Origin of the sequence: Clostridioides sp. ES-S-0190-01, from assembly GCF_020658275.1 — a bacterium.
Classification (GTDB): domain Bacteria; phylum Bacillota; class Clostridia; order Peptostreptococcales; family Peptostreptococcaceae; genus Clostridioides.
The window spans coordinates 230,686-437,840 of record NZ_JACVWA010000039.1 but is presented as its reverse complement, the minus strand read 5'-3'; the positions used below and the strand labels follow the sequence as shown (position 1 = coordinate 437,840).

The 207,155-nt window shown below is 28.3% G+C and carries 197 protein-coding genes, 1 tRNA gene, 1 other RNA gene, 2 pseudogenes and 1 riboswitch (1 of these 202 running past the window's edge); of the genes and pseudogenes, 179 read left to right on the top strand and 22 right to left on the bottom strand.

Annotation, left to right across the window (positions count from 1 at the left end):
• The 12 genes from IC214_RS15975 to IC214_RS15920 all read left to right on the top strand — a co-directional run.
• On the top strand, nucleotides 1-719 hold a 719-nt coding region (locus IC214_RS15975; protein ID WP_227866805.1), incomplete at its 5' end, for an N-acetylmuramoyl-L-alanine amidase.
• A gap of 246 nt (nucleotides 720-965) precedes the next feature.
• Nucleotides 966-2,882, top strand: a complete 1,917-nt coding sequence (locus IC214_RS15970; protein WP_227823611.1) for a hypothetical protein — start codon at nucleotides 966-968, stop codon at nucleotides 2,880-2,882.
• On the top strand, nucleotides 2,875-5,094 hold the full coding sequence (locus IC214_RS15965; protein WP_227831271.1) for an ATP-dependent helicase: 2,220 nt from the start codon (nucleotides 2,875-2,877) through the stop codon (nucleotides 5,092-5,094). The genes IC214_RS15970 and IC214_RS15965 overlap by 8 nt, the downstream gene beginning before the upstream one ends.
• Before the next feature lie 145 nt (nucleotides 5,095-5,239).
• The gene (locus tag IC214_RS15960) at nucleotides 5,240-6,070 is read left to right on the top strand and encodes a PD-(D/E)XK nuclease family protein (RefSeq protein WP_227863363.1); all 831 of its coding nucleotides are present in this window, start codon (nucleotides 5,240-5,242) and stop codon (nucleotides 6,068-6,070) included.
• Nucleotides 6,060-9,527, top strand: coding sequence for a helicase-exonuclease AddAB subunit AddB (gene addB / locus IC214_RS15955; RefSeq protein ID WP_227866804.1), 3,468 nt, complete (start codon nucleotides 6,060-6,062; stop codon nucleotides 9,525-9,527). The genes IC214_RS15960 and addB overlap by 11 nt, the downstream gene beginning before the upstream one ends.
• The gene (gene addA / locus IC214_RS15950; protein WP_227863365.1) at nucleotides 9,527-13,354 is read left to right on the top strand and encodes a helicase-exonuclease AddAB subunit AddA; all 3,828 of its coding nucleotides are present in this window, start codon (nucleotides 9,527-9,529) and stop codon (nucleotides 13,352-13,354) included. The genes addB and addA overlap by 1 nt, the downstream gene beginning before the upstream one ends.
• Nucleotides 13,355-13,400: 46 nt before the next feature.
• Nucleotides 13,401-14,612, top strand: a complete 1,212-nt coding sequence (locus IC214_RS15945; RefSeq protein ID WP_227434005.1) for an exonuclease SbcCD subunit D — start codon at nucleotides 13,401-13,403, stop codon at nucleotides 14,610-14,612.
• On the top strand, nucleotides 14,599-18,126 hold the full coding sequence (locus IC214_RS15940) for an AAA family ATPase (protein ID WP_227863366.1): 3,528 nt from the start codon (nucleotides 14,599-14,601) through the stop codon (nucleotides 18,124-18,126). Before IC214_RS15945 ends, IC214_RS15940 begins: the two co-directional genes overlap by 14 nt.
• Before the next feature lie 132 nt (nucleotides 18,127-18,258).
• Nucleotides 18,259-19,512 (top strand): HlyC/CorC family transporter, encoded by a 1,254-nt coding sequence (locus IC214_RS15935; protein ID WP_227482158.1) that lies wholly within the window; start codon nucleotides 18,259-18,261, stop codon nucleotides 19,510-19,512.
• Nucleotides 19,513-19,662: 150 nt separating this feature from the next.
• Nucleotides 19,663-20,715, top strand: coding sequence for a sporulation integral membrane protein YtvI (gene ytvI / locus IC214_RS15930; protein WP_227434008.1), 1,053 nt, complete (start codon nucleotides 19,663-19,665; stop codon nucleotides 20,713-20,715).
• An 88-nt stretch (nucleotides 20,716-20,803) separates the two neighbouring features.
• The gene (pepT, locus tag IC214_RS15925) at nucleotides 20,804-22,030 is read left to right on the top strand and encodes a peptidase T (protein ID WP_227434009.1); all 1,227 of its coding nucleotides are present in this window, start codon (nucleotides 20,804-20,806) and stop codon (nucleotides 22,028-22,030) included.
• Between the two features lie 209 nt (nucleotides 22,031-22,239).
• Nucleotides 22,240-23,292 carry a cell wall-binding repeat-containing protein gene (locus IC214_RS15920; protein ID WP_227482159.1) on the top strand — a complete coding sequence of 351 codons (1,053 nt, stop codon included), beginning with the start codon at nucleotides 22,240-22,242 and terminating at the stop codon, nucleotides 23,290-23,292.
• 372 nt (nucleotides 23,293-23,664) lie between these two features.
• Here IC214_RS15920 and yfcE read toward each other — a convergent pair whose 3' ends face one another.
• Nucleotides 23,665-24,231 carry a phosphodiesterase gene (gene yfcE / locus IC214_RS15915; protein ID WP_227434011.1) on the bottom strand — a complete coding sequence of 189 codons (567 nt, stop codon included), beginning with the start codon at nucleotides 24,229-24,231 and terminating at the stop codon, nucleotides 23,665-23,667.
• 23 nt (nucleotides 24,232-24,254) lie between these two features.
• Entirely contained in the window at nucleotides 24,255-25,055 is an 801-nt protein-coding gene (locus IC214_RS15910; protein ID WP_227434012.1) for an NAD(+)/NADH kinase, read from the bottom strand.
• Nucleotides 25,056-25,191: 136 nt separating this feature from the next.
• On the opposite strand from IC214_RS15910, the gene IC214_RS15905 reads away from it, so the two are divergent.
• The 12 genes from IC214_RS15905 (at nucleotide 25,192) to IC214_RS15850 (ending at nucleotide 36,706) form a co-directional block, all read left to right on the top strand.
• Nucleotides 25,192-26,052, top strand: a complete 861-nt coding sequence (locus IC214_RS15905; protein WP_227434013.1) for an ABC transporter ATP-binding protein — start codon at nucleotides 25,192-25,194, stop codon at nucleotides 26,050-26,052.
• Nucleotides 26,052-26,747: an ABC-2 transporter permease gene (locus tag IC214_RS15900; protein WP_227434014.1), complete on the top strand. Its 696-nt coding sequence runs from the start codon at nucleotides 26,052-26,054 to the stop codon at nucleotides 26,745-26,747. The genes IC214_RS15905 and IC214_RS15900 overlap by 1 nt, the downstream gene beginning before the upstream one ends.
• 35 nt (nucleotides 26,748-26,782) lie before the next feature.
• Nucleotides 26,783-27,325, top strand: a complete 543-nt coding sequence (locus tag IC214_RS15895; RefSeq protein ID WP_227434015.1) for a hypothetical protein — start codon at nucleotides 26,783-26,785, stop codon at nucleotides 27,323-27,325.
• An 85-nt stretch (nucleotides 27,326-27,410) separates the two neighbouring features.
• Complete coding sequence (locus IC214_RS15890) at nucleotides 27,411-27,878, top strand: YbaK/EbsC family protein (protein ID WP_227863367.1); 468 nt, start codon at nucleotides 27,411-27,413, stop codon at nucleotides 27,876-27,878.
• Between the two features lie 695 nt (nucleotides 27,879-28,573).
• Nucleotides 28,574-29,710, top strand: coding sequence for an acyl-CoA dehydrogenase (locus IC214_RS15885; RefSeq protein ID WP_227434017.1), 1,137 nt, complete (start codon nucleotides 28,574-28,576; stop codon nucleotides 29,708-29,710).
• Between the two features lie 56 nt (nucleotides 29,711-29,766).
• On the top strand, nucleotides 29,767-30,549 hold the full coding sequence (locus IC214_RS15880) for an electron transfer flavoprotein subunit beta/FixA family protein (RefSeq protein ID WP_227434018.1): 783 nt from the start codon (nucleotides 29,767-29,769) through the stop codon (nucleotides 30,547-30,549).
• A 17-nt stretch (nucleotides 30,550-30,566) separates the two neighbouring features.
• On the top strand, nucleotides 30,567-31,577 hold the full coding sequence (locus tag IC214_RS15875) for an electron transfer flavoprotein subunit alpha/FixB family protein (protein WP_227434019.1): 1,011 nt from the start codon (nucleotides 30,567-30,569) through the stop codon (nucleotides 31,575-31,577).
• A gap of 18 nt (nucleotides 31,578-31,595) precedes the next feature.
• Complete coding sequence (locus tag IC214_RS15870) at nucleotides 31,596-32,393, top strand: enoyl-CoA hydratase-related protein (RefSeq protein ID WP_227434020.1); 798 nt, start codon at nucleotides 31,596-31,598, stop codon at nucleotides 32,391-32,393.
• Nucleotides 32,394-32,493: 100 nt separating this feature from the next.
• Complete coding sequence (locus IC214_RS15865; protein WP_227863368.1) at nucleotides 32,494-33,339, top strand: 3-hydroxybutyryl-CoA dehydrogenase; 846 nt, start codon at nucleotides 32,494-32,496, stop codon at nucleotides 33,337-33,339.
• Between the two features lie 91 nt (nucleotides 33,340-33,430).
• Entirely contained in the window at nucleotides 33,431-34,606 is a 1,176-nt protein-coding gene (locus IC214_RS15860) for an acetyl-CoA C-acetyltransferase (RefSeq protein WP_227434022.1), read from the top strand.
• 178 nt (nucleotides 34,607-34,784) lie between these two features.
• Nucleotides 34,785-35,687 (top strand): RluA family pseudouridine synthase, encoded by a 903-nt coding sequence (locus IC214_RS15855; protein WP_227434023.1) that lies wholly within the window; start codon nucleotides 34,785-34,787, stop codon nucleotides 35,685-35,687.
• 14 nt (nucleotides 35,688-35,701) lie between these two features.
• The gene (locus IC214_RS15850; RefSeq protein WP_227434024.1) at nucleotides 35,702-36,706 is read left to right on the top strand and encodes a nucleoid-associated protein; all 1,005 of its coding nucleotides are present in this window, start codon (nucleotides 35,702-35,704) and stop codon (nucleotides 36,704-36,706) included.
• A gap of 161 nt (nucleotides 36,707-36,867) precedes the next feature.
• On the opposite strand, the gene acpP (IC214_RS15845) is transcribed toward IC214_RS15850, so the two are convergent.
• A complete protein-coding gene (gene acpP, locus IC214_RS15845) occupies nucleotides 36,868-37,095 on the bottom strand; it encodes an acyl carrier protein (protein WP_227434025.1) in 228 nt (75 codons plus the stop codon).
• A 171-nt stretch (nucleotides 37,096-37,266) separates the two neighbouring features.
• On the opposite strand from acpP (IC214_RS15845), the gene IC214_RS15840 reads away from it, so the two are divergent.
• From IC214_RS15840 to ccpA, 5 genes are all read left to right on the top strand, one after another.
• A complete protein-coding gene (locus tag IC214_RS15840; RefSeq protein ID WP_227434026.1) occupies nucleotides 37,267-37,692 on the top strand; it encodes a hypothetical protein in 426 nt (141 codons plus the stop codon).
• A 47-nt stretch (nucleotides 37,693-37,739) separates the two neighbouring features.
• Nucleotides 37,740-37,946, top strand: a complete 207-nt coding sequence (locus IC214_RS15835) for a hypothetical protein (RefSeq protein ID WP_227434027.1) — start codon at nucleotides 37,740-37,742, stop codon at nucleotides 37,944-37,946.
• 182 nt (nucleotides 37,947-38,128) lie between these two features.
• Nucleotides 38,129-38,308, top strand: a complete 180-nt coding sequence (locus IC214_RS15830) for a hypothetical protein (RefSeq protein WP_227434028.1) — start codon at nucleotides 38,129-38,131, stop codon at nucleotides 38,306-38,308.
• Nucleotides 38,309-38,341: 33 nt separating this feature from the next.
• Nucleotides 38,342-38,548: a hypothetical protein gene (locus IC214_RS15825; RefSeq protein ID WP_227434029.1), complete on the top strand. Its 207-nt coding sequence runs from the start codon at nucleotides 38,342-38,344 to the stop codon at nucleotides 38,546-38,548.
• A 247-nt stretch (nucleotides 38,549-38,795) separates the two neighbouring features.
• Complete coding sequence (ccpA, locus tag IC214_RS15820; protein WP_413926669.1) at nucleotides 38,796-39,818, top strand: LacI family transcriptional regulator CcpA; 1,023 nt, start codon at nucleotides 38,796-38,798, stop codon at nucleotides 39,816-39,818.
• A 122-nt stretch (nucleotides 39,819-39,940) separates the two neighbouring features.
• Here the strand turns inward: ccpA and IC214_RS15815 are convergent, their stop codons facing one another.
• Nucleotides 39,941-40,342 carry a hypothetical protein gene (locus tag IC214_RS15815; protein WP_227434031.1) on the bottom strand — a complete coding sequence of 134 codons (402 nt, stop codon included), beginning with the start codon at nucleotides 40,340-40,342 and terminating at the stop codon, nucleotides 39,941-39,943.
• 211 nt (nucleotides 40,343-40,553) lie between these two features.
• On the opposite strand from IC214_RS15815, the gene IC214_RS15810 reads away from it, so the two are divergent.
• The 3 genes from IC214_RS15810 (at nucleotide 40,554) to IC214_RS15800 (ending at nucleotide 43,129) form a co-directional block, all read left to right on the top strand.
• Nucleotides 40,554-41,441 carry a hypothetical protein gene (locus tag IC214_RS15810; RefSeq protein WP_227831262.1) on the top strand — a complete coding sequence of 296 codons (888 nt, stop codon included), beginning with the start codon at nucleotides 40,554-40,556 and terminating at the stop codon, nucleotides 41,439-41,441.
• A gap of 117 nt (nucleotides 41,442-41,558) precedes the next feature.
• A non-coding RNA gene (gene ssrS, locus IC214_RS15805) (6S RNA) lies at nucleotides 41,559-41,739 on the top strand.
• Nucleotides 41,740-41,923: 184 nt separating this feature from the next.
• Nucleotides 41,924-43,129, top strand: a complete 1,206-nt coding sequence (locus tag IC214_RS15800; RefSeq protein ID WP_227482168.1) for a hypothetical protein — start codon at nucleotides 41,924-41,926, stop codon at nucleotides 43,127-43,129.
• A 101-nt stretch (nucleotides 43,130-43,230) separates the two neighbouring features.
• On the opposite strand, the gene IC214_RS15795 is transcribed toward IC214_RS15800, so the two are convergent.
• Together IC214_RS15795 and IC214_RS15790 are read right to left on the bottom strand one after the other, a co-directional pair.
• A complete protein-coding gene (locus IC214_RS15795; RefSeq protein WP_227831261.1) occupies nucleotides 43,231-44,553 on the bottom strand; it encodes a polysaccharide biosynthesis protein in 1,323 nt (440 codons plus the stop codon).
• A gap of 51 nt (nucleotides 44,554-44,604) precedes the next feature.
• A complete protein-coding gene (locus IC214_RS15790) occupies nucleotides 44,605-45,399 on the bottom strand; it encodes a histidinol-phosphatase HisJ family protein (protein ID WP_227836228.1) in 795 nt (264 codons plus the stop codon).
• Nucleotides 45,400-45,508: 109 nt separating this feature from the next.
• On the opposite strand from IC214_RS15790, the gene IC214_RS15785 reads away from it, so the two are divergent.
• From IC214_RS15785 to IC214_RS15775, 3 genes are read left to right on the top strand one after another with little or no spacing between them, the layout of a single operon-like run.
• On the top strand, nucleotides 45,509-46,954 hold the full coding sequence (locus tag IC214_RS15785; protein WP_227434036.1) for a PLP-dependent aminotransferase family protein: 1,446 nt from the start codon (nucleotides 45,509-45,511) through the stop codon (nucleotides 46,952-46,954).
• Between the two features lie 27 nt (nucleotides 46,955-46,981).
• The gene (locus tag IC214_RS15780; RefSeq protein WP_227482170.1) at nucleotides 46,982-47,191 is read left to right on the top strand and encodes a DUF896 domain-containing protein; all 210 of its coding nucleotides are present in this window, start codon (nucleotides 46,982-46,984) and stop codon (nucleotides 47,189-47,191) included.
• Between the two features lie 19 nt (nucleotides 47,192-47,210).
• The gene (locus IC214_RS15775; protein WP_227434037.1) at nucleotides 47,211-48,605 is read left to right on the top strand and encodes an aminopeptidase; all 1,395 of its coding nucleotides are present in this window, start codon (nucleotides 47,211-47,213) and stop codon (nucleotides 48,603-48,605) included.
• A 185-nt stretch (nucleotides 48,606-48,790) separates the two neighbouring features.
• Here the strand turns inward: IC214_RS15775 and IC214_RS15770 are convergent, their stop codons facing one another.
• Nucleotides 48,791-49,696 carry a selenium metabolism-associated LysR family transcriptional regulator gene (locus IC214_RS15770; RefSeq protein ID WP_227482171.1) on the bottom strand — a complete coding sequence of 302 codons (906 nt, stop codon included), beginning with the start codon at nucleotides 49,694-49,696 and terminating at the stop codon, nucleotides 48,791-48,793.
• A gap of 363 nt (nucleotides 49,697-50,059) precedes the next feature.
• Between IC214_RS15770 and IC214_RS15765 the strand changes: the two genes are divergently transcribed.
• The 24 genes and pseudogenes from IC214_RS15765 (at nucleotide 50,060) to IC214_RS15655 (ending at nucleotide 74,042) form a co-directional block, all read left to right on the top strand.
• Complete coding sequence (locus IC214_RS15765) at nucleotides 50,060-50,794, top strand: hypothetical protein (protein WP_227434039.1); 735 nt, start codon at nucleotides 50,060-50,062, stop codon at nucleotides 50,792-50,794.
• A 253-nt stretch (nucleotides 50,795-51,047) separates the two neighbouring features.
• The gene (locus tag IC214_RS15760; protein WP_227866803.1) at nucleotides 51,048-52,229 is read left to right on the top strand and encodes a molybdopterin molybdotransferase MoeA; all 1,182 of its coding nucleotides are present in this window, start codon (nucleotides 51,048-51,050) and stop codon (nucleotides 52,227-52,229) included.
• Between the two features lie 23 nt (nucleotides 52,230-52,252).
• Nucleotides 52,253-52,786, top strand: a complete 534-nt coding sequence (mobB, locus tag IC214_RS15755) for a molybdopterin-guanine dinucleotide biosynthesis protein B (RefSeq protein WP_227434041.1) — start codon at nucleotides 52,253-52,255, stop codon at nucleotides 52,784-52,786.
• Nucleotides 52,787-52,914: 128 nt separating this feature from the next.
• Nucleotides 52,915-53,190 (top strand): PTS sugar transporter subunit IIB, encoded by a 276-nt coding sequence (locus tag IC214_RS15750; RefSeq protein ID WP_227434042.1) that lies wholly within the window; start codon nucleotides 52,915-52,917, stop codon nucleotides 53,188-53,190.
• A 248-nt stretch (nucleotides 53,191-53,438) separates the two neighbouring features.
• Entirely contained in the window at nucleotides 53,439-55,139 is a 1,701-nt protein-coding gene (locus tag IC214_RS15745; RefSeq protein WP_227434043.1) for an ABC transporter ATP-binding protein, read from the top strand.
• A 336-nt stretch (nucleotides 55,140-55,475) separates the two neighbouring features.
• Nucleotides 55,476-56,663 (top strand): hypothetical protein, encoded by a 1,188-nt coding sequence (locus tag IC214_RS15740; RefSeq protein ID WP_227834681.1) that lies wholly within the window; start codon nucleotides 55,476-55,478, stop codon nucleotides 56,661-56,663.
• A 63-nt stretch (nucleotides 56,664-56,726) separates the two neighbouring features.
• Nucleotides 56,727-57,890, top strand: coding sequence for a M20 family metallopeptidase (locus IC214_RS15735; protein ID WP_227834680.1), 1,164 nt, complete (start codon nucleotides 56,727-56,729; stop codon nucleotides 57,888-57,890).
• 162 nt (nucleotides 57,891-58,052) lie between these two features.
• A complete protein-coding gene (gene zupT, locus IC214_RS15730; protein WP_413926670.1) occupies nucleotides 58,053-58,844 on the top strand; it encodes a zinc transporter ZupT in 792 nt (263 codons plus the stop codon).
• A 101-nt stretch (nucleotides 58,845-58,945) separates the two neighbouring features.
• Complete coding sequence (locus IC214_RS15725) at nucleotides 58,946-59,500, top strand: DUF2812 domain-containing protein (protein WP_227482173.1); 555 nt, start codon at nucleotides 58,946-58,948, stop codon at nucleotides 59,498-59,500.
• A gap of 416 nt (nucleotides 59,501-59,916) precedes the next feature.
• Nucleotides 59,917-60,351, top strand: a complete 435-nt coding sequence (locus IC214_RS15720) for a transposase (RefSeq protein ID WP_413926668.1) — start codon at nucleotides 59,917-59,919, stop codon at nucleotides 60,349-60,351.
• Nucleotides 60,352-60,363: 12 nt separating this feature from the next.
• Nucleotides 60,364-60,492: pseudogene (locus IC214_RS21205) on the top strand (zinc ribbon domain-containing protein); the annotation flags it as partial.
• A gap of 183 nt (nucleotides 60,493-60,675) precedes the next feature.
• Nucleotides 60,676-61,389 carry a LytR/AlgR family response regulator transcription factor gene (locus IC214_RS15715; RefSeq protein ID WP_227434048.1) on the top strand — a complete coding sequence of 238 codons (714 nt, stop codon included), beginning with the start codon at nucleotides 60,676-60,678 and terminating at the stop codon, nucleotides 61,387-61,389.
• The gene (locus IC214_RS15710) at nucleotides 61,383-62,765 is read left to right on the top strand and encodes a sensor histidine kinase (protein ID WP_227866802.1); all 1,383 of its coding nucleotides are present in this window, start codon (nucleotides 61,383-61,385) and stop codon (nucleotides 62,763-62,765) included. Before IC214_RS15715 ends, IC214_RS15710 begins: the two co-directional genes overlap by 7 nt.
• A 254-nt stretch (nucleotides 62,766-63,019) precedes the next feature.
• On the top strand, nucleotides 63,020-63,703 hold the full coding sequence (locus IC214_RS15705) for a hypothetical protein (protein WP_227866801.1): 684 nt from the start codon (nucleotides 63,020-63,022) through the stop codon (nucleotides 63,701-63,703).
• 189 nt (nucleotides 63,704-63,892) lie between these two features.
• On the top strand, nucleotides 63,893-66,265 hold the full coding sequence (locus IC214_RS15700) for a formate C-acetyltransferase/glycerol dehydratase family glycyl radical enzyme (RefSeq protein WP_227866800.1): 2,373 nt from the start codon (nucleotides 63,893-63,895) through the stop codon (nucleotides 66,263-66,265).
• Nucleotides 66,266-66,279: 14 nt separating this feature from the next.
• Complete coding sequence (locus IC214_RS15695; protein ID WP_227866799.1) at nucleotides 66,280-67,182, top strand: glycyl-radical enzyme activating protein; 903 nt, start codon at nucleotides 66,280-66,282, stop codon at nucleotides 67,180-67,182.
• A gap of 20 nt (nucleotides 67,183-67,202) precedes the next feature.
• Nucleotides 67,203-67,754: a helix-turn-helix domain-containing protein gene (locus tag IC214_RS15690; protein WP_227434053.1), complete on the top strand. Its 552-nt coding sequence runs from the start codon at nucleotides 67,203-67,205 to the stop codon at nucleotides 67,752-67,754.
• A 169-nt stretch (nucleotides 67,755-67,923) separates the two neighbouring features.
• Nucleotides 67,924-68,790 carry a metallophosphoesterase gene (locus tag IC214_RS15685; protein WP_227863013.1) on the top strand — a complete coding sequence of 289 codons (867 nt, stop codon included), beginning with the start codon at nucleotides 67,924-67,926 and terminating at the stop codon, nucleotides 68,788-68,790.
• Nucleotides 68,791-68,953: 163 nt separating this feature from the next.
• Entirely contained in the window at nucleotides 68,954-69,934 is a 981-nt protein-coding gene (locus tag IC214_RS15680; RefSeq protein WP_227482177.1) for an SPASM domain-containing protein, read from the top strand.
• Between the two features lie 505 nt (nucleotides 69,935-70,439).
• Nucleotides 70,440-70,661, top strand: coding sequence for a hypothetical protein (locus IC214_RS15675; RefSeq protein ID WP_227434056.1), 222 nt, complete (start codon nucleotides 70,440-70,442; stop codon nucleotides 70,659-70,661).
• A 504-nt stretch (nucleotides 70,662-71,165) separates the two neighbouring features.
• Entirely contained in the window at nucleotides 71,166-72,035 is an 870-nt protein-coding gene (locus IC214_RS15670; protein ID WP_227434057.1) for a nitroreductase family protein, read from the top strand.
• 340 nt (nucleotides 72,036-72,375) lie between these two features.
• On the top strand, nucleotides 72,376-73,248 hold the full coding sequence (locus tag IC214_RS15665) for an AraC family transcriptional regulator (RefSeq protein WP_227823626.1): 873 nt from the start codon (nucleotides 72,376-72,378) through the stop codon (nucleotides 73,246-73,248).
• Nucleotides 73,249-73,398: 150 nt separating this feature from the next.
• A complete protein-coding gene (locus IC214_RS15660; protein ID WP_227434059.1) occupies nucleotides 73,399-73,596 on the top strand; it encodes a helix-turn-helix transcriptional regulator in 198 nt (65 codons plus the stop codon).
• A gap of 2 nt (nucleotides 73,597-73,598) precedes the next feature.
• Nucleotides 73,599-74,042, top strand: coding sequence for a hypothetical protein (locus IC214_RS15655; protein WP_227866798.1), 444 nt, complete (start codon nucleotides 73,599-73,601; stop codon nucleotides 74,040-74,042).
• A 217-nt stretch (nucleotides 74,043-74,259) separates the two neighbouring features.
• Here IC214_RS15655 and IC214_RS15650 read toward each other — a convergent pair whose 3' ends face one another.
• Nucleotides 74,260-74,466 (bottom strand): cupin, encoded by a 207-nt coding sequence (locus tag IC214_RS15650; RefSeq protein WP_227866797.1) that lies wholly within the window; start codon nucleotides 74,464-74,466, stop codon nucleotides 74,260-74,262.
• On the opposite strand from IC214_RS15650, the pseudogene IC214_RS15645 reads away from it, so the two are divergent.
• A pseudogene (locus tag IC214_RS15645) lies at nucleotides 74,425-75,255 on the top strand (LysR substrate-binding domain-containing protein). The gene IC214_RS15650 and the pseudogene IC214_RS15645 overlap by 42 nt on opposite strands.
• Nucleotides 75,256-75,485: 230 nt before the next feature.
• Here the strand turns inward: IC214_RS15645 and IC214_RS15640 are convergent.
• Nucleotides 75,486-75,568: transfer RNA gene (locus IC214_RS15640), tRNA-Leu, on the bottom strand.
• Nucleotides 75,569-75,907: 339 nt separating this feature from the next.
• Between IC214_RS15640 and polA the strand changes: the two genes are divergently transcribed.
• The 26 genes from polA (at nucleotide 75,908) to IC214_RS15510 (ending at nucleotide 101,509) form a co-directional block, all read left to right on the top strand.
• Entirely contained in the window at nucleotides 75,908-78,556 is a 2,649-nt protein-coding gene (polA, locus tag IC214_RS15635; RefSeq protein ID WP_227434061.1) for a DNA polymerase I, read from the top strand.
• Nucleotides 78,557-78,564: 8 nt separating this feature from the next.
• On the top strand, nucleotides 78,565-79,167 hold the full coding sequence (gene coaE / locus IC214_RS15630) for a dephospho-CoA kinase (protein WP_227434062.1): 603 nt from the start codon (nucleotides 78,565-78,567) through the stop codon (nucleotides 79,165-79,167).
• Entirely contained in the window at nucleotides 79,160-79,714 is a 555-nt protein-coding gene (locus IC214_RS15625; protein WP_227434063.1) for a lytic transglycosylase domain-containing protein, read from the top strand. Before coaE ends, IC214_RS15625 begins: the two co-directional genes overlap by 8 nt.
• Nucleotides 79,714-81,432 (top strand): ABC transporter substrate-binding protein, encoded by a 1,719-nt coding sequence (locus IC214_RS15620; protein WP_227434064.1) that lies wholly within the window; start codon nucleotides 79,714-79,716, stop codon nucleotides 81,430-81,432. Before IC214_RS15625 ends, IC214_RS15620 begins: the two co-directional genes overlap by 1 nt.
• A gap of 78 nt (nucleotides 81,433-81,510) precedes the next feature.
• Nucleotides 81,511-81,723: a heavy-metal-associated domain-containing protein gene (locus IC214_RS15615; RefSeq protein ID WP_227434065.1), complete on the top strand. Its 213-nt coding sequence runs from the start codon at nucleotides 81,511-81,513 to the stop codon at nucleotides 81,721-81,723.
• A 200-nt stretch (nucleotides 81,724-81,923) separates the two neighbouring features.
• A complete protein-coding gene (locus tag IC214_RS15610; protein ID WP_227434066.1) occupies nucleotides 81,924-82,523 on the top strand; it encodes a hypothetical protein in 600 nt (199 codons plus the stop codon).
• Nucleotides 82,524-82,755: 232 nt separating this feature from the next.
• The gene (locus tag IC214_RS15605; protein WP_227434067.1) at nucleotides 82,756-83,127 is read left to right on the top strand and encodes a VOC family protein; all 372 of its coding nucleotides are present in this window, start codon (nucleotides 82,756-82,758) and stop codon (nucleotides 83,125-83,127) included.
• A 131-nt stretch (nucleotides 83,128-83,258) separates the two neighbouring features.
• The gene (locus IC214_RS15600) at nucleotides 83,259-84,542 is read left to right on the top strand and encodes a C40 family peptidase (protein WP_227434068.1); all 1,284 of its coding nucleotides are present in this window, start codon (nucleotides 83,259-83,261) and stop codon (nucleotides 84,540-84,542) included.
• A 106-nt stretch (nucleotides 84,543-84,648) separates the two neighbouring features.
• Nucleotides 84,649-85,593, top strand: coding sequence for a hypothetical protein (locus IC214_RS15595; protein WP_227434069.1), 945 nt, complete (start codon nucleotides 84,649-84,651; stop codon nucleotides 85,591-85,593).
• Nucleotides 85,594-85,808: 215 nt separating this feature from the next.
• The gene (gene rsxC / locus IC214_RS15590) at nucleotides 85,809-87,146 is read left to right on the top strand and encodes an electron transport complex subunit RsxC (RefSeq protein WP_227434070.1); all 1,338 of its coding nucleotides are present in this window, start codon (nucleotides 85,809-85,811) and stop codon (nucleotides 87,144-87,146) included.
• A gap of 22 nt (nucleotides 87,147-87,168) precedes the next feature.
• The gene (locus tag IC214_RS15585) at nucleotides 87,169-88,146 is read left to right on the top strand and encodes an RnfABCDGE type electron transport complex subunit D (protein WP_227434071.1); all 978 of its coding nucleotides are present in this window, start codon (nucleotides 87,169-87,171) and stop codon (nucleotides 88,144-88,146) included.
• On the top strand, nucleotides 88,146-88,715 hold the full coding sequence (locus tag IC214_RS15580; RefSeq protein WP_227434072.1) for an RnfABCDGE type electron transport complex subunit G: 570 nt from the start codon (nucleotides 88,146-88,148) through the stop codon (nucleotides 88,713-88,715). Before IC214_RS15585 ends, IC214_RS15580 begins: the two co-directional genes overlap by 1 nt.
• Nucleotides 88,716-88,727: 12 nt before the next feature.
• On the top strand, nucleotides 88,728-89,321 hold the full coding sequence (rsxE, locus tag IC214_RS15575; protein ID WP_227434073.1) for an electron transport complex subunit RsxE: 594 nt from the start codon (nucleotides 88,728-88,730) through the stop codon (nucleotides 89,319-89,321).
• A 14-nt stretch (nucleotides 89,322-89,335) separates the two neighbouring features.
• Entirely contained in the window at nucleotides 89,336-89,911 is a 576-nt protein-coding gene (gene rsxA, locus IC214_RS15570; RefSeq protein WP_054269663.1) for an electron transport complex subunit RsxA, read from the top strand.
• Nucleotides 89,912-89,926: 15 nt separating this feature from the next.
• Nucleotides 89,927-90,898, top strand: a complete 972-nt coding sequence (locus IC214_RS15565) for an RnfABCDGE type electron transport complex subunit B (RefSeq protein ID WP_227434326.1) — start codon at nucleotides 89,927-89,929, stop codon at nucleotides 90,896-90,898.
• Between the two features lie 219 nt (nucleotides 90,899-91,117).
• Entirely contained in the window at nucleotides 91,118-91,702 is a 585-nt protein-coding gene (locus IC214_RS15560; RefSeq protein ID WP_227434074.1) for a Maf family protein, read from the top strand.
• A gap of 44 nt (nucleotides 91,703-91,746) precedes the next feature.
• Nucleotides 91,747-92,406, top strand: a complete 660-nt coding sequence (radC, locus tag IC214_RS15555) for a RadC family protein (protein WP_227434327.1) — start codon at nucleotides 91,747-91,749, stop codon at nucleotides 92,404-92,406.
• Nucleotides 92,407-92,476: 70 nt separating this feature from the next.
• Nucleotides 92,477-93,538, top strand: a complete 1,062-nt coding sequence (locus IC214_RS15550; RefSeq protein ID WP_269469188.1) for a rod shape-determining protein — start codon at nucleotides 92,477-92,479, stop codon at nucleotides 93,536-93,538.
• Nucleotides 93,539-93,547: 9 nt separating this feature from the next.
• Nucleotides 93,548-94,441, top strand: a complete 894-nt coding sequence (gene mreC / locus IC214_RS15545) for a rod shape-determining protein MreC (protein ID WP_227434075.1) — start codon at nucleotides 93,548-93,550, stop codon at nucleotides 94,439-94,441.
• 15 nt (nucleotides 94,442-94,456) lie between these two features.
• Entirely contained in the window at nucleotides 94,457-94,945 is a 489-nt protein-coding gene (gene mreD, locus IC214_RS15540) for a rod shape-determining protein MreD (RefSeq protein WP_227434076.1), read from the top strand.
• Between the two features lie 11 nt (nucleotides 94,946-94,956).
• Complete coding sequence (locus IC214_RS15535; RefSeq protein WP_227866796.1) at nucleotides 94,957-97,935, top strand: penicillin-binding transpeptidase domain-containing protein; 2,979 nt, start codon at nucleotides 94,957-94,959, stop codon at nucleotides 97,933-97,935.
• A gap of 98 nt (nucleotides 97,936-98,033) precedes the next feature.
• Nucleotides 98,034-98,717 (top strand): septum site-determining protein MinC, encoded by a 684-nt coding sequence (minC, locus tag IC214_RS15530; protein WP_227434078.1) that lies wholly within the window; start codon nucleotides 98,034-98,036, stop codon nucleotides 98,715-98,717.
• 23 nt (nucleotides 98,718-98,740) lie between these two features.
• On the top strand, nucleotides 98,741-99,538 hold the full coding sequence (gene minD / locus IC214_RS15525; RefSeq protein WP_227434079.1) for a septum site-determining protein MinD: 798 nt from the start codon (nucleotides 98,741-98,743) through the stop codon (nucleotides 99,536-99,538).
• 17 nt (nucleotides 99,539-99,555) lie between these two features.
• Complete coding sequence (minE, locus tag IC214_RS15520; RefSeq protein WP_054273171.1) at nucleotides 99,556-99,840, top strand: cell division topological specificity factor MinE; 285 nt, start codon at nucleotides 99,556-99,558, stop codon at nucleotides 99,838-99,840.
• A gap of 84 nt (nucleotides 99,841-99,924) precedes the next feature.
• Nucleotides 99,925-101,055, top strand: a complete 1,131-nt coding sequence (rodA, locus tag IC214_RS15515; protein ID WP_227434080.1) for a rod shape-determining protein RodA — start codon at nucleotides 99,925-99,927, stop codon at nucleotides 101,053-101,055.
• A gap of 40 nt (nucleotides 101,056-101,095) precedes the next feature.
• Nucleotides 101,096-101,509, top strand: coding sequence for a methylglyoxal synthase (locus IC214_RS15510; protein ID WP_227434081.1), 414 nt, complete (start codon nucleotides 101,096-101,098; stop codon nucleotides 101,507-101,509).
• 145 nt (nucleotides 101,510-101,654) lie between these two features.
• Here IC214_RS15510 and IC214_RS15505 read toward each other — a convergent pair whose 3' ends face one another.
• A complete protein-coding gene (locus IC214_RS15505) occupies nucleotides 101,655-102,848 on the bottom strand; it encodes an FprA family A-type flavoprotein (RefSeq protein WP_227866795.1) in 1,194 nt (397 codons plus the stop codon).
• A gap of 307 nt (nucleotides 102,849-103,155) precedes the next feature.
• On the opposite strand from IC214_RS15505, the gene IC214_RS15500 reads away from it, so the two are divergent.
• From IC214_RS15500 to IC214_RS15460, 9 genes are all read left to right on the top strand, one after another.
• Nucleotides 103,156-105,000 carry a TIGR03960 family B12-binding radical SAM protein gene (locus IC214_RS15500; RefSeq protein WP_227482186.1) on the top strand — a complete coding sequence of 615 codons (1,845 nt, stop codon included), beginning with the start codon at nucleotides 103,156-103,158 and terminating at the stop codon, nucleotides 104,998-105,000.
• A gap of 1 nt (nucleotide 105,001) precedes the next feature.
• Nucleotides 105,002-105,700 carry a TIGR03936 family radical SAM-associated protein gene (locus IC214_RS15495; RefSeq protein WP_227482187.1) on the top strand — a complete coding sequence of 233 codons (699 nt, stop codon included), beginning with the start codon at nucleotides 105,002-105,004 and terminating at the stop codon, nucleotides 105,698-105,700.
• 19 nt (nucleotides 105,701-105,719) lie between these two features.
• A complete protein-coding gene (locus tag IC214_RS15490) occupies nucleotides 105,720-107,141 on the top strand; it encodes an Rne/Rng family ribonuclease (RefSeq protein ID WP_227482188.1) in 1,422 nt (473 codons plus the stop codon).
• Between the two features lie 100 nt (nucleotides 107,142-107,241).
• Nucleotides 107,242-107,553, top strand: a complete 312-nt coding sequence (rplU, locus tag IC214_RS15485) for a 50S ribosomal protein L21 (RefSeq protein WP_003419082.1) — start codon at nucleotides 107,242-107,244, stop codon at nucleotides 107,551-107,553.
• A 14-nt stretch (nucleotides 107,554-107,567) separates the two neighbouring features.
• A complete protein-coding gene (locus tag IC214_RS15480) occupies nucleotides 107,568-107,885 on the top strand; it encodes a ribosomal-processing cysteine protease Prp (protein WP_227434086.1) in 318 nt (105 codons plus the stop codon).
• Between the two features lie 13 nt (nucleotides 107,886-107,898).
• Nucleotides 107,899-108,189, top strand: coding sequence for a 50S ribosomal protein L27 (gene rpmA / locus IC214_RS15475; RefSeq protein WP_003419086.1), 291 nt, complete (start codon nucleotides 107,899-107,901; stop codon nucleotides 108,187-108,189).
• Between the two features lie 110 nt (nucleotides 108,190-108,299).
• Complete coding sequence (obgE, locus tag IC214_RS15470; protein ID WP_227866807.1) at nucleotides 108,300-109,577, top strand: GTPase ObgE; 1,278 nt, start codon at nucleotides 108,300-108,302, stop codon at nucleotides 109,575-109,577.
• 29 nt (nucleotides 109,578-109,606) lie between these two features.
• Complete coding sequence (locus IC214_RS15465; protein ID WP_227434088.1) at nucleotides 109,607-109,975, top strand: YhbY family RNA-binding protein; 369 nt, start codon at nucleotides 109,607-109,609, stop codon at nucleotides 109,973-109,975.
• 93 nt (nucleotides 109,976-110,068) lie between these two features.
• Nucleotides 110,069-110,175: riboswitch (SAM riboswitch) on the top strand.
• A 103-nt stretch (nucleotides 110,176-110,278) separates the two neighbouring features.
• Nucleotides 110,279-111,481 carry a homoserine dehydrogenase gene (locus IC214_RS15460; protein WP_227434089.1) on the top strand — a complete coding sequence of 401 codons (1,203 nt, stop codon included), beginning with the start codon at nucleotides 110,279-110,281 and terminating at the stop codon, nucleotides 111,479-111,481.
• 131 nt (nucleotides 111,482-111,612) lie between these two features.
• Here the strand turns inward: IC214_RS15460 and IC214_RS15455 are convergent, their stop codons facing one another.
• Both IC214_RS15455 and IC214_RS15450 read right to left on the bottom strand, forming a co-directional pair.
• The gene (locus IC214_RS15455) at nucleotides 111,613-112,179 is read right to left on the bottom strand and encodes a tyrosine-type recombinase/integrase (protein WP_227434090.1); all 567 of its coding nucleotides are present in this window, start codon (nucleotides 112,177-112,179) and stop codon (nucleotides 111,613-111,615) included.
• Nucleotides 112,180-112,447: 268 nt separating this feature from the next.
• A complete protein-coding gene (locus IC214_RS15450; RefSeq protein WP_227434091.1) occupies nucleotides 112,448-113,707 on the bottom strand; it encodes a sporulation integral membrane protein YlbJ in 1,260 nt (419 codons plus the stop codon).
• Between the two features lie 124 nt (nucleotides 113,708-113,831).
• On the opposite strand from IC214_RS15450, the gene IC214_RS15445 reads away from it, so the two are divergent.
• The 5 genes from IC214_RS15445 to IC214_RS15425 all read left to right on the top strand — a co-directional run bounded on the left by IC214_RS15445 (nucleotide 113,832) and on the right by IC214_RS15425 (nucleotide 119,378).
• A complete protein-coding gene (locus IC214_RS15445; RefSeq protein ID WP_227482189.1) occupies nucleotides 113,832-114,545 on the top strand; it encodes a FadR/GntR family transcriptional regulator in 714 nt (237 codons plus the stop codon).
• Nucleotides 114,546-114,662: 117 nt separating this feature from the next.
• Nucleotides 114,663-115,937: a nickel-dependent lactate racemase gene (gene larA, locus IC214_RS15440; RefSeq protein WP_227866794.1), complete on the top strand. Its 1,275-nt coding sequence runs from the start codon at nucleotides 114,663-114,665 to the stop codon at nucleotides 115,935-115,937.
• A gap of 16 nt (nucleotides 115,938-115,953) precedes the next feature.
• Complete coding sequence (locus tag IC214_RS15435) at nucleotides 115,954-116,742, top strand: electron transfer flavoprotein subunit beta/FixA family protein (protein ID WP_227434094.1); 789 nt, start codon at nucleotides 115,954-115,956, stop codon at nucleotides 116,740-116,742.
• A gap of 13 nt (nucleotides 116,743-116,755) precedes the next feature.
• Nucleotides 116,756-117,976 (top strand): FAD-binding protein, encoded by a 1,221-nt coding sequence (locus IC214_RS15430; RefSeq protein WP_227866793.1) that lies wholly within the window; start codon nucleotides 116,756-116,758, stop codon nucleotides 117,974-117,976.
• Between the two features lie 10 nt (nucleotides 117,977-117,986).
• Nucleotides 117,987-119,378 (top strand): FAD-binding oxidoreductase, encoded by a 1,392-nt coding sequence (locus tag IC214_RS15425; RefSeq protein ID WP_227836217.1) that lies wholly within the window; start codon nucleotides 117,987-117,989, stop codon nucleotides 119,376-119,378.
• Between the two features lie 304 nt (nucleotides 119,379-119,682).
• Here IC214_RS15425 and IC214_RS15420 read toward each other — a convergent pair whose 3' ends face one another.
• Complete coding sequence (locus tag IC214_RS15420; RefSeq protein ID WP_227834664.1) at nucleotides 119,683-120,963, bottom strand: nucleotidyltransferase; 1,281 nt, start codon at nucleotides 120,961-120,963, stop codon at nucleotides 119,683-119,685.
• Between the two features lie 454 nt (nucleotides 120,964-121,417).
• Between IC214_RS15420 and IC214_RS15415 the strand changes: the two genes are divergently transcribed.
• The 37 genes from IC214_RS15415 to IC214_RS15235 all read left to right on the top strand — a co-directional run bounded on the left by IC214_RS15415 (nucleotide 121,418) and on the right by IC214_RS15235 (nucleotide 156,165).
• Nucleotides 121,418-122,614, top strand: coding sequence for an acetate/propionate family kinase (locus IC214_RS15415; protein ID WP_227831242.1), 1,197 nt, complete (start codon nucleotides 121,418-121,420; stop codon nucleotides 122,612-122,614).
• A 92-nt stretch (nucleotides 122,615-122,706) separates the two neighbouring features.
• Nucleotides 122,707-123,231, top strand: a complete 525-nt coding sequence (locus tag IC214_RS15410; protein ID WP_227434099.1) for a YceD family protein — start codon at nucleotides 122,707-122,709, stop codon at nucleotides 123,229-123,231.
• A 24-nt stretch (nucleotides 123,232-123,255) separates the two neighbouring features.
• On the top strand, nucleotides 123,256-123,432 hold the full coding sequence (rpmF, locus tag IC214_RS15405; protein ID WP_003419113.1) for a 50S ribosomal protein L32: 177 nt from the start codon (nucleotides 123,256-123,258) through the stop codon (nucleotides 123,430-123,432).
• Nucleotides 123,433-123,633: 201 nt separating this feature from the next.
• The gene (fapR, locus tag IC214_RS15400; protein ID WP_227434100.1) at nucleotides 123,634-124,191 is read left to right on the top strand and encodes a transcription factor FapR; all 558 of its coding nucleotides are present in this window, start codon (nucleotides 123,634-123,636) and stop codon (nucleotides 124,189-124,191) included.
• 10 nt (nucleotides 124,192-124,201) lie between these two features.
• Nucleotides 124,202-125,224: a phosphate acyltransferase PlsX gene (plsX, locus tag IC214_RS15395; protein WP_227482194.1), complete on the top strand. Its 1,023-nt coding sequence runs from the start codon at nucleotides 124,202-124,204 to the stop codon at nucleotides 125,222-125,224.
• Between the two features lie 25 nt (nucleotides 125,225-125,249).
• On the top strand, nucleotides 125,250-126,236 hold the full coding sequence (locus tag IC214_RS15390; protein WP_227434102.1) for a beta-ketoacyl-ACP synthase III: 987 nt from the start codon (nucleotides 125,250-125,252) through the stop codon (nucleotides 126,234-126,236).
• A 106-nt stretch (nucleotides 126,237-126,342) separates the two neighbouring features.
• Nucleotides 126,343-127,272 carry an enoyl-[acyl-carrier-protein] reductase FabK gene (fabK, locus tag IC214_RS15385; protein WP_227434103.1) on the top strand — a complete coding sequence of 310 codons (930 nt, stop codon included), beginning with the start codon at nucleotides 126,343-126,345 and terminating at the stop codon, nucleotides 127,270-127,272.
• Nucleotides 127,273-127,287: 15 nt separating this feature from the next.
• A complete protein-coding gene (fabD, locus tag IC214_RS15380; RefSeq protein WP_227866792.1) occupies nucleotides 127,288-128,238 on the top strand; it encodes an ACP S-malonyltransferase in 951 nt (316 codons plus the stop codon).
• Entirely contained in the window at nucleotides 128,238-128,987 is a 750-nt protein-coding gene (gene fabG, locus IC214_RS15375; protein WP_227434105.1) for a 3-oxoacyl-[acyl-carrier-protein] reductase, read from the top strand. Before fabD ends, fabG begins: the two co-directional genes overlap by 1 nt.
• Before the next feature lie 76 nt (nucleotides 128,988-129,063).
• Entirely contained in the window at nucleotides 129,064-129,288 is a 225-nt protein-coding gene (gene acpP, locus IC214_RS15370; RefSeq protein WP_227434106.1) for an acyl carrier protein, read from the top strand.
• Nucleotides 129,289-129,316: 28 nt separating this feature from the next.
• On the top strand, nucleotides 129,317-130,555 hold the full coding sequence (gene fabF / locus IC214_RS15365; RefSeq protein ID WP_227434107.1) for a beta-ketoacyl-ACP synthase II: 1,239 nt from the start codon (nucleotides 129,317-129,319) through the stop codon (nucleotides 130,553-130,555).
• A 243-nt stretch (nucleotides 130,556-130,798) separates the two neighbouring features.
• Complete coding sequence (locus IC214_RS15360; protein ID WP_227866791.1) at nucleotides 130,799-132,517, top strand: diguanylate cyclase; 1,719 nt, start codon at nucleotides 130,799-130,801, stop codon at nucleotides 132,515-132,517.
• A gap of 30 nt (nucleotides 132,518-132,547) precedes the next feature.
• Nucleotides 132,548-134,548, top strand: a complete 2,001-nt coding sequence (locus tag IC214_RS15355) for a sigma 54-interacting transcriptional regulator (RefSeq protein WP_227482197.1) — start codon at nucleotides 132,548-132,550, stop codon at nucleotides 134,546-134,548.
• A gap of 359 nt (nucleotides 134,549-134,907) precedes the next feature.
• The gene (locus IC214_RS15350) at nucleotides 134,908-135,153 is read left to right on the top strand and encodes a TIGR03905 family TSCPD domain-containing protein (RefSeq protein WP_227434110.1); all 246 of its coding nucleotides are present in this window, start codon (nucleotides 134,908-134,910) and stop codon (nucleotides 135,151-135,153) included.
• Between the two features lie 35 nt (nucleotides 135,154-135,188).
• On the top strand, nucleotides 135,189-135,914 hold the full coding sequence (locus tag IC214_RS15345; protein WP_227434111.1) for a gamma-glutamyl-gamma-aminobutyrate hydrolase family protein: 726 nt from the start codon (nucleotides 135,189-135,191) through the stop codon (nucleotides 135,912-135,914).
• Between the two features lie 21 nt (nucleotides 135,915-135,935).
• Complete coding sequence (locus tag IC214_RS15340) at nucleotides 135,936-137,249, top strand: APC family permease (protein ID WP_227434112.1); 1,314 nt, start codon at nucleotides 135,936-135,938, stop codon at nucleotides 137,247-137,249.
• A 207-nt stretch (nucleotides 137,250-137,456) separates the two neighbouring features.
• The gene (locus IC214_RS15335; RefSeq protein WP_227434113.1) at nucleotides 137,457-137,996 is read left to right on the top strand and encodes a GNAT family N-acetyltransferase; all 540 of its coding nucleotides are present in this window, start codon (nucleotides 137,457-137,459) and stop codon (nucleotides 137,994-137,996) included.
• A gap of 89 nt (nucleotides 137,997-138,085) precedes the next feature.
• Nucleotides 138,086-140,071, top strand: a complete 1,986-nt coding sequence (locus tag IC214_RS15330) for a fructose-1,6-bisphosphatase (RefSeq protein WP_227482198.1) — start codon at nucleotides 138,086-138,088, stop codon at nucleotides 140,069-140,071.
• Between the two features lie 199 nt (nucleotides 140,072-140,270).
• Nucleotides 140,271-141,239 carry a stage III sporulation protein AA gene (gene spoIIIAA, locus IC214_RS15325; protein WP_227434115.1) on the top strand — a complete coding sequence of 323 codons (969 nt, stop codon included), beginning with the start codon at nucleotides 140,271-140,273 and terminating at the stop codon, nucleotides 141,237-141,239.
• Complete coding sequence (locus IC214_RS15320; protein ID WP_227434116.1) at nucleotides 141,229-141,750, top strand: stage III sporulation protein AB; 522 nt, start codon at nucleotides 141,229-141,231, stop codon at nucleotides 141,748-141,750. The genes spoIIIAA and IC214_RS15320 overlap by 11 nt, the downstream gene beginning before the upstream one ends.
• A 16-nt stretch (nucleotides 141,751-141,766) precedes the next feature.
• Complete coding sequence (spoIIIAC, locus tag IC214_RS15315; protein ID WP_009888937.1) at nucleotides 141,767-141,964, top strand: stage III sporulation protein AC; 198 nt, start codon at nucleotides 141,767-141,769, stop codon at nucleotides 141,962-141,964.
• 24 nt (nucleotides 141,965-141,988) lie between these two features.
• The gene (gene spoIIIAD / locus IC214_RS15310; protein WP_227434329.1) at nucleotides 141,989-142,366 is read left to right on the top strand and encodes a stage III sporulation protein AD; all 378 of its coding nucleotides are present in this window, start codon (nucleotides 141,989-141,991) and stop codon (nucleotides 142,364-142,366) included.
• Nucleotides 142,367-142,466: 100 nt separating this feature from the next.
• Nucleotides 142,467-143,672: a stage III sporulation protein AE gene (gene spoIIIAE, locus IC214_RS15305; RefSeq protein WP_227434117.1), complete on the top strand. Its 1,206-nt coding sequence runs from the start codon at nucleotides 142,467-142,469 to the stop codon at nucleotides 143,670-143,672.
• A gap of 59 nt (nucleotides 143,673-143,731) precedes the next feature.
• A complete protein-coding gene (locus IC214_RS15300; RefSeq protein ID WP_227434118.1) occupies nucleotides 143,732-144,343 on the top strand; it encodes a stage III sporulation protein AF in 612 nt (203 codons plus the stop codon).
• 11 nt (nucleotides 144,344-144,354) lie between these two features.
• Nucleotides 144,355-144,909: a stage III sporulation protein AG gene (locus IC214_RS15295; protein WP_227863025.1), complete on the top strand. Its 555-nt coding sequence runs from the start codon at nucleotides 144,355-144,357 to the stop codon at nucleotides 144,907-144,909.
• 26 nt (nucleotides 144,910-144,935) lie between these two features.
• Nucleotides 144,936-145,625 carry a SpoIIIAH-like family protein gene (locus tag IC214_RS15290; protein ID WP_227434120.1) on the top strand — a complete coding sequence of 230 codons (690 nt, stop codon included), beginning with the start codon at nucleotides 144,936-144,938 and terminating at the stop codon, nucleotides 145,623-145,625.
• Nucleotides 145,626-145,734: 109 nt separating this feature from the next.
• Nucleotides 145,735-146,097, top strand: coding sequence for an Asp23/Gls24 family envelope stress response protein (locus tag IC214_RS15285; RefSeq protein ID WP_227866790.1), 363 nt, complete (start codon nucleotides 145,735-145,737; stop codon nucleotides 146,095-146,097).
• An 84-nt stretch (nucleotides 146,098-146,181) separates the two neighbouring features.
• Nucleotides 146,182-146,688 carry a transcription antitermination factor NusB gene (nusB, locus tag IC214_RS15280; protein ID WP_227831238.1) on the top strand — a complete coding sequence of 169 codons (507 nt, stop codon included), beginning with the start codon at nucleotides 146,182-146,184 and terminating at the stop codon, nucleotides 146,686-146,688.
• Nucleotides 146,672-147,784 (top strand): O-sialoglycoprotein endopeptidase, encoded by a 1,113-nt coding sequence (locus tag IC214_RS15275; protein WP_227831237.1) that lies wholly within the window; start codon nucleotides 146,672-146,674, stop codon nucleotides 147,782-147,784. The genes nusB and IC214_RS15275 overlap by 17 nt, the downstream gene beginning before the upstream one ends.
• Nucleotides 147,781-148,986 (top strand): exodeoxyribonuclease VII large subunit, encoded by a 1,206-nt coding sequence (xseA, locus tag IC214_RS15270; protein ID WP_227482203.1) that lies wholly within the window; start codon nucleotides 147,781-147,783, stop codon nucleotides 148,984-148,986. Before IC214_RS15275 ends, xseA begins: the two co-directional genes overlap by 4 nt.
• A 1-nt stretch (nucleotide 148,987) precedes the next feature.
• Nucleotides 148,988-149,203 carry an exodeoxyribonuclease VII small subunit gene (gene xseB / locus IC214_RS15265; protein ID WP_227434125.1) on the top strand — a complete coding sequence of 72 codons (216 nt, stop codon included), beginning with the start codon at nucleotides 148,988-148,990 and terminating at the stop codon, nucleotides 149,201-149,203.
• Between the two features lie 2 nt (nucleotides 149,204-149,205).
• On the top strand, nucleotides 149,206-150,093 hold the full coding sequence (locus IC214_RS15260) for a polyprenyl synthetase family protein (protein WP_227434126.1): 888 nt from the start codon (nucleotides 149,206-149,208) through the stop codon (nucleotides 150,091-150,093).
• A 29-nt stretch (nucleotides 150,094-150,122) separates the two neighbouring features.
• Nucleotides 150,123-150,560: a divergent PAP2 family protein gene (locus tag IC214_RS15255; RefSeq protein ID WP_227434127.1), complete on the top strand. Its 438-nt coding sequence runs from the start codon at nucleotides 150,123-150,125 to the stop codon at nucleotides 150,558-150,560.
• Nucleotides 150,561-150,594: 34 nt separating this feature from the next.
• A complete protein-coding gene (dxs, locus tag IC214_RS15250) occupies nucleotides 150,595-152,454 on the top strand; it encodes a 1-deoxy-D-xylulose-5-phosphate synthase (protein WP_227866789.1) in 1,860 nt (619 codons plus the stop codon).
• Between the two features lie 119 nt (nucleotides 152,455-152,573).
• The gene (locus IC214_RS15245; RefSeq protein ID WP_227434129.1) at nucleotides 152,574-153,386 is read left to right on the top strand and encodes a TlyA family RNA methyltransferase; all 813 of its coding nucleotides are present in this window, start codon (nucleotides 152,574-152,576) and stop codon (nucleotides 153,384-153,386) included.
• Nucleotides 153,387-153,405: 19 nt separating this feature from the next.
• Nucleotides 153,406-155,085 (top strand): DNA repair protein RecN, encoded by a 1,680-nt coding sequence (gene recN / locus IC214_RS15240; protein ID WP_227434130.1) that lies wholly within the window; start codon nucleotides 153,406-153,408, stop codon nucleotides 155,083-155,085.
• 213 nt (nucleotides 155,086-155,298) lie between these two features.
• Nucleotides 155,299-156,165, top strand: a complete 867-nt coding sequence (locus tag IC214_RS15235; RefSeq protein ID WP_227866788.1) for a hypothetical protein — start codon at nucleotides 155,299-155,301, stop codon at nucleotides 156,163-156,165.
• Between the two features lie 78 nt (nucleotides 156,166-156,243).
• Here the strand turns inward: IC214_RS15235 and IC214_RS15230 are convergent, their stop codons facing one another.
• On the bottom strand, nucleotides 156,244-156,735 hold the full coding sequence (locus IC214_RS15230) for a GNAT family N-acetyltransferase (protein WP_227866787.1): 492 nt from the start codon (nucleotides 156,733-156,735) through the stop codon (nucleotides 156,244-156,246).
• A 60-nt stretch (nucleotides 156,736-156,795) separates the two neighbouring features.
• On the bottom strand, nucleotides 156,796-157,236 hold the full coding sequence (locus IC214_RS15225) for a GNAT family N-acetyltransferase (RefSeq protein ID WP_227434133.1): 441 nt from the start codon (nucleotides 157,234-157,236) through the stop codon (nucleotides 156,796-156,798).
• A 160-nt stretch (nucleotides 157,237-157,396) separates the two neighbouring features.
• On the opposite strand from IC214_RS15225, the gene IC214_RS15220 reads away from it, so the two are divergent.
• From IC214_RS15220 to IC214_RS15140, 17 genes are all read left to right on the top strand, one after another.
• Nucleotides 157,397-158,458, top strand: a complete 1,062-nt coding sequence (locus IC214_RS15220) for a SpoIVB peptidase S55 domain-containing protein (RefSeq protein WP_227866786.1) — start codon at nucleotides 157,397-157,399, stop codon at nucleotides 158,456-158,458.
• Between the two features lie 141 nt (nucleotides 158,459-158,599).
• Nucleotides 158,600-159,424 carry a sporulation transcription factor Spo0A gene (spo0A, locus tag IC214_RS15215; protein WP_003424711.1) on the top strand — a complete coding sequence of 275 codons (825 nt, stop codon included), beginning with the start codon at nucleotides 158,600-158,602 and terminating at the stop codon, nucleotides 159,422-159,424.
• Nucleotides 159,425-159,832: 408 nt separating this feature from the next.
• Nucleotides 159,833-160,954, top strand: a complete 1,122-nt coding sequence (steA, locus tag IC214_RS15210; RefSeq protein WP_227434135.1) for a putative cytokinetic ring protein SteA — start codon at nucleotides 159,833-159,835, stop codon at nucleotides 160,952-160,954.
• A gap of 17 nt (nucleotides 160,955-160,971) precedes the next feature.
• Complete coding sequence (locus IC214_RS15205) at nucleotides 160,972-161,847, top strand: copper transporter (RefSeq protein ID WP_227434136.1); 876 nt, start codon at nucleotides 160,972-160,974, stop codon at nucleotides 161,845-161,847.
• A gap of 23 nt (nucleotides 161,848-161,870) precedes the next feature.
• A complete protein-coding gene (locus IC214_RS15200) occupies nucleotides 161,871-162,563 on the top strand; it encodes a glycosyltransferase family 2 protein (protein WP_227434137.1) in 693 nt (230 codons plus the stop codon).
• 7 nt (nucleotides 162,564-162,570) lie between these two features.
• Nucleotides 162,571-163,395, top strand: a complete 825-nt coding sequence (locus tag IC214_RS15195; protein ID WP_227434138.1) for a glycosyl transferase — start codon at nucleotides 162,571-162,573, stop codon at nucleotides 163,393-163,395.
• A 4-nt stretch (nucleotides 163,396-163,399) separates the two neighbouring features.
• The gene (locus IC214_RS15190; RefSeq protein WP_227866785.1) at nucleotides 163,400-164,467 is read left to right on the top strand and encodes a DUF3866 family protein; all 1,068 of its coding nucleotides are present in this window, start codon (nucleotides 163,400-163,402) and stop codon (nucleotides 164,465-164,467) included.
• A 1-nt stretch (nucleotide 164,468) separates the two neighbouring features.
• Nucleotides 164,469-165,005: an NUDIX hydrolase gene (locus tag IC214_RS15185; protein ID WP_227434140.1), complete on the top strand. Its 537-nt coding sequence runs from the start codon at nucleotides 164,469-164,471 to the stop codon at nucleotides 165,003-165,005.
• Nucleotides 165,006-165,073: 68 nt separating this feature from the next.
• Nucleotides 165,074-165,679, top strand: coding sequence for a stage II sporulation protein M (locus IC214_RS15180; protein ID WP_227434141.1), 606 nt, complete (start codon nucleotides 165,074-165,076; stop codon nucleotides 165,677-165,679).
• 11 nt (nucleotides 165,680-165,690) lie between these two features.
• Nucleotides 165,691-166,605, top strand: coding sequence for a tyrosine-type recombinase/integrase (locus IC214_RS15175; protein ID WP_227434142.1), 915 nt, complete (start codon nucleotides 165,691-165,693; stop codon nucleotides 166,603-166,605).
• 41 nt (nucleotides 166,606-166,646) lie between these two features.
• Complete coding sequence (locus IC214_RS15170) at nucleotides 166,647-167,819, top strand: phosphopentomutase (RefSeq protein WP_227866784.1); 1,173 nt, start codon at nucleotides 166,647-166,649, stop codon at nucleotides 167,817-167,819.
• Between the two features lie 68 nt (nucleotides 167,820-167,887).
• Nucleotides 167,888-168,700: a purine-nucleoside phosphorylase gene (locus IC214_RS15165; RefSeq protein ID WP_227434144.1), complete on the top strand. Its 813-nt coding sequence runs from the start codon at nucleotides 167,888-167,890 to the stop codon at nucleotides 168,698-168,700.
• 178 nt (nucleotides 168,701-168,878) lie between these two features.
• Nucleotides 168,879-170,204, top strand: coding sequence for a pyrimidine-nucleoside phosphorylase (locus IC214_RS15160; RefSeq protein ID WP_227482210.1), 1,326 nt, complete (start codon nucleotides 168,879-168,881; stop codon nucleotides 170,202-170,204).
• A gap of 226 nt (nucleotides 170,205-170,430) precedes the next feature.
• Nucleotides 170,431-171,510, top strand: a complete 1,080-nt coding sequence (gene mltG / locus IC214_RS15155) for an endolytic transglycosylase MltG (protein WP_227482211.1) — start codon at nucleotides 170,431-170,433, stop codon at nucleotides 171,508-171,510.
• A 171-nt stretch (nucleotides 171,511-171,681) separates the two neighbouring features.
• On the top strand, nucleotides 171,682-172,356 hold the full coding sequence (locus IC214_RS15150; RefSeq protein ID WP_227434147.1) for an O-methyltransferase: 675 nt from the start codon (nucleotides 171,682-171,684) through the stop codon (nucleotides 172,354-172,356).
• The gene (locus IC214_RS15145; protein WP_227482212.1) at nucleotides 172,343-173,590 is read left to right on the top strand and encodes a peptidase U32 family protein; all 1,248 of its coding nucleotides are present in this window, start codon (nucleotides 172,343-172,345) and stop codon (nucleotides 173,588-173,590) included. The genes IC214_RS15150 and IC214_RS15145 overlap by 14 nt, the downstream gene beginning before the upstream one ends.
• 71 nt (nucleotides 173,591-173,661) lie before the next feature.
• Nucleotides 173,662-175,326, top strand: coding sequence for a peptidoglycan D,D-transpeptidase FtsI family protein (locus tag IC214_RS15140; RefSeq protein ID WP_227482213.1), 1,665 nt, complete (start codon nucleotides 173,662-173,664; stop codon nucleotides 175,324-175,326).
• A gap of 99 nt (nucleotides 175,327-175,425) precedes the next feature.
• Here IC214_RS15140 and sigK read toward each other — a convergent pair whose 3' ends face one another.
• Nucleotides 175,426-176,067 (bottom strand): RNA polymerase sporulation sigma factor SigK, encoded by a 642-nt coding sequence (gene sigK / locus IC214_RS15135; protein ID WP_227434150.1) that lies wholly within the window; start codon nucleotides 176,065-176,067, stop codon nucleotides 175,426-175,428.
• Between the two features lie 258 nt (nucleotides 176,068-176,325).
• Between sigK and aroE the strand changes: the two genes are divergently transcribed.
• The 25 genes from aroE to IC214_RS15010 all read left to right on the top strand — a co-directional run bounded on the left by aroE (nucleotide 176,326) and on the right by IC214_RS15010 (nucleotide 202,210).
• The gene (aroE, locus tag IC214_RS15130) at nucleotides 176,326-177,177 is read left to right on the top strand and encodes a shikimate dehydrogenase (RefSeq protein ID WP_227434151.1); all 852 of its coding nucleotides are present in this window, start codon (nucleotides 176,326-176,328) and stop codon (nucleotides 177,175-177,177) included.
• A 57-nt stretch (nucleotides 177,178-177,234) separates the two neighbouring features.
• Nucleotides 177,235-177,594 (top strand): hypothetical protein, encoded by a 360-nt coding sequence (locus IC214_RS15125; protein WP_227823637.1) that lies wholly within the window; start codon nucleotides 177,235-177,237, stop codon nucleotides 177,592-177,594.
• Complete coding sequence (locus IC214_RS15120; RefSeq protein WP_227831229.1) at nucleotides 177,581-178,273, top strand: hypothetical protein; 693 nt, start codon at nucleotides 177,581-177,583, stop codon at nucleotides 178,271-178,273. The genes IC214_RS15125 and IC214_RS15120 overlap by 14 nt, the downstream gene beginning before the upstream one ends.
• Nucleotides 178,274-178,292: 19 nt before the next feature.
• Nucleotides 178,293-178,712 carry a hypothetical protein gene (locus IC214_RS15115; RefSeq protein ID WP_227434154.1) on the top strand — a complete coding sequence of 140 codons (420 nt, stop codon included), beginning with the start codon at nucleotides 178,293-178,295 and terminating at the stop codon, nucleotides 178,710-178,712.
• Entirely contained in the window at nucleotides 178,702-179,232 is a 531-nt protein-coding gene (locus tag IC214_RS15110; RefSeq protein ID WP_227434155.1) for a hypothetical protein, read from the top strand. The genes IC214_RS15115 and IC214_RS15110 overlap by 11 nt, the downstream gene beginning before the upstream one ends.
• Nucleotides 179,233-179,630: 398 nt before the next feature.
• A complete protein-coding gene (gene efp / locus IC214_RS15105; RefSeq protein ID WP_227434156.1) occupies nucleotides 179,631-180,188 on the top strand; it encodes an elongation factor P in 558 nt (185 codons plus the stop codon).
• Nucleotides 180,189-180,279: 91 nt separating this feature from the next.
• The gene (locus IC214_RS15100; RefSeq protein ID WP_227434157.1) at nucleotides 180,280-180,741 is read left to right on the top strand and encodes a CD1247 N-terminal domain-containing protein; all 462 of its coding nucleotides are present in this window, start codon (nucleotides 180,280-180,282) and stop codon (nucleotides 180,739-180,741) included.
• 162 nt (nucleotides 180,742-180,903) lie between these two features.
• Nucleotides 180,904-181,614 carry a ribonuclease III gene (gene rnc, locus IC214_RS15095; RefSeq protein WP_227434158.1) on the top strand — a complete coding sequence of 237 codons (711 nt, stop codon included), beginning with the start codon at nucleotides 180,904-180,906 and terminating at the stop codon, nucleotides 181,612-181,614.
• 53 nt (nucleotides 181,615-181,667) lie between these two features.
• Entirely contained in the window at nucleotides 181,668-182,738 is a 1,071-nt protein-coding gene (locus IC214_RS15090) for an elongator complex protein 3 (RefSeq protein WP_227434159.1), read from the top strand.
• Nucleotides 182,739-182,765: 27 nt separating this feature from the next.
• Nucleotides 182,766-186,320: a chromosome segregation protein SMC gene (gene smc, locus IC214_RS15085; RefSeq protein WP_227866783.1), complete on the top strand. Its 3,555-nt coding sequence runs from the start codon at nucleotides 182,766-182,768 to the stop codon at nucleotides 186,318-186,320.
• Between the two features lie 26 nt (nucleotides 186,321-186,346).
• Complete coding sequence (gene ftsY, locus IC214_RS15080) at nucleotides 186,347-187,639, top strand: signal recognition particle-docking protein FtsY (RefSeq protein ID WP_227434161.1); 1,293 nt, start codon at nucleotides 186,347-186,349, stop codon at nucleotides 187,637-187,639.
• A gap of 102 nt (nucleotides 187,640-187,741) precedes the next feature.
• Nucleotides 187,742-188,110, top strand: a complete 369-nt coding sequence (ylxM, locus tag IC214_RS15075) for a YlxM family DNA-binding protein (protein ID WP_227482226.1) — start codon at nucleotides 187,742-187,744, stop codon at nucleotides 188,108-188,110.
• The gene (gene ffh / locus IC214_RS15070) at nucleotides 188,107-189,459 is read left to right on the top strand and encodes a signal recognition particle protein (protein ID WP_227434163.1); all 1,353 of its coding nucleotides are present in this window, start codon (nucleotides 188,107-188,109) and stop codon (nucleotides 189,457-189,459) included. Before ylxM ends, ffh begins: the two co-directional genes overlap by 4 nt.
• 39 nt (nucleotides 189,460-189,498) lie before the next feature.
• Entirely contained in the window at nucleotides 189,499-189,771 is a 273-nt protein-coding gene (gene rpsP, locus IC214_RS15065; RefSeq protein WP_003419338.1) for a 30S ribosomal protein S16, read from the top strand.
• Nucleotides 189,772-189,835: 64 nt separating this feature from the next.
• A complete protein-coding gene (locus IC214_RS15060; protein ID WP_227434164.1) occupies nucleotides 189,836-190,063 on the top strand; it encodes a KH domain-containing protein in 228 nt (75 codons plus the stop codon).
• A gap of 110 nt (nucleotides 190,064-190,173) precedes the next feature.
• A complete protein-coding gene (rimM, locus tag IC214_RS15055; protein WP_227434165.1) occupies nucleotides 190,174-190,689 on the top strand; it encodes a ribosome maturation factor RimM in 516 nt (171 codons plus the stop codon).
• Between the two features lie 8 nt (nucleotides 190,690-190,697).
• The gene (gene trmD / locus IC214_RS15050; RefSeq protein WP_227434166.1) at nucleotides 190,698-191,393 is read left to right on the top strand and encodes a tRNA (guanosine(37)-N1)-methyltransferase TrmD; all 696 of its coding nucleotides are present in this window, start codon (nucleotides 190,698-190,700) and stop codon (nucleotides 191,391-191,393) included.
• Between the two features lie 187 nt (nucleotides 191,394-191,580).
• Entirely contained in the window at nucleotides 191,581-191,931 is a 351-nt protein-coding gene (gene rplS / locus IC214_RS15045; protein WP_227434167.1) for a 50S ribosomal protein L19, read from the top strand.
• A gap of 317 nt (nucleotides 191,932-192,248) precedes the next feature.
• Nucleotides 192,249-193,145, top strand: a complete 897-nt coding sequence (ylqF, locus tag IC214_RS15040) for a ribosome biogenesis GTPase YlqF (protein ID WP_227836155.1) — start codon at nucleotides 192,249-192,251, stop codon at nucleotides 193,143-193,145.
• A gap of 389 nt (nucleotides 193,146-193,534) precedes the next feature.
• On the top strand, nucleotides 193,535-194,827 hold the full coding sequence (brnQ, locus tag IC214_RS15035) for a branched-chain amino acid transport system II carrier protein (protein ID WP_227866782.1): 1,293 nt from the start codon (nucleotides 193,535-193,537) through the stop codon (nucleotides 194,825-194,827).
• Between the two features lie 1,131 nt (nucleotides 194,828-195,958).
• Entirely contained in the window at nucleotides 195,959-197,254 is a 1,296-nt protein-coding gene (brnQ, locus tag IC214_RS15030) for a branched-chain amino acid transport system II carrier protein (protein ID WP_227836154.1), read from the top strand.
• Between the two features lie 536 nt (nucleotides 197,255-197,790).
• On the top strand, nucleotides 197,791-199,983 hold the full coding sequence (locus tag IC214_RS15025; protein WP_227434171.1) for an adenosylcobalamin-dependent ribonucleoside-diphosphate reductase: 2,193 nt from the start codon (nucleotides 197,791-197,793) through the stop codon (nucleotides 199,981-199,983).
• 71 nt (nucleotides 199,984-200,054) lie between these two features.
• A complete protein-coding gene (locus IC214_RS15020) occupies nucleotides 200,055-200,822 on the top strand; it encodes a ribonuclease HII (RefSeq protein WP_227434172.1) in 768 nt (255 codons plus the stop codon).
• Between the two features lie 57 nt (nucleotides 200,823-200,879).
• A complete protein-coding gene (locus IC214_RS15015; protein ID WP_227823647.1) occupies nucleotides 200,880-201,896 on the top strand; it encodes an alpha-hydroxy-acid oxidizing protein in 1,017 nt (338 codons plus the stop codon).
• A 65-nt stretch (nucleotides 201,897-201,961) separates the two neighbouring features.
• Entirely contained in the window at nucleotides 201,962-202,210 is a 249-nt protein-coding gene (locus tag IC214_RS15010; RefSeq protein ID WP_227434174.1) for a hypothetical protein, read from the top strand.
• 183 nt (nucleotides 202,211-202,393) lie between these two features.
• On the opposite strand, the gene IC214_RS15005 is transcribed toward IC214_RS15010, so the two are convergent.
• The 6 genes from IC214_RS15005 to IC214_RS14980 form a co-directional block, all read right to left on the bottom strand.
• Nucleotides 202,394-202,891 carry a CarD family transcriptional regulator gene (locus IC214_RS15005; RefSeq protein ID WP_227434175.1) on the bottom strand — a complete coding sequence of 166 codons (498 nt, stop codon included), beginning with the start codon at nucleotides 202,889-202,891 and terminating at the stop codon, nucleotides 202,394-202,396.
• A 255-nt stretch (nucleotides 202,892-203,146) separates the two neighbouring features.
• Nucleotides 203,147-204,211 (bottom strand): ABC transporter permease, encoded by a 1,065-nt coding sequence (locus IC214_RS15000; RefSeq protein ID WP_227866781.1) that lies wholly within the window; start codon nucleotides 204,209-204,211, stop codon nucleotides 203,147-203,149.
• A gap of 2 nt (nucleotides 204,212-204,213) precedes the next feature.
• Complete coding sequence (locus IC214_RS14995; RefSeq protein WP_227834648.1) at nucleotides 204,214-205,311, bottom strand: ABC transporter permease; 1,098 nt, start codon at nucleotides 205,309-205,311, stop codon at nucleotides 204,214-204,216.
• Between the two features lie 13 nt (nucleotides 205,312-205,324).
• The gene (locus IC214_RS14990) at nucleotides 205,325-206,260 is read right to left on the bottom strand and encodes an ABC transporter ATP-binding protein (protein WP_227434178.1); all 936 of its coding nucleotides are present in this window, start codon (nucleotides 206,258-206,260) and stop codon (nucleotides 205,325-205,327) included.
• Nucleotides 206,261-206,447: 187 nt separating this feature from the next.
• On the bottom strand, nucleotides 206,448-207,092 hold the full coding sequence (locus IC214_RS14985; RefSeq protein ID WP_227434179.1) for a response regulator transcription factor: 645 nt from the start codon (nucleotides 207,090-207,092) through the stop codon (nucleotides 206,448-206,450).
• Nucleotides 207,085-207,155 carry the end of a sensor histidine kinase gene (locus IC214_RS14980; protein ID WP_227434180.1) on the bottom strand. Its footprint extends 1,093 nt past the window's final position, so only the last 71 of its 1,164 coding nucleotides appear in the window; its start codon lies beyond the right edge, outside the window — the gene reads right to left on this strand; it ends in the stop codon at nucleotides 207,085-207,087. The genes IC214_RS14985 and IC214_RS14980 overlap by 8 nt, the downstream gene beginning before the upstream one ends.

Below are 207,155 nucleotides of genomic sequence, written 5' to 3'. Positions count from 1 at the left end.
TATCTGCATATCATAAGGATAATTTAGAAGCTAAATCTGCTAATAAAGTGTATAAGATAGGAGGCGGATTAACTTCTAAGGTAATGAATTCTATAGCATCATCATTATCTAAGCATAATACAACACCGACAGACCCAGGAGCTAGTAATGGAGCAAAGACAGTTATGATTGACCCAGGACATGGTGGTTCAGCACCTGGAAATTCATTTGGAGGAATGATTGAAAAAGATTACAATTTAAATACTTCACTTGCAACTACTGAATATTTACGTTCAAAAGGAATAAATGTAATTATGACTAGAGATACAGATAAGACTTTATCACTTGGAAGTAGAACTGCTTTATCTAACTCACTTAAACCAGACTTATTTACAAGTATACATTACAATGGTGATAATAATAGAAAAGGTCATGGAGTAGAAGTGTTTTACAAGCTTAAAGATAAAAATGGAGGAACTTCTAAGACTGTGGCTACAAACATATTAAATCGAATTTTAGAGAAATTTAAACTTACAAATAGAGGTATAAAAACAAGAGTACTTACTAGTGACCCTACAAAAGATTATTTATACGTTTTAAGAACCAATGACATGCCAGCTGTACTTGTAGAATGTGCGTTTTTGGATAATGAGAGTGATATGAAGTTAATAAATTCACCTGCAAAAGTAAAAGAAATGGGCACACAAATAGCTAAAGGAATAGAAGAATCATTAAAGTAATTAAAAATAGAGTGATTAAAGTTTAATATAAATTTATGATTGTGAGTTTATATTAAAGCTATAATTTGAAGTATGGGTGTGTAAATATATAAAGACTATATATACATTGTTGCATATACAAATGCATAACAGTGTATATATGGTCTTTTTTGTAGTTAAATGCAATAATTTGATTGTATTTTGAAAAATGCACAATATGATATAATTAGATAATATACACTTAATTTAATTAAGGAAGGTGATTATGTGGAATATTTATTAAAAAAAAGCAGTCTAAAAAAAGATGAAAATGAATCCTTAGGTAAATATAAGGAATTATTGAATAGAACTGAAAATAACTCAAGAAGTATTATTTTATTAGTACCAAATAACAATACTAGAATAAGATATGAGAGGTCATTAGAATTAGATTATAGTGAAGAATTAAAAATAACAACATATATAGGATTTGTAAAAAAAGAATTATTAAAATATTGGGCACTTATAATAGAGAAATGTGAAGGAATAAATAAAAAATCTATATCTCCAACATTTATATCAAATAGTTTAAGTGAATATTTAATAATTAAAAAAGTTAAGGAAAAAAGAGTGAAAGAAGGATATTTCGAAGATATCACAGGAACGAATAGATCAATCGCAAAAAGTATAATTACAAATATAAGTAAGTCCGCATTTAATTTAATTGACTTTGATTTTATTGGAGAAAAAATATATTCATCAAAGAAAAATAGAAATAGTATATATAGATTTTCATATACTCAGATGGATGAAATTATATCATATTATATAAATACACTGCTTTCAAATTCAATGTTAGATAATGCACTGAGTGTATATCTATATAATAATTACCTTCTTAATGATGAGTTTTATTTAAAAAATTTACTTAAAGAATTGAGATATATAGTAGTTGATAGTCTTGAAAATTCAAGTAATGCAGAAGTAGATTTTATTGAAAAGGTGTCAAGCAATGCATTAGAAAGCTATATATTCTTTGATTTTAGTAAAGATTATTCTGTATTTAATAATATTGACATGGGTTATATAAATGAAAAGATAATATCTAAAATTAAATTTAAAGAAGAAATTAACTTTGAAAAAAGTAATATAAAAATAGAAGATTTATATTTATTACCCTCAAGTATAGAATTAAATCAATCAAGTCAACTATATAATGAAATGTTAGATTTAGTGAGCGAAAAGGTTGTAACACTTATAGAAAGTGGAGTATCTCCAAAAGATATAGCAATTATATCACCTATAAACAATACAATATTGGAGTATCAAATTAGAGATTCTTTGAAAGAAAAAAATATAGATGTTTTTAACACTAAAAAAGATAAAAAAGCTATAGATTACCCATATGGAAATGCTTTAGTGGTTGCAACTTGCATATTTTATGGATATTTAGACTTTATAAAAGATGAAGAATATATAAGTTTTTTAGAGACTCTTTTAGACATAAACAGAATAAAAGCATTTAAGATTTTTAAAGAAACAAGGTATTTAGAAGTTGATAAAATAGGAGGATATAATCAATATCGTGATATTTTACAGTATATTGAAGAAAAAAAGAAAAGTGATATAAAAATACATGAATTTTTAATTCAATTTTATATAGATAAAATGTTAAATTTAAAAGATGGTAAAAAGAATGTTGGTCTATGTAAACAGATAATAACTGAAAGTGAATCATTTAGTGAAAGTGCAAACCTACTTGGATTGAAAGAAGAAAAGATTTTTATAGAAGCTTTAAAGACGACAATAAATGATTATTATTCTGTTATTGATATAGAAGAGTTAAAAAGCAAAGATAAAATAGTAATAACAACTCCTTATTCATATATATCATCAAATATAGATAGAAGTGTCCAGATATTGGTAGATATAGGAAGTAATTCTTGGAATATGAAAATAGAAAAAGATATAAGTAATTTAATTGTACTTAGAAAATCTTTTGAAGAGAAAAAAATTTATACAAATGAAATGGAAGAGTACTACAAGAAATATTATCTATATAATACAATATATAATTTATTGTTGAGTGCAAAGAAAGTTTATGCATATAAGAGTGAATACACAATTAATGGTTATATTCAAGAAAGTATGCTATATAGTATACTTTTGAAACTCTCACATAAAGGAGATAAAATTTATGATTAATATAAACTATAGAGAAGACCAAATACCAATAATAAATTATGAGGATGGAACTATGGCAGTTCCAGCAGTTCCTGGGGCTGGCAAGACATTTATAATAACCAATTTAGTAGCTAAACTACTCCTTGAACAGAAACATAAAGGTGGTAAAATATTAGTTCTTACATATATGAATAGTGCTGTAAATAATTTTAAAGGTAGAATAAAAAAAATACTTGAAGAAAACAAAATAGACGATATTAACTCATATGAAGTAATGACTATACATAGTCTAGCTGTAAAAATAATAAAGGAAAAACCCGAAATAGTAATGCTAAGTGAAGATTTTAATATAGCTGATGATTTACAAAAAAGTATTATATTAAATGAATGTATAAATAAATTTAGATTTGATGGAGGAGAAAGAGCATTTAGATGGTTTCTAAAGGAGCAAAAAGATGAGAGATGGAAAGAGATAACTCTTGAAGCTTGGGAGAGAGGTTTTTTTGAATTTGTAGGAAATGCTATAAGTGAACTTAAATACAAGGGAATTTCTCCAGATAAGCTTGAAGAGATACTATCAAGAGGGCACAAAGGCATGCTTAAAGTGATTTTGCCAATATACAAATTGTATGATAGAAAATTAAAGCAAAATGGCTTACTAGATTATGATGATATATTAATTCTAGCAGAAAAAACCTTATGCTTAGATGAAGGACTTAGAAAAAAATTCCAAACTAGATATAAATATATTTTTGAAGATGAATGTCAAGATTCAAATGAAATACAAGGGAATATAATAAAAATTATATCAAGTGAAAATAATAATTTAGTTAGAGTGGGAGATATAAATCAGAGTATAACAGGTACATTTTCATCATCAGACCCTAGGTTTTTTAAAGAATTTATAAAAAATGCAAAGTGTTGTTATAGGATGGATATGTCAAATAGAAGTTCAAAAGATATACTAGATTTAGCAAATTCACTTGTAGAATATGTCACAAAAGAATTTAAACAAGAGGAATGCAGATATGCTCTTGAGGATATGCAAATAAAAACTGTTCCAACTGGAGTTGGATATAAAGAAAACCCTAAGCCAGAGCATTATAATATAAATGTAAAATGGTATAATAGTTGGAAAAATGAAATAGAACAAACTGCTAAATATGTTAAAGGTATAAAAAAGAAATATCCAGATAAGAGTATAGGAATACTAGTTCCATTTAATGAACAAGTTACACAAGTTGCTAAGGAACTTAGAGAGTATAGTCTAACCTTTGAAGAATTGGGTCCAAATTCTTTAAGTAAAAGAAAGGTTATAAATAGCATAGCTTCTATTATAGATTTTATGCTAAACTGCGATGATATAGAAAAGTTAATAATCGTACTTGATAAGGTTTTTATAAATACAGACAATGAGATAGAAGAAAAGAATTTTTTAGACAGATTAAAAAAATATACAACAGAAGAAATTATATATGATTTGAAATTTAATAAAGATAAATTTGAATCACTAGAAATTAATGAAGAAAGCGATATATATACAAGTTTTAAATATGGTATAGATATTATAAAACAGATATTAGAATACCCAATAATAAGGTTAGACCTGCTGATACTGTTCATTGGTAAAAAGCTCAACTTAGAAAAAGAGGATAAAGCAGTATTAGATTATATATCTTTTTATATAAAGTATTTAGTTTCGGAAAATATATATATGGACTTAGAAGATGTTTACAATGTTCTATTTGATGTTAAAAATAAGGTGTTTAATCACATAATAGATGTAGTTTATGAGATAAATGGATATGAGCCAGAACCTGGTAGCATAACACTATGTAATTATCATAAATCAAAGGGGATGGAATGGGATTGTGTGTTTTTATTAGGTCTTGTTGAATATAATTTCCCTGACAATATTACTCAGAAATTTCAGAGTGATAAATGGTACTTAAAAGAAAAATACAAAAATCCAATGGCTATTATTAAGTCAGAAATTGAAGCTATATTAAAAGGTAGTATTTCAACTGATTACGCTTATCAAACTAAAATTGATTCTATAAATGAGAAGATTAGACTTTTATATGTAGGAATCACTAGGGCAAAGGAGATGTTAGTACTTTCAGGGAGTGCTTATAGAGATGAAAATGATATAGGTAATAAAAGAAAAGAACAGAATCCTTGTGTTTATTTAAGAAGGTTGAATCAATATATTATTGAGAAAAGGTCAAATTAACATATAGATGAGTTAAGTTGATATATTATTGAAAGAAATATAAGTTAATATATGATGAGTTTAGCTTATATACTGTTAAAAGAATGCCAAATTAATATATAATAAATAGTTATTAAAAAATAAAGTTAAGAGAGAAGTGATATGATTGAATGATAAATTAAAATATTTTTCTTATAGTCAAAATTCAATTAACACATATAAATCGTGCCCACTAAAATTTAAATATAAGTATATTGATAAAATAAATTGGAAAAATGATGATATAGGTAGTAGAGAATATTATGATAGTTTAAAAACTGGAAGAGACTTTCATTTAATTTGTGAAAGATACTTTAGTAATATACCACTTGGAATCTATTTTAATGAAGATGATAAAAATAGTAAAAGATTTTCAAAATGGATTGAGAATATAAAAAAAATTGTTCCTATCGAAAAAGAAAAAATGTATTTACCAGAATATGAAGTAAGGATGAATTTAAATGGGGACATATTACAAGCAAAGTATGATTTAATTGTAGTTGGAAAAGGCAATATAGAGATATGGGACTGGAAAACTGAGTCTAAAAAGATTAACTATAAAAATGTGGAAAGTAGGATTCAAACAATAGTTTATATGTTTTTGGCAAAAGAAGTTATACCAAAAGTTTTAAAAATAGAAGTAAATGTTAAAGATATAAGTATGAAATATTACCAACCTGAATTTGATGATTTGCCAATTAATATCTCATATGATGAAGAAAAACATGAAGCAAATAGAAATAAGATTCAAAACTATATAAACATGATAAAAAGTACTAATTATGAAGAACATACATACGAATACAATCTATACAATGATATAGAAAAGGTATATAATAAAGAAGAACGTATGTGCTATAGAAATAAAAGTCATTGTAAGTATTGTGAGTTTAATAAATTATGCAATGACAAAGAAATAGATTATAGTATTTTGGAGGCGGAAATTTATGGGACTTAGGTTTATATTAGGTAGATGTGGAAGTGGAAAATCTACATATATATTAGATGAAATTAAAAAAGAATCTCAAAAAAATGAAATGACATCTGTTATACTTTTAGTTCCAGAACAGTATACATTTGAAGCTGAAAATAGAGTAAGCAAACTATTTTTAGGAAGAGAAAAGGACAAGTACTTAAGAGTTAGAGTGCTTAGTTTTAAAACACTGAGTAACATAGTTTTTTCTCAAACAGGAGGATTAACAGATGTAAATATAAATTCTAGTGGAAAAGCAATGATGGTGTATCGAGCGATAGAAGATGTAAGTGAAGAGTTAAATGTATTTTCAAAATCAAAGTCGCAATCTGGTTTTGTAAGTTCAATTACAGATATGATATCAGAAATGAAACAGTACAATATAAGTCCTGGAATGTTAGAAAATATATCTGGAGAATTAGAAAATGAGACATTAAGTTTAAAGTTAAAAGATATAAGTAAGATATATAATTCTTTTGAAGGAAAATTACATGAAAATTATATAGATGCTCAAGATATGTTGACTTCATTATCAGGCAAAATAGAATTGAGTAACTATTTAGAAGGAGCTTATGTTTATATAGATGAGTTTACAGGTTTTACACCAAATCAATACAATGTTATAAAAAGTATATTAAATAAAGCTAAAGATGTTAATATATCTTTGACTGTAGATAATGTTAATTATATTGGATATAGCAAAGCAGATGTATTTTCTAGAACTAAGTTTACTTATTCAAAATTAACTCAATTATGTAATGAAGAAGGAGTAAAAATATTACCACAAGTAAATTTAAATACAGGCACTATAAAAAGATTTGAAGGAATTCAAGAGTTACAACATTTAGAAAAGTTTTATAATGCTTATCCATATAAAACATATATAAATCCAACTAAAAATATAAAAATAAAAGAATTTAATAATCTATATTCAGAGGTAGAAGAAATAGCTAAAGAAATTGTACATTTGGTTAGAGACAAAAATGTTAGATATAGAGATATAACTCTTGCTACAAGAGACTTAAATAGATATGATTTTTTGGTACATTCTATATTTAATGAGTATAACATACCTAACTTTATAGATAAAAAGAGAGAAGCAAAAAGTAATCCAATAGTTATATTAATTATTTCGGCTCTAGAAATGAAAAACAGACGATATGGATATGAAACTATGTTTAGGTATTTAAAGAGTGGTCTTATAGGAATTGATAATGATGATATAAATTTACTAGAAAATTATGTACTAGCCAATGGGATTAAAGGTAAGAAATGGTTTGATGAAAAGTGGGATTATAGAATAACACAAAGTCTTATTAATGAAGAAAGTGAATTTGAGGTAGAATTAAAAGATAAAATAAATAAAATAAAAAATAGAGTATTAGAGCCAATAATAAATTTACAAGAAAAATTAAAGGGAAAAAACAGAGTAAAAGAAATTTGCAAGTATATATATGAGTTTTTACTAGATATAAATATGCCAGAAACTATAGAGAGTTTAATAGTAAATTTTAAGGATAAAGGAGAACTCGATGTTGCTAATCAGTATTCACAAGTTTGGGATATAGTAGTAGATGTTTTAGACCAAATGGTGGAACTTATGGGTGAAGAAATAATATCCTTAGAAAAATTTATAAAATTAATAACTCTTGGTTTTGATGAGTATGAGTTAGGGCTAGTTCCTCCTAGTATAGACCAAGTACTTGTAAGTAGTGTGGACAGAATGAAAAATCCAAATACAAAATACTTATACTTAATAGGAACTACAGATGGTGTATTTCCTTTAATTACAAAAGATAGTGGAATATTAAGTGATAATGATAGGGAGAGTCTTGGAAATAAAGGTATTGAAGTTGACATAGATAGTAAAACTAGAAGTTTTGAAGAACAATTTTTAGTATATAAAGCCCTTACTTCAACATCTGAAAATCTAATTATAACATATCCTATATCTGACCATGAGGGTAAGACACTTAGACCTTCAATAATTATATCAAGATTGAAGAAAATATTCCCAAATGTAGAAAATAAAAGTTATTTGATAGAAGAAGATAAAAGAACTAATGAAGATATACTTAAAAAAATAACTGTAAAATCACCTACATTTAACAAGCTTATAAGTGTAATAAAAAACTACGATAGTGATGAGTATAGCAAAGAAGAAATGAATAGTATCTGGTTAGATATATATAGATACTATCTAAAGGATGAACTATATAGTTCTATAACAAAAAAAGTTATAAAAGGTCTTAGTTATACCAATCAAGTTCATAGGATTGAAGAGAAAAAAATAAGGTCATTATATAAAAGTAATTCTCTTAGTGTGTCTAGGCTTGAAAAATATGCAGAGTGTCCATTTGCTTATTTTATACAATATGGCCTTAAAGCCAGAAAGCGTAAAGAGTATTCATTTACACCACCAGATTTAGGAACCTTTGTTCATAATATTTTAGATAGATTTTCAAAAGAACTATCACAAGATAATTTATTGTGGAAAGATATTGATGAAGAATATATAGAATTAAAGGTAGGTATTATAGTTGATGAAATAATCTCAAAGATACCAGGATATATATTAAATAGTTCTGAAAGATATAAATATCTTGCGTATAGATTGAAGAATATGCTTACAACAGCTATAAATATAATTAGCCAACAGATAAAACAAGGTTCATTTGAACCTGTAGATTATGAAGTTAAATTTGGTAAAGACGGTAAATACCCTCCTATAAAAATAGTTTTGAATAATGGAGAAGAAGTAAATTTAATCGGTCAAATAGATAGAGTAGATGAGTTTGAAGAAGGTGAAAACAAATATATAAGAATAGTAGATTATAAATCAGGTAATAAAGCTATAAGTTTAACAGAGATATACTATGGTCTACAATTACAATTACTTGTATATCTTGATGCAATCCTTGAAAGTGTAAAAGAAGAAGATATAAATTTAAATCCAGCAGCAATATTATATTGTAGAATAAATAACCCAATAGCAAAGTTTAATGAAGATAAAGATGACGCTGAAATTCAAGAAGCAATATTAAAAGAGCTTAGAATGAAAGGGCTTGTGGTAAAAGATTCTCATATAATAAAAGAGATGGATAAGTCATTGATAGATGGAAAAAGAAAAAATTCATTAGTAATACCAGTAGGTCTTACAAAGGATGGAAATGTAGGTAAAAGCACATCTACAGTAAGTTATGAAGATTTTAGGTTACTTAGAAAATATGTAAAACATGCGATAAAGGATTTATGTGAAGAAATGTTGAGTGGTGAAATAAAGATATCTCCATATAAACATAAAGAGGGAACATCATGTGATTTTTGTGATTATTCAGCTATATGTCAATTTGATTCAACTATGAAAGATAATAAATATAAAATTTTAAATAATAAGAGCAATGAAGAGATAATAAAAATGATGGAAGGAGATGTTGATTGATGAGTTCTCCTAAATGGACAAAAGAGCAAACAGAAGTTATAGAAAGTAGAGACTGTAACTTACTTGTTGCAGCTGCTGCTGGGTCGGGAAAAACAGCAGTACTGGTTGAACGTATAATTCAAATGATAACAAGTAGAGAAAATCCAATTGATATAGATAAATTATTAGTAGTTACATTTACTAATGCGGCTGCATCAGAAATGAGAGAGAGAATAGGTGATGCTATAGGAAAAGCATTAGATGAAAATCCAGAAAATAAACATTTACAAAATCAACTTGTCTTATTAAATAAGTCAAGTATTACAACAATACACTCATTTTGTTTAGATGTTATAAAATCAAACTTCCATAGAATAAACCTAGACCCTAATTTTAGAATAGGAGACCAAACTGAATGCGCTATTTTGAAACAAGAGGCAATAGAAGAAGTATTTGAAAAATTATATGAAGAAAGAGAAGAGGGTTTTTTAAATTTAGTTGAAAGTTATGCAGAAAGAGGCGGAGATAAAGAGGTTCAGGATATTATTTTAGGAATATATTCATTTGCAATGGCTTCTCCTGAGCCTAAAAAATGGCTTGTTGATTCAGCAGAGAGATTTAACATTGATGAGGACTTTGATTTTTCAGAATCTATTTGGGCTAGAGCTATATTAGACACTGTAAAAATAGAAATTGATGGAATTTGCTCAAATATGGAAAAGGCCTTAAAAGAAGTTAAGTCAATAGAAGAGCTAGAAACTTTTACAGAGAAGCTTTCGATTGAGTATAAGAGAGTGGTCGATATTTCAGAAGCATGTAATAAATCATGGAATGAGGCACATAAGAAGATGTCAAGTATGTCTTTTGAAAACTATGTAAAAGGTATAAAAAGGATACCAAAAGATGCTCCTTCATATATAAAAGAATCAAAAGAAAAAGCAAAAGTAATAAGAGATAAAATTAAAAAATCTTTAGAAAGTATAATAAATGCTACATTTAATAAAGATAGCGAATCTATTAAAGACGAAATTAAATATCTTTATAATATAGTTAAACCAATATCCAATATTGTTCTAAGATTTGAAGAAGAATACAGCAATAAAAAAAGTGAAAAAGGAATAATAGATTTTAATGATATAGAGCATTTTGCCTTAAATATACTTACGAATATAGATGAGAACGGAAATATCGTACCTTCTGATATAGCTATGGGGTATAGAGATAATTTCTATGAAATATTTATAGATGAATATCAAGATAGCAATCTTGTACAAGAAGTACTGCTCAAAACTGTAGCAAACATAGATACTCCAAATAGATTTATGGTTGGTGACGTAAAGCAGAGTATCTATAGATTTAGACAAGCAAAACCAGAGTTGTTTTTACAAAAGTACAATAGCTATAAAGATGAAAAAGGAAGTTCTCACAGAAAAATAATGCTTTATAAAAACTTTAGAAGTAGAGAAGAAGTTGTAGACTCTGTAAATTATATATTTGAAAATATAATGAATGAGAATATAGGAGAGATTGAATATACAGAAAAAGAAAGACTTAATTTGGGTGCAGATTTTAAATCAGATTTAGATGAGAACTCTATTGTTGGCGGAGCAACAGAAATACACCTTATACAAAAAAATACTAAACCTAGTAATGATATTATAAATAATAAAGATAATAATGTTAATAATGAAGAAAATGAAGTAGAAGAAGATGAAGAACTAGACAATATACAACTTGAAGCTAGAATGGTTGGAAAGATTATTAAGGATTTAATGAGAGCCAATGAAGATGGAAAGATTCAAAAAGTCTATGATAAAGGAATTGATGCCTATAGACCTGTGGAATTTAAGGATATAGTGATTCTTTTAAGAGCTACATCTGCATGGGCACCTGTGTTTGCAGATGAGTTGATGAATATGGATATACCTACTTATGCTGATGTTGGAGTTGGATATTTTGATACAATTGAAATAAAAACAATACTATCATTACTTCAGATAATAGATAATCCAATGCAAGATATACCACTTATAGCTGTGTTAAAGTCACCTATATTTGGATTTACACCAGAAGATTTAATTGATATTAGAATTCAAAATAAAGATAAAACTTTTTATGAAGTTTTAGAAAGTACATCAGAGTATGATGAATTTACAGAATCACAGAATGAAAATAAGTCGGATTTTGTACCAAGTGAAGAATGTATAAATAAAAGCAAAGACTTTCTGATTAAACTAAAAGAATTCAAAGAAAAATCAATGTACATGAGTACAGATGAATTTATATGGTATTTATATACAAAAACTGGATACTATGCTTATGTTGGAGCATTACCAGGTGGAAGTCAAAGACAAGCCAACTTGAAAGTACTTTTTGAGAGAGCAAAACAATTTGAAGAGACTAGCTTTAAGGGAATATTCAACTTTGTAAATTTTATAGAGAAATTAAAAAAATCTAGCTCTGATATGGGGAGTGCAAAAACACTTGGAGAAAATGCAAATGTTGTTAGAATAATGAGTATCCATAAGAGTAAAGGTCTAGAATTTCCAATAGTTATATGCTCTGCTATGGGAAAAAATTTCAATACTCAAGATTTTAAAAAGAGTATTTTATATCATCATAACTTAGGATATGGACCTCAGTTTGTGGATTATGAGAGACGAATTTCTTTTCCAAGTATAGCTAAAGAAGCACTAAAAAGCAAAATAAATATAGAAAATTTATCAGAAGAGATGAGAGTCTTATATGTTGCATTTACGAGGGCAAAAGAGAAACTGATTATAACAGGCTCTACTAGAAATGTACAAGATAGCATGAAAAAATGGTCCAATGGAATTGAAAATTTAGATACAATATCACAATATGAAATACTAAAAAGTAAGAATTTCTTAGATTGGATAATGCCTTGTGTATTAAAACATAAAGATTTATCTAATTTATTGGAAGATATGGGATTAGATGTACCATTTAATGTTGAACATAATTCAAAATGGTATGGAAAGTTATGGAATAAGGATGATATTTTAATACAAAAGAAAAATGATGAAGAAAAAGAAAGTATTGAAAAAATTCTTGAAAAAATAGATGTAGATGAGCCTGATAGCGATTATTATGCTGAAATAGAAGAAAAGTTAGACTATATATATCCATATGAATTTAGTACAAAAAAACCTGCTAGTATATCAGTTACAGAAATAAAAAAGATACAAAATAATTATGAAGAAGAGTTGATAAATACTATATTCGAACAAAAAATAACCTTAAAAAAACCTCTATTTATTCAAAATGATGAAGAAAAAGAAAAAATAAATGGAGCAGAAAGAGGTACAATAATTCACTTAGTTATGGAAGTTTTAGATTTAAAGAAGGTAAACAACATAAGTGATATAAAGATGCAAATAAAAAGTTTTATTTCAAAGGGTATAATAACAGAAAAGCAAGCTAGTATAGTAAATCCTTATAAAATATATAAATTTTTTACATCTAATATAGGAAAAAGGATGTTAAATGCTGAACTTATAAATAGAGAAAAGTCAATTTATGCACAAGTAAATATGAAAGATATATATCTTTATGAAGAATTGATAAAAAATGATGATAAGAAAATTTATGACAAAGAAAGTGTCATGTTAAGAGGTATAGTTGATGCTTATTTTGAAGAAGATAATCAGATAGTTTTAGTAGATTATAAAACAGATTTTGTAAATGAAGAAAATATAAATCAGATAATAGAGAAATATAAGAGACAATTAGATTTATATGCAGATGTTATTGAAACTTTAACTGGAAAATCAGTAAAAGAAAAATGTATATATTTATTTGGAATTGATGAGGCTGTTTGTTATTAATTATTTTGATATAAATTAGACATAAATATAAATGGGGAGGGAAAAAATGAGATTCATTCATACATCAGATTGGCATTTAGGGAAATACCTAGAAGGCCACTCTAGAATTGAAGAGCAGGCAAAATTTTGTGAGGACTTCATACAAATAGTAGAATCAAATGAAGTTGATATGGTAATAATTGCTGGTGATATATATGATAATTCTAATCCACCAGCTCAAGCAGAAAAACTGTTTTATAGAACTGTTTCAAGACTTGCTAATAATGGACAAAGATGTGTAATAATAATTTCTGGGAATCATGATAATCCAGAGAGACTTTCTGCAATAACACCTTTAGCACATGAACAGGGTATACTTATATTTGGTTATCCATCAAGTTCTACAGAAAGAGCTAAGTATGAAAAGTTTGAAATAATAGAGGCTGTACAAGGATGCACAACACTAAATATAAATGGAGAAAGTATTGTAATTGCTACATTACCTTATCCAAGTGAAAAAAGATTAAATGAGGTTTTTTCAAGTGAAGATGATTTGGAAAAGCAAAAGACTTACTCTGAAAAAGTAGGTGATATATTTAGAAGTTTAGGAGAAAATTTTAGAAGCGATACTATAAATATAGCAGTATCACATATATTTGTAATAGGTGGAGAGAGTACAGAATCAGAGAGACCAATACAACTAGGGGGAAGCTTTCTGGTTGAAAAAAAAGACTTACCAGAAAAAGCTCAATATACTGCATTAGGACATTTGCACAAACAACAAAAAGCTTCTGAACGTTTAAATGCATATTATTCTGGTTCTCCGCTTCAATACAGCAAAGATGAAAGAGCATATACTAAAGGTGCGTATATAGTGGATATAAAAGCAGGAGAAAAACCAAATATCGAGGAAATTTATTTTAATAATTACAAGCCAATAGAAGTATTTAAATGTAATGGTATAGATGAAGCTTTAGATATATGTGAGAAAAATCAAGGTAGAGATATTTGGTCATACTTTGAAATAAATACTGATGAGATAATATCTCAAAGTGAAATTAAAAAAATGAAAGAATTATTAAAAGACATAATAGAGATAAAACCGATAATAACATCTTGTTATGAACAAGAAAGTGTAGATATAAAAGAAAAGTCTATGGCAGAATTATTCAAAGAATTTTATTCCTTTAGTAGAGGAGTAGAACCAAAAGGAGAACTTATGGATTTATTTCTAGATATAATAAGTGAAGAAGGTGAATCAACAGATGAGACCAATTAGATTAGAACTGACTGGACTTAATAGTTATATTGATAAACAAGTTATAGACTTTGAAAAGCTAATTGAAAGAGGTTTGTTTGGAATATTTGGGACTACTGGAAGTGGGAAATCTACAATTTTAGATGCCATAACCATTGCTATGTATGGAAATATATCTAGAAATACAAAAGAATATATAAACAGTGTATGTGACAAAGCAATTATATCATATGAATTTGAGATAGGAAGCAAAAATACAAGAAGAAGATACATTGTAGATAGAACTATTGTAAGAAGTAAAACAGGAACAAAAACTTCTGGCGCTAGATTAGTAGAGGTGTTAAATGATAATACAAAAAATGTTTTGGCTGATAAAGTTGTTGAAGTAAATGAAAAAGTGGCTCAAGTTGTAGGACTAACATCAAACGATTTTACGAGGTCAGTAGTTTTACCACAAGACAAATTCAATGAGTTTTTGAGATTATCACGTGCAGATAGAAGAGACATGTTAGAGAGAATTTTCAATCTTGAAAAGTATGGAAGAAGTCTTGGAGATAAGGTAAAAAAGAGAAAAAATTTACATTTGCAAAAGTTAAAAGACTTGAAATCAAAATTAAGTCAATACGATGGAATTACAGAAGAAGTGTATAATAATATCAATCAAGAACTAATAGAGTTAAAAAAACTAGAAAAAGATAAAAATAAAACTTTAGATTTAGCTCAAAAATCTTATGAAGAGAGTAAAGTAATATATGAGGAACAATTGAAACTAGAGAAAAATGAACTTAGAAAAAATGAACTTAATCTAAAAAGCAATGAGATAAAAGAAAAAACTAATCTTGTAGAAAATGATAATAATGCAAGAAGAGTGGACCCATATATAGGCACAGTTCAAAATTTAGAAAAAAGAATAAAAGAGGACAGTTTCACAGTAGATAATTTAGATAAAAAATTAGTAATTTTAAATCAAGAACTTGAAGTTACAAAGCATAGATATGAAAAAATAAGTCGAATTAAAAATGAAGAAGTTCCTAAGTTAAGTGAGGAAAAAATAAAGTTACAACAAGCAATAAAACTAGAAGAAGAATTAGTTTTACTAGATAAGGAATTAAAAGAATTAAAAGAAAATGGCCTTGATTTAAGTAAAAACAAAATGGAATTAGAAAAACTAAAAAAAGATTCTGAATCTAGAAAAGAAGCAGTTATTAAGTCTGTAAAAGAAGTTGAAGGAAAAATAGATAAAGTAAATATAAGTGCAGAATTAAAACAAAAAATATTTTTAGCATATGAATATGAGAAAGATTATAATAAAGTACTAGAAGAGAAAACTCAAAAAATAAATAAGCTAGGAGAAATATCTAAGGATACAGAAGATATAAATTTAAAAGTTAGATATATTGATAGAGATAAAAATGATATCAACCATAACCTAGAAAGTTTGTCTCTTCATTTAGATGTTCTTCTTAAGAAATGTCCTGGTAAAAGTGAAGATTTGCTTTTAAAATCTGAATATGTAACTGAATTAAGAAATAAGGCAAATAATACCAAAGAAAATGAAAGTAAGAAAAATAATATACAAGATGAATTAAAGGTAGTTTTAGAAAAGAAATTTAATATTGAGAGAGAGCTAAGTCTAGTAAATGAAAAGCTTGAGAATAATAGAAAAAATAGAGAAGACCTTGAGAAAGAGTTGGAAGAACTGAAATACTTGAATTTGGCTTCTGAACTTAGACGTGAATTAAAAGAAAATGTGCCATGCCCAGTTTGTGCTTCAAAGCACCATGAAAATCATAATATAACTAATTATGATGAAAATATAGTTTTTGTCAAAGACAAATTGGATAAATTGGAAAAAGAAAAAGTAAGCATAAGACACAATATTGAAGAATTAAATTCTAAAGTAAGTGGTTATGTGTCTGTAGAAAAAATGAAAACTAAAGAATTGGAAGATGTAAAAGGAAAGCTTGGGGAAATTCCATCAAGTCAATTATTTAAAAGACTTGATGATGAACAAAGAAAATTAGCTGTACTTAAGTCTAATATTCAAGAGTGGGAAAAAGAGAAGGAAAGCACCGAAAATAAAATAACATTGGCAAAAGAAGAAAAAAATAGAATTGAAAAAGAAGAATTAAAGATAAATGAAAGTCTGAATAACTATAAGAAATTAATAAAAGACTTAAATATCGAAATTGAAAACCTGGAACATAAATGTAAGAAATTAAAACAAGAGTATTTAGGATTAAAAACAATTACTAAAGTTTCAAATCTATCATCAAAAGTAGAAGAAATAAGAGAAAATGAAAAAAAATTAGAATTATTAAATACTGGATATTCAAACTTATTAAAAAACAGAGATTTATTAGATATTAAAATAAGAGAACAAGAAAGTAAGTTACATGAAATAGAATTAGAGTTAATAAAAGCTAGAGAGTTATATGTAGAAAAAAAAGTGCATAGAGACAGTAAGTATAAAGAAGTAATTAACATAACAAAAGGTGATTTAGCTGAAAATCTTTTACATAGTGTTGAAGAACGTATATGCAAGATACTAGAACAAGAAGAGTCTAGTAAAGTAAAGCTAGAAGAACAAAGGTCAGAATATGAAAAAAATCTTGCTGAAAAGCACAATATAGATGGAAGACTTAAAACTGCTAAAGAACAATATAAAGAACAAAAAATAATATTAAATAAACTGCTAGCAGAAAATAAGTTTGAAAGTATATACGCAGTAAAAAGAGCGTTATTAGAAAGTGAAGAAGTAAAAAAATTGATTGAAGAAATATTAGAATATGAAGAAGAACAAAAGTTATTATCATTTAAAATAAAATCATCAAAAGAAAAATTAAATGGAAGAATTATTAAAAAAGAATACTTTGAACAATTAAAAGATAATATTTATAATATGAAAGTAGAAATAGGAAATATATCCAAAGACATTGGAGCTAATCAAAATAGGTTGCTAACATTAAAAGATTCTTTAGATAAGATAAATGATTTTAATAAGGAACTTAGATTGGTTGAACATAAAGTAGATTTGTTAGAAGAATTAGATAAATGTATACAAGGAAATAAATTTGTAGAATATGTCTCTACAAATCAACTAAAGTATATAGCTTTAGAAGCATCAAAAAGACTAGAAGGAATAACTAAAGGAAGATATGCACTTGAAATTGACTCAACACTCAATTTTGTAATGAGAGATAATTTTAATGGAGGAGAAAGAAGAAGTATTGATACTCTATCTGGAGGAGAGACATTTTTAACTTCACTATCATTAGCACTTGCTCTTTCATCTCAAATACAATTAAAAGGAAGTGCACCGCTTGAATTCTTCTTCTTAGATGAAGGATTTGGTTCATTGGACAGTGAACTTTTGGAGATTGTTATAGAATCATTGGAAAGATTGCATAGTAATAATCTAAGTGTGGGTATAATAAGTCATGTCGAAGAACTTAAAAATAGGGTTCCTGTTAAGTTATTGGTTTCATCAAGTGAAGCTGGTGTAGGTTCAAAAGTAAAAATTGAATACAGTTAGAAACAATATGTTAATTGAATATATTATCTAACATTTCCAAAAAATATATAATTGTGATATAATTAAAACTAATATTAAATTTATTTATAATTAATGTCAATATAAAAAAACAAGTAAGTAGGAGTGTGGTAAGTGTTGGAATCGCCCAATAGTTTGGTCCAGATTATAATTTTAGTAGTATTACTTATGGGGTCTGCATTTTTCTCAGCATCAGAGACAGCTTTAATGTCTTTAAGTAAAATCAGAATAAGATATATGCAAGATGAAGGAGTCAAAGGAGCTAAGTTAGTAAGTTCATTAATAGAAAGCCCAAATAAACTTTTAAGTTCTATATTAGTTGGAAATAATGTTGTAAATATAGCAGCAACATCCATATCAACGTCACTGTTTATAGGGTTGATGGGAGAAAAAGGAGTAGCAATTGCTACAGCTGTTATGACAGTACTAGTGTTAATATTTGGTGAAATTACTCCAAAGACTATAGCAGCAAGTAACTCAGAAAAGGTTTCTCTTTTGGTATCTAAGCCTATAAGAGTAATTATATTTGTATTAAGACCAGTAGTATGGGTATTTAATATAATTACGAATGTTATATTTAAATTGTTTGGTATAACACATAAAGGAGCCAAGTCATTTATAACTGAAGAGGAATTAAAAACTATGGTAAATGTAAGCCATGAAGAAGGCGTCCTTGAAATGGAAGAAAGAGAAATCATAAATAATGTATTTGAATTTGGAGATATGCAAGCTAAAAATGCAATGATACAGAGAATAGATATGGTAGCTATAGATATGGAAGATAGTTACGATGAAATCATACAAGTATTTAAAGAAGAAAAACTAAGTAGAATGCCTGTATATGAAGAAACTGTAGATGATATTATAGGAATACTTAATATAAAAGATATTATATTTTTATCAGATGAGGAAATAGAGTCATTTGATATTAAAAATTATATGAGAGAACCATTTTTCACATATGAGTTTAAAAAGATAACACAGCTTCTTGAAGAGATGAAACTTGAAAAAAGTCAAATGGCTATAGTCGTAGATGAATATGGTGGGACATCTGGGCTTTTGACTATAGAAGATTTAGTAGAAGTAATTGTTGGTGATATAGAAGATGAATATGATGAAGAAGAAGATGAAATACAAGTTATAAAAGAAGATGAGTATATTGTAGATGGAAGTACTAAAATTGGTGATGTCAATGAACTTATAGGTGTAAACTTAGAATCTGAAGAATTTGATTCTATAGGTGGGTTTATAATTGGACATTTAAGCAGACTGCCAGAAGAAAATGAAGTAATTGAAGTTGATAATATAAGATTTTGTATAGAAAGTATAGAAAAAAACAGAATAAAAAAAATAAGAATATATACATGATGTAATAATGTTCTTAAATTTATTATAAGTGCATTGAATGTAGAATTTAAATTCTATATTTAATGCACTTATTTTTATTTTATATTCAAATAAAACTAGTATTAAATGGACAAAATAGAAATATAAATTAGAAGGAAGGAGATTTTTAAGATGAATATATTAGAAAATGATTTTTTATACAAATTAAAAAATAACACTATCTTTTTTTGTATATACACATTGTTGTTTATTTTTATTTATAAAGCGTTTCCATACATAGCTCCATTTTTTTTAGGTGGAATAATAGCTCTTATGATTAATCCTATATCCCAAAAATTAGAAAATAAGTTTAGCATCAATAAGGGTGTATCTACATTAGTTTTGAGTTTTCTTGCAGTAGCAGTAGTAAGTACAGTTACTACAATAATAGCAATAAATTCAGTGAAAGAATTAATGAGATTCCTAAATAATATATCTGCTAACCCTGAAGATATAAGCAATACAATTATGTATTTTTTAAATAAAGTAAATAACTATATGAAATCATTTCAAGAAATAGCTAACTTTGATATAGAACAATTAGTAAGTAAGTTTAGTAATGAAGTAATGCATATTACAAAAAATCTCCTTACAAGTATAATTGGACTGGCTACTTCTATTCCATATATTATAATATTTATAATTACTTTGTTTATTGCTACATATTTTATAGCAAAAGATTTAGATAAAATTGAAAATAATTTTTATAATATGTTTACTAGTGATGTAAGAAAAAAGGTAAAGAATGTAAAGAAGGAAGCAGGTCTTTCTCTTGTAGGGTATATAAGAGCTTATACAATACTTATGGCTATAACTTTTTTTACTATATGGGGAAGTTTTGCTATATTTGGATTGAAATATGGTCTTATAGTAGCTTTTGTAGGAGCTTTAATGGACTTAATTCCATTTTTAGGAATAATAACAATATACCTTCCAATAATCGTGTACTATTTTCTTATAAAAAATTATTTTATAGCTGTAAGTATGACTATAATATTTTTTGTTTTGTCTCTGATAAGAGAAATACTTGAACCTAAATTAGTATCAGTAAATGTTGGGTTAAATCCATTAGCAACACTGGCTGCAATTTTTATTGGAATTCAGGTAAAGGGAATAATAGGAGTAATTTTTTGTTTGGGTTTGGTATGTATGCATGATATACTTAAGAAGGTGGATATCTTTTAACTATAAATAATTAATATATTTTTGTAGTAAAATTTTATTCACTAATAAATAAAAATTCCATTAATATTGTAAGAAAGAAGGTATATGCATGAAGCAAAAAGTAGTAGAAAGATTTTTAAAGTATGTATCATTTGATACAACATCGAATTCTCAATGTGAAAATTGTCCATCTTCAGAAGGTCAAAGAGTTTTAGCTGAATATATAGTTGAAGAGTTAAAATCAATTGGTATTGATGAAGTAAGTTTAGATGAAAACAGTTATGTAATGGCTACTTTAAAAGGAAATGTTGAAGGTGTAGATACTATAGGGTTTATATCACACTTGGATACAATTGAAGATATAAGTGGAAAAGATATTAAACCAAGAATAATAAAAAATTATGATGGAAAAGATATAGTTTTAAATGAAGAATTAAATGTTGTTACCTATATAAAAGATTCTCCAGAATTAGTAGAATTTAAAGGAGATGATTTAATAGTTACTGATGGAACAACTTTGCTTGGTTCTGATGATAAAGCTGGAATAGCCGAAATAGTAACTGCAATAGAATACTTAATCAATCATCCTGAAATTAAGCATGGAGATATAAAAATAGGATTTACACCTGATGAGGAAATTGGAAGAGGTGCAAATCTATTTGATGTTAAAAAATTTGGAGCAAAATATGCATATACTTTAGACGGAGGAGTAGTTGGAGAACTTGAATGTGAAAACTTCAATGCAGCAAATGCAACTATTACTATACATGGTAGAAACGTTCATCCAGGTTCAGCTAAGAATAAAATGGTCAATGCTATACATATAGCAGCTGAAATATCAGAAATGTTCCCAGCGGATGAAAGACCAGAAACAACAGAAGGTTATGAAGGCTTTTGGCATCTAAATACTATAAATGGAAATGTTGAAACTGTAAGCATGGCTTATATTATTAGAGACCATTGTAGAGAAAAATTTGAACAAAGAAAATCTATATTGATAGAAAATATAGAAAAAATAAATAAGAAATATGATAATAGAGTGGAACTAGACTTAAAAGATTCTTATTATAATATGAAAGAAAAGATTGAGCCAGTTATGTTCATCGTTGATATAGCCAAAGAGGCAATGGAAGAAGTAGGCATAAAGCCACGTTTAGTTCCTGTAAGAGGTGGTACTGATGGTGCAAGACTATCATTTGAAGGACTACCTTGTCCAAATATATTTACGGGAGGATTAAACTTCCATGGTAAAAATGAATGTATTCCAGTTAGTTCTATGGAGAAAGCTACTAAATTAATTATAAGAATAGCTGAAAAATATGCTGAAAGAGTTTAGTTAAAAAGTATTCAAAAATTAAGAGTTTAAAGTTATAATAGCTATATCATTCTTTATGAAACAAATGGATTATAAGTTTGTTTTGTATTTAAGATGATGTAGCTATTTTATAATTATCTTGATAAAAGGTAATTATATTTACTTTGGGGTATAAATAAGTATTGCAGAGTGTCTATAAGTATTAATATTTTAAATAAGGGGGAATTATATTGAAAATTAAATCTAAAAAAATAATGGTATTTGCACTTGTATTAGGGCTTGTAATGCCTAGCTGTGTATATGCAGATACAACTAGCAAGAATCAAAATTCGCAGGAAAATATGAATAGCTATATTCAAAACAGAAAATCTCCAAAGGGAGAAAAGTTAATTGGGGAAGATAGATTTGATACAGCTATAAAAATATCTCAAAGTGGATGGAATAATGGCTCAGAGAGGGTTTTTCTAGTAAATTCAAATTCATTACCAGATGCACTAGCTTCAACTCCTTTGGCAAGCAAATTGGATGCTCCAATACTACTTACTAATAAAAATAATGTACCAGAAAATGTAGCAGATGAGATAACAAGACTTAATCCTGAAGAAATTATTTTAATTGGAAGTGAAGGAGCAATTTCATCAAATGTAAAAAAATATCTTGAAGATACAGGTGTTTTAGTAAGCAGAATTGGAGGAGCAGATAGAGAAGAAACTTCTTTGCTTCTTACTAAACAATTGGATGATACAGGAGATTTAGGCGTTTCAAAAATAGCAGTAGTTAATGGCTATAATGGTCTAGCAGATGCAACTTCTATATCAAGTCCAGCTGCAAGTGATAATATGGCTATAATATATGCAAGTAAAGATAGTATACGAAGTGAGGCTAAAAGTTTTATAACACAAAATTCAAATGAGACATACATAATAGGTGGAGAATATAATATAAGCAAAAAACTTGAGGGACAACTAGTAAATTCAGAAAGACTAGCTGGAACAGATAGAAAAGACACAAATGCTAAAGTTTTAGAAAAATTTTATGGAAAATTAAGTAAGGTTAGTAATATGTATTTTGCAAAGGATGGAAGTGGTAGAGAAGCTGATTTAGTTGATGGGCTTGCTGCTGGAGTATTGGCAGCAAAAACAAAATCGCCTGTCATTCTTGCAAGTGGAAGTTTAAGTAATGGGCAACAAAGTTTTATAAAGAAAGTAAAAGCAAATAAGTTTGTACAAGTTGGTGGAGGAAAAAATAGTAATCCTTATACAGAAGCATTAGGATTACAGTAGTTTTATCAATTAGCAATATTATATAATAGAGACAAGTAAACTAAGTTATGTTTAATTAGAAGTTTGAATTAATGTATTTGAAATTCTAATTAAGTTGCAAATAGCCTAGTTTACTTGTTTTTGTGCAAATATACACTTTATAATATTGTAGGTTATACAGATGAAGTTATTTAAAACATAATTAGTAGAAATTTTGTGATACTTTACAATATCGTATGTTGTTATACAGTTTTCTGATGATATAGAATAGAAAAGACACTTTAGTGTAAAGTGTCTTTTTATAATATATTTTACTTTTGTAATTAAATTTACTCTATATGTTTTAAGTATTAGCCTTTAACGTTTTTAATACATTCTTATGGAATACTACATTTAGTTAATATTGATTATATTTCCAGTATTAATATCGATTAAATTGATATCAAGTTCAAGTTCATCTTCATCATCAGTTTTTATAATATCTATAATTGCTACAGAATGGCTTCCATCTTTGGGGATAGAAGTACTTCCAGGGTTTATAACTATTAAATTGTCATCCATATATAGTTTCTTTACATGAGTATGTCCTAAAACTAATATGTCAGCACCCATTTTCTTTGATTTATCAATAATTTCTTCTTCTGTTTCTGTATAACCATGATTTAATATAATCCTAATTTCTCCAAATTGGCTCATGACATAAGGACTTTGAATAGGATGTTCTATTACCATCTGGTCGACATCTGCATCACAGTTACCTTTAACAATTATAATATTTTCTAATTTGTTTAATACTTCAATAAATTTTTTAGGGTTATATCCTTCTGGAATATCATTTCTAGGACCATGATATAATACATCTCCTCCATGTAAAAGAATATCACAATCAGATAATACATTTAATGCTTTTTCAAAGTAAAGTAAACTACCATGAGTATCACTCATTATTCCTATTTTCATATTAAAATCCTCCTAAGTGCAGTCTATAAAAATTTTTCAGATACTCTATGCCAAAATTCGTAATTTGACATCCTAAGTAATTTTATTTTTGCATCAGACATGCTAACTTTTATATTTTCAATTTGTCTAAATCTGTGTTCAACACCATCAACAACAATCAATAATGAATCTTCAAATCTGTATTCTGGTGCAATTTTTATAACAGATTCATTTGAACATATTATACTTGATGTAAAACATCTATATGCATTAGTGTTTATTGGATGTAAAGGTGTAATCTGCATAAGTTCAAGTTTTATATCAACAATACTACCACCAGCAGAATAGTTGTAGGCGGTTGAACCTGTGGAAGTAGAAATAATCATACCATCTCCACTAAAATTTTGTATATGTTTATCATCAAGGCTTAGATTAAGATGTATAGTTCTAGACTTGTCTCCTCTTATAACAACTTCATTTACAGCAAGCATGTTAGAGCCGCTAGTAGTTGTATATACTTCAGCATTAAGAAGTGACATTTCTTGAATAATATAATCCTTTTTTATATAAGCTTCAATAAAGCTATCAATCTTATCTGGTAAAATATCAGGAAAAAATCCCAGATGTCCCGTATTTATACCCATTATGGGAATTTCAGGAAAATCGAAATCTCTAACTGTTCTTAAAAAAGAGCCATCACCGCCAATTGATATAATAAGTTCTGTATCTGGATAAATATCTGAATACACCTCAAAGCCAGCGTTGACAAGTTTTCTAGTTAAGAGTTCTTTAGTCTCAAGGGACTTATTTAATTGGTTTGCATTTATAGTTATAATTCTTTTCATATATTCACCTCTTCATACTTTGTATTATAACATAGTTTTATAACTCTTAATTTATAAATTTATAAATGACCTAGCTTGTTGTGAATGTGTTAAAATATGTATAGGGGGTATAAAAAATTACATAAGAGGTGAAGACGTGTTTAAGGTAAAAAATATCACAAAAAAATTAGGTAAATTTAAATTAAATAATATAAACTTGGAATTAAAAGAAGGAGAGATTATTGGAGTTATAGGACCAAATGGTTCTGGAAAGACAACTTTAATAAAAATTATAATGGGGATTATTGATGCTGATGAAGGTGAAATTGAACTTTGTAATGAAACAATTGACAACTCTCCAGTAAGTTTTAAAAACAATATTGGTTTTGTATATGATTCTTTACAATTTTATCCGCATTTGAAGGTGAAAGAGTTTAGAAGAATAGTATCTTTATTTTATAGTAATTTTGATAGAGAAAGATTTGATGAATATCTTGAAAAATTTGAAATAGAAGAAAATATACATATTAAGAATTTATCCAAAGGACAATCTGAGAAGCTTATGCTAGCAAATGCACTTAGCCATAATGCAAAACTACTTATTTTGGATGAACCAACCGCTGGAATAGACCCAATTGTAAGAAAAGAAATAATGCAGTATCTAAAAGATTTTGTGAAAAATGGGAGTAGTAGTGTAATAATTTCAACTCACAATACTGATAATTTAATTAGGATTGCGGATTATCTTATTTTTGTAAATAAAGGAAATCAAATTTTTACAATAAAGAAAGATATGATAGAGCAGGAATATAAAATAATTAGGGCAAATAAAGCAGAATTAGACGAAATTAAAGAAAATATAGTGGGTGTAAAAGAGTATAAATATTATAGTGAAGCACTACTAAAAGTTGGAGATAGCTTAAAAGTAAAAAGCTTATTGATAGAAATTGATAAACATAAAGTTAAAAATCCTACTATAGAAGAACTAATGTATTATTATGTAAATGAGGTGAAATAATGTTCAATTTGATAAGAAAAGATTTAATAGTAGGAGTTAGTTCAGATGGGATTCGTAATTTGAAGTACATATTGCTATTTTTTATTTTTTATTTTTTCCTTAATTCAATTTCGTATTATACTGTAAGTGTTGTCATAAGTTATTTGATTTTTGTAAATACATTTGAATGTGATTATGAAAGTGATTCAAGAATATTTATAAGAAGTATGCCAGTTAGTATTGAAGATATAGTGTATTCAAAGTATTTATTAGGTGTGGGATTAATAATTTTTATAACAACAATTGCATCTTTAATAAGTAAATTGACATCATTAGTGTTTTTTAGAAGCATGGTTTTAAATGATGTGTTCTTTTCTATAAATATATTTTTAGCAATTTTATCAATAGTACTTCCTTTATTTTTTAAATTTGGATATGGCAAAATGAAAATTTGTGGATTAATAATAAGTATTTTAGTTTATTTTGTATATGGGAGTATTTTAAGAATGGTTAGTATGATAGTATATCAAGTAAAGCATGTTAATTATAGTAAGGTAGGAGGCGTATACCTTTCAAATTATATTACTGATATGACTAATACTAGATATATAAATCTATATAGTATTACATTTTTGACTATAATGATTTTTATAATATCTATGTATTTTTCTATTAAGATTTCAAAAAAAAATAAGTTTAATTATAAAAGTTTTTAATTAATATTATAGCGTAAAATATAAGGAGATTAGAAATGAATAAGTTTATAAAAGTTTCAATTTTTATTTTGGGAGTTTTTACACTATTCATAGCTATAAATAAATTAGCATATAGAGATATGGTAAGTGTCAAAGATTATGAAATAAATCATTTAGAGGAAATTGTTTTTGATTTTGATAGCAGAAGAAGCGAAGAAATTGGTACTGTTATAAGATTCAAAATAAGTAATAATAGTAAATACAGATATAGGTTAAACAGTGCAAAAATGAGATTTGAGAATTGTATTGAGAGTAAAAAAGGAGAGAATAAATGCTCTTATTATGTAAATATAGATTTGTTTAATGAAAAAAATTCTATAACTGAAAAAACCTTAAACTATGGGATAAAGTCGAATAATCAAGGTTATGTCGATTTTGTGATTCCAAAGGGGTTAAACTTTGACTACAGGTATTTTAATGACTCTGGTATGAGTGTAGAATATAAGGGCGAATTTACTGTGGAAATGCCTATCGCAAAAGGTTTATATCTAGTAGTTAGAAAAAATAATGATGTATGGAATTCCAATGTTATGGAGTAATTTGAAAAAATTGAAAAATAAAGTTATTGCATATATAATTAAAATAGTATGAAATTTATAAATATTCAGGTTAGGAGGGTGTTCAATGTCAATAAGCAATGTAAAAGAGTATTTTAAAGAATTTGGAAGGGAAGATAGCATACTAGAGTTTGAACAATCTAGTGCTACTGTAGAACTTGCGGCAGAAGCAGCAGGAGTTATTCCAGCTAGAATCGCTAAGACTCTTTCATTTAAAATAGGAGAGGATGCAATTTTAATTGTTACAGCTGGAGATGCTAAGATTGATAATAAAAAATACAAGGATGAGTTTAGTTGTAAAGCTAAAATGTTAGCACCAGAAGAAGTTCTAAATTTTACTGGACATGCTATTGGTGGTGTTTGTCCATTTGGTTTAAAAAATCCTTTAAAAGTATATCTAGATGATTCAATGAAGAGATTTGATACAGTATTTCCTGCATGTGGTAGCAGTAATTCAGCAATAGAACTTACATGTGATGAAATGGAGAAATTTTCTAAGTGTGAGAAATGGGTAGATGTTTGTAAAAATTGGTAAAAAATATAGTGAAAATTAGTAAAAAAATATCCCTGTATACAGTCTGTGTGGGGATATTTTTATGTGGAAAATATTTATAAATCTAAGAGAAAAATCTAATTTAAACTAATAATCCAAAAAAAAGTTAAAAAATTCTGATTTTTCTTCAAAATAATAAAAAAATGACAAAAAAATGGAAAAAATGTAGTAAATATTGTTAAAAAAATAATTAGAAATTATTGAAAAATTATCCTTTGAGTGATACTATTATAAATGTAAGATATTTAAAAAACAAAAATAATCACGAAAAAATATGATTATTTAGCTCTATTAAAATAATTTTGATATGATAGAAAAAATTTATATATGGGTTGAAATACTAATATACATAACATTTACTATTGATATACCCTAGAATGAACATCATAAACAAATTATTTTATCTATAACCATTGTGAGAGAAGTCTTATTCTAGCTTGAAATTTCACAAAATTCCAAAAAGCGAGATTTTTTTTAAGAACAGTTGACTTTAAATTAACAATTTATAATTAAATTAATGTCATAATCGGTTAATATAATTGCATATAAATATAGGGCGGACTTTAATTAAGGTTATAAATTTCTCGACGTATACTCAAATACTTTATTATAGATGTTGCCGAGATTTTAATTAATAAATGAAAATAAAATATTTATAAAATACTGAGGAGGCTATTATGGATTTAAATTCTAAAAAATATCAGATGCTTAAAGAGTTATATGTAAGCTTCGCTGAAAATGAAGTTAAACCTTTAGCAACAGAGCTTGATGAAGAAGAAAGATTTCCTTATGAAACAGTGGAAAAAATGGCAAAGGCAGGAATGATGGGTATACCGTATCCAAAAGAGTATGGTGGAGAAGGTGGAGACACTGTAGGTTATATAATGGCTGTTGAAGAATTGTCTAGAGTTTGTGGAACTACAGGAGTTATATTATCAGCTCATACATCTCTTGGTTCATGGCCTATATATCAATATGGTAATGAAGAACAAAAACAAAAATTCTTAAGACCATTAGCAAGTGGTGAAAAATTAGGAGCATTTGGTCTTACTGAACCTAATGCTGGTACAGATGCGTCTGGACAACAAACTACTGCTGTTTTAGATGGAGATGAATACATACTTAATGGCTCAAAAATATTTATAACAAATGCAATAGCTGGTGACATATATGTAGTAATGGCAATGACTGATAAATCTAAAGGTAATAGAGGAATTTCAGCATTTATAGTTGAAAAAGGAACTCCTGGATTTAGCTTTGGTGTTAAAGAAAAGAAAATGGGTATAAGAGGTTCAGCTACTAGTGAATTAATATTTGAAGATTGTAGAATACCTAAAGAAAATTTACTTGGAAAAGAAGGCCAAGGATTTAAGATAGCAATGTCTACTCTTGATGGTGGTAGAATTGGTATTGCAGCACAAGCTTTAGGTTTAGCACAAGGTGCTCTTGATGAAACAGTTAAATATGTAAAAGAAAGAGTACAGTTTGGTAGACCACTATCAAAATTCCAAAATACACAATTCCAATTAGCTGATATGGAAGTTAGAATACAAGCGGCTAGACATCTTGTATATCAAGCAGCTATAAATAAAGACTTAGGAAAACCTTATGGAGTAGAAGCAGCAATGGCAAAATTATTTGCAGCAGAAACAGCTATGGAAGTTACTACAAAAGCTGTACAACTTCATGGTGGATATGGATACACTCGTGATTATCCAGTAGAAAGAATGATGAGAGATGCTAAGATAACTGAAATATATGAAGGAACTAGTGAAGTTCAAAGAATGGTTATTTCAGGAAAATTATTAAAATAGAGATATTAAAATATACACAATAGGTCGATATTAAAATAGATATGGAGGAAGGATTTATGAAGATAGTCGTTTGTATAAAACAAGTTCCAGATACAACAGAAGTTAAACTAGATCCTAATACAGGTACTTTAATTAGAGATGGAGTACCAAGTATAATAAACCCTGATGATAAAGCAGGTTTAGAAGAAGCGATAAGATTAAAAGAAGAAATGGGAGCTCATGTAACTGTAATAACAATGGGACCTCCTCAAGCAGATATGGCTTTAAAAGAAGCTTTAGCAATGGGTGCAGATAGAGGAATATTATTAACAGATAGAGCCTTTGCAGGTGCTGATACTTGGGCAACTTCATCAGCATTAGCAGGAGCATTAAAAAATATAGATTTTGATATTATAATAGCTGGAAGACAGGCTATAGATGGTGATACTGCACAAGTTGGACCTCAAATAGCTGAACATTTAAAACTTCCATCAATAACATATGCTGAAGAAATAAAAACTGAAGGCGAATATGTTTTAGTAAAAAGACAATTTGAAGATTGTTGTCATGACTTAAAAGTTAAAATGCCATGCCTTATAACAACTCTTAAAGATATGAACACACCAAGATACATGAAGGTTGGAAGAATATATGATTCTTTTGAAAATGATGTAGTAGAAACTTGGACTGTAAAAGATATAGAAGTTGACCCTTCTAACTTAGGTCTAAAAGGTTCTCCAACTAGCGTATTTAAATCATTTACGAAATCAGTTAAACCAGCTGGTACAATATACAACGAAGATGCAAAAGCATCAGCTGGAATTATTATAGATAAATTAAAAGAAAAATATATCATATAATTAAGGGGGGATAAAGAATGGGTAATGTTTTAGTAGTAATAGAACAAAGAGAAAATGTAATTCAAACTGTTTCTTTAGAATTATTAGGAAAGGCAACAGAAATAGCCAAAGATTATGATACAAAAGTTTCTGCATTACTTTTAGGTAGTAAGGTAGAAGATTTAATAGATACATTAGCACATTATGGAGCTGATGAAGTAATAGTAGTAGATGATGAAGCTTTAGCAGTGTATACAACTGAACCATATACAAAGGCTGCATATGAAGCAATAAAAGCAGCGGACCCAATAGTTGTATTATTTGGAGCAACTTCAATAGGTAGAGATTTAGCACCTAGAGTATCTGCTAGAGTACATACAGGACTTACTGCTGACTGTACAGGACTTGCAGTAGCTGAAGATACAAAATTATTATTAATGACAAGACCTGCTTTTGGTGGAAATATAATGGCAACAATAGTTTGTAAAGATTTCAGACCTCAAATGTCTACAGTTAGACCAGGCGTTATGAAGAAAAATGAAGTTGATGAAACTAGAGAAGCTGTAATTAATCGTTTTAAAGTAGAATTTACTGAGGCTGACAAATTAGTTCAAGTTGTAGAAATAATAAAAGAAGCTAAAAAACAAGTTAAAATAGAAGATGCTAAAATATTAGTTTCTGCTGGACGTGGAATGGGCGGAAAAGAAAATTTAGATATACTTTATGAATTAGCTGAAGTTATAGGTGGAGAAGTTTCTGGTTCTCGTGCAACTATAGATGCAGGATGGTTAGATAAAGCAAGACAAGTTGGTCAAACTGGTAAAACTGTAAGACCAGACCTTTATATAGCATGTGGTATATCTGGAGCAATACAACATATAGCTGGTATGGAAGATGCTGAGTTTATAGTTGCTATAAACAAAAATCCAGAAGCTCCAATATTTAAATATGCTGATGTTGGTATAGTTGGAGATGTTCACAAAGTACTTCCAGAACTTATAAGTCAATTAAGTGTTGCAAAAGAAAAAGGTGAAGTTTTAGCTAACTAATTTCTTGGGGAGGGTATTATGAGTACAAGCGATGTTAAAGTTTATGAGAATATAGCTGTTGAAGTAAATGAAAATATATGTACAGTGAAAATGAATAGACCTAAAGCCCTTAATGCAATAAATTCAAAAACTTTAGAAGAACTTTATGAAGTATTTGCTGATATTAATAATGATGAAACTATTGATGTAGTAATACTGACAGGGGAAGGAAAAGCATTTGTAGCTGGAGCAGATATTGCATATATGAAAGATTTAGATGCCGTAGCTGCTAAAGATTTTAGTCTTCTAGGAGCTAAAGCTTTTAGAGAAATAGAAGATAGTAAAAAAGTAATAATAGCAGCTGTAAATGGATTTGCTTTAGGTGGAGGATGCGAACTAGCAATGGCTTGTGATATAAGAATTGCATCTGCTAAAGCTAAATTTGGGCAACCAGAAGTAACCCTTGGAATAACTCCAGGGTATGGAGGAACTCAAAGACTTACAAGACTGGTTGGACTGGCAAAAGCAAAAGAATTAATCTTTACAGGTCAAGTTATAAAAGCTGATGAAGCTGAAAAAATAGGGCTAGTAAATAAAGTTGTCGAGCCAGAAGCTTTAATGGAAGAAGTTGAAAAACTAGCTAAAACAATAGCTAAAAATGCTCAACTTGCAGTTAGATACTCTAAAGAAGCTATACAACTTGGTGCTCAAACTGATATAGATACTGGAATAGATATAGAATCTAATTTCTTTGGACTTTGTTTTTCAACTAAAGACCAAAAAGAAGGAATGTCAGCTTTTATTGAAAAAAGAGAAGCTAACTTTATAAAAGGATAAACAAATCTAATTAAAAATATATTTGCTGTTAACTAGATTGAATAAATACTTTAATCTAGTTAACAGAATATAAATACTAAAATAACAGGAGGTTATAACTATGAAATTAGCTGTAATAGGTAGTGGAACTATGGGAAGTGGTATTGTACAAACTTTTGCAAGTTGTGGTCATGATGTATGTTTAAAGAGTAGAACTCAAGGTGCTATAGATAAATGTTTAGGCTTATTAGATAAAAATTTAACTAAATTGGTTACTAAAGGAAAAATGGACGAAACTACAAAAGCAGAAATATTAAGTCATGTTAGTTCAACTACTAACTATGAAGATTTGAAAGACATGGACTTAATAATAGAAGCATCTGTAGAAGATATGAACATAAAGAAAGATGTTTTTAAATTATTAGATGAGTTATGTAAAGACGATACTATTTTAGCAACAAATACTTCATCATTATCTATAACAGAAATAGCTTCTTCTACTAATAGAGCAGATAAAGTTATAGGAATGCATTTTTTCAATCCAGTTCCTATGATGAAATTAGTTGAAGTTATAAGCGGTCAATTAACATCAAAAGTTACTTTTGATACAGTATTTGAATTATCTAAGAGTATCAATAAAGTACCAGTAGATGTATCTGAATCTCCTGGATTTGTAGTAAACAGAATACTTATACCTATGATAAATGAAGCTGTTGGTATATATGCAGATGGCGTTGCAAGTAAAGAAGAAATAGATGAAGCTATGAAACTAGGTGCAAACCATCCAATGGGACCTTTGGCATTAGGTGATTTAATAGGATTAGATGTTGTTTTAGCTATAATGAACGTTTTATACACTGAATTTGGAGACACTAAATATAGACCTCATCCACTTTTAGCTAAAATGGTTAGAGCTAATCAATTAGGAAGAAAAACTAAAATAGGATTCTATGATTATAATAAATAAGAACTGAAATCTAAAAAATTTAACTGATATTGTCTAAAAAAAAACAATCTCAAAAATCTGATAAAAATCTAATTTAATGGGGGTAATGAATATGAGAGAAGTAGTAATTGCCAGTGCAGCTAGAACAGCAGTAGGAAGTTTTGGAGGAGCATTTAAATCAGTTTCAGCAGTAGACTTAGGTATAACAGCAGCTAAAGAAGCTATAAAAAGAGCTAATATAACTCCAGATATGATAGATGAATCACTTTTAGGAGGAGTACTTACAGCAGGTCTTGGTCAAAATATAGCAAGACAAATAGCATTAGGTGCAGGAATACCAGTAGAAAAACCAGCTATGACTATAAATATAGTTTGTGGTTCTGGATTAAGATCTGTTTCAATGGCATCTCAACTTATAGCATTAGGGGACGCTGATATAATGCTAGTTGGTGGAGCTGAAAACATGAGTATGTCTCCTTATTTAGTACCAAGTGCTAGATATGGTGCAAGAATGGGTGATACTGCTTTTGTTGATTCAATGATAAAAGATGGATTATCAGACATATTCAATAACTATCACATGGGTATAACTGCTGAAAATATAGCAGAGCAATGGAATATAACTAGAGAAGAACAAGATGAATTAGCCCTTGCAAGTCAAAATAAAGCTGAAAAAGCTCAAGCTGAAGGAAAATTTGACGAAGAAATAGTTCCAGTGGTTATAAAAGGAAGAAAAGGTGACACTGTAGTAGACAAAGATGAGTATATTAAACCTGGTACTACAATAGAAAAACTTGCTAAATTAAGACCTGCATTTAAAAAAGATGGAACAGTTACTGCTGGTAATGCATCAGGAATCAATGATGGTGCTGCTATGTTAGTAGTAATGGCTAAAGAAAAAGCTGAAGAATTAGGAATAGAACCTCTTGCAACTATAGTTTCTTATGGAACAGCTGGTGTTGACCCTACAATAATGGGTTATGGACCAGTTCCAGCAACTAAAAAAGCTTTAGAAGCTGCTAATATGACTATTGAAGATATAGATTTAGTTGAAGCTAATGAAGCATTTGCTGCTCAATCTATAGCCGTAGTAAAAGATTTAAACATAGATATGGCTAAAGTTAATGTTAACGGTGGAGCAATAGCTATAGGACATCCAATAGGATGCTCAGGAGCAAGAATACTTACTACACTTTTATATGAAATGAAGAGAAGAGATGCTAAAACTGGTTTAGCTACACTTTGTATAGGTGGTGGAATGGGAACTACTTTAATAGTTAAAAGATAGTTTTAGATTATAATTTTTAAAAATTAAACATTTAACCATGAACTTAACCTGTAAGAGTAACTATTTGTTATTCTTACAGGTTTTTATGGTTAAAAAATAATTATTATCTATTAAACAAAAATAGTGTAAAATATATAATATCATGGTTTTGAAGATATAAAAGAAAGTAGGTAAAAGTTTGTTTAAAAAAGAAAATCAAAAATATAATCTTATATCCTATACAAATGAAGAAGAAATGACTCTAAAAGAAGTTTTGCTGGACAAGCTAAATTTTTCGGTTAGGTCACTATCAAAAATGAAAAGAGAAAAAAGTGTATTAGTAAATGGTGTATATAAAAAGCCAAGTTTAAAAGTGTCTCGTGGGGATTTAATAGAGGTAAAAATAGAAGAAGAAAAAGCAAATTTTGAGCCACAAGATTTAAATTTACAAATAATATATGATGATTTTGATATAATTATGGTAAATAAGCCACCATTTATGGTAGTTCATCCAACTAAAAGTCACTATGATAATACAATAGCAAATGGTATTAGTTATTATATAGAGAAGCATAAAGAAAATGTAAAAATACGATTTGTAAATAGACTTGATATGAACACTTCAGGACTTGTTATAGTAGCAAAAAATGCTTATGCACACCATACTTTGTCTATATCAATGAGTGAAAACAAAGTTGAAAAAACATATATAACAGTAGTGAATGGGATTATAGATGAAGATGAGGGAACTATAAATGAACCAATTTATAGACCTGAAGAGGATTCAATAAAGAGAGTAATAGATGAAAGAGGGCAAGCATCTGTTACTCATTATAAAGTAGTAGAAAGATTAAAAAATGCAACTGTACTAGAAGTAAAGCTAGAAACTGGTAGAACACATCAAATAAGGGTTCATATGGCTCATATAGGTCATGGAATAATAGGTGATGAGTTATATGGTTATATAGATGGAAATCTTATAAATAGGCAAGCTCTTCATGCATATAGCTTAGAGTTTGAACAACCAAGAACAAAAGAAATTTTAAAATTTAAAACAGATATACCAAAGGATATGCAAGAGTTAATATCGAAATTAAGATAGATGGGGTGATATATATGATAATACATAAATTTATAATACATGTTTTGGATAAGAATAGTGATGTTCCAATATTAAATGATTTTGAAGGTAAAGTTAATCAAGAAGTAGATGGATTTTTTCAAAAAGCAATAAAGAGAATTTCAAAGGATGAAGATTTAAGAAAAGGGATTTTTAAAGATTATAATGACAATTTAATTAAAAATTGTTGTGAACAAATAATATATGATGAAAGTTCATTTTTAAAAAACTCTAAAGAAATAGCATCTTATCTGTTTGATGTTATGAAGATTAATGCAGCATTAGAATCTTGTGATTTGGCAATTTGCTTGTATACTGTAAAAGATGAAAAGAGTGTTGCTATATTGAAATTAGATTATAAAAAATTGTATACTCATTCAATTGAGTTTGTAGATGATAAATTTAATATTCAAATGGTATCAAATGAAATTGGTATTCCAGAAACTTTAAGACAAAAACAAGGAGCTTTAATTGGATTAAGTGGAATGAATGATGAGTTTCATCTAAGACTCTTAGACAAAGATGCAGAAAAAGAGGGTTCAGAATCAAAGTTTGTAACAGAATTTTTGCATGCTAAAAAAATAGATGATGATAAGTATAAGACAAAAGTATTTAAAAATACAGCCGAAAATTGGATAACTAATGCTCTTAGTAATGATATAAAACAAGCAGAAGATGTAAGAAGTATATTAAATTATACATTAAAAGAAAAACATGAAATTGATATAAATGATTTTGTTGATAATTCAATTAAGGATGAAGAATTAAAAGGTAGTTTTAAAGAGCATATGGAAGAAAAAGGTCTTGATGAAGGTTTTAGCATAGATAAAAAATGGGTTGAGAAAAAGCTCAAAAAGAGAAGTATAAAAACTGATAATGGTTTTGATATAAAAGGGAACCTAACTGATTTTGAAGACCCAATGAAATATACTGTAAAGCAAAATCAAGATGGAACTATAGATATAGTAATAAAGAATGTAACATTTTATGAAGAAAAGTAATCTTAATTTGAGTAATTTATAGGATTGGATATAAATTAAGTTAGAAGAAATGTATAGTTAATATAGTTATAAATAAAATGTAGATTAGTCTGTGTAAACTTCTAATAGAAATATTAAGTAGAAGTAGACACAGACTATTTATATTTGTAGACAAAATGATGTTATTTATTTTCTTCGATATATTTACATATATCACCAATACATTTAAAGTTTTCAGCTTCCTCATCTGGTATTTCTATACCAAATTCATCTTCAAGAGCCATTATAATCTCAACAGCATCTAATGAATCAGCTTCTAAATCTTCCATTAAAGATGCTTCCATAGTTATTTCATCTAAATTGTCTAACCCTAATTGTTCTGCTATTATTTCTTTTATTTTTTCAAACATTTTAAGCCTCCTACAGCAGTTTTAATTAATTTTAATGTTAGTTTAATATAATATCAAAAATTTTTCAATATGCAATTAGTAAAAAAAAATAAAATTTTATAAAGGTAGTAATAAAGTCTTATTTGATGAATAAACTTTATTGATAACAAATATAACTTAGGAGGAAATGCTATGAAATATGTAGGCTTATTACTAACATCTGTAGGAATATTTTTACTTATAGCAGTAAATTTTTATTATAATTCAATAACTTTAGATATGCAACGAATAGAGGACTATGTAATGGAAACCAATTTAATTCTTGAAGATGTAGCAGAGAAGGAAAGCTATGTATCTAATGAAAAGGACGATTATATATCAAGATTAATGCATGTAAAGAAAGGCATAGAAAATTCAAAAACATCCTTCTTGATAGAAAGATATAAAGAATACAAAGTAAAATCAATAGAAAGTTTAATTTATACTATATCAGAAGAAAAAAAGGATTATTTAGATGAAGTTGATAGATACAATAAACTAGGAGAAAAAGAAATAAATAAATTAATCAATAAAAACTTTTTAGAAGTAACTTATCTGTCTATTACTACATATATTTAATTAAAGAGACAAAAGTTAGTCTCTTAATGATTCAAGGAGGATTAGTTATGACAAAATTAGAAGACAATATGGAACGTTTCTTTGGAGGATGCGAAGGATTTTTTAGTAATAAAATGTTGATAATAATAGTTATAGTATTCTTATTATTATGTACAGACATTTTAGAAGACTTATTATGCGATGACAATATATGGATATGGGTTATATTAATAGTATTGTTGTTATTTAACTTCGATGATGGTTGTTGTTGCTAAAAAATATTGATTATTAAATAGGCAGAGCCAGTAACTTATACAAGTTATGGTTTTGCCTTTTTTAGTTAAGATAAAAAAATTTTAAAAAAATAATAAAAATACATTAGCAAAATGGAAACCAAATGCATAGTATATGTTAGGAGCGAAAAGCTCAACAAAATATCAACAGGAGGTAACGTGGAATGTTAGATAGATTCTTTGGAGAAGATGGATGTTTTGGTGGAGGAGGATGGTGGATAATCGTACTATTCTTCCTATTTTTAGCTTTTGGAGAGAGCTGGGCAGAATTTGACATAATGGCATGGATTCCATTCCTAATAGTTTTATTAATACTTTGCTGCTGTAGTGGATGCTTAGAATAAGAGTAGTAATTATTAAAAAAGGAGGAGTTTATTATGTTAGATAGATTTTTTGGAAACGATGGATGTTTTGGTGGGGGAGGATGGTGGATAATCGTATTATTCTTCCTATTCTTAGCTTTTGAAGATTGTTGGAGAGATATCGATATAATGTCATGGATACCATTCTTAATACTATTATTAATAACTTGTTCATGTGGTGGATTCTTTGATGGTGATGATGGTTGTGGCTGCGGCTGCTAAAACTAAACTGTTAAAGTGAAAAAATGCTGGTATGTTTTATACCAGCATTTTTTTATTTTATTTTTTAATGTAATTTAAATTAAGAATGAATATTATTAAAATTGTTGAATATAGGGTATAATATAAAATATAATGTATTTAAATGTACTTGCTTTTATGGTAAAATAAGAACTTATATAAATATAGTTAAAATAAGAACCTGTATAAATTTGGTTCAGATTTAGATAAATTTAGCAAAATTAGGAGGATGAAAATGAAAAGTAATATAACGATAAAAGATGTTGCTAAACAAGCAGGCGTGTCAATATCTACAGTATCTAGAGTTATAAATGATTCAAAACCTGTGACTGATGAAGTCAAACAAAAAGTTTTAGAGGTTATAAAAGAAACTGGATATATTCCAAATCCACTTGCAAGAAGCTTAGTAACTAAAAAGAGTCAATTAATAGGGGTAATAGTTCCAGAAGTTTCAGATTCTTTTGTTAATGAGATATTAAATGGAATAGAAGAAGTTGCTAAAATGTATGATTATGATATTCTTTTAGCTAATACATACTCTGATAAAGAACAAGAGTTAAAGAGTATAAATCTATTAAGAGCAAAACAAGTAGAAGGTATAGTTATGATTTCATGGGTAGTTGAACAAGAGCATATCAACTATATACAAAATTGTGGTATACCAGCAACATATATAAGTAAAACTGCTAGAAATTATGATATATACACAGTGAGCACTAGTAATAAAGAAGCTACTTTTGATATGACAGAACATCTTATAAAGAAAGGTCATGAAAAGATAGCTTTTATAATGACAAGTAAAGATGATACTGTTTTAGAAATGGAAAGACTTTCAGGCTACGAAGAAGCACTTTCAAGTAATAATATAGAGTTGGACAAGAGTTTAATCAAATATGGTGGAACTGATTATGAAAGTGGATACCATAGTATGAAAGAATTATTAGATGAAGGAATAATACCTCATGCAGCCTTTGTTACGGGTGATGAGGCTGCTATAGGAGCTATAAATGCTATCTGTGATGCTGGATATAAGGTTCCAGAAGACATATCAGTTGCAGGATTTAATGATGTTAAGATAGCTAAGATGTATAGGCCTAAGCTTACTACAGTTTATCAGCCTTTATATGATATGGGAGCAGTAGCAATAAGAATGGTTATTAAATTAATCAATAAAGAATTAATTGAAAACAAGAAAATAGAATTACCTTATCAAATTGTTGATAGAGAAAGTGTTATAGAGAGAAAGAAATAAAGTTATTAAAGTCAATCAGGTAGTGTTTAAAACACTACCTGATTTTTAGTTTAAATAATATGCAATTAAAATATTTTAGTTAAAAATAATAACTTTAAGCCTTAAAAGTAGTTTATTTTTGTTTATTCATGAGGATTGGATTTTTTAGTTTTCTTAAATATACTCTTAGATTTTTTTTGTTGATTATTTGGTGTATTTTTTGGTGCAGGTGTATTTGATTTACCTTTAGTTGGTTGTTTAGTCTTTTTAGTTTTAGCAGGTTTAGTATCTCTTTGAGTCTCTGCATCTGATATTTTATCCATTATAGTATCTAATTTTTTACGTTGATTGTCATCTAAAAATGCTTTGAATTTTGATACTACTTCCTCTCTTCCATCTAGGTTCTTACCTATCTTTATAAGTTCCTCCATAAGTTCACTTTCTGATTTACCTTTGTAATTATCAGCAATCTTTTCTATCTTATCCTTGTCAATATTTTTTTGCTTAGCCATCTTTTCTAATGAATCTGTATCTATTTTTTTCATAAAAAAACCCCTTTCTATAAATATATATTGAATTATATTCATACTATTTATATATAGAAATAATATTGAAGTGGTGAATTGTGAGTGATATATAATATAAATAAAAATTCTTATAGATAATATATATGCACTGAGCTTTAAAAATGGAACATTAAAATATGAAAAACATACTTTAATATAGGGCAATTATATAATATAAGGGGGAATTGTCTTGAATAACTTACTATTTTTGATTGGAGTGATTGCATTGAGTAATGGTAATATCTCTATATTTGATGATAAAGATAAATCAAAGAAAAATAATAGAGCCAGAAAAAACAAAAAAAATTCAAATGAGAAATTATCAAAAGCTATACATGAAACTTTAAGGTTTGATGCAAATGATATAAAAAGAGGTCTAAGACTTATGGATTTGAGTGAAGAAGACCTAGAAATGGGAATGGAAATAATAACAAGAACTAAAAAATACATGTCAAGAGATGAAAGGAAAATACTAGTAAAAATAGAAAGTATTTTAGACTTAGTTAGAGGCATAAAGAAACTTAACAATATAGATGTGGTAGATATTGAAGAGGAAACAGATTTTTTTAGAAAAATGGATAGTGAAGACAAAAAAAATATGATGATAAAAGAAATTATAGATGTATTTCCAGAAAAGAGAAAAAATTCTGTTGAAAAGGCTATAGGAATGAAAAAAAAGATAGATTTATTTGCAGAATTGTTTTTGCCTGATGATTTTGGTGAAGGTGGATTTAGTTTAAGTTCTTTGGCAAATATAAATAATCTAGGTAGCATGAATAATCTTAAACTGCTAGGAAATCTTTTAAGAGGTGATGATAGTAATAATGATGATGAGGATGAATATGAAGATAGTAATGAAGAAGATGAAGAGTCAACATATGAAGATGAAGAATTAAATTATGAAGATGAGATAGATGATAATGAAGAAGAATTAACAGAAGATGAAGAAACAGACCATGAGTATGCAGAAAATGATGAAAATATAGTATATGATGAAGAATTGTATGATGTTAATGAACAAAAGCATGAACATAATCGTAATGAAAAAAATACTAGAAGTAAAGCTAAGAGAAAGTAATAATTAACTAAATACATAAAGAGAAAAGGAAGAAAAAGTAATACTAGAATAAGATTATCTTAATTACTATATAAAACCACTTTAAAAAATTCAAAATTTATTATATAATAATAATATGAAATCCTGAAACATACGATAAGGCTTTTTTAAATTCAACCTACAAATGAAATACGGGAGACCGTGTCTAGTAAATTATAACATGCCTGTTTAGTTTGGACGTTAAAGGTTACTGGCAAGTCACCCACCTGGGAGTGCCTAGGGTGTGAATTTACTTAGCCACCGGTGTTTCGGGACAAAAAAAGTGCTACTATTTTAAATAGTAGTACTTTTTTTTATTAAAATGCATTTTTCTACCAAATATACCTAATTATTGAGAAATTTAAAAAGCTAAGTAACAATTAGGATTATAAGTGCATAGTATTAATTAGGCTATAAAAAGCCGAAGACTTAATAAGAATCGCTTACAGGGAGGGCAATGAAAAATGCAAGATTACAAAAAAAATAAAAGAAGAATGCTAAATCAGCCAATGTCTACAATGAATGAAGAAGAAGTGTATACAGATGAAATAAGTTCAGATGAGATGAGAGGATTCAAAAAATCACATCATCATAATGGATGTAACAATGATAATAATTGTGATTGTCATGATGATTGTAAACCTAATCCATGCAATCCATGTAAACCTAATCCATGCAAACCTAATCCATGTGATGACAATTGTGGATGCCATGATAATTGTAAATGTGATTGTGAACCATGCCAAATGGATTCAGATGAATGTTTTGAAAACAAATGTGGACCAAACTGCTGTAATCCTATATCTCCAAGAAACTTTTCTGTAGCAAATGCAGTTCCATTTGCAATAGAAGCTAATAGAATTTTTGATACTATGCAATTCCAAACATTTACAGATGCAACTGGACCAAATGGAGAACCATTAACTTTTGAAACAGAAGTAGTAGAAGTATTTGGTTCAGTTCCAAGTGCAGGTAGAGCAAGTGTAACTATAGATAAAATATGCTTAAGTAATGATGGAATAGTTATAGACACAGGAATGACAACTTTAGAAGATTTCGATTTAGATCCATTAGGAGATATAATAGGAAGAAACTGTGAAACAACTTTTGAATATGCAGTATGTGGAGAAAGAAACGCTGAATGTTGTAGACAAGGAAAAGGCAAATCAGTAGCTTATAAACAAAGAGGCTTAACTGTAGCAGTTCGTAATCTAGTATTAGAACTAAGAGGTAGATGTGGATGTACAGAATTCGTTGCATTAGCTTTCCCAGCAGTTAGAGCAGGAGGTGGATGTAAGAGAAGAGTTGATTTTGTAGAATTTACTTTTAACACACTTTCAGCACCAATATGCTTGCCAGCTGACGGAAGAGCTGTCACTTTAAGACAAGAATACCAAACTAACTTAACTGTAGATTGTATAGGAAAATCTATATTAAAATTAGAATGTAATGAATGTTGTGAACCTATGTATGAATTAATTATACCAAATGATATAGATTTAGTACTTTGCTTACAAGAAACAGTTAGCACATTAATAAGTGAACAAATAGTAGTTTTAGCATCACCAAACCCAATCCAACCAAGACTTGTTGATACTTTCTCTAAAGTATGTGATTTTTCGCAATGTGGACCTAATCATGGAAGTGGAAATTCAGGTTGCCACAGATAGATAGGTAGATATATAGACAGTTTAAATTATAAATAAAAATCATTTAAGGAAGGCTACCAATAGTAGATGATTTACATTGGTAGCCTTCACGTTATTTATAACTAATGTATAGATTTTATAGATTTAAAAAGTACTATAGTATGTAATAAACAAGTAAATATTGATACTATTGTCATTGTGTATATGTATGCATAAATATTAAGTCCTGGAATGGGAAGAAATACATATAGAGCTACTAGCTGAATTAACATACCAATGATAGTGTTTATACTTGAAGCTAATTCTTTTCTTATTGAATGTAAAATACCAGATAGTGTTTGATTTAGTGACATAAATAGTGGTACTAAAAACATAGCTTTTAAATATTCTCCAGCAAGTTTATTTTTAAATACTAGTATACATAAATCTTTTCCAAAGAAATAAAAAAACACTGATGATAGTATACCTACAAATAAAGTTAGGAGTACAGAATACTTTATTTTTTTTAGGACACTTTTACGTTTTCTTAAGGCCATTTCTTGTGATATAGTAGGTATCAAATTTACAATAAGTGCTGAGCCAACAGTAAATGGTAAAAATATAAATGGCATTACCATCCCGCTGACGACACCATACATACTTAATGATTGTTGATAAGTCATGCCTGATAATGCTAATCTTGATGGTATCATCATAGAGCTAATAGATTGTAAAAGTATATTTGACATTCTATTGCAAGTTATAGGTATGGACATTTTCAATGTTTCCATAGAGGAAGTATAAAAATCTTTTATACTTATAATATATTTATTGTCAAATGAAGAATCTCGACATAAACATATGAGCATAAATATGATATTACTCAATTCACCAATAGATATACCTAAAAGAGCAATATAACAATTCATAGACTTATCATTTACATACATAACGAGTAAAAAAACAAATAGAATTTTACCCATCTGTTCAATAATTTGTCCAATAGCAGGAACTTTTACGTTCTTTATGCCGTAGTAATACCCCCTAAGTACATTTGAAAGTGTTATTATAACTATGGCAGGACAAACTGCTAGTATAAATAAGTTCAATTTAGGGTCTTTTAGAAACTTAAGTGATAAAAAAGAACTATTGAAAGATGCAACTATAGATATAATTAATGCTACAAAAAATGATATGTATAAAGTTGATATAAACAAAGCATTAGTGTTGTGCTTATCATTTAAAGCTTTTCTTTTTGCAACTAAACAACTAAGTGCAGTAGGTATTCCAGTTGTTGTAACAGCTAAACAAATCATTAAAAAGTTAAAAATCATATGATATATACCTAGACCTGTTTCGCCTAAAGCTCTTGATAAGAATATTTTATATAAAAATCCAAATATTCTTACGACAAAGTTAGACATAAATAAAATAACTGTTGATAGTACTAAATAAGGTACTTTCAAAAAAAATCACCTCCTTATCTTTTAAATATATTCATAAGGAGGTGTAAAAATTTATAATTTTATAAATTCTGGTTTCATTTTATTAAATTTAGATACATACTTAAATCCCATGTTTTTTAGTAATGAATATATGTAATCAAATTCATATGCAACTTGACTTACATGATGTGAATCTGAGCCTGTGGTTATGATTTCTCCTCCTAAATCTTTATACATCTGAAGGATATATCTAGATGGAGTTAAATCTGGCAGGTTGTATCTGTAGCAAGATGTGTTTATTTCGATACCTTTACCATCATAGATAGCTTGCTTGAGAGTTTCTTCAATTATATCTGAAAATAGTCTGTCATCTAGGATGGTATCATAAGGTGCATATCTTTTAATTAAATCTAAATGACCTAAAACAGAGTAATCCTTGTAGTTTTTAACAATATTATACAAATAAAGGTAGTAGTTCTCATAGACCTCATGTTGAGTCTTACCTTCAAAATAGCTACCAAGGTATAAATCCATTGTATCTATAGCATGAATAGAGCATATTATAAAATCTAATGGATATTGATGAGCTTCTTTTCTATATGTATCTATTAATTGAGTTTGAACTCCAAATTCAATCCCTTTTTTTATTGATATTTTATCTTTATATCTATTTTTAAGAGTTTCTAGACTTTTAAAATAATCTTCGTAAACAATCGAAAAAGAATCATCCGCATAAACATCATAATCGACATGGTCTGTGAAACAAATTTCATTTATACCAAGGTCTATAGATTTTTTTATCATTTCTTCCATTGTAGATTTTCCATCAGTAGAGAAACTTGAGTGCATGTGATAGTCGTAAAACATAAATATTTCCCCTTTTTATAAAAATTTTGGTATTATATATACATACTAAATAATATCAAATATATGCTAAGGCATCAATAAAATATAAAAACAATAAGCGGTGATAAATGTGGAAAAATACAAAATAGATTTAAGTGAAAGGAAGTCAACTAAATATATACAAATATTTAATCATATAAAGCAGTTAATAATAAACAAAGAACTAGTTGAGCATGAAAAACTTCCACCAATAAGAAAGTTATCAGATTATTTACATGTAAATAATACTACTATAGTTAAAGTATATGAGCTTTTGGAAAATGAAGGATATGTATATAAAATTATAGGAAGTGGAACTTTTGTATCAAATTCAAATTCTTATAAAAATGGTATAGATAAAGGGAAAAACAAGAATATTAGACAAAGAGATGATTTAATTCATTTCGATAATGGAAATCCATCTAATGATATGTTTCCTATAGATTCATTTAAAAATGCTGTAAACATGGCATTATCTAAAGATGGAAGTTCAATATTTGATTACGATGAAGGGCTAGGCTCTGAGGAGTTAAGAGAAAAGATGGTAGAGTATTTAAGTGATGAAAATATAAATACTACTAAAGAAAACATTCAAATAATCTCAGGAGCACAGCAAGGTATAGATATAGTTTGTAAAGGGCTTATAAGTTATTCTGATGTTGTTTTTATGGAAGAACCCTCTTACAATGGAGCAATTGAAGTATTTAAAAGTAGAGGTGCAAAAATAATATCTATACCTATGTTAGATGATGGAATTGATATAGGTATTTTAAAATTAAAATTGGAAAAAATAAAACCAAGACTTATATATATTATGCCTAATTTTCAAAATCCAACAGGTATATCTTATTCTACATATAAAAAAAAGAAGCTAATAGAATTGGCAGAAGAGCATGATTTTTATATAATTGAAGATGATTTTATCAGTGATTTTATATTTGATTCAGAGGATAATAGGACAGTCAGGAGCTATGATGATAAAAATAGGGTAGTATATATAAAGAGTTTTTCAAAAATACTTATGCCAGGCTTAAGAATAGGAATTGTAGAAATGCCAAATGAATTATTAAAAAAAGTTTTGTGGGCTAAATATTCATCAGACATATCAACACCAGGTCTTATTCAAAAATCAATGTATTACTATATGGAGAATTTCAATTGGAAGAATTATCTAAGTCATATAGAGAAGATATATACTGATAAGTACAAGTTAGCAAAAAACTTGATTAATGATAAATTGAGTGGTAAATTAAAAGTTAGAAAATCTTGTGGAGGTATAAACTTTTTTTTAGAATTGCCAAGAGGGTATACATCACAAAGCTTTACAAGTTTTATGTTAAATAAAGGAGTATCCATGCTTCCAGGGACTTATTTTTTTGATAATCTAGTGGATGATAGATTTTTTAGAATAAATATAGCTCGTCCAAGTATGGAAGAGTTAGAAAAGGGAATATCTATAATAAGTGATAATATAGAAGAGTTTTTCTGTGAATATAAAAATAAGTTAGATATAAAAAGTAATAAATTATTTTATTAATAAATAGAAGTTTTTTAGGAGGAAAAAATGTTTGACAAGAAGAAATTAGATAGGATTAATGAATTAGCAAAGAAAAATAAAGAGGGAGCTCTTTCTGATGATGAAATCAAAGAAAGGGAGATTTTAAGAAAGGAATATTTAGAAAATTTTAGAGCTCATTTTAAATCAAGACTTGATAGTGTTAAAGTAGTCTCACCAGAAGAATATGAACAATATATGAAAAATAATAAAAATTAAAACTTAATAGGAGGAAAACATGGACTTAAAGCATAAATTTAAGAATGCATGGGAAATTGAAAAAAAAGAGAATGCTATTGAACAGGTTATGGAATATGCTCGCAATTATATGGATTTTTTAAGTAAATCAAAAACTGAAAGACTTTCAGTAAAAGAAATTATAAAATTGGCTAAAGAAAATGGTTATATTTCAATAGATGAAGCTATGGAAAATGGAAGTGTAAGTCATGGGGACAAGATTTATGCTATAAATAAAGAAAAAGCAGTGGCACTTTTTGTAATAGGTAAAAACTATATAGAAAAAGGTATGAAGATTATAGGTAGTCATATAGATTCTCCAAGATTAGATTTAAAACCAAACCCATTGTATCAAGAAGCTAATCTAGGTTTTTTTAAGACTCACTACTATGGAGGAATTAAAAAATATCAATGGACAGCTATTCCTCTTGCTTTACATGGAGTAGTTATATTAAATGATGGTACAAAGGTGGATGTATCTATTGGTGAAGAAGACAGTGACCCAGTGTTTTGTGTAACTGACCTATTAGTTCATTTAGCTGGAAACCAAATGCAAAAGAAATTGTCAGAAGGAATCAGTGGTGAAGCTTTAAATGTATTAATTGGAAATATGCCTTTGGATGGCGAAGAAAAAGAACCTATAACAGCAAATATATTAAAAATTTTAAATGAAAAATATAGTATAGTTGAAGAAGATTTATTAAGCGCTGAGATTGAAGTAGTTCCAGCTGGGAAGGCAAGAGATTTGGGGTTTGATAGGTCAATGGTATTAGGATATGGTCATGATGATAGAGTATGTTCATATGCTGCTGTAAAAGCTATACTAGAGACTAGACAACCAGAATTTACTTCAGTTACATTATGTGTAGACAAAGAAGAAGTTGGCTCCCAAGGAAATACAGGTATGCATTCAAAGTTTTTTGAAAATACTGTGGCTGAGTTAATAGCTTTAGAAGGCGATTACTGTGATATTAAGGTAAGAAGAGCTTTAGCAAATAGTAAAGTATTATCAGCTGATGTTGCAGCTGGATATGACCCAAATTTTGATGAGGCATATGAAAAAAGAAACTCTGCATATATGGGAAATGGAATAGTTTTAAATAAGTATACTGGTTCGAGAGGTAAGAGTGGATGTAATGATGCTAATGCTGAGTTTATATCAGAAGTAAAAAGAATTTTTAACGAGGGTAATGTAGTATGGCAAACTGCTGAACTTGGTAAAGTGGACCAAGGTGGAGGTGGAACAATAGCCTATATCTTAGCAAATCAAGGTGCAGAGGTTATAGATTGTGGTGTTGGTGTTTTAAATATGCATGCACCGCATGAGATTGTTTCTAAAGTAGATATATATGAAATGTACAAAGGATATAAATCGTTTTTTAATATAAATTTATAAGTTTAATATACAATAGTATAAGTAATAAGTAATAAGTAATAAGTAATAAGTAATAAGTAATAAGCAAATAGAGTAGTATTATACTATGCTCATTAATTAAATGAACATAGTATAATACTACTCTATTTATTATTTTATTATTTAACAGCTTATAATTTAAATTTGAGTGTCGTGTATTAAAATTATTATATTATGATTTCAAAGTACTCACATAGTCTGTTTAGAAATTTATCTTCCAATGGAGAAAAAGTTTTCTTTTTAGAATAAATAAAGAAAAATTTTCTTGTAAAATCAACATCTTTTACTTTGTAGCATTTTATTTTGCCTGCATTTAGATAATCAATAGCTGAAATATATGATATAAAAGATACACCAAGGCCTAATCTAACCATTTCTTTAATGGCTTCATTTGATTCTACATGAGCTATTACATTTAATTTGTTTACCGGAAAGTTATTTTTGCTAAGTGTGTTTAGTATTAAGTTTCTAGTACCAGAGCCTTCTTTTCTCATAATAAAATTGACAGAAGCCAATTCTTCTATATCAATGTAATTGTTATTGTTATCAATTTTAAAATCTGAAGGAGTAATAAGTACAAGTTCATCATCTAATAAGTCTAGATATTCGATTTGAGGATTGTTAATTTTAGAACCAACTAATCCAAAGCTTATCCGTTCATTTAAAATTTCTGATATAGCATATTGAGAATCATAATGGCTTATGGAAAATTTTACATCTGGATAACTCATAGAAAAATTCTTCATAAAATCAGGTAAAATATAAGTTTCAGGTATAGAACTACATGCTATATCTATAATGCCTTCTATTTTACCTGAATATTCTTTTATATCATAAATTGCACGTTTGCAGTTATTTAATATATATATGGCATGCTCATAAAGAATTTCACCAGATTTTGTGAGTGTAATAACTTTGTTGCTTCTGTTTATAAGTACAGTTTCTAACTCTCTTTCTAAATTTTGTATGTGTGCACTTACAGTAGGTTGAGTTAAAAAAAGTTCTCTTGCAGCTTTTGAAAAACTTTGATGTTTTGCAACAGCAACAAATACTTCAAGTTGTTTAAAATCCATTATTTAATCCTCCTTAAATTATCTAAAACTATTATAACATATTTGATAAATTAATAGTTAAAGGTGATTTTTTGAAATAGAAAACCTTAAAATGTTTATGGAGTTTTTGATTGTTTAGGAATAATTTGGTATAATGTTATAAGGATATTTACCACAAGTATCTTGTAAATTGAATTTTCAAAATTCAACTTTAAAATGTGTTTTGTTACAAAAAAATTACAGATAGCTTCTTAATCTTATTAAATTTAAATAAATATTATATAATTATTTTATAAAATAATAAACGTAATTATTGAAAAAAAAGATAATCACACAATGAGATATAGATAAATATTATAAAATTTAAGAAAGGAGGATTGATTTATGAAGTTAAAAAGGTCATTAGTTTGTGTAACTATTTTAGGGATTGTACTTGTTGGATGTCATAAAGAAACTACTAAAGAGAAAAATCAAGTAGCAAGTAAAGCAACACAGCAAAAAACTATGACAAAAGTTCAAAATGATGTTAATGAAATGATGGATAAAGATTATAAATATGTTATAAAAAATATGGGAATACCTTATAACACAATTTATTATATAAAAAATAAGAATTTAAAAAAATCAAATACAATGCAAGATATAAATACATCAAGTTATATGACATTAGTTTACCCTAAATATACTGGAAACAATGAATTAGATGGAAGTGCTTTATACATTAACATTAATAAAAATAAAGTTGTTAATGTTGAAACAAATTCCTTTTCATCACAAAGTATAACAGCTATAGATGAAAGCTATGGTATTATGATTGAAACAAATGATAATGAAAAATCAGCTGTATCCTTAGAGGAATATAAAAACATTGACTTGGGAGAGTATATTGGAGTTGAAGAATCTAGGATAAATGAAATCGTGGGTAATGCCAATTATAATTTAACAGCATATAACCATGAAGGAAATAGGGTAGTGAAGAGTTATAGATTAAAAGAAGATAATAAATTATTAGACAAAGAAATACTTACAATAAGTATAGTAGATAATAAAATAAAGTCTATAAAAACTATTGAGAGTGATAAAGTTGTAAAAATAATAAAAGGAGCTTTATTAGAATAATGAATTTTAAAGCATACAAGTCTGTTTTAAGGTAGAAGTAAATTTCTAACTTGAAGCAGTTTTTTTTTATAAAATGTATAAAATTGAAATTAATACAATTAATGATAATTTTATAAGATTTATTAAATTTAAACTGCAATTATAGATAACAATTAGTTATAATTAAATATAAGCTAAAATGATTTATTGCAATTTACAATTATACTACATTAAGAATGTTTTTAAATAAAAAATATATTGGGGTGTATTTAAAATGATAGGATTAGCAGATGCCATAAAAATTATTGAAGAAAATGTTATACCAATAAGTAGGATTAAGAGAGTTAATCTTATAGAAGCAGTAAATAAAGTAGTTGCAGAAGATATATATTCAACAATTGATAGTCCTCCATTTGACAGGTCACCATATGATGGTTATGCATATGATGCAAATTCTGAAAATAAAAATTTAAAGGTTATAGGAACATTATATGCAGGAGAAGTGTTTGATGGTATATTAAATAAAAATGAAGCAGTGAAGATAATGACTGGTGGAAAAATTCCAAAGGGAGCAAACTGTGTAGTAAAGAAAGAAGATGTGACAACTAGAGAAGACATGATAACTTTAAATATAAAACTAAAGGAATATGACAATTATATATTTAAAGGTGAGGATATAAAAAAAGGTCAATTAATTATTAGTAAAAATCAAAATATAGGGTATGATGGTATAGGAGTATTAGCGAGTCTTGGAATATCTAAATTAACTGTATATGATGATTTAAAAGTTGGTATTTTAAATACAGGAACAGAATTACAAGATATAAATGAAACTTTGGAGGATGGCAAAATATATGATAGCAATAGATATACATTATATTCAAAGCTTTTAAAGCTTGGAATACAAGCAGATACAATATGTAATTGTACTGATGATATACAGGAGTTAGAAAAAAAAGTAAAGGATATGCTAGAAAATGTAGATTTTTTAATTACTACAGGTGGTGTATCTGTTGGAGATAAAGATTTAATACCAGATGTATTTAGAAACATAGGAGCAAAAGAATTGTTTTGGAAGATAAATATTAAACCTGGAGGAGCTTGTTATGTAGCTACATTGGGAGAAAAAATATTGTTTGGGCTTTCTGGCAATCCACATGCGGCAATTGTGGTATTTGATAATGTAGTTGTTCCTGTGATTGAGTATTTAACATATAAGGACAGCAATCATTATATAAAAGCTATATTTAAAGGAGAATTTAACAAAGTCTCAAATAACGATAGATTTGTAAGTGGAAAATTATATACAGATGAAGGTAAATTATATGTTACATTAAATGATAAAAAAGATGCCAAGGCTAGATTATCTGCAACATTGAGAAGCAATTGCATGATTAAGATAAAAAAGAGAGAAATAATAAAAGAAAATCAATTAGTAGATGTTGTTGTTATATAGTTTTATGAAGGGGATATGGTTTTATGTATAATGTATTATCAATTGTCTCTTATTCAGGAGTAGGTAAAACTACGTTGATTGAAGGTATAGTAAGAGAATTAAGTAAAGAAGGGTATAATGTTGGAGTTATCAAACACACATGCCATGATTTTGAGATAGATGAGGAAGGGAAAGATACTTATAAACATAGAAAATCAGGTGCGAGGAAAGTTTGTATAATATCAAATAAGAGGTTAGCATATATTGAAGAGTTAAAAGATAAAAATCCACTATATAAAATGATTAAGTTTTATGAAGACATGGACTTGATTATTATAGAAGGATATAAAAATTATAGATTTAAAAGATTAGAGGTAACTAGAAAGGATAAGTATAAGGATATTTTATCAAATAAATCTGATTTGATAGGTATTATAAGTGACATAGAATATGATTTAAATATTAAGCAGTTTAGTTTGAATGACTATAAAAATGTATCAAAGTACATAGAATATTGTATAAAAAATAATACTTTAAAATTAAATGATAGTGAAATAAAAAACATATTAAAAGAATAATTTTAAGATATTATTTTGATATAAAATGGTATAATTATTTATATATAAACAAAGATATGAGAAATTTATTTAATTATAAAAATCGTATTTTGAATTATAAAATATTATAGAAATCGTAGGAGGATAATATGAAAAAAATATTAGTAGCATGTGGAGCAGGAATTGCAACATCAACAGTAGTTTGCGACAAAGTAGAAAGATTGGTTAAAGAAAATAACATACAAGCAGAAGTTATACAATGTAAAATTGCTGAATGTGCAACAAAACAAGAAGGTGCTGATTTGATAGTATCTACTACTATATTACCAACAACTTATGATATACCTGCAATAAAAGCAACAGCATACATAACAGGTATAAATACTGCTGCATTAGATAAGAAAATATTGGATGCTTTAAAATAAGTTTTTGAGTTTACAGTTATAAAAAATATTTAGTACTAAATATAGAGTTGTATCTTGTAAAATTTTATTTACATAGATATGGCTCTTTTTAGGTGTATTTTAAATATATGATTATATAAAATAAGTATTCAATTTTATGAAACATATTCTTTTGAATTGCAATTTTATAAAAGATTTAAAATTAGTGTTATGTTATACTAATTTAAGGGTATTTTTTAGACGTATTGGTAAAGGAGGATTTAAAACTTATGATAAAACAATTTGTCAAATATTATAAACCATATAAGAAAATCTTTACATTAGACCTTATAGCTGCGTTCTTATTTTCTTTATGCGATTTAGTTTATCCTATGATAACTAGAAATATAATGGATGACATTGTTCCAAATAAAAATTTAAGAATGCTAGTAGTTTTTGCAGTTGTACTTATACTTATATTTATAGCAAAAGCAGGGCTTAATTATTTTATGCAATATTGGGGACATGTCATTGGTGTAGATATGCAAGCTGATATGAGAAATGAGGTATTTACACACTTACAGAGGCTTCCAAATACTTATTTTGATAATAATAAATCTGGTGTAACTATGTCTAGAATAGTAAATGATTTAATGGATATAACAGAACTTGCACATCATGGTCCTGAAGATTTATTCATTTCTATAGTAATGCTAGTTGGTTCATTCTTTATACTTATAGATATAAATATTCCTCTTACTCTTATAATTTTTGCTATATTGCCATTTATAATTTGGTTTGCTATAACAAAAAAAGATAAGATGAATATAGCCTTTATGAAAAGTAGAGTTACTATAGGTGATGTAAATGCAACTTTAGAAAATAGCATAGCTGGAATGAAAGTAACTAAGTCTTTTTGTACTGAAAAAGAAGAATTAAATAAGTTTGTAAGAAGTAATAAATTATTTAGGAGAGCACGACAAGATTCTTATAAAGTAATGGCAGAATATTATTCTGGTATGAATTTATATATGGATATTTTGGAATGGGTAGTTGTTATAGCTGGTGGATACTTTACTTATCTTGGGAAAATTACTTTAGGTGATTTTGCTGCATATATATTATATGTAAAGATGTTTATACAACCTATGAAGAAATTGATAAACTTTACAGAACAATATCAAAATGGTATGACAGGTTTTAAAAGATTCATAGAGATAATGGAACAGGACCATCAAAAAGAAGCTAAAAACCCTGTTGAACTTGAACATGTAAAAGGTAACATCGAGATAGAAAATATATCTTTTACATATGAAGATGATACCCAAGTATTAGATAATCTAAGTTTATCTATAGAAGCTGGTAAAACTATAGCTTTAGTAGGTCCTTCTGGTGGAGGAAAGACTACATTGTGTAATTTATTGCCAAGATTTTATGAGTTTGATAAAGGTGATATAAAAATTGATGGAAAAAGTATCAGGGATGTAAGTTTAAAATCTTTGAGAAAAAATATAGGTATAGTTCAACAAGATGTATTTTTATTTACAGGAACTATAAGAGATAATATTCTTTGTGGAAATCCTAGTGCTACAGATGAAGAGATGATTGAGGCTGCAAAAAAAGCTAGAATACACGATTTCGTAGAAACTTTGCCAGATGGATATGATACTTATATAGGAGAAAGAGGAGTAAAATTATCTGGGGGACAAAAACAAAGAATTTCAATCTCAAGAATCTTTTTAAAGAATCCTCCAATAATAATATTGGATGAAGCTACTTCCGCTTTAGATAATGTAACAGAAAGAGAAATTCAAGAGTCCTTAGAAGAGTTAAGTAAAGATAGAACAAATTTAGTTGTTGCACATAGGTTGACTACTATAAAAAATGCTGATGAAATCATAGTACTGACAGATAAAGGAATTGAAGAAAGAGGTACTCATGAAGAGTTAGTAAATAAAAATGGAGTATATAGTAGATTACACAATAACTAACATATACATTAAATTTATAAACATAGAATATATTAAGATTCATAAAGCAAATTCATTTTATATTAATGAGATGTTTTATGAAAAATGTATTCTATGTTTTATTTTTTGCAAATTATATTTAATTCTATTTATAAAAGTAGTGTTAAATAGCCAATTTACAGGATAACGTTTTTACAAAAAGAATAATTTAGAAAACTAACTTTAATTTATAGAATTTATAGAATTTTATGAAAAAAATCGAATTTTGACTTGAAATGTTTTTCAAAAGTAGTAAAATAATGGATAACTATACATACATTGTATACAAATATATTTATTTATGAGGGGGGATTTTGTATGGAGGCAATAACAGCTTTTTGTCTAGTTTTAGTATCACTGACGATAGGAGATGTAGTTTCAGCAAAAACTAAAGCTTTTGTTCCATCAGTTTTTGTATCAGCAATTATATTTATAGTAGGATTTTGGACTTTTTTCCCAGAAAATATCGTGGATTTAGCAGCTTTGGGGACACCATTAGCACAATTAGGCATGCTTTTATTAATAACTCATATGGGAACTATGATGAGTATTAAAGAGCTAGCAGGTCAATGGAAAACAATTGTAATAGCGTTAGCAGGAATAGTAGGAATATGTGTAGGAGCTTTGGCATTAGGAACTCTAGTGTTTGGATGGGATACAGCTGTAATCGCTACACCTCCTCTTACAGGAGGATTAGTTGCATCTATAATGATGGCAGATGCGGCTACAGCAAAAGGTCTTGCGAGTTTGGCAGTTTTAGCGATTTTAATGTATGTGGCACAAGGATTTGCAGGTTATCCTATCACAGCATTGATGCTTAAAAAAGAAGGAAAAAGACTTTTATCAGATTTTAGAAGTGGAAAAGTAACTGTAACTAAAGTTGAAGAAGAAACTGAAAAAGTACCTGAACAAAAGAGTAAGTTTAAGATAATTCCAGATTTACCTGAAAAGTACGACACAACATATATGATAATACTTAGATTAGGACTTGTAGCATGGTTAGCAGTACAATTTACAAATCTTACAAATGAAGTTGTATCAAGATATGTTATCTGTTTAATATTTGGTGTAATAGCATCAGAACTTGGAATAGTTGACAGAAAGCCACTTAATAAATCTGGTTCATTTGGATGGTTAATGACATCATTGATGGCTTTTATATTTGCAGGATTAGCAAAAGCTACACCAGCAATGCTTGCTGAAATGGCTGTTCCTCTTGTAGGAATTATAATATTTGGTGTAATAGGTATGGGAATATTCTCTATTATAGTAGGTAAATTTTTGGGTGAAAGTAAGGAAATGGCGTTTTCAGTTTCACTTACAGCACTTTATGGTTTCCCACCAAATTATATATTAACTGAAGAAGCAGTAAAGGCTCTAGCTGAAACTCCAGAAGAAAAAGAATTTCTGATGGATAAAATGCTTCCAAAGATGCTTGTTGGTGGATTTACTACAGTAACAATAGCTTCTGTAGTAATAGCAGGTATTTTTGTAAATCTTATATAAACTTTAATTAATAAATAAGGCATTTAAAAAATAAGAAGAATATGTTACACTTGGAGGTCTGGAATGAATATTAAAGAAATAACAAATGGATATAAAGATTATGTAATCAAACTTAGAAGGGAATTTCATGAAAATCCTGAAAAAAGTATGGAAGAATTTAGAACATCAAAGAGAATTAAAGAAGAGCTTGATAAAATAGGAGTACCATATGTATCATCTGGAGGGACAGGTGTAGTCGCAACTATAAAAGGAAATAATCCAGGAAAAACTGTAGCACTTAGAGGAGATATGGATGCACTTCAAGTTGTTGAGTGTACAGAAGTAGAATACAAATCAAAAAATGAGGGGCTTATGCATGCTTGTGCACATGATGGTCACACATCAATGCTTTTAGGAGCAGCTAAGGTTTTGAATGATATTAAAAATGATATTAATGGAACTGTGAAATTATTTTTTCAACCAGGAGAAGAAGTAGGTAAAGGTGCAAGAGCTATGATTAAAGATGGTGCTATGGAAGGTGTAGATGGTGTATTTGGAATTCATCTTTGGAGTGATGTAGAGTGTGGGACTGTGTCAGTTGAAGAAGGTCCAAGAATGGCTTCTGCTGATTTCTTCAAAATTACTGTAAAAGGTAAGGGTGGTCATGGTTCACTTCCTCATCAAGGTGTTGATGCGGTACTTGCAAGTTCTGCATTAGTTATGAACTTACAATCCATGGTTAGTAGAGAAGTCAGTCCTTTAGAGCCGCTAGTTGTAAGTGTTGGAATTTTAAATTCTGGAACAAGATTTAATGTAATAGCAAGTGAAGCTGTTCTAGAAGGTACAATAAGATTATTTAATCCAGAACTTAGAAAACAGATTCCTACGATTTTAGAACGTATAGCAAAATCTACAGCAGAAGCATATAGAGCAGAGGCTGAGTTAGAGTATGGATATTTAACACCAGCTGTTATAAATGACAGGGAATGTTCAAAGATAGCTACAGAAGCAGTAATTAAGCTATTTGGAAAAGAAAGTATAGCACTATTTGAAAAAGTAACAGGAGCAGAGGATTTTGCTGAGTTTATGAATATTGCACCTGGTGCATTGGCATTTGTAGGGGCTAGAAATGAAGCTAAAGGAGCTTGTTATCCTCATCATCATGGGTGTTTTAATATAGATGAGGATGCTTTAGAGATTGGAACTGCCTTATATGTTCAATATGCAGTAGACTTTTTAAATAAATAAATTTAATATACTATAAAGAAAAAGCAGAGATTAAGTTTATACTCTGCTTTTTTATTGTCTATAATTACTATAAATATTGACTATAAAAAAAAGATATGATACTATAAAAGAAAATGATAATCAATATCAATTAATAAGAAGGTGATTTAATTGAGTAATATAATGTTTGCGTTTTTAATAACTTTGTTTGCAGGTTTGTCTACTGGAATAGGAAGTTGTATAGCGTTTTTTGCTAAAAAGACCAATACTAAATTTCTTTCTGTAAGTTTAGGATTTTCTGCTGGTGTTATGATTTATGTATCTATGATAGAAATATTTCCTAAGGCACAAGAAGCTCTAACAAAGTCTATGGGAGAAAAATTAGGAAGCTGGTCAACTGTAATAGCTTTTTTTGCAGGAATGGCTATCATTGCAATTATTGATAAGTTAATTCCTCAAGAAGAAAATCCTCATGAGATAAAGAAAATGGAAAATTTGGATGAAAAAAATATACAAAAAAATAAATCTCTCTTAAGAACTGGGATATTTACAGCAATGGCTATAGCAATTCATAATTTTCCAGAAGGGTTAGCTACATTTATATCGGCGCTTGATGATGCTACAATAGCGATACCAATAGCTATAGCAATAGCTATACACAATATACCAGAAGGAATATCTGTATCTGTACCAGTGTATTACGCTACAGGAGATAAAAAGAAAGCTTTCTATTATTCTTTTTTATCTGGAATGTCAGAACCTTTAGGGGCAATTATTGGGTATGTACTTCTTAGAAATTTTCTAAATGACACTACACTTGGAATTGTGTTTGCTCTTGTGGGAGGTATTATGGTATTTATATCACTTGATGAACTATTACCATCAGCTAGAGAATATGGTGAGCATCATCTATCAATTTACGGATTAATTGCAGGAATGGTTGTTATGGCTATTAGTTTATTGCTATTTAAATAGATTTTTAGATATCCAATTGTAACCTAAAATTAATATCAAAATGATATAATTATTAAGACAGATTATCATATGTCAAAAATATCATTTTGGAGGTGAATTTTATGGAAAAGAAAATGAAGTTTAAATTTGATTGGTATAGTTCACCTGATAGGATAGAAGAATGGTTAGAAGATATGGAAGAACAAGGATATAATTTATATAAGATAAGTAAATTTGGAGGAATATTTTATTTTTATAAAGGAACTCCAAGAAAAATAAAATATGCCATTGATTATTATTATGATGCTGAGGAAGATTATTTTAATAAACATAAGTATAGAGGGTGGAATCTTATATTTAGAAGCATTGGTAGTTTTATAGGTACATCTTCATGGTATGTATGGAGTAAAATATATGAAGATGTACCTCCTAAATTATATAGTGATTTGGATAAAAAAGACAAAGTAAAATCAATTTTATTCATGAATGTATTTTTATTTACTATTTTAGTAGTTATTTTTATATATTTATTGTTCACTGAAATAAGAAATTTATTTAATGGTTATGGAGTAGATATTTGTACTATCGCATTGCAAATTATGTTATTAATTTTGTATTTGGTACAATTATATAGAAGAATAATGTATTACTTAAGGATTAAAAAATTAACTAAATAAAGATGGAGAGTGTCTCAAAATGACTTTGAGACACTTTTTTTATCAATAAATGTTATTCTTTATATATATTCGTATCAGTTATAACCTTTTAGATTTTATTTAAATCTTGAGTATTGATAAGAATAATTTAAAAATGTTATTCTAAGGTATCGGATATTTAAAATCACATTTAAATATATCAATTAAAAAATTTCAATAGTGTGTAATAAGAAAGTGTATAAGGCGTTGTAATTAGAAAATAAAAATATATTTAAATATAATCAAATATAGTATAATACAATCACAGAAAAGTGTGATTGTATGAGTAAACACTATAAACATTTATACAAGGGTTTCAACTTCTAATTAAAAAGATGATTTAAAAATCAGGTTGAATTTCTCAGACAATAATGCTAGTGCTAAAGGAATGATAATAGATGATTAGTTGTCGCATATATGGATTAAGAAAATACAAGAAAAAGATTAGAGATAATGAGGAAGTTGAAAAGAAGTTAAAAAGAGAACTGATAAAACTTTCAAGGAAATATGAAAGTTTAAAAATAAGAAATAAAATAGAAGAAGGGAGAGCTACTAGTCAAAATATTCAAAAACAAGTAGTCAAAGTACAAAAACTTCATCAAAGATTAGCTAATATAAGAACTGATTATATAAATAAAACTATAAGCGAGATAGCGAAAAACAAGCCATCTTATATAGTAATTGAAGATTTAGCAGTTTCTAACTTGATGAAAAATAAGCATTTATCAAAAGCTATTGTGAGTCAAAAACTCTATGGATTTAGAACCAAACTAACATCTAAATGTAAGGATAATTGCATAGAACTTAGAGTTGCAGATAGATTTTATCCATAATCAAAGACTTGTAGTAAGTGTGGAGAGATTAAAAGAAACTTAAAACTCAAAGATAGAGTTTACAAATGTGAATTATCTATAGATAGGGATTTAAATGCAAGTATTAATCTTAAAAATACTAAAAAATATAAGCTAGCTTAAAATCAAATTGATTCGCACACACGTGGTTCAAGAGTGCTTATATATGCACGGAGGGCTAACTTCGGAATTTAAGCCTTTGGAGAACTATACAAAATCGTAGTCGCTTAGGTAAGGCGAGGTTCAGTGAAAAAGGAAAAATCTCTATATGGATATATTTGACCATATTTTGAGTAGCAGGAACTTATGATTAGGATAGCAATTTGTGAAGATGAAAAAGAAACACAATGTTTAATAGAAGAATATCTTTATAATATATTAAAAATTATTAATGTAGAGTATGAAATACAAAAATATAGTTCTGGAGAAGATTTACTCAAAGTGAGTTTAAAAGATATAGATATACTTCTTCTTGATATACTAATGGAGCAAATGAATGGAATGGATACTGCAAGAAAGATTAGAGAAGTAGATAATAAAATGGAGATAATATTTATAACCTCTTTAATAGATTATGTGCAAGAAGGATATGAAGTAAGAGCTTATAGATATTTGTTAAAACCCATAGAATTAGAAGAATTAAAAAAACATATATTAACTTGTATTAAAGATATTGAAACAAATAAAAGTAATTACATTGTAATAAAGAACAAGTCTAATACATACAAGATTTATTTAAATGAAATAAAATATATAGAAATTCAAAAAAAAGATATGTTAATACACACAATAAATAAGGGTTTTGGAGTAAAGTATAGTCTAGGAAAAATAGAAAAAGATTTAAAACTAGATAAATTTGTAAGATGTCATAAAAGCTTTATAGTTAATCTAAGTTATGTAGAAAATATAAAGCCCAATATTGCTATTTTAGAAAGTGGAGAAGAAGTACCTATTAGTAGATATAGATATAAAGAGGTTAAGGAAAAATTTTTGAAATTTCTTGGTGATACAATATGTTAAATTTTATGTCTGATTTATTATTAATTGTATCTATATGTGTACGATTTATTATTCTGAAAAGGATATTAATTTATAAAGAAGATAATAAAAAAGACAAACAAATAGTATTTTATACTTTATTGGGATTAATTTATATTATAGTTAAAATAACTAGATTATTTAATATAGAAGAAAATTATATTAATAATATGTACTATTTGATTGATGTTGTAGTATTTATTGTATGGGCGATATATTATAATTATTTTTACAACATAGGATATATTAAATTTATAATTTTCTTTTTCCTATTTAATATTTATTATGATTGTTTTAAAGATGTTGTAGATAGAATTTTATTTTTTGTAGTTACAGGTAATTTTGTTTCATCTAAAGAGTGGCTTTTGGCATCTGATTCTGATAATATAAAGGTTTACATATACAGTAATCTACTTATTATATTTGTATATATGATACTTAGTTTTCTGTATAATCGATTTAAATTGCTTAGCCAAGATAAAAGGAATTATGTATATTTGTTATTTGCTCTAATGGCTAACACCATGAATATAATTGGAGTCTATATATCAAGAATATTAGAACGGTTTAGATGGTTACATTCAGAACCATATTATTTTGAGAATTTTGTAAATCCAAAGATAATAGGAGCTAGCACCATTGTTCTTATATTATTGTTTAGGCAAATAATAAAAGATAATAAATTAAAATCTCAGAATGAATTAATAAAAAATAAGTTAGATATGCAATATACTCATTATTTAAGTATTCAAGAATCTCATATGAGGGTTAAGAAGCTTTATCATGACATAAACAATCATATTTGCTGTATAGATAATCTTAAAAATGATGGCAAAGAAATTAATGAATATATAAATAATTTAAAAGATGAAATTAGAGAGTTCAAATCTATTTATAATACAGGAAACATGATATTAGACATTATAATCAATGAGAAGAGTGAAATATCTGCCAAAAAGGGAATTAAATTTATTTGTGACATAAACTTTTCAAAAGTTGATTTTATAAAACCCATAGATGTGTCAAGCATATTTGCCAATATTTTAGATAATGCAATAGAAGCATGTGAGAAAATATCAGATGAAAATATTGATAGATATATTAGAATTAAAGGAACTATAACAAAATCATTTTTTGTACTTAAATGTGAGAATAGTAAAGCAAATAATGTTATTTCTAATAAAAATATACTGTTAACAGATAAGATGGATAAATTTGTACATGGAATAGGAATTCAAAGTATTAAATCGTCTTTACAAGAGTATAATGGAGAATTATTATTTGAAAATCAGAAAGACAAATTTATACTAAATATATGCATACCATTGAATCAAGATGCTGACAGTTGGGTCGATTAAGTTACTAGTTGGGGCATCTATATTGATACTTAAAAATAAGGATGTTATCTTTTTAATAATAAAAGATAACATCCTTATTTTTAAGCATAAAGAAATTTATAATTTTACTAATCTTAATTATAAGAATTAGTTACAAAGAAAGGTGATATATATTGAAAAACTAACCATAAAAATAATAAAAATACAAGATATTGTAATACAGGATGTAATTAATAAAAACTTGAAAAGTAGAAATACAATGGAGGAAAATATATATGAAGGCGAAAAAATATATTTTAGCTATGATAGTAATTTTAAGTATAAGTTCAAGCTTAATGGTAGGATGCACAACAACTGTATCCAATGAAGATTTAAATAACTCAGAGCAAGCTAGTGAAAATTCATCAAACAACTCAATTGAAGCTAAAAAAAATGACTCTATTAAATTATTTGAGGATTACTCAAAAAAAGCTAGTACTGTAGAAGGATTGGAAGAAGTTAAAAAAGATTTATCTCAAAAATTTTCAAAGGCTATAACGGATAGTGGTTATAAGGTAGTTAATTCAAATTCAGATGGAAGTTTTGTAGTTTCTATAAATGGATTTGAAAAGCCACCTGAAAAAGATATTAGAAGTTTATTTTACTCTATGTCTGAAGATAACAAAAAAGGAAAATCAGTAGTAGATATTCTCTGTGCTAAAGAATATCCTGATAATAAAAAGTTAGCTGAAAGTGATAAATATATTAAATTTATGTACAACATATTTAAGTCATTAACTAATACTGATTTAACTGAGAAAGATTTTTCAGATAAAGTTATAAAAATATTTAATGAAGGTGTAGGCTCTGTAGAACTTCCCTATATGAATGATATACATGTTGAAGTTAACAAAGTTAAAAAATCTACTAAAGTACTAAAATTGAGTTTAGAATATGAATTTGATATTTCAAGTCATTAATGTAATAAATAAATTATGACAGGTTAGAAATAAATTATAAAATAAAATTCATATTTATCTTTAGTAATGTTTTTTATTCAAAAATATATTATTTGTGGTTGCCATTTTATGTTAAAGGACAGTATAATATAATTAAAGTATGTTATAACATACAAAAGTTAATATATATTATCCAAAGGGGGATTTTAAATGAGTCAAACTGATAGAATAGAAGCATTTAGACAAGAATACGTTAATTCTAAACCTATGATATGTTGTGAAAGGGCTAGAATTTTTACAGAATCACATAAAAAGACTGAGGGAGAAGCCATATGTATAAGAAGAGCGAAAGCCTTTTTAGATGCATGCAAAGAACTTCCTATAAAAATATTTGAGAATGAATTAATTGTAGGTACAGCTGGTAAATTTAGAAGAACAGGTATATTAACACCAGAATTTTCTTGGCAATGGGTAGATAAGGAAATGGATACTTTTGATGAAAGAACTCAAGACCCATATGTCATATCAAAAGAGCAAATAGAATTTATAAGAAAAGAGATATTTCCATATTGGAAGGGTAAATCTTTGGAAGAAGTTTTTTTAGCAAGAATTCCAGAAGATACAGCTAAGATATTGGTAGATACAGGAATAATAGATAATGATTCTAAGTGGAGACAGGCAGTAGGGGAAGTAACTCCAGATTATCAAGATATACTATTTGTAAAAGGATATAAGGGGATAAAGAAAGAAGCAGATAAGAAGATAAAAGAATTAGATATATCAATTTCAGAAAATATTGAAAAAATAGATTTCTATAAGTCTATTTCTATTGTTGCAGATGGTATCATGACATTGGCAAATAGATATTCAAAACTTGCAAAAGAAATGAGTGAATCAGAGAAAGATTCAAAAAGAAAGTTAGAACTTATAAAAATATCAGAAGTATGTGAGAATGTACCAGCAAATCCTCCAACCAGTTTTTATGAAGCGATACAATTTGTATGGTTTGTGCAATTAGGTGGTGTTTTATCTGAAAATCCATTAGCATTGAACTTAGGTAGATTTGACCAATATATGTATCCATATTATGAAAAAGATACTAAAAAAGGAAATATAACTAAATCAGAGGCTCAAGAGTTGATAGAGGCTCTATGGATTAAGCTATCAGAGTGGGTATGGACAATATCAGCAAATACAGCAAATTATTTTGCAGGATACAACCAATTTCAAAACCTTACTGTTGGTGGCAAAAAGAGAAATGGAACTGATGGAACGAATGATATTTCATATATGTGTTTAAAGGCAACAGAAAGTGTAAAAACTCATCAACCAGGTTTAAGTGTTAGAATAAGTCAGGGAGCACCAGATGATTTTGTTATGGCAGTTGCGAAATTAGTAAAACAAGGTACTGGTTTTCCTGCTATACACAGTGATAGTGCAGGGGCACAAATGTTACTTCAAGATGGATATGATGCAGAAGATGCAAGAGATTGGAGCAATTGTGGTTGTGTAGTTCCTCACTTTAGAAAGACAGGTCAATGGACTTCAGCAGTAAATATTAATTTTGCAGCAGCACTAGAATATGCTATGAATGAAGGGAAGAGTAGATTAACTGGAGAAAAAATGGGGTTAGATGTAAAAAATATCAATGAATTTGCATCTTTTGAAGAAGTTAAAGGAGAGTTTTTAAAGCAACTAGCATATCTTATCAAGAATTCTGTTATAGGAACTACTGTTGCTCAACAAATTCATAAAGAAATAGTACCAAGACCATTTTTATCTACTTGTGTAGATGGTTGTTTGGATAAAGGTATTGATTTAAGTAAAGGTGGGGCAAAATACAATATAGGACCTGTTTTAACAGGCATAGGTCTAGGTGTAGTTTCAAACTCATTGGCAGCTATAAAAAAATTAGTATTTGAAGATAAGGTGACTACATTAGAAGCGTTAACAAAAGCATTAAATAATGACTGGGAAGGCTATGAAGAATTAAGAAAACTTGCCTTAGATGTTCCTAAATATGGAAATGACAATGATTATGTAGATTCATTGGCTATTGAAGTTTCTGATTTTTATTACAGTGAAACTAGAAAATATAAGGATATTTTTGGTTCTAAATTTAATAGTGCATTTATGGGTATATCAAACTATGTTCCAACTGGAAAAATAGTAGGTGCAACTCCATGTGGAAGAAAAGCTACAAAACCTTTGACAGAAGGAGTTTCTCCATTTGTTGGAACTGATACAACAAGTCCATTGGCAGCTATGAAATCTGCATCAAAAATAAATCATGATGTTCACACTGGAGGAACACTTCTAAATTTGAGATTTAATCAAGATTTGGTTGAAACAGAAAGAGGGCTTAGAAATCTAACTTCTATGGTAAAATCATATTTTGCACTAGGTGGATTCCACGTACAATTTAATACAATATCAAATGATGTCTTATTAAAAGCTCAAGAAAATCCAGAAGAATATAAAGATTTATTAGTGAGAGTTGCTGGATATAGTACTCAATTTGTTAATTTATCAAGAGAGATGCAAGATGCTATAATAGCCAGAAACTCACACAGTAAATTTTAATTATGAGGTAGATTATGAGTAAAAAAGGTAAAGTTGTAAAGGTACAACATTTTTCAGTAAATGATGGTGATGGAATAAGGACTACTATATTTTTAGAAGGATGCAAATTAAAATGTAAGTGGTGTTCTAATCCAGATTCATGGAGCAATATAGTAAAACTAGGAGTCATGAAGGATAAGTGTATATCTTGTAATAGGTGTACAGATGTTTGTCCTCAAAATATAAGTTCATTATTTGACAGAAGTCAAATAAATGATAAGTGTGATTTGTGTGGAAAATGTGTTAAAACATGTCTTAATGATGCTATCTGTATAATGACTGAAGAAATAACTGTTGAAGAGATTGTAAAGGAAGTTGAAAAAGATTTTATATTTTTCTTTGAGTCTAACGGAGGAGTAACTTTTTCTGGAGGAGAACCCACACTTCAAATTGAATTTTTAAGAGAATTAGTTGATGCTTTTTATAATAAAGGTATAAACATAGCAATTGAGACTTGTGGATATTTTGAGTGGGATAAAGTGAAGGATGTCTTTGAAAAAATAGACCATATATTTGTAGATATAAAATCTATGGATGATAATGTTCACAGAGCATATACAGGAGTAAGTAACGAGATAATATTAGAAAATATATGTAGACTTTCAAAATTAAACAAATCTATGGTTATAAGAGTACCAATTATTTCTGGAGTGAATGATAGTGAAGAAAATATAAGAAACACTGCATTATTTGTAAAGCAAAATGTTTTAGGTGGAAAGATGGAATTACTTCCATATCATAAATTTGGACTTGATAAATATAAAGCATTAGGGCTTGAAGATTATATGTATGAATTTGATGAAATTTGCAATAGCCATATGTTAAAATTAAAAGAGATAGTAGAGCTTACAGGAGTAAAAATCATAGAATACAAATAGGCTATCAGGAGGATTTTAACATGGATAATAAATTTCCTAATGTAGGAGAAAACTTAAGGTTATTAAGACAAGATATGGGTATAAGTTTAGATAAAGCTTCAAAGATGACAGGAGTTAGTAAAGCAATGCTGGGGCAGATTGAAAGAGGTGAATCTAGCCCCACTGTATCTACCTTATGGAAAATTTCATCTGGATTCAAAATAAACTTTACGACACTGTTAAATGAAAATACAAACACTTATGAGGTTATAAAAAAAGAGGATGTAGAACCTATTATTGAACAACAAGGCAATATGAAGTTGTATCCTATATATCCTTTTAGCCCTCAAAGGAGGTTTGAACTTTTTATAATTGAGCTTGAAGCAAATTGTACTCATGTTTCATCTACACATAGTCATGTTCTGGAAGAGTATGTACTTGTAATAGAAGGTAAACTTGAACTTAATGTAGATGGAAAAACTTATATTTTAGAGTCTGGACATTCAATTAGATTTGATGGAACACTAGAACATTTATATAAAAATTTAAATAACGGAAGAACTGTATTTCATAATATAGAAGTTTATAGATAATTTTATAGTTATCTATTTTGGGAATAAATATTTATTACCAAAATGGATAACTTATTTTTATAATGTCGAAAAGATTTGTATGCATGTACTAACATTATTGTTTTAAAATAAACATAAAAGCATTATAATAATATTAATAAAATATAATAAAAAGGAAGAATATATGATTATGAAAGTTATATTGACAGTATTAGTATTAGCAATCTTATATATTCTGTATAAGTATGAGACTCAACATATAGAAACAACAGAATATACCATATTTAATGAAAAAATTCCAAAAGAATTTAATGATTTTAAAATAGTTCAAGTAAGTGATTTACATAATAAGGTATTTGATAAAAACAATAATAAAACATTGATAGATAAAATTGAATCCTTAAATCCAGATGTTATATTTATAACAGGAGACTTAGTTGATGGAGAAAATAAAAATTTTCAAATTGCATTAGATTTAATTGATAATTTAGTAAAAAAATATGAAGTGTACCATATAATTGGAAATCATGAACAAAAATCTTTAATAAAAAAATACAAACATCTATATAGGGATTATTTTAAGGAATTGTATTCAAAAAAAATAATAAATATGGAAAATGAATCTGTAAGAATATATAAAGGAGATAGTTATATTAATCTATATGGTTTAATCATACCATTGGAATGCTATCCATATTTTTTTGCTAATAATAAAAAGTTAGAATTGCGTGACAGTTTTGTACAAGATAAGTTAGGTAAAATAAACGAAAATGAGTATAATATACTTTTAGCTCATACACCATTTTTCTTTGAAAAATATGTAAAATGGGGAGCTGATTTAGTTCTGGCTGGTCATGTTCATGGTGGTATAATAAGAATACCTTTTATTGGAGGTGTACTATCTCCAAATAGAGAGTTTTTTCCTAAGTATGATTGGGGAAAATATGAAAAAGGTAGTAGCACTATGGTTTTAAATAAAGGCTTAGGAGGTTCAAAAGTTCTCATTAGACTTAATTGTAAACCAGAAGTAGTAAGAATTACATTAAAGTCTAATTAATAAGGTTTTTTGTGTATATAAACATCAATGACATATATATAAAATTGGTGTAAAACCCTATTAAATAGATACAATTATTAATTTTTAATAATTATTTAATTAATGTAAATAAATTGTTATTTTTAGCATGTAATATTTAAAATATAGGGGGTAGTTAAAAATCATGGGTGATATAATTAGATTTTATGAATCTGTAAAAAACAAATATCCGAAATTAAAAGATGGAACTAGAGTTCATATGTGGCCAAAAGAAAATATCATAATTGGACCTATTTATGATGAGGCAAATGGATATGAAAAAAGTATAGGAAGTGTGGATAGTTTAAGTTGGAAGCAAGTTGTTGTACTAGCAGAATGTGATGGGAAAAATACTACTAAAGATATATTAGATATATTATCCAACAGATATAGAAATATCCCTGACATGAGAGATAAGGTTATGGAATTTTTTATGTTTTATGATAATGAATATTTAACCTTTGAAGATGAGGAACAAACATTATCAAGTGTTTTTGAGATAACAGGAAATAAAGTATATCTTACACCTTTATACTTTACAATAGAGATAGATGGTAATGACAATAGGGTTCAATATTTTTCTGAAGTTATAAGTTTATTAAAGTGTATGTATGAAAAAGGGTGTAGGTTTATAGAAGTTATTGGTGAAGGTATTCTAAAAAACAAAGATATGAAAGAAGTATTTCAATATATGTTAGACCATTTTGATTTAATTATAGTAACTAAAGATAGTTTTACTATTGAAAGAAGTTTGATAAGAGAATTAGATGATTATCGTCATAAAGTAATATGGAATGTATATTCAGAGAATGATAACATACATGTTAAATTAAAAGAAGATATAAAAATAACTAGTTTGATAAAAAGAGGGCATACAGTAGTAAGGGGAGCTAGAGGAAGAGCAATAAAAATAGAAGATATGAGGTTTAAAGATATAAGAGAAAGATTTTCAAAATATGGTGCAGAATGGAGCCATGTATATATTTCTTCTGATGGCAGTGTAAAATCTTATTCCATTCAAAAAGAAAAAAGAGTCTATTTAGGCAATATATTTGACAATTCAGTTGAAGAAATTTTATTAGAAATGCAAAATAAGATTGATAATCAAGAGATTGTATATCAATAATTATCAAAATTAAGTTTTAGGAATAATTTATGATTGATTGTTTAGTTTTGTGTTAATAATCGTTAATGAGGTGATGTAACTTGTTAAGATTATTGAACAAATTTTTTTATGATGTTTTACTTAAATGTTGGATTTTTATGATGTTATGGATTTTTAGAGAACTTTTTACAGATACAAAATTAGTCAAAAAATTTAAACTTCATAAAATATTTATGTAAAAATCATATAAAATTCATATAACAGATGTATTATATAGAGTATAGAAAGACTAGCTTAAAAACCATAATATAATACCCTATTGTAATGATAACCCTCCCTCACATCCTCAAATAGAGTTATCATTACAAGAATTAATCCATAAATTTAAAATTTATGGTTTTTTTTTATTTAATTTGTTTTATTATCTAGGAATATGATTTATTATAGAATATATAATAAGTAATATAAAATACATTTGATTAAGTTTTTGACATGTTTTTAACTATACTAATAAGGAGGAGTATTTATGAATGTAAATAATCGCAAGTGCCCAGAGTGTGGTGAACATAGTAAAAAATTTGAAGTAATAGAAGAGTGTGAGGAGTGTGTGACATTTGAATGTTACACTTGTGGAACTATATCTATATTAAAGTATTGCGACAACTGTAAAGAATTTGTATTTGTAAATATTCCAAATAATGTAGAGACCTATGAGTATTGTTGCAGTAAATGTAATAATAAGATTTAATATAATTAAAATATATAATTTCATATGTTGTTTATACAAATATCATATAAAATTCATATATGTAATGTATTATAGAAATATAGAAAGAACTAGCTTAAAACATAATATAATTACCCTAAATTTATAATGGCAACTCTCCCTCACATCCTCAAATATAGTTGTCATTATAAAATACTTTGGCTGTTTCAAAAATGTAAAATCATTTTAGAAGCAGTCTATTTTTTTATAAAAAATAAAGAAGGCAACGGGAAGCCTTCTTTCGTGTAAAAAAAGTTTAATTTTTTGTTAAGATTTGTTTGTTTATTTTATATTATCTTTATAATATGTTTTTATTTGAAGGTTGGCAATGGATTTTGCACAACTGGTCATTATGAATGTAAAAGTGGAATATTATTAATAAATAATAATTACAAAATTGTAATTATTATTTATTAAGCAAATGCGTAAAATATCACATTAATGGGTATATAATTAATAATATACTAGTTTGGGGAGGATAAAATTATGAATTATAAAACAATCATATTAAATAGAAAGTCTGTTAGAGAATATAAAAAGACAGATATTAAAAAAGAGTATCTTAGTGAGATTAAGAAATACTCAGAATCTTGTAAGAAACTAGTTCCAGAGATAGACGTTGATATAAGAGTAATGAATAGAAGTGAAGTTTTTGACAATTTAGATAAAATAGCAGGATATAAAGGAAACATGATAGATGCTCCAAGTTATATTATAATATTATCTGAAGTAAAAGATAATTACATCGAAAATTCAGGATACATAGGAGAAAATATAATTTTTAAGGTAACAGACCTTGGAATAGGTTCTTGTTGGGTTACTTTTGAGGATAGTAAAAAGGTATTAGATAAACTTGGAATTGACTCAGACAAAGAGGTAACAGGAATTATTGCCATTGGATATGGAGAAAATGCAAGCAATACTAAAGTACTAAATGCTACAAAGACTGGTGATAATTATTCAAAATCTGATATGCAAGTTGTTTCAGACAATAGTTCTTCTCGTTTAGGTGTAGAAGAAGTAGTTTATATGGATGAGTGGGGAAATAATGCAAATACAAATATATTAGAAGAGAGAGCGCTTCTTGACGCATTCCATTATGCAAGATTAGCTCCATCTACATTAAATAGACAACCATGGAGATTTATAGTTGATGGAGGAGTTGTAGTTTTAGCAGTTAGAAAAGATGGTCATACTAATTTGTATGAAGAAAAAATAGATGTTGGTATAGTTATGCTTTATTTTGCAACAATAATAAGTGCAACTATGTTTGAGTTAAAATGGAATTTAGGCACTCCAGACAAAGATTATAAAATACCAGAGGACTATAAAATAGTTGGATATTGTAATATATAAAACAGTTTAATATTTAATTTAGTTTTACTTAAATTAATTTCTATAAAGAGTTCAATGCATTATATGGAATAATGTCATTGAACTCTTTTGTTGTATAGTTGTATAATCTAATTTCAGCATTATTAGTTGATAAATTTTATGTAAAAGAGGATTATTAATGTAAATTATTGGACTTGATATAAAGCCAATATAAAATTGATAGCTAAATGAGTAAATGTTATACTTTAAACTGAATCTGTATCTATTGTTGAAATAGTATTTTAAATCTTACAATTTTGTGCATAGATTGAGAGGTATATTATTTTATTAAACTGTATAATTTGCTTGGAGGGAATGTTAAATGGAATGGATAAATAAATTAAATCAAGCTATTACTTATATTGAAGACAATCTTGAAAGTGGAGTGGATTATGCAGAAGCAGCAAAAATTGCATGTTGTTCAACCTTCCATTTTCAAAGAATGTTCTCATATATTGCAGAAGTACCTTTGTCTGAATATATTAGACGTAGACGTATGACTAAGGCAGCATTTGAACTACAAAATAGTAATATTAAAATTTTAGAGCTGTCTGAGAAATATGGTTATGATTCACCCACATCTTTTAATAGGGCTTTTCAAAACATACATAGTATTTCTCCGTCTGCTGCTAGAGCAAAAGGTGTTGTTTTAAAAGCATATCCTAGGATAACCTTAACTATTTATGTAAAGGGAAATGTAGAAATGCAATATCGTATTGTGGAAAAAAAGGGATTTCGTATTGTTGGAGTAAAAGAGCATATGAATATGATTGTAGAGGAATGTTTTGATAAGGTTCCAAAGTTATGGGCTAAATCTATACAAAGTGGAATGATTGAAAAACTTTTGGAATTAATAAATCATGAACCTCATGGATTACTTGGAGTAAGCACATGTATGAATGGAAAGGACTTAGACTATTATATTGCTGCACCAACAGATAGACATACTTTAGAAAATACTTATGAATATTTTATACCATCGGGTACATGGGCAGTATTTGAATGTGTTTCTCCCATGCCAAATGCTATTGCTATACAGGAATTGCAAAAAAGAATTATTACTGAATGGTTACCAAGTTCTGGGTATGAGTATGCTAGTTTACCAGATATGGAACTTTATCCTAAAGGTGATATTAATGCTCCTGATTATACAGTAGAAGTTTGGATTCCAATTAAGAAACAAATTCAAAACTAGAGAAATAAGATGAAATTTTGAAATAGCAGACTAAAAATAGTCTGTTATTTTTTGTGAAATATGGAAAGTAAGCTTTATATAAAACATATCTGGGTGTATAATTATGGAAAGCAAGCTTTACATAAAATGAAATGATTTAAGGAGAAAAATGTGAAAAATAGATTAGAAGAAATAAGAAAAAAGAAAGGGATAAAGCAGGAAGAGCTTGCCATTGCCTTACAAGTCTCAAGACAAACGATTGGTTCATTAGAAAATGGCAGATATAATCCATCAATTATTTTAGCATTTAAAATAGCAAGATATTTTGATATGAGTATTGAAGAAATATTTATTTATGAGGAGGAGTAAAAATGAAAAAGAATAGATTATATATGGGTATTGTTTATCTTGTTTTTGGAGTTTTATTTATTTTATTGGCTACATTAACAGAATTTTCATTTGAAGCTTTTATATGGGGGCTTGCTGGAGCATCTTTAGGACCTGGAATATGTATGATATGTCAATATATATATTGGAGTAAGCCTGAAAAGTCTAAAGAGTATGAAAAAAAGCTAGAAAATCAAAAAATAGAGATGAATGATGAGAGAAGAATTATGTTACGCGATAAATCTGGACGTATTACTAACCAAATTATGTCTTATGTTTTAGTGATTATTATATTTATTGTATCTGCATTGAGTGTATTTTCAATAATGATAATAAGTAAATGGGTTTTAATTGGGCTTGGATTACTTCTTTTATTTCAATTTATTTGTATGGTAGTTGTATATAATAAGTTGGATAAAAAGTTATAGTGAAAAACTTAAAATCACAATAAAAATATTAAGATTTTAAGTTTTATATTCTTAAGAGAATTTTAGATGTTATCTTTAATATACAATTATATAAATTTATAAAAAGCCACAGGTATATATTTTATCTTGTGGCTTTTGTGGCTAAAGATTATATAGTTTTTAAAGAAAAATATTTTAGGATTTTATTTGTAAGTAATTTTATATATCTTTAAATAGATTAATCTTCATATAAATCTCCACTATTTTCTTTATTAAGAGTTCCATCTAATTTAAGCATTAGAAATTTTGTAAGTTCCTTAACAACAGGTCTGTGTACTGTATTTTTTGGTACAATAATAAATTCTCCTTCCTCAACTTTTGTTAATCCTTCTTGAGTTTCTAAATCAAATTCTCCTTCGATTACGAGTATCTTAATTATGCACAATCAAATATTACAACCCAAATACAGCAACTAGAAAAAGAATTAGATGTACGTCTTTTTGAGCGTATAGGAAAAAGTGTCACACTAACTAGAGAAGGAGAAATGTTAATTCCCTATGCAAAAAAAATGATTCTACTTTCATCTGATATTAAAAATATGTATGAAAACCAAGCTGATTCAGGGCGTATTGTTATTGGGGCTTCAGAATCTATTTGTATTTTTAAACTACCTGAAATTATTAAAATATATAAAGAGAAATATCCTGATGTTGATTTGTTTTTGAAGACTTTGGATTCATCTGATTTTATTCCATTACTTGCAGATAATACAATTGATATTGCATTTATACTTGACTCACCTGTTGCTGATAAGTCTGTTGTTTCTGTATTAAAAAAGGATGAGCCAATATGTGTTTTATCTGTTTAAGAAAGTAATTTAGCGTTAAAAGAAAAAGTGTCTATTCAAGATTTTCAAGATATTCCTTTTATTTTAACAGGGGAGGGCTGTTGTTATCGAAGTCTATTTGAAAAAGAACTATCTGAGTCATGTGTAGTTCCCAAAATAGTTCTTGAAACAGGGAGTATTCAGGTAATTAAACAAACAGTGCTTAGTGGTCTTGGATTGTGTCTTCTACCAGAGCTTGCAGTAGAAAAAGAATTAAAAATGCATGAATTAATTAAGATTCCATATGCTACAAACTATAACATTGTTTCTCAACTCATTTATCATAAAGATAAGTGGCTGTCTAAGAATCTTTGTGATTTTATTTCTATTGTTAAACAGATGTACTAGATTATTTTTCTTGGGGTTATGTTTCACTAATAGAAAATATAGACTACTTTAAAGCAGTCATAATTGCCTATTTTGGGTAAGTTGAAGTTTAGTGAATAAAAGCTAGAAACAAATTAGAAATCATTTATTTCTATACATAATATTGAAAGTAAAAGAAAAAGTGTTAGTGAATATTTAGGGAATGTGACAATAAAAAACTCTTTAGTTTAAACTAAAGAGTTTTAATTTATTGGTGCCGCTGATGGGACTCGAACCCATATGGTTTCCCGTACGATTTTGAGTCGTATGCGTCTGCCAGTTCCGCCACAGCGGCTTATATTTTAAATCCGAACTACTAGTATATCCTACCAGATTTTCCAAGAATATGCAAGAGGAATATTGAATACAAAGCACTCATCAAACTGTCAAAATATCATAAATACTAGCTTTTCCTCATGAAAACTTATGAATCAACACAGTTGATTTTGAGTTAATTGCATCTACCAATTCCACCACTCGGTCATGTCATGTTTATTATTATAGCAAAAAAATATATTGTTTGCAACATATTTAATTTTAATATACTATTATTATTATGGGAATATTAAATAATAGCATATTGGTATATAATATATATGTTACAAAAATAGAGAATCTTTAGGAGTGATATAATTTGGAAAAAAAATTAATTATAATAGATGGAAATTCAATAATAAATAGAGCATTTTACGCTTTGCCAGAAATGAATAATAAAGAAGGCTTAAAAACTAATGCTATATATGGCTTTACGACAATGTTGTTTAAAATAATAGATATATATAAACCAACACATATAAGTGTAGCTTTTGATAGAAAAGCACCTACATTTAGACACTTAGAGTATAAAGATTATAAAGCAGGAAGAAAGGGAATGCCAGATGAATTAGCAGAGCAATTACAGCCACTAAAAGACCTTTTAGATAAATTTAAAATAAATAGATTAGAAATAGATGGTTATGAAGCAGATGATATTATAGGAACTGTTTCTAAAAAAGCAGAGGATAATGGATATAAAGTATACATAGTAACTGGAGACAAAGATGCCATTCAACTTGCTTCAGATAAGACGACTACTCTTATAACAAAAAAAGGTGTAGGAGAAGTTGAAGAATATGACTTTAACTCTGTAATTGAAAAATATGAAATGACTCCAACTCAGTTTATTGACTTAAAAGGACTTATGGGAGATAAATCAGACAACATACCAGGAGTACCTGGAATAGGGGAAAAAACAGGAATAAAACTTATAAAAGAGTTTTCTAGTATAGAGAATTTAATAGAAAATACAGATAAACTTAAAGGAAGCGTAAAAAAGAAGATAGAAGAAAATAAAGAAATAGCTATTCAAAGCAAAAGACTTGCAACAATTATAAGGGATGTACCAATTGAAGTAAATTTGGATAGTATGATTTTTGGCGATTATGATAAAGATGAACTTTTAGATAAGTTTAGATATTTTGGATTTACAAGCCTTTTATCAAGATTAGTTGACTTGGTTGACTCAGATGATAATGAACAAGTAGAAGAAAAAATAGAAATATTAAAATTAAAAGATATAGATAAATTTATAGATGAAGTAAATAAAAAAGGACAAGTTATTTTAAAAACTGTTAGAGGACAAGGTAATATACTTGAAAAAAATATAATATATATCTTTATAAGTGTAGATGGAGAAAAAATATATTATATAGATTCAGATGAAGTAACAAAATTAGATGGTATACTTTCAAATAAAGAAATAAAGAAGTTTGGATATAATTTAAAGGATGATTATATATCTTTAAAGCCATATAATATAAACTTGGAAAATATAAATTTTGATATAACAATAGCGGAGTATTTAATAGATTCTACCTCATCTACATCATATGACTGTAGTGCTATAGCTATGAAATACTTATCAAAAAAAGTTAAATCAAAAGAAGAATTACTAGGTAAAGGTGTTAAATCTAAGAACTACGAAGATTTAGAATTTGAAGATTTGGCAGAGTATATGGGGCAAATAATCTGCACAGTTAAAGAAACAATTCCTATGATGGAAAGAAGTTTAATCGATATGAGTATGGATGGTCTTTTTTACCATGTAGAGATGCCATTGGTGGAAGTTTTAGGACATATGGAGTATGAAGGTATAAAAGTAGATAAGAGTATACTAGATGACCTAAGTATTGAGTTTAAAGAAATAATTTCTACACTAGAAAAGGAAATTTATGAATTATCAGGAGAGCCATTTAATATAAATTCACCAAAACAGTTAGGTGTTATATTGTTTGAAAAATTAGAACTTCCAATAATCAAAAAAACCAAGACTGGATACTCAACTAATGCGGATGTCTTAGAAAAATTAAGGGATAAACATCCAATAATAGACAAAATAACTGAGTATAGACAAATAGTAAAGCTGAATTCTACTTATGTTGAAGGTCTTCTAAACATAATAAATCCAGAAAGTAATAGAATTCATTCATCATTTAATCAAACTATAACAACTACTGGAAGGATTTCATCTACAGAACCAAATCTTCAAAATATACCTATAAAAATGGAAATGGGTAGAAAAATAAGAAAGGTGTTTATTGCAGATGAAAATTGTAAGCTAGTTGATGCCGATTACTCACAAGTAGAACTTAGAGTTCTTGCACATATGAGTCAAGATGAAAATATGATAGAAGCATTTAAACATAATGAAGATATTCATACTAAAACAGCTTCACAAGTTTTCAATGTTTCTATGGAAGATGTAACTAGTGAATTAAGAGGTGCAGCTAAGGCAGTAAACTTTGGTATTATATATGGTAAAAGTGATTTTGGATTGGCTGATGATTTAAATATACCTGTGCCAAAAGCAAAAGAGTATATAGAAAGTTATTTTGCTAAGTATCATAAGATAAAAGAGTTTATGGACACTACAGTAGAAAAGGCCAGTGAAGATGGTTATGCTGTGACTATCTTAAACAGAAGGAGATATATACCAGAAATAAAATCTAGCAATTTTATGGAGAGAAATAGAGGAAAGAGATTTGCAATGAATGCACCAATACAAGGAAGTGCAGCAGATATAATAAAGATTGCTATGATAAATGTTCACAAAAAGTTAGAAGAAAATGATTTGAAATCAAAGCTTATACTACAAGTTCATGATGAATTGATAGTTGAAGCAATTGACGATGAAATAGATATAGTTAAAAAGATTGTAAAAGATGAAATGGAAAATGCTGTAAATATGGATGTTCACTTAGATGTAGATTTAAATGTTGGTAGTTCTTGGTATGAGACAAAGTAGGTGATTTTATGTTGATATTAGGACTTACAGGAGGAATAGGCTGTGGAAAAAGCAGCCTATCGAATATATTTAGAAAATTTAACATTACTATAGTGGATGCAGATATTATATCTAGACAAATCTTTGAGGATGAGTTGTTATTAGAAAAAGTATTTAAACATTTTGGTCGAAATATAAAAAAGGATGATGGAACTTTAGATAGAAAAGCTCTTGGGAAAATAGTTTTTAATGATGAAGAAAAACTTAATGAGTTAAATAATCTGACACATCCAATAATAAGAGAAAAAATAATAAGTGATATAGAAGAAGCTAGAAAAAAAGACGAAAAGATAGTAATATTAGATGCAGCAATATTAGTAGAAAGTGGATTTTTGGAAATAGTAGATAAGCTATTAGTGGTTACTTGTAAACAAGAAGTACAAATTAGCCGAATACAAAAGAGAGATAATTGTAGTAAACAAGAAGCACTTAGCAGAATAAATTCACAAATGAGTCAGGAAGAAAAATCCAAATATGGTGATTATATAATAGATAATTCGGGAACAATAACTGAATTAGAGAATAAAGTATACAAATTTATTGAATACATGAAGGAGAATTGGCGTGAATAATAAGAAAGTATTGGTTCTATCTATTTTTATAATCTTATTTGGGGCACTATTAATGGAAAGCAAAATAATACATAAGTTTTTGTATCCTAAAAAATACTCAGAGTATGTAGAAAAATATTCTAAAGAATTTAATTTAGATGAAAATATAGTTTACAGTGTCATAAAAGCAGAAAGTAAGTTTAATAGCTCTGCTGTTTCAAAAAAAGAGGCCAAAGGGTTAATGCAAATATTAGACATAACTAGAGATTGGGGAGCGGAAGAACTGAATCTAGAAAATATTGATATTTTTGATCCAGAAACCAACATAAGAATTGGTTGTTGGTATTTAAATAAATTATATAAAGAATTTGGTTCATTGGATTTAGTAATAGCTGCATATAATGGTGGCTCAGGTAATGTAAAGAAATGGTTAGAAAATAATGAATATAGTAAAGATGGAAAGAATCTACATGATATACCCTTTGAACAAACTTCAAAGTATGTAGAAAAAGTAAAAAATAATTATAAAAATTATAATAAGATATATGGCGAGAAGGGGAAAAACTAATGAAGAAAATAAAAGTCTTAACAGTAATTTTAGCTATAACTCTTATGATAGTTGGTTGTAGTAATACTAAAACAAAAGAAAGTAGCAGTGAATCAGGTATTAAAAGTCAGAGCTCTATAGATGCCAAGTATATAAACTTAACGATGGTGACTCCTAAGACTATAAACCCTATAACAAATACTGATAAGTCTGTTGGCTACATAATGAACTTAATCTATGATGGCTTGTTTACAATAGATGAAAACTATAATGTAACTCCTCAATTAGTGAAGGAGTACAATATAGCTCAAGATGGAATGAGTATAGATATAAAATTAAACGATGCAAAATGGCATGATGGAAAAGAAGTTACTTCAAATGATGTAAATTATACAATTGGTTTAATTCAAAAAAGTGCAGAAAGTCCATATAATGAATTTACAAAAAATATAGCTTCTGTAAATATTAAATCAGATAAAGATTTTACAATAAAATTTAAAGCTAAGTATGCTTTTTCTATTGATAGTTTAATATTTCCAATAGTATCTCAAAATCATTTAGATTCAAAAGATGTAAATGACAAAAATAATAATATGATAGGAAATGGGAAATATAAAATAGAATCATATACAGAAAGAGAAGGAATGATTTTATCTGTGAATAAGGATTACTATGAAGAAGTTCCTAAAGCTATGAAAAATGTAAAAGTAGGAATGGTTCCTAACGAAGATGCTAGAACATCTATGGTTATGGCTCTTGATAGTGATATAACAAATGTTACGCTGAATGATTTGAGCAAATTTCAAGAAAAAGAGTTTAATATAACAAAATATCAAGGTAGAGATTATGAATGTGTATTATTTAATTACAATAATTCTTTTTTTAAGGATGTCAATTTTAGAAAAGCAATTGCACATTCTATAAATAAAAGTAGAATTATTAGTGAAGGTTATATGGATGATGCAACTCCTGTTAATTTTCCACTTAACTCAAAATCAAAATATTATAGCAGTGATGTGAAAGATTTAGAGTACAATAAAGATAAAGCGATTGAGTATCTTAATAAAGTAGAATATGCAAATATAAATGCAGTGAATCCAAAAAATGATAAGGTAGATAAAAAACAAAAAAAATCAACTAAAAAAAATACAAAGAAACTTACTGCAGAAGAACAAAAAAAGGCTGAACAAGAAGAAGCTGAGAGAGTAAAAAAAGAAGCTGAAGATAAAAAAAATAAAGAAAAAGAGGAAGTAAAGAAAAGACTTTCTGAAATGAATTTAAAAATAATAGTAAATAAAGATAATAGTGAGAGGTTAAAAACATCACATATAATAAGTGAAAACCTAAAAGCTATAGGAATAAACAATACAATAAATCAGTTATCAGACAAAGAAATGGAAAGTGCCCTTAATTCTAAAAATTACGATTTGGCATTGGTAGGATGGAAATTATCTATTGTACCAGATGTAAGTAGTATAATAGCAAGCAGCGGATATACTGATGATAAGTTAAATGGATACATGTCTGCACTGACAAGTTCTGCATCTGAAATTGAAACAAAGAAAGCTTATAAAGATGTACAAAAATATGTTGAGGATAATGCAACATTTATAAGTTTAGCTATTAGAAACAACTATATTGTAAGCAATAGTAGACTAAAAGGAAAGATTACTCCAAATGAATTTGATGTATATGAGGGAATCTCTAACTTAGATATAAGCTCAAATGAATCGAAATAAATTAAATGACTAATTTATATTTAAAAAATTTAAACTGTGTGATAAAATACCCTTATAGGGTATAAGGAGGTAATTGATATGAAAAAGAAACTATTAGTAGAAGGTATGAGTTGTGGACACTGTGTAAATCACCTTAAAACTGCATTAACAGAAGATATAGATGGTGTTGAAGTTTTAGATGTAGATTTGGAAAATAAATGTGCATCTGTAGATATGAAAGATGATGTATCAGTTGATAAGTTAAAAGAAGTAATAGCAGAGTTAGGTTTTGAATTAAAAGGAATTGAATAAAAAATAATAAAATAAAAAAAGACCTCTATTGGGGGAGTAATAGAGGTCTAAAAATGGGGGAGATTGAGTATGTTTGATTTTACATTACTATTATCTCCCCTTTTAAATTAATATATACATAAAAAGTAAAAAATTTCGAGAAAGATTCACATTTCGTAAACTTTTTGAATATACTATAAATAGCTAAGGGAGGGAGTATCATGGAGTCTAGAGGATATAAAGAAGATTTAAAAAAAATGATACTTGATATGGCCCACAAAGAACTTGAGAGTTATGTATCACAAAAAGGAGCAAAAAAATACTTTGAAGGTAATTTGGATAAAGTTATTAATAATAATATAAAAAAATTCAATCAAAGTATTGGTCTTAATAGAGTATATTTAAAAATGTTAAAAAAGTGTGCATATCAAGAAAGTGTAACTTCGATATCAAGAACTATCAAAAAAGAAACATTATTTAAATCAAAAAAAGAGCTATTTGCTTTTTCAGAGTACTTAAAGCTTAATGTTAATAAGCGACTTTCATATAATCAGATTTTAAGAAAAATATCAAGGTATATATACTATAATAGAAATTCATATGCTCAAAAATATGTTACTTTCAAAAGAGGAGATGAAGAATATCTTTTAGAACCTGAGAAAATAAAAGATGAACTGATATCAAGCTATAGGTCAAAAACTAGGGAAGATATGAAATCAATAGCAAAACTTTTAGATATAGAAATAGAGGATGATTATAGTGCTGAAGATATTAGAAAAAAAGTAATAAACTATATTATAAAAGAAAAAATTAAAAATTAAATATAAAAATTAAAAAAATAAGTTCTATTATTTTACACAATCAAGATAACTTGAGTACAATTTTTTCATGTGTTTAATAGAACTTATTCTTTTTTTGACATATTCTTTTAAATAATTTAATGCTACTTAAGTATTACGTAGTATTATTCAAATTTTTAACTTAATTTGATTTAAATAAAGTTATAATAATGATATAATATAAAAAAAGTAAAAATTGGAGAGTGATTTCAAAATGAAGTTTAGTTTTTGCCATAACAATTTTAATGTTACTAACTTAGAAAAAAGTTTGAATTTTTATGATAAAGCTTTAGGTCTAAAAGAAGTAAAGCGTAAAGAAGCAGAAGATGGAAGTTTTATACTAGTTTATTTAGGAGATGGGATTACTAGCCATACATTAGAGTTAACTTGGCTTAGAGATTGGGATAGACCATATAATTTAGGGGATAATGAGTTCCATTTGGCTTTAGAAGTTGAAGAGTTTGATGAGGCAAAAAAACTTCATAAAGACTTAGATTGTATATGTTTTGAAAATGAAAGTATGGGAATTTATTTTATAGCGGACCCAGATAATTATTGGATTGAAATACTTCCTAAGAATCATTAATTTTAATAATATAATTATAATTTCTTTACAATTAATAATAGAATAAGTTATCATTAAAATATAGTTGTTAAAAATGGATAATAGTGGTACAAATTTATGATTATAAAAATATGTTGGGGGGAGTGATAGTAGTGAAGAAAGCTATAACGGCTTTAGGGATTGGAGCAGTAGCAGTATCTGTTAGTTCCATACATGCAAGTGCTCTTGAAAAGGGAGTTGTGACAGCTAGTGCTTTAAATATAAGAAGCGGGCCAAGTGCTGATTGTGACAAAGTAGCAAAGTTATATAAGGGAAAAACTGTAGAAATTTTAGAAAAATCTAATGGTTGGTATAAAGTAAGAGTGTCAAGTTCTGTTGTTGGCTGGGGAAGTTCAAAATACATATCAACGAGTGGTTCATCTGGAAGTACTTCGAATCAAAATAATTCAACATCAAGTGGAACATCTATTAGTGGGAATGGAAAAGTAAATGTCAGTTCTAGATTAAATATAAGAAGTGGTGCAGGTACAAACTACTCATTAGTTGGTAAAGCAAATAATGGAGATGTAGTAAAGTTATTAGAACAAAGTAATGGATGGTATAAAATAAAGCTATCAAATGGAGTTACTGGATGGGCTAGTAGTCAGTATATCTCAAAAACATCAGAAGATGTTGGAACAAATGATTCTAATTCAAGTAATACTACTAATAATAACAACACTGATAAAAATCAATCTAGTGAAGTATCACTTGAAGGCAAGAAGGGAAAAGTAACATCTACTGTAAGTTTAAATGTAAGAAGTGGTCCTGGGACAAGCTATTCTGTAATCGGAAAATTAAATGGTGGAGATGTTGTTGAGTTAAAAGCTAAAAGTAATGGATGGTATAAAGTAAAATTATCAAATGGGACAACTGGATGGGTAAGTTCTAGTTATATTTCTGAGACTACTGAAGGATTAAAAGAAAACTCTAATTCATCATCTAATAATAATTCCCAATCTAATAGTAATTCAAATTCTTCATCTATTGGAAATTCAGATAAATCGACTGTAAATGGTTCAAAAGTAGTAGATTTTGCATATACACTTATTGGAATACCATATCAATGGGGAGCATCTGGTCCAGATAAGTTTGATTGTTCTGGATTTACACAGTATGTTTTTAAACACTCAGTTGGACTTTCTATACCAAGAGTTTCTAGAGAGCAAGCTCAATTTGGAAGTGCAGTTTCTATGGGTAACTATGCACCAGGAGATTTAGTTTACTTTGATACTGACGGAGATGGAGCAACGAACCATGTAGGTATATATGTAGGCAATAGTAAGTTTATACATTGTAGTGGAACTCAAACTAATCCTAATAAGGTTAAAGTAGACAATTTGACTACTTCATATTGGTCTAAAGCATTGCTTGGAGCAAGAAGATTTGCTTCGTAGATATAATTTTTATTAAAAAATTAAAATAAATAAGTTTTCTATTCATAAATTGAGACTCTTAAAAATATACTTTATTAATAATATAATTTTGGGAGGGGACAAACTAATGAATAGAAGAAAGACGATATACAGAGGATTTAATAATAATAGACATAAGATAGATGTGCGTAAGTATATAATAACTATTGCTTGTTTATGTTTGATTGGCTATTATTCTTATACAAAAATAAAAGATAGCAAGATGTTAGAGTATATATCAGCTAAAATACCATTTCTAAATAGTTCATCAGATATAACTTATAAAGATATATCTGATGAACTAAATGCCATAAAAAATGGAAAAAAATCTAAATCACAAACCAATTCAAATAATAATCAAAATAATAATTCAGAAAAAGCAGTAAATAATACCAAGGAACCAGAAGAAGTAAAATTAGCTACTATTGAAGGATGGGATATATATACTATCCAAGTTGCTGCAATAGATAATGATGACGATTTGAAAAAAATACAAACATCATTAGTTAGTAGTGATATACCTTTTTCAGTTATGGAGAAGGATGGAGTAAAAAAAATACAAACATACTCTTCTTTTGATGAAAATGAAGTTAGAAAACATATGAGTTCTATAAGAAAAGTATTTCCAGATGCGTTTTTATCTCATTTAGATGCACCTATGCTATCTTTAGAATATACAAGTAATTATGCTTATATAGATAGTATATCCAAAGAATTAAATAAATTAATAACAAACTTTAAAGAAGAATCAAGTTTTTGGTCGAATGATGAAAATAATGTAGATATGGAAAAATATAATACTATTTTGACAAATAGAAAGGCAATATCACAAAATATATCAAAAGAAGCTGAAAAGATTGATTATTCTGAAATGAGTTTATTTAAAGATAATTTGATTGACTATGTAAAGAACATAAACGAAAAAATTGATACTGCCTCAAAAGCAGCAAATGAAGAAAAATATAGTGTAAGTAAAAGTCTACTTTTATCATCTATGCAAGAGTATTCTTTGTTCATAAATTCCATAAAATAAAATACAGAAAATTTAGACTTTAGAAAGCTATAGGAAAAGGATTGTTTAATAAGACAATCCTTTTCCTCGTTTTAACTTAATAAAGAGGCGTTGATTTATAAAATAAATTATAAAAATAGGGATATTTTTTTAACAATTGTTAAGATTTTTTAATATATATAGTATACTTATAGAAGGCAGAAAAAATGTTTTTTTATAGATAAGGGGGTAAAACAATGAAACTCTTAACTTTTAAGGGAGGGATACATCCTCCATATAGAAAAGAGTACTCTAACACAAAGGCACTTGAAAAAGCTCAAGCTCCAAAGATAGTTTACATTCCTCTTCAACAACATATAGGGGCACCAGCTAAACCTATTGTTGAAGTTGGTGATGAAGTAAAGTTTGGGCAAAAAATAGGTGAACAGCAAGGTTTCGTTTCATGTAACGTTCATTCTTCAGTATCAGGTAAAGTTATTGCTATTGAACAACATGAAGTACCAGGTGGTTCAGCTCAATGTGTAGTTATCGAAAATGACTTTAAGGAAGAATTACATGAAAGTGTTCAACCAAAAGGTCAGTTAGAGGATTTGAGCAAAGAAGATATAGTAGGTATCATAAAAGAGGCAGGAATAGTAGGTATGGGTGGAGCTACATTCCCTAACCATGTAAAAGTATCTCCTCCACCAGACAGTAAAGCAGAAGTAGTTATATTAAATGGGGCAGAATGTGAACCATATTTAACTGCAGACCACAGATTAATGGTGGAAAATCCAGAAGATGTTGTATTTGGTTTAAGAGCATTAATGAAAGTATTAGATGTTAAAAAAGGATTTATAGGAATTGAAACAAATAAACCAGATGCTATAGAAGCCATTCAAAATGTAGCTAAAGATTATAGTGAAATCGAAGTTGTTGGCCTTCAAGTGAAATATCCACAAGGAGCAGAAAAACAACTTATTTATGCGTGTACAGGTAAGGAAGTTCCATCAGGCGGATTGCCAATAGCAGCAGGTGCAGTTGTTGACAACGTTGCCACAGCAGCTCAAATAGCTAAATCTATTAAAACAGGTATGCCTTTGGTAGAAAGAATTACTACAATAACAGGTAGCTGTATCAAAGAACCTAAAAACCTAATAACAAAAGTTGGGACATTAGTCTCAGAAATAATAGACCAATGTGGTGGTTTTAAAGAAGATAAAAAAGTTGGTAAAGTGATAATGGGTGGACCTATGATGGGGATAGCTCAATATACTACTGAAATAGCAACTAATAAAGGTTCTTCAGGGATTTTATGTTTAGATGAAGAAGAATCACGTACACCAGATGTTCAAAATTGTTTAAGATGTGGAAGATGTACAGATGTATGTCCATCATTCTTACAACCACTTTTCATAAGTGCATATTCTTTGAAGGAAGATTATGACACAGCTGAATATCATAGAGCTATGGATTGTATAGAATGTGGGTCTTGTTCATTTATTTGTCCAGCAAGAAGACCATTACTTCAATCTATAAGATCAGCAAAAAGAGAAATAGGAGCAAAGAGAAGAAAGCAAGCTGCTCAGAAATAAAGAAAGTTAAGGGGGAAAAACGATGGAAAATAAGTTGATAGTATCATCTTCTCCTCATGTGAGAAGTAATGAAGATACTTCATATATAATGAAACAAGTTATTATAGCACTCCTTCCAGCAGCAGTAGCAGGAGTATACTTCTTTAGACTTAATGCATTGAGTGCTATGTTTTTTTGTATACTTGGTACAGTAGGTACTGAATTTTTATATCAAAAACTTATGAAGCATAAAAGTACTATAGGAGATTTTTCAGCTGTTGTAACAGGATTATTATTAGCATTTAACGTACCAGCATCACTTCCTTGGTGGATGTGTCTAGTAGGAGGAATATTTGCAATATTAGTAGTTAAAATGGTATTTGGTGGAATTGGATGTAACTTTGTCAATCCAGCACTTGCTGCAAGAGCATTTTTATTAGCATCATTTCCAGTAGCAATGACTGCTTGGACTCAACCAGGTGTTAACTGGATAGGTAAAAATTTAGATGCAGTTACTACTGCAACACCATTAAGCTTTTTGAAAAATGGAGCAGCAGGATTAGCAGACCTTTCTAGCAATGGAATTAGTCTCGCTGATATGATGATTGGTAATATTGGTGGATGTATAGGTGAGACATCAGCAATATTATTATTATTAGGTGGAGTATACCTAATGTATAAAGGCATAATAAATTATGTTATCCCAGTATTTTACATAGCAACTGTATTTATATTAACATTCCTTTTAGGTGGATTTAATATAAATTTTGCAATATATCAACTGTTTGCTGGAGGACTTATGTTAGGTGGATTCTTCATGCTTACGGATTATACAACTTCGCCTATGACTAAGAAAGGTCAAATAATATACGCTGTATTAGCTGGTCTTATAACAACTGTTATAAGAATGTATGGTGGATATCCAGAAGGTGTATCTTACTCAATACTACTAGTAAACTGTCTTGCACCACTTATAGATAAGTTTGTTAGAAACAGAGTGTTTGGGGAGGTGGCTAAATAATGAATAGTATGGTAAGACTAGGTGGAACTTTACTTGCTATAAGTGCAATAGCCTCATTAGCACTTGGAGCTACAAATCAAGTTACAGCTCCAGTAATAGAACAAAGAAATATACAAGCAAACAATGAACTTAGAAAAGCAGTACTTCCAGAAGCAAAAGAATTTAAAGAAATGAAGGAAAGTACTTATAAAGACCTTGGAGATGGTCTTATAGCTGAAGTATATGAAGGGCTAGATGGTTCTGAGGTAGTAGGATATACTTTAAAAGCTAAACCAAGTGGCTATGGTGGAGAAATTGAAGTTATGGTAGGTATATCAGCTGATGGCCAAGTTACAGGTGTTGATATTGGTAATATGTCAGAGACAGCAGGACTTGGAGCAAAAGCTAAAGATGATGCATTTAAAGGTCAATACAAAGGAAAAACTGCTGAACCTCTTGAAGTAGCAAAAGGAAGCACAACAGCAGAAAATCAAATATTAGCAATATCAGGTGCAACTATTACATCTACAGCAGTTACTACAGGAGTAAATGCTGCAATAGATGTCTTCAATAGTGCTCTTAATAAATAAGGAGGGTTAATTATGAATTTAGCTAAAGTATTTAAAAATGGGCTAATAGATGAGAACCCAACATTTGTGCAAGTTATAGGTATGTGTCCAACACTAGCCGTTACAACTTCAGCAATAAATGGAATCGGTATGGGTCTTTCAACAGCAGCAGTTTTAATATGTGCAAATTTAGTTATATCATTACTAAGAAAAATCACACCAGATAAGATAAGAATACCTATATTTGTAGTCATTATAGCTACATTTGTTACAATAGTAGGAATGGTTTTAAAAGCATATGTTCCTGCTCTTGATAAGGCTCTTGGTATATATATACCATTAATAGTTGTTAACTGTTTAATACTAGCTCGTGCAGAAAGTTTTGCTTTTAAAACTGGTCCACTAGCTTCAATTGTTGATGGTGTAGGTCAAGGTCTTGGATTTACTGTTGCTCTTACAGTAATAGGTGCAGTAAGAGAATTACTTGGAAATGGTAGTTTATTTGGAATGACACTATTTGGAGCATCTTTCCAACCAGTATTAATATTTATATTACCACCAGGTGCATTCTTAACATTAGGATTCTTATTTGCAGGATTTAATAAATTAAGAAGTAAAAAAGCGTAGTGGAGGTGTAATAAATGAATTTAATACTTTTATTTTTAAGTATCGTTCTTGTTAATAACGTTATAACATCTCAGTTCTTGGGTATATGTCCTTTCTTAGGAGTTTCTAAGAAAGTTGATACAGCAGTAGGGATGGGAGTTGCAGTTACATTCGTTCTAACTCTAGCTTCAATTATAACTTATTTTATACAAATTTTATTAGTAAAGACTGGAACTGAATTTTTACAAACAATAGCTTTTATATTGGTTATAGCTTCTATAGTTCAGTTCGTTGAAATGGTAATTCAAAAGATGAGTCCATCTTTATATCAAGCATTAGGAGTTTATCTACCTCTTATAACTACAAACTGTGCAGTTCTTGGTATAGCTCTAGTTAATGTTCAAAAAAGTTATAATTTAGTAGAAACAATAATAAACGGATTTGGAGCAGGAGCTGGATTTACTTTAGCAATAGTAATATTCGCAGGTATAAGAGAAAGACTAGAATTAGCTGATATACCAGAAGCGTTTAAAGGTTTCCCTATAACACTTATATCAGCAAGTTTAATGTCAATAGCTTTCTTAGGATTTACAGGACTTATAAAGCTATAAAAAAGAGGGGTGAAAATAGTGATACTTACAGCTGTATTAGTTTTAGGAGTTATGGGCTTAATCTTCGGGATAGTATTAGATTTTGCATCTAAAAAGTTTGCTGTAGAAGTAGACGAAAGAGTGGAAGCTATACTAGGAGTACTTCCAGGTGCTAACTGTGGTGGTTGTGGATTCCCAGGATGTGGAGGTCTTGCAAGTGCGATAGTTGAAGGAAAAGCACCAGTTAATGGTTGCCCTGTAGGTGGAGCAGATGTTGGTGCAAAAGTTGGAGAAATAATGGGCGTAAGTGCTGAAGCAGGTGAAAAACAAGTAGCAAAAGTTATTTGCAAAGGAACTTGCTCAAGTGCAAAAGATAAATATGAGTATGAAGGAATATCTGATTGTAGAGCAGCAAATGTTTTAAATTCAGGAGCTAAAATGTGTAAGTTTGGATGTTTAGGTCTTGGAACATGTAAGACTGTTTGTAAATTTGATGCTATTTCTATAGTTGATGGAGTAGCAGTAATAGATGAAGAAAAATGTGTTAACTGTGGAAAATGTAAAGAAGCATGCCCTAAGGGTATAATAATTACAAAACCAGAAAGCCAATCAATAGTTGTAGAATGTAATAGCAAAGAATTTGGTAAAGCTGTTAAAGAAAAATGTACTGCTGGATGTATTGGTTGTGGAATGTGTGTAAAAGCTTGTAAATTTGATGCAATAATATTTGAAAACAAAATAGCTAAAATAGACCCTAGTAAGTGTGTAGGTTGTATGCAATGTGTAGAAAAATGCCCTACAAAAGTAATATCAGGTGATATAGCTAAAAGAAAGAAAGTTACTATTGACCAAGAACTTTGTGTGGGATGTACAGTGTGCAAAAAACAATGTAAGTTTGATGCAATAGAAGGTGAATTAAAAGAAAAACATAAGGTAGATGCAGACAAATGTGTAGGATGCCATTTATGTATGGAAAAATGTCCAAAGAAAGCTATTAAAATTTTGTAATATGGACAAAATAAAGATATGGAATAATTTCCATATCTCTAATGAGTACATAAAACAGAGGTATGGAATAATTTCCATACCTCTATTTTATGTATATTTATTTTATTGGTAATAAATATAACAATAGTGTAACAAAAAAGGTTCGACATTTCTGTTGAATTTTTTACAATATAGTGATAGACTAAATAGGTACAAATTACGTACAAATGAGGTGAATAAATGAATATAATCTTGGCATCAGCCTCTCCAAGAAGGAAAGAAATTCTAGAGAATACAAATGTAAGATTTGATATAATTAAAAGTGAAATTGATGAGATTATATTGGAAGGTGAAGCACCAAAACATTTAGTTATGAGATTAGCTTTTGAAAAAAGTATGTTTGTAGCATCTAAACATAAGAAAGATGTTGTTATTGGAGCTGATACTGTTGTTGTTTTAGATAATGCTATTTTAGGAAAGCCTAAAGATGAGTCTTGTGCAAGAGACATGCTAAGTAGACTATCTGGAAGAGAGCATCAAGTCATAACAGGTATTAGCTTAATAAACTTGTGCAAAGATAAAAAAATAATTGACTATGTAATCAGCAATGTAAAATTTAAAACGTTATCAGAAAAAGATATTGAGGATTATCTGAAAACTAAAGAGTCATTTGACAAAGCAGGAGCTTATGGAATACAAGGATATGGAGCTTTGCTAGTTGAAGAGATTAGAGGCGATTATTTTAATATAGTTGGACTTCCAATTTCAAAGTTAGGTGACTTGTTAAAGGAACATTTTAATATAAATCTTTTTTATGGAGTGTGATTTATCTGAAAAAGTCATTTAATTCAACCATTAAGGTAAAAGAAATGGCACTAGAGGAAAGACCCAGAGAAAAGATGCTTGCTGAAGGAGTAGAAAGCTTATCAAATGCTGAATTGTTGGCTATACTTTTAAGAACTGGTAACAAACATAAAAATGCAATCGAGTTAGCCAACTATATAATAAATAAAGATATTCAGGGTATTAGACATTTAGAGGAAATGACAATAGAGGAGCTGTGTAATATAGATGGAATTGGATTGTCAAAATCAGCCCAAATTAAAGCAGCTTTAGAACTAGGCTTTAGAGTAGCTAGTTTTAAACCTATGAAGTATAAAATAAAAAATCCTTGGGATATACATAAATATTATATGAATAGTCTGAGGTATTTGAAAAAAGAGGTTTTTAAGGCAGTTCTTTTAAATACAAAAAATGAGATAATATCTGATGTAGATATATCTGTAGGGACTTTAAACTCATCATTAGTCCATCCTAGAGAAGTTTTTAAAGAAGCTATAAAGAGAAGTGCAAGTAAAATAATAGTGATGCATAATCACCCCTCAGGAAGTGTAGAACCATCAAAGGAAGATAAAAATATTACATCAAGACTTATTAAATGTGGAGAAATAATTGGGATTGAAATAATTGACCATATAATAATTGGAGATGGATTATACTTTAGCTTTAAAGAAAATATGATAATTTGACTTTATATGTGATAAAATAGTAGGAGAATGTTTTAAACATGATTCTTAATTAGTAGGAAGGAGTAAAATCATGGCTAAGGAAAAAAAGAAAGAAAAAAGAGGTTTTTTTAGTTTTAACAAGATGACAAAGGATATGGGAATAGATTTAGGGACTGCAAATACATTAGTTTACATAAAAGGACAAGGTATTGTTGTTAGAGAACCCTCAGTTGTTGCAATAAGAGATGACAGTAAAGAAGTTTTAGCAGTAGGTGAAGAAGCTAAAAAAATGATAGGTAGAACACCAGGAAATATAGTAGCTATAAGACCAATGAAAGATGGAGTAATAGCTGACTTTGATATAACTCAATCAATGATTAGTTACTTTATACAAAAAGCAGCTGATAAAAAAGGTGTTGTAAGTCCAAGAATAGCTATATGTGTTCCTTTTGGAGTTACAGAAGTTGAAAAGAGAGCTATAGAAGAGGCTGCAAGACAAGCTGGTGCTAAAGATGCATTTCTTATAGAGGAACCAATGGCAGCGGCTATAGGAGCTGGATTAAAGGTTGAAGAGCCAGAAGGTAATATGGTAGTTGATATCGGTGGAGGTACTTCAGAAATAGCTGTAATATCTCTAGGAGGAATTGTTACTGCTAAATCTATAAGAATTGGTGGAGACGAATTTGACGAGTCTATAGTTGCCTATGTAAAAAAAGAATATAATCTTATGATAGGTGAAAGAACTGCTGAAAATGTTAAAATTAGCATAGGTTCTACATTTAAAGATGATGAAGAAATAAATATGCAAATAAGAGGTAGAGATTTAATATCAGGGTTACCTAAAACAATAGAAATATGTTCTACAGAAGTTAGAGAAGCATTAAAAGAGCCTGTGAGTTCAATAGTAGATGCTATAAAATCTACATTAGAAAAGACTCCACCAGAATTAGCATCAGACATAATGGAAAACGGAATAATGCTAACAGGAGGAGGAGCTTTACTTAGAGGTCTTGATAAACTTATTACACAAGAAACAGGAATGTCTGTTCAAATAGCAGAAGCTCCTCTTGATTGTGTTGCACTTGGAACAGGAAAATCTGTTGAAGACCAAGAAATTTTTGAAAAAGTATTAATGATGAATGCTAAAAATTAGAAGTTGGTGATGGCCTTGAGATTTGACAAGAATAAAAATGAGAAAAAAAGGATTAATGTTAAAGTGATAGCAACGGGCGTAGTTGCTATCACTTTAATTGGAATTGTGGGTATATCAATTGGTAAGTTTTCAAGTGGAAGCCCAGTAAACTTAGGTGTAGCATCAGATGCTATTACAAGTGTAGGAAAAGGAATAAATGATGGATTTTCATTTATAAAAAATGGTTTTAAAGATATCTTAAATTATAGAGATAACTCTGAAAAGGTAAAAAAATTAGAATCAGAAAATGAAAAGCTTAAAAAAGATGTTATAGCTTTAAATACCAAATTAGACAAGACAGAATCATTAGAAGAATTAAAGAAGACACTTAGCTTTGTAGAAGAAAAATATAAAGCAACAAGTATTTCTACAAGTGTTGTAGGTAAAAATGATGGAAACTGGTATGAGAGTTTTATAATAGGTGCGGGAAAAAATTCAGGTGTAAAAAAAGAAAGTATAGTTATGAATGGCAGTGGTCTAGTTGGTATAGTTTATGAAGTTTCCAACGATTATAGTAAGGCAATTTCACTATTAGATTCTAAATCATCTGTAAGTTTTAAATTAGCAAAAAATGCTAGTGCTAAAGGAGCAATTACTCAAAATACTACTTTAGACAATAAGGATAGTTATAATAGTAAAGGTTATTTACAAGGTTATATGTTTGACTCATCATATAATGTAATTCAAGGAGATATAATAACAACATCTGGTCTTGGATTTTTCCCAGAAGGCATACCAATTGGTGAGGTTGAAAAGGTAATTGATGATAAAGATAAATCACTAAAATATGTAGTTGTAAAACCTTATGTTGATTTTAAGAATATAGATGACGTTGTAGTCATAGAACCAAGAAATATAGGATAAAGGGGATAAAAAACAATGAAAAAAGTTTTACTTTGTCTATTGGGTATTGTGGTTATGACTATAGAAAATAGTATAACAAATTATATAAATATTTTTGGAATAAGCTTTAACTTAGTTCTTATATATGTAACTATAATTTCTCTTTATTTGGATGAATTAGAAGGTGGGATTATAGCAGCTATAATAGGGCTTATTAAGGACATAACCATTGGTGGAATTCTTGGTGTAAATGCATTAGTTTTGTTTGTTATTGCATATGCGATTGGACACATGAGGGATCAACTATATAAAGGTAGCTATATTATTACTTTCGTTTTGGTTTTAATAGGAAGTTTAATTGATTCAATTGTCAATATAGGTACATCTAGTATAATCTATCAAAGCTATAGCATATCAACACTTTTAGTAAAGGGTCTACTAGTAGCACCAATAGTGAATAGTTTAATTGGTTTAATAATATATCGCTTGTCTAAAAGAGCAGTTTTAAAACTTAAAGAAGATTAGTTGGTGATTTCATGGAAGAAAATAAACAAGTTGATAGATTTAAAATAATGAAAATAGTCATAAGCGTGATATTTTTAGCTATTTTAGTAAAAATAGTCTACATGACTACATTTAAATATGAATACTACAATGAGTTAGCTGAAAATAAAACATATAAAAAATTGGCAATAGAGGCTCCAAGGGGAGAAATAAAAGATAGATATGGAAGATTGCTAGCAGGAAATAAAAATTTATTTACTGTTCAAGTTTCAGGTAACGATATTAATAAAAAAGATGCTAATAAGCGTTCAAGAGCAAATGAAATATCATTGAAGCTTATAAATTTACTTGAGAAAAATGGTGAAGAATATGTAGATGAATTTCCTATATATGTAGAAAATGGAAAGTACTATTATACATATGACAGAGAGATTAGAGAATATAAATCAGAAAATGGAATACCAAGTGATTATAATGCTAAAGAGAGTTTTTATTACTTGGTAGATAAACTTATATCAGCAGGAATCTTGTCTCAAGAAGATAAAAGGTTAGATGCAACAAAATTACAAGCAAAACTAAATGAAAATGGATACTATCCTCCTATTTTAGTTAGTAAATGGATGTTTACAGCAGAGAGAGATAAGAGAGATTGGTTGGTCAGTTATAAAATAAAAGAGACTAATTTAAGTGCTGAAAAAGCGTTTGAAAAAGTAAGAAATAGCGATGCATTTAAGATTGATAAAAGTTTAAGTAATGAAGATGCAAGAAAAATAATGGTTGTAAGAGATTTAATAAAATCAAAAGGATATTCTCAATATAATCCAGTAACAATTGCAAAAGATGTAGGAGAAACTACCATTGCACAGATTGAGGAAAGTGCTATGGACCTTGTTGGTGTTTCAGTAGCAGTTGAACCAGTGAGATATTATCCTAATGGAACTTTAGCTTCACATATGTTAGGATATGTAGGAAAAATGCCATCAACTCAAATAGAATCATATCTACAAAAAGGATATAAAACAGGAGATATGGTAGGTCTTGCAGGAGTAGAAAAAAGTAATGAAAGCAAGCTAAGAGGAACTGATGGTTATAAAATGGTTAAAGTTGATGCATTGGGTAGAATCAGTAAAGAAATTGAATCAAAAAAACCTAAATCAGGAGATACTGTATACCTTACATTAGATAAAGATTTACAAGAAGTTTCAGATAATGCATTAAAACAGATAATAGAAGTTGCTTCAAAAGGAGGTACTTTTAAAAGTAAGTTTGGGGATAAGCCAATTAGTGCATATGCAGGAAAGGCACAATCAGCAGCTCTTATAGCTATTGATGTTAAAAATGGAGAGGTTTTAGCTTCATCAAGTTATCCTGACTATGACCCAAATAAATTTGCAAAGGGTATTTCTACAGAAGACTATAAAGCACTACAACCAAAGAATCCAAATGACTTACTAGCAGGAAGTCCACTATTAAACTTAGTTACACAAGGGGAATTCCAGCCAGGTTCTTCATTTAAGATGGTAACCTCAATGGCAGCTTTAGAAAATGGTCTAAATCCAAATTTCACTATAAATGACCCTGGAGTTATTATGCTAGGGAAAAAATCATTTGGGGACTATGTGTGGAACCATGGTAGAGGAAATCATGGTATGACAAATTTATATAAAGCTATACAAGAGTCTTGTAACATATATATGGCAACTATTGGTACAGGTAAGACATGGCCAGATGGAAAAAGTATTGGTATAGATATGAATGCAAATAAGATACTTGAGTATGCAAAACTATTTGGATTAGATGAAAATACTGGGCTTGAAGACGAAGTAGAAGAAAGAGCAGGTAAGGTGCCTAGCACAGAGGATAAATTAAAATCAACACAAGCATTGTTAAAATCAGCTTTAGATAGAGAAATGGCCAATGACTTTGTTGATATAACTAGAGATAAAAATCCTAAAGAATACGAAAAAAGAATCGATGAAATTGTAAGTTGGGCAGCTGAAAAGAAAACTCCTGGTAGAGTAGAAACGATGAATAGATTGAAAAAATTGGATGTTAAAGAAAATAGAGTGGAAGATGTAGCGGATATGGCGGTATTTAGTTACTTTAACTTTGCAAAATGGAGTACTGCTGATACATTCAACTTAGCTATAGGGCAAGGTGAAAATGCCTATACGCCAGCTCAAATATCAAGATACGTAGCTGCTATAGCAAATGGAGGTAATTTAGTAGAATTATCTGTAGTTGATAGAGCTGTTTCAAGTGATTATTCATCAGTAAAAATTAATGACCAAAAGAAAGTGGAAAAAATACCTTTCAAAAATCCAGACAATCTAAAGGAACTAACAAAAGGTATGAAATTGGTTGCTAGACAAGGTACAGCAAAAAGTGCTTTTGCTGATTTCCCAATAGATGTAGCAGCAAAGACTGGTACAGCTGAGAAAAGTGGTAAAATACCTACAGATAATGAATATGAATATTTAAAGAGTCATATGTCATCTTATAATGTTAATCTAAATGATGCAATTAAAATGGCTGATAAGATGAAGGCAGAAAAAGAAAAAGAACTTTCATTAGCTAAAGAAAAAGAAATAAAGAAAAAACTAGAAAATAAAGATTTAAAAGACGAAGAAAGAAAGAAATTAGAAGAAGAATTAGAAGATGGAGTAAAAGTTAAATTAGAGGATACTGATAAAGTGAATTCTTCATATTTAAGAAAAGCTATAAAAGAATTAAATCCAAAAATAACAGATGACCAAATAGATAAGTTTAAAGCAGATTATGGTTCTTTTACATGGACTGTTGCATTTGCACCAGCAGATGACCCAGAAATAGCTGTTGTATGTGTAATTCCTCAAGGTGATTCAAGTGTATTCTCACTTTTACCAACTAGAGAAGTTATTGGAACATATATGGGATTAGAGCCAACTAACGGCAAAAAAGACAACAAGACGGATGATGTTAATAATTCTTCTGACGAAAATATAAATTTCGAGTCACAAATCAATAGATAAGTTAAATCCATTTATAAACTTTAGCTTTATGTAGAAAAAATAAAAGGGTTTAAAGCGCATTTGAAGAATATAAATGATATATCACTCTGGAGGTTGTTATGTCTTTAAGAGAAATTTGTAGTCAAGAACTAGTAGAGTTCAAGGGTAATAAAAGAGGGATAATAGTAAATATAAAAAGAGAAGCTCCATTTGAAGAAATACAAGAAAATATAATAAACAAATTGGAAGCGTATGTTGGTTTTTTTAATGGTGCTAAAATTAGTAAAATTAACAGTGATTATTTAACTGACATGGAGATTCTAGAATTAAAAGAAGGAATTACTTCTAGATTTGATGTGGAATTTGTTGAAGATCAAAAAATTGAAGAAAATAATAATTTTCAAACAAAATATGTCAATACCCTAAGATCTGGCGAAAATATTGAATTTGAAGGTGATGTAGTCATATTAAATGATATGAGACCTGGTTCAAAGGTCATTTCAAAATCAAATACAGTTGTTATGGGAGATATAAATGCTGGCGCTAAGGTTGTAGCAGGAGGAAATGTTTTTGTAATGGGGAAAATAGAAGGTTTTGTGCATGCAGGTTCAGAGGGCAATGAGTTTGCCTATGTTGTTGCTGGAAATCTTAATCCAAAAATATTGCAAATAGCAGATAATATTGCAGAAGCTCCAGATGATGAAGAAAATTATGAAATTGAATCAGAAATTAGCCCAGAAATAGCCTTTGTGAGTAATGGAAGAATTGTAATCGAAAGCTATTTGTCAAAGTTGGACAAATAGAAAGAAAAATAGGGGGTAGTATTATGAGCGAAGTTATAGTTATAACATCCGGTAAAGGTGGAGTTGGAAAAACTACTACCGCAGCAAACTTAGGAACTGCGCTAAGCCTAGAAAATAAAAAAACTGTAGTTGTAGATGCAGATATTGGACTTAGAAATTTAGATGTAGTAATGGGTCTTGAAAATCGAATAGTTTATGACATAGTAGACGTTGTTGAAGGAACTTGTAGGCTTAAGCAAGCTCTAATAAAAGACAAAAGATTTGATAATCTATATTTATTACCAGCAGCACAAACTAGGGATAAAAACGCTGTATCAGTTGAGCAAATGGTTGACCTATGTGAAAAATTAAAAGAATCTTTCGAGTATGTAATAATAGACTGCCCAGCAGGTATTGAACAAGGATTTAAAAATGCAATAGCAGGTGCAGATAGAGCTATTGTGGTTACAAATCCAGAGATATCAGCAGTAAGAGATGCAGATAGAATAATAGGTCTATTAGAAGCAAATGAAATAAAAGAAATAAGATTAGTTATAAATAGAATTAGAAATGATATGGTTAAGCGTGGAGACATGATGGATAAACAAGATATAATAGAAATACTAGCAATAGATTTATTAGGTCTTGTTCCTGATGATGAAAGTATAATTATATCAACGAATAAAGGTGAACCAGCAATACTTGATTCAAAATCTCTTGCTGGTCAAGCATACAAAAATATCGCAAAAAGGATACTAAATGAAGAAGTTCCTCTACTTGAACTTGAAGTTGAAGATGGATTCTTTGGTAGACTAAAAAAAATGTTTAGCATGGCTAAGTAGCAAAGGAGGATACATCTGTGTTAGATTTATTTAGAGTTTTTTCTAACGAAGCTAAAACTAGTAAATCTGTTGCTAAAGAGAGGTTAAAACTAGTTTTAGTTCATGATAGAGTAGATTGTTCACCACAACTTTTAGAGATGATAAAAACAGATATTTTAAAAGTAATAGCCAACTATGCAGAAATAGAAGAAGATGGCCTTGAAATCAAAATGTCTAAATGCAGAGGTGAACATGATGACAAACCTGTATCTGCATTAGTTGCTAATATACCATTAAAGAATATTAAAGATAGATGTATGTAATTAGTGCTTAAAAGGGGGATATCCTTATTGGTATATGCCCCTTTTATTTAATTATATGTTTAAAGATAGAAAGACGGTGATTCTTTGAAAAAAATCAATATTAATTATAAGTCGACAATTAAGTTGATAAAACAGTTAGACTGGAAACTTATAGTTACAGTATTAGCTATCTTTATTTTTGGGCTTGTTATACTTAGTAGTGCAACACATGCTAATTCTACAGGTTCATATAATCAATTAGTTAAGCAAGGACTAGCTTTTGTGCTTGGAATAGGGATGATTATAGTAATACTATTTTTTGATTATAATCTTCTAGGAAGGTACTATAAGGCTCTTTATATAATAAGCCTTGTTTTATTAGCTGTAGTTTTATTACCTGGAATTGGTACTGAAAAAGGCGGTGCGAGGTCTTGGATTAACTTAGGTCCACTTGATTTGCAGACTTCTGAAATAGTAAAATTAACATTTATACTTAGTTATGCAAAGATACTTGAGACAAAGAAGGATAAATTAAATACATTAAAAGAGGTTATACCTGTTGTAGTTTATTCTCTCCCATTCATTGGATTACTACTTGCTCAACCAGACTTAGGAACAGGAATTGTATTTTGTTGTATGGTATTTGCAATGCTGTTTACAGCAGGTCTTAGTTCTAAGCTAATAAAAAGAGGAATAATAATACTCTTGGTATCAATGCCATTGATGTATTTAATGATGGCAGACCATCAAAAAGTAAGAATAGAAGCATTCCTAAATCCAGAAGATGTAACCTTAAAAGGAAACTATCAGGTTATGCAATCTTTGATAGCAATAGGCTCTGGTGGTATGACTGGAAAAGGTCTGTATAATGGAAGTCAAAACCAAGAAGATTTCTTACCAGTACAAGATAGTGACTTTATATTTGCTGTTGTGGGTGAAGAACTTGGTGTAATAGGAATGACAGTGCTTATAATCTTATTTGCAATATTTTTATTACGGATTTTAGCAATTGCAAGGGATGCTAAGGATTTTTATGGGACCCTCATTGTAGTTGGTGTTATGGGTATGTTTGCTTACCAGATAATTCAAAATATTGCTATGACTGTTGCGTTAATTCCAGTAACAGGAGTAACATTACCTTTTGTAAGTTATGGAGGAAGTTCACTATTAACATCTTTAGCCAATCTAGGATTAGTACTAAATGTGTGTATGAGAAGAAAGAAAATAAATTTCTAAGTGTAAGAGTTCTAAACATAAATTGAGGAGATTGAGTATAATGAATATAGCATTAGTAGCACATGACCAAATGAAAAATACCATAGTAGGATTTTGTATAGGTTATGAATCAATTTTAAAAAAATATGGACTATATGCAACTGGAACTACAGGAAAAAGAATAATGGATGAAACTGAATTAAAGATTACTAGATTGGCATCTGGACCTTTAGGTGGAGACCAGCAAATAGGTTCTTTAATCGTAACACAAGAAATAGATTTAGTTATCTTTTTAAGAGACCCACTTACATCTCAACCTCATGAGACAGATATACAAGCTTTGATAAGACTTTGTGATGTGTACCATGTTCCAATAGCTACAAATCTAGCTTCTGCAGAAATATTTATAAAAGCTCTTGATAGGGGAGAACTATCATGGAGAGAAGTTAGGAAGAGCAAAAGTCAACGTGTTTAATAAAAGTAAATAATATATAAAATTAAGAGGTAGCTAAAATAGCTACCTCATTTTAATTTGTTCTATAAGATAAAAACTCTAATGTGAGTTTTTTTATATAATTTAAATGATGGACTATAGATATATGTCATTTAAATAAAAATAACTATTTAACTAATTTTGCAAATTCTGCACCAAACTCCATACATTCTTTTAATGTTTCCTCACTAGGGAAGAATTTTTTCTTAAGAGATTCTACAGGTATTTTGAATGTCATAGCTTTAAGTAAAGTTTCAGCCATAGTTATACCTTCACCACTCCAACCAAATGAACCAAATACTCCTGCTATCTTACCTTGGTTAGCCATTGGGTCTATAACAGAGAATAAATCCCACATAGGTTTAACCATTGTTTTATTTATAGTTGGAGAACCTAATAGTATTACTTTTGATACTACTAATGTATCATGCATTTCTGTTAATGTCATATTTTCTAAATCATATAATTCAGCTTTTGCACCTTCTTTATCAAGTCCCTCTTTTATCTTTTTAGCCATTTCTAAAGTATTGCTATAAGCTGATAAGTAGAATATAGAAACTTGATTTTGATTAGTTGTATTAATAGCTTCTGTAGACCACTCAACATATCTCTTTACAGCAGCCATTGGGTCTTTAGTAAGCATTGGACCATGAGAAGTTAATATAGTATCAAATTCTAAGTTTAGCCCTACAACCTTGTCTACAGCACTCAACACGTGCTTAGCAAATGGCTTAACTATGCAATCATAGTAATGTTTAGCTGATTTTAGATAATCTTCACTGTTTACTACTTCTGAATCAACACTTGCAAAATGACAACCAAATGCGTCACAAGTTAAAAGAGTCTTGTCCTCTTCAATGTAAGTAAACATTGTATCAACCCAATGTAAGAATGGAGCAGTTATAAATTTAAGATTTCTCTTACCGATATTTAAAACTTCACCATCTTTTATTACATGACAATTAAAAGGTCTATTTATTTGACCATCTAAGTATAATTTAGCAGCTTTAGTACAATAAACTTCTATATTAGGATTTAAATCTAATAAGTATTTTAAACTACCAGCATGGTCTGGCTCTGTGTGATGGACTACAACATAGTCAATTTTAGCTATATCAGTAACTTCTGATAAATTACTTAAAAATTCATCCTTAAAATTTGCTTTTACTGTATCAAATAAAACCGTTTTTTCGTCCTTTATTAAGTAAGAATTATAAGTTGTCCCAAACTCTGTTTCCATTATTATGTCGAATACTTTTAAACCTTCATCTACTACGCCAGTAAAGTAGATATCTTTTTTTACTTCGAAAACTTTACTCATTTTTAACCCTCCTAAAAATTATCATTATATAAATAACATACCCCATTTTGAGGTCAGTGAAACAAAAGATGTCATTATAAGTCATCAAAAACATAGTTTTATGTTTATAATATATCATATTTGGTAAAAAATCTGTATTTTAATAAAAATTTAATAGAAAATATTTTTAGATATACTATTTTGTGAATAATATAGATTTTAAATTCAATATTTTAGTTATATTTTTGATAGAAAATATTTTATCGTGTATAATATTACTTATAAATAAGAATAAAAATAAAGAACTTGTTTGGAGGAATTTTAATAAATGAATAAAGTAGACTTGAAAAAAATCTTAAAAAAAGTAGAAAAGCCTGCTAGATATCTTGGGAATGAAATAAATTCAATTCATAAAGATACTAGCAATAGTGAATTGATAAGATATGCACATTGTTTTCCAGACCTGTATGAAGTTGGGATGAGTCACTTAGGAAGTCATATATTATACGATGTAATAAACAAAGATGAAGATGTATTTTGTGAGAGAGTATATTCTCCTGCTGTTGACATGGAAAATATAATGAGAGAAAAAAATATACCATTATTTGCATTAGAGTCAAGAGAGCCTATAACAAACTTTGATTTTGTTACTTTTACACTTCAATATGAACTTTCATACACTAATATCTTAAATATATTAGATTTAGCCAATATACCAATATTAAAAGAAGAAAGAAAATTGGAAGACCCATTTATAATGGTTGGAGGTCCTTGTGCTTATAATTCGGAACCTTTAGCAGATTTTGTAGATATAGTAATATTAGGTGAAGGTGAAGAAGTTAACTTAGAAGTAGTAAATGAGTATAAAGAGTGGAAGAAAAATAAAACAACTAGAGGTGATTTTTTATACAGAATATCAAGTATAGAAGGAGTATACATACCAAGTTTTTATGATGTTAAATACAATGAAGATGGTACAGTTCAAAGTGTAACTCCTAATAGAGAAGGGGTTACTAAGAGTCCTACTAAGAGGATAATAAAAAATGTTGAAACTGTAGATTATCCAGAAAAATTAATAGTACCTTATATAGATACTGTTCATGATAGAATAGTGTTAGAATTGTTTAGAGGCTGTACAAGAGGATGCAGATTTTGTCAAGCTGGTATGATATACAGACCAATAAGAGAAAAGAGTGTTGAAAGACTTAAAGAGATACTTGACAAATTAGTTAAGAATACTGGATATGATGAAATATCATTATCATCACTTAGTACAAGTGACTATAGTAAGTTGTCTGAGCTTACTGATTATTTAGTAGATGAATATGCATCTAATAATATAGGAATTTCACTTCCATCGCTTAGACTAGACAATTTCTCAATGGAGATTGCTGATAAAATACAACAAGTAAGAAAATCTGGACTTACTTTTGCTCCAGAGGCAGGAACTCAGAGACTTAGAGATGTTATAAATAAAGGTGTTACAGAAGAAGACTTAGAAAATGCAACAGAAAGAGCTTTCGAAATGGGATGGAATAGTGTTAAACTATACTTTATGATTGGTTTGCCAACTGAAACTTATGATGATTTGGATGGAATAGCCAAATTAGCTTATAAAGTTATTGATATTTATAGAAAAGTAAATGGAGGTAAGCTAAAAAGAAGTTTTAGTGTTACAGTAAGTACATCCACATTTGTACCAAAACCATTTACACCGTTCCAATGGCATGGTCAAGATACAACAGAGGAAGTAGTTGATAAGCAAAGACATTTAGTCAATAAATTGAGAAATAACAATATAAAATATAACTATCATGATTCAAAGACTAGCTTGATGGAAGCTGTAGTAGCTAGAGGAGATAGAAAGATAGGAAAAGTTATATATGATGCATTTAAATTAGGTGCAAAATTTGATGGCTGGGCAGAACACTTCAGTTTAGATATATGGAAGGAAGCTATGGAAAAAAACAATCTTTCTATAGACTTCTATGCACATAGAAATAGAGGATATGAAGAGGTATTCCCTTGGGACCATATAGATGTAGGCGTAAGTAAAAAATTCTTGATTAGAGAAGATGAAAATGCTAAAAAAGAAAAAATCACTTCTGATTGCAGACATAATTGTAATGGTTGTGGAATAAATATACATGATATAGGAAGGGGGCTTTGTTAATATGAGTAAAATAATTAGAGTCAAATTTAAAAAAGAAGGTGATATGATATATATATCACATCTTGACCTTCAAAGATTATTACAAAGAGCATTTAGGAGAGCTGAAATAAATTTATCACATTCTCAAGGGTTTAACCCTCATCCTAAGATGAGTTATGGTAATGCTTTAGCATTAGGGACAGAAAGCCAAGGCGAGTATGTGGATATTGAGATAGAAGATGATTTATTGGTAGATGAGTTTTTAGATAAAGTGTCAGTTCAGCTTCCAGAGGGGATAGAATTTATTAAAGCAAAGGAAATTGATAGACAGACACCTTCTCTTTCTTCCGTAATAGATTATGGAGAGTATCTGTTTAATATAGATTTAAAAAGGTCTTTGACTAAAGAGTTTGTAAAAAGAAAAGTAATTGACTTTATGAATAATAAAGAGATAATCATAACAAAAAAGAATAAAAAAGGAAAATTGGTTGAAGTTGATATAAGGCCCATGATAAGAACTTTTGATGTTTTAAATTTAGAAGATGAGCATATTACTCTTACTGCTACTATAGCTACAGGTTCAAAAACTAATTTAAATACTAATATACTTATTCCTAAAATGTTAGAGATGTTTGAACTGGATATTGACCCATTAGAAGTTGATATATTGAGAAGAGATTTATATGTATTAGAAGATGGGGAATTAGTGACTCCTATGTAAGTTCGTGAGAGGTGAAGTTGTGAAGAAGATAGTTATTGAGTCCTTAATAGGGTCTCAGAAAACAGCAGTGCTTGAAGATGGAAAGTTAGTAGAACTTTTTGTTGAAGATAACTTAAATAAAAAAACTGTATCCAATATATATCGTGGAATTGTAAAAAAAGTTATACCAGGAATAGAAGCATGTTTTGTAGATATTGGATTTAAGAAACTTGCTTATTTACAGTTAAAAAAAGAAAGTACCATAAAATCTGGGCAAGAGATTTTGGTTCAAGTAAATAAAGAAGAAATTGGTACTAAGGGTGCAAAATTAAATACTGAAATTAGTATATCTGGAAGGTATATTGTCTATATACCTTCCAACGACAGAACTACTATATCAAATAAGATTACTGATGAAAGAGAAAGATTTAGATTAAAAAAAATCACAAAAGCAGTGAATAAAGAAAACTTGGGATTAATAATAAGAACTGAAGCTCAAGGCTGTACTCATGATGAAATAAAAAAAGATATAGAAGAGTTAAAATTAAAGTATGATAATATTTTAAAAGAATATAAACTTGGTATGGGACCAAAGCTATTATATAAGTCCTTAGATTTTGCAACTAAATATGTAAAAGATAATGTAAATGATGAGATTGAGTCTATAATTATCAATAATTATGATAAATATCATGAATTAAAACCTATTTTGAAGCTTATAAATAATGATTATATTGATAAATTATACCTTGAAGAAAATAAAGATGTATTTGATTTATATAGAATAGAATCTCAAATAGAAAAATTATTAAATGAAAAAGTATGGTTAAAGAGTGGTGGTTATTTAATAATAGAAAAAACAGAAGCTCTTACTGTTATAGATGTAAATACAGGTAAGTTTGTTGGAACTGGTAAACTTGATGAGACTGTTTATAAAACAAATATTGAAGCTGCAAAGGAAATTGTGAGACAGCTTAGAATTAGAGATATAGCTGGAATAATAATAATTGATTTTATTGATATGTATAAAAAGAAATATCAAAATGAGGTATTACACATACTAGAGGAAGAGTTTAGTAAAGATAAGAGAAAAGCTGAAGTGTTAGGAATGACAAAACTTGGCTTAGTAGAAGTTGCAAGACGAAGAGAAAAAGAGTCTATTGATAAGTATTATTTAATGGCTTGCCCATGCTGTGATGGAACGAAAACTATAAAATCTATACATCATATAGTGGATAGTGTCGAAAAAGAAATTATGAGAATAAGTGAGCATACAGTTTATAAAAACGTAATAATAGAATTCAATGATTTTGTTTTTAAACAAATAAAAGAAGATTATATGGATATAATTGATAAAATTGGTGAAAAATATAATATGAAAATTTCTTTAAACGCAAACTGCGCATTAAAACACAACAAAACAAATGTTATTTTTGATAAAATAGTTGACAATAAAATGTAAATATTTTATAATTAATAATTGTAATGCCGCACAGTAAAGGTCTAAATCTTCTAATGAAGTACCTTGTACTGGCGAGTTTGAGACCGAGGAGGTGTATTTAATGTACGCTATAGTAAAGACTGGTGGAAAGCAATATAAAGTTTCTGAAGGTGATGTATTATTCGTTGAAAAGTTAGAAGCTAACGCAGGTGATGTTGTTACTTTAAACGAAGTATTAGCTTGCTCTAAAGATGGAGAATTAAAATTAGGTTCTCCAGTAGTAGAAGGAGCATCTGTTCAAGCAAAAGTTGTTGAACAAGGTAAAGCTAAGAAAGTTATAGTTTTCAAGTATAAAGCAAAAAAAGATTACAGAAGAAAACAAGGACATCGTCAATCATATACTAAGATAGTTGTAGAGAAAATCAACGCTTAATTATTGGACTAGTTATGATAAAGGTTAAATATTATTATAATGATGATTTCTTGTTGCAAGGTTTTTGTTTAAAGGGACATGCTGATTTTGCTGAAATAGGCTATGATATAGTCTGTTCTGCAGTTACGTCTAATGCTATTGCAGTTATAAACTCTTTAGACAAGTTACAAAAGATTGAATTTGAAAAGGTAGTAGGAGAAGAAGGGCATATAGAATGTATAGTTAAAGATGCATATCTAAAAGATGCACAGTTATTACTAAATCACTTTCAATTAGCGGTTGAAGAAATTAAACGGGAATACCCAAAAAATATAAAAATTTTAAAAAAGTAGGGGGTGACTCCATATGTTAAACATGAATTTACAATTATTAGCATCTAAAAAAGGGGTAGGTTCTTCTAAAAATGGTAGAGATTCTATATCTAAAAGATTAGGTGTTAAGAGATTCGATGGGCAATTAGTAACTGCTGGAAGTATAATAGTTAGACAAAGAGGAACTAAAATACATCCAGGAACTAATGTTGGAAAAGGTAGCGATGATACTTTATTTGCATTAGTTGATGGTACTGTTAAATTCGAAAGAAAAGACAAGAAGAGAAAAAAAGTTAGTATATATCCAGTAGCAATAGCTGAGTAATATACATAAAAGGAGTGTTGATGCACTCCTTTTTCTTATAATACTGATGAATTTATAATAGTATTTTTGGTAAAGCTAATTAAAAGTTTTTAATTAAGTAGGTGAAGAATTTGTTTATAGATAAAGCGAGAATATTTGTAAAAGCTGGAAATGGTGGAAATGGTTCGGTAGCATTTAGAAAAGAAAAATATGTTCCAGCTGGTGGGCCAGATGGTGGAGATGGTGGTCGTGGAGCGAGCATCATATTTGAAGTTGATTTAGGTCTTAGAACATTAATGGACTTTAAATACCAGAAAAAATATCAAGCTCAACACGGTGGCGACGGTAGCAAAGGTAAAAGGGCTGGTAAAAATGGAGAAAGCTTAATATTAAAAGTACCAGCAGGTACAGTAATAAGAGATGAAGCTACAGGTCTTGTACTAGCAGATTTAAAGAAAGAAGGAGATACAGCAGTAGTTGCAAAAGGTGGTATAGGTGGTAAAGGTAATCAACACTTTGCAAATGCAGTAAGACAAGCTCCAGCTTTTGCAAAGTCTGGTACAGATGGAGAAGAAAGATGGATAACTCTTGAACTTAAAATGATAGCAGATGTAGGTCTTTTAGGATTTCCAAATGTAGGTAAGTCAACATTTTTATCAGTTGTAACCAAAGCTAAGCCCAAAATTGCAAACTATCATTTTACAACATTGACACCAAATTTAGGTGTTGTTCAAACTAAGTTTGGAGATAGTTTTGTACTTGCTGATATACCTGGAATTATAGAGGGTGCTTCTGAAGGTATAGGATTAGGTCATGAATTCTTAAGACATGTTGAGAGAACTAAGGTATTGATACATATTGTAGATATATCTGGACTGGAAGGTAGAGACCCAATTGAGGATTTTGACAAAATAAATGATGAACTTAAATTATATAATGAGAAGCTTTCAACAAGACCTCAGGTTGTAGTTGCAAATAAATTTGATATATTGGAAGATGAAAGCCAATTTGAAAAATTTAAGGACGAATTAGAAGGTAGAGGATATACAGTATTTAAGATGTCTGCAGCAACTCGTCAAGGAATAGATGATGTAATTGCCTACGTTTCTAAAATGTTAAAAGAAGTAGAAGATGTGGAATTAGTTTCAGAAGAAGAAATGTATAGACCAGAACTTGATATTGGAACAGAAGAAGGATTGAACATAGATGTTGAAGATGGTGTATATGTAGTTACAGGTAAGGCACTTAGAAGAATAATGTATTCTGTAAATTTTGATGATATGGAATCACTTCAATATTTCCAAAAAGCTATGGAAAGTCAAGGTGTATTTGATAGGCTTAGAGAGATGAGAATTGAAGATGGGGATGTAGTTAGAATTTACGAATTGGAATTTGAATTTTACAATTAATTTTGATATAGAATTATAGAGGTGATAATATGTTAAAAGGAAAGCAAAGAGCATATTTAAGATCTTTAGCAAATACTTTAAAGCCTACTACACAAATTGGTAAGGAAGGCGTTACAGAAAGCTTTTTAGAGCAATTAGAGGATATGCTAAGAGTTAGAGAACTAGTAAAGGTTACTATACTAGAAAATGCAGGTCTTGATGCTAAAGAAACTGCTAATGCAGTATGTGAAGCTTTAAGAGCAGAGTTTGTTCAAGCTATTGGTTTTAAGTTTACTATTTACAAGAGAAATATTGATGAGCCCAAGATACTTTTTCCAGGTCATGAACAGGCAAAAGCTAAGGTAAAAAATAACAATGTTACAAAAAAAGGTAAACCAACTAAAAGAGCAGTTAGATAATTAATTAGATTATTTTAGAAGAAATAAGTTAAAAAATATAGTGACAATTGGGAAAAATTGTATTATACTATTAACAATAAATTTAAATTAGCAATCTTATCAAGAGAGGCAGAGGGACTGGCCCTATGAAGCCCGGCAACCAGTATATTTTAATATACATTGGTGCTAAATCCTGCAGCAATTACGCTGAAAGATGAGTATAAACCCGTCATATGGCTTGAGTTTATACTCAAGCTTTTTTAATTGGCATATTTATATATATAAATAAATTAATATAATCAAAAGTGATGGGGGTATGTAACAGTGAAGATAGGAATACTAGGGTATGGAACAGTAGGAAGTGGATTAATAGATTTAATAGAGAATAATACTTTAAAAAGAGAAATAGAAATAGCTGGAATTTTAGTTAAAAATAAAGAGAAACATAAATCAAAGAGATATTTTGATAAGGTAACAACAGATATAGAAGATATATTTAACAAAGATGTTGATATATTAGTTGAAGTAATTGGAGGACTAAATCCAGCTCTTGATTATGTAACAAGAGCTCTAAATAAAAAAATACATGTAGTAACAGCAAATAAAGATTTATTAGCTGAAAGAGGTAGTGACCTTATAGAGCTGGCTAACTTAAATGATGTTAGCATTAAATTTGAAGCATCAGTAGCAGGTGGTATTCCAGTTTTAAAGCCATTAATAGAATCATTAGAAGGTAATAATATAAAAAGTATAAATGCTATTTTAAATGGAACATGCAACTTTATATTATCAAAGATGTATGATGAAAATTTACCATATGATGTAGCTTTAAAACAAGCACAAGAACTAGGATTTGCAGAAGTTAATCCAGATGCAGATGTATTAGGATATGATAGTGCTAGAAAACTATCTATATTATCTACTTTATCTTATGGGAAAATAGTGTATTGGAAAGATTTGTTATTAGAAGGAATAACTTCAATAGATGAAAAGGATATAGAATATGCTAAGAAATTAAATTGTAAGATAAAATTAGTTGCTAGAAGTAAATATGAATTGGGAGAAGTAAGTGGATTTGTTAGACCTGCATTGGTGGATAATGATAATATGCTGTCTAAAATAGATAATGAGTTTAATGTAGTAATTATAGTGGGAGATTCTGTAGGAGAACTTTCTTTTGTAGGTAAGGGTGCTGGAAGAGGTGCAACAGGAAGTGCTGTTTATGCTGATATCATAGATATAATAGATAATAGGAGTTCAAATATAAAGTCTTTTTCAAAAGGTAAATTGGATTTGAGTGGGCTTATAGAAGATGAATGTAGTGCAGTAGTTAGATTTAGTGAATATAATAAAGATGGAATTTTAAAATGTTTAGATAAATATGTAGATAGCTATAATATTATAGATGAAGAAGAATTTGCTATTTTTATAAATGCAAAATCAGAACATGAAATTGATAGGTTCTTAGAAGATGTAAAGAGAAATGAATATAGTAAGTCAGTTAAAAAACTATTAAAAGTAGATTAAAATATCTATGTAATGACTGTAAAAATTTAAAGGTGAAGAAAAACAAAAAGTTTATTTTGTTTTTCTTCACCTTTTTAACAGCTGGTGACTTAATAAGATAATAGAAAAATAGATAGATTATAACATTTTACTTATTCAATAAAAAAATTTTCACTCGCCTCGTTAATAGCTTGCTGAGTTACCCTTATATATCGCTGTGTAGTGGCTACAGAGCTATGGTTTAAGAGTTCCTTAACTAATTCTAAGTTATTGTTACTCTTTTCAAATTGAGTAGTAGCATAGAGCTTTCTAAAGCTATGTGTGCTTATGTTATACAAATTTAAGTATTTACAAATTATTCTCAATTGTTTCTGGATAGCTTTTGTCTTTATATTTACTAAGTAGTCATCTGATTTAAGATTATACTTTCTTGCATGTTCATTTATAGATTCAATTATATTTTTGTTAACAGGTCTATACTGTAGTTTACCTGTCTTTTTTTCATTTATTTCCAACATATTACCTTTAAAATTACCTATTTTTAATCTTAAAATATCTGATATTCTTAGACCTAAATTAGCTTCTAACATTAGTGCTAATGCAACCTTAGGATTCTTTCTAAATCTTTTTTCAACGCCATTTTCACTATAAATAAAGCCCGTATGTAGTAGTTCCATTATCTTTTTATATTCGTCTATTTCTATAGGTCTTGTTGCCATTTTCAACCACTCCTCTTAGTTTGATTTGATAAGTTTAGGTCGGTATTTATTATATAATATAAATGAAATATTATATATTGGAAAAATATACCAATTACTTTATATAAGTGTGCTATATGTGATTAAGGAGAATTTTTGAAAAATATTGTTATAAAAAATTATCAAAATTGTGATGAAATAACTATGCTGATAAAGTAATTAAAAAGGTTATTAAGATTATGACAAATATAATTAGAAAATGGAAGCATTTAGTTAATTTTTATACATTTTATTTTTTTCGAAATAAGTTTTTTATAAAAAAAGTATTTTTATATCTAATTAATTTTCCACTTGTAGATAAATTTCTCATGTGTTTTTTAGCAACAAATAAAGCTGAAATTAAGTAGATTATTATTACAATTTGAAGAATAGTGTCATAATAGCTAAGATAATAGAACCAAATTAAGTTATTATATATAACATTATATGTATCAGCAAAGCTAGAAACTAATACAGTAGAGTTTGCAATAGGATAAAGTATAAAAATAAATAAACCTGCTAAAAGTCCATGTGCAAACTTACTTAATATGTATAATTTTAAGTCTATATCTGTTTTTGATAAAAATGTACAACATTGAGCTAGTATGGACAATCCGCTAAATCCTATCAGAAAACTAGCCAAAGATGCTCTTAGGATTTCTGGGGCACTTGTTATACTAGATACCTTATTACAACCAATTGTGATTTCAAATAGACCGCTTACAAATGCTTGACAGAGCTCCTTATTGACACCTAAAAGTGAAAGTGGTAAATATATAACTGATGCTATTAAAGAGATTACATTAAATAGTGATAGTATTTTAAATACTACCGAAAAAACAATTACAAATCCACCAACTGTAAGTAATGTATTTACTCCATTAAAGACAGCATTTCCAAATAGAACAAAAAAACCATTACCACTAGAACTTCTAATATTAATTATGTTTTTTATGTTTGTTTTTAAATCTAATTTTGTCTTTGGAAGATTTTCATTTCCATAATTTCTGAAAAAAAGACCAACCAATATAGTTCCCAAGTAATGGCATAAAATCATCAAGTAACCTAAATTTGAATTTTGAAACATACCTGTACCAACTGAGCCTATTATAAATAAAGGTCCTGATGTAGAACAAAAAGATACCAGTCTTTGAGCTTCATGCTTAGAAATCTGTTTATTGCTTCTAAATTCAGAAGCTAGACTTGCTCCCACTGGATAACCAGATACTGCTGATATTGCAAAAGCTAAAGCACTTTTTCCTGATACATTAAACACAAGTCTAGTTATGGGATTAATAATAAACCCTATAATATCTACTATTTTTAAATCAACAATTAGGTTTGCACCAATTATAAAAGGGAGTAGCGATGGGACTAGAACATTAGACCATATGGAAAAACCCTCTCTTGCAGATTTTATAGCTTCATTTGGGTATAAGATAATGCCTAAAACTAGAACCCCAACTATGATAGCTGGAGCGAAAAAACCAATAATTTTATTTTTTTTCATAATATCACCTGTAAATTTGAGTTATAAGATATTATATTAAAAGTAACAAAAATATATGAATGTAATGGCTTAAGATATATAATAGATATATATTATAACAACGACTACTACATGGGAGGAAAAAATGTTTAATAGTATAGCTAGTAAAAAAGTTTATGAACAAGTAATTGAGCAAATTCAATATAAAATATTAAATGGAGAGTTAAAAAAGGGTGATAAACTACTATCTGAAAGAGAATTATCTGAACAAATGAATGTAAGTAGAACCTCTATTAGAGAAGCTATCAGGGTTTTAGAAACTATGGGTGTGATAGAAAGTAGACAAGGTGAGGGTAATTTTATATGCACAAATATAGAAAAAACTTTAATAGAACCTTTATCTATGATTTTTAAACTGAATAATGGTACACTTGAAGACATACTAGAGCTTAGAATAATTTTAGAAATTGAGATTGCAAAACTTGCTTCAAAGAGAATAACTTCTTCTGAATCTATAGAATTAAAAAGTATAATAGATGAAATGAGAATAGAAACCAATAAAAAAGATAATAATCAAATTTTGGTTTTATTAGATCAAAAATTTCACAGCAAATTGGCTACAATAAGTAAAAATTATTTAATTCAAAGTCTTTTTATAACAGCCTCAAAATTGTTTGATGGATTTATAGAGGATGCAAGAGAGAAGATAATTGCAGAACCTTTAAATGAAACTATCTTGCTTAAGCAACATGAAGCTATATATAAGGCAGTTATAGAAAACAATACTGAACTTGCACATGAAAAAGCGAAAGAGCATATGAGATTTATAAGTAAAAACTACAGAAAAAATGAAAATTAAAAGTTTGTTATAAAATAAATTATTCTTGCAAATAGAAGATAATGGTACTATTATATAAATGTAAAACTGGTATGACCACATACCAATTTTATAGTTTATTATAATGGGAGATTAAAGATGGTAAAGTTAAAAGTACCTTATTCAAAGCAAGGAATGATTTTAGAAATACCTAACAAACGTTTTCTTGGTGTCTTGGAATCAAAATCGGATAATTATGTAGAACATAAGACACAAGAAGAAATAGTTGAAGAATCTATGAATAATCCAATAGGCTCTTTATCATTGGAAGAGTTAGTTAAAGGAAAAAAGAATGTAGTCATAATTACAAGTGACCATACAAGACCTGTTCCAAGTAAAGTAACTATGCCAATTCTTTTAAGAAGAATTAGGAAAGCTAATCCTAAAATTGATGTGAAAATTATAATAGCAACTGGTTTTCATAGGCCAAGTACAAGAGAAGAATTAGTTTATAAGATGGGAGAAGAAATTGTAGATAATGAAGAAATAATCATGCATATATCTACTGATGATGAAGCTATGTGCAAGGTGGGTGTATTACCTTCAGGTGGGGATTTATATATAAATAAACTTGCATATGATGCAGAACTTTTAATCGCAGAAGGTTTTATAGAACCACACTTTTTTGCAGGTTTCTCAGGAGGAAGAAAAAGTGTACTTCCAGGAATAGCCTCTGCAAAGACTATAATGTATAACCATTGTAGTGATTTTATAGATAGTGACAATTCGAGAACTGGAAAATTAAAAAATAATCCTATTCATGAAGATATGGTATATGCAGCTAAGGTTGCCAAACTAGCATTTATATTGAATGTTGTAATAGATAAAGAGAAAAAAGTAATAGCATCATTTGCTGGTGATGTCGAAAAAGCACATACCCGAGGTTGTGAATTTGTAACAGAACTCTCAAAAGTAAATTCCATAAAGTCTGATATTGTAGTGAGTACAAATGGTGGATACCCATTAGACCAAAATATTTATCAAGCAGTTAAGGGTATGACAGCAGCAGAGGCTACCTGTAAAGAAGGTGGAGTAATAATAATGATTGCAGCATGTAATGATGGTCATGGAGGTCAATCCTTTTATGAAAATGTAGCAAATGCAGATTCTCCAAAAAAACTTTTAGAAAAAATTAGAAGTGTTGACAGATGTGATACAATTCCAGACCAATGGGAATTTCAAATATTAGCAAGAATACTATCTAAGTATACTGTAATAATGGTAACAGATAAGTGTAGTCCTGAAATGATAAATAAAATGCATATGAAACATGCATTTTATTTTAAGGATGCTTTAGAGATGGCTACTAATATAGTCGGTGAAGATAGTAAAGTTACAGTTATACCTGATGGAGTATCAGTGATAGTTAAATAAAAAAGGGGTGTAGTTTATGGAAATTTTGACATGTATTAAACAAGTACCTGGAACAACCACAGTAGAGGTTGATGAATCCACAGGTGTATTGAAAAGAGATGGAGTAGATTCAAAAATGAATCCTTATGATTTATATGCTTTAGAAACAGCACTTAGAATAAAAAACGACATAAAAGCTAATTTAAAAGTACTTACTATGGGTCCTCCGCAAGCAAAGAAGGTAATAGAAGAGAGTTTTATGATGGGGGCAGATGAAGGAGCTTTAATAAGCGATAGAAGATTTGGAGGGGCAGATGTCTTGGCAACTTCTTACACTATATCGCAAGGTATTAAAAAAATGGGTAGAGTAGACTTAATAATTTGTGGAAAACAAACTACTGATGGTGATACAGCGCAGGTTGGACCTGAAGTAGCCGAGTTTTTAGATATACCTCATGTAACTAATGTTACAAAATTAATTGAAATCAAAGAGAAAAGCATAGTTGTTGAAATAGATATGCCAAATGATTTACAAGTATGTGAAATTGAGTATCCTTGTTTGATAACAGTAGAAAAAGATATTTTTCAACCAAGATTGCCTTCATTTAAGTTAAAGTTAGAAACTAAAGAAAGAAAAATACCTGTGTACAGTTTAGATGATTTTGAAGATAAGGACGAAGATAATTATGGATTAAATGGTTCCCCTACTCAAGTTGTAAGAATATTTCCTCCTAAGCCAAATACAGATAAAAATATTATGAGAGGAAATCCAGAAGAGTTAAGTTCTGTGCTTATAAATAAATTAGAGGAATTAAAATTAGTCTAAGGGGGAAGAAGAAATGTCAAAAATAGTTGTAAATCAAGATAAAATAACTGATTTAAAAAGAGTACTAGAAATTTGTCCTTTTGGTGCTATAGAAGAAAAATCAGGTAAGGTAGAAATAAGTGCTGGCTGTAAGATGTGCAAATTGTGTGTCAAAAGTGGACCCAAAGGTGCATTTGAATTTATAGAAAGTAATAAAGCAAAAATAAATAAGGATGAATGGAAGGGAGTGGCAGTATATGTAGAACATCATAATGGAAATATACATCCTGTAACATATGAACTTATAGGAAAAGCTCGCAAAATGGCATCAAAAATAAAGCAACCTGTATATTGTGTATTTGTAGGAAAAGATATAAAAGATAAATGTAAGAATCTTATCTCCTATGGTATTGATGAAGTATTTGTATACGATGAAGATGAATTTAAAGAATTTAGGATAGAACCATATGCAAAGGCAATAGAAAACTTTATAAATAAAATAAAACCAACAATAATGTTGGTTGGTGGAACTACATTAGGTAGGTCATTAGCTCCAAGGCTTGCTGCTAGATTTAAAACAGGGCTTACAGCAGATTGTACAATACTTGATGTGCAATCAAACACTGATTTAGACCAGATAAGACCAGCATTTGGTGGAAATATAATGGCTCACATAAATACACCCAATAATAGACCTCAATTTGCCACTGTAAGATATAAAATATTTTCAGCTCCAGAAAAGGTAGAAAATGCTACAGGGAAAATAACTTTATGTGAAATAGAAAAAAAAGAATTAAAATCTAAGATTAAAGTACTAAGTGTAAAAGAAAAAAATAAAGAAGTTGGTCTTGAAGAAGCAGAAGTAATAGTAGTTGCAAGTAGAGCAATAAAGAAACAGGAAGATATGGATATGATATATAAATTAGCTGACAAGTTAAATGCTCAAGTAGCAGGAACAAGACCAATTATAGAAGCAGGTTGGATAGATGCTAAAAAACAAATAGGTCTTAGTGGTAGAACTGTAAAGCCTAAATTAATAATAACTTGTGGTGTATCTGGAGCTGTTCAATTTGTTGCAGGAATGCAAGGAGCTGATTATATAGTAGCTATAAATAAAGATGATAAGGCATCTATACTTGATGTAGCACACTTAGCTTTAATAGGAGATATTTATGATATTATTCCTAAATTGATAAAAAAAATAGAAAATAATAAAAATGATAAGCAAATATATGTGGCATCAGCAGCTGAATAGGGGGATAGAGATGTATAAATCAATTGATAAAAAAGATATAGATTTTTTAATAGATATTTGTGGAGATGAAAATGTAGTAGTTGGAAGTGATATAAATGAAGATTTTTCACATGATGAACTTGGAGGAATAGAAAAATATCCTGAGGTTTTAGTAAATGTGATTGAAACCGAGCAAGTATCTAAAATAATGAAATATGCATATGAAAACAATATACCAGTTACGCCAAGAGGACAAGGAACTGGTCTTGTAGGAGCTGCTGTTGCCATAAATGGTGGAATAATGATTAATCTATGTAAAATGAATAAAATACTTGAGGTTGATTATGAAAATCTAACATTGACAGTAGAACCAGGAGTTTTGCTTATGACAATAGGTCAATATGTTCAAGAGAGAGACTTATTTTATCCACCTGACCCAGGTGAGAAGAGTGCTACAATAGCAGGTAATATAAATACTAATGCAGGTGGAATGAGAGCAGTAAAATATGGTGTTACAAGAGATTATGTTAGAGGTCTTGAAGTAGTATTACCAAATGGAGAAGTTATAAATATAGGGGGAAAAGTAGTTAAAAATAGTTCTGGATATAGTATAAAAGATTTATTAATAGGTTCAGAAGGAACTTTAGGAATAGTTACAAAAGCGATATTAAAATTGCTTCCTTTACCAAAGAAAAGTGTAAGTTTACTTATACCTTTTCTAAATTTATCAATGGCAATAGAAACTGTTCCTAAAATAATAAAATCGAAATCAATACCAACAGCCATAGAATTTATGGAGAGAGATGTAATATTGGCTGCGGAAGAATTTTTAGGTAAAAAGTTTCCAGATAATACATCAGATGCTTATCTTCTACTTACGTTTGATGGAAATAGTATTGAAGAAATTGAAAAAGAATATGAAAAAGTTGCTAATCTGTGTTTAGAAAATGGAGCATTAGATGTATTTATATCAGATACGCAAGAAAGAAATGATTCCATATGGTCAGCCAGAGGTGCTTTCTTAGAAGCTATAAAGGCATCTACAACAGAAATGGATGAATGTGATGTCGTTGTACCAAGAGACAAGGTAGCAGAGTTTATAAGATATACTCATGAGCTTCAAGATGAGTTAAAAATAAGAATAAAAAGTTTTGGTCATGCAGGTGATGGAAATCTACACATATATATATTAAAAGATAGTATGGATGAACATACTTGGAAAGTAAGATTAAAAGAAGCTTTTGACTGTATGTATAAAAAATCTAGAGAACTTAATGGTCAAGTCTCAGGTGAACATGGTATAGGATATGCAAAAAAAGAGTATTTACATGAATCAAAATCAGATGCCTATATGATGTTAATTAAAAATATAAAAATAGCTTTTGACCCTAAAAATATTTTAAATCCAGGAAAAATATATTAAATATATAAATGTTATTTTTAAACATAAAAGTTATAAAAAACAGGTTTAAATTTAATAACTTAAATTTACTTTTTAATGTTAATAGTATTTGTAAATATTAATATTATTTATAAAGATTTTAGGATGGCAATGTTTATTTAACTTTAGAAATATGAAATATTATTTAAGTTAAGTTGGTGTTACCATCCTAAAAATATGAATACACATGTGAAGCGTATTTTATCTATAAAAAATATTTGTAATTATAAATACATCTTATTAATTTAATGAGGTTATTTAAAATTGATAAGGTTATTTAAAAAACTTATTTTACATATATTGGACGAGTGTAAAAGTCCATAGGACCTTTTACTAAATCTTGATTATTTCTATAATATACTGAGTTGTATATATTTGTAGATTTTATATCATAACTTATAAGTGTTTTAAAAATAGCATCATCTAATGAAAATGATATATTTGAAAATTTATTTATTATGTCTATGTTAGATTTATTTTTTATCTCTTTTAGAACTTCTCTACCTTTGTCATTAAAAGCAAGTATTCTTATATAAGGAACAATATCTATATCTTTTACAAGGTGAATATCGCTTTTTTTTATGCCTAACAATATATTATTTAAAGTTCTCTTGATTTTAGTTAAAGTATATCTCTTAGATTTAATTGATAATTGTAATTCGTATAAAGAATTAGATGTAAAAATATCTTTGTAAATTTTATTTTCTATACCTTCATTTACTTCAAAATAATCCTTTAAATTGGATATGTCCCTAAGTATGATTGTCTTTAAAGTATCAAAAAATAATTCATCAAACATAGGAAAAAATTTATTATCTATTTTTTCGTTTAATATACTATAAGTTTTTTCTGGAATAACTTTTTTTAATTGAGAGATATTACAATTTTCCTTAAGTGAAGTTCTTATAGCAGTAGCAGAGCAAATACTATTATTAATTTCTTTAGAGTTGTACTCTGACTGAACTCTGGAAATAGTAAATGGCTTTATATTGCTGTTTAAATTGATAAGATTTTTTATATATTCTATACCAAGTATATTATTTGATGAATTTAATATTTTTAATAATTGTTCTTTTGTAGTTTTTTGAGATAAGTCGTTGTTTTCATATTGGTGTATATAATCAAAAAGTGAATTAGCTCTAGCCACTGGAAATAACATACCATCATCTAAATATTTTTTTAAAAGTAATTTAAATTCTTTTGGCTCATTTGCTAAAATCTCTGCAATACTATAAAGAATATCTGTGTTTCCCTCTTCACTACCAAAACATACAGAACTTATGCAGTTTAGAGAATTTAAAATTGTGATGGCACCATGAGAAAAAATTTCGGCACTTTGGCAAGCAAACATAGTTGGTAATTCTATAACTAAGTCTACACCATTTTCGACAGCAATTTTTGCTCTAGTATATTTATCAAATAAAGCGGGCTCACCTCTTTGAAGAAAGTTTCCACTCATGATTGCCACTGTATGTGTTGCATTTGTTTTTTCTATAGATTTAGATAAATGATAGATATGTCCATTATGAAATGGGTTATATTCAACTATTAATCCAAGTATATTCATAAAATGCTCCTTTTTCCTTTGTTTATTTTATCTATATTGTAATTTATTATAATATGTATAAAATTTAAATTTTTAATTACCTAGCTAAAAAACATAAAAAAATTTGTTAAAATGTAGAAATACTACATAATAAGAAATCAGTTAAGTGTTATTAAAATAACTTTATTAAGCCTTTATATTATATTATTATAGCAAATGGGAAAGAATAATCTACATTAAGTTAATTTGTTAATAAATTGTTATTAAAACACACAATTTGCCATAGTAGAAATATGATATAATATAAAAAAAAGTATATACTTTTATATTAAAAGGTGATATATTATTTATGAAAATCGTTTAATGTATACAATAATATATCTATGACAAAATAATAAAATATAAGTTTTTAGACATTTATTATGAATCAAAATTGATTACATATCATTTATAAAAATCTAAGGAGGAAATAATAATGAAAATATTAGTATTAAACTGTGGGAGTTCTTCATTAAAATATCAATTAATAGATATGAGTAATGAAGAAGTTTTATGTATAGGATTAGTTGAAAGAATAGGAATCGAAGGTTCTATACTTAAACATGAAAAAGCAGGAAGAGATGATAAATACATTGTTGAACAACCAATGAAAGACCATAAAGATGCAATAGCATTAGTATTAGAAGCTGTTGCTCACCCAGAATTTGGTGCAGTTAAAGAAATGAAAGAAATAGATGCAGTAGGGCATAGAGTTGTTCATGCTGGAGAAAAATTTGCAACTTCAGTAGTAATAACTCCAGAAGTAGAAGAAGCTTTAAAAGAATGTATAGATTTAGCTCCACTTCATAATCCAGCAAACATAATGGGAATTGATGCTTGTAAGGCTATACTTCCAGGTGTACCAATGGTAGGAGTATTTGATACTGCTTTCCATCAAACAATGCCTAAATCTTCATACTTATATGGTTTACCTCATGAATTATATACTAAATATGGAGTAAGAAGATATGGGTTCCATGGAACTTCTCATAACTATGTATCTCAAAAAGCAGCAGAGATGTTAGGAAAAGATATAAAAGACTTAAAAATAGTAACTTGTCACTTAGGAAATGGTGCTTCTATAGCTGCTGTTGATGGTGGAAGATGTATAGATACATCTATGGGATTCACTCCATTAGAAGGATTAATAATGGGAACTAGATGTGGAGATATAGACCCTGCTATACTACCTTTCTTAATGAGAAAAGAAGGTTTAGATGCTGATGGATTAGATAAATTAATGAACAAGGAATCTGGAGTATATGGAATGACTGGAATTTCTAGTGATTTCAGAGATATAGAAGATGCAGCTAAAAATGGAGATGAAAGAGCTCAAGCAACATTAGAAGCTTATGTTAAAAAAGTACAAAAGTATATAGGTGCTTATGCTGCTGAAATGAATGGATTAGATGTTGTAGTATTTACTGCTGGTGTAGGTGAAAATGGAAAGGCTATAAGAGCAGACATAGCTTCTAATATGGAGTTCTTAGGAATGAAACTAGATAAGGAAGCTAATGATGTTAGAGGAAAAGAAACAGTAATATCTACTGCTGACTCTAAAGTAAAAATGCTTTTAATACCAACTAACGAAGAATTAATGATAGCTAGAGATACATTAAGATTAGTAAAATAATTTAATTAAACTTATGCCTATCAAGTAAAAATACTTGACAAACAAATGCTAGATTTGTATAATAAATTTGGTGATATGTTGAGGTGAACTTAATGAAAGTTAGCATAGAAAAAATAAATAGAAAAGAAACTGACAAAATAGACTTGAATTTTTGTGAAAAAATTGATACTATTAGTTATTGTGATGAGATTTACAAATTAGTATCACCTGTAAATTTAAAAGGTAAAGTATCAAAGACTAATAAAGGTTTGTATCTAGATATAGATGTTAATTTTACAATTGTTGACAATTGTTCAAGATGTCTTAAAGAAGTAGAAATACCATTAGAGTATTCTATACAAGGTTTTTTAGTAAAAGAAGAAGATTATGATGAAGATGAATTTGAGGAGTTTGATCCTTTTATATTTGATGGTGAAGAAATCGACCTTATTGATATAATAGAACAGACATTAGATTTTAATGTGCCTCATAAAGTTCTTTGTAGTGAAAACTGTAAAGGTCTTTGTCAAGGATGCGGAGCAAACTTAAATAAAGAAGAATGTTCTTGCAGTGAAATTACAAACGATGAGGAATACATAGATCCTCGTTTTGCTAAATTAAAAGATTTATTTAATTAAATTTTGACTAAGGAGGTGGCGTAAATGGCAGTACCAAAGCGTAAAACGTCTAAATCAAACACAAAAATGAGAAGAGCAGCTAACTCAAAGATGGAAGCAACAGGATTTGTAAGTTGCCCACAATGTCATGAGCCAAAATTACCACATAGAGTGTGTCCAGACTGTGGATATTATAAAGGTAAAGAAGTTGTATCTAAGTAATAGCTTCTAAAAAACATGTAGAGTGTACTCTACATGTTTTTTTTGTACATATAAAAAAGATGATTTACTAGAGAAATAAATGGATTTTATGCATATTAAAAATTAGAAAAATAATAATATAAGTATTGAAAATTTTTGTGTGTTACTATATACTACTATTAGTAGCTGGTACTAATTACAGCTATAAAATTTGGAGGGAACATGAAAAAGAAGAGTAAAGCCCAAAGACAACAAGAGCTTATAGATATGCTAAAGACTGATCCTTTTTATACTGATGAAGAATTATCAAGTTTGTTTAATGTTAGTATACAGACAATAAGATTAGATAGAATGAGTCTAAACATACCAGAGCTAAGAGAAAGAGTCAAATCAATAGCAGAAACTCAGAGTTCAAAAGTAAAGACTTTAGGAGTAAAGGAAATTACAGGCGAAATCATTGATTTATCTGTAGGGCAATTAGGTATATCTATGTTAGAAGTTACAGAGGACATGATTTACTCTAAAACTAATACTTTGAAAGATACGTATATATTTTCTCTAGCAGATTCATTAGCAATGGCTATAATAGATGCACCTAAAGTTATTATGAGAGTTGCAAATGTAAAATGTTTTAAGTTGATAGAACAACAAGACAGACTTATAGCAAAAGCAGAAGTGTATAGAAATATAGACAAAAAGCATTATGTAAAAGTTGTTATCAACAATAAAGCCCAAGAGCAAATATTTAGAGGGAAGTTTATCTTTGAAGAGTTAGATTAGGAGGAAAATCATGAAAATAGTAATAGATGGAATGGGTGGAGATAATGCACCAAAATCTAATGTAGAAGGCGCAGTAAATGCTATAAAAGAATATCAAGTAGATTTAATAATCACAGGAGATAAAGATTTATTAGAAAAGGAATTTTCAAATTATGAATTTGATAAAAATAAACTAGAAATAGTTCATACTACTGAGATTATAGAAAATGAAGATAAACCAGTTAAGGCTATAAGAAGCAAAAAAGATTCATCTATGGTAGTAGCATTAAACCTCGTAAAAGAAGGTAAGGCAGATGCTATAATATCAGCTGGAAACACAGGAGCTTTACTTGCTGGTGGATTATTTGTAGTCGGTAGAATAAAAGGAATTGATAGACCTTGCTTATGCTCAGCAATACCAAATGTAAAGCGAGGAATGACACTTATAGCAGACTGTGGTGCGAATGCAGATTGTAAATCTAAGAATCTAGTTGAATTTGCAGCTATGAGTAATATTTACTCAAGAAAAGTGTTGGGACTTGAAAATCCTAAAGTGGCACTAGCAAATGTTGGACTAGAAGAAGGTAAAGGCAATGATTTAGTTAAAAAATCATATGAGGAAATTAAAAAATTAGATTTAAATTTTATAGGGAATGTAGAAGCTAGAGAGGTTATAAATGCATATACAGATATAATTATTTGTGATGGATTTACAGGTAATATATTACTTAAATCTGCTGAAGGGGTAGCCCTTTCAGTTATGAGTCTTATAAAGGAAACTTTTATGGCTAGTACAAAAAGCAAAATAGGAGCATTACTTATAAAAGATGATTTAAAAAAATTAAAGAGTTTTATAGATTATTCTGAGTATGGTGGAGCTCCACTTCTAGGATTAAATGGAGGAGTTATAAAGGCTCATGGTAGCTCTGATGCTAAAGCTATAAAAAATGCTATAAATCAAGGTATAAAATTTACAAAAGGAAAAGTTGTTGAGGATATCAATCAATTTATAAGTAAATATAATGAAGAAAATAAAAATAACGAAGATGAATAAACTCGTTTTGGAGGTTTAATATATAATGAATACAAAGGCTGGAATATTAGGTGTGGGAAGTTATCTACCTGAGAAATCATATGATAATTTTCACTTCGAAAAAATAATGGATACATCAGATGAGTGGATAAGCACTAGAACTGGTATTAAGGAAAGAAGATTTGTAGAAGATAATGAAGCAACTTCTGACCTAGCATCTAAGGCTGCTTTAAAAGCTATAGAGTGTGCAAAGTTAAATGTAGAGGACATAGAGTTGATTATTTTGGCAACAATTACTCCTGATATGTCTTTGCCTTCAACTGCATGTATAGTACAAGAAGCAATAGGAGCAGTGAATGCTACTGCATTTGATATATCAGCAGCTTGTTCTGGATTTGTATATGGAGTAACTATTGCAAAACAATTTGTGGAAACTGGTTGTTATAAAAATGTACTTGTAATAGGAGCAGAAACTTGCTCAAAGTTTCTAAACTACAATGATAGGTCAACAGCAGTATTATTTGGAGATGGTGCTGGAGCAGCTGTTATTGGACCTGTAAGTGAAGGCGGAATCCTATCTACACATATGGGTTCTGATGGTAGGGGAAAAGATTGTTTAAAGATACCTGCTGGAGGTTCAAGACTTAGAGCAAGTAAAGATACTGTAGAAGCTAATCTACATACAATAGAGATGGCAGGTAGCGATGTATTTAAGTTTGCAGTTAGAAAGATGGCAGAAACATCTTTAACAGCTCTTGAAAAAGCAAATTTAAATACAACTGATATAGACTATCTAATACCACATCAAGCTAATATAAGAATAATACAAGCTTCTTCTAAGAGATTAGGGCTTGATATGAATAAGGTTTATGTAAATATAAATAAGTATGGAAATATGTCTGCTGCATCTATACCTGTTGCGCTAGATGAAGCATATAAAGAAGGAAAAATCAAAAAAGGTGATAATGTAGTTTTAGTTGGCTTTGGTGGAGGTTTAACTTGGGGAGCTTCAGTTGTTAAGTGGACTTTATAGTACAAAACATCTAAAATTCTTTAATTAACAAAATTAGCTTTATCTAAAAATTAAAGTTAATTTACAATAAAAAGTTTACTTTTGATTTTAAGTGAAGGAGAATGATATGAATAAAATTTGCAAACTGTTAAATATAAAATACCCAGTTATCCAAGGGGGAATGGCATGGGTAGCTACTGCATCATTAGCAAGTGCTGTATCTAATGCAGGTGGACTTGGAATAATAGCAGCAGGAAATGCACCAAAAGAAGCTATAAAGGAAGAAATTGTTAAATGTAAAGAATTAACAGATAAACCTTTTGGTGTAAATGTAATGCTTATGTCACCATTTGTAGATGATATAATAGATTTAATTATAGAAGAGAAGGTTCAAGTTATTACTACTGGCGCTGGAAATCCTGCAAAGTATATGGACAGATTAAAAGAAGCTGGAACAAAAGTTATACCTGTAGTACCAACAATAGCTTTAGCGCAAAGAATGGAAAAGTTAGGAGCTACAGCAGTAATAGCTGAAGGGACAGAAGGTGGAGGACACATAGGAGAGCTTACTACTATGGTTTTAGTTCCACAAGTTGCTGATGCTGTTAATATACCTGTAATAGCAGCAGGAGGTATTGTAGATGGTAGAGGTATTGTTGCTTCATTTGCACTGGGTGCGAATGCAGTTCAAGTAGGAACTAGATTTATTTGTAGTGAAGAGTGTTCTGTACATTTAAACTACAAAGAATTAGTGTTAAAAGCAAAAGATAGAGATGCAATTGTTACAGGAAGAAGCACAGGTCATCCAGTAAGAACATTAAAAAATAAATTATCAAAAGAATTCTTAAAGATGGAACAAAATGGAGCTACTCCTGAAGAATTAGACCAAAAAGGTACAGGTGCTTTAAGATTTGCAACAGTAGATGGAGATATAGAAAAAGGTTCATTTATGGCAGGTCAAAGTGCTGCTATGGTAAAAAAAATAACACCTTGTAAAGAAATTATAGAAACTATGGTAAATCAAGCAAAAGAGATTATGCCAGGCATAGAACTGTAAATCAGGAGGAGCATGATGGGAAAAGTTGCACTAGTATTTCCTGGTCAAGGAGCCCAGTATGTAGGGATGGCTAAGGATTTATATGAAAATAACGAGGTTGCCAAAAATGTGATAGACGAGGCTTGTAGTGCCTTAAATATAGATTTAAAAAAGCTTATGTTTGAGGGTAGTGAAGAAGAACTTTCTAAAACTGAAAATACTCAACCAGCTATGGTTACACATAGTGTAGCTGTACTAAAAGCGATACAATCAAAAATAGATTTAAAATATGATGCATGTTTAGGTTTATCTTTAGGAGAATATAGTGCATTAGTTGCAGCAGATGCAATTGATTTTAAAGATGCTGTATGCCTAGTTAAAAAAAGAGGTAAATTTATGCAGGAAACAGTCCCAACAGGGGTTGGAGCCATGGCAGCGATTTTAGGTTTAGATAGAGAAATATTAGGAAGTGTTGTAAAAGACATACAAGGAGGGATTGTAGAAGTAGCAAATTACAATTCTCCTGGTCAGATAGTTATATCTGGTGAAAATGAAAAGATAGAAGAAGCAATGGTAAAATGTAAAGAGGCAGGAGCAAAAAGAGCTGTTAAATTAAATGTAAGTGGGCCTTTCCACTCATCAATGTTAAGAGAAGCTGGAGTAAAACTAGCTAGTGAATTAGATAAAGTTAATATGACTAAGCCTAAAGTTGATGTAGTAGCAAATGTAAATGCAGATTACTATGAAAATGAAGGTAAAGACTTGCTTATAAAACAAGTAAGTTCTTCTGTACTTTGGGAAGATTCTATAGAAAGATTATTAAATGATGGGTATGATACTTTTATAGAAATGGGACCAGGAAAAACTTTAAAAGCATTTATTAAGAAGATAGCCTCTAATAAAAAAGCAAGTGTGAATATTTACAATATAGATGGTATAGATTCTTTAAATGAATTTGTACAAGATTATGGGAATGGAGAGATATAATGATAAATCTTACAGGACAAGTAGCAATTGTTACTGGTGGCTCTAGAGGTATAGGGAGAGAAATAGCAAAGAAACTAGCATCTCTTGGAGCTGATATAGTAATCAATTATACTTCTAAAGAGGATGAAGCCCTAAAAACTAAAAGTGAAATAGAAGGTATGGGTGTAAAATGTACTTCTATAAAATGTGATGTATCTAAATCTGATGAAGTAAATCAAATGATGGACTCTATTATAAAAGAGTTTGGAAAAATTGATATATTAGTTAATAATGCAGGTATAACTAAAGATGCATTACTTATGAGAATGAAAGAAGAAGATTTTGATAGAGTTATAGATATAAATTTAAAAGGTGTATTTAATTGTACAAAAGCAGTTATTAAACCTATGATGAAAAAGAAATATGGTAGAATAATAAATATGACTTCAGTAGTTGGAATCATGGGAAATGCAGGTCAAACTAATTACTGTGCATCAAAAGCTGGCGTGATTGGATTTACAAAATCTTCTGCAAGAGAATTAGCATCAAGAAATATAAATATAAATGCAGTGGCACCAGGATTTATAGAAACAGATATGACTAAGGTACTAAGTGATGAGGTAAAAGAATCAACACTATCAAATATACCAAAAAAATCTTATGGTAAACCAGAAGATGTAGCCAATGCTGTAGCATTTTTAGTTAGTGATATGTCAAGTTATATAACAGGACAAGTGTTAAATGTAGATGGTGGAATGGTAATGCAATAATAAAAAATAATACTTTAAAAAGTAGAGAAATCTATTTAAAATAAAAATTAAAATAAAAAATCTTAGGAGGAACACAATGTTTAATAAAGTTGTAGAAATAATAATAGAACAATTAGGAGTAGAAGATAAAGAAATAACTATGGAAACATCATTAATGAAAGATTTAGAAGCAGATTCATTAGATGCAGTAGAAATAATAATGGCACTTGAAGATGAATTTGGTATAGAAATACCAGATACAGAAGCAGAAAACTTCAAATCTATAGGGGACATAGTTAACTATATAGAAGCTAACAAATAGTCGAGCTTTAAAAAAGTGGAGGTATCAGATGAATAAAAGAGTAGTAATAACGGGACTTGGATGTGTTACACCATTGGGAACAGGAAAAGAAGAGTTCTGGAACAATATAAAATCTGGAGTATCTGGTATAGATAAAATAACTAATTTTGATGCTAGCACATATCAAACTCAAATAGCAGGAGAAGTTAAGAATTTTCATCCAGAGGAATATATAAGCAAAAAAGAATTAAAGAGATTAGATAAATTTGCTCAATTTGCAATAGTTTCTGCAAAATTAGCAGTTGAAGATGCAAATCTTGATTTAGATAAAGTTGATAGAGAACGTGTTGGAGTTATAATAGGCTCTGGTATAGGTGGGGTTGAAGCAATAGAAACTCAACATAAAATTCTTTTAGAAAAAGGAAACAAAAGAGTAAGTTCACTATTTGTACCTATGATGATAGGAAACATGGCAGCAGGTCAAGTTTCAATATTTTTAGGAGCAAAAGGACCTAATACTAATGTATGTACAGCTTGTGCATCAGGAACTCATTCAATAGGTGATGCCTTTAAGGTTATACAAAGAGGAGATGCAGATATTATGGTAGCAGGAGGCTCTGAAGCTGCTGTAACAGGACTTGCATTTGCTGGATTCTGTAATATGAAGGCTATGTCAACTAGAAATGATGACCCTAAAACTGCATCACGCCCATTTGACAAGGACAGAGATGGATTTGTAATGGGAGAAGGAGCAGGTATTGTTATATTAGAAGACTTAGAACATGCTTTAGCAAGGGGTGCAAAAATATATGCAGAAGTAGTAGGATATGGTTTAACTGCTGATGCATATCATATGACAACTCCAGCTGAAAATGGAGAAGGAGCAGCTAGGTCTATGAATATGGCTTTAAAAGATGGAAATGTTCCACTAGAAGAAGTAGATTATATAAATGCTCATGGAACTTCAACTTATTATAATGACCTATATGAAACTATGGCTATAAAAACTGTATTTGGAGAAAATGCATATAATTTATGTGTATCATCGACAAAATCTATGACTGGTCATTTATTAGGAGCATCAGGTGCAATAGAAGCAGTTGTTTGTGCAATGAGTATAGAAGATAATTTTGTACCTCCAACTATAAATATACAAGAAGTTGGCGAAGATTTAGATTTAGATTATGTTCCAAATAAAGGTAAAGAAAAAGATATTAGATATGCACTATCAAATTCTTTAGGTTTTGGTGGGCATAATGCTACAATTGTACTAAAAAAATATGTATAAATAAATGACAAATATTAAAAATAACATTAAAAAACAAGCACTTGTTTTTGACCTTATAAATTTATATTAACTAAATTAAAAGTCCCCTAAATTAGAATAAATGTCTAATTTAGGGGACTTTTTTATTAAAATTTAATTCTAGCACATGTTGTAAATCATTTTGATATATTGTATCATAAATTATTGAGAGGTTATATATATGCAAGTTTTCATTCTACAATATACAGAAGGAGGGCTAAAATTTTGAATTTTAGACTACCAAAGAAAAGTTTACCCAAAAAGATAATTTTTATAGCTATAATACTTATTAGTATTATTTTGTTTATAGGGTATGATCAAAATGGACTTAAAGAAAGAGAAATTATAAATAAGGGAAAATATATGTCTGAAAGTCTTGTGTCAGATAAGAAGTATGATGAAGCAAAAAAAATGGTCAAAACTTCTTTTGAATCTATCCCAGAAAAAAAATACAATAAAGTATATAATGAAGTTTGGGATATGTTAAAGACTATTTCATATGTCCCAGATGGAACGAAGATAATTATTGATTCATTAGAAAAGATGAGAACATCAGATGTAAAATTATCTGATGAGTGTAGATTTAGTATAGAGAAAAGACTAGCATCAGTGTACATAATGGATAATAATTATTCTAGCGCAGTAGATTTAACTGTAAAGTCTATAAAATTAGCTGAGAAATTAGGGGATAATTATGAAAAAGCAAGACTAGATGTTGATTTGGCGAGCATACTTTTAAAGGTAGGTGGATATGAAACAGGAGAAAAATTAATAAAGGATTCTTTTAAGATAGATGTTGATGAAGATGAAAAAAATGGAATGGTTAGATTATATGCTCTTATAAATTTAGCAGAAATATATGTAGAGTTGGGAGAATATGATAAAGCCATTGAAACATGTAGCAATGTAAAAGACTATAAAAAGTTTGTAAACATAGATGATTACAATGATTTTGAAATAATGGCTTCTATAATGCAGGCAAATGCACATGTAGGAAAAAATGAGATATCAAAGGCAAAGACTCTTTTAGAAAGAGCTGATTATCTTATAAAATATGATAAATCAATTCATATATTAGATAAAGGTATGTATTACTATATGGCAATGGGAAATTTGGAATATAAAAGTAAAAACTATGATTCTGCAATAGATAACTATAAAAAAAGCCTGGAGATATCTACTAAAAGAAAGTTAACTCAAGAGAAAATAAAAACCTTAAATGAAATATTGAATATATATGAGAAACAAGGGAATGTAAACTCTGTAAATAAGTACCAGAAGATATTAATAAATGAATATAAAGAGAGCAAAAGTATAAGAGATTCGGAAATTAGTTTTTATATAATTGATAAGGTATCACGTGAAAGTGAGTTTTTTGAAAAAAGTAAAAAAGAAATTAAGTCTTATAAAATATTATTTAGTGTAATTTTAATTATTACATTAGGTTCTACTTTTTTATATAATAGATTGAAGTACTTTAAAGTACAAAATTTACATGATGGACTTACAAATGTTTATAATAGGAAAAGTTTTGATATTATGTATAATAAGTACAGAGAAAAAGATGATAACTTTGCACTTGTAATGATAGATATAGATAATTTTAAACTTATAAATGATAATTATGGACATAAATTTGGAGACGTTGTCATAAAGGGCATAGTAAATACTATTTGTGTTATGCTTGAGCAAGAAGATAAAGTATTTAGATATGGTGGAGAAGAGTTTTCTATATTGATAAGAGATAAATCTGGTGAAGAAGTGTTTGATATAATTGACAATATAAGAAATGCAATTGAAAATAAAAAATGGGGTGAAGATGTGACTGTAACTATAAGTGCAGGTATAGCCCATGTCTCTGATAGCAAAAACATATTAGAAGAAGCTGATAAAAATCTATATAAAGCAAAACAGCTTGGAAGAAATAAAGTAGTGTACAAATAATTGTATATTATATAGATATGAGGTATAAATATGAAGCAGTCAATAGCTATAGTAACAGATAAGATAACTAAACTATCATCTTTCTTGGAAGAAAATATACGATTAGTTTTAGAAAATTATCTTGATATAAATCATTATTATTTAGAAAATTTAAAAGATGATGATAAAATACAAGGTGATTTTGTTTTAGTAATGAATGATGACAGATTAAATAGCATGAGAAAGCATTTAGTACAAGATAGTAAAATTATAGTTGTGAGAAGAACTCTTAAAGAAAAAGAAATATATGGATTGTTTTCAATACCATATGGAACAGAAGTATTAGTTGTAAATGACACAAAAGAAACTACATTAGAAACAATAAGTCTGTTTTATAAGATAGGAGTAAAAAATTTAAAGCTTACTCCATATATTGAAGGACAAACCTATGAAAATATAGATATAGCCATAACACCTGGAGTAACCCAAAAAGTACCAAATTATATAAATAAGGTAATTGATTTAGGAAATAGATACATTGATATATCTACTTTTATAGAGATAATAAATGGGCTTAAAATTGATGTGAAGGAAATAAGAAAAAATCTGATGGTATATTCTGAACGTCTAATAAGCTTAGATAATGGTGTCAAAGACAATTATAGACAATTATTTCTAAAAATAGAAGAACAAGATGTTATATTAAATTTGTCAAAGGATGGAATAATATTTACTTCAATAGATGGTGTTGTAAATACATTTAATAAAGAAGTATTAAAAATTTTAGGTATAGACAGAAACATACGAGGAAAAAACATAAAAGATATTATCTCTAAAGATTTGGATATTTTACTTGAAGACAAAGAAATTGCTGATGAAGTTGTATTTACAAATAAGAAATATATAAATGTAAATAAAAAAAATATATTTTCTATGGGTAATAAAGCTGGTATATACTACAATTTACAAGAAATAACCTATATAAAAAAATTAGAACAAAATCTTACCAATAAATTAAGAGAGCAAGGTCAAATAGCAAAGTACACATTCAAAGATATAAAAACTAAGAATAAGAGGATGACAAAGTGTATAGAGTTAGCTAAAAAAATATCTAAATCAGACCTTTCTGTTTTAATAATAGGAGAGAGTGGAACTGGTAAAGAATTATTATCCCAATCAATTCACAATAACTCTAATAGAAGTAATCAGCCTTTTATAGCAGTTAATTGCGCTGCAGTTCCAGATAGCTTATTAGAAAGTCAGCTATTTGGCTATGAAAAAGGCTCTTTTACAGGAGCATTAAGAGAAGGGAAAAAAGGTCTATTTGAACTTGCAAACAATGGAACTATATTTTTAGATGAGATTGGAGATATGCCTCCATTATTACAGACAAAATTACTTAGAGTACTTCAAGAAAAACAAGTTATGCCTATAGGTTCCCACAATGTTATAAATATAGATGTTAGAATTATAGCTGCGACAAATAAAAATTTACCTAAAATGATTAGAGAAGGTAAATTTAGAGAAGATTTGTATTATAGATTGAATGTACTACCAATAGACATACCATCATTGAGGGAGAGAAAAGAAGATATAATAACTCTCATGAATTTCTTTTTGGAAAAGGATATAAAAATTTCTCCTGAAGTTGAGGTTATTTTAGAAAAATACAATTGGCCAGGAAATATAAGAGAGTTGCAAAATGTTGCTTCTTATGTAAGTTTAATGTGTGAAAGTATGGTTTTTAAAGATGACCTTCCACCTTATATAAAGACAGAATATATTAGTAGCTTTGATGATGGGGTTAGTTATACAAAAAAAGAATTTGAGTATATACTTAGAATACTATATGAAAGAAAAGATTTAACTTCTGGAGTTGGAAGAGGCTTTATAATAGAAAAACTTACAGAGGAGGGTATTGAAATATCTGAAAGTAAAGTAAGAAAAGTATTGTCTTATTTGAGTGAGTGTGGATACATATCATCTAAATCTGGAAGATGTGGAAGTCAAATAACACAAGAAGGTATAAAGTTTTACAATAATATAAATTAGGTATATTAAAGTAAAAGATTCTAAATAGAAATATCTTAGAACTTGGAAAGATATATATAAAAGTTAAACCATCTTATGCTCAAATTAACATTTAATACTATATATTAAAAGCATATAAAAATAAATTAAATATAAATAGGTTTAGACAATAGGTTTAGATAGGTAATAGGTTATAAGTAAATAACCAATTACCTATTTTTATTTGCAAAAAAATTTGTATTTATATCTAAAAATAAAAAAATATTTGATGGAAGCATTGTGAATACTTGATAAATAATAAATAAACGTAAAGTATAAATTTTGGCATATATATTGCTAACTATAGAGATAAGACAACAAAATAATTGGGAGGTTTAATTATGAAATACAAAACAACAGGGACTTGTGCTACAGAAATTGAATTTGAGGTAAAAGATGACAAAGTTACAAATGTAAATTTTGTTGGTGGATGTGATGGAAATTTAAAAGGATTAAAAGTATTGGTTGAAGGTATGAATATAGAAAATGTAATTCAAAAACTAAAAGGAATAGAGTGTAAAACAAAACCAACATCTTGTCCAGACCAACTTTCTCTAGCATTAGAGAATTATATAAATAAAAAATAAGTACATAAAACAATCAACTAGTTAGGAGTTTAATTATGAAACCAATAATAGGTATTTTAGGAAATCTGATAATAATGGAAAATGGAATGTTTCCTGGGCTTGAAAGATCCTATGTAAATAATGATTATATAAACGCAGTATTAAAGGGAGGAGGTAGCCCAGTTATTATTCCAGTAAATACAGATAGAGAAGTTATAAAGAGACAGATTGAGATGGTTGATGGAGTTTTAATATCTGGAGGATGGGATGTTAATCCTCAATTATATGGTGAAGAAACAAGAGAAGAAACAACGTTTATATATCCCGAAGTAGATGAATTTGATTTAATTGCTATAAGTATAGCTTTAGAACTTAAAAAGCCAATACTAGGTATATGCAGAGGGCTACAAATATTAAATGTAAGCCTAGGTGGAACTTTATATCAAGATAATAGTCTTGTTAAAGGAAGTTACATAAAACATACACAATCTTCTAAAAGACATGTAGCTACTCATAAGGTAGATGTTCAAGACGGGAGTATTTTAGAAGGTATTTTAGGAAAACAATTACTTACAAATAGTTATCATCATCAAAGTATTAAACAACTTGGTGAAGGATTAAAAGCCATAGCATACTCAAAAGATGGTATAATAGAAGCTATTGAAAAAGAGGATGAAAATTTTGTAGTAGGAATACAGTGGCATCCAGAAATGATGGTAGATTATTGTAATAAAATGGAAAAGTTATTTAAATATTTCGTAAATATTTGTTCAACTTTATAATATACCTTGGGGGGATTAAACATGAACGAAAAAAATAAAATGGGATTAATAAGTATTATACTTTTAGGTATTAATGCGGTTGTAGGAGCAGGAGTTTTCCTATTACCAGGAAACGCAATGAAAGCATTTGGTGTTGCGAGTATATTTGTATATATGTTTGATATGCTATTAGTTTTATCTATGGCGTTTTGTTTTGCTGAAGTGGCAGGTAAATTTAATAAAAATGGTGCTGCATATGTGTACACCAAAGAAGCATTTGGAGATTTTTTTGGATTTGAAGTAGGTCTTATGAAATGGGTAATAGGATGTATTTCTTGGGGAGCGTTAATAGTAGGTTTTCCTACATCTTTATCAGCAGTATGGGCTCCTGCAGGTGACCCACATATACAAAAAATTATAATAGTAGCTATGATAGTTGGACTTACAATTATAAATTTATTAGGAGTATCTTTATCAAAAATTGTACAAAATGTTATAACAGTAGGTAAGCTAATTCCATTAGTATTATTTATAGTAATAGGTGTATTTTTTATAAAAGGAGCTAATTTTACTAATTCAACGATGGTACCACCAGGAGCAGGAGTTACAGAATTTGGAGCAGCAGCACTTTTAATGTTTTATTCATTTACAGGGTTTGAATCTATAGCAGTAGCAGCAGAAGATATGGAGAATCCTCAAAAAAATATACCTATAGCAATTATAAGTGTAATAGTAATTGCATCAATAATATATATATTAAATCAAGTTGTGTGTGTTGGTATTTTAGGAGATAAATTATCCAGTACAGCTACTCCTGTTGCAGATGCGGCGAGAATATGTTTTGGAAATATGGGTGCAGGATTAGTTACTTTTGGGACATTAGTTTCTGTTGGTGGAATTTGTATGTGTGGTGCTTTTGTAAATCCAAGAAGCTGTGTAGCTTTAGCTGATGACAAAATGTTACCAAGAATGTTTGCAAGGAAAGATAAAAATGGTACACCATATGTAGCGATAATAGCAACTATGATAATTACTATACCAATAGCTTTGTCTGGAAGTTTTGCTGAATTAGCAGCAATAAGTGCAGTTGCTAGATTTATACAATATATACCTACTTCTCTATCAGTGTTAGTATTTAGAAAGAAAAGACCAGAATTAGTAGGGACTTTTAGAACTCCATTTGGAGCAGTAATTCCTTTAATTGCAGTGTGTGTTGGTACATGGTTATTATTCCAGGCGTCTATGCACCAATTAGTTATGGGATTAGGAGCATTAGCAGTTGGAGTACCACTATACTTTATAATGAAGTCTTATAACAGAAAAGTTTATGGAGAAGATTTAAAGAAAGTTGTTTAAATTATATTGTAAATACTATTTAACTAGCAGAGGAATATTATCAAAAAATTGAATATAAATAAATATATATAAGGTTATATTAAAATATTATTAAATTTTTATTTTAGTATAACCTTATATTGTTATTAATACATGAAAAATATTGTAATACATGTAAAATAATAGTATTATGTTTATTAGATAAAAAACTTGTTAGGAGGTAAATTTATGTCAGAAATAACTTTAAAGAATGGTATAGAAGTATCTATTAGAGAAGGCGTAAAAGAAGATGCCCAAGCTATTATAGATTTTTATAATGAAGTAGGTGGGGAAACTCATTTTCTTTCATTTGGGAAAGATGAATATAAAATATCTTTAGAAGACCAAGAAAATTCTATAGAGTCAGCAAAAGCATCTGATAACTCAATAAAATTAATTGCATTTATAGATAGAGAGATAGCTGGTATTGCTACAATTGATTCCAATCAAAAAGCAAAAGGAAAGCATGTTGGAGTTTTAGGAATTGTTGTTAAAGAAAAATACTGGGGAGCTGGATTAGGTAAAAGACTTATGTTAGACCTTATAGAATGGTGTAAATCAAATGGAATAACTAAGAAAATAACTCTTGTTACTAATGAAGAAAATCATAATGCTATAGAATTATACAAAAGAGTCGGATTTGAAGTAGAAAGTATATTAAAGAAAGAATGTTATTACAATGGTGTTTATACTGATTTGATAGGGATGTCACTTTTATTAGGAATATAATTAGTGTACATTTTATCTCGAAAAAATCATATTAAGTATGGTATAATTAAAAAAAGAATATAACTTAATATAATTTTGGAGGACGAATTATGAAAAATCTGTGTAAAATATCAGATGAATATTTAAATAGTAAACTTAAATATTTAAAGTTATTATCAAAACAATATCCAAGCATATCGAAAGCAAGTACAGAAATAATAAATTTAGAGGCTATATTAAATCTTCCAAAGGGAACTGAACATTTTATAACAGATGTACATGGCGAATATGAGCCATTTGTACATGTTTTAAAAAATGGTTCTGGTGTAATAAAGAGAAAAATAGAAGAATTATTTTCAAATACAATAAGAGATAGTGAAAAAAAGATGCTAGCAACTCTTGTATACTATCCTGAACAAAAACTAGACTTAATAATTAAACAAGAGGAAAATATAGATGATTTTTATAGAATAAATATCTATAGACTTATAGAACTTTGTAAGTATGCTTCCAGCAAATACACTAGGTCAAAAGTTAGAAAACTTTTACCAGAAAATTTTAAATACATAATAGAAGAACTTTTACATGAGCATATTAAAAGTGAACATAAAGAAGAATACTATAAAAGTATAGTTGAGACAATAGTTGATATAGGTATAGCTAAAGAGTTTATAATTGCAATTTCCACGGTTATACAAAAGTTAGTTGTTGACAGACTACATGTAATAGGTGATATTTATGATAGAGGTCCAAGACCAGATATAATTGTAGATAAGCTTATTGAACATCATTGTGTAGATATTCAATGGGGAAATCATGACATACTATGGATGGGTGCAGCATCAGGTGAAAAAACTTGTATAGCAAATGCACTTAGAATTTCGGCTAGATATGCAAACCTAGATATCGTAGAAGATATATATGGGATAAATCTATTACCTTTAGCTACTTTTGCAATAGAAATGTATAAAGATGACCCATGTAAAGAATTTATTCCTAAGATTAATGACCAAAGTGTGACAACAACAGAAAAGTCTTTAATGGCAAAAATGCATAAGGCAATAAGTATAATTCAATTTAAACTTGAAGGTGAAGTGATAAAGAGAAGACCTGAGTTTGAAATGGAGCATAGGCTTTTGCTTAACATGATAAATTATGAAGAGGGAACTATTACTTTAAAAGGAAAGACATATAAACTAAAAGATACTTATTTGCCTACAATAGACAAAAAAGACCCATATAAATTGAGTATTGAAGAAAAAAATGTTATTGAAAAATTAGTGTCTTCATTTAGAGGTAGCGAAAAATTACAAAAGCATGTTTCATTTTTATTTTCTAAAGGAAGTATATATTTAAAGGCAAACTCAAATTTATTAATTCATGGATGTGTCCCATTGAATGAAGATGGAAGCTTTATGTCTATGAATATAATGGGAAAAGAGTATAAAGGTAAAATCCTTATGGATAAGATGGAATCTCTAGCAAGAGAAGGTTTTTTCTTTAAGGATAAAGCAGAAGAAAAACTATATGGTATGGATATTATGTGGTATTTGTGGACTGGAAAATGTTCATCATTATTTGGAAAAGACGATATGACTACATTTGAAAGATATTTTATAGCAGAAAAAGAGACTCATAAAGAAAATAAGAATCCATATTTTAAGCTTAGAGAAAGTGATGTTGCTTGTGAAAGAATATTTGAAGAATTTGATTTAGAACTTGATGAATCACATATAATAAATGGGCATGTTCCTGTAGAAAGTAAAAATGGAGAGAGTCCAATAAAAGCTAATGGAAAAATTCTTGTTATAGATGGTGGTTTTTCTAGAGCCTATCAAAAAACTACTGGTATAGCTGGATACACTTTGATATATAATTCTAGAACTTTACAACTAGTATCACATGAACCATTTAATTCTGCTGAAGAGGCTATTGCAAATGAAAGCGATATCTTATCGACAACTGTTGTAGTAGAGCATAAGGCAAAGAGAAAAATGGTGAGAGATACTGATGAGGGTGTAAAAATACAAGAAGAAATAGAAGACTTAAAATTGCTTTTAATGGCCTATAAAAAAGGGCTAATAAAAGAAATGTAGATAATAAAAAACTAAGATAACTCTATACTTGAGAGTGGTCTTAGTTTTTATTTTTATAATAATTTACTTATTAAGTGAATCCTAAACAATAGGGTTCATTTTTTTATAGATAAATATTATTAAAAAAATTATATAGGTTTTGGTAATATTCCTTGTCCTTTATAAATAGAATTATATAAACAAAGGAGGAGGACAAGAAATGAATAAACTTTCAGATGAAATAATAAACTCTCTTTCTACAAACATAAGAGAGAAGGTAGAAAAAATCTCAGACAATAATCTAAACATAGAAGAAATTAGATTACGTTCACAAAAACCATTGATACTAAATGCAAACTCTAAAGATTATTTTTATAATCAAAAAACTATGGAACTTGATTTAAATCAGCACAATTCATATATAGTGACAAGGGAAGATATAGAGCAAACTTTTCAAATAATATGTAAATACTCAATACATTCATTTATGGATGATATAAAAAAAGGGTTTATAACTTTGAGAGGAGGCCATAGAGTAGGGTTAGTTGGAAAAGTAATAGTAGAAGATGGACAAGTCAAAAATATAAAACACATATCATCTTTAAATATAAGAGTATCAAGAGAAGTCATAGGATGTTCAAATAAGATTTTAAGTCATATCATAAAAGGTAAAAATCAAATTAATAATACTTTGATAATATCGCCACCTCAATGTGGAAAGACAACTTTAATTAGAGATATAGTAAGAAATTTAAGTAATGGTAATGAAGAATATGGATTTAAAGGATTGAAGGTAGCACTAGTAGATGAACGTAATGAGATAGCAGGAGCTTACTTAGGTGCTCCACAGATGGATGTTGGAATAAGGACTGATATAATAGAAACTTGCCCAAAAGAGTTGGGTATTACAATGCTTTTAAGGTCAATGTCGCCAAATGTTATTGTGACAGATGAAATTGGAAGTGAGAAAGAAATAAAGGCATTATATACAGCATTAAATGGAGGTATTGGATTAATAACTACTGTACATGGAGATTCAATGGAAGATATACAAAATAGAAAAGAGTTAAACAGACTCTTAGACAAAGAATTGTTTAAAAAAGTTATAATTCTTTCTGCTAAGAAAGGTGCAGGGACAATTGAAAAAATTTATGATTTAGAAGAAAAGAGATGGTACTTTGCAAATTAAGATAATTATTATAGCACTCCTAATAGGAAGTAGTTATTTGATAGGTGAACATATATACAAAACCTATACACGAAGACACAAACAACTAAATGATTTAATAAGAGTTTTAGAAATATTAAGGATGGATTTATCTTTTGGGCTTTATACATTAGAAGAAATTTTTAGAAGGATAGGATGCAATAAAGACTTTTGTTTTTGGAATTTTTTCTATCAAATTTCAGAAGAACTTCACAATGAACAAAGCAAAACTTTAGAAGAAATAATATCAGAGAATACTGAAATTTTAGTTAAAGAAACTTATCTTGGAAGTAAAGAAATTGAGGAATTAAAAAATCTAATTCTTACATTGGGAAAAAGTGATATAGAGTCCCAACAAAGAATGATAGATTTATCTATAGAAAATCTGAAAAAACAAACCTATGAAACAAAAGAAGACATAAGTAAAAAAGGGTTGCTATATAAAAAATTAGTAACCTTTATAGGCATAGGTATATGTATTATATTGATTTAATATGGGGAGGTTTATTATGGAGATATCATTGATATTAAAGGTTGCAGGTGTAGGTATTCTAATATCAGTATTAAATATGATATTGGAAAAAACAGACAGAAAAGATTGGGCAGGGCTTACTACTTTGGCAGGTGTAATAATCGTGTTGGGGATGGTAATAACAGAAATAAGTGATTTATTCAATACTGTAAGAACAATGTTTCAACTTTACTAAAGAGGAGGGAGTAATTTGGAAATAATGCAATTAATAGGAATTGCAATCATTTCAACTACACTCTGTTTAGTAATAAAAAAAGATAGACCAGAAATAGCAAATTTCATAGCAATAATAACTGGAGTAACAATATTATTATCAGTTATGTTTAAGCTAAATTTTATAATAGATAGTATACAAGATTTAGCTAATAAAGCTAATATTCCAACTATGTATATATCTTTAATAATAAAATTAATAGGAATAGCATATTTAATGGAATTTGCAATACAACTTTGTAAAGATTGTGGGGAAGGAAACATTGCTTCAAAACTAGAGTTTGGAGGAAAAATAATAGTTATGTCAATGTCTTTCCCTATACTTTTATCCATTGTAGAAATGGTGGTGAATATAATTCCATAGTTATTTATATTGAGGTAGATAGCTATAGATATATTAGTTGTTATTTAAAGGATATTTTGTTGTATTGAGGTTTATAGAGTGAAGAGAGGCATGGTTGCTTATGAAAAAAAGATTTTTACCAATGATTATGGGATTTGTATTGACTTTCTTTTTTGTAAATATCTTTGCCATTATAATATTTGCTAATGAGGTTCCAAGTAGCGAAGATAAAGAATATGGTGAAGCTAAGAGTAGCATAGATAAATATATTGATGGTCAGTTAGACAAGTTAGATATAAATGAAATTCAAGATTATATAAATAAAGAAATAGTTATTAATGATGTTAATTTAAAATCGTTTGTAAAAGACCTAATTAGTGGAGAAAAAAATATTTTAGATTTATTTAATAAAGATGGACTGAAGATATTGATGTTTGATGAGTTTAAAGCAAGTTTAAAGGTAGTAGCAGTAATTTTAGTATTAGCTTTACTGTCATCTATTTTAAAAAGTTTAGAGAATTCTTTTTCATCAGGTGCAGTTAGTCAAATAGCAACGTATATAATATTTATTACAATGGTATCGCTCACTTTAATTGGATTTAAAGATGTACTACAAATTTGTTATGATGCAATAGACCATACTGTAGGTCTTATGCAAGTTATAATGCCAATACTAATAACATTTTTACTTTTAATTGGATTTCCAATAACATCTACTACTTTAAATCCTATTTTTATAGGAGGAGTGACATTTATAAATGTATTTTTCAAGAAATTTTTATTTGTATCAGTAACTGTTGCATTTGGAATTCTAATAATAAACAATTTATCAAAAAACATAAGGCTAAAAAGATTTTTTTCTTTTGTCAAACAAATAAATTATGTTTCTATTGGGGCTATGTTTACCGTATATTTAGGACTTGTATCTATACAAGGCTTATATGTAACTAGTTTTGATAAATTCAGTGTAAAAACTGCGAAGTTTGCTATAGGTAACTTTATACCAGTTGTTGGTGGATTTGTATCAGATTCTGTGGATATTTTACTATCTTCATCTCAACTTATAAAAAATATATTTGGTGGAATAGGGCTTATCTTACTCATTGGGATTTGTTTGCTTCCAGTGATAAAAATTTTATCCGTCATAGTGGTATATAAATTGGCAGCAATAATTGTAGAGCCTGTTGGAGAAGATGGAATATCAAATTTTTTAAATGAAGTTGCAAATCTAATGATAATAATGTTAGCATCAGTAATTGCTATAACAATAATGTTCTTTGTGACTGTAGCTATTTTGACCTCGATAAGTGTTGTAAGTCAAGGATAATGTATAGATTAATAAAGAGTAATTACTTTTAATCTAAATATTTTAGAGAGGAGGATGCTATGTTAGAGGGCATAAAGGCATGGATAGTTAGTATTTTAATAGGAGCATTTATAGTAAATATAGTTGATATGATTTTACCTAGTTCCAAGATAAAGCCGTATGTGAACTTGGTGTTAAATTTTATATTCGTATTTATTGTAATAACTCCAGTGGTAGGATTTTTTTCAAAAGACATGAGCTTAGAAGATAGAATTTTAAAATCTATGGGAAATTACAATAAGGAATATGTAGATAGTACAAATGCTTTAGCAGAAGAGACTGGAAATACTAGCTTATCTAAGGGATATGAAGATGGTTTGAAAGAAGTGCTTAAGCTAAAGCTTGATGAATATGGTTATGATTTAGAAGATATAGAGCTTAATGGTGCAAATATAAATAATATAAAAATAAAAGAAAAAAATAATATGTCAAAGAGCAATAGTGATGAAGAAAATGAAAATAATAGTACTAAAGGAGATGAAGATAGCATAAACTCTAATGACAAAGAAAATTCTAAACAAGTTTTTAAAAAAGGTACAGAGTATGGACTGAATCTAAATGAAGACAAACTAAAAAATGACCTAATAAAAGTGCTTGATGTTTCTATAGAAACTATACAAATTGATAAATAGGAGTTGGAAGAATGTTTAAAAACTTAAACGACAAAGATAAGAGAAAGGTATATTCACTAATAACTATAGCTGGAATATGTGTGGTATCATTAGTACTATTATCTTGTTTTCCAAGTAGCAAAACTGATGAAAAAGTTGGAAAAACAGATGCTGACAAAAAGACTGAAAAACAAGTTGCTAAGGAACATGAAAAAGAAGATTTAGAATCAAAATTAACAACAATACTATCTAAAATTGATGGAGCAGGAGATGTTGATGTAATGATTACATTTGAGTCAAGTGAAGAAATACAACCTGCTTTTAACTCAAACCAAACAACAGAAACAACAGAGGAGAAAGATGCACAAGGTGGAGAAAGAACAGTTACAACTTCAAGTGAAAATAAAACAATGATAACTTCAAATTCAAGTGACCCTGTAGTTATAAAAACTACAGAGCCAAAGATAAAAGGAGTGATAGTAGTAGCAAGTGGAGCTAGTAATCCAAATGTCAAAGAAACACTTTATAGTGCAGTTCAAACATCATTACAAGTAGCAGGTCATCAAGTAGAAATATATTCTAAATAAATACATATAACCGGGGGGATAAATGAATGAAGTTTAATTATAAGGGAAGAGGATTTGTAATAATAACTTTAACTGCAATGTTAGTAATAGTAGGAACAGTAAATTATCAACTTAGTAAGAAATCTTTACTAGAAACATCAAAAGAATTTAAAGCATATGAAGAAGCTCAATTACAGAAGAATACTACTGATGATAGTGATAGTAGCAATAAAGAAGACTCAGATGCTACAGATAAACAAAATAGCAAAGAGAGTGCTGACATTGATATAGTTGATAGTAAGGCTAGTAAGGTTAAGGAAAAAGTAACTGAAACAAGTAAAGAAATAAAAGCTCAATTATCATCTGAAAAGAATATGAAAAAAGCATCTTATATTTTAGATATGAAAATGAATAGAGAAAAACAAAGAAATGAATTAGTTCAGGATTTAAATGAAATGATAAATAATCCATCTACAACAGAGGAATCTAGAAAAGAAGCTTCTAATATGAAATTAAATATAGTTAAAACTCAAGAAAAAGAGCTTCAAATAGAAAATCTTTTGAGTACAAAGGGATATGAAGAAGCATTAGTTTATATAAGTGATAGCAAAGTCAATGTTGTTGTAAATGAAGCTAAATTAGATAAAAAAGATGCAGCAAAAATATTTGATTTGGTTGCAGAACAGGCTAATGTAAAGTATGAAAATATTAAACTTACAAATAATAATACTAAGTAAAATATAAACCTCAGAATTAACTGAGGTTATTTTCTTGCAAAGTAGAGTTGTATTTGGTATTATTATACTTATAAAAATAGTTCCTTAAAATCAGGAGGTAAGTTTTAATATGGAAGATAATAAATTTGGACAAGTAAAAATATCTAATGATGTAATAGCTACAATAGCTGGTTTAGCAGCATTAGAAGTTGAGGGCATAGAAACTACAGCAACATTAACAGATAAGTTGTTAAAAAATAATGGAGTAAAGATACAAATAGAAGAAGAGGATGTTAATTTAGACGTAATGGTTGTGATAAAATATGGCATGTCAATACCAGATACAGCTTTTAAAGTTCAAGAAAATGTAAAAAATACTGTTGAGACAATGACAGGACTGAAGGTTTCTCAAGTAAATATACACATTCAAGGAATCAGCTTTAAGAAAGATAAAGCTGATAAAGAAGAAGTAAAAGCAACTAAGAAAAATTAATATTAGCCCTCTGAAAAGTCAGAGGGTTTTTTGTTGGCATTTGATTTTATATAGATAATTAAACTTAAAGGAGAATTTTAATTGATGAAAAAAGATAGGGCACAAAAAAGTACAACAAGGGAATATATAATGAAACTTATATACCAAATAAATATTAATAAAGAGGAGTTTGAAGGTTTAGACGATAAAGTGGATTCTTTCTTAAAAGATAATTCAGAACATATTATAAATAGATATGAAGAACTTACACTTAAGTACTCAAATAATGCAAAATTAAAATTAGAAGATACTAAACTTGAAGATATAGTAGATAGAGAATATATAAATACAGTATGTAAAGCACTAAGAGAGAATCATGATGAGATAGATGAATTAATAAATAAGCATGCTAAAAATTGGACAGTAGATAGAATGCCAAAGGTAGATGTGTCTATACTTAGATTATCCGTGTGTGAAATAGTTTATTTAGACACTCCTAATAAAGTATCAATAAATGAAGCTGTGGAACTTGCAAAGATATATTGTGATGATAAATCTCCTAAATTTATAAATGGAATATTAGGAAGTGTTGTTGATGAAATTGGACAATAATATAATAATTGGAATTGATACTAGCTGCTATACTACTTCTATAGCAGCTATCTCTTTAGATAAAAAAGTTATTTTTAATGAAAAAATAATGCTAGAAGTAAAGGAAAATTCAAAAGGATTGAGACAAAGTGAAGCTGTGTTTCAACACATAAATAATTTAGGATTACTTAGTGATAGGATAAAATCATTTGGGGACAAATTTGTCATAGAGGGAGTTTGTTCATCTATTAAGCCTAGACCAGTTGAAAATTCATACATGCCTGTATTTAATGTTGGGTACAATTTTGGAAAGTTATTATCAAGTATACATGGATGTAAATTTTATGAAACGACTCATCAGGAAAATCATATTGAGGCTAGTTTATTAAATAGTAAATTAAAAAATAATAACAAATTTATTTCTGTTCATATGTCAGGTGGCACTACAGAGATACTTTTAATAACTAAGCATGATAATAATTATGATGCAAATAACAAAGATTTAGATGTAATAACTAAAATAAGCAATAAAAAAAACTTAGATGCAATAGCTAAAATAAATACTAAAAAAGATGATAAAAGTAAGTTATACAATAATTTTGGATATAATATAGATATAATTGGAGGAAGTAAAGATATTAGCTTTGGGCAACTTATAGATAGAATAGGTGTCAAGCTAGGATATAAATTTCCTTCAGGAAAATATCTAGATGAAAATGCTTTAAATTGTAATCTTAAAATAGAAAGTGGTCTAAAAACTTCTGTAAGAGAGGGATATATGAATTTATCTGGATTAGAAAATCAGGTGAATAAAATTATAGATGACAATAGAGATAATATTAGTAAAAATAAAAAAGAATATATATCTAAATTAGTACTGGATTCAGTAGTTAGAAACATGTTTAAATCTTTAATATATTTATGTGAAGCTTACAATGTAGAAGAAGTAGTTTTTGCAGGTGGAGTTTCTGCAAGTAAGTATATCCTCAAAGAATTAAGTTTAAAACTAAGTAAAAATTGTATAAAAGCTCATTTTACAGAGCCACAATATTCAACTGATAATGCTGTTGGGTGTGCTATAATAGGATTGAATAACTTTTTAGGAGAAAAAATATGAAACTAAGAGCTTTAGATATAAGTGAAGCAAATTCATATATTAAAAGAATTTTAATAAATGACCCAATACTTTCTAATCTTAAAGTTAAGGGAGAAATTTCTAATTTTAAAATACATAGCAGTGGAAATGTTTATTTATCGTTAAAGGATGAAACTTCAAAGCTAAACTGTGTAATTTTTAAAAGTAATTTTAATCGTAATCTAAAATTAGACAATGGAGTAAAGGTTGTAGCTAGTGGATATATATCAGTTTATGAAAGAGATGGTGCATATCAATTATATATTAATGAAATTGAAATAGAGGGAATTGGGAATTTACACATAGAATTTAACAAATTAAAAGAAAAACTTAATAAAGAAGGTTTGTTTGATTCCAAATACAAAATACCTATCCCTAGAATGCCAAATTCAATTGGAGTTATAACATCTCCAACAGGAGCTGTTATAAGAGATATAATAAATGTAATAAAAAGAAGATATCCAAAGGTCAATATAAAGCTTTATCCAGTAACTGTTCAAGGAGATAGGTCAGCAGAAGAAATATGTGAAGCAATTAGATTTTTTAATCATATGAAGAATGTGGATACAATTATAGTTGGTAGAGGTGGGGGTTCAATAGAAGAACTTTGGTCTTTTAATGATGAAATGGTAGCAAGAGAAGTTTTTAACTCTCAAATTCCAATAATATCAGCAGTTGGTCATGAAACTGATTTTACTATTTGTGATTTTGTGTCTGATATGAGAGCACCAACACCATCAGCAGCAGCTGAGATTGCAACTCCATCATTAGATGACATAAAATATAAACTTGGGAATATAAAAAGCAGACTTAACAAGTCTCTTATAAACCAAGTTGAATTAGACCAATACAAGTTAGAATCAGTGTTTAATAAAATAAATAACTATTTAGATTCTTACACAATAAAAGATAAAGTTATACAATTGGATAAAATATATGATAAAATAATTTTTGGAATAGAAAATAATTTAAAATTAGAAGATGAAAAATTAATAAAGGTTGGAGCATTACTTCATAACCTAAGTCCATTAGCCACTATGGACAGAGGTTATAGTATAGTTCAAAAAAACGGAAAAGTAATAAATAGTATAAAAAGATTGAAAACTGAAGACAACATAGATATAGTATTAAAAGATGGAAATTTAGAATGTATAATAGATAAAATTGAAAATAAAGAGGTATAATATGAACTTAACCTATGAAGAAGCTTACAAAAGATTGGAGAGCATTTTAAATGAGTTAGAATCTAAAAATGCTAGCTTAGATGAATCTTTAAGCTTATATGAAGAAGGAATTAGTCTTTATAAACATTGTAATAAGCTTTTGGATGATGCAAAATTAAAAATAAGTAAATTTAATCAATTAGGAATAGAAGAGGATTTTAGAATAGAGGAGGAATAAAAGTGGAATTTAAACAACATTTAAAAGAAAAAGCAAGTTTTATAGAAGATATACTTAAAGAATATATGCCAAAAGAAGAAGGTTATCAAAAAACTGTTATTGAGGCTATGAACTACAGCTTGAGCGCTGGAGGTAAGAGATTAAGACCAATACTTACACTAGAAGCATGTAAGGTAGTTGGAGGAAATGAAGAAGAAGCTATACCTTTTGCTATTGCAATTGAAATGATACATACATACTCACTTATACATGATGACTTACCAGCTCTTGACAATGATGATTTAAGAAGAGGAAGACCAACAAACCATAAAGTATATGGAGAGGCAATGGGAATTTTAGCAGGAGATGCTTTACTGAACTATGCTTTTGAAGTTATGCTTGCAGGTTCAATAAATAAAGAAAATCCAGAAAAATATCTAAAAGCTATAAATGAAATTGCTAAAGGTGCTGGAATATATGGAATGATAGGTGGGCAAGTGGTAGATGTAGAAAGTGAAAATAAACAAATTGAAAAAGAAAAATTAGATTATATACATATGAATAAAACTGCTGCAATGATGGTTGGATGTATGAGAGCAGGAGCAACTATAGGTGGAGCAAATTCAGAACAAATGGAAGAAATAACTAAATATGCAAAAAATATCGGATTATCATTCCAGATAGTAGATGATATACTAGATATAGTGGGAGATGAAATAAAATTAGGGAAAAAAGTTGGCAGTGATATAGAGAATCATAAATCAACATATCCATCTCTTTTAGGATTAGATAAATCTAAAGAAATTGCACATAATTTAATAGATGAGGCAAAGAAGAGTATAGAAAAATTATCTGACAATGTAGATTTTTTAAAGGGATTGGCTGAATATATAATAGATAGAGAATATTAAAATATACAGCTAAAATCGAGGAGGGAAAAATGAACTTTTTTTCGGAGATTTTTAACAATGGGGCTTTGGGAATAAGTCTTATTGCTTGTTTCTTAGCACAATTTATAAAGATATTTACTGGGAAGGGAAAGAGAATTGAGTTTTCAAGAATACTCATTTCAGGAGGTATGCCTAGTTCTCATAGTTCTTTTGTTACAAGTTTAGCTACAGTGGTAGGCATTGAAAAAGGGTTTAATTCTACTGATTTTGCTATAATTACTGTGCTTGCACTGATTATAATGTATGATGCAGCAGGTGTTAGACGTGCTGTTGGGAAACAAGCTACTATATTGAATCAGATGGTAGCAGACCTTCAACATGGAAAGCATATAGAGCAGAAGAAATTAAAAGAATTAATAGGTCACACACCACTAGAGGTTTGGTTTGGAGCTTTACTTGGTATAGTAACAGCTTTAATATTGATGTAAATTTAAAATTTACAAAATAAAAGGTGAGGATAATATGTATAAATATTTAGATAAAGTAAATTCTCCAAAAGATATAAAAAATATGAGCATAGAAGAAATGGATTTACTTGCAAAGGATATAAGAAAGTTTTTAGTAAAATCTGTTTCCAAGACAGGAGGACACTTAGCTTCTAATTTAGGTGTAGTTGAGTTAACATTAGCACTTCATAAAGTGTTTGACAGCCCTAAAGATAAATTTGTATGGGATGTAGGACATCAGTCTTATGTTCACAAAATGGTTACTGGAAGAAAAGATTGTTTTGTATCTTTAAGACAATTCAACGGACTAAGTGGTTTTCCAAAGGAGAGTGAAAGTCCTCATGATATTTTCGACACAGGACATAGCAGTACATCTATTTCTGTGGCAACAGGTATTGCCTGTGCTAGAGATATAAAAAAAGAAAGCTATAGTGTTATATCTATAATTGGAGATGGTTCTATAACTGGAGGTATGGCACTTGAAGCTTTAAATCAATTGGGATATATAAATACTAATATGATAGTAATTCTTAATGATAATGAGATGTCTATAGATAAAAATGTTGGCGGAATGTCTAAATATCTATCAAGTATTATAAGAAATTCAACAGTTGTTAAAATGACAGATGAAGTTGATAAGATTTTAAATGTTACATCAACAGGTGAAATTTTATCTAAGACTGCACATAGATTTAAGGACAAATTAATATATAGTTTTTCTCCTCAAGATTGTTCATTTTTTGATTCATTAGGTATAAAATATTATGGTCCTATAGATGGTCATAATACTAAAGAATTAATAGAAACACTTAGAAAAGCTAAACATAAAAAAGGACCTGTGCTTTTACATGTTATTACAAAAAAAGGAAAAGGATATAAATTTGCAGAGGAACAACCTGATAAATATCATGGAGTATCAAAGTTTGATATAAAGACAGGTGTAACATCTTCTAAAGTTAAGTCTATGTCGGTTAGTGTTGGTGAAAAATTGGTTGAGATGGCTAGCAAAAACGAAGAAATAGTAGCTATAACAGCTGCAATGCCATCTGGAACAGGATTAAACTTATTTGAAAGTGCTTACCCAAAAAGATATTATGATGTTGGTATAGCTGAACAACATGCAACAGGGTTTGCGGCAGGTCTTGCAAAAAATGGTATGAAGCCTTATTTTGCTGTATATTCATCATTTTTACAAAGAGCATATGACCAAGTTATTCATGATGTATGTATAACAAAAAAACCAGTTACTTTTCTTATAGATAGAGCTGGTCTAGTTGGAAATGATGGTGAAACTCATCATGGTATGTTTGATTTAAGTTACTTAAATTCTATTCCAAATATTGTAGTGATGGCTCCAAAAGATACAAGAGAAATGGAACTTATGATGGATTTATCATTAAAATTGGATTCTCCATTGGCAATTAGATATCCAAGAGGAAATAGTTATTACCTAAATAAAGGAGAATACAAAGAAATTAAGTTAGGAAAATATGAGATATTAGATGATGGACAAGATACAGTCATACTTTCTATTGGGAATATGGTGAAACATGCTCTAGAAGCGAAAGAAATATTGTTAGAAGAAGGTATAAATCCAACAATAGTTAATGCTAGATTTTTAAAGCCTATGGATGAAGATATGTTGCATACTTTATTTAAGAATCATAAAAATGTAGTTACAGTAGAAGATAATGTTATTACTGGCGGATTTGGAAGTAGAATAAGTAAATTTATTATAGATAATGGATATAAAGTAAATATACTTAATATAGCGATACCAGAAGAGTTTATAAAACATGGCAATGCAGATGAACTATATAATTTTGTAGGATTATCGCCAAAGTGCATTGCTGATAAATTAAGAGAGTTAATATAAATAATATGGATTAAATTTAATATAAAATTTAAAATTTGTCACTTAGAATAAATATCGAGTGTGTTACTTCAAGCTACTTTAGTCAATATTAAAGTAGCTTTTAACAGAAAGGTAATTTTATGAAGAAAAGAATAGATTTATTGTTAGTAGAGCAAGGGCATTTTGAAAGTAGAGAAAGAGCTAAAAAAGCAATAATGGCTGGATTAGTTTTTGTTGATAATCAAAGATGTGATAAGGCAGGTACAGAAGTAAAAGAGGATTGTGCTATAGAAGTAAAAGGAAACCCAATACCATATGTTAGTAGGGGGGGATTAAAGCTTGAAAAAGCAATGAAGAACTTCGACTTAACTATTGATGGAAAAGTATGTATGGATATAGGAGCATCTACGGGTGGTTTTACAGACTGTATGCTAAAAAATGGAGCTATAAAAGTATTTTCCATAGATGTTGGTTATGGTCAGCTTGCGTGGAAATTGAGACAAGATGATAGAGTTGTGTGTATGGAAAGAACAAACATAAGGAATGTAACAATAGAAGATACAAAGCAATTTGCAGATTTTGCATCAATTGATGTATCTTTTATATCATTGAAACTAGTACTTCCAAAAGCAAAAGAATTAGTTATTAATAATGGAGAAATTGTAGCCTTGATAAAACCTCAATTTGAAGCAGGAAGAGAAAAGGTAGGTAAAAAAGGTGTAGTTAGAGAAAAATCTACACATATAGAAGTTATAAAAATGATTTCTGATTTTTCAGTGCAAAATGGATTTGAAATTTTAGGATTAGATTTTTCTCCAATTAAGGGTCCAGAAGGAAATATAGAATATCTAATTCATTTAAAGAATGGAAATGAAGGATATGAATTTGATAGTGATATGTATGACAAAAAAATAGTGGAAGTCGTTGAGGCTTCTCATAATTTAGATAAATAGAATAAAAGGGGGCTTAGACTTGATCCTCGAATTATATATGAAAAATTGTGCCTTAGTTGAAGAACTAAGGCTGGGTATTGATAAAAACTTAAATATACTTACGGGAGAAACTGGTTCAGGAAAATCTATAATAATAGATGCGCTTGGACTTTGTCTAGGTGAGAAATATGACAGGTCTTTTCTAAGAAAAGGTACAGATAAGGGACTTGTTGAAGCTATATTTTTCTCAGATAACGTGTATCTAAAAAAGATATTAGATGAAAATGATATAAGTATAGAAGATGACAATTTATTGGTTATAACTAGATTGATATATTCAGATGGGAAAAGTACTGCTAGAGTAAATGGAAGGACTGTTAAAGTATCTTTTCTAAAGGAAATTGCATCTACACTTATAGATATACATGGTCAACATCAAAATCAAGCTTTATTCAATAAGGATACACACTTAAAATTTTTAGACTTATTTGGAGAAAATGAACTAGATAAGTTTAAAGATGATTATAGAAAAATTTATTACAAATATAGCGAAGTAAAGAGAGCTTTGAACTCTTTAACAGAAAATAAAGATGATATGCAGATTCAACGAGAAATAGATTTATTAAGGTTTCAAATAAATGAAATTGAGGCTGCAAATTTAAATAAAAATGAATATGAAGATTTATTAAAACAAAGAGATGTCTATAGAAATAGTGAAAAGATATATAATAATTTAAACTTAAGTTACAGTAAATTACATAATGGTGAATATAATGTTATTGACTTGATAGGTATTGCATCTAAAGAGCTTAATGATATATCTAAATATGACAGTGTTTTAAGTGAATATAGTGAAACTATAGAAAGAATAATGTATGAACTACAAGATATATCTAGTGATATAAGAAATTACAAAGATAATATAGATTTTGAACCTTATGAATTAGAACAGATTGAACTTAGAATTGATGAGATTAATAACTTAAGAAGAAAATATGGAGATAGTATAGAAGCTATATTTGAATATTATGAAAAGACAAAAGATAGACTAGATGAGATATTAAATAGAGATGAAAGAGTTGAACAATTAAAAAATCAATTAATAAAAATAGAAGAAGAGCTAAAAGTAAAAGCTAGCAAACTGACTAAAGCAAGAAATAAAGTGGCAATTCAATTAGAGGAAGTACTTCTTGATGAATTAAAGAGTCTAAATATGAAAAATGTAATGTTCAAAGTCAATTTTGAAGAAAGTTCATTTACCTTAAATGGAATAGATGATATTGAATTTATGATATCTTTTAATTTAGGAGAAGATATCAAACCTATCTATAAAGTTGCATCAGGTGGTGAAATGTCTAGATTTATGTTGGCATTTAAGACTATATTAGCTGATATAGATGATATAGATACTTTAGTATTTGATGAAATAGATACAGGGATAAGTGGTATAGCTGCACAAATTGTTGGTGAGAAATTGAGTGATATAGCAAAGAAAAAACAAATAATATGTATAACTCATTTACCTCAAATTGCTGCAAATGCAGATACCCATTATTGTATAGAAAAAGATACTTCAAATAATAGAACATTTACAAATGTTAAGAAATTAAACCAATCTCAAAGAAAAAATGAAATTGCAAGACTTATAGCAGGTAATAATATAACAGAAAAAACTATAGAACATGCAAGCGAAATTATTGAAATGGCTAAAAAGTGTTAGTGAAAGAGCTTATTTTAAATAGATGTAGAGAATATTTAATCTAGATACTTTACATCTATTTTTTATGATGAAAATATTTTAAAATATTTAATCTGGATATAAAAAATAAATAAAAATTATAATTTAAATAAATCTTGTATAGACTTGTAACTGTAAAAATTTTAAGTTTTTGAGTATAATATTATGTATTAAAGTAGTAGTGGGGGGTATTAAATGAATAAAAAAAATACTATGTACTTAATTTTTATAATCATAGTTATTATAGCATTAGGGTATATTTTATTAACTATTAATAGTATCAAGAATAATCTTGACACTTCTAATGATAAATTAGATTATTTATCACAAGAAATTATGAATACTAAGTCAGATATTAGCAATATAATTAATGAAGAAATGTCAAAAAGTTATATAACAAAAAGTATTGATTTAAAAGTTAAAAAATTAGAAAAAGACGAATGTGTAATTGATGTAGATACACAATTGAGCAAACTTGGCAAGGATGGAAAAGTAATCTTTATGTATAAAGCAGATAGTGATAAATGGAATGAGATTGAGATGACAAAGCATGGAGAATTATCATATACTTGTGAAATAAAAATAACTACAGGTAGTGAATATGATTATAAAGTAGTTACAAGTGGTACAATATCTGAAAGTTCAGATGTTCAAAAATTGACTAAGTCTGATTATATGCCTGAACCACCTGTATTTAATTATGGAATAAGGGACAATAAGGAATACTTTATTGAAATATTGGAAAACAGCAATTTATTTAATCATGAAAGTGAAAAATCAAAAAATAAAGTTTATGATGATATAAAGTTAGAAAATGTAGATATTATTGTAAATGAAGGTAAAGGTGATACTGTATATAAAGCTAAGTCTGCTAAATTATCAAATGGTAGTAAAGATGATAATATAGATAGAGAGCAAGTAAATTATGAGGCTAATTTTCCTAAAAAGGATATTAATGATATAATTTATATTAAAGCAAAGCTTACATACAATAATGGAATAGAATATATAAAAGATATAACTGAAGATATAAGTGTTGGTTTGGAAGATTTAGAGAAATAAATATATTTAAAATAATTTAATCAATAAAATAGAGTATAAATAAAACATCTATAATTTTATTTATACTCTATTTTTTATTTATAATTTTAGCTCCATATATCTAGCCCCTTCAATTGGATTATAAGTATAAGGATTTATATCATAAAAACCAATTTTTTCGTATAAACCTTGAGCGCTTTTCATGCTTGGAAGAGTATCTAGTCTCATATATGTATATCCAATCTTTTTGGCTTCTTTTACGATTTCTTCTAATAATATTTTTCCTATTTTAAGTCCTCTAAATTTATCTCTTACATATAACCTTTTTAATTCACATACATCATTTTCAAGTTTTTTTAATGCAACACAACCTGCTAAATTTTCATCAACAAATGCTAGTATTAATGAGCCTGAAGGTTTTTTATACTTTCCTGGAAGTGTTTTTAATTCATTATTAAAGTCCTGGAAACACAAATCTATATTCAATGAATTTGAGTATTCAGTGAATAAAATCTTTACATTTTCAAGATTTTCTAAATCATTTTCTTCAACAAATTTTAAAATTACATTTTGAGTCATTTTATTTATCATTATATAAATATATTTATATAATGATTTCACCTCCTTGATAGATATATATTTTTATTAATATCAATTAGATTTTAATACCATGACCTTTTCTCCACCATAGTCAAGTTCTCCATTAAACTCAAATCCAAAGCTTTTGTAAAGTCCAATAGCCATTTTGTTGTTATCGAATATACTAAGGTATAACTCATTGCAATTATATTCATTTTTAAGATGATTTATAAGGAAATCTAAGGATGCTTTTCCATATCCTTTACCTTGATACTTTGAGTCAATCATGAATCTATCAAGCCAAACTCTGTCATCTTCTAGGCGACCGTACATAGCAAATCCTATCAGTATATTGTCATCATATATTCCAACAGGTATCCAAGCTGTTATAAACTTAGACTCAGCAATAGAAAGTGCATTGCTTTCTATATAATCTAATTGATTCTTATCTACAGACAAATTAACTAAATCATGCCAATTATTTATATCTGCAATTCTTACATTTAATTTCAAAATATTACCGCCCTTCAAACTTTTTACCACAATATAATACTACCATATTATAGGATAAAAAGCACTTAGTAAGATATACAACGAGGTTTTTAAATGAATAAATTTTTACGAAAAAGGAATTATAAATACATAATAATACAGCATAGGAGTAGATGAATATATGAACAAAATAAATAAGAATTTCAAAAATATTTGGATAATATTAGGAGCTGTATCGATTTTTATGATGGTTATAATTTTTCAAAATAAAAATTGTAATACGAATAAGGAGACCCCAATAGAAACTTTTACAATTAAGAATCATGATAAAAAATATGTATATCCACTTGGAAATATAATTGGAGTGAAAGCAAATACAGATGGTGTATTGGTTTTAGGATATGAGGAAGAGGATGTAGATTATATTGGAGGCATGCAGATTGGCGACAATATAGTAAAAATAGATAATAAAAAAATAAAAGATAGTCAGGATGTATCAAAGATTTTAAATGAAGCTAAAAAAAGTAAAGTAGAAGTGACTTTTGAAAGAAAAAATAAATATAAAACAGAGACAATAGAAACTAAAAAAGAAAATGGTAATTATAAACTTGGATTATGGGTGAGAGATAAGATATCTGGAATTGGAACTATGACTTTTTATGACCCTAATATGGAAAAATTTAAAGCAATTGGTCATGCTATAAAAGATTCGGACACTAATGAACTATTAAAGATTAAGCAAGGGTATATATATAAACCAGAAAAACTAAAAATATTAAAAGCTAGTAATGAAAAAGTAGGCAGAATAAAAGGTGATTTTAATGATAGTAATCTGATGGGAAATTTTTCGAATAACTCAAAATTAGGTATAAGTGGTAATATTACAGAAAAACAAAATAAAGAATTTAATTTAGCAAATAAAGAATTACAATTAATCGAAGTTGGAAGACCTCAAGATGTAAAAATAGGGGATGCAATAATTCTTTTTGAAGACAAAAACAAAAATATAACAAGCTATGATATAAAAATAGAAAGTATAGTATATGATAAAGGAAATTATAGAGATATGGTAATAAAAGTTGTAGATGATAAGTTATTGGAATACACAGGGGGGATTGTACAAGGGATGAGTGGGGCTCCAATAATACAAAATAATAAAATTATTGGTGCAATAACTCATGTTTTTAGAGATAATCCGAAAAAAGGATATGGTATTTTTATAGATGAAATGATAAAATTGTAGGTGAGGCATTAAAAAAATTTATTATTTTATCACTTATCTAGGAGGAATATAATTTTGAAGTGTCGAATATGCTTTAGAGTAGATAATTAGGAACAATTTGTGTAAAAAGTTTAGTTTTCTGTAATAAGAAGATGTTTTTTAATGGGGGGATTTTTAGTGGAAAAAATCAAAATAGTTTTAGCAGACGACAATAAGGATTTTTGTCAGGTATTAAAAGAGTATTTGTCTAATGAGGATGATATCGATATATTAGGCATAGCTAAAGATGGGATTGAAGCATTAGATTTAGTAAAAAAGACACAACCAGATTTATTAATATTAGACGTAATAATGCCACATCTGGATGGATTAGGTGTAATTGAAAAATTAAATACTATGGATATACCTAAAATGCCAAAAATAATAGTACTATCAGCAGTAGGTCAAGATAAGATAACTCAAAGCGCAATAAATCTAGGAGCAGATTACTACATAGTAAAGCCGTTTGATTTTGTTGTGTTTATAAACAGAATTAGAGAACTAGTTTCTAATAGAGTTACTCAAGTAGAGCCAAAGCCTAGACCAGTTCAAGAAACTCAAATGACAAGAAGTGATTTCGTTAAAAATGTAGGTAATATAGAAACAGAAATCACAAATATAATACACGAAATAGGAGTACCAGCTCATATAAAAGGGTATTTATATCTAAGAGAAGCTATAAAAATGGTCATTGATAATGTTGAACTTTTAGGTGCAGTAACAAAAGAGTTATATCCAAGTATAGCTAAAAAATTCAATACAACACCAAGTAGAGTTGAGAGAGCAATAAGACATGCCATAGAAGTTGCATGGAGTAGAGGCAAAGTTGACACAATAAATCAATTATTTGGATATACGGTACACAATACTAAAGGAAAACCAACTAATTCAGAATTTATAGCAATGATTGCTGATAAATTAAGATTAGAACATAGTATGGTTAAATAAATAGACAGAAAAAGTAAGACCTTTTAATGAAGGTATTGGCAATAAATATGCATTACAAACAGCAAAACGGTATAACCAATAGGGTTATACCGTTTTGCTGTTTTAATATATAATAAAAGCTTTATTTTTTCTTTATTATTTATTTAATATAATTTTATTATAATATGGCCATATTATGTACCTTTGTCAGTTGTAGATTAATGTTGATTTGTTTTTTAATATAAAAATATACTTTAACAAGTCGAAACATTAATTTTTAAAGTATATTACAAAAAGTATTAAATAAAAAAATCATAAAATATAGTGTTATAATGATTAAAGATGTAAGACCAACTTAAAACATTTATTTTATTCTTAAGTAATGCTATAATATAATGTGATTTTAATAATGATAGTGGAGGTTTAAAAATGAGAGTCGAGGCCCCTATAAAAGTAGATCGAAAAACTAAAAAGCTTGCTAAAAGAGTTGAAAGTGGGGAAATAGCAGTTATAAATCATATAGACATAGATGAAGTTGCTGCAAACTCTTTGGTAGAAGCCAAAATAAAACTTGTCATAAATGCGGCTCCTTCTATAAGTGGTAGATATCCTAATAAAGGTCCAGGAATATTGACTGAGAATAATATCTTGATAATTGATAATATTGGAGAAGAATTATTTGAAGAATTAAAAGAAGGACAGACTATAGAAGTTATAGATGGAAAGATATATAGAGAAGGAGAATTTTTAGGTGCAGGTGAAGTTTTAGATAAGTATGAAGTTTCATATCAAATAAAGGCTGCTTATGAAAACTTAGCCGTAGAATTAGATAGATTTATAGACAATACTATAGATTATGCTAAAAAAGAAAAAGGATTTATACTTGGTGAAGTAGAAATTCCAAAAGTACAAACTAATTATGCAAATAAGCATGTATTAATAGTTGTAAGAGGTCAGGACTATAAAGAGGATTTAAGTACAATGCTTTCATACATAGAAGAGGTAAAACCTGTTCTAGTTGGTGTTGATGGAGGCGCAGATGCTTTAATTGAGTTTGGATATACTCCAGATGTAATTGTGGGAGATATGGATAGTGTAAGCGATGAAGCTTTAAAAAAAGCTAGTGAAATAGTAGTACATGCTTATACAGATGGTAGAGCACCAGGTCTTAAGAGAGTTCAAGAACTAGGTTTGGATGCAGTTGTATTTCCTGCACCAGGAACTAGTGAAGATATAGCTATGCTTATTGCGTATGAGTATAAAGCAGAGTTAATAGTAGCAGTGGGGACACATTCAAATATGATTGATTTCCTTGAAAAAGGAAGAAAGGGAATGGCAAGTACTTTTTTAGTTAGACTAAAGATAGGTTCTAAGCTTATAGATGCTAAAGGAGTTAACTTGTTATATAGAAGTAAGCTAAAGATAAAGTACATATGGGCGTTAATAGCAACAGCATTATTTCCTGTGTTGGTAGTTGCATCATTGTCACCAGGAGTTCAACAATTTATACAGTTAATGCAATTGAAATTTAAGGTATTATTACAGATGTAAATTTTAGGAGGATAAATATGCATATTAATATGAAATATTATATAGTCACTATTGGGGCTATATTTATAGCTTTGGGTATAGGCATGTTAGTAGGATTTAATTTAAATAATAATCAACAATTAAGCGAGCAGCAAGCAAATATAATAAATGACTTGGATGATAAATTTAATATTTTAAAAGAAAAAAATGATAAACTTGATGTAGATTTAGCAAAGGTAAATAAAGATTATGAAGAAGCAATTAATTTTATAAATAAAAATGTGGACAAGGTTTTAATTGGTTCATTAAGTGGAAAAAGTATAGGAATAATATCAGCTAATGAAAATGATGATTATACAAAAAATATAGAAGATATAATAAACAAATCTAATGGTAGTGTTGCATTTAACATAGTGTTAAAAGAAAATATAACAAATCCAGAAAAATTAAAAGAAATCTCAAGTAAATTAGGTACAGAAATTAAAAATACAAATGATGCAGTTAATTATATAATTGATACCTTGAAAAAGGAAGATGCAAGTGACATTTTGACATATCTTCAAGAACTAGATGTAATAAAATTTAACTCTATTGGTGACACATATCTAAAATATGAATCTGTTGTAATAGCTGGTGGAAATGATGCAAAAGATAATACAAAACAATTTGACAAAATAGAAAAATTTGTAGTTTCAAAAATAAAATCAGAAAATAAATATTTAGTAGAAGTTCAAAATACAGGAGTTAAAACTTCTTATGTAGAATTATATTCTAAAAATAAAGTTGCAACTATAGATAATATTGATGAAGGTGTAGGAAGTGTATCTCTAGCTATGCTTTTACAACAAGGTAATATAGTTGGTAATTTTGGTAGATTAGATACTGCAACTTCATTGTTGCCATCTATAAAATAGAAATAATTTTAAGGAGAGAAAAAATGGATTCTTATATAAGTATAATAATACCAGCTTATAATGAAGAAAGTAGAATAAACTATACATTAGAAAGTATAGTTGGAATTAAAGAAATAAATGAAATAGTAGTTGTAGATGATGGTTCAACAGATAATACTGCTAAGGTTGTATCTGAATTAAAGAATGAAAAAATTAAATTTTTTAAGTTAGATAAAAACAGAGGTAAAGGATATGCTTTAAACTATGGGCTTAAAGTATCAATGAAAAGCGCAAATATTATAGGATTTTTGGATGGAGATCTAGGTAGTTCGGCTAAAGAAATTGAAAAATTAATTGTACCAATATTAAATGGTGAAGCTGATGTTACTATAGCAAAGTTTCCTCCTGCAAAGAAAAAAGGAGGTCTGGGATTTGTAAAAGGTTTAGCTAAAAATTCTGTTTTTGAGATGACAGGAGTTGAACTAGATGCAACTCTGTCAGGTCAAAGAATATTTAAAAGAGAAGTTTTAGAAAAATTTGATGAAATACCTTTTGGATATGGTGTTGAAGTTGGAATGACGATTGATATACTAAAGTATGGTTTTAAAATTAAAGAAGTATTAGTAAACATGACTCATAATGAAACTGGCAGAAATTTAAAAGGATTTATTCATAGAGGCAAGCAGTATTATCATATAAAAAAGGTTTTAGGACAAAAAAAGAAAGAATGGAGGTAGTATCTTAGTGAAAGATTATATACTTTATACCATTTTATTATTAACAGGATTATTTGGAACCTATGCTGCAATACCACTATTTAAAAATTTATTGATAAATGGAAATATACTTAGACCAAACTACAAAAAAGATATGATACCAGTAAGTATGGGAATTGTATTTTTACCTATGCTTGTGATTAATGGAATAATACTTGCATTTTTTACTACAGAATATAGAGATTTAGCATATATATTTATGTTTATGTTTGGTATGATATCCATGTTTTTTGCAGGAATACTAGACGATATTATTGGAAATAGAAATGTAAGTGGTCTAAAAGGTCACTTTAAAAGTTTATTTAAAGGAAGTCTTACAACTGGAGGCTTTAAGGCGTTGTTTGGTGGATTTGTAGGACTTATAGTTTCTGTGTCTATATCAAAAGACATAATAGATATAATAGTAAATACATTAATAATAGCTCTATCAACCAATTTAATGAATCTTTTAGATTTAAGACCAGGAAGAGCAATAAAAGCATATTTATTTATAATGGTGATTGTATTTTTAACATTGACAGGATTTGTTCAAGTTCTTCCACTGCTTATAGTTCCAAATGTACTTGCATACTTTAATTATGATTTAAAGGCAAGAGCAATGATGGGAGATACTGGTTCAAATGTTCTTGGAATGTCTATTGGAATTCTAATTTCTTTTGGATATCCATTTAATATCAGACTGGGATGGTTAATATTTGTAGTTATTATGCATATATTTACCGAAAAATACTCATTGACTAAAATAATAGAAAAAAATAAATTATTAAATTTTATAGATAAGTTGGGAAGGTAGCATTATGATAAGCAAAAGAGTGGGGATTGTTGAGTCAATTGTAAGTCAAACTGAAACGTTGGATGATATAAGAGTAAATATAAATGGAGAAATACAAAGAGCATACAATTATCCAAAACTGTCTGGAGTAGTAGATATAGGGGATGAAGTAGTTTTAAATACAACAGCAGTAGAACTAAGTCTAGGAACTGGTGGATACCATTTTGTAATAACTAATTTAAATAATTTGGAATCTAGTTTAATTGAAGGTGGTCATATAATGAAACTTAGATATACACCACTTCAAATAAAGGTAGACGCTGTTGAGGAACAAGAAAGCATTTATCATGATAAATTTGATGATTTTACAGAGTTAGAAGGCCTTCCTGTTGTAGTAGGAACTCTTCATAGTATGTTAACTCCATTTGTAGCTTCATTTAAAAGAAATAACCATAATAAGAAACTAGTATATATAATGACTGATGGAGCATCTCTTCCAATTTATTTAAGTAAAAATGTAGATACTTTAAAAGAAAAAAAATTAATAGATAGTACAATAACTATAGGAAATGCATTTGGGGGAGACTATGAGTGTATAAATATATACACTGCATTGATTACAGCAAAAGAAATATTAAAAGCCGATGTAGTATTTGTAAGTATGGGACCAGGAATTGCTGGTACAGGTACTAAATATGGATTTACAGGAATTGAACAAGGTCCAATTCTTGATGCTGTAATAAAGCTTGGAGGACAAGCAATAGCAATTCCAAGAATTAGTTTTGCTGACAAACGAGAAAGGCATCAAGGTATTTCACATCACAGTATGACTGTATTTGAAGAAATTGTAAATGTAAATATAGATATACCAATAACTATATATGATGATGAAAAATTAAAATTTATAAAAGAACAAGTTAAAACTAGTGGTTTAGATAAAAAGCATAATATAATTTATATAGATAATAATAAAACGAAAGAGGATTTAGACTATTTTAATCTAAAAGTAAAAAGTATGGGAAGAAATTATGAGCAAGATGAGGCATTTTTCAAAGCTGCAAGTACAGCAGCATATTACTTAATGGAGGTTTAAGATGGTATTAGAAGAAAAAACTATTAGTAGTGATAGAGTTTATACAGGTAAGGTAATTACTTTAAAGGTCGATACTGTTGAAATTCCAGGACAAGGATATCAAAAGAGGGAATTAGTAGAAGTTGGTGGTGCAGTAGGAATAGTTGCAATTACAGATGATAATAAAGTTGTATTAGTGAAGCAATTTAGAAAACCTATAGAAAAACCAATTTTTGAAATTCCAGCTGGTAAGCTAGAAAAAAATGAAAGTCCTAAAGAATGTGCTGAGAGGGAGCTAAAAGAAGAAACTGGTTATAGTGCAAAAAATATTAAGCTAATACATAAATTTTTCACTTCAGCAGGTTTTTCTAATGAGATAATGTTTGTATATTTGGCAACAGGTCTTACTCCAGGAGAAAATAATCTAGATGCAGATGAATTTTTAGATGTTTACGAAGTTGAACTTGAAGAAGCCTATAATATGGTATTAAAAAATGATGTTGAAGATGCAAAAACTTCTATTGGATTATTATTAGTAAAAGATATGTTTAAAAATTAATATTTATAAAAATGAATAACCCCTTGTCCTACAGCATATTATTTTATAAAGGACAAGGGGGAATAAAATTGAGAAAAACATATAGAAAAAATGATTTTAGAGAATTAAATAGACAAATAATTATTATAGGATTGTTGTTTATGATGTCTATTGTTATTGGGTCCTATATAAATAAAATATTACCAGGTTCTAATGATAATATATTAAACAATATAAATCCTGCTGTAGAGTATTATAATCTGAATATAAATGTAAAAGATACCGTTCTACAAAATTTAAAGTCAGATACAATCTTTATGGGCTCGATAGCTCTATTAAGTCTATTTGTAGTAACAATTCCAGCAGTATTAGTAATTTTTGTATTAAAGGGAATGTCAATTGGATATACAATAAATAGTTTTATATTGGCATTAAAATTTAAGAGTGCAAAAATGATTTTGATAATATTATTTAAAAATTTGATTATTATTCCATGTGCAATCATATTAACATTAATTAGTTTAAGCTATTTTAAAGAGATGGTTTATGAATTTAAAAAGAAAAATAGAAGAAATATGCAGTTTTTAATTAAGAGGTACATACTAAATATTATAATTATAATAGCACTATCATTGGGGTTGCAATTAATATTAAATACTGTAAGTATTGGTATTATTAAGTTCCTAGTTAAATAAAGGAGTTTATAATGGATATTATAGAGGGATATATAGATTACATAAAAGATAAAAAAAAATTATCAGAGAACACAGTGGCATCATACTTTATGGATATAAAAAAATATATGGAATATATAAATCAAAAAAGCATTAAACTAGTAGATATAGTAGAAAATGATATTATAAGTTATTTAATAAAGTTGGAAAAAGATAATGTATCAATAGCTACAATAGCAAGGATGATATCATCTATAAAATCTTTTCATGATTATTTATTTTTAAATCATGTATGTACAAATAATCCTGCAAAGGATATAAAAAAACCTAAGGTAAAAAAAGAAAATATAAATATACTTACAGAAGAAGAAATTGAAAGATTATTAAATTTTCCTAAGTTAACAACACCTAAATTAATTAGGGACAAGGCTATTTTTGAAGTATTATATGGTACAGGTATAAAAGTATCAGAGCTAGTAGATATGAATGTAGACGATGTTGACTTGGATATTGACTATATATATTGTAGTTCATGCTGTAAAAGCCAAAGAGTGATACCTCTTTGTGATATTACAAAACTTTATTTAGAGAAATATTTAAAAGAAGCAAGACCTAAAATAGCTGTAGAAGGTGAAAAGTCATTATTTGTAAGTTCATTAGGACAAAGATTTACACGACAAGGTCTTTGGAAAGTTATAAAAAAATATTCTAATTTAGCTAATATAGATAAAAACATAAATCCTACAATGCTTAGACATTCATTTGCTATTCATCTTTTGAATGAAGGTGCTAACATTGCTGTTGTAAGTAAAATCTTAGGAAATGTTAATTTGTCTAGTTTACAAGTATATTTAAACCACATAGATAAAAACGTGAGAAGAGAAATAAAAGAAAAACATCCTAGAAATGATATTGATATAGAGTTACAAAAAGTAGAAGCTAAATAGACTATATAGCAAATTTTATAATTTAAAAGGAGCATATTTATATGAGCAGAGTAATTTGGATTGTAATTGATAGTGTTGGAATAGGAGCATTGCCTGATGCTGAAAATTTTGGAGACAGTAAGGATGTAAGTACTCTTGGAAATATATTTAAAGAATATCCAGAAATACAAATTCCTAATATGAGAAAATTAGGTATAGGAAATATAGATGGTGTAGATTTTTTTGAAGATGAAAAAGAGCCAATAGGATGCTTTGGAAAATGTAAGGAAATGTCTCAAGGAAAAGATACTACTACTGGTCACTGGGAAATGACTGGGATAATAGTTGATAAACCTTTTAAAACATTTGAACATGGATTTTCAAAAGAAATTATAGAAGAGTTTGAGAAAAAAACTGGAAGAAAAGTAGTAGGAAATAAGCCAGCTTCAGGGACTGTGATAATTGATGAATATGGAGAACATCAAATAAAAACTGGAGATGTAATAGTATATACTTCAGCTGATAGTGTATTTCAAATAGCAGCTAATGAAGATGTGATTCCACTAGAAGAGTTGTATAGTATGTGTAAAATAGCTAGAGAAATAATGATGGGTGATAATGCAGTGGCTAGAGTAATTGCCAGACCATTTATAGGTAAAAAAACAGGTGAATTTGTTAGAACTTCAAATAGAAGAGATTATTCACTGGACCCATTTGAACCAACTGTACTTGATAATATAAAAGAATCAGGTCTTGAAGTATTAGCTGTTGGAAAAATAGAAGATATTTTTAATGGTAAAGGAATTACAGAAGCTATTCATACTAAAAGTAATATGGATGGAGTAGATGAAACTTTAAAATATATGAAACAAGATAATAAAGGCTTGATATATTCAAACCTTGTTGATTTTGATTCAAAATATGGTCATAGAAGAGACCCAGAAGGATATAAGAAAGCACTTGAAGAGTTTGATAATAGACTTCCTGAGATAATGAGCAATATGAGGGAAGATGATATTCTTATAATTAATGCAGACCATGGAAATGACCCAACATATAAAGGTACAGACCATACAAGAGAATATATTCCAGTAATGATTTATGGTAGTAAGATTAAAAAAGGATTTAATTTAGGAATAAAAGATACTTTTGCTGATATTGGAGCAACTGTTGCAGATATATTGGATGTAAAACTGCCTAAATATGGAACGAGTTTTAAAAAAGATTTATTTTAAATATTAAATAGAAGATAAATATATAAGCTAATAAAAATTATCTTAATAGAATGAATGGAGGGATTGGAATGTTTGAAAAGATAGAACAAAGTAGTAAATTTATAAATTCTAAAATTAATATAAAGCCTAAAGTTGGTTTAATATTAGGTTCTGGGCTTGGTGATTTAGCAAATGATATAGAAGATTCTGTCATAATTAAATATAGCGAAATTCCAAATTTCCCTGTTTCAACAGTAGAAGGACATGCTGGGCAACTTGTTATTGGAAAGCTTGCAGGAAAAGAAGTAATTGCTATGCAAGGAAGATTTCATTACTATGAAGGTTATTCTCAAAAAGAAGCCACTTTTCCAGTTAGAGTTATGAAAGCTCTTGGAGTCGAAATTATTGTAGTAACTAATGCTGCTGGTGGCGTAAATAAGCAATTTAAACCAGGGGATTTGATGATTATAAGAGACCATATAAATTTTAGTGGTAGTAATCCATTAGTAGGAAAAAATGATGATAGACTTGGAGATAGATTTCCAGATATGTCAGATGCATATTCATGTAAATATATAGATATAGTTAAAGAGTGTGCTAAAGAATACAATATAGATGTAAAAGAAGGTGTATATATGTTCTTTAGTGGACCCAATTATGAAACACCAGCAGAAGTAAGAATGGCTCAAATATTGGGGGCTGATGCAGTTGGAATGTCAACAGTTCCAGAAGTTATAGTAGCAGCACATTCTAATATTGATGTTATTGGTATATCTTGTATAACTAATATGGCTGCTGGTATCTTAAATCAACCATTAAGTCATGAAGAAGTTATACAAACTACTCAAAAAGTCAAATCAGAGTTTTTGAACTTAGTTAAGAGTACAGTTAAGAATTTATAGAGGATTTAAGTAAATTTATTATAAAATAGATAATGTACAATTTGAAAATAATTAATAAGGAGCTGTCTTGATATAGAAAAGTATTTCTAATAAGAGACAGTTTTTTATAATATTATAATATATAAATATGTTTATAAATTTATTTACATTATTACAGGTTAGAATGGAGATTTCAAGTATGAGAATGTATGATATTATAAAAAAAAAGAGAGATAATTTAGAACTTAGCAAAGAAGAGATAAATTACTTTATAGAAAACTATTCTAAAGGAGATATACCTGACTATCAAGCTTCTGCACTATTAATGTCTATTTATTTAAATAAGATGAATAGACAAGAAACTGTATATCTTACAGAGGCAATGATGCACTCTGGTGATATGATAGAGCTTTCAGATATCGAGGGTATAAAAGTAGATAAACACAGTACAGGTGGTGTCGGAGATAAGACTACAATAGCTCTTATTCCTTTAGTTGCTTCATGTGGAGCACCAGTTGCAAAAATGTCTGGAAGAGGTCTCGGACATACTGGAGGAACTATTGATAAATTGGAAGCTATACCAGGTTTTTCTACAGAAATGGATATAAATAAATTTATTGATTCTGTAAACAAGCATAAAATAGCAGTTTGTGGTCAAAGTGCAAAGGTAGCAATTGCAGATAAAAAAATCTATGCTCTTAGGGATGTTACAGCAACTGTAGACAATATATCATTGATAGCATCTAGTGTAATGTCTAAAAAGCTAGCTTCCGGAGCTGATGCAATCGTATTAGATGTGAAAACTGGAAATGGGGCATTTATGAAGACTTTAGAGGAGTCTTTTGAATTGGCAAAAGCTATGGTTGATATAGGTGTTGGTATGAATAAAGATACCATAGGAATTGTGACAGATATGGATGAACCTCTAGGCTTTGCTGTTGGGAACTCTTTAGAGGTTATAGAAGCAATTGAAACCTTAAAAGGAAATGGACCAAAAGACCTTGTTGAATTATGTGAAGTTTTAGGAGCATATATGCTGGTTTTAGCAAAAGTTGCATGTAACTTTAATGATGGTATTGAAAAGATACAAGAATCAATAAAATCTGGTAGAGCTATAGATAAACTTAAAGAGTTCATAGAAAATCAAGGTGGAAATAAAGATATAGTTGATGATTATTCTCTATTTAAAGAATCAAAGTATAAGTATCCAATCAAATCAGATAAATCTGGGTATATAAGTAAGATTAAGGCAGAGGATATAGGCATATCAGCTATGATTCTTGGAGCTGGTAGAGAAACTAAAGATGATATTTTAGATTTATCAGCAGGAATAATTTTAGAAAAAAAAGTTGGAGATTATGTAAAAAAGGGTGAAGTTTTAGCATATATGCACTATGATGATGAGAAAAAACTTACACTAGCAAAGGATAGATTCGTCAATTCATATTCTATTGTAGATGAAGAAATAGAAAAAAATAAATTAGTATATGGTATTGTAACTAAAGATGAAATTAAAAAATTTTAGAAAATTTTAGAAAAAGTGATTATAAAAAGCCTAACATGTTAAAAATAGTGTTAGGTTTTTTATTTTTTTGAAAAGTTTGAGAAGTATTAAATATATAATAATAAAAATATATTTTAAAGTATTTTTTTATAATATAAATAAGTTTATTCGACAAGATGATTGAAAATTACAGTGCTTAGTTTTATAATAGAAAATGGACAAATATACATAAGGAGTAGATTATATTATGAATTTTAAAAAAAATAGATTGAAAATAGTAGCATTAATAGTTGTTATTTTAATTGTTGTGGTAGGTATATTTGTGTCTATGCAAATAGGTCCTTATGACAAAAATAACAAAGAAGATGTAATTATTGACATTCCAAGTGGAGCATCAGTTGGAAAAATATCTGACATACTATATGAAAATAAATTAATAAAAAATGAATTATTGTTTAAATTGATAGTAAAAGTAAGTAATAAGGCACCATCTATAAAATCAGGAACATATTTACTTAATCAATCGTATTCAAATAATGATATAATAAGCCTTTTAGCTTCAGGAAAAATATATCATGATGGTGTAAAAGTAACTATTCCAGAAGGGTCTACATCTAAAGAAATTATATCAATATTAGTAAATAAAAACTTAGGAGATAAAACTACCTTTGAAAATCTAATAAAAAAACCTCAAGAGTTTTATGACAAGTTTACATTCTTAAAAGAAGATGGAATAACTTCTTTAGAGGGATTTTTGTATCCAGAAACATATTATTTTAATTCAAAGAAACAATCAGAGGAAGATATTTTAAATGAAATGTTAAACGTATTTGATAGTAAATATACAGACAAATTTAAAAAGAAACAAAAAGAATCAAAGATGACTCTTCAAGAAGTAATGGAGATGGCTTCAATAATTGAAAAAGAAGCTGTACTTGATAAAGATAGACCAATAATTGCAAGTGTATTTTACAATAGACTTAAAGTAGGTATGCCTCTTCAATCAGATGCAACAATACAATATATATTTGAAGAAAGAAAGAAAATTGTAACTTATAATGATTTAAAAATTGATTCACCATATAATAGTTACAAAAATAAAGGATTACCTCCTACACCAATATCAAATCCTGGTATAAAATCTATTGAGGCAGCACTTTATCCAGATAAAACAGATTACTTGTATTTTGTAGCAAAGATTGATGGAGGAAATAACTATAGTACAAACTATCAAGACCATTTAAAATATGTTAAAGAGTACAAGGAAGCGAGAGATAAACAAGGTAAAGATACAAAAACAACAAATAATGAAAATACCACAAAATAAACAATGATTATAAAAAGTCTAACAGGGTAAGAATAATGTTGGGCTTTTTTATTGAAAATTGTTATTCTTAGATTTATAATAAAGAAAGTGTAAATATACAGAGCAATATGAATTTAAAAAATAATAAATTAAGACAAAATTTTGATGTTTATTATTTTAGGGAGTGTTTTTATGAGTAATATAGTTAATGACTTGGTTGAAGATTATATAAGAGTAACATTAAAAGAAAAAGAAGGACTTTTAAAAGATTTGGAAATTTATGCTGAAGAAAATAGTGTTCCTATAATACACAAAGAAGTTTCAGACTTGTTAAAAGTTTTATTAAAGATTCAAAAGCCGAAAAGAGTTTTAGAAGTAGGATGTGCAATTGGTTATTCTTCTATTTTCTTTGCAACAATCATAGGAAAAGGTGCAGATATAATAACTGTTGAAAGAAGCGAAAAAATGATAGAAAAAGCAAAAGAAAATATAAAATTAGCTGGATTTGAAAATAACATAACTATACTAGAAGGAGATGCAGAAGAAAAATTGAGTCAAATCCAAGGTGAATTTGACCTTATATTTATAGATGCAGCAAAAGGTCAATACAAGCTATTTTTTGATTTAGTTATAGATAAGCTAAAAGATGGTGGACTATTAGTTTCTGATAATATTTTATATAAAGGAATGGTTGCACATGATGATTTTGTTGTAAGAAGAAAGAAAACCATAGTAAAAAGAATGAGAAATTATTTAGATTATATATGTAATTGTGATTATTTGAGTACATCATTGATACCAATCGGAGATGGTGTGGCATTAAGTTATAAAGAAAGTAAAAGAGGTGACGTAGATGGAATTAAATAAAGTTGAACTTTTAGCTCCAGCAGGTGATTTGGAGAGATTAAAAATAGCTATAACATATGGAGCAGACGCTGTCTATATAGGTGGAGAAATCTTTGGAATGAGGTCTGCTGCAAAAAACTTTAGTAAAGAAGATATGGCAGAAGGTGTAGCTTTTGCACATGAGAGAGGGAAGAAAGTCTTTGTAACAGTAAATATAATACCTCACAATGAAGATTTCCTACAATTAGAAGCTTATTTATTGGAGTTAGAAGAGATAGGAATAGATGCAGTTATAATAGCTGACCCAGGTGTTCTTAGTGTAATTAAAAAAGTAATTCCAAATATGGAAATACATTTAAGTACACAAGCAAATACAACTAATTATCTTAGTGCCAATTTTTGGTATGAACATGGAATAAAAAGAGTTGTAGTGGCAAGAGAATTATCATTTGATGAAATATCTGAAATAAGAGCTAAAACACCTTTAGATATGGATATAGAAGCTTTTATGCATGGAGCTATGTGTATCTCTTACTCAGGAAGATGTTTGATAAGTAATTATATGACTGGAAGAGATGCAAACAAAGGTTCTTGTGCTCAATCTTGCAGATGGCAATATCATTTAGTTGAAGAAAAAAGACCTGGTGAATATTTCCCTATATATGAGGATGAAAGAGGTACATTCTTTTTTAACTCAAAAGATTTGTGTATGATAGAATACATACCAGAATTAATTAAATCTGGTATAACAAGCTTAAAAATAGAAGGAAGAATGAAGACATCATATTACGTAGCAACAGTTGTAAGAGCATATAGAATGGCAATAGATGAATTTTATAAGGACCCTGAAAACTGGAAATTTAATCCTATGTGGATGGAAGAGTTGAAGAAAGGGAGCCATAGACATTTCACATCAGGTTTTTACTTGAATAAGCCAACAACAGAAGACCAAAATTATCAATCAGCATCATATGTTAGAAACTATGATTTTATAGGTATAGTTAGAGAGACAGAGGATGAAAATGGGCTTATTGTAGTTGAACAGAGAAATAAAATGTGTGTTGGTGATGAAATAGAAGTTATGGGACCTTATAAAGAAACTATGTTTACTAAAATAGAAGAAATGTACAACGAAGAAGGAGAGCCTATAGAATCAGCTCCTCACCCTAGACAGATAGTTAAGTTAAAACTATCTGTAAAAGTTGAGAAAGATTATATGCTTAGAAAAGTTATAGAAGAAAAAGTTGAAGAGTAATAAAAATTTAATAAAAATAGTATTAGCCCCTTAGAAATTGTCAATAATGAAATTATCTAAGGGGTGATTTCATGTCAAAAAAGAAGACTCCATTTTTTAAAAAAGTGGGAAAGAGAAGCTGGTATATATTTACTATAATTTTAATAATTTATAGTGGTTTAATATATAGGCTAGTTGATATACAGGTATTAAAAGGTGATAAGTACAAAAAAAATGTTGAATCGCAGAGTGTTGAGAAAGTAGAGTTAAATAGTGGACGAGGCATAATTTATGATAGAAATAATAAGAAACTTACAGATACAAGTAAAGTTCAGATTTTAGTTGTTGAGAAAGAAAAATTAAATAACAACTATAAAATACTGGAACTTGTTAAGAAGGCTACGAAGATGGATGATTTGGAAATATATAAAATTATACAAGAACAATTGGCACATCCTATAATACAAATTCAGACCGAAAATATTGATAATAGCATGAAAAAACAACTTGAGAAGAATGGCATAATGTTAGAAGAAAAGACTATGCGATATTCACAGGATGGTTTATTATCACATACAATAGGTTATATAAAAGATGATGATAAATCAGGTCAATTGGGGATAGAAAAAAGTATGGATAGTGTGCTTAGAAACTCAAATGAAAAATATATAAGTGCCTTTAAAGCAGGAGATGCGGGAAACGAAAAATCTCTAAATATTTTAAAGGGAAGTGTAAAAACAATTGATGAAAAAGATAAAGATAAACATTTAAAAACTACTATTGATTATGATATTCAAAAAAATTTAGAGCAAATACTAAATAAAGAAGAAAATCCAACAGCAGCAGTGATTTCAGACGTATCTACAGGTGAAATTCTTGCTATGTGTTCTAGACCTAATTTTGACCAAAATAACATAGCAAAGAGTTTAAAGAGTAAAAATGGAGAATTTGAGAATAGAGTCATAAAATCGACATATCCGCCAGGTTCTGTGTTTAAGATGGTAGTACTATTTTCTGCGCTTGAAAATGGAGTTGTAGATGAGAATTATACCTATAATTGCAAAGGTAAAACTAAAGTTGGAAATAGTAATGAAATATTGCGATGCAATAAACTAGATGGACATGGTCTTCAATCCTTACAGCAAACTTTTTCTAATTCATGTAATCCAGCATTTTTAGATATAGCAATGAAAGTTGGTAAAGAGAAGATATTAAAATCTGCTGAAAAATTACATTTATTTGAAAAGGTTGATATTGGTCTTGATGAAGAACGAATTAGAGAAGCTCCAAAAAATATATCAATACGTAATTTAGCTATAGGTCAAGAAAATATAGAATTTACACCACTCCAAATAAATCAAATGACCCAGATAATAGCTAATAATGGAACATTTGAACCATTATATTTATATAAAAGTCTTGTAAATAATGATATGGAGACAGTAAAAACCTATAAGTCTTCAAAAAAAGAAGAAATTATTTCCCCTTATGTATGCACACAAGTAAAAGAAATTATGAAATCTGTTTCTAAAGTTGGAACAGCTAAAGTCCTAAAGGATTTAGAAGGAGGATGTGGGGTAAAAACTGGTACAGCTCAAAGTAGTCTGAATAAAAAGCCAATAGATCATGGTTGGATAACTGGATTTTATCCAGAGAAAAGACCTAAGTATGTAATAACTGTGCTAGTAGAAGGAACTCAAAAGGAAAGTAAATCAGCAATACCTATATTTAAAGAAATATGTGAAAGTATAAAATAAAGTCATGTATTATAAAATTTAAGGATATATCGTAATTTTAATTTTTAGGCAAGTTGTTTTGTCTAATGTTATACGATATATCCTTCTAAAAATATAATATTAATTTTCTTGAACAAGCTCTTTTTCTAGTTTTTTAAGAGCTTTTTTTTCGATTCTGGACACATATGATCTAGAGATATCAAGTCTTTGTGCTATTTCTCTTTGAGTTTTATACCCATAAGGAGTTAACCCGTATCTTAACTGGACAATTTCTCTTTCTCTAGGAGTAAGGATTTTGTTAAGTTGTTCATATAGTTTTCCAACTTGAACTTTTAACTCAACTTCGTCAAGAACATAGTTGACATCTGTACCAAGTATATCCAAAAGACTTATTTCATTACCTTCTTTATCTGTTCCGATAGGGTCTTGTAGAGATACTTGTGATTTGTTTTTTTTGTTAGATCTGATATTCATTAAAATTTCATTTTCAATACATCTAGAAGCGTATGTTGCCAATCGAGTTCCTTTATCTATATTATAAGTTTCTATAGCTTTTATTAATCCTATTGTACCTATAGATATTAAATCATCTTGATCCTCTGTCGAATTGTTATATTTTTTTGCGATATAAGCTACTAATCTCATGTTTCTTTCAATCAATATATCTTTTGCACTTTTATCATTTTCTATTTTAAATTTAGTTAAATACTCAATCTCTTCTTCAGGGGTTAAGGGTTTTTCAAAAGATTTAAGCGCTGCCAATAAGTCACCCCCCTTTTTAACGGTCACTTTAAATTATATGAAGGAGACTTATCCAAGTTGACTGTTATTCAATAAAATAATATGTATACTGTTAGAATTTAAAACATATATTTACAAACTTTTGGCTGTAATATAACATTAAAAAGAAGAATTTAAGTTTGATTTTTTGTTGAATATATAAAAAATAAGACGGATAAATTATTAGTTTATTTGGTATAAATTGAATTTTAGATGTCAATAAATAAAAGGGAGAAAGATATGATTATAAATAGCGAAACAAAGCTTATATGTCTTTTAGGACATCCAGTGAAACAAAGTTTTTCACCAATCATGCATAATTACTTATTTGAAAAATACAAACAAAATAATGTTTATGTATGCTTTGATGTAGAGTCAAAAGACTTATGGAAAACAGTAGAGTCCATAAAAAGTATGGGTGTAGAGGGTTGTAATGTGACAATACCTCATAAGGTAAATATAATTAAATACTTGGATTATATTGATTACAAAGCAAAATTAGTTGGAGCAGTTAATACGATTAAGAATGAAGGAGGTAGATTAAAAGGATATAATACTGATGGAGTTGGATTTGTAAAAGCTGTAATTGAAAATGGGTTTGACCTAAAAGACAAAAAGGTCATGATATTAGGTTGTGGAGGTTCGTGTAGAAGTATTGCTATTGAACTTGCATTTAACAATGTAAAATCTATAGAAATAAGAAATAGAAGTATAGATAAAGCAAGGGAAATATCAAATATAATAAAATCCAGTTTTAAATTAGATGTAGTCTATAGCACTAAAGAAGTTGATAAAAATGATTTAAGCAAAATTGATATACTTATAAATACTACACCAATAGGTATGGGGAATAACTTATGTCCAATAGATGAATCATTGATTCCAAGCAAAAAAATACTAGTATGTGATATAGTATACAAGCCTCATGAAACAAGCCTTATAAAATGGGCGAGAAAATACAATTTAGATGTTATATTTGGAATTGATATGTTAATAAATCAAGGTCTAAGTGCATTTTGTATATGGACTGGAATAAAGTTAGATAGTAATGAAAATAGTTGTATAAAAGAGCTTTATGAAAAGAATTTATAACTAAATCCTTAAGATTTAATCTATAGAATAAAAATATTAATGAGAGGTTTTTTATTATTGAAAACGAAAAAGAGTGGTTTTATATCAATTGAATGTATAATGAGTATCGCCATATTATATGTAGCTGTGTATTTGGTATCTACATCTTTATATAACTGCTATAGTTTTATTAGTAAAAATGTATCCAATAGAGAAATGTTAAATATTGCAAAGAAATACTTGGAAGATGAGAAATATAAAATAAAAAATAATGAATATCAATTGACTGAGGATGAAATAAATAAAAACTACATAAAAGGTTATGAGATAAATAGCACAGTGAAACAAATTTTAAACTATTATCAATGTTATGAGATAAATATGGAAATTAAGAGTGATTTAAAACAATTAAGATTTAAGAGTTATGTTACGAAATAATAAAGGTTCTATATTAATAATAACATTGATAATATTTTCTATTATAAGCACTGTATGTATTATGTGTATAGGTTTAATTTATAGTAATGATAACTTATTTGAATTAGAATATAAAGATGCTAAGTTAAGGGAAGTTTCTTTAAGTGGTATAGAAATATCAATAAGTAATGTTCTTTGCTGTGTGGAAGAAGCTATTAATATATCTAATAATGAAGAAGAATTTAGAGACTATTTCTTAGGAAATAATATGATTGATTGTATAAAAAAAATAAAAGATATATCTTATAGTAATTTAGAAGAAGTTCATTTAAAAATAGAAAACAATACTATATATGACAAAGGAGATTTTTTTGAATTTGACATAACAAGTACAGCTAGAGAGAAAGACTTTTTAAAAGTAATAAAAGTGAGCGTGAAAATTAAAAATCCATGGGTAGGAGTTGATATTAAAGATTATACAGAGGCTGATTATAGTGATAAAGATTCTATTGAAACATCTGATGAGTCTAAATCGTTTGACCAAATAGAACTTTCAACTATATTTGAGACTGACAGTAAAGATTTTGATAATCAAAACACTAATGGAGAAGAAGAAATCGACCAAGAGATAATAGAAAATATAAAAAAGAACTTTGATGAAAAAAACTTAGTATATATATATAAGTATAGGGGTGTATAACTTTGAAAAAAGAAGGAATGTGACTGTAATAGAATTAGTAGTATCCATAAGTATAATACTATTGATAACTACAATATGTTTTCCAAAAGATAATCTTGAAAATCATAAAATAAATTTATTTGCACGTCAACTTTGTTCAGATATAAGGTATGTTAGACGAATTAATATGTTTAGCAACTACAATACATATATATACTATATAAAGCAAAAGGAACAAGAAGGATATGTATTGAGAAAAGATGGCAAAGATGTTAAATCCATAGTACTGCCTAGAAATGTAAGAATCGCAAGAAGTATTGAAACTATAAAATTTAAATCTGATGGCTCACCTCAAAGAGCAACTACAATAGAGATATATAATGGTAGATTAAATAAAACTATAACAATAACACCTGTAAGTGGAAGAGTACTTTTGAAAGAGGGAAAATATGAAACGTAAATGTGGATATTTACTTTTAGAAAGTGCAGTATCTTTAACTGTAATTGTAGTACTGGTGATAACTTTATATTCTATATTTATACTTACAATGAATTTAAAAGTTAAAATAGAAGATAAAATGGAGTTACAACAACAAAGTATTGAAATTACAAAATCTATAGAAGGAATCATTGGTAATTCTAAGGGTATAATAAACTTATCTTCTAATGATGAAGGTTTAAAAAAAATGACATCCATAAAATGTAGATATATAGATGAAAATACAACTTATAATGAAGCATATACAAGCAACAAAGAAATTATATTAAATGAGAGACGAAATAAGTTGTTTGTAAATTCTTTAAATGGTGAAAGTAGTCAAGCTGGTGGATATGAAATTGGTGATTATGTAGATGAAATGTATGTCTCAATGTCTAATAATGGAGAATATATTAATATAATCTTGAAATTATCAAAACGTAATCAAAGATATGAAACTGAGTTTAAAGTAAAAATATGGAATTTTATTAAAAATGTATAATTTTAAGTAACAGTATAATTTTTAGGTAACAGTATTATTAATGAAGAAAAATGTTTTAAATTTTCATAAAAGTTATTCTGTAAAAATCTAAAAAATTATGTTTATCCATTGTTTTTAAATAAAAAGTAATGAGTAATAGTGGAAAGTATAGCTGTAGAGATAAATAATATCAATATATAAAATGTATAAAGTGTGATTATAGATGTAAATAATAAAAATATAGGATAAGTAATCTGCCAAATACTTGTTTATATTGTATAACTTATGATATTATGATATTAGTAAAAATTTGTAATCCTGACTTGACAGAATTCAAGTAAGAGATATAATTTTAAAGGCATAGTAATGTAAAATTTACTAAAAAATAAGAAATTTATTTTAATATGGAGGAACAAAAAATGGTATCAGCAGGTGATTTTAGAAAAGGTGTTACATTTGAAAAAGATGGACAACCATGTTTAGTAGTTGATTTTCAACACGTTAAGCCAGGTAAAGGAGCTGCTTTCGTTAGAACTAAATACAGAAATTTAAAAACAGGAGCTATAAGAGAAGAAAGTTTTAATCCAAGTGAAAAATTCCCTAAAGCTGTAATAGATACAAGACAAATGCAATATCTATACAATGATGGTGAGTTATATTATTTTATGGACCAAGAAAATTTTGAACAAATACCATTAAACTATGATCAAGTTGAAGATGCAATTAAATTCTTAAAAGAAAATGAAGTTGCTACAATAAGATTTTATCAAGGACAACCATTCCAAGTGGAAGCTCCAAACTTTGCAGAGCTAGAAGTTGTAGATACAGAGCCAGGAATAAAGGGTGATACAGCAAGTAATGTAACTAAAGCAGCTACAGTTGAAACTGGTGCAGTTGTTCAAGTTCCATTATTTATAAATACTGGAGATAAAGTAAAGATAGATACTAGAACAGGTGAATATTTATCAAGAGTATAAAAATTTATGTATATAAAAGCTTATATGTCTTAATAATATAAGATATATGAGCTTTTAGTTTATATATTAAAAAGAAAGCGAGGGGTGTTACATGAAACATTTATATGAAGAAGTTGCATACTTAAAAGGTTTAGCAGAAGGTTTAGAAATAAGCACTGAAAGTAAAGAAGGGAAAATGATACATAAAATAGTTGATGCATTAGAAGTATTTGCAGAAGCTATTGTAACATTGGATGAAGAACAGGAAGAACTTCAAGATTTTGTTGAATCTATAGACGAAGATTTAGCAGATTTAGAAGAAGATATTGCTGACATGGAAGATGACCTTTACGAAGAAGATGAAGAAAATGATGACGATGAGGACTTCAGCTATATAGAAATGGAATGCCCAAATTGTGGAGAATTAGTAGAAATAGACGAAGATTTATTATATGATGATGACGTAGATGTTGTTTGTCCTGATTGTAAGGCTGTAATATTATCATCAGAAGATGATTATGATGATGATGATTGTACATGTGGTGGTTGTTCGAATTGTGATGATAGAGAATAAAAATTCATAAGAAATAAAACTGCCTATGATGCCTATGAGATATTTTGTTTCATAGGTAGTTTTATTTTTATGAGGACAAGTATTTTAGATTTTGGTTTTGCAATAGTTGCACAAAAATAGTACACTAGAATTTATAGAATAGGATTTTGGAGGGATGTAATAATGAAGATAAGTAAAAAATTACTAGATAATATACAAAGATTTGAAGATGTTATAAATTATAAATTTAAAAATAAAGAATATATACTAGAAGCTCTTACACATAGTTCATATTCTAATGAAAATAAGAGATATAATTTTAATGAAAGATTAGAATTTTTAGGAGATTCAGTTTTAGGCATAGTAATAAGTGATTATTTATTTAATGAAGAATCTAATCTGCCCGAAGGGGAATTGACTAAGCTTAGAGCAAATATAGTTTGTGAGGATTCATTAAGTGAAGTTGCAAATGATATAAATTTAGGGGTTCATATGTTACTGGGTAGAGGTGAAGAAGCTACTGGAGGTAGACATAGAACTTCAATATTAGCAGATGCATTTGAGGCTGTAATAGCAGCAATATATCTTGATGGAGGATTTGAAAGTGCAAGACAATTTATATTACACCATATGGAAAATATAATTTACGATTCAAGAAAGGGAAATATATTTAGAGACTATAAAACACATCTTCAAGAAGTATTACAAGGAAATGGAGAAAATAATATTTGGTATAGGCTTATAGAAGAAAAAGGACCAGACCATAATAAAAGGTTTGTTATGGAAGTGGGAATTAATGAAGGTGTTTTGGGGATAGGAGAAGGTAAAAGTAAAAAAGAAGCAGAACAATTGGCTGCTAAAGTAGCTTTAAAGAAAAAATTATGGGAAAAATAAATATAATATGTAAAAATATAAAAAGAAATATTTAGATTAGAAGGATGTTGTAGATGAAAAAGAGAATTATACCTATATTTGTTCCTCACAAAGGTTGTCCTCATGATTGTATATTTTGTAATCAAAAAAAAATAACAGGTGTGAGTACTGATGTTACTAGTGAAGATGCAAGAAATATAATTGAAGAATGTCTAAAGACTATAGATAAGGATGCTGATGTAGAAATAGCATTTTTTGGTGGAAGTTTTACTGCTATAGATGTAGATATACAAAAAAGTTTATTAGCTGTTGCCAAAGAATATGTAGAAAAAGGTTTTATAAAAGATATTAGAATGTCCACAAGGCCAGATTGTATTAGTGAAGAAATATTGGAAATGTTAAAAGAATATAAGACAAGTATAATAGAGCTTGGAGTACAATCCTTAGATGAAAAAGTATTGTTAGATAGTATTAGAGGTCATCAGTCAGAAATTGTATATAAGAGTTCAAAGTTGATAAAAAATAGTGGAATTAAACTTGGTTTACAAATGATGGTTGGGCTTCCAGCTGATACAGAAGAAAAATGCATATTTACAGCCAAAAAATTTGTAGAGCTTAGACCAGATTGTGTAAGAATTTATCCAACTTTAGTGGTAAAAGAGACTGGTCTGGAAAAATTGATGGAGCAAAACGAATATAAGCCATTTACACTTGACGAGAGTATAAGAATAGTAAAAAAAGTACTTGTATTATTTTATGTTAATGATATAAATGTAATAAGAGTCGGGCTTCAAGCTACTGATGATATACAAATGGGAAAAGCTGTCTTAGCGGGTCCATATCACCCTGCTTTTAGAGAATTAGTAGAAGCTGAGATGATAAAAGATTATTTAGAATTTCTTATTTTACAAAATAAAAATATAAATAACGTGTTGGTGAAGTCTAATAAAAAGAATATTTCTAAAATAATAGGAAATAAAAAAACAAATATTAAATATATGAAAGAAAATTTTGGTGTGATTTTAAAAACACAAGAATCAGATTTAGATATAAATCAATTAGAAATTGTGTTAGATGGGAAAAGTTTAATTATTGCTAATATGAGAGACATCCATAGAAAATTGTATGACATTTATAACCTTTAGTTTTAACAATGAAGGGAGAGAAACGATTTGTATTTAAAGAGACTAGAGTTAAAGGGATTTAAATCCTTTCCAGTAAAGACAGATATTATTTTTAAAGAAGGAATAACAGCGATAGTAGGACCAAATGGAAGTGGAAAAAGTAACATATCTGATGCCGTAAGATGGGTATTAGGAGAACAAAGTATCAAAAGTCTTAGAGGAGACAAACTTGAAGATGTAATATTTGCAGGTACAGATACAAAAAAACCCATGAATTACTGTGAAGTAGCTCTTACTATTGACAATTCTGAGAATCAATTAGAATTAGACTTTACAGAAGTGACTATAAGAAGAAGAGCCTATAGAAATGGAGAAAGTGAATTTTTTCTAAATAATAAGAGTTGCAGATTAAAGGATATAAAAGAAGTCTTTTTAGATACTGGTATTGGAAAAGATGGTTATTCAATCATAGAGCAAGGAAAAGTAGATGAAATATTGAGTAATAATCCTTTAAGTAGAAGAAAAGTTTTTGATGAAGCTTGTGGTATATCAAAATATAGATATAAAAAACAGGAAGCAGAAAGAAATTTAAGTAATACAAAAGAAAATTTAGAAAGAATAGATGATATATATATAGAAATTGAAAATCAATTAAAACCTCTTTTTAATCAACAAACAAAAGCAAAAAAGTATTTAGAAATAAGTGAAAAATTAAAAATATTAGAAGTCAATAATTTTATAAGAGAAATTGAAGGAATAGAAAAAGAACTGAGTGAAGTTGATGAGCATAGTAAAGTTCTTGAAAAAGAACTTAAAGAAAAAGAAGAACAAAAAAATGTTGTAGAGAAAAAACAAGAAGATGTTGATAAGGAGATAGAGGTACTACAAGATGTAATTGAAAAATCTGTAGATTATATAAATTCAATTAAAGGTGTTATATCAAAAAAAGAGTCACAGATAAATTTAATTAAAGAAAGAATAAAAAACTTTACAAATGAAATTCATAGAAAAAATTCTGAAATAAACAATATAAAAGAAAAGCTAAATGAAAATAAGGTATACATAAAAGAATTAGAAAGTAATAAGTCTTCAAATAGCGAAGAGTTATCGATATTACAAGAGAATATAAAAAAGTTAGAATCTAGTAAAGAAAATCAAAGGATGAAGTTGGAATCTTTAAATAATGATATAGAATTATTTAAAGAAAATATAATAGATATATTAAATAAGAAGCAAGAATTTAGTAATAAGTTATCTGCTTTAAATGCAAATAAAGAAAATATGAATATCAGAGATGAAAACATAAACTCAGAAATAGCAGAGTTAAACCAAAATGTCCAAACAAAATCTTCTGAATTAGATAGTATAAATAAAGACTTTAATATGAAAAAAGAAACTTTAAACAATGTGAATAACAGAAATAAAAAATTAACTGCTGATTTACAATATTCTATTAATGAACTCAATAAGATAGAAGATGAAATACAGAAAAGTAAATACAATCTAAATGGATATAACTCAAAGTTAAATGTTTATATAGATATGGAAAACCATTATGAGGGATTTAATAGAGGTGTAAAAGAAGTATTAAAAAATAAGGATTTAAGAGGTATTCATGGAGCGCTAGGACAGATTATAAATGTTCCTGAAAAATATGAGAAATCTGTAGAAGCAGCACTTGGTGCTTATATGCAAAATATAATAACTGATGATGAGTTTAGTGCTAAATCTGCAATAAACTATTTAAAGAAGAATAATTTAGGAAGAGTAACATTTCTGCCATTAAATATAATTAAATCAAATAAAATAAGTTTGGGAAATTTAAAAGCAAATACTAAATTTATAGGAATAGCAAGTGATTTAATTAAGTTTGATGAAAAATATAGAAATATAATTGAAAATATACTTGGAAGAACGATATTTATAAATAATATAGATGAAGGGATAAAATTTGCAAAAGAAACTGGTCATAGATTTAAAATAGTAACTTTAGATGGTGAAATCTTAAATCCAGGAGGTTCTTTAACAGGAGGTAGTTTAAAAACTAACGGAAATATATTATCAAGAAAAAGATTTATTAACGAATATACAGAAAAAATAAATGATGTTAAGGTTGAGATTTCAGGTCTAGAAATTACAAAAGAATCTCTAAATAAAAATATAAAAAATATAAAAAGTGAAATTGACTTAGTTGAAAATGAAGTAAAAGATTTAGAAAAAAGCATTATAATAAAGAGTACAAGTATAGAAAATATCGAATCTGAGATTGAATCTTTAAAATCTAGTATTACTAGATTAGATAATGAGAAAAGTGATTTGGGTTCTAACTTGAATTATACTCTCGAAAAAAGTGATATTGTTAAAAAAGAGATGGAAGAATTAGAAAATACATACAATCAAAATAAAGAAAAAATTGATATATTAAGTGATGAAATAAAAAAATATAATGATTTGTATGATAAAGAAAAATCTGAATTTGATGAATTAAACCTAACTTTAGTAAAGAAAACAGAAGCTTATAATAGTATAGTTAGAGATATAAAAAGAATATCTGGTGAAAATTACGAGTTAGAAGAAAAAACCAAACAATTAGATGAATCATTAAATTATGAAGAACAAGAAATAGTTAAGTTACAAGACTCTATATCTATTGAAGAAAAAGAAAAAGAAAACTTAATTAAGCAATTAGGGGACAGCAATAGAAATCTTGAAACTAGAAAAATAGCTAAAGATGACTTGAAAAATAACTTTGATGAAATTGGTAAAGAGTTAAAAATTATAGATAGACAACATATAGAACTTAAAGAAAGTTTATTTAAGGTTGGTGGAAGATTAGAAAGATTAAAAACTAGTCAAGACACATATATAAATAAGTTATTTGAACAATATGAAATGACTTTAGTACAAGCATTGGAAATCAAAGATGAAAATCTAGAGATAGATAGAAAATTCTTAGAAAATTTAAAGAGAGAAATAAGAAGTCTTGGGAATATAAATATAGATTCTATCAAAGAATATGAAGAAATAAAAGAAAGATATGATTTTTATAGTGAACAAAAACAAGATTTAGAAGAATCTATGGAGGAAATAGAAAAACTTATACATACATTAGAAGAAAATATGAAATCTGAATTTGAGGTTAAATTTGAAGAAATAAGTAAAAACTTTAAGTATGTGTACAAAAGACTATTTGGTGGTGGATGTGGAGAATTAACTATTTTAGATAAAGAAAATTTATTAGAAAGTGATATACTAATAACAGCTCAACCACCTGGTAAAAAAATGAAAAATTTAAATCTACTGTCTGGTGGAGAAAAAGCTCTAACTGCAATAAGCATATTATTTGCAATATTAATTACAAAACCAACACCATTTTGCATATTAGATGAAATTGAGGCTCCACTTGATGATGCAAATATATTCAGATTTGGAGAATTTTTAAAAGATTTATCTAAAGAGACACAATTTATATCAGTAACTCATAGGAGAGGAACTATGGAAGCTGCTGATTATATATATGGGGTTACAATGCAAGAAAAAGCTATTTCAAAAGTTATTAGTTTAAAACTAAAAGAAGCTCAAGAGATAACTGATATTATATAACTTAGATTGACATAGGAGGAAGAATAGTGTTAAAAAAATTATTTGGTTTTGGCAAAGACAAGGATAAGGAATTAGAAAAAAAAGATGTTGGCTCAGAAGAAGAAATAGAAACTGGTGCTGACAACTTAGAAAATGTAGAAGAAACAATTTTTTCAGGGTTTGAGGAGGAAGTTGTAGATAAAGTAGAAGATATTCCAGAAAAAACTGAAGAAGAAGTTGTTGATGAAAGTGCTGAAGAAGATAGAGAGATAGAAGATAAGATAGATACTAATGAACAAGATGTAGAAGAGATAATAAATAATGATTCTCTAGATAGTGAAATAGAAGCATTAAACAATGATAATAATGATGAAGAAACTGAACATGAAGATTATGAAAATAAAGAAGAGAAATATGAAGAAAAGAAAGTTAATTTGTTTGAAAGATTAAAACAAGGATTAACAAAGGCAAAACAAGGAATAACTGATAGAATAGATGAGGTTTTAAAATCATATACAAAAATAGATGAAGAATTGCTTGAGGATTTAGAGGAAATTTTAATAACAGCAGATGTTGGTGTAAATACAACTATGGACATAATTGAGAAACTAAGAGATAAGATAAAGCAAAAGGGAATTACTGAACCAATAAAGGTAAGAGAAGAACTTAAATCTATAGTTGAAGATATCCTTACAAATGAAAACTCTACATTAGACATAGAACCAGCTCCATGTATAATCCTAATGGTAGGTGTAAATGGAGTAGGTAAAACTACTACGATAGGAAAATTGGCAAATAGATATAAAAAAGATGGAAAAAAAGTTTTATTAGCAGCAGCAGATACATTTAGAGCAGCAGCAACAGAGCAATTAGAAATCTGGGCAAATAGAACTAATGTAGATATAATAAAGCATCAAGAAGGAGCAGATCCAGGAGCAGTAGTGTTTGATGCCATAAAGGCAGCAAAAGCTAGAAAGGCAGATTTATTAATATGTGATACAGCCGGAAGATTACACAACAAAGCTAATCTTATGAATGAACTTGGAAAAGTATTTAAAATAGTAGATAGAGAATTTCCAGAAGCAAAGCGTGAGGTACTTCTTGTAGTAGATGCCACAACAGGTCAAAATGCAGTTGTTCAAGCTAAAACATTTAAAGAAGTTGCAGATATAACAGGTATAGTACTTACAAAACTTGATGGAACAGCAAAAGGTGGAGTAGTGCTTGCAGTAAAGTCAGAAGTAGATGTACCTGTAAAACTTATTGGAGTTGGAGAAAGAGTAGAAGACTTACAGGATTTTGATGCAAAATCATTTTCAGATGCATTATTTGGTAACTAGTATTCTTTTAAAAATAATGGTTGACAAGAGTGTTTATATGATATAAAATACAATAGTGTAAAGTAAATAACCTTTACAGTATACTGCTAGGAAGTGTAAGATATGAATATAGAAAAAATGGTCGAAATTGGATTGTTATTTGAACAGTATAAAGAATTACTAACTGATAAGCAAAAAGAGATAGTAGCTCTATACTATGAAGAGGATTACTCTTTAGGTGAAATCAGTGAGAATTTAAGTGTATCAAGACAAGGTGTATATGATACATTGAAACGTTCAGAAAAGATACTAAGAGATTATGAAGAAAAGCTACATTTAGTATCTAAGCTTCAAGAACAGGAAAAAAATATTAAATTTATAAGAAATAAAATTATTGACATTAAAGAAGATTTATTGCACAATAGAGATTGTGCTAATTTAATCCCTAAGCTAGAAAATATAGAAGATGTATGTAGGGAGATGATAAAATGATATTTGAAGGATTGTCGGATAAACTACAAGGGGCATTCAGTAAGTTAAAGTCAAAAGGAAAACTTACAGAAGCAGATGTAAAAAATGCTATGAGAGAAGTTAAACTTGCTCTTCTTGAAGCAGATGTTAACTTTAAAGTAGTTAAAGATTTTATAAAAAAAGTTCAAGAGAGATGTGTTGGACAAGAGGTTATGCAAAGTTTGACACCAGCTCAACATGTAATAAAAATTGTAAATGAAGAACTTACAAGTTTAATGGGGGATGTACAAAGTAAAGTAATGATTTCCTCAAAACCTCCTACAATCTTAATGATGGTTGGATTGCAAGGTGCAGGTAAAACTACGACAGCAGGAAAACTTGGAGGATATTTTAAAAAGCAAGGCAAGAAGCCTCTATTGGTGGCTTGTGATATTTATAGACCAGCAGCTATAAAGCAACTTCAAGTTGTTGGTGAAAAATTGGATATACCTGTATTCAATATGGGAGATAAAGAAAGTCCAGTAAATATTGCCAAGGCAGGTTTAAGTCATGCAATTAAAAATGCTAACGATTTGGTTATTATAGATACTGCTGGTAGACTTCATATAGATGAAGTGCTTATGGATGAGTTAAAGTCAATTAAGTCAGAAGTTAAGCCACATGAAATACTTTTAGTTGTAGACTCTATGACAGGACAAGATGCAGTAAATGTTGCAGAAAGCTTCAATGAAGCACTTGGTGTTGATGGAGTAGTATTAACTAAATTAGATGGAGATACTAGAGGTGGAGCTGCACTTTCAATAAGAGCAGTAACACAAAAACCTATAAAGTTTATGGGTATGGGAGAGAAACTAGATGATATAGAACCTTTCCACCCAGACAGAATGGCATCAAGGATATTAGGTATGGGAGATGTATTAAGCCTAATAGAAAAAGCACAAGAAAGTATGGACTTAGAAAAAGCTAAGGAATTAGAACAAAAAATCAAAAAACAAGAACTAGATTTTGAAGATTTTTTACAACAAATGGAACAAATACAAAATATGGGACCTCTAGACAAGATACTTGGTATGATGCCTGGTATGGGAAATATAAAAGATCAACTTGGAGATGTAGACTTGAATGGTAAAGAAATGAATAGAACTAAAGCCATAATTCAGTCAATGACTACATATGAGAGACGTAACCCAGGAATATTAAATGCTTCTAGGAAAAAAAGAATAGCTAGAGGTAGTGGAACTACTGTTCAAGATGTAAATAGACTTATAAAACAACTTAATGAAATGAAAAAAATGATGAAGATGTTTGCTGGTTCACAAAAAAGTATGAAGAAAAGGGGCGGCTTAGGCGGTTTACCTTTTTTTAAATAAAATATAAAAAATAGTAAAAATTATTCGGAGGTGACTGTAATGGCAGTTAAAATAAGATTAAAAAGAATGGGAGCTAATAAAAAACCTTTCTACAGAATAGTAGTAGCTGATTCAAGAGCTCCAAGAGATGGAAAATTCATAGAAGAAATAGGATATTATAATCCAATTTCTGAACCTAAACAAGTAAGAATAAATGATGAAAAAGCTATAAAATGGTTAGCTACTGGTGCTCAACCAACAGAAGTAGTTAAAAAATTACTTGTAAAAAATGGAGTAATAGAAAAATTCGAAGCTTCTAAACAAGCAAAATAATTTTCTCTTAGCAATTAGTATAAGTAAATACTTATTGTTGAGGTTACTTTAGGAGATGAAATATATGAAAGAGCTAGTTGTAGATATAGCTAAGGCTCTAGTTGATAATCCTGACTCAGTTGTTGTTGAGGAATTTAAAGACAATGACGGTATCGTCTTAAAGCTTACAGTTGCTCAAGATGACATGGGTAAGGTTATTGGGAAGCAGGGAAGAATAGCTAAAGCTATAAGAACTGTCGTAAGATCTGTTGCAAATAGAGAAAACATAAAAGTTTCTCTTGAGATAGTGTAAAGAGGAGGATTAGGTATAGTGCCTAGTCCTTTTTGTATAACTGTGTACAGTTTTGAGAATTTATGATGATATGGTAACATAAGATTAAATTTTTTTGAGAAGGTGATAACATGAATGAAAAATTAACTCATTTTAAGGTAGGGCAAATAGTAAACACACAAGGTCTAAAAGGTGAGGTAAGAGTTTATCCACTTACTGATGATATAGATAGATTTGATGAATTGAAAGATTTTTATTTAGGAAAAGATTTAAACAACAAGTGGACTGTAGAAAATGTAAGATATAAAGGTTCTATGGTTATAATGAAGATAAAAGATATAGACACTATAGAAAAAGCAGAAAAGCTAAAAAATAAATTTATGTATGTGTCTAGAGAAGAGAGTAGAGACCTTGAAGAAGGCGAGTTTTTTATAGCAGACATGATTGGTTTGGAAGTTTTAACTATAGAAGGAAAGTATGTAGGAGTCTTGGAGGATGTACTTCAATATTCTGCAAATGATGTCTATGTAATAAAAGGTGAAGAAGATAAAGAATTTATGATACCAGCTATAAAAAAATTTGTACCTACTATAGATATGGATGAAAGAAAAATGATTATAGACCCTATTAAGGGTATGATAGATTAGGTGGTAATATGAGATTTCACATAATGACGCTTTTTCCAGAAATATTTAATTCATACATGAATGAAAGTATAATGAAAAGAGCAGTTGAAAAAGGCATAATTGATGTGCATATATATAATATAAGAGATTTTTCTAATAATAAACATAAAAAAGTAGATGATTATCCATTTGGAGGAGGAGCTGGTATGGTGATGACTCCTCAACCTATATATGACACATATAAGCATATAATAAAAACTCATAATATAAACAATCCAAGAGTAATTTATTTAACTCCCAAAGGTAAAGTATACAATCAATCTATAGTCAAAGAGATGTCTATCCAAGAGGATATAATACTTTTATGTGGTCACTATGAAGGAATAGATGAGAGAATTATTGATTTAATAGTAACTGATGAAATTTCAATTGGAGATTATGTACTAACTGGAGGAGAACTGCCCGCACTTATAATGATAGATTCTATATCAAGGTTAATTCCAGGAGTATTAAATCAGGACGAGTCATTTGAAGAGGAGTCATTTAAAGATAATCTATTGGAGTATCCTCATTACACAAGACCTAGAGAGTTTGAAGAGTTAAAAGTACCAGAAGTGCTTTTATCAGGAAATCATAAAAAGATAGATGAGTGGAGACGAGAAGAATCTATAAGAATAACTAAGGAAAGACGATTAGACTTATATAAAAAATCTCAAGAAAAATAAAAACATATACAATAAAATTTAATATACATGTATACAATAAAGTGGCTATAAATGGAATTAAAAATATAAAAATGCTTGTAATAACTATAGAAGTATAGTATAATATAAAATGTTGAAAATACGGGCGTTCCTCTGTTTACACTGGTCGGGTAGTTAAGAACGTCTATGATATTTAGGAGGAAGAAAGATGAATGAAATGCTAAGAGCAATTGAGCAAGAACAATTAAAAAATGAAGTTCCTAATTTTGGACCTGGGGACACAGTTAAAGTACACGTTAGAATTATAGAAGGTAAAAGAGAAAGAATACAAATATTCGAAGGTGTAGTATTAAAGAGACAAGGTGGAGGAGCAAGAGAGACTTTTACAGTTAGAAAAATGTCTTTCAATGTTGGTGTAGAAAGAACTTTCCCAGTTCACTCTCCAAAAATAGAAAAAATAGAAGTAACTAGAAAAGGTAAAGTAAGAAGAGCTAAACTAAACTACTTAAGAGGTAGAGTAGGTAAAGCTGCTAAGATAAAAGAAGCTAGAAATAGATAATTAAAAACTTTACTTATAAATGGGGGGCTGATTTATCAGTCCTCTTTCTATTTTAACTGAAATCATAACAAATAATTAAATTGTAAGCAGATATGATTATTTGTTGAAAATATACTATTTATTGATAGATTTAGGAATTTTAAAATTGAAAATAAAATCAATAAATATTGGATTATATTTTGAAATAATACTAAAAATAAGAAGATAATATTATGTAAAGTATGATGTTAAAAGGGTGACAATGTAAGGTTTTAAGTAGATATATTTTTTAGTAAAATTAGGTAACAATAACATACTATTTTAAAGGAGTGATATACATGTCAAATGAATATGAAGAGTATCTTATGGATAATAATCTACATATAAACTGGTATCCAGGCCATATGAAGAAAACCAAAGAATTAGTAAAAAATAACTTAAAACTAATTGATGTAGTGGTTGAACTTTTAGATGCTAGAATACCATTTAGTAGCAAAAATCCAGATATAGATATGCTTGTAGGAGATAAGCCTAGGGTAGTTGTATTAAATAAAAGTGATATGGCAGATAGAGATAAGTTAAATCAATGGATTGAGTACTACAAAAAGAATAACATAAAAGCTATACCAGTAGATACATTAAAAGGTGTGGGTGTAAATAAGATAGTAGAAGAATGTAAGAATGTAACTAGAGAAAAAATGAGTTCTTTAAAAGATAAAGGAAGAAAAGAAAGAGCTATAAGAATAATGATAGTTGGTGTACCAAATGTAGGAAAATCATCTCTTATAAACAAATTAACAGGTAGAAAAAGCACTCAAACAGGAGATAAACCAGGAGTAACTAAAGGTAAGCAATGGGTTAGATTAAAGGGAAATCTTGAACTTTTAGATACACCTGGAATACTTTGGCCAAAGTTTGAAGATCAAGAAGTTGCTTTAAACTTAGCATTTAGTAGAGCGATAAAAGATGAGATTTTAGACGTTGAGACCTTAGCTTTAAGACTTATAGAAAAACTTATGGTAATAGAGCCAGAAAAGTTAAAAGCTAGATATAAATTAGATTCTTTAGGAGAAACTCCAATTGAAACAATGGATATGATTGGTCATAAAAGAGGATTCATAACAGGTGGGAAAGAACTTGATTATACACGCATAGCTGTAACTGTTTTAAATGAATTTAGAGATGGAAAGATAGGCAATATAACACTAGAAGTACCAGAGAGTGTTAAAAGATAGATTTTAAAGCTGACTTAAAAAATTAATATTATAAGTAAAAAAAAACCTTTTTTTAAAAGGTTTTTTTTCTTTTCTGAAATATAGACAAAAATTGTCACATGAAAGTATAAATTAGATTAGAAAACTTTCAAAAATATTAATTTAAGACAAATATACCTAATTTTTTGAAAATTAAAATCAGTATGATAATTTGCAATTTTGGTATATTGACGTGCTTGTTTCATATAATATATAATAAGCACAAATAAATACAATATATTAAAAATTTAATTTATTTAATTTTATTAATTTAATAATAGATTCTTATTGTTTTAGTTAATTTATTTATGCAAACGTGAACAATTGAGAAATTTTGTTAATTTAATAAGGTTAAAAAGGGGGATTTTATAATGGGTAAGACCAAAGATGTAATAGTATTTGGATTTGCATTATTCGCAATGTTCTTTGGAGCAGGTAACTTAATATTTCCACCATACTTGGGAATAATTACAGGTCCAGAATGGTTAATTGCCTTCTTAGGATTTACATTTGCCGATGCTGGTTTGGCACTTCTAGCAGTAATGGCTACAGCTAAATTCGATGGAAACGTAGTAGAAATGTTTAAAAGATGTGGTATGAAATTGGGAATTCTTATAGGTTGTGTAGATATTTTATGTATAGGGCCATTCTTAGCTATACCAAGAACAGGTGCAACAACTTATGAGATGGGTATAATGCCTTTGTTTGGAAGTTCAATTCCAGTGTTATTATTCTGTATAGTTTATTTTGCGATATCATATGTATTAACAATAAGACCATCTAAGGTCGTAGATATAGTTGGACAATTTTTAACTCCAGCTCTTCTAATAGCTTTAGCATTTATAATTATAAAAGGTGTTATATCTCCTCTTGGAGAGGTAATAGATAAACCTATGATACCTAATGTATTTGCAGAAGGTATTGGTCAAGGTTACCAGACAATGGATGCATTTGCAGCAATAGCGCTTGCATCAGTACTGATAGTATCTCTAAATGAAAAAGGATATACTAGTATTAGTGAAAAGTTAAAGATGATTGGTAAAGCAGGTGTTCTTGCTTGTGGAGGATTGGCACTAGTTTATGGTGGATTATGTTTCCTTGGTGCAACTGTATCTACAATGTATGGAACAGATGCAGTACAATCACAAGTAATAGTAAATATAACACAAGGATTGCTTGGAAATGTTGGGAAAGCGATTTTAGCGGTAGTAGTATCTCTAGCATGTTTAACTACATCTATAGGTCTTACATCTGCAACAGGGCAATATTTTTCTAGACTTACAAAAGGTAAGTTAAGTTACGAAAAAATAGTATTAGCCGTATCTGTATTCAGTGCAGTAGTAGCATCTTTTGGTGTTGGAACTATAATAAAGATAGCATCTCCTATACTAAGTATAGTTTATCCACCATCAATTGTTTTAATAATATTGGCTTTCTTTAATGAAAAAATTAAGAATGATAATGTATACAAAGGAGCAGTATATATGTCATTGCTTGTAAGTATATTAACAGTTATATCTAGTTATGGAGTAAGCGTTCCAGTAGTAAATTCTTTACCTCTTCATTCATTAGGATTTAACTGGGTAGTTCCAGTTATAATAGCTGGAATAGTTGGTAATTTTATACCATCAAAAAGTCAATCCAATACACTTGGTACAAATTAAAACTTATTTAATTGAAATATAAGCATTTGAAAATAAAAGAGTTATCTATAATAAATGAAACTATTTATATAGATAACTCTTTTTATTTTTGAGTACATACTAATTATTTGCATTTGATATAGTAAAATTAGCTAGAAGTATTAAAAAAAAATAATGTTTATTTTTTAACAATAATGAGTATTTATAAAAGATATTCAAAGTAATATTACAAGTTCAGATATGTGTATTAGTTGACTTTTACAAAAATATTATATAAATAAAATTGTGACAATAATAAAATAATAAAATAAAATTTAAGGCATTTGAACATATAAATAACCTATGTAAATTACTAAATTGTTTTTTAATTGGTTTATATTAAGATTATTTAGCAAATTCTAAAAAATAAGTAAACTAAGGTGAATACTAGCAACTGCAAAGTTTTAACAAGTTGGAACTTACAATATAGTTTCTATGAAGAAAAATAAATCAACAAATCATAATAAAAAATTTTCAGAAAAAATGATTTGGAAGCACTCTAGTAAGTAAAAAGTCTATAAGAGTAGAATTGGAATTCAGTAAAATTAATAGTGAATTTAGCAAAATAAATACAAAATACTACAAGAATTAACGTAAATAGAAGTTATGACAAAAGGAAAACGATTTTTTAAGTATCATAATTTTGAAAATTAAAAAAATTAAAAATCATATTGACTGCTTTTTTTTCAGATTATATAATAAACACAAAATATTTAAAATTTAAATTGAACTTAAAAAATTATACAAAACAAAAAGGAGAGTGATGTATACATTAATATTGTCTATAAAGCAATATAAATTGGAAATAATGCAAATAATTGAAAAAGTCGCACAATTAAGATGATTTAAAAGTTTTAATTTTGTCAAGAAAAATTAAATAAAAATAAAAAAAGCATATATGTTTAAAGTATACATGTTAATTTTATTTAATTAAGAAAGTTGTACTAAATATTGCGAAGATTTTATAAATTATGAAACATAATTGACAAGTTTAAGTCAAAAATGTATAATTAAATAAAATCTCGTCAAAAGGTTTTCATTTAAGAAGAGATTGGACTTATTTTTTGGTAAAATGTAATAAAACGTAGTAAAATTCAAATGGGGGTGCTTTAAATGGGTGAGAAACAAATCAAGTTTAAAGATGTAATTGTAATTGGATTTGCACTATTTGCAATGTTTTTTGGTGCTGGGAACTTAATATTCCCTCCATATCTAGGAGTTTTATCCGGAAGTAGTTGGCTAGTAGCTTTCATAGGATTCCTTTTCGCAGATGGTGGTTTGGCATTATTAGCAGTTATAGCAGCAACTAAGTTCAATGGAGACACATCAAAAATGTTTTCAAGAGCTGGTAAAGGATTAAGTGTTGTATTAGGATGTGCAATGGTAATCTGTATAGGGCCACTTTTGGCAATACCTAGAACAGCAGCAACAACTTATGAAATGGGTATATTACCTACAATAGGTTCAGGAATAAGCCCAGTAATATTCTCTATAGTATTCTTTGCTATAGTATTGGTTTTAACAATAAGACCATCAAAAGTTGTAGATATAGTTGGATCAATTTTAACTCCAGCTTTACTTATAGCTTTAGCAGTATTAATAGTTAAAGGTATTGTATCTCCACTAGGAGACATAAGAGATACTTCTTTAATACAAAATGTATTTGCAGAAGGTATAACTCAAGGATATCAAACAATGGATGCATTGGCAGCGAGTGTATTTGCATCAATTATAATCATGTCAGTAATAGCTAAAGGTTATACAGGTGAAAAAGAAAAGATGAAAGCTACAGTAAGTGCAGGTGTTATAGCAGTAATAGGTATGGCACTAGTTTATGGTGGATTATGTTACCTTGGAGCAACTGTATCTAAGATATATGGACAAGATGTTCAACAAACAGCTTTAATAGTTTCAATAACAGCATCATTACTTGGAAATACAGGTAAAATTCTATTGGCTATTATAGTTGCATTAGCATGTTTAACAACAGCTATAGGTCTTTCTTCAGCAGCAGGTCAATATTTCTCAACACTTACAGATGGAAAATTAAAATATGAGCATATAGTTATAGTAGTTTGTGTATTTAGTGCAATCATATCAAACTTTGGAGTAAGTACAATAATAAAATTCTCTTCTCCTATATTAAGTATGGTATATCCAGCAACTATAACTCTAGTTATACTAGCATTATTTAGTAATAAAATTAAAAATGATAACGTATTTAAATGCGCTGCATATATGGCATTGTTAGTAAGTGTATTAACAGTTGCAACAAGCTTTGGTATAAATATACCTCTAGTTAATAGCTTACCACTAGCTTCATTAGGATTTAACTGGGTAGTTCCAGTTGTAATAGCTGGAATAATAGGAAACTTTATTCCATCTCAAAGCAGCAAAGCTGTACAATAATAAAGAATAATTCATACATATGGGAATTGCCTTAAAGTGATTAAAATCATTTAGGAGGCAATTCCTTTTTGATATGTAAAACTTTATATGTATTTATATGTAAATGAATATTAAATAAAGTAGATTAAAGATAGATTATTATTAGGTTGAATTTTGTTATATATATTTACAAATAATATTTATGGGATGTAGCATATTTATATGTAAAATATAAAGAAATTATTAATAATTTTAATGGAAAATAATGGAATAATAAGGATGAAATTTATAAAAAAATAAAGTATATAAGAGTATAATTACACTTTTATATACTTTTTTATGTTATTTTTAAGTTTTTAATAGAAGATATTTAGAATATAAAAAGTTCATTTACTTAATTGAGAAAACTATAAAGCGTGTTATATTGAATATAAAATAGTATAATATATATTGTGTAAGATAATTAATATGAAAACATGCAAATATAGAAAAAAGTTTGTTTAGAATTACAACTAATAGGTGTATTAATGTAATACTAATTTATTGGAGGTCTAAAAATGAAGTACATAATAAAAAGAGATGGGACAAAAGAACTTTTTAGTAAAAGTAAGATTGAAGATGCTGTCTATAAAGCTAGTATAAATAGTGAAGGTGGAGTAGATAGAGATTTAGCATATGATATATCAAGAAAAATTGCTAATGATTATAATTCTATGGAAAAATGTTTATCTGTAGAAGAAATCCAAGATATAGTTGAAGTATTACTTATGGAATCAAATAGAAAAGATATAGCAAAACACTACATATTATATAGAGAAAGACGTTCAGAAATAAGACATAAGGCTTGGGAGTTTGATGAATTACAAAAATCAATATGGAAAAATAAGTATAGACACGATGGAGAAAGTTTTGATGAATGGATAAAGAGAATTTCAAATAATAGTCCAAGAATATCAAAGTTAATAAGACAAAAGAGATTTTTATTTGCAGGTAGAATTTTAGCAAATAGAGGTTTACATAAAGAAGGTAAAAAAGTAACTTATTCTAATTGTTATGTAATAGAGCCACCAAAAGACAGTATAGAAGATATTTTTGACACTGCAAAAAAACTTGCTAGAACTTTTAGTTATGGTGGAGGGGTTGGAATTGATATTTCAAAATTAAGACCCAAAGGTGCAAAAGTAAATAATGCTGCAAAATATACAACTGGAGCAGTGTCTTTTATGGAACTTTATAGCATGACGACAGGTTTGATTGGTCAAAGAGGTAGAAGAGGAGCTCTTATGATTTCTATGGATGTAAATCATCCAGAAATAGAGGAATTTATAGATATAAAAACTGATTTGGAGAAGGTTACTAAAGCAAATATTTCTGTAAGAGTAACAGATGAGTTTATGCAAGCTGTAAAGGAAAAAAAGCTGTATAATTGTACTTTTGAAGTTGAAACTACTGGAGAAAAAATAGTCAAAATAGTAAATGCATATGATTTGTTTAATAAGTTTGTTAAAAATAACTGGGATTATGCAGAACCAGGAATATTATTTTGGGACAAAATAAAAACATATAACCTTATGAGTGAAGATAAGTCTTTTTGTTTTTCAGGTGTAAATCCTTGTGCAGAAGAGCCACTTCCAAGTGGAGGAAGCTGTTTGCTTGGCTCAATAAACTTATCAGAGTTTGTAATACAACCATTTGGGGAACATGCTACCTTTGATATTAATAAGTTAAAATCTTGTGTTAGAGAAGCTGTGGTAGCTTTAAATGATGTATTAGATGAGGGATTAAATTTACATCCATTACAAGAACAAAGGGATAGTGTCTATAAATATAGACAAATAGGATTAGGTGTAATGGGTATTGCTGACATGCTTATAAAGATGGGGATAAGATATGGTTCTGATAAATCTTTAGAATTGTGTGATTTAATTGGTAAAACTATGCTTAACGAAGCTGTAAAACAATCAGCTTTGATTGCTAAAGAATATGGCACATTTAGTGAGTATAAATATGAAAATATTTCTAAATCTAGATTCTTTATAGAAAACCTAAATGATGATATTAAAGAGATGGTTGAAAAGTATGGGCTTAGAAACTCACAACTTTTAACTATACCTCCTACAGGTTCTATATCTACAATGATAGGTATTAGTGGAGGAATAGAACCTATATTTAATCTTTCATATATAAGAAAAACTGAAAGTTTGCATGATGAAGATGTGTATTATAAAGTATATACTCCAATAGTTAAAGAATATATGGATAAAAAAGGCATTACAGATGAAGAATGTTTACCAGATTTTTTTGTTACTGCTATGAATATAGGATATGAAGAAAGAATAAATATGCAAAAAGTATGGCAAAAGTATATTGATGCTTCTATATCATCTACAATAAATATACCTTTTGAAACTACAATTGAAGATGTTTTCAACATATATGTTAAGGCATGGGAAGCTGGTCTTAAGGGAGTAACAATATTTAGAGATGGATGCAAAAGGAGTGGAATCTTAATAAATGAAAAAAAAGAAGATAATAAAAAAGAAAATAACAAAAAAGAAGATAATAAAAAAGAATCTCATAAAAATAATAAAGAAGAAAAAGATAATAAAGAAGAAAAAGCCAAAGAATTAAAAAGTAAAAATTTTGAAGAAGATGAAAAGTTTGTATGCCCTGAGTGTGGTAGTGAAGGAATAGCACATACAGGTGGATGTAGTATATGTTTAAAATGTGGATATAGTGGATGCAATTAAATTCTAAGTTAGTGAGTTTTTAATATATTTAAGAGAAGAATATTTTTACAGGTGAAAGATGAGGGGATAGCATGCAGAACAAGAGTGTGAGGGAGATTAAAGAAATAATTGAGGCTTTAGAAGTTGAAAAGTATATGGAATATATAGAAATATTAAGAGTGGACGAAAGAAAATCTGTTCAAAGTTTGGCTATAAAACTTGCTAAGAAACTAGATAATATTAGAAAAGAAGCAGAAAGATTAGAAACTATAAATACGTTTGAAAATGAAGGATATAGTAAAGGATATTTATATATTGGAGGAATTGATGAAGCTGGAAGAGGACCACTTGCAGGTCCTGTTGTAGCTTCTGTTGTAGTGTTTAAGAAAAATACAAAAATAGAAGGCGTAAATGATTCTAAGAAACTAAGTGAAGCAAAAAGAGATGAGCTTTTTGAAGTAATAAAAAAAGAAGCATTAGATTATGGAATAGGGATAGTAAATAACGAAGAAATAGATGAATTTAACATATTAAATGCCACGTATATGGCAATGAAAAAAGCAATAAATTGTTTAAAACAAACACCAGATTACTTACTTGTTGATGCAGCGACAATACCAGGAATTGATATAGTTCAAAATCCAATTATAAAAGGAGATTCAAAATCTATATCAATAGCAGCAGCAAGTATATTAGCGAAAGTTACTAGGGATAGTATAATGTATCAATATGATAGAGTATATCCAGAATATGGATTTAAATCTCATAAGGGATATGGAACAAAAGAACACTATGAAGCTATTGAAAAACATGGGATAACTCCTATACATAGAAAAAGCTTCTTGAAAAATATACTATAAACATAATATGATATAATATATATTATATAAATTACTATAATTAATGGGGGATTAGAGATGGATTATAATGAACTATTAAAAAATGCTAGAGAAAATTTAAATGGAAGTTGTAAAGTTTGTAAAGTTTGTAATGGAGTTGTCTGTGCAGGTGAAGTACCTGGTATGGGAGGTAAAGGAAGTGGTTCTTCTTTTATAGAAAATAGCAAGAGTTTAGAAAAAGTAAAAGTAAATATGAGAGTAATACATGATGTTTCAAATCCTGATACATCTATAGAAATGTTCGGAAAAAAAATGAGTGCTCCTATATTTGCAGCTCCAGTAACAGGAACTACTTTAAATATGGGTGGAAAAATAAATGAAAGAGATTACATAGAACCAGTGGTTGCAGGATGTGTTAATAGTGGTATCTATGCAATGGTTGGAGATACAGCAGTAGATGCATTTTTAATGGAAAATTTAGATGTAGTTAAAAAGTATAATGGTGCTGGAATTGTATTTATTAAACCTTGGGACAATGAAAATATTATAAAAAAAATAAGATTGGCTGAAGAAGCTGGAGCATTTGCAGTTGGAGTTGATATAGATGCTTGTGGTTTAGTAACTTTATCACTACATGGAAAACCGGTACTTCCTAAAAATGTTGACCAAATAAAAGAATTAGTTAAATCTACTAAATTACCATTTATATTAAAGGGAATAATGACTGTAGAAGATGCGTTAATGGCAGTTGAAGCAGGTGTAGATGCAATTGTTGTATCAAATCATGGAGGAAGAGTACTTGACTGTACACCAGGAGCATGTGAAGTTTTACCAAAGATTGCTGAGGCTGTTAAAGGTAAAGTTACAATACTTGCAGATGGTGGAGTTAGAACAGGGTTGGACGTATTAAAAATGATAGGTCTAGGGGCTGATGCAGTATTAATAGGAAGACCTTTTGTAACAGCTTCATTTGGTGGAGCAACTGATGGTGTAGAAACTTATGTAAATAAACTTCAATCAGAATTAAGTGGTTCTATGATATTAACTGGATGTCAAACTATAAAAGATATTGATGGAAAAGTTATATACAAATAAATTTTTATACAAAAAAGAGGAAAAATCATTTTAATGTAGAATAATTATACAAAGGGGGAATTTATATGAGTAAAAAAGCTTATGAAGAAGCCTTAGTAGAATTGGAAAAATTTATTGATGAGAGAAAGCAAATAGTTAAAAGTGCGGAGGAATGTATCGATAAGTACATAGTTGACAGAACGCTACCTTTTGATTACAAAGATAAATGTGTGGAATGGCAACAAGAGTTACTTGACATTGCAGAAGCACAGATTTTAGAAGCAAATGAATTGAATGTATTATTGGAAGAAAAAAAGGAACTTGAGGAAGATTAGATTTTGTTGACCAAGTGTAAATCATATTACTGACTTACACTTGGTTTTTTGTTGTATAAAATATATTCTAATTAAGATGGCTTTATAAACACTAGATTAGGAACACTAGATTATGAAATCTAAAGTAAAATATGGTAGTAAATATGATTAATCTAAAAAATAAAACCAGTCTTAAAGACTGGTTTAATTATTATTTTTCGGATTTAGAATATGTTTTTTCATTTCTTCTAATACGATTGTATAGGATTTACATTGAGCAGCAGCTAATTCCGACAAAGCAAATCTCTGAGCTTTATTTAAAAAGTCCTTATCTGTACTACATAATTGTTTTGAACAATCTTGTATCATAAGCATCTTAATTAATTTTACAATCTCAAAGATATCTCCTGAATGAAATTTATCATGGTATAATTTAAGCCGCTTCTTTCTATCAAAAATCCATATAGCATCTGTTTTGTTAATAGATTGGATAAAATTATCAATTTCATTTTCGTTCATAATTGGACGGACACCAATCTTGTCAGCATTCAGAACAGGAATAGAAATTTTAAGAGTACTATTGAAAATGACAGTTAATTCGTAGTATTTCTGCATATGTTTATTTATTTCCTTGGTTACAATATCACTTACATAACAGGCTCCCTCTTTTGGATACATCACACTTTCACCGATATTATACATATGTTAGTTATACCTCCAAACTGAATTTTAGATATTGCAATTTGGGTACAATGCTTTAATTATCTAATAATTAATATTATATCATAAAACTATTGACAAGTCAAAAATATTAATATATAATACTAAGTTTAGCATCAAAAGTGGTTAAAAGCAACTATAAAACTAACTATAAAAATATAATATAAAATAATTTAACATCTTGAAATATTATGTTAGTATTGTATAAAATTATATACTAACTATATTTAGTAATCATTAGTTTTTTGCAAAATCTCTTAATTTAAAACTTCCAGCTGTTACAAATACTATTCCAATAAGTATTAGAACGATTACATTTATTAAAATGCTATCATTGCTTTTAATAGCGTTTATAGTCCAGTAAAAAGGTGTAAGCTTTGATAGATTAGCCATAAATGATAATTCATTCATTGATGGTATCAGACTAGATATAGATATAGCTAAACCTATTAAAGAATAAAATGTAGTTACAAGGCTTATAGAGTTTTCATTTTTGAATACTCTAGCTATACAAAATACAAATCCAGTGGAAACAAAACTATTTGCTAGTACAATCATTAATACATTTAGAGTTAATTTAAAATCTCCAACAAATGTAAGGCATCCAAGTATTAAAGTGTATACAATTGCTTGAATAAAAAATAAGCCTAAGAGTATGCTAAAAATTATTTTTATATCTTTATGTTTTGTAGAAATAAGCCTTCTTAAAACATTTGATTTTTTTAATGAAAATAAGTCAGAAGCAAGATGCGCTGCGTTAATATACATAAAATAACATATTAAGAAAACTGGTAAAAATAAATTTGTGTTTTTATCAGGTTTGTTGTCAACTATAGTTGTTTTAGTTAATTTTTCATCCAGATTTCTATCTATTTTTGATTTTAAAGAATTATTGATAAAAGATTCTATTTCTGATTCTGCCCAAAGACTACCACCACCATTTTCAGTTTTAAAACATTTAACAGCAGGTCTTTTTAAGTTATCTATATCAGTTGAAAAATTTTTGTCTAAAACAAATACTGCAGAAACTTTATTATTTTTTAGTAAGTTCATAGCTTTATCTTCTTCATTTAATCTAAATGTGTTTTCCTTTAACTTTGAATTATTTATCAATTTATGTTCATATTTTCCTGAAGAGTTAGATACAAATGCTACTGGAGAAAAGTACATAGATTGATTGTCTGATTTACTAGAAAAAAGGTTAAGAGAAACAACTAATATAATAGGAATCATAACCATACTAGCTAAAAGAGAAGGATTTTTTATATATCTTTTTATATTTGCAAGAATTAATCTAATCATTATTAAATCTCCCTCCATTTATATTTTTCTTTTACAATAGAGAATATAATCAATATTGTAGAGGCAACTAAGCATGTTACAATTAAATTACTTATTGAACTTAAAGTATTGAAGCTTTCATAGTCACTATATAGAGCTCCTATCAAATAAGTTGGAGATAAACTAGTAAACTTAGTAAAAGTTTCACTTATCATGTTAAAAATACCTCCAAAAATTGTCTGTAAGAAAAGTAACATATAAACTATGAATGTACCATATTTTTTACTAAAAAAACTAGTTACAAAAGTAGATATCGAAGTCATAAAATATGATGATAAAGCACATAGTAAGGTCAATATGGCAAGATTACCTTTAAATGTTATTCCTAGTATTCTAAAAAATAAAACATATAATAATAGAAATATAAATGAGTAAATCCATAAACCTACAAAGTCGTAAATTAAATACTGCACTCTAGTTATAGGCATAGAATAAAGTCTTTTTGAAAGCCCTTTTGATTCACTTATATAATTTGACAAAATATTATTCATTATGAAAATTATTACAAGGAATCCCAATGAAACTAAAGCAAAGTATTCATATGAGTTTTGTTCGATATCGCTTTTTATTATAGAAGTAGCAATAGAACTTTTATTAAACAACTTAGAAAAATCTTCTGAACTTAGTTTTTGAGAATTATTTAAATATAATTTTTCATGATAAGTATCTAATATGTTTTGAAGTAGTATTGCTAAGTCATCATTAGTTCCAAGTTTTTCTATATTTAAAGTATTTGATTTTTCATTTAGAATATTGTTTTCGTATCCCTTAGGTATTGTAAGTTTTAAATCTGCATCAGAATCATCTTTGTTTATTTTTAGTACAGAAGATAAATCACCTTTTAAAAAGTTTGTCAAATTACTTGATAACTTGGAACTATCTTTGTCATATACAACGATTGATATAGGTTCTGTTTTTATAGGATTTTGAAACATATCTCCTGTTACCATTCCAAGGAACCAAGCTAAAAGTAAAGGAAGAGCCAAGAAATATAGCAAACTAATCATGAAGGAACTTTTCAGACCTTTTAACATAGTTTTTACACTTATATATAATTTCATAAAATCACCCCCATTAGTCTCTTAAATTTTTACCTGTTAGATTTAAGAATACATCTTCTAAACTAGGTTCTTCATAAGATATACGTACTACTTTTGAATTGTTTTTATCAACAGCAGAAAGTGCATCTGTTAGCAGAAAGTTTTTATCTACATCTAATGCTATTACTGAAGTATTTTCTAAAACAGATATAACTCCTTTAGTATTTTTTAAATCAAATATAAGTTGAGCATTTATATTTTTTATTTCCATAATTAATTTTGTACTTGTAGATACTATTGATTTTAGATAATTATTATCCCCAAAAGCAACTTCTTTACCTTCATCCATAATAAAGATTTTAGAACAAAGATGTTCAACTTCTTCCATATAATGAGATGTATATATAATAGTAGTTTTTTGTTTTTCAGATATATCTTTTATAAAATTAAAAATGTGATTTCTTGATTGAGGGTCAACACCTACAGTTGGTTCATCTAATATTAATATTTTAGGGTGGTTTAAAAGTGCTATCCCAATATTTAATCTTCTTTGCATACCACCAGATAATTTTTTTACTTTTTTCTTTTTAACTTCAGCTAGACCTGTAACTTCCAAGGCCTCATTGATTCTATCTTGAAGTAACTTGCCCTTCAATCCATAGAAAGCTCCAAAGTATTCTAAGTTATCAAAAGGAGTTAGTGTTTCCATAATTGCTAATTCCTGTGGAACTAATCCTATTATAGATTTTGCACTCATAGGATCTGCTGACAAATCTATACCATTTATTTGAATATTACCACTATTTGGTAAAGTAAGATTGGTAATTATACTTATAAGTGTAGATTTACCAGCACCATTTGGACCAATAAGTCCAAATATTTCCCCTTCTTTAACAGAAAAGCTAATGTTATCAAGTGCTAACTTATCATTAAATCTTTTTGTTATATTATTTACTTTAACTATATCCATAAAAATCCCTCCCAAAATATTTTTGTGTAATTTAAAAATCTATAATATTATAATAAAGAATTAATAGGTGTATTTCTATTACTATAAGTCACTAAAAAAAGTGACTTAAGTCACTTTATAGTTTTATATTTATTATAAGTTAAGTTTTTTAAAATTTTGTTTATAGTTTAGCTTTTTTATTGACATATTATATTACAATTTTATTTTTGAAAGCAAATATAGCCAATTGAGTCCTATCTCTAAGTTCCAATTTACCTAAAATATTAGTTATATTATTTTTTATGGTACCCTCAGATAAAAATAATTCTTGACTTATTTCTTTATTACTAAGCCCATCTGCAATTAACTTAATTATGGATATTTCTTTTTCAGTTAAATTATATATATTAGAAATATGTTCGTGTTCGACAGTTTTTTCAACTGACATAATTTTTTCAATTACATTTTTGTCAAGTACAACATTGCCAAAAAATGAAGAGCGTATTCCCTCATGTAACACTTCATCAGAGCTGTCTTTTAAAAGGTAACCTGAAGCTCCAAATTTCATTGCATCCTTTATATATTCATCATCATTAAATGTAGTTAAAATTAATAGTGCTATTGACTCATCATATTCTTTTATAAGTCTTGTACCTAAAACACCATCACAAATATTCATTCTAATATCCATAAGAACAACATCTACCTCATTTGACTTACAAAATTCTAAAGCCTCATATCCATTAGAGGCATCTCCAATTATCTCCAAATCATCATAAGATGACAATATAATCTTAAGACCTTTCCTAATTAGTTTTTCATCATCAACTATAAGAACTTTGATTTTACTCAAAAAAATCACCCCCTAAAAATTTGGGAAAAGAAGCTCTAATTGTAAATCCATCATTGTGATTAT

Coding starts and splice junctions, on each gene's coding strand:
- IC214_RS15965 (WP_227831271.1), top strand. CDS start 2,875: ATGATTAATATAAACTATAGAGAAGACCAAATACCAATAATAAATTAT.
- addB (WP_227866804.1), top strand. CDS start 6,060: ATGGGACTTAGGTTTATATTAGGTAGATGTGGAAGTGGAAAATCTACA.
- addA (WP_227863365.1), top strand. CDS start 9,527: ATGAGTTCTCCTAAATGGACAAAAGAGCAAACAGAAGTTATAGAAAGT.
- IC214_RS15945 (WP_227434005.1), top strand. CDS start 13,401: ATGAGATTCATTCATACATCAGATTGGCATTTAGGGAAATACCTAGAA.
- IC214_RS15940 (WP_227863366.1), top strand. CDS start 14,599: ATGAGACCAATTAGATTAGAACTGACTGGACTTAATAGTTATATTGAT.
- ytvI (WP_227434008.1), top strand. CDS start 19,663: ATGAATATATTAGAAAATGATTTTTTATACAAATTAAAAAATAACACT.
- pepT (WP_227434009.1), top strand. CDS start 20,804: ATGAAGCAAAAAGTAGTAGAAAGATTTTTAAAGTATGTATCATTTGAT.
- yfcE (WP_227434011.1), bottom strand. CDS start 24,231: ATGAAAATAGGAATAATGAGTGATACTCATGGTAGTTTACTTTACTTT.
- IC214_RS15910 (WP_227434012.1), bottom strand. CDS start 25,055: ATGAAAAGAATTATAACTATAAATGCAAACCAATTAAATAAGTCCCTT.
- IC214_RS15900 (WP_227434014.1), top strand. CDS start 26,052: ATGTTCAATTTGATAAGAAAAGATTTAATAGTAGGAGTTAGTTCAGAT.
- IC214_RS15895 (WP_227434015.1), top strand. CDS start 26,783: ATGAATAAGTTTATAAAAGTTTCAATTTTTATTTTGGGAGTTTTTACA.
- IC214_RS15890 (WP_227863367.1), top strand. CDS start 27,411: ATGTCAATAAGCAATGTAAAAGAGTATTTTAAAGAATTTGGAAGGGAA.
- IC214_RS15885 (WP_227434017.1), top strand. CDS start 28,574: ATGGATTTAAATTCTAAAAAATATCAGATGCTTAAAGAGTTATATGTA.
- IC214_RS15880 (WP_227434018.1), top strand. CDS start 29,767: ATGAAGATAGTCGTTTGTATAAAACAAGTTCCAGATACAACAGAAGTT.
- IC214_RS15875 (WP_227434019.1), top strand. CDS start 30,567: ATGGGTAATGTTTTAGTAGTAATAGAACAAAGAGAAAATGTAATTCAA.
- IC214_RS15870 (WP_227434020.1), top strand. CDS start 31,596: ATGAGTACAAGCGATGTTAAAGTTTATGAGAATATAGCTGTTGAAGTA.
- IC214_RS15865 (WP_227863368.1), top strand. CDS start 32,494: ATGAAATTAGCTGTAATAGGTAGTGGAACTATGGGAAGTGGTATTGTA.
- IC214_RS15860 (WP_227434022.1), top strand. CDS start 33,431: ATGAGAGAAGTAGTAATTGCCAGTGCAGCTAGAACAGCAGTAGGAAGT.
- IC214_RS15850 (WP_227434024.1), top strand. CDS start 35,702: ATGATAATACATAAATTTATAATACATGTTTTGGATAAGAATAGTGAT.
- acpP (WP_227434025.1), bottom strand. CDS start 37,095: ATGTTTGAAAAAATAAAAGAAATAATAGCAGAACAATTAGGGTTAGAC.
- IC214_RS15840 (WP_227434026.1), top strand. CDS start 37,267: ATGAAATATGTAGGCTTATTACTAACATCTGTAGGAATATTTTTACTT.
- IC214_RS15835 (WP_227434027.1), top strand. CDS start 37,740: ATGACAAAATTAGAAGACAATATGGAACGTTTCTTTGGAGGATGCGAA.
- IC214_RS15830 (WP_227434028.1), top strand. CDS start 38,129: ATGTTAGATAGATTCTTTGGAGAAGATGGATGTTTTGGTGGAGGAGGA.
- IC214_RS15825 (WP_227434029.1), top strand. CDS start 38,342: ATGTTAGATAGATTTTTTGGAAACGATGGATGTTTTGGTGGGGGAGGA.
- ccpA (WP_413926669.1), top strand. CDS start 38,796: ATGAAAATGAAAAGTAATATAACGATAAAAGATGTTGCTAAACAAGCA.
- IC214_RS15815 (WP_227434031.1), bottom strand. CDS start 40,342: ATGAAAAAAATAGATACAGATTCATTAGAAAAGATGGCTAAGCAAAAA.
- IC214_RS15800 (WP_227482168.1), top strand. CDS start 41,924: ATGCAAGATTACAAAAAAAATAAAAGAAGAATGCTAAATCAGCCAATG.
- IC214_RS15790 (WP_227836228.1), bottom strand. CDS start 45,399: ATGTTTTACGACTATCACATGCACTCAAGTTTCTCTACTGATGGAAAA.
- IC214_RS15780 (WP_227482170.1), top strand. CDS start 46,982: ATGTTTGACAAGAAGAAATTAGATAGGATTAATGAATTAGCAAAGAAA.
- IC214_RS15775 (WP_227434037.1), top strand. CDS start 47,211: ATGGACTTAAAGCATAAATTTAAGAATGCATGGGAAATTGAAAAAAAA.
- IC214_RS15770 (WP_227482171.1), bottom strand. CDS start 49,696: ATGGATTTTAAACAACTTGAAGTATTTGTTGCTGTTGCAAAACATCAA.
- IC214_RS15765 (WP_227434039.1), top strand. CDS start 50,060: ATGAAGTTAAAAAGGTCATTAGTTTGTGTAACTATTTTAGGGATTGTA.
- IC214_RS15760 (WP_227866803.1), top strand. CDS start 51,048: ATGATAGGATTAGCAGATGCCATAAAAATTATTGAAGAAAATGTTATA.
- mobB (WP_227434041.1), top strand. CDS start 52,253: ATGTATAATGTATTATCAATTGTCTCTTATTCAGGAGTAGGTAAAACT.
- IC214_RS15750 (WP_227434042.1), top strand. CDS start 52,915: ATGAAAAAAATATTAGTAGCATGTGGAGCAGGAATTGCAACATCAACA.
- IC214_RS15745 (WP_227434043.1), top strand. CDS start 53,439: ATGATAAAACAATTTGTCAAATATTATAAACCATATAAGAAAATCTTT.
- IC214_RS15740 (WP_227834681.1), top strand. CDS start 55,476: ATGGAGGCAATAACAGCTTTTTGTCTAGTTTTAGTATCACTGACGATA.
- IC214_RS15735 (WP_227834680.1), top strand. CDS start 56,727: ATGAATATTAAAGAAATAACAAATGGATATAAAGATTATGTAATCAAA.
- zupT (WP_413926670.1), top strand. CDS start 58,053: ATGTTTGCGTTTTTAATAACTTTGTTTGCAGGTTTGTCTACTGGAATA.
- IC214_RS15725 (WP_227482173.1), top strand. CDS start 58,946: ATGGAAAAGAAAATGAAGTTTAAATTTGATTGGTATAGTTCACCTGAT.
- IC214_RS15720 (WP_413926668.1), top strand. CDS start 59,917: ATGATTAGTTGTCGCATATATGGATTAAGAAAATACAAGAAAAAGATT.
- IC214_RS15715 (WP_227434048.1), top strand. CDS start 60,676: ATGATTAGGATAGCAATTTGTGAAGATGAAAAAGAAACACAATGTTTA.
- IC214_RS15710 (WP_227866802.1), top strand. CDS start 61,383: ATGTTAAATTTTATGTCTGATTTATTATTAATTGTATCTATATGTGTA.
- IC214_RS15705 (WP_227866801.1), top strand. CDS start 63,020: ATGAAGGCGAAAAAATATATTTTAGCTATGATAGTAATTTTAAGTATA.
- IC214_RS15700 (WP_227866800.1), top strand. CDS start 63,893: ATGAGTCAAACTGATAGAATAGAAGCATTTAGACAAGAATACGTTAAT.
- IC214_RS15695 (WP_227866799.1), top strand. CDS start 66,280: ATGAGTAAAAAAGGTAAAGTTGTAAAGGTACAACATTTTTCAGTAAAT.
- IC214_RS15690 (WP_227434053.1), top strand. CDS start 67,203: ATGGATAATAAATTTCCTAATGTAGGAGAAAACTTAAGGTTATTAAGA.
- IC214_RS15685 (WP_227863013.1), top strand. CDS start 67,924: ATGAAAGTTATATTGACAGTATTAGTATTAGCAATCTTATATATTCTG.
- IC214_RS15680 (WP_227482177.1), top strand. CDS start 68,954: ATGGGTGATATAATTAGATTTTATGAATCTGTAAAAAACAAATATCCG.
- IC214_RS15675 (WP_227434056.1), top strand. CDS start 70,440: ATGAATGTAAATAATCGCAAGTGCCCAGAGTGTGGTGAACATAGTAAA.
- IC214_RS15670 (WP_227434057.1), top strand. CDS start 71,166: ATGAATTATAAAACAATCATATTAAATAGAAAGTCTGTTAGAGAATAT.
- IC214_RS15665 (WP_227823626.1), top strand. CDS start 72,376: ATGGAATGGATAAATAAATTAAATCAAGCTATTACTTATATTGAAGAC.
- IC214_RS15655 (WP_227866798.1), top strand. CDS start 73,599: ATGAAAAAGAATAGATTATATATGGGTATTGTTTATCTTGTTTTTGGA.
- coaE (WP_227434062.1), top strand. CDS start 78,565: ATGTTGATATTAGGACTTACAGGAGGAATAGGCTGTGGAAAAAGCAGC.
- IC214_RS15620 (WP_227434064.1), top strand. CDS start 79,714: ATGAAGAAAATAAAAGTCTTAACAGTAATTTTAGCTATAACTCTTATG.
- IC214_RS15615 (WP_227434065.1), top strand. CDS start 81,511: ATGAAAAAGAAACTATTAGTAGAAGGTATGAGTTGTGGACACTGTGTA.
- IC214_RS15610 (WP_227434066.1), top strand. CDS start 81,924: ATGGAGTCTAGAGGATATAAAGAAGATTTAAAAAAAATGATACTTGAT.
- IC214_RS15605 (WP_227434067.1), top strand. CDS start 82,756: ATGAAGTTTAGTTTTTGCCATAACAATTTTAATGTTACTAACTTAGAA.
- IC214_RS15595 (WP_227434069.1), top strand. CDS start 84,649: ATGAATAGAAGAAAGACGATATACAGAGGATTTAATAATAATAGACAT.
- rsxC (WP_227434070.1), top strand. CDS start 85,809: ATGAAACTCTTAACTTTTAAGGGAGGGATACATCCTCCATATAGAAAA.
- IC214_RS15585 (WP_227434071.1), top strand. CDS start 87,169: ATGGAAAATAAGTTGATAGTATCATCTTCTCCTCATGTGAGAAGTAAT.
- IC214_RS15580 (WP_227434072.1), top strand. CDS start 88,146: ATGAATAGTATGGTAAGACTAGGTGGAACTTTACTTGCTATAAGTGCA.
- rsxE (WP_227434073.1), top strand. CDS start 88,728: ATGAATTTAGCTAAAGTATTTAAAAATGGGCTAATAGATGAGAACCCA.
- rsxA (WP_054269663.1), top strand. CDS start 89,336: ATGAATTTAATACTTTTATTTTTAAGTATCGTTCTTGTTAATAACGTT.
- IC214_RS15560 (WP_227434074.1), top strand. CDS start 91,118: ATGAATATAATCTTGGCATCAGCCTCTCCAAGAAGGAAAGAAATTCTA.
- radC (WP_227434327.1), top strand. CDS start 91,747: ATGGCACTAGAGGAAAGACCCAGAGAAAAGATGCTTGCTGAAGGAGTA.
- IC214_RS15550 (WP_269469188.1), top strand. CDS start 92,477: ATGGCTAAGGAAAAAAAGAAAGAAAAAAGAGGTTTTTTTAGTTTTAAC.
- mreC (WP_227434075.1), top strand. CDS start 93,548: ATGGCCTTGAGATTTGACAAGAATAAAAATGAGAAAAAAAGGATTAAT.
- mreD (WP_227434076.1), top strand. CDS start 94,457: ATGAAAAAAGTTTTACTTTGTCTATTGGGTATTGTGGTTATGACTATA.
- IC214_RS15535 (WP_227866796.1), top strand. CDS start 94,957: ATGGAAGAAAATAAACAAGTTGATAGATTTAAAATAATGAAAATAGTC.
- minC (WP_227434078.1), top strand. CDS start 98,034: ATGTCTTTAAGAGAAATTTGTAGTCAAGAACTAGTAGAGTTCAAGGGT.
- minD (WP_227434079.1), top strand. CDS start 98,741: ATGAGCGAAGTTATAGTTATAACATCCGGTAAAGGTGGAGTTGGAAAA.
- IC214_RS15510 (WP_227434081.1), top strand. CDS start 101,096: ATGAATATAGCATTAGTAGCACATGACCAAATGAAAAATACCATAGTA.
- IC214_RS15505 (WP_227866795.1), bottom strand. CDS start 102,848: ATGAGTAAAGTTTTCGAAGTAAAAAAAGATATCTACTTTACTGGCGTA.
- IC214_RS15500 (WP_227482186.1), top strand. CDS start 103,156: ATGAATAAAGTAGACTTGAAAAAAATCTTAAAAAAAGTAGAAAAGCCT.
- IC214_RS15495 (WP_227482187.1), top strand. CDS start 105,002: ATGAGTAAAATAATTAGAGTCAAATTTAAAAAAGAAGGTGATATGATA.
- rplU (WP_003419082.1), top strand. CDS start 107,242: ATGTACGCTATAGTAAAGACTGGTGGAAAGCAATATAAAGTTTCTGAA.
- IC214_RS15480 (WP_227434086.1), top strand. CDS start 107,568: ATGATAAAGGTTAAATATTATTATAATGATGATTTCTTGTTGCAAGGT.
- rpmA (WP_003419086.1), top strand. CDS start 107,899: ATGTTAAACATGAATTTACAATTATTAGCATCTAAAAAAGGGGTAGGT.
- IC214_RS15465 (WP_227434088.1), top strand. CDS start 109,607: ATGTTAAAAGGAAAGCAAAGAGCATATTTAAGATCTTTAGCAAATACT.
- IC214_RS15455 (WP_227434090.1), bottom strand. CDS start 112,179: ATGGCAACAAGACCTATAGAAATAGACGAATATAAAAAGATAATGGAA.
- IC214_RS15450 (WP_227434091.1), bottom strand. CDS start 113,707: ATGAAAAAAAATAAAATTATTGGTTTTTTCGCTCCAGCTATCATAGTT.
- IC214_RS15445 (WP_227482189.1), top strand. CDS start 113,832: ATGTTTAATAGTATAGCTAGTAAAAAAGTTTATGAACAAGTAATTGAG.
- larA (WP_227866794.1), top strand. CDS start 114,663: ATGGTAAAGTTAAAAGTACCTTATTCAAAGCAAGGAATGATTTTAGAA.
- IC214_RS15435 (WP_227434094.1), top strand. CDS start 115,954: ATGGAAATTTTGACATGTATTAAACAAGTACCTGGAACAACCACAGTA.
- IC214_RS15430 (WP_227866793.1), top strand. CDS start 116,756: ATGTCAAAAATAGTTGTAAATCAAGATAAAATAACTGATTTAAAAAGA.
- IC214_RS15425 (WP_227836217.1), top strand. CDS start 117,987: ATGTATAAATCAATTGATAAAAAAGATATAGATTTTTTAATAGATATT.
- IC214_RS15420 (WP_227834664.1), bottom strand. CDS start 120,963: ATGAATATACTTGGATTAATAGTTGAATATAACCCATTTCATAATGGA.
- IC214_RS15415 (WP_227831242.1), top strand. CDS start 121,418: ATGAAAATATTAGTATTAAACTGTGGGAGTTCTTCATTAAAATATCAA.
- IC214_RS15410 (WP_227434099.1), top strand. CDS start 122,707: ATGAAAGTTAGCATAGAAAAAATAAATAGAAAAGAAACTGACAAAATA.
- rpmF (WP_003419113.1), top strand. CDS start 123,256: ATGGCAGTACCAAAGCGTAAAACGTCTAAATCAAACACAAAAATGAGA.
- fapR (WP_227434100.1), top strand. CDS start 123,634: ATGAAAAAGAAGAGTAAAGCCCAAAGACAACAAGAGCTTATAGATATG.
- plsX (WP_227482194.1), top strand. CDS start 124,202: ATGAAAATAGTAATAGATGGAATGGGTGGAGATAATGCACCAAAATCT.
- IC214_RS15390 (WP_227434102.1), top strand. CDS start 125,250: ATGAATACAAAGGCTGGAATATTAGGTGTGGGAAGTTATCTACCTGAG.
- fabK (WP_227434103.1), top strand. CDS start 126,343: ATGAATAAAATTTGCAAACTGTTAAATATAAAATACCCAGTTATCCAA.
- fabD (WP_227866792.1), top strand. CDS start 127,288: ATGGGAAAAGTTGCACTAGTATTTCCTGGTCAAGGAGCCCAGTATGTA.
- fabG (WP_227434105.1), top strand. CDS start 128,238: ATGATAAATCTTACAGGACAAGTAGCAATTGTTACTGGTGGCTCTAGA.
- acpP (WP_227434106.1), top strand. CDS start 129,064: ATGTTTAATAAAGTTGTAGAAATAATAATAGAACAATTAGGAGTAGAA.
- fabF (WP_227434107.1), top strand. CDS start 129,317: ATGAATAAAAGAGTAGTAATAACGGGACTTGGATGTGTTACACCATTG.
- IC214_RS15355 (WP_227482197.1), top strand. CDS start 132,548: ATGAAGCAGTCAATAGCTATAGTAACAGATAAGATAACTAAACTATCA.
- IC214_RS15350 (WP_227434110.1), top strand. CDS start 134,908: ATGAAATACAAAACAACAGGGACTTGTGCTACAGAAATTGAATTTGAG.
- IC214_RS15345 (WP_227434111.1), top strand. CDS start 135,189: ATGAAACCAATAATAGGTATTTTAGGAAATCTGATAATAATGGAAAAT.
- IC214_RS15340 (WP_227434112.1), top strand. CDS start 135,936: ATGAACGAAAAAAATAAAATGGGATTAATAAGTATTATACTTTTAGGT.
- IC214_RS15335 (WP_227434113.1), top strand. CDS start 137,457: ATGTCAGAAATAACTTTAAAGAATGGTATAGAAGTATCTATTAGAGAA.
- IC214_RS15330 (WP_227482198.1), top strand. CDS start 138,086: ATGAAAAATCTGTGTAAAATATCAGATGAATATTTAAATAGTAAACTT.
- spoIIIAA (WP_227434115.1), top strand. CDS start 140,271: ATGAATAAACTTTCAGATGAAATAATAAACTCTCTTTCTACAAACATA.
- spoIIIAC (WP_009888937.1), top strand. CDS start 141,767: ATGGAGATATCATTGATATTAAAGGTTGCAGGTGTAGGTATTCTAATA.
- spoIIIAD (WP_227434329.1), top strand. CDS start 141,989: ATGCAATTAATAGGAATTGCAATCATTTCAACTACACTCTGTTTAGTA.
- spoIIIAE (WP_227434117.1), top strand. CDS start 142,467: ATGAAAAAAAGATTTTTACCAATGATTATGGGATTTGTATTGACTTTC.
- IC214_RS15300 (WP_227434118.1), top strand. CDS start 143,732: ATGTTAGAGGGCATAAAGGCATGGATAGTTAGTATTTTAATAGGAGCA.
- IC214_RS15295 (WP_227863025.1), top strand. CDS start 144,355: ATGTTTAAAAACTTAAACGACAAAGATAAGAGAAAGGTATATTCACTA.
- IC214_RS15290 (WP_227434120.1), top strand. CDS start 144,936: ATGAAGTTTAATTATAAGGGAAGAGGATTTGTAATAATAACTTTAACT.
- IC214_RS15285 (WP_227866790.1), top strand. CDS start 145,735: ATGGAAGATAATAAATTTGGACAAGTAAAAATATCTAATGATGTAATA.
- nusB (WP_227831238.1), top strand. CDS start 146,182: ATGAAAAAAGATAGGGCACAAAAAAGTACAACAAGGGAATATATAATG.
- IC214_RS15275 (WP_227831237.1), top strand. CDS start 146,672: ATGAAATTGGACAATAATATAATAATTGGAATTGATACTAGCTGCTAT.
- xseA (WP_227482203.1), top strand. CDS start 147,781: ATGAAACTAAGAGCTTTAGATATAAGTGAAGCAAATTCATATATTAAA.
- xseB (WP_227434125.1), top strand. CDS start 148,988: ATGAACTTAACCTATGAAGAAGCTTACAAAAGATTGGAGAGCATTTTA.
- IC214_RS15255 (WP_227434127.1), top strand. CDS start 150,123: ATGAACTTTTTTTCGGAGATTTTTAACAATGGGGCTTTGGGAATAAGT.
- dxs (WP_227866789.1), top strand. CDS start 150,595: ATGTATAAATATTTAGATAAAGTAAATTCTCCAAAAGATATAAAAAAT.
- IC214_RS15245 (WP_227434129.1), top strand. CDS start 152,574: ATGAAGAAAAGAATAGATTTATTGTTAGTAGAGCAAGGGCATTTTGAA.
- IC214_RS15235 (WP_227866788.1), top strand. CDS start 155,299: ATGAATAAAAAAAATACTATGTACTTAATTTTTATAATCATAGTTATT.
- IC214_RS15230 (WP_227866787.1), bottom strand. CDS start 156,735: ATGATAAATAAAATGACTCAAAATGTAATTTTAAAATTTGTTGAAGAA.
- IC214_RS15220 (WP_227866786.1), top strand. CDS start 157,397: ATGAACAAAATAAATAAGAATTTCAAAAATATTTGGATAATATTAGGA.
- spo0A (WP_003424711.1), top strand. CDS start 158,600: ATGGGGGGATTTTTAGTGGAAAAAATCAAAATAGTTTTAGCAGACGAC.
- steA (WP_227434135.1), top strand. CDS start 159,833: ATGAGAGTCGAGGCCCCTATAAAAGTAGATCGAAAAACTAAAAAGCTT.
- IC214_RS15205 (WP_227434136.1), top strand. CDS start 160,972: ATGCATATTAATATGAAATATTATATAGTCACTATTGGGGCTATATTT.
- IC214_RS15200 (WP_227434137.1), top strand. CDS start 161,871: ATGGATTCTTATATAAGTATAATAATACCAGCTTATAATGAAGAAAGT.
- IC214_RS15190 (WP_227866785.1), top strand. CDS start 163,400: ATGATAAGCAAAAGAGTGGGGATTGTTGAGTCAATTGTAAGTCAAACT.
- IC214_RS15185 (WP_227434140.1), top strand. CDS start 164,469: ATGGTATTAGAAGAAAAAACTATTAGTAGTGATAGAGTTTATACAGGT.
- IC214_RS15175 (WP_227434142.1), top strand. CDS start 165,691: ATGGATATTATAGAGGGATATATAGATTACATAAAAGATAAAAAAAAA.
- IC214_RS15170 (WP_227866784.1), top strand. CDS start 166,647: ATGAGCAGAGTAATTTGGATTGTAATTGATAGTGTTGGAATAGGAGCA.
- IC214_RS15165 (WP_227434144.1), top strand. CDS start 167,888: ATGTTTGAAAAGATAGAACAAAGTAGTAAATTTATAAATTCTAAAATT.
- IC214_RS15160 (WP_227482210.1), top strand. CDS start 168,879: ATGAGAATGTATGATATTATAAAAAAAAAGAGAGATAATTTAGAACTT.
- mltG (WP_227482211.1), top strand. CDS start 170,431: ATGAATTTTAAAAAAAATAGATTGAAAATAGTAGCATTAATAGTTGTT.
- IC214_RS15150 (WP_227434147.1), top strand. CDS start 171,682: ATGAGTAATATAGTTAATGACTTGGTTGAAGATTATATAAGAGTAACA.
- IC214_RS15145 (WP_227482212.1), top strand. CDS start 172,343: ATGGAATTAAATAAAGTTGAACTTTTAGCTCCAGCAGGTGATTTGGAG.
- IC214_RS15140 (WP_227482213.1), top strand. CDS start 173,662: ATGTCAAAAAAGAAGACTCCATTTTTTAAAAAAGTGGGAAAGAGAAGC.
- aroE (WP_227434151.1), top strand. CDS start 176,326: ATGATTATAAATAGCGAAACAAAGCTTATATGTCTTTTAGGACATCCA.
- IC214_RS15120 (WP_227831229.1), top strand. CDS start 177,581: ATGTTACGAAATAATAAAGGTTCTATATTAATAATAACATTGATAATA.
- IC214_RS15110 (WP_227434155.1), top strand. CDS start 178,702: ATGAAACGTAAATGTGGATATTTACTTTTAGAAAGTGCAGTATCTTTA.
- efp (WP_227434156.1), top strand. CDS start 179,631: ATGGTATCAGCAGGTGATTTTAGAAAAGGTGTTACATTTGAAAAAGAT.
- IC214_RS15100 (WP_227434157.1), top strand. CDS start 180,280: ATGAAACATTTATATGAAGAAGTTGCATACTTAAAAGGTTTAGCAGAA.
- rnc (WP_227434158.1), top strand. CDS start 180,904: ATGAAGATAAGTAAAAAATTACTAGATAATATACAAAGATTTGAAGAT.
- IC214_RS15090 (WP_227434159.1), top strand. CDS start 181,668: ATGAAAAAGAGAATTATACCTATATTTGTTCCTCACAAAGGTTGTCCT.
- ylxM (WP_227482226.1), top strand. CDS start 187,742: ATGAATATAGAAAAAATGGTCGAAATTGGATTGTTATTTGAACAGTAT.
- ffh (WP_227434163.1), top strand. CDS start 188,107: ATGATATTTGAAGGATTGTCGGATAAACTACAAGGGGCATTCAGTAAG.
- rpsP (WP_003419338.1), top strand. CDS start 189,499: ATGGCAGTTAAAATAAGATTAAAAAGAATGGGAGCTAATAAAAAACCT.
- IC214_RS15060 (WP_227434164.1), top strand. CDS start 189,836: ATGAAAGAGCTAGTTGTAGATATAGCTAAGGCTCTAGTTGATAATCCT.
- rimM (WP_227434165.1), top strand. CDS start 190,174: ATGAATGAAAAATTAACTCATTTTAAGGTAGGGCAAATAGTAAACACA.
- trmD (WP_227434166.1), top strand. CDS start 190,698: ATGAGATTTCACATAATGACGCTTTTTCCAGAAATATTTAATTCATAC.
- rplS (WP_227434167.1), top strand. CDS start 191,581: ATGAATGAAATGCTAAGAGCAATTGAGCAAGAACAATTAAAAAATGAA.
- ylqF (WP_227836155.1), top strand. CDS start 192,249: ATGTCAAATGAATATGAAGAGTATCTTATGGATAATAATCTACATATA.
- brnQ (WP_227866782.1), top strand. CDS start 193,535: ATGGGTAAGACCAAAGATGTAATAGTATTTGGATTTGCATTATTCGCA.
- brnQ (WP_227836154.1), top strand. CDS start 195,959: ATGGGTGAGAAACAAATCAAGTTTAAAGATGTAATTGTAATTGGATTT.
- IC214_RS15025 (WP_227434171.1), top strand. CDS start 197,791: ATGAAGTACATAATAAAAAGAGATGGGACAAAAGAACTTTTTAGTAAA.
- IC214_RS15020 (WP_227434172.1), top strand. CDS start 200,055: ATGCAGAACAAGAGTGTGAGGGAGATTAAAGAAATAATTGAGGCTTTA.
- IC214_RS15015 (WP_227823647.1), top strand. CDS start 200,880: ATGGATTATAATGAACTATTAAAAAATGCTAGAGAAAATTTAAATGGA.
- IC214_RS15010 (WP_227434174.1), top strand. CDS start 201,962: ATGAGTAAAAAAGCTTATGAAGAAGCCTTAGTAGAATTGGAAAAATTT.
- IC214_RS15005 (WP_227434175.1), bottom strand. CDS start 202,891: ATGTATAATATCGGTGAAAGTGTGATGTATCCAAAAGAGGGAGCCTGT.
- IC214_RS15000 (WP_227866781.1), bottom strand. CDS start 204,211: ATGATTAGATTAATTCTTGCAAATATAAAAAGATATATAAAAAATCCT.
- IC214_RS14995 (WP_227834648.1), bottom strand. CDS start 205,311: ATGAAATTATATATAAGTGTAAAAACTATGTTAAAAGGTCTGAAAAGT.
- IC214_RS14990 (WP_227434178.1), bottom strand. CDS start 206,260: ATGGATATAGTTAAAGTAAATAATATAACAAAAAGATTTAATGATAAG.